Origin of the sequence: Micromonospora sp. NPDC051227 (assembly GCF_044455385.1) — a bacterium.
Taxonomy (GTDB): Bacteria; Actinomycetota; Actinomycetes; order Mycobacteriales; family Micromonosporaceae; genus Micromonospora.
In genome coordinates this window covers 1-211,294 of sequence record NZ_JBITET010000007.1, presented here as the reverse complement: position 1 = coordinate 211,294, position 211,294 = coordinate 1, and the positions used below count along the sequence as shown (strand labels likewise).

Here is a 211,294-nt window from a genome sequence, read left to right as displayed (position 1 = left end):
GGCCCGGCCCGGCCTGTGCCCGGCCCGGCCTGTGCCCGGCCCGGCCTGTGCCCGGCCCGGCCTGTGCCCGGCCCGGCCTGTGCCCGGCCCGGCCTGTGCCCGGCCCGGCCTGCGCCTGGCCTTGATCGACTCGCCTTCCTGGAAGTCGGGGTGTCCCGCTCATCAGAACACCCCGGTTTCCTGAATCCCGAGTCGATCAGCGCGGCGGGGACCGGGTCGAGCGCGGCGGGGACCGGGTCGAGCAGCGCGCGTTCCGGTCAGGCGGGGCTGGCTATCCTTGGCACCTGTGCCAGAGGGACACACGATCCACCGCCTGGCGGCCCGGCACGCCGAGCTGTTCGCCGGGGACAAGCTGCACGCCGCGAGCCCGCAGGGCCGTTTCGCCGAGGGCGCCGCCCGGCTCTCCGGGACCGTGCTGGAGGGCACCGAGGCGTACGGAAAGCATCTGCTGCACCACTACGCCGGCGAGCTGACGTTGCACGTACACCTCGGGTTGTACGGCAAGTTCACCGACGGGCCGGGGGAGCCGCCAGAGCCGGTCGGGCAGGTGCGGCTGCGGCTGGCCAGCGACCGGCACTGGCTCGACCTGCGCGGGCCCACGGCCTGTGAGCTACTCACCCCACCCGAGGTGGCCGCGCTGCGGGACCGCCTCGGGCCGGATCCGTTGCGCGCGGACGCCGACCCCGAGCGGGCGTACGCCCGGATCGCCCGCAGCCCCACACCTCTCGCCGCGCTGCTGCTGGACCAGTCGGTGGTGGCCGGCACCGGTTTGATCTTCGTGACCGAGGCGCTGTTCCGGGCCGGGCTGCCGCCCACTATGCCGGGCCGACAGTTGACCAGGACCGACTGGGACGCGCTCTGGGGTGACCTGGTCGGCTTGATGCGGCTCGCGGTCGAGCACGGCCGGATCGACACGGTCCGCGACGCGCACCTGCCGGAGGCGATGGGCCGGCCGGCGCGGGTGGACCGGCACGGCGGCGAGGTGTACGTCTACCGCCGCCCGGGAGCACCCTGCCACGTCTGCGGCACTGAGGTCAGTCGCGGCGAGCTGGCCGGCCGCAACCTGTACTGGTGCCGTACCTGCCAGACCGGCTGAACCCCCCCCGGCGCCCGTCCCGCGCCGATCTTGCAGTTTCTGTTGTCGACGTGGGTGGATATGCACCCTAGGTCGGGACAGAAAGTGCAAGATCGCGGAGCTGGGTCGGGCGGCACCACCCCGTGATCGCCGAGCCGGAACTCAATCGGTGTCGAGCAGCCAGCGGACCACTTCGATCTGCTCGGGGAAGACGGTGTCGTCGGCGAGGCTCCAGGCCAGGGTGTGCCCGATCGTCCAACCTCGGACCCGTTCCCGGTCCAACCTGAGTGCGGTGCTGAGCCGGTCCAGCCGGTGCCGGACGGCGGCCGGCGAGTGCCCCAACTCCGGGCCGCGCACCATCGGTACGACCGAAAACTCCCGTTCCCCGGTGAGCGGCTTCGGGTCGATCGCCAGCCACGGCCCGCGGTCACCGGGGAGCGCGTCGGCGGCGAGCACGTTGCCGGCGTGCAGGTCCTGGTTGACCAGCACCTGTTCGCCCTGGCTGGACGCCAGGCCGCCGAGCAGGTCGAGCGCCGCGTCGAGCAGCCGCCGCTCGTACGGCCGGCCGGCCCGTTCCCAGGCTCGGGGCATCCGGTCGATCCAGCCGGCGGCCTCCTGGGCCAGCGGGGTGAACGGCGCGCCGGCCGGTCGCCAGAGCCGGGGGAGCAGCCCGATCACCGCGTCGAGCGCCCGGTCCAGCGGAAGGTCGTGCAGGGGAGTGCCGGGCTGGCAGCGTTCGAGCAGCAGGGCACGCCGCGCGGGGTCGTGGGCGAGCAGACGGATCGCCGCGTCACCGTCCCAGTGCGCCAACGCGTCGGCTTCGTGCCGGCTTTCCTCGTCGGGGTACTGGAGCTTCAGCACCACCGCCGTGCCGTCGGGCATCTCGGCGGGGAGCGCCAGTGAGGCGTACGCCTGCCGGAAGGGCGGGCCGACCCGCAGCGACCAGCGCTCGGCGCACTCGGCCAGCCATGTCGGAAGTGCGGCCAGCCAGGCGCGACCGGCCGGTGACCCGCGTACCCAGTCGAGTCCCTCGGGCAGGTTCATCTGGCCCTCCTGAGCCGTGCGGCGGTTCGTGCCGGCTGCCGGGTGCTTCAGCCGGGCCACGGCGTTCCCACAACGGTCCACAGTGGCTAGCGTGGACGGGTGCAGATTGGTGTGAACGTACCGAACTTCGCCCCGGGCACCGACCCCGACGTCCTGCGTCGGTGGGCGCAGACGGTGGAGGGTCTCGGCTTCGACCTGTTGATGGTCTCCGATCACATCGTGGTGACCGCGGACGTGGCCGAGCAGTATCCGGCGCCGTTCTACGAGCCGTTCACCACGCTGTCCTGGCTGGCCGGGGCGACCAGCCGGGTTCGGCTGGGCACCACGGTGCTCATCGTTCCGTACCGGCACCCGCTGCTCACCGCTCGGATGGCGGCGAACCTCAACCGGCTCAGCGGCGGCCGGCTCGTCCTCGGTGTCGGCGTCGGCTGGGCCCGGCAGGAGTTCGAGGCGCTCGGCGTGCCGTTCCGGCAGCGCGGCGCGCTGACCGACGAGTACCTGCGCACCATGCGCGAGGCCTGGCAGGACACCGAGGACTACGACACGGCTGCGATCCCGATCTGGGTCGGTGGCAACAGCGAGGCCGGCATGCGGCGCGCGGTACTGCTCGGTGACGCCTGGCACCCGCTGCGGGTCACGCCGGCACGGCTGGCCGAGGCGGTCGGACGGCTGACGGACATCGCCGACGAGTTGGGTCGTCGGGTGCCCGCGTTGGTGCCGCGGATCGCGCTCCAGGAGACCCGAGAACCGATCACCGATCCGGACCGGCTCGCCGGTGTCGGCACCATCGATCAGATCGTCGCCGACCTCGACCAGCTTCGTGCGCTCGGCGCGGAGACGGTGGTGCTGGACCCGTTCAACGGCGACCTGACCGAGATCCGCCAGCCCGAACGCGCCTGGCGGACCCTTGCGGCCGTGGCCGCACATCACGCAACCCAGGAGGACCGATGACCCCCGACGACGAGAAGTTTCTCCGCCACGCCGTGGAAATCGCCAGGCGGGCGGGGGCTTCCGGCGAACGGCCGTTCGGCTCGCTGCTGGTCGACGCGGCCGGCGTCGTCCTGATCGAGGACCACAACACAGTGGTCTCCGACGCGGACATCAGCGCCCATCCGGAGTTGAAGCTGGCCCGCTGGGCGGCTCGGGAACTCTCCCCCGAGGTGGCTGCCGGCACCACCATGTTCACCAGTTGCCAGCCCTGCGCGATGTGCGCGACGGCGATCGAACGGTCCGGCCTCGGGCGGGTGGTGTACGCGCTGTCCACCGAGCAGTTCGAGGAGGTCAAGCCGGCCACCCCGCCGCTGCCCCCGGTGCGCTACGAGGGGCCGGCGCTGTTCGACGAGGCGCGCCAGCCGATTGACGACTACTACTGACCCGGGCTGCCCCGGGGCGGTGTGACGCAGCCGGAATTGACAGTCGGCCGGCTGCCGGAGCAGGGTTGAGTGGTGACAACGATGTCAACGGGCAAATGGGAGTAAAAGCCTCCCACCGCGTGCCGACCTGGCCAGTCGATTCGTGGCGTACCGTTGGCGGTTTTGCGGCGCGGACCCGGTCCGTCCGCCGATCCTGGCCGTATGTCCCTTTCCTACCCGACGGTGACCAGCTGAAATGACCGACGTGCCCCGATCCGACGCCGCAACGACCCCTGCTCCGGCCGGGTCACCAGACCTGCCCGATTTGGACGAGCTCCTCGTCGACCAGACCCGGACGCTGCTCGACACCGCCTGCCGCTCGGTGCGGCCCGAGGGCGGCTTCTGGTGGCTCACCGACGACCGCACCCCGGATCGCGGCGAACCGATCCACACCTGGATCACCTGCCGAATGACCCACGTGGCCGCCCTCGCCCACCGCAACGGCGATCCGGACGCCGCCGCCCTGGTCGACCACGGGATCGCCGCGCTCAGGACGCTGCTGCGCGACGACCGATACGGCGGCTGGTTCGGCGCGGTGGACCAGCAGGGGGTGCCCGTCAACGACCGCAAGGCCGGCTACGACCACGCGTTCGTGCTGCTCGCCGCCTCCAGCGCCGCGCGCGCCGGACGGCCCGGCGCGGACCAGTTGCTCGCCGACGTGCTGACCGTCGTGCGGGACCGGTTCTGGGACGACGACGCCGGCGCGGTCCGCGAATCGTGGAACCGGGACTGGACGGTCACCGAGGACTACCGGGGCGCCAACAGCAGCATGCACATGGTCGAGGCCTTCCTCGCCGCTGCCGCCACCACGGGCGACGCGAGCTGGGCCGACCGGGCCCTGCGGATCGCCACCCACCTCGTGCACGGTGAGGCGGCCCGACACGACTGGCGGCTGCCCGAGCACTTCACCACCGACTGGACGCCGCTGCCCGACTACAACCGGGACCAGCCCGCCGACCCGTTCCGACCGTACGGCTCCACGATCGGGCACTGGCTGGAGTGGGCCCGGCTGCTGCTGGAATTGGAGGCGGTTCTGCCGCAGCCACCCCGCTGGCTGCTCACCGACGCCCGCGCCCTGTTCGCCGCCGCCGTGCGGCGCGGCTGGGCGGTCGACGGCGCGGACGGCTTCGTCTACACCATCGACTGGGACGACCGGCCCGTGGTGCGCTCCCGGATGCACTGGGTTCTCGCCGAGGCCATCGGGGCGGCGATCACCCTGCACCGCCGCACCGGGGACGCGGTCTACCTCGACTGGTACCGGGTCTTCTGGGCGTACGCCTGCCGCAGTCTCATCGACCAGACCGGTTGGCGGCACGAGTTGGACGCGCAGAACCTGCCCGCCGACACGGTCTGGCACGGCCGACCGGACGTCTACCACGCCTACCAGGCGGTACTGCTGTCCCGCGCGGCCGACGGGCTCGGCGGCCCCGGCCCGCTCGCACCCGGGGAGGTGACCGCGTGATCGTCGTCGCGGGTGAGGCGCTGATCGACCTGGTCGTCACCGCCGAGGGGCAGCGGGCCGTGCCGGGTGGCTCCCCGGCGAACGTCGCGGTCACCCTGGCCCGGCTCGACCAACCGGTACGGCTGCTGGCCCGACTCGGCAGCGACGAGTACGGCCGGCAACTCGTCGAGCATCTGAGCGCCAACCGGGTGGACCTGGAGTGGGCGGTTCACGCCGAGGAGCCCACGTCGGTGGCGGTGGCCACCCTGAACGCCGCCGGGCAGGCCAGCTACGAGTTCCGGCTGGCGGGTGCCGCGGACTGGCAGTGGACGCCGCAGGAGTTGCCCGAGTTGGCCGGCTCACCGGCGGTCGCGCTGCACACCGGCTCCCTGGCGCTCGCGTTGGCACCCGGCGCCGGTGCGTTGGAGGGCCTGCTCGCCCGGGAACGCCAGCGGGACGGGCTCACCGTCTCCATCGACCTCAACCTGCGGCCGAGCATCGTCACGGATCGGGCGGCGGAGCAGGAGCGGGTACGCCGGCAGGTCCGCCTCGCGCACCTGGTCAAGGCCAGCGACGAGGACCTGGCCTGGCTCTACCCGGACCGGTCGGCGGCCGACGTGATGACCGAATGGCGTACGGCCGGCGTCTCCTGCGCCGTGGTGACCCGGGGCGGGGAGGGCGCCTGGCTGCTCGCACCCGACGGCTCGCTGCACGAGGAGCCGGCGGTCCGTACCACGGTGGTCGACACCGTCGGCGCCGGTGACTCGTTCACCGGTGGCCTGCTGGCCGCGCTGGCCGACCTCGACGCGCTCGGCGACCGCCCGGCCGACCGGCTCGCCGCAGTGACCCCGCAGCAGTGGGCGAAGGTGCTCCGACAGGCCGCCACGGTGGCCGCGTTGACCTGCGCCCGCCGAGGCGCCAACCCACCGACCCGCGCCGAAGTCGAAGCCCTCCTCAACCCCGTGAGCTGATCCACCACTCCGCGATCTTGCACTTGCTGTCCCGACAAAAGGGCACAACCCGCACAAGTCGCCGACAGCAAGTGCAAGATCGCGGGGGCGGTGGGGGGTGGCGCGGGGGCGCGAGGGGGCGGGGGTTAGGTCAGGCCTCGGTTTAGGAGGCGGGTGGGCAGGACCGTGGTGGAGGGTGGGGTGTCGTCGCCGGCTACCCGCTGGAACAGGCGTTCGGTGGCGACTCTTGCCAGCTCCCTCGTGTCGTAGGCGACGACGGTCAGCGGTCGGGGCATCAGGTGGGCCAGCTCGAAATCGTCGAAGCCGACCAGCGCGGCGTCACTGCCCCTCCGGTGCAGCTCCTGGAGCGCGCCGACGGTGAGCCGGTTGTTGGCGCAGAAGAACGCGGTGGGCGGCTCCGGGAGGTCGAGCAGCGCGGCGACCGCCCGGCCGGCCTCCTCGGGAGCGATGAGCCGCTCACGGATCAGTGACTCGTCCGGTTCGACCCCGGCGGCGTCCAGCGCCGCCCGTGCCCCGGCCAGCCGCTCCCGCATCGTGGGCACGCTCGGCGCGCCGAGCAGCAGCCCCACCCGGCGGTGGCCCTCGTCGAGCAGCGCACTCACCCCGGCGTGGCTGCCACCCCGGTTGTCCAACAGCACCGCGTCGGCTTGCAGCCCCTGTGGCGGCCGGTCCAGGAACACCACAGGCATGCCCAGCTCGACCTCGCGCTGCAGGAACGAGTGGTCGAGCCCCGCCGGCACCACCAACAGGCCGTCGACCCGGCGCTGGGTGAAGTCCTGGAGCAGGGCGCGTTCCCGCTCCGGGTCCTCCTCCGACGACGCGGTGATCAGCATGGTGCCGTGGGCGGCGGCGATCTCCGCGGCGACGCTGGCGATGGTCGCGTAGAACGGGTTGGCGATCTCCTCGATCAGCAGCCCGACTGTGGCGTTGAGCTGCCGGGAGCGCAGGTTACGAGCGATGTCGTTGCGCCGGAACCCCAGCTCGGCGATGGCGGCCAGCACCCGGCCGACCAACTCCTGCCCCACCGGCTCGTCGTTGACGACCCGGGAGACCGTCTTCAGGCTGACGTCGGCCCGCCGGGCCACGTCGACCATCGTGGGACGCCGACGCACTGTCGGCCGGGTCGGGGTCTGGGTCACGGGGTGGTCCTCCACGGCGGGCGCGGGTCAGCGGTCGAGGGCGGCGAGCGCGTCGACCGCTTTTCGGGCGGCGATGAGCACCGGATCCCAGACCGGCGCGTACGGCGGAGCGTAGCCCAGGTCCAGCTGCGTCATATCGTCCACCGTCATGCCGTTCCACAGCGCCACGGCCAGCGTGTCGATCCGTTTGGCCGCCTCGGACCAACCGACGATCTGCGCGCCGAGCAACCGGCCGCTGGGGCGCTCGGCGATCAGCTTGACCGTCATCGGCCGGGAACCCGGGTAGTAGCCGGCCCGGTTGGTCGACTCGGCAATCACCGAGACGAACTCGAAGCCGGCAGCTGCGGCTTCCCGCTCACGCAGACCCGTCCGACCCACCTCCAGGTCGCAGACCTTGGTTACCGCCGTGCCGATCACACCCGTGAAGGTGGCGTACCCGCCGCCGATGTTGATCCCGGCGACCCGGCCCTGCTTGTTGGCGTGCGTGCCGAGCGGCATGTGCACAGGCAGCCCGCTGACCCGGTGCAGCGTTTCCACGCAGTCGCCGGCCGCCCAGACCCCGGGGAGCCCGGGCACCCGCATCCGGCGGTCGACCCGGATCGCGCCGGTCGGCCCGAGGGACAGCCCGGCCGCCTCCGCGAGCGCGGTGTTGGGGCGTACGCCGAGACCCATGACCACGACGTCGGTCGGGATCGGCCCCTCGGCGGTGACCACGGCGGACACCCGGCCGTCCCGTTGCTCAAGGCCGCTCACCCGCAGACTGGTACGGATCGTGACGCCGAGACCGCGCATGGCGTCGGCGACCAATTCGGCCATCTCGGCGTCGACGGTGGCCATGGGCTGCTCGCCCGCCTCGACCAGGGTCACTGAGAGACCGCGTTGGATCAGCGCCTCGGCGATCTCGACGCCGATGTACCCGCCGCCGACCACCACGGCCCGGCGCGGTTGCGGGTCGGCGTCCAGCCAGTCGCGCAGCGCCGCACCGTCGTCGAGGGTCTGCATGCCGAACACGCCGCCCGCGTCGGTGACCGCCCACGGCGGCTTCACCGGCACCGCGCCGGTGGCGTACACCAGGTCGTCGAAGCGCTCGCGGACCTCGCCGCCGCCCTCCAGGTCCCGGGCCACCACCTCGCGGCGTGCCAGGTCGATGCTGGTGACCTCGTGGCGCATCCGGACGTCCATCGCGTACTCCGTGCGGAACGTCTCCGGGTCCCGGGCGATCAACGCCTCGGGGTCGGGCACCAGTCCACTGATCCAGTACGGGATGCCGCACGCCGAGTAGGAGGTGAAGTGGCCCCGCTCGAAGACCACGATCTCCAGGTCGCCACGAGCACGGCGCCGTCGGGCCTGGGACGCCGCCGACATTCCGGCCGCGTCCCCGCCGATGACGATCAGCCGTTGCGCCACGGGCTCATCCTGTCACGCGGCGATCAGCCGCGGGTCTGCCGTGCGACGTCCTGCACCACGTCGGTGAGTCGGCCGGTGCGCTCGAACACGGCGCGCTGGCGTGCCGCGCCGCTGCCGTGTCGACGCAGCCCAGCCAGCAGGTCGGTCACCTCGGCCCAGTCGCCGTGCTCTTCCAGCGCCGGCCGCATCCGCTCCACGAACCGGTCCAACAGTTCCCAGGCCGGGCGCAGCTCACCGTTGGTGACGTCGACGGCTTCGCCTTCCAGGCCATCGTGGGCGGCTCGCCAGTGCGCCCCGACCAGCAGGTGGTGGTCGGTTCGCAACGCCGGCCGGTCGGCCTCGACGTCCGCCATGGCGGTGGCCACCAGAGCACGGACCAGCGCGGCGACCAGCACCGCGTCGTCCACCGACGGGCAGACGTCGCCGATCCGCAGTTCCACCGTCGGGTACTTCGCCGACAGGCGGGCGTACCAGTAGAGCATCCCCTCGTCGAGCATCACCCCGCTGGAGATCAACTGGCGGATCAGCCGCTGGTAGTGCTCGTGCGACGCGAGAAACGGCGTCGGCGCCACCGACGGCCAGCGCTCCCACTCCACCGAGCGCCAACTGGCGTAGCCGGTGTCCTCGCCCCGGGAGAACGGCGAGTTGGTGGTCACCGCGTGCAGCATCGGCAGCCACGGCCGTACGTGGTTGAGCACCTGCACGCCGGTGTCCGGGTCGGGTACCCCGACGTGTACGTGCATGCCGTTGTTGCCGGGGCCGGGGACGAGCAGCCGGAAGCGCTCGATCATCCGGTCGAAGCGGGGCTTGTCCACCACCGGCGGCACCGGGCCGTCCACCGGGCCGGTGCCGATGGCGAGCAGGCGTACGCCGGCCCGCTCGGCGGCGTCGGAGAGTGCCCGACGCAGGACGCCGAGGGAGTGCCGGATCGACGAGAGCTCCAGGCCTGGCGGGCTGCCGATCTCAATCTGACTGGTCTGGAACTCCCGCTCCACCTGCCCGCGAAGTTCGGCCGGCACCTGCTCCATGACCAGGTCCACGGCCGGAACCGCGGCCCCGGTGTGCGGGTCGACGAGCAGGAACTCCTCCTCGACACCCACGGTGAGCAACCCGGTCGCCGCAGCCATGTCGCTGGGCGCCTCCGCCACCTGACCGGTCATCGACATCACCCGTCCGTTTCCACCGTTCGCGGTCCGTCCGCGTTGGTCCGCCGTTGGTTACCCAACGTGGCGATGCCGGGAAACGTGGCGGCGGCGCGTCGTACTCGGGGCGGGCCGCCGGATTCGGCTGGATGACGTGACGGCGGGTCCTATTCTGAGCCCGTGCCGGTGCTGCTGGGCTGTGTCGGGGTCGCGTGGATGTCCACGTACGCCCAGCTCACCCTGCTCGCGGGCCGACCGGTCGACGTGCTGGCGGGTGCCGCGTTGACCGCCCTGGTGCTGCTCGCGGTGGTGCTGGCGGCCCGGGTGCACGACCGGGCGGGCGCGCCCGGTGCCGGGCCGCGGTGGGCCGGCCTGCGGGCCCGCTCCCGAAGTCGCCGAATGCCTCGCCAGATCGACCCGGATGCGGCCGGTCGTCCTCGTCCCCGTGCCCCGGGGCACCCCTGCGCCGCGTAGCGACTCGCCGCCGCGCGGCCGATCCCGCCGTCACCGGCCCCCCTTGCTGAGCGGATACCGCCCGGGGGAGGGCCTCACCGGAATCGGACCGAGGGGTTTCCCATGCTTGCCTTCGCACCACTGCACGACACTGTCGCCGCTGCCGGCAGCGCGCTGTCCTGGCTCACCGAGCTGCTCGAACCACTGGCCGGCGGCGAAGCGACCGCCGCCGCCATCGTGCTCTTCACCATCGCCGTCCGCCTGCTGATCTCGCCGCTGACCGTCGCTCAGGTCCGCGGCGAGCGGCGTCGCGCGGCGCTCGCCCCACAGGTGCGTGACCTCCAGCAGCGGTACGCGGACGACCCGGCGACGCTTCAGCGCGAGGTGTTCAGTTTGTACCGCGAGGCCGGCGCGAACCCGATCGCCGGCTGCCTGCCGCTGCTCATCCAGGCGCCGTTCCTGCTGGTGCTGTACCGGTTGTTCAGCACCAGTGAGGGCGGCACCGGGTTGCTGGACGAGCGGTTGGCCGGCGTGCCACTGGGTCACCATCTCAGCGACGGGCTGGCCGGTGCGGCCGGACCGCTGTTCGGCGTACTGCTATTGGTGTTGCTGGCGGTGGCCTGGTGGTCGTCGCGGCGGGCCCGCCGGGCGTCGGCGGCGGTCGGCACGGTGGCCGGTACGCCGACCGAGGGGCCGGGTGCGGCAACGCTCGGCCGGCTGTTGCCCCTGCTGCCGTTCACGACGGTGCTGGTGGCGCTGGTGCTGCCGCTCGCCGCGGTGATCTATCTGGTGACGACGAGCGTGTGGTCGGCCCTTGAGCAGGCGGTGCTCCGCCGCCCGCAGGCGGTTCCGGCGAACGCCGACAGAGATCGACGTTGACAACTGTGTCGACGGGACGTACAACTCTGAGAGAGCGCTCTCTCGACTCCCGTCCCCGCAGAGAGGCACGTCCATGTCTCCTCCTTCGGCGGCCCCCGCCGCCCCGCTCGTCCGACGCCGGCTGCGGCTGGCCTCCGTCCTGCTCGTCGCCACCACCACCGTCCTGGCCGCTGCCACCGTCACCGCGCAGGCGGCCGTGCCGCCACCCCCGGCCGGCTGGAGCACGGTCTGGAGCGACGACTTCACCGGCGCCGCCGGCAGCCTGCCGTCGTCCGCCAACTGGATCATCGACACCGGTCACAGCTATCCCGGTGGTCCGGGCAACTGGGGCACCGGCGAGATCCAGAACTACACCGCCAGCACCGCCAACGTCAGCCACGACGGTGGCGGCAACCTGCGGATCACGCCGCTGCGGGACAGCGGTGGCGGCTGGACCTCCGCCCGGATCGAGACCGTGCGCAGCGACTTCAAGGCCCCGGCCGGCGGCGTGCTGGCCATCGAGGGCCGGATCCAGATGCCGAACGTCACCGGCGCCGCGGCCGCCGGCTACTGGCCGGCGTTCTGGGCGCTCGGCGCGCCCTACCGGGGCAACTACCAGAACTGGCCGGGCATCGGTGAGTTCGACGTGATGGAGAACGTCAACGGCATCAACTCGGTCTGGGGCGTGCTGCACTGCGGTGTCGCACCGGGCGGGCCGTGCAACGAGTCCAACGGCCTCGGCGCGTCCCGGGCCTGCCCGGGCGCGAGCTGCCAGTCCGCGTTCCACACCTACCGGTTCGAGTGGGACGCCTCGATCAGCCCGCAACAACTGCGCTGGTACGTCGACGGGCAGCTCTATCACACCGTCACGCAGAGCCAGGTTGGTGCGTCCGCCTGGTCGCAGATGACCTCGCACGCGGGCTACTTCCTGCTGCTCAACGTCGCGATGGGTGGGGCCTTCCCGAACGGCGTGGCCGGCAGCGGCACGCCGACTGCGGCCACCGTCCCGGGGCGGCCGATGCTCGTCGACTACGTGGCGGTGTACCAGCGCGGCGGTGGCACCACCCCGCCGCCCACCACGCCGCCGCCCGGCGGCACGAGGGACGCGTACGCGCAGATCCAGGCCGAGTCGTTCAACGGGCAGAACGGGGTGCTCGTCGAGGCGTGCTCGGAGGGCGGGCAGAACATCGCCGCGCTGCGCAACGGCGACTGGGCGCGCTACGACAATGTCGAGTTCGGCTCCGCCGGACCCCGGGACTTCGTGGCCCGGGTCGCCTCCGGCGCGGGTGGCGGTGCGAGTGGCCTCGTCGAGGTGCGGTTGGACAGCCCGACCGCGGCGCCGATCGGCAGCTTCGCGATCGGCAACACCGGAGGCTGGCAGAGTTGGCGCTCGGTGCCCGGCAACGTGGGCGCGGTGACCGGCCGGCACTCCGTGTACCTGACCTTCACCAGCGGCCAGCCGAACGACTTCGTCAACGTCAACTGGTTCACCTTCCGCCGCTGAGCGGACCGTCCCGGGCCGCCCGTCGCCATGGTCGCGCGACGGGCGGCCCATCCATCCATGTCGACCCCTGGACAGAAACAGTTAACTGTCTTAATAATTAGCGCAAACGTTGACGTCCATACATGCCCGTCCGGGCCGGAGGGCCGCATGAAACGCTCCAGATCCCTTGTCCTGTCCCTCGTCGTCGCCCTCGCGGCGACACTCGGCGCGGCCTGGGTGGCGCTGCCCGCGTACGCCGCCGGGGCCACCGCCAGCTTCGTCAAGACCGCCGACTGGGGCTCCGGTTGGGAGGGGAAGTACACCATCACCAACGGCGGCAGCTCGACCATCAACGGCTGGAGCCTCGCCTTCGACCTGCCGTCCGGCACCACCCTCGGCAGCTACTGGGACGCGTTGCTCAGCTCATCCGGCCAGCGGCACACCTTCACCAACCGGTCCTGGAACGGCACGATCGCCCCGGGCGCGTCGGTCTCCTTCGGCTTCCTGGCCAGCGGCTCCGGCTCACCGGGCGGCTGCCAGCTCAACGGTGCGTCCTGCGGCGGCGGCACCCCACCCACCACGCCGCCGCCCACCACGCCCCCGCCGACCACTCCGCCGCCGACCGACCCGCCCACCGGTGGGCTGCCGAAACATTTGCTCACCGGGTACTGGCACAACTTCGACAACCCCGCCGTCGAGCTGCGGCTACGCGACGTCCCCGCCGAGTACGACCTGGTGGCGGTCGCCTTCGCCGAGGCCACCGCGACGCCCGGGGCGCTCACCTTCGGCGTCGACCCCGGGCTGGCCGCCGCGCTCGGCGGCTACACCGACGCGGACTTCACCGCCGACGTGCGCACCCTGCACAGCCGGGGCAAGCGGGTCATCCTCTCCGTCGGCGGTGAGACCGGCCGGGTCACAGTGAACAACGCCGCCTCGGCCACCGCGTTCGCCGACACGGCCGCTGCGTTGATCGCCCGGTACGGCTTCGACGGGATCGACATCGACCTGGAGAACGGGCTCAACCCCACGTACATGGCGCAGGCGCTGCGCGCGCTGCGGGCCACTGTCGGGTCGGGGCTGATCATCGCGATGGCGCCGCAGACCATCGACATGCAGAACCCGGCCGGCGGCTACTTCAAGCTGGCGCTCGACATCAAGGACATCCTCACCGTCGTCAACACCCAGTACTACAACTCCGGCGCGATGCTCGGCTGCGACCAGAACGCCGCGTACGGCCAGGGCACTGTGAACTTCATCGTCGCGTTGGCCTGCATCCAGTTGGAGGCCGGGCTCCGCCCCGACCAGGTCGGCCTCGGTCTGCCCGCCGGAGCGGGGGCGGCCGGGGGCGGCATCGTCGCGCCCAGCGTGGTCAACGCCGCCCTGGACTGCCTGGCCCGGGGCACCAACTGCGGCAGCTTCCGCCCGCCGCGCACCTACCCCGGCATCCGGGGCGCGATGACCTGGTCGGTCAACTGGGACGTCAGCAACGGCAACGGCTTCGCCAACACGGTGGGCCCGCACCTGGACACCCTGCCCTGACCGGCCTCGCCGGCGTCCGGCCAGGATGCCGGCGGTGAGCGGTAGCGCGGATCAGCGACCGGCGGTCACCGACCGCCGGTCGTCGCGCTCCCGGCGTCGGCGGACCTTACGGAACGCCCACACGGCCGCCAAGACGACGAAGATCGCGACGATCGTGTAGTTGAACCAGTCGCTGTAGCGGGCCACGTCCTGCCACTGGCTGCCGAGCGCGTAGCCCGCCCCGACGATGAGACCGTTCCACACCCCGCTGCCGATGGTGGTGAACAGGATGAACTCACCCAGCGGCATCCGGTTGGCCCCGGCCGGCACGGAGACCAGGCTGCGGACCACCGGCACCACCCGGCCGATCAGCACCGCCCACCGACCGTGCCGCTCGAACCACTTGTCGGCCTTCTCCAGGTCGTCGCGGTCCACCAACGGGATGCGGTCCAGCCAGCGCTTGAGCCGTTCCTCGCCGAGCGCCGCGCCCAGCCAGTAGAGCACCAACGCGCCGACCAGCGAGCCGACCGTCGCGGCCAGCACCACGAGGAAGACGTTGAACTCGCCCTCATGAGCCAGGAAACCGGCCATCGCCAGCACGATCTCACTGGGGATCGGCGGGACGATGCTCTCCAACGCCACCAGCAGCGCCACGCCGGCCGGGCCCAACGTCTCGATCACCGAGGCCACCCAGCCGGTCAACCCGGTGAACTCGGACGGGTCGCCAGCCTGGGCGTACGCCATGGTCGTCCTTCCGGTCGGCTCTCGGGGATCGGACAGTCATACCCAGCCGAGTCCGAGCTACACCTGCGCTCAGTGCTCCGGGTGCAGCGCGGTGTCCGCCGGTCCCTGCCGCCAACCGGTGAACACCACGGTCAGACCGGCGCGTGACGGCGCGCAGCAGAACGGGCCGGCGACGGCCTCGACCGTCGGGTCCAGCGGGGCGAGGCGGACCAGTCGCCACGGCTCGTCGTCGACCCGGGCGCGGACGGTCAGCGCGTCGCCGGCCCGGCTGACCCGGACGGTCACCCCCCGGCCCGCCCACTCCGGCACCGGCCCCACCGACCAGTCGGAGAACTCCCGGGTCACCACCGCGCCGAGCTGCACCTCGCCGTCGCTGATCTCCACACCGGCCTTGGTCCAGGTCCGTTCGTCGACCCGGACGAACGCACCGGCCTGGTCGAACTGCGCCGAGAAGTCGAGCCGGAAGCTCACCTCCATGGCGGCGCCCACCGGCAGCGGTGCCAGCAGGGCCGGGCCGTTGTCGTGCACGAAGCCGTAGCTGGTCCGCCGCCAGAAGTCGCTGTCCGCGGCCGGTTCGACGACCAGCTCGCCGGCCGGGCCCTCCTCGACGCGTACCGGCGGGTGCAGCCAGCTGCCCCGGGACCAGTCCAACAGTTCGCTCGGCGGTACGAGGTCGTTCTCCATGACCGGCACGGTAACCCAATGCGGTCGCCGGTCGGCCAGGCTGGTTTGCCACGGTGATCAACTGGAGAGATTTCTTCGGCATGGGTGACCGTTGGTATTCCGAAGCCGTCGTCTACTGCCTCGACATCGACACGTACGCCGACTCGGACGGTGACGGGGTCGGCGACATCCGGGGGCTGATCGGGAGGCTGGACTACCTGGCCCGACTCGGGGTGACCTGCCTGTGGCTGCACCCGATCCACCCGTCGCCCAACCGCGACGACGGCTACGACGCCACCGACTTCTACAACGTGGACCCGCGCTTCGGCACCCTGGGCGACTTCGCCGAGCTGCTGCACCAGGCGCAGAACCGGGGCATCCGCGTGATCATCGACCTGGTGGTCAACCACACCTCCGACGAGCACCCGTGGTTCCAGTCCGCCCGCTCCTCGCCGGACTCGCCGTACCGGGACTGGTTCGTCTGGTCCGACACCGAACCGGACGACCGGCACCAGGGCATGGTCTTCCCCGGCGAGCAGGACGAGACCTGGAGCTACGACCGGACCGCCAAGGCGTGGTTCTACCACCGGTTCTACAAGTTCCAGCCGGACCTCAACTTCGCCAATCCGCAGGTCCGGGACGAGATCAAGAAGATCATGTCGTTCTGGCTCCAGCTCGGTGTCTCCGGCTTCCGGATGGACGCGGTGCCGTTCATCATCGAGCTGACCGAACCGGGCAACCCGAACTCCCCGAAGGACTTCGAGTTCCTCACCGAGATGCGCCAGCACGTCCAGTGGCGACGCGGCGACGCCGTCCTGCTGGCCGAGGCGAACGTCGAGCCGGACCAGCTGCCGACGTTCTTCGGCGACGCCAGCGGTTCCGGCAACCGGATCCACATGCTCTTCGACTTCATGCTCAACGGTCGACTCATGCTCGCCCTGGCCCGCGAGGACCCGGAGTCGCTGATCGAGGCGCTCCGCGACACCCCGAAGTTGCCGGTCGGCGGGCAGTGGGCCACCTTCCTGCGCAACCACGACGAGATCGACCTGTCCCGGCTGACGACCGAACAGCGCAACCAGGTGTACGCGCAGTTCGGCCCGGACGAGAACATGCGCATCTACGACCGGGGCATCCGTCGCCGGCTCGCCCCGATGCTCGGCAACGACCGGCGGCGCATCGAGCTGGCGTACGCCCTCCAGTTCTCGATGCGCGGTACGCCGGTGCTGCGCTACGGCGAGGAGATCGGGATGGGTGAGGACCTGTCGCTGCCCGGTCGGGAGGCGATCCGTACGCCGATGCAGTGGTCGTACCAGCCGAATGCCGGCTTCTCCACGGCGGACCCGGAGAAGCTGGTCCGTCCGGTGATCGACAAGGGCGAGTTCGGCTACCAGAACGTCAACGTCACCGCCCAGCGCAGCGACCCGAAGTCGCTGCTCGCCTGGTTCGAGCGCATGATCCGTACGCTGCGGGAGGCTCCCGAGATCGGCTCCGGCTCGACGACCCACATCGACGTGGCGATGCCGGCCGGAGTGCTCGCGCACCGGGCCGACGGGCCGACCGGGACGATGGTCTTCGTGCACAACCTCAGCACCGACGACGTCGAGGTGGACCTCAGCAGCCTTGAGCCGGAGGCCGACCTGCCGATCGACGTGCTCGCCGACCGTGGCTACGGAGAGTTGGGCAAGCTCGGCGCAATCAAGGTCTCCGGCCACGGATACCGGTGGATTCGCCTATGCCGAGGGTCGGCCTGTTGAGGTTAAGCTCCTCCGATCGACCCCAAGTTACCGGGAGGTAATCATGTCGGAGGAGTCCCGCGTCGCCATCGTCACCGGAGCCGCACGCGGCATCGGCGCGGCCACCGCCCGACGGCTGGCCGCCGACGGAATGGCCGTCGCCGTGGTCGACATCGAGGAGACGGCCACCAAGGAGACGGTGGACGCCATCGCCGGGGCCGGTGGCCGGGCGCTCGGGGTGGGCGCCGACGTGTCCGACCGGGACCAGGTCGAGGCGGCGGTGAGCCGGGTCGCCGCCGAGCTGGGCCCGCCCACCGTGCTGGTCAACAACGCCGGTGTGCTCCGCGACAACCTGCTGTTCAAGATGACCAACGCCGACTGGGACACGGTGATGGGGGTGCACCTGCGCGGCGCGTTCCTGTTCAGCCAGGCCGCCCAGAAGCACATGGTGGACCGGAAGTGGGGGCGGATCGTCAACCTCTCCAGCACCTCCGCGCTGGGCAACCGGGGCCAGGCGAACTACGCCGCCGCCAAGGCCGGCCTACAGGGCTTCACCAAGACGCTCGCCATCGAGCTGGGTCCGTTCGGGGTGACAGTGAACGCGGTCGCGCCAGGCTTCATCGTCACCGACATGACCGCGGCCACCGCGGCCCGCATGAAGGTCGACTTCGACGACTTCCAGAAGCACGCCGCCGCCGAGATCCCGGTCCGTCGCCCGGGTCGGCCGGAGGACGTCGCGCACACCATCTCGTTCCTGGCGAGCGAGGGTGCCGGCTTCGTCTCCGGTCAGGTCATCTACGTCGCGGGTGGCCCACGGGACTGACCCGTACTCCCGACGAGGGCGCTCCGGCAGGTGAGCCGGCGCCCTCGTCGCCGGGTCTGCGCCCGGTCGGTCGGGGTGCGCGGCGGGTCAGCGGGTGCGGCGGATCAGGCGGGTGCGCGGCGGGTGCGCCAGAGCCAGATCAGGCCGAGCACCGGCAGCACCAGTGGGATGTAGCCGTACCCGCTGCCGAACTGCGACCAGACCGTCTCGTCCGGGAAGAGGTCCTTGTCGACGAGGCTCAGGATGCCGACCGCGACCACACCGACCAGCTCCACCGAGCAGCACGCCAGCGCGACCCGACGGCCGGTGTGCCCGGCGCGGGCCAAGCCCACCGCCGCCACGATGTAGATGAGCGCGGCCACCCCGGAGAGCAGGTACGCCACCGGCGCCTCGTCGAACCTGGTGGCGAGTTGCAGACCCGCCCGACTCGTTGCCGCGATCGCGAAGAGCAGGTAGACCGCGATCAACAGCCGACCCGGGCCGGAGTTCGTGCGCTGCCGAGCCGATCCTGTCTCAACCACCGAGCACCTCCCAGGTCTGCTGCAACCGGACCACCACCACCGGGGTCACCAGGCAGACCGCGCACACGATCGCCGAGCCCCAGCGGGTCGGTTCCATCCGGGCCAGCACCCAGGCCAGTGGCGGCAGGCACACCAGCGTGACCAGGTAGCCGAAGAAGGCGCCGGGCTCGCCGGGCCGATCCCCGCCGCCGACCGCGACGAGCGCCAGCACGCTCAACACCAGCAACGCCACTTCGAGTACGGCCAGGCCGACGAACTGCACCCGGTCCGGCGGCCGGTGGCGTACCGCCGCCACCAGCGCCCACACCGCCACGAGCAGCGACAGCACGATCGGCACTGTCGCGACGATCCCGTCCACCGGAGAGTCGGCACCCACGCTGGTCACCGGCACCACCCGGTCGTTGCCTCGGTCACCGGCACAGCCTACTAACCGTCGTAGTAAAGGGGTGCCCTGCCTCTCCGCGTGTGAGGCGCGCCCGGCGAGGTGCCCGCAGCCCCGGTGCCCGCGCTTCTCGGGTGGGCGTCAGTCGCCTGCTTGCAGCCAGTAGACGGAGATGGCAACGAGCGGGTCCGGTCCGTCGTTCCGAATCTGGTGCGGCACCCTGCTGTCGAACGCCGCGACGTCCCCGGCCCGCAGGACGCCTGTCTGGTCGGCGAACGTCAAGATTCCCGTCCCGGACACGATGATCCACACCTCACGAGACCGATGGACGTCGAGGTCGTTGGCGGTGTTCGGGGCCACCGACCAGCGAGCGACCTCGAACGGGGCGGGCGCTGTCGACGGAAACGGCAGCAGCGCGCGGTGCACCGGGCCGCCCTCAGTGAAGTCGTACCAGTGGTCAAACGTCGCGACACCGCTGGTGATCGCTGGGTTCGTGCTCTGCATGCCGTCGACACTGCCTCGCCGCACCTGGTGTGTCTGGCGGCGATCGGACCTGACGCTACCGAGAGCGGCGCAGGCGGTGCCGGCAGACCACGGGCGGACCGCTGCACCGACAGCCGGGCGGGTAGCTCGACCACCGACCCGGAAATGAAGGTGAGCTGCTTCGATTGGTCGAACCCGCCGCCGTCGTGGCCGCCCGGGCGACTAGCGTGGATCACGTCCGTGGCGTTGCCGCGGTGCGGGGAAACAGCGGAGGTACACGTGCTGCGGTTCGGCTTGTTCGGCACCGGTCACTGGGCGATCGAGACGCACGGAAAGGCGCTGCACGCACATCCCGACGCGGAGCTGGTCGGAGTGTGGGGTCGCAACCCGGAGCGGGCCTCCGCGCTGGCCGAGCGGTACGGGGTGCCCGCCTACGCCGACGTCGACGCCCTGATCGAGCAGTGCGAGGCGATCGCCGTCGCGCTGCCGCCGGACATCCAGGCCGACATCGCGGTCCGGGCCGCCCGTGCCGGTCGGCACCTGCTGCTGGACAAGCCGCTGGCGCTCAGCGTGGCCGACGCCGACCGGGTCGTGGCCGCCGCCGAGGAGTCCGGGGTCGCCTCGGTCGTCTTCTTCACCCAGCGGTTCCAGCCGAACGTGACCGCGTTCCTCGCCGCCACCGCCGCCGCCGGGGGCTGGCAGCACGGTCGGACCACCGCGTTCGCCTCGATCTTCCAGGACGGCAGCCCGTACGGCGGCTCGTTGTGGCGTCGGGAGCACGGGGCGCTCTGGGACATCGCTCCGCACGCGCTCTCGATTCTCCTGCCGGTGCTGGGTCGCGTGACGCAGGTGGCGGCGATGGACGGCCCGAGCGGGATGGTGCATCTGCTGCTCACTCACGAGGGCGGTGCCACGAGCAGCGCCTCGCTCTCCCTGGATGCCCCGACCGAGTCGATGGCCCGGGAGTTCGTGTTCTACGGCGAGAACGGCATCGAGAACGTCCCGTTCGGCGAGAACGACGCCGCCACCGCGTTCGGTGTCGCCATCGACCAGCTCGTCGAGCAGGTTCAGGCCGGCACCCGGGACCACCGCTGCGACGTCCGCTTCGGCCGCGAGGTCGTCGCCATCCTCGCCGCCGCCGAAACCGCCCGCACCGAATGCCGCACCATCCCCCTCCCCTAACAACCGCCCCACCCCCACCCCGCCCGCCAACTCCGCTGATCATGAAGTTAGCGGCGCGACTCGCCGTGCCGGACGGCAATAACTTCATGATCACCGGGGGCCGGGCCGGGCCGGGCCGGGTGGGCTGGGGTGGGGTGGGTCAGGTGGGGGTGGTTAGGGCGGCGTTTAGTTCGTCGGGGGAGTTGAACTGCTCGGGTGGTAGGGCCTGGAGCATCTGCAACATTGCGGTGCTGGCCCCGTTCTCCTGACCCCAGCGGATCAGGTCCTCCCGGGAGACCGGGTAGTCGAGCCCGGCCAGGTACTCCTGCAACTGAACCCCGGTGACGGTCATGTCGGCCGGCTACCCGCTCGCGGTGGTCGTACACCGGCTTGGTTGGGGCCCACGACGGCCCGGCGGCCGGCGTGTCGGCCCGCGACGCACGCACGGTTTGCCGCAACGGCGGCCGGGTAGCCGCTGACATGCTGGTTCAGCGGCTCGGCGCGCCGAGCGATTTCGACCCGTTGCTGGAGCGCGTTCGGAACGCCAGGGTGGTGATGATCGGTGAATCCACCCACGGCAGTTACGACTACTACCGGTTGCGTGAGCAGCTCACCCGCCGGTTGATCGCGGAGTGCGGTTTCTCCTTCGTCGCCGTGGAGGGTGACTGGCCCGACTGCGACCGGGTGCACCGTTCGGTGACGGCCGCCCCGGGCGGCGCTCTCGAACCGCAGCTCGCACTCAACCAGTTTGAGCGATGGCCGACCTGGATGTGGGCCAATGCCGAGGTGGCTCGGTTCGCCAGCTGGGTGCGGGCTTGGAACGTCGAGCGGCCGGAGGAGCAACGGGCCGGATTCCACGGGCTCGACGTGTACAGCCTCTGGGAGTCGATGCAGGCGATCTTCGACTACCTGGGGGAGGAGGACCCGAAGTCGCTGGAGGCGGCGCAGGACGCGTACCGGTGTTTCGAGCCGTACGGCAAGAGGGTCGAGGAGTACGGCGCGGCCAGCCGGTTCGTCTCCGCCCGGTGCGAGGAGGAGGTCGTCCGGTTGCTCGCCCGGACCCGCGAACACGCCCTCTCCGACGGCCCGGACCGCTTCTCGGCCTGGCAGAACGCGGAGGTGGTGGCCGGCGCCGAGCGGTACTACCGGGCGATGGTGGCCGGCGGGCCCGACTCGTGGAACATCCGCGACACCCACATGCAGGACACCCTGGACCGGCTGCTGGACCGCTACGGCCCCGAAGCCCGGGGCATCGTCTGGGCGCACAACACGCACGTCGGGGATGCGCGGGCCACCGACATGGCTGCCGACGGGATGATCAACATTGGTCAGTTGGCCCGGGAGCGGCACGGCGAGGACGCGGTGGCCCTGGTCGGCTTCGGCAGCTACCGGGGCACGGTGATCGCCGCACCCCGCTGGGGTTCACCGCCCGAGGCGATGGTGGTGCCCCCGGCTCGGGAGGGCTCGATCGAGCGGCGGTTGCACGAGCTGATGCCAGAGCGGGCGGTGCTGGTCTTCGGCGGTGACGACCAGCCGGGCTGGGTCACCGAGACCGTGGACCACCGGGCGATCGGGGTCGTCTACGACCCGTCGTTCGAGTCCTGGGGCAACTACGTGCCCACCCGGCTCGGCGACCGCTATGACGCCTTCATCTGGTGCGACGACACCACGGCCCTGCACCCGCTACCGGTGCCAGCGGCCCCCGGCGAGATGGAAACGTACCCGGCCGGGGTCTGACCCGGACCCGGTTCGCGTCGATCATGGAGTTGTGGTGCCGGACCAACGCCCCGCACCGGGGCGCGGCAGACACCACAACTCCTTGATCGACCGGGTGGGCGTCAGACCCTCGTGGGGGTCCGGTCATCCAGGTGTTCGCGCAGGCCCTCGCCCTCGATGTCCACGTTGGGCAGAGCGCGGTCGAGCCAGCGGGGGAGCCACCAGGCACGGTCGCCGAGCAGGGACATCACCGCCGGGACGATGGTCATCCGAACCACGAACGCGTCGATTGCCACGCCGATGGCGAGCGCGAAGCCCATCGACTTGATGATCGGGTCGTCGAGGAACACGAAGCCACCGAAGACGGACATCATGATCAGCGCGGCGGCGGTGACCACCCGGGCACCGTGGCCCATGCCGCTGATCGTGGCCTCACGCGCGGTCTCGCCGTGCACGAAGTCCTCCCGCATCCGGGAAACCAGGAACACCTCGTAGTCCATGGCCAGGCCGAACAGGATGCCGATCAGCAGGATGGGCAGGAAGCTGACCAGCGGGGCCGGGGTGTCCAGGCCGACCAGGTCGGCGAGGTGGCCCTGCTGGAAGATCGCCACCGTGATGCCGAACGTGGCGGCCACGGTGAGCAGGAAGCCCAGCGCCGCCTTGAGCGGCACCAGCAGCGAGCGGAACACCAGCATCAGCAGCAGCACCGAGAGCCCGACGACCAGCAGCAGGTAAATCGGCAGCGCGTCGGAGAGCTTCTCCGAGACGTCGATGCCGATCGCCGTGGCGCCGGTGAGCAGCACCTCGGCGCCCTTGACCCCGCCGACCGCGTCGCGGACGTCGTGCACCAGGGTCTCGGTGGCCTCGTCGGTCGGGCCGGTCTTCGGCACCACTCCGAGCAGGGCGGTCCGACCATCCGGACTCAGCTGCGGTGGCGCCACCGCGAGGACGTTCTCGGTGCGCTGGATCATCGCGGTCACCTGCGGCACCGCGGCTGCGGTCGCCTGCGCGTCGTCGCCCGCCACGACCACCGCGAGCCGGCCGGTGAATCCCGGACCGAAGCCCTCGGTGGTGAGGTCACTCGCCACCCGGGCCGGGGAGCCCGCCGTCGCCGTGCTGGCGTCCGGCAGGGCCAGCCGCATGTCCGGCGTGGGCAGCGCGAGCAGCCCCAGGCCGAGCAGCGAGACCAGGATGACCGGCACCCGGAAGCGGGTGACGAACCGCGCCCAGCGGAAGCCGAACCCGGAGCGGTCCTCGACCGGCAGCGTCTCTTCGCCCACCGGCTCACCCGGCGCGGCGGAGTCGACAGTGGAGCGCAGCCGACGCGGGAGCACCCGGTTGCCGGCGAAGCCGAGCAGTGCGGGCTGGAGGGTGATCGCCACGAGCACGGCGATGGTGACCGTACCGGCGGCGGCGAGACCCATCACGGTGAGGAACGGAATGTTCACCACGGCCAGGCCGGCGAGGGCGATGACCACGGTGGCGCCCGCGAAGACGACAGCGGAGCCGGCGGTACCCACCGCCCGGCCGACCGCCTCCTCCGGGGACAGGCCTTCGAGCAGGTTCTGTCGGTGCCGGGAGGTGATGAACAACGAGTAATCGATGCCGACGGCGAGGCCGAGCATCAGCGCCAGGATCGGCGCGGTGCTGGTCAACTCGATGACACCGCTCAGCGCGAACAGACCGGCCATGCCGACGCCCACGCCGATCAGCGCGTTGAGCATCGTCATGCCGGCGGCGACCAGGGAGCCGAACGTGATGATCAGGACGATCGCGGCGACCAGGACGCCGAGCGCCTCGGTGGAGCCGATCTCCGGCTCGCCGCCGAGCACCTCACCGCCGGGGGCAACCTGCCAGCCCTGCGCCTTGGCCGCTGCGCCGACCTCCTCGTACGCGGTGCGCTGCTCGTCGGTCACCTCGTCGCCGCCGGTGGCGAACTGAACCTGGACCAGCGCGTACCGGCCGTTGGGTGAGACCGCGCCGACCTGGAGCGGGTTGACCGCGCCGACCACGCCGGGCAGTGCCGACGCCTGCTGGACGAGCTCCTGCACCACTGCCTGACCCTGCGGGGTGGCCAGTTGGCCGTCGGCGGGCGCCTTGACCGCGATGGTGCCGGTGGCGCCGCTGGCCGCGGGGAACTGGTCGGCCAGCAGGTCGAGCGCGCGCTGGCTCTCGGTGCCGGGCATGGTGAAGTTGCTCGCCGTCGGGCTGCGCAGGGTCGCCGCGGCCAGGCCGGCGACGACGAGTACGACGAGCCAGAGCGCGACGACGAGCCGTCGCCGGCGCAACGCGCCCCGGCCGAGCCGGTAGAGCAGGGTGGCCATCAGGAGTCCTTGTCCTCGGTCGTGGGTGGATGGGGCAGAGGTGCGTCGACGGGTTCGACGGCCCGCCGGGCGAGGGTGAGCAGGGCGAGACGCAGCTCGTCGTCGGGGATGTCGGCGAACTCGGCGCACGCCTCGGAGATGCCGGCGAGCAGCACCAGCGCGGCGATCCGGGCGACGGGCCGGTCGGAGTGCCCGGCCAACGCGTCGCGCAGCCGGTCGGAAATTTCCTGAATGTGCGCGAAAGCCGGCTGGCACAGCAGCTCCGGGAATTCGCCGCGCAGTACCGCGATCTCCTGCCGGAACCGGACCGCGAGGTCGACGAAGCCCTGTGCGGCGACCTCCTGGGCGGCCGCTCCGCTCAGGCCGGTGAGCTGGTCGTCGAGGCTGCGGAGCACAGCGATCGCGGGGGCCATCAGCTCGGCGAGCAGGGCCTCCTTGTTGGCGAAGTGGTAGAGCACGGTGGCCTTGGAGCAGCCGACCTCCCGGGCGATGTCCTGCAGGGAGGTGCCCCGGTAGCCGGTCACCGTGAACTGCCGCGCCGCCGCGGCGAGAATCTCGCCGTGCGTGTCGGACACCGCTCTGACCATGGTCGGTCCACCTCCCGCCAACCAGCATGCCTGACCGATCGGTCAGACCCTGACCGATCGGTCAGACGGAAGCGGTGGCGTTCACCACACCACTTGCGGGTTTATCCGGCGTGCTGGGCGTCGTACCTGGTCCGGGCCTCGGCGATGGCCCGGCGGTGCCGCTCGGCCCAGCTGGTCAGCGCGACCAGCGACTCGTACAGCTCCAGTGCCATCGGGGTGGCCGTGTACTCGACCTTGGGCGGGACGGTCGGGTAGACCGTGCGGTGCAGCAGGCCGTCCCGCTCCAGGTTGCGCAGCGTCAGCGTGAGCATTCGGCGGCTGATCCCCTCGATGTGCCGCTCCAGCTCGGTGAAGCGCACCGGCCCGTGCGAGGCGGCCACCAGGATGCCAATGCTCCACTTGCCGCCGACCCGGTCGAGCACTTCGCGGACGGTGCACGCCCGGGCCTGACCCGGGGTGAACGGCACGTTCTCGGCCGCGCAGGTCAGCTCGGCCTCGACCAGTGCGGACACATCGCTGTTCCTCTGGGACATCAAAGTGCCTCCTTCCGCTCCGGTTCATGGTCACAGACGATGACCTCGGTAACAAACCGTGCACCAAGGAGGGTTCCGTGGAGCGTGTCGTCCCATCCCGTTGGCCGGCGTTGCTGGTGCTCTGCGCCGGCAGCCTGATGATCATCCTGGATGGCACCGTCGTCGCGGTGGCGCTGCCCGCCATCCAACGCGACCTCGGCTTCAGCGCCGCCGGCCTGGCCTGGGTGGTGAACGCCTACCTGGTCGCGTTCGGCGGGCTGCTACTGCTCGCCGGCCGGCTCGGTGATTTGCTGGGCCGGCGCAGGGTCTTCCTGGCCGGCGTCGCGCTGTTCACGGTGGCCTCGCTGGCCTGCGCGGTCGCCACCGGGCCGGCCCTGCTGGTGGGCGCGCGGTTCGGGCAGGGCGTCGGCGGCGCGCTGGCCATGGCGGTCAGCCTCGGCATGATCGTCCGGCTCTACCCCGAAGCGGCCGAGCGGGCCCGCGCCATCGCCGTCTTCAGCTTCACCGGCGCGGCCGGTGCGTCGGTCGGCACAGTCGCCGGAGGGGTGCTCACCCAGGCCGCCGGATGGCGGACAATCTTCCTGGTCAACGGGCCGATCGGGGCGGCCATCCTGATCGCTGCCGTCCGCCGGCTCCCGGCCGAACGAGGGATCGGCCTGCGCGCCGGCCTGGACCTGCCCGGCGCGTTGCTCGCCACCGCCGGTCTGATGGCCGCCGTGTTGAGCATCGTCGGAACGGGAGAGCACGGCTGGACCAGCCTTCGGACGCTCGGCGCGGTGGCCCTCGCGGTGCTGCTGCTCGGCGGGTTCGCGCTGCGCCAACGCGTGGCGGCGGCCCCGCTGGTGCCGTCCCGGGTGCTGCGCGTCCCGGGCCTGGTGGCGGCGAACGCCGTGCAGTTCCTCATGGTCTGCGCGTACTTCGGATTCCAGTTCCTGCTCGCCGTGGAGCTGCAACTGGTGCTGGGGCTGGACGCCGCCGCGACCGGCTGGGCCTTCCTGCCCACCCCGGTCGTGATCGCCGTGGTCTCGCTCGGCCTGGCCGGTCGGCTGATCGCCCGCCTCGGTGCCCGGATGGTTCTGCTGGTCGGGCTCGGCCTGGCGACCGTAGGCTTCCTCCTGCTCGCCCGGCTGCCCGCCGACGGCGCCTACGTCGCGGACGTACTCCCCGCGATGTTGATCTTCGGGGCGGCCGGTGGGCTGACCCTGCCAGCGGTTACCACCCTCGCCATGGCCGGCGCGACCGACACCGACGCCGGGCTCGCCTCCGGCCTGGCCAACACCACCCAACAGGTCGGCGGAGCGGTCGGCCTGGCCGCGCTGGCCACCCTGGCAGCCACCCGCAGCGACGGGCTGCGGGCCGCCGGCTGGGCCGAGACCGCCGCGCTCGCCGGCGGATACCGGACCGCGTTCGCCGTGGCCGCCGGTCTGGTGGTCGCCGCGTGGCTGGTGGCGCTGACCACAGTGCCCCGACGCGCGGCCCGGCCGTCGTCGGCCACCGACCCGTCGGGCCCGGCCGGGGTGGGTGCCGGAACAGATCCGTACCGAAGCGCCGCGTCCAGTTGACCGCCGGCAGCGGGGCCGAGAGGGTGGTCGGGTGAGCGAGGCTGACGAGACCCGGGACGGCGTGGCCCTGACCAACCTGGACCAGCCGCTGTCCGACCGCGATGACGCGACGAAGCGTGACCTGGTCGACTACCTCGACGCGGTCCGGGACCGGCTCCTGCCGCAGCTGCGGGGTCGGCCGCTGTCGGTGATCCGGGTCCGCCCCGGCCAGCCGCCGTTCATGCAGAAGAACCTGCCCCGCTACACCCCGGACTGGGTCCGCCGGGAACCGGTCTGGGCGGAGGCGTCGCACCGGGAGATCTCGTACGCCCTCTGCGACGACCGCCGCACCCTGCTCTGGTTCGCCAACCAGCGGGCGGTGGAGTACCACCCGACGCTGGCCACCGTGGCGGATCTGCACCGCCCGACCCACCTGATCCTCGACCTGGACCCGCCGGACGGCGACGGGTTCCGCGCGGCGGTCGACGCCGCCCTGCTGGTCCGTCAGGCGCTCGCCGACGCCGGCCTGGCCGGTGCCGTCAAGACCAGCGGCGCCAAGGGTGTGCACGTCTTCGTGCCGGTGACCGACGAACCAACGTCCGAGGAGTTGGCCGCCGCCACCCGGGCCCTCGCCGTCCGCGCCGAGCGGCTCGACCCGGCGCTGGCCACCACGGCGTACATCAAGGAGGACCGGGGTGGCCGGGTCTTCGTGGACGCCACCCGGGCGGGCGGGGCGACCGTGGCCGCCGCGTACAGCCCCCGGCTGCGCCCGGGGATGCCGGTCTCGTTCCCGGTCGACTGGGCCGACCTGACCGAGGTGACCCCCGCCGACTTCACCATTCGGACCGCGCCAGCACTGCTCGCCGACGGCGACCCGTGGGCCGCGCTGATGCCGGCCCCGCAGTCGCTCCCCGCCGACCTGGTCGCCGAGGGCCGGACCATCCCGGTGGCCCGGGTGCAGGCCATGCACGAGGGGAAGCGCCGGGCCCGCGCCCGCCGCGAGGCCGGCTGACCGGCTCGTCGGCGCCCGGCTCGGCCCGTGCTCGGCCCCGGCTCGACCCCGCTCGCGCCCGGCGGGCGGCCGATTGTCGGTGGGTTGTGGCACGATTTCGCAGGTGAGCAGCAAAGCCGACGCGACCCAGCGACTGGCCGACCTGGCGCGACTGCGCCGGGTCCGCGACCGGATCGACCGGGAGTACGCGTCTCCGTTGGACGTCGAGGCGCTCGCCCGTGGCGCGCACATGTCGGCCGGGCACCTCAGCCGCGAGTTCCGCCTCGCCTATGGCGAATCTCCGTACAGCTACCTGATGACCCGACGGATCGAGCGGGCGATGGCCCTGTTGCGCCGTGGCGACCTGAGCGTCACCGACGTCTGTTTCGCGGTCGGTTGTTCGTCGTTGGGCACCTTCAGCACCCGCTTCACCGAGTTGGTCGGCGTGCCGCCCAGCGTCTACCGGCGGCAGGCGGCGCAGGCGGCGGCGGGCATGCCGTCGTGCGTGGCGAAGCAGGTGACCAGACCGGTCAGGAATCGAGAAGCGCGGGTCACCGAGCCGCAACTAGCGTGACCAGCATGGACATCACCATTCACTCGAGTTTTCTTCCGCACACCGATCCGGAGGCCTCGCTGGCCTTCTACCGCGACATCCTCGGCTTCGAGGTCCGCCTCGACGTCGGGTACGAGGGGATGCGGTGGATCACGGTCGGGCCGCCCGGCCAGCCCAGCACGGCCATCGTCCTGCACCCGCCGGCCGCCAACCCCGGCATCACCGACGACGAGCGGCAGACGATCCTTGAGCTGATGGTCAAGGGCAGCTACTTCGGCGTCAACCTCGCCACCACCGACCTCGAGGCCACCTTCGCCAAGCTGGAGGCCAGCAACGCCGAGGTCGTCCAGGAGCCGACCGAGCAGCCGTACGGCGTGCGCGACTGTGCCTTCCGGGACCCGGCGGGCAACATGGTCCGCATCCAGGAAGTGCGCTGAGCCCTGCGCGCCCGACAGATGGAGTCACGATGAGCACGGCCATCCAGCCGTCCGCACCGCACGTCGCCGACAGCCACGACCTGATCCGGGTGCAGGGCGCGCGGGTGAACAACCTCAAGGACGTCAGCGTCGAGATCCCGAAGCGGCGGCTGACGGTGTTCACCGGTGTCTCCGGCTCCGGCAAGAGTTCGCTGGTGTTCGGCACCATCGCGGCCGAGTCGCAGCGAATGATCAACGAGACCTACAGCGCCTTCGTGCAGGGCTTCATGCCGACGTTGGCGCGGCCGGAGGTCGACCTGCTGGATGGCCTGACCACGGCGATCATCGTGGACCAGGAGCGGATGGGTGCCAACTCCCGCTCCACCGTCGGCACCGCCACCGACGCCAACGCGATGCTGCGCATCCTGTTCAGTCGGCTCGGGCAGCCGCACATCGGCTCGCCCAACGCGTACTCCTTCAATGTCCCCTCGGTGAAGGCGACCGGGGCGATCACCGTCGATCGCGGCGCCGGCAAGACGAAGACCGAGAAGGCGACCTTCAACCGTCTCGGCGGCATGTGCCCGCGGTGCGAGGGCATGGGTGCGGTGACCGACATCGACCTGTCGGCGCTCTACGACGACAACCTCTCGCTCAACGAGGGCGCGATCACCATCCCGGGTTACAGCATGGAGGGCTGGTACGGCCGGATCTTCCGGGGCTGCGGCTACTTCGACCCGGACAAGCCGATCGCCAAGTTCAACAAGCGGGAGCTGCACGACCTGCTCCACCGGGAGCCCACCAAGATCAAAATCGACGGGATCAACCTGACGTACGCGGGCCTGATCCCGTCGATCCAGAAGTCCTTCCTGGCCAAGGACATCGACGCGTTGCAGCCGCACATCCGCGCCTTCGTGGAGCGCGCGGTGACCTTCACGACCTGCCCCGAGTGTGCCGGCACCCGGCTCAGCGAGGAGGCCCGGTCGTCGAAGATCAAGGGCAGGAACATCGCCGACGCGTGCGCGATGCAGATCAGCGACCTGGCCGCCTGGGTGCGCGGGATCGAAGAGCCGTCGGTGGCCCCGTTGCTGGCCGGCCTGCAACACCTCCTCGACTCGTTCGAGGAGATCGGGCTGGGCTATTTGTCGCTCGATCGACCATCGGGCACCCTCTCCGGCGGTGAGGCACAGCGCACCAAGATGATCCGCCACCTCGGCTCCTCGCTCACCGACGTCACCTACGTCTTCGACGAGCCGACGATCGGGCTGCACCCGCACGACATCCAACGGATGAACGAGCTGCTGCTCCAGCTGCGCGACAAGGGCAACACCGTGCTGGTCGTGGAGCACAAGCCGGAGGCCATCGCCATCGCTGACCACGTCGTCGACCTCGGGCCCGGCGCCGGCACGGAGGGCGGGACCGTCTGCTACGAGGGCACCGTGGAAGGTCTGCGGGCCAGCGGCACCATCACCGGCCGCCACCTCGACGACCGGGCGGTCCTCAAGGAGACGGTGCGGACGCCCACCGGCAAGCTGGAGATCCGGGGCGCCACGGCCAACAACCTCCAGGACGTGAACGTCGACGTACCCCTCGGGGTGCTCGTCGTCGTGACCGGCGTCGCCGGCTCCGGCAAGAGTTCGCTCGTGCACTCCTCGATTCCGGCCGGCGCGGGCGTGGTCTCGATCGACCAGGGCGCGATCCGCGGTTCACGGCGCAGCAACCCGGCCACGTACACCGGGTTGCTCGACCCGATCCGCAAGGCGTTCGCGAAGGCCAACGGGGTGAAGCCGGCGCTGTTCAGCGCCAACTCCGAGGGTGCCTGCCCCAGCTGCAACGGCGCTGGCGTCATCTACACCGACCTGGGGATGATGGCGGGCGTCGCCGCCCCCTGCGAGGACTGCGAGGGCAAGCGGTTCCAGGCATCGGTGCTGGAATACCGCTTCGGGGGTCGCGACATCAGCGAGGTGCTCGCGATGTCGGTGACGGAGGCCGAGAAGTTCTTCGGCGCCGGAGAGGCGCGTACGCCGGCAGCGCACGCCATCCTCGACCGGCTCGCCGATGTCGGGCTCGGCTACCTGAGCCTGGGGCAGCCGCTCACGACACTCTCCGGCGGGGAGCGGCAACGGCTCAAGCTGGCCACCCACATGGCTGAGAAGGGCGGCGTCTACGTCCTCGACGAGCCGACCACCGGCCTGCACCTGGCCGACGTGGAGCAACTACTCGGCCTGCTCGACCGCCTGGTCGACGCCGGCAAGTCAGTGATCGTCATCGAGCATCACCAGGCGGTCATGGCGCACGCCGACTGGATCATCGATATCGGTCCCGGCGCCGGCCACGACGGTGGCCGGATCGTCTTCGAGGGCACACCCGCGGATCTCGTCGCCGCCCGTTCCACCCTCACCGGCGAGCACCTGGCGGCGTACGTCGGCATCTGACCGGCCGCGTACGTCGGCGTTCACGTCACCGCTTGTCGGGCGCGCCGAGCCGTCGTGGTGGCGAGGACTCCGCAGGTGGCGGCCGGTCAGACCGAGGCCGGCCGTGCGGGGTTGACGTACCCCGGGCACGGACCAGGTGACGTACGTGCCGCCACCGCTGAGGCGGCACTCGAAGTGAAGCGGTAGGAAGCCTCACTGGCGGGCTGTCGCCCGCTGTCTCTCAGCCACGAGCGGCGTCTCGGTCTGATGTCCTGTGGAACGCTATCGCCTTGAAGTCGCACGGTCAGCTCGATTTAGCGGCAGAGTGCTGCGGGTTCTCGTCGGCTGGTCGCACAGGCGTCCTGGGTTTAGGGACGCAACGGCCGGTTGGTGGATGGTCCGCATGCGGTGAGGGCTCATGCCCAGCCAGAAGGTCGGCAAGCCGAACACGCACCACCCCATCATGGAAGTAGTCCGGCAGAGGTACGCCGCCGACGGCCTGCCGCGTCGATGCGACGTCATCGACGGCAGTCGACGGCAGTTCCTCTGCAAGTCGGAGGCACGCGCGGGCATACCTGCGCGCATCGCCCAACCGGCCTGCCTCACGCAGCCGGACGGCGAGGGCGTAGGCACATTCGGCAGCGGCCCGATTGTCCTGGTAGAACCGCTCATGCTCGAATTGTTCAATTAACTTCTCGATCGAAAGCCCAATACTGGCAGCACCGTCGTCGATCAAGCTTCCCCCTCGCAATCTTCCGCTGCTCATCCCTCAGCGCTCCAGGCCGCTCAGGCTTGATCAACTGACACATGTGAACATCCATGCATGATCGCCCGTGTCTCGGTCAGCCGTGAGGCGGATTGCTAAGTGGGTTACGGCGACGACATACTGGTCCCGCGTACGTCAACCAACCACAAGCCGGTCCACACCGCAAGGAGACTGCCCGGTGGCGTCAACCGATTCACGAGAACAGCTCCTGGATTCCCTTCCTATGGAAGTATCGTTGCTCCGTCGCCTCGAAAGCCTCAAGGAGCTTGAACGGCAGAATCCATTAGGATGTGCCTCGCGAAAGGAAAAGGTCGCGGAGCATTCGTGGCATATCGGAATTGGCGTCATCGTATTGGCACAGTACTGCCCGGCCGACGTGGACATTGCCCGCGCTGTTCTGTTGGCGACCGTTCACGATGTCGTCGAGGCCTTCGTGGGAGACACATTCGCATTCGGCGACGACGTGGCGGGCCAGCAGTCGCGAGAACAGTCCGCCGTTGCGGAGATCCGCTCCAAGTTCCCCGGACAGGGCGCCAACCTCCTCGCAGACCTCTGGGAGGAATATGAGAGCCAAATCACCCCCGAAGCGAAGTTCGTCAAGGGTGTCGACGCATTTCTTCCGATTCTGCTGAACTTTGTCAACTCGGAGAACTCTTCGTGGCGTCAGCATTCGGTGTCGGCCTCGAAGGTGACGACACGGCTGGAGCGCGTCGCCGCATCGCTTGGTCCACTCGCTGACTTGAACCGGCGGATGATCAGCCAGGCTGTCGCGGAAGGTCATCTCGCGGACGGCTAAGAAGGGCGGCAGCGCATGAGTGAACCGTGGGTCCAGCAGGCCCTCACCCTTCTCGGAACGATACTCGGCGCGCTCTTGGGCCTGCTTGCGCCCGTTGTCACCGGCGGGATCGGACGACGCGAGCGAGATCAAACAGCACAACGGGATATCGCTCGGCAAATTCTCGAAATTTTCGAATCACCCCAGCCGCTCACCGACCTATTGTGCTCCAATGACAGTGCCGCTCGACGGCGGTTGTACCTGCTGGCAATGCGCGTCCAGGACTCAAAAGCCAGGGAATCGGCGCTGGAATTGGTTGCCGTCTCAGGATCGGACGGATCCGCGGAGCGTCTGCATGACGCGTGGTTCAACGCGATGACTCACGTTGGTCGCGTCTGGCGTCAAGGCAAGGCCTAGCTATGGACAGGCAGATGATCCCTGCTGAGGTCAGAGCGGCGCAGCGAGCACTCGGCCGCTATCAACCTACTCCAACGCAGTCCCAGTCACCGGCATTGCCGATTCAGAGTACTAGTTCCACCGATGTAGAGGCGGTTCTGGTCGAAATACTCGACGCCGACCGTGTCGATATCATCGGTGTTCTCCCGCCGCACTGCGTCGACCGTTTGGTGGAGTTGCACGCGCTGCGGGAGACCGCGGAGGGCCGTGGTTCACTTCCGTCTCACGTACGCTACGTCACTCCAGCCCGAGACCGGGTCACACTCTATCGCCAACCCGGCGTCCTGGGCACCCTTGTGCAACGCTGGATAACCGGCGTTGCGGGTTTGCGGAATTGGCTCGAACCCAGGACAACTGATCCAAACCGGTCCAGGCGGTTGGAGATCTTCCAGTTCGACGACATGTTCCTTGACTGTGTCGTCTATTCCGTCAGGGATGGCGTCGAGCGGGCCGCGATTCTGAGCCAGTTGCCGATTCTCACGTCTGGCCAGGTGAGGCCAGCCACGGCGATATCCACGGTCGTCGCATCCCGGATGTCAACCACCCAGATCAATGATTTAAAGACCTATATCCGACTGCTGCTGAGCCAGGCGACGCCACTGACGCAGCGGCAGATCCGCTGCAGCTCGACGGAGAACCGCAGGATCGGCGGACCCTTCGTGCCGGCGATCCGTCGCGTGGCCGCTTATGGCCGCCTCGCTGTCGACGATGTCGAGCCGGTCGCGGTTGTCGCAATTTGCGCCAATACAGCATCAGGGCCCTGCGTTCTCCTGAAGCCCAGGAATCTCAAGAATTCCCGTGACGACTTTCGCAAACTATCGTTGGTCAGCGAGCGTATTCTCATAGAGGACATGTCTCAGTACTCCCGCGGTTCGATCGATGGAGACCACGAGAAGGCGCTGGACGACCTTTGGATGGCGGCGAATCAACCCGAGCCATTCCTCATTCCTGAGGAGAGTTTCAGAAAGGCCGCACAGCGTGAACTGTTCGTCACGTGCGGCCTGGATGTCGTGAGTGACCGATTAAGCCTGAAAGGCACCTGCGTTCTGGACCGAGAGGACGAGGCGACACACCTCGGTTTTTACGTCTTCCGCCTGGATCTACTGCGATCTACCGGTGTTGACGAGTTGAAGGAAGTCCAAGCCTGGAACCCAGAACTTACCCTGGTACCTATAGCTGACCTGTACAGCACGCCGATCAGGCCTCGGCTCAATCGGCTTCTCACGCGGAAGCAGGACTGGCTTGTAGACCATGTCTTCTCCACCCAATAATTTGTGGCTCAGCCCATAGAGGGGTGCTGCTGATGCTCGATGACATTGCGCCCGAACATCACACAGTTATTTCTGCCGCAATCTTCCGAAACCCTCGCAAGCAAGAGATCCTTCTCGGCGTGCGCAAAGCGACGCCTCTTGTTCGGAGGTTCCCGGGAGCGTTGAGCACGCCCACGATAGGGGTTCCATCCAGATTGTTCGGCATACTCGATGAGGCAACCGACGCGGGTGGACGGGGGGTTCATCCCGTCAGTCCGCGGGAACCAGTCCAGGTTGGGCGTGGTGGATACTTGAATTCGGAGGCTGCCTATGCATTGGAGAACCTCTTTGCGCGAAAACTTGGACTCGCCGCTGCACTCACGACTGGGCGGTTCTACGCAGAGGCAAGGCTAATCATCAAGTCGTGCGACGATGTTGCGGATCCTTTGGGCACCCAAAGAACCAACCGAACCTCGATGCTCACCTATGAGGTAGTAGTTAAAGGAGGGAGCGACCAGGTGCCTGGTGAGACGGAATCGTATTCACCACTCATTTGGGCACCGGTAGAACTCGCTCATCGGGCGATAGTGACGCGAGATGCGCTAGTGGTCGATGACCGGCTCAACCCATTCGAGGTGTGCGTGAGCGGCCTCTGCCTGAGATCCATTGCTGGCGTCCTAGCTGGTTCGCTATGATGCCGCTGAGGGTCCCTGCTTGAAGTCTGGAAACCATAGTGCAATTTCGCGCGCTGCCTCATCAGGATCACCGGAGGCGTGTACGAGGTTCGCCACAGGCCGTGATTCATCATTGGCGCTGTCGGTCGAGTCCACGCTCAGGTCGCCGCGAATGGTGCCCGGTGCCGCCATTACGGGAAGGGTGTTCCCGACAATTCTGCGGACGTTTTCAATCGCACGATTCCCGCTAAGGATGACCGGAATCAGGGTTCCGCCGCTCAGAAACTGCACCAACCGTAAGCGCACGATTCGGCCGATCTCCAGCGCATTTTCGGTGCCGAGTTTTTCCAGTGTGGACTTGCCGAGTTGCTCGTGGTCGGCAAGGGTCTTGCCTCCGACGGATCGTAACCATTCCTCGTCCTGCGGGTAATGATTCTCGATCATGTCGCGTTCGTTCGACGACGCGCGAATTGCCTCGATGCGCAGTCCTGCCCGTTCGAACCTACTGAGGATTTCGCCTGTCAAGCCTCGCCTGTACGCGTCCGGCTTGACGATGACTAGAGTGAACTGTCGCATCTCGGCTCCTTATCACGGCAAGCGTTCGCCTGCTACTGATCACGGAAAACCTGCCGGTAGTATGCCACGGTCCGCTCGATGCCGGCCGGTAAGCCGGTCAGGTCGCGTGGGTCTACCCCTAACTCTCCGAGCGTGGCAGGATTGGCGAGGACCACGGCACCCGGTGTCTCGCCCGGACGCATCGGCAAATGGTTGATAGAGCCCCTGCCGACGCAGCGGATGACCTCGTTCGCGATATCGAGAACGGTCGTGCGGTGACCGGTGCCGGCTTCATAAACGGTATTTTCTGCCGGCCTGCCTTCAATCTTGAACAGTGCTCTCGCGAGTATCCGAGCAAGATCTGCGACGTAGATCGTATCCATGATCTGGTGGCCGTCGCCGTATATCTCGATTGGTTCGCCATTGATGGCTCTCGCGACGAATGCGGGCACGATCTTGCGGACCTTGCTTGAACCGTATGGGCTCGAAAGCGCTTGGCCGGGGCCGTAGGAGTTGAAGCCACGCACCACTGCCACTGACACGCCACGAAATTTGGTGTACATCTCACAGAAGCGCTCTACGGTGCTCTTCGAAATGCTGTAGGGATTCTGTTCGAACCAGTTGCCGACGGCGATATTCACGCCTGGAAGGCCATAATGTGCCGCCGCTTCCAGGATGTTGATGCCGCCCACAATATTCGTTTCGATTGCGGGCCTCGGGTTCGCAATGGTTTCCTGTGTTCCAAGCACGCCGGCGAGATGAATCCAGGATTCTGCCTGTGACATTGCCTCGTGCACGGCAACGGGATCACGTATGTCACCAAGAGAAGCATGGACTCCTGGCGGCATCGCATGTGATGTCTGAAGGCGATCAAACGCAACAACGGTGCGGCCCATAGCCAGCAACTCCCGAGTCACGTATTGACCGATGAACCCGCTGGCGCCAGTAACCAGGACCTTCTTACCCGGCATCTCCACTCCCGGACGTGTCGACATCGCTCAGGTCCTTCTCCCCAACGAAAAACGTGAACGTGGGCACCCATCCCGTGCGACGGGTCGCCGTTCTCCTGTCTGCGGCAAATCGTTCGTAGTGCTCCATGTCGACGAACCAGTCCAAGAAATGGGTTAGTCGCCATCCCGCAAGAAGGGCTTCGTTGTAGTACGTCTCGGGCCTGCGGTGATAATAGGTCAACGGGCCTACGACTCCGGAGATGAAATAGTCAGACAACTCCTGCTCTTGCGACAGGTCCCGGTTGATTACGAAACCGTCGCTGACGACATGGCCCGCGTGGGCGAAGTAAGGATGCACAAGTGCGACGACAAGTCGGCCGCCAGGCTTCGCGACTCTGTGGAACTCCCGGAGCGCGGCGGACAGCTCGCTGACCCACATCAAGACCAGGCTACTGACCACGACATCGAACGTGCCGGAAGGGTAGCTCATGCTGGTGATGTCTTCGCGACTACTTCGTATTCCTGCACGTCGACTTGGCGGTGGCGCGAGGTCACATTGCCAGGCCTCGGACGGACTTAGCTCATCGAAGAGCCAGCCGGTCCCACATCCGGCGTCGAGGACACATTTCGTGCTCACCGGGCCTACCAGGTCCACAACGTTGGGAATCAAGCCCACTCGCCGGAGGTATTCTGAGTCTCGCCCTGTGTCGCCCGTCAGATTGGCATAAGGTTCGTGCTGGTCAGCCCAACGTAGACGGCCAATGTCTGAATCGCTGATAGAAACCCCCCAAGCGTCGCCCGTCCGCGCTGTGTAACCAGGTGGCTGCTGTCGACACCACTCGTGCGGGTCGATGCGCGCAAGTATGACAGGGGTTCTGCCGGAGGTACATCCCCGAGGCGGCTCGAGGACGTCTTGGTGCGGGCAGGTGTCGGTCAAGCGCTGCGCGGAATCTGTCGTTCAATGCCCGACGGCAGGCCCGGCCGCTCCGACTGTGGCCAGCTCGAAACGGAAGATCTTGAACAACCGCTGCGGGAACACGTCGTCGAGCTCGAATTGTCAACGGCGAACCATTCCGGGTTGAAGTGGACGCTTTGAGGACGAGGCATCGGCCAGCCGCACGCCGGCAAGGAGCACCAACAGCGGAAGGACCGCTACTGGCCGCCAGCTCAAGCAGCGGACGCGGCGGAGTTTCGGACCCATTCCTGACCGCGTTCAACCCTGTCGAGGCTCCGAAGAGGCACACGTGCCGCCTCATGAGGGCCCGCGCCTCCAGATGATCGACTCGGTTGCGGCGATGTCGCCTGTCCGGACGGCCCGGATACCCCGATTCTCGGGAAACGGCGTCTCGTTGTTGGGGACAGCGCATTCATCCTGCCTCGTCGGCGTAGCGGCGGGCGAGCACGGCGAAGGCGGCCTTGAGCTAGGTGTTCCGCCTCAACGGTGCGGCCGACTACAGATCGGGTCTCCGGGGCGTCCGCCAACGGCCGTCGGGCGGCCGGACACACCGGACACACCGGACACACCGGACACAGACTAAGAAGGCCACTGACCGGGCTTACCTGGTCAATGGCCTTCTTTGTGTGACCTAGCACGTGTGCCCCCGGCAGGATTCGAACCTGCGCCCCCGCCTCCGGAGGGCGGTGCTCTATCCCCTGAGCTACGGGGGCTCAGCGACTGGAGAAGACTAGCAAACCTCCCCTGCGTACGCCGAATCGGTATCGGGTGAGCCGATCGTGTCGGACCGGCCCACCCGGTGCTCAGGCGGCTACCACCCGCCCGCAGCTGGGCAGCGGGTGCAGGACGATTCGTCGAGGGAGCCGACGCGGCCACTCGTTGCGCGGCCAGGAGCCGTCCACGATCAGGTGGACGGTGCGCTGCTCCTCGCCACTGAGCCGCAACACGAAGTCGCGGGGGAGCGGCGGGTCCACCGTCGGCGTAGTGATCATGAAGCGCACCCGACCGCGGGACGAGACGGCGGAGATCACGTCGGCGGCCGGCATCGTGCCGCGCAGCCGGACCCGGCCGATCCAGTAGACCTCCGCGAGGTGCTCCTGGGCGGCCCGGGTGATCCCCGGGTACTCGCTGCGGACCCAACGCTCGACCGCGCTGACGCAGAGCCCGCAGGCCCGCTCGCGCGGCTCCCGCGGACCCAACCCCCAGGCCCGCAGGTACGCCCCGACCGCGCCAGTGTCCAGCGGCAGCTCGAAGCGCCGCTGGATGAGCGTGGTGAGGCTCTGCCGCGTCCACAACTCCTCGTCCAGGCCGAACTCGTCGGGGTGGACGCCCCGCAGCGTGTCGATCAACTCGAGTTCCTGTTCGCGGCTGAGCATTCCCGGCTCGCCCTGCCGCTGTCCGCGACGGACGGCTGCCACCGCCCCGTCACCACCGATGGTGTGGCGTCGGCACCAACTGGTGACCGAGCGCCGTGCGTCTCTGAGTGCAACCCCCACGTCTTGGGCAACGAGCCCGAATCGCAACTGGTCACGATATGTGGGGAGAAAACTCTCTAAGCAACGTAATCGCCTGTGCCACGCAAAACACCCGTACGGGACGAAAGCGGGCGTTCGGGGTGGGCGGGTACATGGCCTCGACATGGTGCGGCCCGCGTCCCCGCAACACAAGGGCGGGAACGCGGGCCGCGTGCGCCCGTCCGGTCGGTCAGCCCTTGGCTGCCTGCGCCTGGAGCTGCCGGAGGTTGTTCAACTCGGTCTGCTGGGTGGCCTTCATGGTTTTCGCCACCCGCAGCACCTCGGCGTTGTCAGTCGCGCCGAGCGCCGCATCGATCATGTGGATGCCGCCCAGGTGGTGGTCATACATCAGGGTCAGGAACTGCCTGTCGACCTCGATGCCCTGTGCGTTGCGCAGGGCGGTCATCTGTTGCGGCGTGGCCATGCCCGGCATCAGGCCGTCCTTGACGGTGGCCCCGTCGGACATCCACGACATCGGCGGCTTCGACCCGGTCGGGCTGAGGCCCCATTCGCGCAGCCAGGTCTGCATCGCGCCGATCTCGCCCTGCTGCCCGGTGGCGATGTCGACGGCGATCTGCCGCACCTCGGGGAGGGTCGCCGACCGGTACGCGATCAGGCTCATCTCCACCGCCTGCGCGTGGTGGGTGGTCATGTCCCGGGCGAAGCCCGCCTCGACCGAGGCGTCACCGGGTCGGGTCAGCCGCGGGGTGAGCAGGCCGCCCGCGTACCCGAGGAGGAGCCCCACCACCAGCATGATGGCGAGCGCCACCACGCCGTAGCGCGACGCCGGGGCCCGGCCGCCCTCGTCCGGGTCGGCCGGGATCTCGTCGTACTCGCTGTCGGTGGTCGCCGGAGCGGTCATTACGGTCCTTACTGGGTGGGCTGCTGCTGGAGCTCACGCGGCGTGGTGCCGGTGGCGGTGATGCCGGTGTTGCAGAGCGCCGTCGGGCCCTCGACGGAGGCGTTCACCCGCAGGTCCTTGATGAACTCGTCGATCCGCGAGTCGTCGGCGTTGTCGACCTTGAGCTGGTAGCCCCAGGCCTGCAGCGAGATCGGCTTGTCCAGGCCCTCGTACGGGCTCATCATCGTCTTCTCGACGCCACGCACCTTGCCGGCGAGCTTGTCGACCTGGTCCTTGGGCAGGTCGGGGCGGTAGGTGATCCACACCGCGCCGTGCTCCAGGCTGTGCACCGCGTGCTCGTTGGCGATCGGGGCGTCGTACACGTCACCCATGCAGTTCTGCCAGGCGGCGTTGTGCACCCCACCCACCGGAGGCGAGTACTTCCAGGTCAGCGGGCCCGACTTGTGCGACTCGTACTTCAGGCTCTCCGGGTCGGACTTGCGGATGTTCGTGATGCCGTCGATGGCGTTGGCCCGCTTGTCCCACGGCTTGGAGCCCTGGAACGACGCCCAGGCGCCGTACCCGATGATGCCGGCCGCGAGCACGCCCACCGCGACGAAGAGCGCGATCGGCCCCCACGCGCGGCCCTGGCTCACCTTGACCGGGGTGACCGGCTTGCGCGGGCCCTTGCCACCGGCCCGGGGGGAGCCCGTCGGCTTGCCGGAACCGGCCTTGGCGCCGGACGCCGGCCGGCCCGCGGCCGGCTTCTTGCCGGTGCTGACCACGGTCGGGCGGCGCTCAGGGCCACCCGGGGTGCTGATGCTCATCGTGCCTCGTCAAGTCGGTCGGTCAGGGGAGTGGCGGGCCGGATGACGCGCAGGGGAGCCGCCGAGTGCCCGAGTCTACCCCCGATAACATGGTTGGGTGACTCCTGCAGAACTAGCCTCGGTCGTCCTTGCCGCCGCCCACGCCGTCTTCGAGCAGCGTGGGCTCGACCGCGCCGCGCTGCCGGCGAGCACTGTGGTGGAGCGACCGCGCAACCCCGAGCACGGCGACTACGCCTCGACGCTCGCGCTGCAGTTGAGCAAGAAGGTGGGCGTTCCGCCCCGGGAGCTGGCCACCGCCCTGGCCGACGAGCTGGGCCGGGCACCGGGGGTCAAATCGGTGGAAATCGCCGGGCCGGGCTTCCTGAACATCCGGCTCGACGCCGCGGCGGCCGGTCAGCTCGCGCGGGTGATCGTCGAGGCCGGCGCGGAGTACGGCCGCAGCGACCGGCTCGCCGGCGAGAAGATCAACCTGGAGTTCGTCTCGGCCAACCCGACCGGGCCGGTGCACATCGGCGGGGTCCGCTGGGCGGCCGTCGGCGATGCGCTGAGCCGGCTGCTGCGGGCCACCGGCGCCGACGTCGGCACGGAGTACTACTTCAACGACGCCGGTTCGCAGATCGACCGGTTCGCCCGGTCGCTACTCGCCGCCGCCAAGGGCGAGCCGGCGCCGGAGGACGGCTACGGCGGGGCGTACATCGCCGAGATCGCCACCGAGGTGCAGGCCCGCCGGCCGGAGGTGCGCTCACTCGACGACGACGCCGCCCAGGAGGTCTTCCGGGTCGAGGGCGTCGCGCTGATGTTTGACGAGATCCGCACCTCGCTGCGCGACTTCGGGGTGGAGTTCGACACCTACTTCAACGAGAAGGACCTGCACGACCGGGGTGAGCTGGACCTCGCCCTGGCCCGGCTTCGCCAGCAGGGGCACCTTTACGAGTCCGAGGGCGCCACCTGGCTGCGCACCACCGACTTCGGCGACGACAAGGACCGGGTGCTGCGCAAGTCCAACGGCGAGTGGACGTACTTCGCCGCGGACTGCGCCTACTACCTGGACAAGCGCGAGCGCGGCTTCGAGCGGGTCGTGATCATGCTGGGCGCCGACCACCACGGCTACATCGGTCGGATGAAGGCGATGTCCGCCTGCTTCGGCGACGACCCGGAGCGCAACCTGGAGATCCTCATCGGGCAGCTGGTCAACCTGCTGCGCGACGGCGCCCCGATGCGGATGAGCAAGCGGGCCGGCACCGTGATCACCCTGGAGGACCTGGTCGAGGCGATCGGCGTGGACGCCTCCCGGTACGCGTTGGCCCGCTACTCCAGCGACTCCCCGATCGACATCGACATCGAGCTGTGGACCCGGGCGACCCGCGACAACCCGGTCTACTACGTGCAGTACGTGGCGGCCCGGACCGCAGGCGTGGCCCGCAACGCCGCCGAGGTGGGGCTGGTCCCGGGCGACGCCGACGCGTTCCGCCCCGAGCTGCTCGACCACGAGAAGGAGAACGAGCTGCTCAAGGCGCTCGCCCAGTTCCCCGCGGTGGTGGCCACGGCCGCCGAGCTGCGGGAACCGCACCGGGTGGCCCGCTACCTGGAGGAGAGCGTCGCCGCCTCCTACCACCGGTTCTACGACAACTGCCGGGTCCTGCCGCTGGGCGACGAGGAGATCACCGACCTGCACCGCGCCCGGCTCTGGCTCAACAACGCCACCCGCACGGTGATCGCCAACGGCCTGCACCTGCTCGGCGTCTCCGCACCCGAGAGGATGTGACATGAGGGCTCATGAGGCCGGTGCGCTGCACGCGGACATCAGCAACCAGGGGCCGGCCTGGCTGCGTACCCCGGCCGACGTCAACGCCCTCGTGCCGGCGCTGTGGCCGCGGTCGGTGACGCGCGGCGCCGACGGCGCGGTCGCCGTCGCGGGCCTGAGCGTCCGCGACATCGCGGCCGAGTTCGGCACCCCGGTGTACGTCCTCGACGAGGCCGACCTGCGCTCGCGCTGCCGCGACTTCCGGGCGGCCTTCCCGACCGAGGACGTGTTCTACGCGGGCAAGGCGTTCCTCTGCCGGGCGGTGGTCCGGATGATCGCCGAGGAGGGGCTGCACCTGGACGTCTGCACCGGTGGTGAGCTGGCCACCGCGCTGTCGGCCGGGATGCCGCCGGAGCGGATCGGCTTCCACGGCAACAACAAGTCGGTCGCCGAGCTGGGTCGGGCGCTGGACGCCGGGGTGGGCCGGATCATCGTCGACTCGTTCACCGAGATCGACCGGCTCACCGCGCTGGCCCGCGAGCGCGGGGTCCGGCCCCGGGTGCTGGTCCGGGTCACGGTGGGCGTCGAGGCGCACACCCACGAGTTCATCGCCACCGCCCACGAGGACCAGAAGTTCGGCTTCTCGCTGGCCGGCGGCGCCGCCGCGAACGCCGCGTTCAAGATCCTCGACGAGGGTGTGCTGGAGCTGCGGGGCCTGCACTCGCACATCGGCTCGCAGATCTTCGACGCCAGCGGCTTCGAGGTCTCGGCCCGCCGGGTGCTCGCCCTCCAGGCGCAGATCCGCGACGCGCGCGGGGTGGAGCTGCCCGAGCTGGACCTGGGCGGCGGCTTCGGCATCGCGTACACCACCCAGGACGACCCGGCGACCCCGCAGGATCTGGCCAAGCGGCTTCGCAAGATCGTCGACTCGGAGTGCGCGGCGGAGAACCTGGCCGTGCCGCACCTGTCGATCGAGCCGGGCCGGGCCATCGTCGGGCCGGCCGTGTTCACCCTCTACGAGGTCGGCACGGTCAAGGACCTCGACGGCCTCCGGACGTACGTCAGCGTCGACGGCGGGATGAGCGACAACATCCGCACCGCCCTCTACGACGCGTCCTACTCGGCGACGCTGGCCTCGCGGGCCTCGACCGCGCAGCCGTTGCTCGCCCGCGTGGTGGGAAAGCACTGTGAGTCCGGGGACATCGTGGTGAAGGATGAATTCCTGCCCGCCGACGTGCAGCCCGGAGATCTTGTCGCAGTGCCCGGCACCGGTGCGTACTGCCGGAGCATGGCCAGCAACTACAACCATGTGCCCCGGCCACCGGTGGTCGCGGTACGCGACGGCCAGGCGCGCCTGATCGTCCGGCGGGAAACCGAAGAGGACCTGCTCGCATTGGATGTTGGATGACGTCACCTGTGCGCTTGGCGCTGCTCGGCTGTGGCACTGTCGGCCAGGAGGTGGTCCGGCTGCTGCACGAGCAGTCGGCCGACCTGGCCGCGCGGATCGGCGCTCCGCTGGAGATCGCCGGCATCGCCGTGCGGCGGCTCGGCCGCGACCGGGGCAACCTGCCGGTCGACGAGGACCTGTTCACCACCGACGCGCTCGGCCTGATCAAGCGCGACGACGTGGACGTGGTGATCGAGGTGGTCGGCGGCATCGAGCCGGCCCGGAGTTGGCTGGTCGAGGCGCTGCGCGCCGGCAAGAGCGTGGTCACCGCCAACAAGGCGCTGCTCGCCGAGGACGGCGTGGCCCTGCACGAGGCGGCGGCCGAGGGCGGCGGCGACCTCTACTACGAGGCGTCGGTGGCCGGGGCCATCCCGCTGCTGCGCCCGCTGCGGGAGTCGCTGCACGGCGATCGGATCAACCGGGTCACCGGCATCGTCAACGGCACCACCAACTTCATCCTCTCCGCGATGGACGCGACCGGGGCCGGCTTCGCCGAGGCTCTCGAAGAGGCCACCGCCCTCGGGTACGCGGAGGCTGACCCGACCGCCGACGTGGAGGGCTTCGACGCGGCGGCGAAAGCGGCGATCCTCGCCTCGCTGGCGTTCCACACCCGGGTCGGCGCCGCCGACGTGCACCGCGAGGGCATCACCGAGGTGACCGCCGCGGACATGGCCAGCGCCCAGGCGATGGGCTGCACGATCAAACTGCTCTGCATCGCGGCCCGGGGTGTCGACCCCACCGGCCGGGAGACGGTCAGCGTCCGGGTGCACCCGGCGATGATCCCGCGCAGCCACCCGCTGGCCAGCGTCGGGGACGCGTTCAACGCGGTCTTCGTGGAGGCGGACGCGGCCGGGCAGTTGATGTTCTACGGTCGGGGCGCCGGTGGCGCGCCCACCGCCAGTGCGGTGCTCGGTGACGTGGTCGCGGTGTCCCGCAACCGGCTCGCCGGGGTGCGCGCGGCCAGCGAGAGCGCGTACGCGGACCTCGCGGTCCGGCCGATGGGCGAGGCGTTGACCCGCTACCACGTAAGCCTCGACGTGGCCGACCGCCCGGGTGTGCTGGCCTCGGTGGCGAGCGTGTTCGCCCGGCACGACGTGTCGATCGCGACCGTGCGGCAGGGCTCGGCGGTCGGGCCGGCGGGCCGCGACGGCGACGCCGAGCTGGTCATCGTCACTCATGTGGCACCGGACGCCGCGCTCGCCGCGACCGTCGGTGAGCTGCGCGGTCTGGACATCGTCCGGTCGGTGACCAGTGTGCTGCGGGTCGAGGGCGACGCCTGAGTCGTTGCATCATCGACGGGACGGCTTGCGCGTCCCGCCAGGTGGGTAAGCCGGGGTGTGCCATTGACCACTCCAGCGGGCTGGTCCAAGGTGGCCCTGATAATCGGGTGGGCACGGCGGTAGAGGCGAGGAGAACGACATGTGGCGGGGTCTGATCGAGGCGTACCGGGATCGGCTGCCGGTCACCGCGGCCACGCCGGTCGTCACGCTGCACGAGGGCAACACCCCGCTGTTGCCGGCGCCGGTGCTGTCCGCCCGGCTCGGTTGCGACGTGCACCTCAAGGTTGAGGGCGCCAACCCGACCGGCTCCTTCAAGGACCGGGGGATGACCCTCGCGGTGTCCAAGGCGGTCGAGGCCGGCAACAAGGCCATCATCTGCGCCTCCACCGGCAACACCAGCGCCTCCGCCGCGGCGTACGCGGCCCGGGCCGGGTTGACCTGCGCCGTGCTGGTGCCGCAGGGCAAGATCGCGCTGGGCAAGCTGGCCCAGGCGCTGGTGCACGGCGCCAAGCTGCTCCAGGTGAACGGCAACTTCGACGACTGCCTCGCGACGGCCGCCAAGCTCGCCCAGGACTACCCGGTCGCGTTGGTCAACTCGGTCAACATCGACCGGTTGCACGGCCAGAAGACCGCCGCCTTCGAGATCGTCGAGGCGCTCGGTGACGCGCCCGACATCCACTGCCTGCCGGTCGGCAACGCCGGCAACATCTCCGCGTACTGGATGGGCTACGCGGAGGAGCTGGCCGCCGGCGCCACCACCCGCACCCCGAAGATGTACGGCTTCCAGGCCGCCGGGGCGGCCCCGATCGTGACCGGTCAGGTGGTGCCGGAGCCGTCGACCATCGCCACCGCGATCCGGATCGGCAACCCGGCGAGCTGGACCAAGGCGTTGGATGCCCGGGACGCCTCCGGTGGTCTGATCGCGTCGGTGACCGACCGGGAGATCCTCTCCGCGTACCGTCTGCTCGCCCGCGAGGTGGGGGTCTTCGTCGAGCTGGGCAGCGCGGCCAGCGTGGCCGGCCTGCTGCAGCAGGCCGCGGCGGGCGCGGTGCCGCCCGGTTCCACTGTGGTCTGCACGGTGACCGGCCACGGGCTGAAGGACCCGGAATGGGCGATCTCCACCGCGCCGGCGCCGGTGACCATCGCGAACGACCCGCTGGCTGCGGCGCGCGCCCTCGACCTGGCCTGAGCGCGCCGGTGATCGGCGGCGGGTAGGCGGCACCCGGGGCGGCCCGGGGGCGGCGGGGGTCGGGGTATGCGAGTCCGGCACACTTTCGGGTATCCCCGCCCGCATTCTCGTTCAGGAGTGAGCCAGGCCGATGTCGCTGCTCGCCAGATTCAGCCTCGCCAACCGAGGGCTGATCGCCCTCATCGCGGTGGTGACCACGGTGTTCGGAGTGTTCGCCGTGCCGTCGCTGAAGCAGCAACTGCTGCCGTCGCTCGAGTTCCCGGCCGCGTTCATCGTGGCTCCCTACCCCGGCGCCGGCCCCGAGATCGTCGAGTCGCAGGTGACCGAGCCGATCGAGAACGCCCTCCAGGGCATCCCGGGGCTGGACCAGGTCACCTCCACCTCGCGCGAGGGGGCGGCCACCGTCCAGGTGACGTACGAGTTCGGCACCGACCTCGACGACGTGGTCAACAAGATGCAGACCGCGTTGAGCCGGATCGACGCCCAACTGCCGGAGGGCGTCGACCCGCAGGTCATCGCGGGTAGTACCGACGACCTTCCGGCGGTGGTGCTGGCCGCGGCCGGCACGGCGGACGAGCGGGCGCTCGCCGAGAAGCTGCGCGCGACCGTGGTGCCGGAGCTGGAGGGCATCGAGGGGGTACGCACGGTCGAGGTGACCGGCACCCGCGACGACGTCGTGGTGGTCACCCCGGACCCGGCGAAATTGGCCGCCGCGAAGATCCAGCCGACGGCGATCGGCGCGGCGCTGAAGACCAACGGCGTGGCGGTTCCGGCCGGCGCGGTGACCGACGGCGCGTTGGCCCTCCCGGTGCAGGTCGGCACCCCGATCTCCACCCTGGAGGAGCTGCGCGGCATCGTGGTCGCCCCGGCCGCGGCACCCGTTCGCCTCGGTGACGTGGCGACGGTCGAGCAGCAGCTCGCCCCGGCCACGGCGATCACCCGGACCAACGGCAAGGACAGCCTCGGTATCGCGGTCACCGCGGCACCGGACGGCAACGCCGTGCAGATCTCGCACGAGATCCGGGACCGGCTCGACGACCTGAAGGACGCCTCCGGCGCGGAGCTGACAGTGGTCTTCGACCAGGCGCCGTTCGTCGAGAAGTCGATCGAGTCGCTGACCACGGAGGGCCTGCTGGGCCTGGTGATGGCGGTCATCGTCATCCTGGTGTTCCTGCTGTCGGTGCGCTCGACGGTGGTCACCGCGGTCTCCATCCCGCTCTCCGTGCTGGTGGCGCTGATCGCCCTGTGGATCGGTGACTACTCGCTCAACCTGCTCACCCTCGGCGCGTTGACCATCGCGGTCGGTCGGGTGGTCGACGACTCGATCGTGGTGTTGGAGAACATCAAACGACACCTGGAGTACGGCGAGGAGAAACGGCACGCCATCATCACCGGCGTCCGCGAGGTGGCCGGTGCGGTGACCGCGTCCACCCTCACCACTGTGGCGGTGTTCGCGCCGATCGCGCTGGTCGGCGGGTTCGTGGGTCAGCTCTTCGCGCCGTTCGCGATCACCGTGACGGTGGCCCTGCTCGCCTCGCTGCTTGTGTCGCTGACCGTGATCCCGGTCCTCGCGTACTGGTTCCTCAAGCCGCGCGGCGGCACGGCGGACGACGAGGCGGTACGGCACGCCGCGGAGGAGAAGGAGCTGCGCAGCCCGTTGCAGCGGGCGTACCTGCCGGTGATCGGGTTCGCCACCCGCAAGCGGTCGACCCGTTGGATCACCGTCGGGCTCGGCCTGCTGGTGCTCTTCGGCACCTTCGGGCTGGCGCAGAAGTTGGAGACCAACTTCCTGGACGACTCCGGCCAGGACACCCTCAACATGAGCCAGGAGCTGCCGGCCGGCAGTGGCCTGGCGGCCACCGACGCGGCGGCCAAGCAGGTCGAGTCGGTGCTGTCCCGCACCGACGGTGTCGAGACGTACCAGGTGACCGCGGGCGGTGGGGACAACCCGTGGGCGGGCGGCGGCGGCAACAACGTCGCCAGCTGGTCGCTGGCGCTCGACGGTGACACCGACGCGAAGCAGATGCGTGAGGTGCTGCGCAAGGAGTTCGACAAGCTCGGCGCCGGTGTGGGTGAAATCAGTTTCGGTGGCGGGCAGGAGGCGTCGACCAGCCAGCTGGAGGTGATCGTCCAGGCCGGCGACCCGGAGGCGCTGACTCGGGCCACCGAGGAGGCGCGGGCCGCGATGGCCGGGGTCCCGGACGTCGAGGACGTCTCCACCAGCCTTGCCGCGCGGGTGCCGCGGGTCGACGTGGTGGTCGACCGGGTCGCCGCCGGTCGGGTCGGGCTCACCGAGGCCGCCGTCGGGCAGCTCTTGTCGCAGGCGTTCCGGGGAGCGCCGCTGGGTCAGGTAGCGCTCGACGGCCAGCAGCAGAACGTGGTGCTGCGGTTGGGCACGCAGCCGCCGGTGACCGTGGAGGAGCTGCGAGCACTGCCGGTTGGTCCGGTCAGGCTGGGCGACATCGCGCAGGTCACTCAGGGCGAAGGCCCGCAGCAGGTCACCCGGATCGACGGCGAGCGCAGCGTGTCGGTGACCGGCGCGGCGACCGGCTCGAACCTGGGCGCGACCAGCCAGGAGTTGCAGAAGCGGCTGGACGGCATCAACGTGCCTGGTGCGAGCTTCACCATCGGTGGTGTCAGCGCGGATCAGGCGGATGCCTTCGCGGACCTGGGCCTGGCGGTGCTGGCCGCGATCGCCATCGTCTTCCTGATCATGGTGGCCACGTTCCGCAGCCTCACCCAGGCGCTGATCCTGCTGATCTCCATTCCGTTCGCGGCGACCGGTGCGATCGGTCTGCTGTTGGTCACCGGGACGCCGCTCGGTGTGCCGGCGCTGATCGGTGTGCTGATGCTGGTCGGCATCGTGGTGACCAACGCGATCGTGTTGCTCGACCTGATCAACCAGTACCGGGCGCAGGGCATGGGGGTCCGGGAGGCGGTGGTCGAAGGTGGCCGTCGCCGGCTGCGCCCGATCCTGATGACGGCGGTGGCGACCATCTTCGCGCTGCTGCCGATGGCGTTCGGGTTGACCGGTGAGGGCGGCTTCATCTCTCAGCCGCTGGCGGTCGTGGTGATCGGTGGTCTGCTCAGCTCGACGCTGCTCACGCTGATCCTGGTGCCGACGCTCTACACGATGGTGGAGCACACCAAGGAGTCGCTACGGGGTCGGCGCGCACGGCGGCGCTCCGGAGGGTCGGAGGTGACCACGACGGAGACCGACGAGGTGCCAGCGCCGAACCAGGTCGCGGTGCCGAGCGCCGCGCCCGCCCCGGTTGCGGCCGAGGGTGTGCAGCCGGCCGGGCGACCCGCGCCGTCGGCCGCGTTGGTGGAGGGCACCGACCAGTTCGAGGTGCTGCGGCTGCCGCGTAGCCGCACCTCGCCGCTGCCTCCGGCGGAGCCGACCGAGTAGGTCGCAGCGCGGTTCGGAACGCCCTCGGCGGATTTTCGCCGGGGGCGTTCCAGCTTCATTCGACCGAAAACACTCCGACTCGACGCCCCCATACTTTGTGTAACTTCTTGCATACTCCTCGTAGACGGGTGGGGGTGTGGGTGAAGCGGGGGCGGGCGGATGGCCGAGGGCGCGCGCGGGTGGGGGCGACGCGACCTGCTGCGCCGTGGCCTGCTGGTGATGGGCGGTGTGGCCGTCGGCACCGGGACGTCGGAGGCGTGGCGGGTCAACCATCGCCGGATGCCGATCGCCGACGGCCCCGCTGGCGCCACCCTCGGTAACGGCCAGCAGGGTGTCGGCTCCGGCGCGCTGGAGGTCGTCTGGTCGGGGCGGACCAACCAGCGCCTGGTGGCCCTGACCTTCGACGACGGCCCGGCACCACAGTGGACTCCCATGGTGCTCGACACCCTGGCCCAGCACCGGGTGCCGGCCACCTTCTTCATGGTCGGGGCGCAGGTCCGCCGGCACGCCGAGGTCGTACGCGACCGGCTCGCCGGGCACGAGGTGGGGAACCACAGCTGGGAGCACCGGGACCTGGCCGAACTGGACGCCGCCCAGGCGTACGACGACCTGCGCCGCAGCCACGACGCGATCGCCGACCTGACCGGGGTGCCGCCGGCGCTCCTCCGCCCGCCGTACGGCCACCTGGGCGGGGCGGTGCTGCACGCGGCGGCCCGGCTGGACTATCGCCTGGTGCTCTGGTCGTTGCAGATGGTGGAGCGCGAGTTCCCCGACGATCCGGCCGGTCACGCCCTACGGATCGTGGCCGCGGTCCGACCGGGAACGATCGTGCTCGCCCACGATGTGGGGGCGCGCCGACGGCTGGTCGCACTGCGGGGGCTGACCGACATGATCAACGGGCTACGATCGCGCGGTTACACCTTCGTCACGGTCTCGGCGCTGCTGGGAGCGGGTATGACTCCGACGACGACCAGGTAGGGTCGCGCTCCGTGGCGTCCACCCTCTCGGTTCTGACCGGCAATCGGAGCTTCCGCAACCTGTTCCTCGCCGAACTGGTGGTCTTCGGCGCCGACTGGTTCGTCATGGTGCCGCTGCTGGTGCTGCTGCCGCACCTGACCGGCAGTGGCGTCTGGGGCGCGCTGGTGTTGGCGGTGGACACCGGCATCGTGGCGTTGCTGCTGCCGTACACCGGCACGATCGCCGACCGCTTCGACCGCCGGAAGATCATGATCGCCGCGAACGTGGCCGCGCTGGCGGGCGTGCTGCTGCTGCTCGGTGTGCGAAACGCCGGAACGGCCTGGCTGGCGCTGGTCGCGATCGGCGTGGTGGCGGTCGCCAAGGCGTTCTACTCGCCGGCCGCCCAGGCCGCGCTGCCCAACGTGCTGGAGCCGCACGAACTCGCCGCGGGCAACGCCGTCGCCGGCTCAGCCTGGGGCACCATGACCGTGGTCGGTGCCTCGCTCGGCGGCGTGCTCAGCACCGCTGCCGGCCCGTACGTCTGCTTCTGGGTCGCGGCGGCGGGCCTAGCGGTGGCCGCGGCCCTCGCCACCCGGATCCGCCGGCCGTTGCAGGCGCCCCGGGACGCCGACCAACCGGCACAGCGGACCTGGTCGGCGGTCCGCGAGGCGCTCGGCTACATCGGTCACCGCCCCCGGGTGCTCGCGCTGGTCACGGTCAAGTCCGCGGTGGGCCTGGGCAACGGCGTGTTGACAGTGTTTCCGCTGCTGGCCGGCGTGTACGGTGTCGGCCCGCTCGGCGCCGGTCTGCTCTTCGCGGTACGCGGCGCTGGAGCGTTGGTGGGGCCGATCCTGATGCGCCGGGTGTTGACCAACCGGGCCTGGCTGCTGCCCGGGCTCGCGTTGTCCATGTCGCTCTACGGCCTGTCCTACCTGGGCACCTCGGTGGTGCGATGGTTTCCGCTGGTGCTGCTGCTGGTCTTCGTGGCGCACTTCGCGGGTGGCAGCAACTGGGTGATGTCGAACTTCGCCCTTCAGGGCGAAGTTCCGGACCGGCTGCGGGGCCGCGTCTTCGCCACCGACATGATGCTGGCGACGCTGGCGATCTCGGTGAGTCAACTGGCGGTGGCCCTGGTGGTGGACTCGGTCGACGAGCGGGTGGTGCTCGCCGGCTGTGGTCTGATCACCCTCGTGTACGCGGTCGGCTGGCGGATCGCCACCCGCCGGCTGTCGCTCACCGATCCGGCCGTCGAGCCGGTCCCGGACCCGGCCGGCTGAACTCTGCGGTCCCAGGCAGCGGGCGCGGGACCGGTTCGTCGGTCCCGCGCCCTAGCATGAGCGCGTGCCGACGAACTTCACCGCCGAGCCGGTCCGGGTCCGCGTCCCGGCGACCAGCGCCAACCTGGGCCCGGGCTTCGACGCGCTGGGTCTCGCCCTCGGGCTCTACGACGACGTGGCCGCCGAGGTCGCCTCGGGCGGTGTCCGGGTGACAGTGACCGGGCAGGGCGCCGGTGAGCTGCCCGACGACGACCGGCACCTGGTGGTGAGGGCCATGCGCGCCGCGTTCGACGTGCTCGGGGCCCACCCCGCGGGGCTGAGCGTGGAGTGCGTCAACCGGATCCCCCAGGCACGTGGGCTGGGCTCCTCGTCCGCCGCGATCGTCGCCGGGGTGCTGTTGGCCCGCGCCCTGGTCGTCGATGGGGAGCACCGCCTCGACGACGCCGGCGCGTTGCGGCTGGCCGCCGAGATCGAGGGCCACCCCGACAATGTGGCGCCGTGCCTGCTCGGCGGTTTCACAGTGGCCTGGTCCGAGCCGGGCGGCGCCCGGGCGGTCTCCCTGCCGGTCGCCGCCGCGGTGCGGCCCACTGTTTTCGTTCCGGCGGAACGCGGTTTGACCGCGACCGCGCGGGCGGCACTGCCGGCGACCGTGCCGCACGGTGACGCCGCGTTGACCGCCGGGCGGGCAGCACTGCTGGTGCACGCGCTCACCACGGACCCGACCCTGCTGCTGCCGGCCACCGTCGACCGACTCCATCAGGATTATCGCGCAGCCGGGATGCCAGGCACGTCTGCCCTGGTCAGAGCGTTGCGAGGGGCCGATGTGGCAGCTGTGGTCAGTGGGGCGGGGCCGACTGTGCTGGCGCTCAGCCAGCCTCCAGCGGGCTTCCCAGTGGGAACAGACTGGGAGATCTGGCAGTTACCCATAGACGTCAGCGGCGCGCGGGTCGCGCGGGGTAGACTTGGACACGCCGAGCGGGACCCTGTTGCCGCAGGTCGGAAGAGTTGATTACGCTCTAGACCTAGCACAGCCGCGAAGCACGCGATCTCCTGCGGGGCGGCGCACCCCCGAAGCTCTCGGCGGTCAGCCCGTCTACCCCTGCCAAAGGCCCACGCCGCACCGCAGTTTCCACAGGTCGCCGCAGACGGCGAGACCTGCTCACCGACGTTGGTGAGTCGGGATACCGACCGGCTGCTGTGTCACAGACTCCCGCGACGCGTCCTTGCGAGGCGGGTGCACCGAGGCCGCCCGGCCACCTGAGCTCCGACTCCGGGCAGTCCCGGCCTTATCGAGGGAAGGAATCCATTGAGCGACACCACCGACGTGACGTCGGATGTTTCCAACGTCGCTGGCGATGCCACCGCCGCCGCTCCCGCCCGTCGTCGGCGTAGCGGCACCGGTCTGTCGGCGATGCTGCTGCCAGAGCTGCAGAGCCTGGCTGCGTCGCTCGGCATCTCCGGCACGGCTCGCATGCGCAAGGGCGAGCTGATCGCCGCGATTTCCGAGCGGCAGGGCGGCAACGCCGCCGGGACCCCTCGACCACGGGCCGAGGTCGCGGCCGCGGCCGCCCCGACCCGCGAGGGGGTGCGCGCCGAGGTGCGGGAGACCGCCGACCGGCCGGCAGCCGAAGGACGCGGTGTTGAGCAGGCGCCGGCCGAGCCGGCCGCCGAGACCGAGGGCCGCAGTCGCACCCGGCGGAGCCGGACCGCAACGGCGGAGGCCCGCACCACCGAGGCTCGCCCCGCTGAGGCGCGTGCGACCGAGGCGCGTGCGACCGAGACGCGTACCGACGAGGCGGAAGCCGGCGAGCGGGCCGACCGTGGCGAGAACCGCCGCGACCGGGCCGAGCGGACCGAGCGTGCCGATCGCGGCGAGCGGACCGAGCGTGCCGATCGCGGCGAGCGGACCGAGCGTGCCGACCGGACTGAGCGTGCCGACCGGACTGAGCGTGCCGACCGGACTGAGCGTTCCGACCGGGGCGAGCGTGCCGAGCGTCCGGAGCGTGCCGATCGGGCCGAGCGTGCCGACCGGGGCGAGCGGACCGACCGGACCGAGCGTGCCGACCGGGGCGAGCGGACCGAGCGTGCCGACCGGGGCGAGCGGACCGAGCGTGCCGACCGGGGCGAGCGCAACGACCGGACCGAGCGTGGCGAGCGTGCCGAGCGCAACGACCGGGGCGAGCGTTCCGACCGGGGTGAGCGGGCCGAGCGCAACGACCGACCCGATCGCGGTGACCGCAACGACCGCAACGATCGTGGTCAGCGTGCCGAGCGGGACAGCGACGACGACGACGAGGGTGGCGGCCGGCGCGGCCGGCGCAGCCGTTTCCGGGACCGTCGCCGCGGGCGCGGCGAGCGCACCGAGACCGGTGCCGACACCGGCGGGCGTGAGCCGCAGGTCAACGAGGACGACGTGCTCGTCCCGGTGGCCGGCATCATCGACGTGCTCGACAACTACGCCTTCGTGCGGACGACCGGTTACCTGGCCGGCCCGAACGACGTGTACGTCTCGATGTCCCAGATCAAGAAGTACGGCCTGCGCCGCGGTGACGCGATCACCGGTGCGGTGCGGGCGGCCCGAGAGGGCGGCAACAGCGGCGACCAGCGGCGCGACAAGTACAACCCGCTGATGCGGCTGGACACGATCAACGGGATGGAGCCGGAGGAGGCCCGGCGTCGACCGGAGTTCTACAAGCTCACCCCGCTCTACCCGCAGGAGCGCCTGCGGCTGGAGACTGAGCCGCACATCCTGACCACCCGGGTCATCGACCTGGTCATGCCGATCGGCAAGGGCCAGCGGGCACTCATCCAGTCTCCGCCCAAGGCGGGTAAGACGATGGTGCTGCAGGCGATCGCGAACGCGATCACCCGTAACAACCCGGAGTGCCACCTGATGGTGGTGCTGGTGGACGAGCGGCCTGAAGAGGTCACCGACATGCAGCGGTCGATCAAGGGCGAGGTCATCGCGGCCACGTTCGACCGTCCGCCGCAGGACCACACCACCGTGGCGGAGCTGGCCATCGAGCGGGCCAAGCGCCTCGTCGAGCTTGGGCACGACGTCGTCGTGCTGCTCGACTCGGTGACCCGGCTCGGTCGGTCGTACAACCTGGCGGCGCCGGCCAGCGGCCGGATCATGTCGGGTGGTATCGACTCCACCGCGCTCTACCCGCCGAAGCGCTTCCTCGGCGCGGCCCGCAACATCGAGAACGGCGGGTCGCTGACCATCATCGCCACGGCGCTGGTGGAGACCGGGTCCATGGCGGACACGGTCATCTTCGAGGAGTTCAAGGGCACCGGCAACGCCGAGTTGAAGCTGGACCGGAAGATCGCCGACAAGCGGACCTTCCCGGCCATCGACATCAACCCGTCCGGTACGCGTAAGGAAGAGGTCCTGCTCGCACCGGAAGAGCTGGCCATCATCCACAAGCTCCGGAAGGTGCTGCACTCGCTGGACTCGCAGGCCGCGATGGATCTCCTGCTGGACCGGCTCAAGCAGTCCCGCACGAACATCGAGTTCCTGATGCAGATCGCGAAGTCGACGCCGGGGGAGTAACCATCCCCGGGTGACGATGAAGGGGCACGGCCATCGCGGCCGTGCCCCTTCGCCATGTACCTCGTCGCCTTTGCCCGGGAGGGGGTGGCCGGCCCGGCACCTGCGATCGGTGGGAGCCGCAACGGGCGGGGGACGACGCCGACGGAGCGATGTCGGCGCGGCGAGTTGTTGGAATTTTCCTTCGGTTCAGTCGACAGGTATTGAAACTTCTATTCATATCCGGGTTGACTGTCGTCCATGCGTACCCGCAGACGATCCGCCCGCCGCACCGGCGTCCTGCTGCTGACGCCGCTGCTCGCCCTGGCCCTGTCGCCGCCGGCCACCGCCGCGCCCACCATCGACCCACCCACCGTGGCCTCATCGTCAGTGGCCTCACCCACCATCGCCGAGGACGCGCCGCCCGCGTCCTCCCGCCCCGCCGGCTCGGTCACCCTGGCTGCCGCCCCGACGGTCGCGACCGCCCCGACCGCCGACGCTGGTGGTCTCGAGCCGGCCGGCGGGCTGGAGACCACGACTGCCACCCGGCCGGTCGCGCCGGGCGTGCGGCTGACGTCCTTCGACCGGTACGACGCCGAGGGCTGGCTGCGCGCCGATGCGCTCACCACCGACCTGGGCGGCGGCTCCACCGTCGACTACGTCAACTCCGGCGCGGTCAGCCGAGCCGAGCCGCTGCGAAAGACGGTGGACCAGTCGCACGCGGTCGCCGCGGTCAACGGCGACTTCTTCGACATCAACAACTCCGGCGCCGCCCAGGGCGTCGGCGTCCGGAACGGCGAGCTGATCCAGTCGGGCGTCAGCGGTCACCGCAACGCGGTGGCGGTCACCACGAACGGGCTCGGGCGGGTGATCGAGGTGAACTTCGACGGCAGCGCCACACTGCCCACCGGGCCGGTCCCGCTGACCCAGTTCAACAACATGGTGCAGGCCGACGGCATCGGCGCCTTCACCGAGCTGTGGGGGACGTACTCCCGGCAGCGTGCCGTGGAGGGCGCGGCCCGGGTGGTCGAGGTCACGGTGACCGGCGGTCGGGTGGCCGCGGTGGGAAGCGTGGCCGGTAGCGGCCCGATCGTCGCAGGCAGCACCGTGCTGCTCGGCCGCGACCTCGGCGCCGACGCGCTGGCCGGCCTGCGCCCCGGTGACCCGGTGGCGGTGGCCTGGCGGCCGAAGCCTTCCGACGGCAGCACCCTGCACGCGGCGGTCGGGGGCGGCAACGTCCTGGTCCGCGACGGCGTCGTGCAGAGCATCGCCGACCCGACCCTCGCCCCCCGCACCGCAGTCGGGTTCAGCGCCGACGGTCGAAAGATGATCATGCTGACGGTGGACGGCCGTCAGGTCGACAGCCGCGGCGTGACGCAGACCGAGATGGGCCGGATGATGGCCGAGCTGGGCGCTCACCACGCGCTCAACCTGGATGGCGGCGGATCGTCCACGCTGCTGGCCCGGGAGCCCGGCGCGGCCGCCGTGCAGCTGGAGAACGGCCCCTCCGACGGCAGCGAGCGGGCCGTGCCCAACGGCCTGGCCATCTACGCGCCGAAGGGCAGCGGCCGACTCACCGGCTACTGGGTCGAGACGGCCAGCGACCCCACCGCCGCCCCGGGCGTCTCACCGGTGCGAGGTGGGCGGCCCGACCGGGTCTTCCCGGGGCTGACCCGCACCCTCACCGCCTCCGGCTACGACGAGACGTACGGCCCGGCGGCCGGCGCCCCCACCTGGCGGGCGACCCCGGCGGTACGCGGCCGGGTCGCCCGTGACGGCGTGTTCCGCGCCGGCGCACCGGGGGCCAGCACGGTCACCGCCGCACGGGGGCACGTCACCGGCTCGCTGAACCTCACAGTGCTCGGCCCGCTGGCCCGGATCGGCACCACCGCGCCGCGGGTCGGGCTGACCGGCCGGGACGGCAACGCCCTGGTCGGCGTGGTCGGGTACGACGCCGAAGGCAACACCGCCCCGATCGAGCCGGCCGACCTCACCCTCGACTACGACCGGGACCTGCTGCGGATCACCCCCACCGGGGACGGCAACCTGTCCATCGCCGCGTTGCGGGACACCGGTTCGGCCCTGGTGACCGTTCACGTCGGACGCACCAGCGCTGTCCTGCCGGTCACCGTCGGGCTGACCGACGTGCCGGTCGCCGGTTTCGACGACGCCTCGTCCTGGCGGTTCAGCCAGGCCCGCGCCAGCGGTTCGGTAGCGCCGGCGCCCGGGCACACCGGCACCGGCCTGCGAATGTCGTACGACTTCAGCCAGTCCACCGGCACGCGGGCCGCGTACGCCGACCCGCCCGCCTGGATCGAGGTGCCCGGTCAGCCGCAGGCCTTCGGGATGTGGATCCACGGCAACGGCACCGGGGAGTGGCCCAGCCTGCACCTGCACGACGCCCAGGACACCCAGCACGTGCTGCGTGGCCCGCTGATCACCTGGACCGGCTGGCGGTACGTGGAGTTCGCGGTGCCGGCCGGGGTGCAGTACCCGGTGCGGGTACGCCGCTTCTACGTCGCCGAGACGAACGCCGCGGCGCAGTACACCAGCGAGGTGATCATCGACGACCTGGTGGCGAAGGTGCCCCCGACTGTCGACGTGCCGGAGGTGGCCCCGCGTACCGATCGGGTGGTGGTCCGCGACGGCACTGTGGACGGCGCGCCGTGGCGGTTCGCGGTGCTCTCCGACGCCCAGTTCGTCGCCGCCGAACCGGACAGCGACCTGGTCGCCCAGGCCCGGCGGACGTTGCGCGAGGTGCGGGCGGCCCGGCCGGACTTCCTCCTGATCAACGGCGACTTCGTGGACACCGCCTACCCGGCCGACTTCGCGCTGGCCCGGCGGATCCTCGACGAGGAGTTGGGCGACGCGCTGCCCTGGTACTACGTGCCCGGCAACCACGAGATCATGGGCGCCCCGATCAGCAACTTCGCGGCCGCGTTCGGTGCCACCTCCCGGGTGTTCGACCACAACGGCACCCGGTTCGTCACGCTGAACTCGTCCACCGGGACGCTGCGCGGCGGAGGCTTCGACCAGGTACGGATGCTTCGCGAGACGCTGGACGCGGCGGCCACCGACCGGCGCGTGGGTTCGGTCGTCGTCCTGCACCACCACCCGCCGCGCGACCCCAGCCCGGCGCAGGCCAGCCAGCTCGGCGACCGCAAGGAGGCGGCGCTGCTGGAGCAGTGGCTGGCCGACTTCCAGCACCACACCGGCAAGGGCGCGCTCTTCGTGGGCGGGCACGTCGGCACCTTCCACGCCGACCGGGTGGACGGGGTGCCGTACGTGATCAACGGCAATGCGGGCAAGACGCCGTCCACCCCTGCCGACCAGGGCGGCTTCACCGGCTGGACGGAGTTCGGCGTGGACCCGGTGACCCCGGTCGAGGCCGACCGCGCCCGCCGTAACCCGCTCGCCGAGGGCCCGCGCTGGGTGGACGCGGAGTTCCACGTGCACGCCGACCGCCTCACGGTGGCCGCCCCGGCCAGCGTCGCGCTCGGCACCCCTGCGGCGGTCACCGCCACGCTGACCCAGCCCGGCGGGCGTACGGTCCCGGTGGCCGCGCCGGTCAGCGCCGACTGGTCGGCCTCGCCGGGAGTGCACGTCGGCTCGGCGGCCGGGGTGCGCCCCTGGCACACCGCCCGATTCGACCCGGCCACCGGCACCCTGACGGCACTGCGGCCCGGCGCGCCGATACGCCTGACGGTCGAGGTCAACGGCGCCCGTGCCGAGGCCACCATCACCGTCACCGGGTGAACTGTCCGGACGGGCCCCCCGCGGGGCCCGTCCGGACACCTCAGAAGTCGCCGTCGGCCACCTGGAAGACGGTGAGACCGAGGGATCGCCACATCTGGACCACCTGGACACGGTCGTCGAAGACGCCGGCCACCCGGTAACGATCCCGGATCTCCCGGTCGTAGATCTCCCGCTTGACGATCGAGTCCTTCCGGGAGTCGCCGATGGCCCGCAGGTGCAGGCCCAGGTAGGGCACTCGTACGTGCCGGGCCAGCCACGCCTCGGTGGCCGCGCGGGCGGAGGCGTCCCGCCCGGAGCAGAAGACCACCCCGTACCCGGCGGCGTGCATCGCCCGGACCGCCGCGATCACCGCCGCGTTCGGCTGGTCCTGGCCCACCCGGGTCATGTCGTACGGGCTGCGGGAGACGGCCAGCGCGACGGTGCCGTCGATGTCCACCAGGACGATCTCCGGTGGCTCGGTCGACGGCGGGTGCACCACGGCGGGGCGTCCGGTACGGGCCTGCGGCACCGGCAACGGCAACTCCCGACCCTCCAGGTACCGCTCGTGCAGCCGGCGGATCGCGTCCGCACCGACCTGGTCGGCGGCCGGCCGGGCGGCGTCGCGGCGCAGGCACTCGTCCAGTGGCACGTCGGTGAAGTCGTGCACCTCGAAGTCCGCGCCGTGGCGGGCGGCCAGCTCGGCCCAGTCACGCAGCGTCCGTGAGCGCAGGTTGGTGTCGTCCACGCAGACGTCCGCGCGGGCCCGCAGCAACGCCTCGACCTGGGCCCGCTGGACGACGGTCACCTGGGCCTCGGCCCACTGGGTGAAGAGCCGCTCGCCGTGCAGCATCCGGCGCAGGTCGTCCCGGTTGACCCGGACCACGGAGGGCTGGAGCGTGCGGGCGAACGTCGTCTTGCCCGAGGCGGGCAGTCCCCGGGTGGCGATCAGGCGGGTCATCGACGCACCTTCGGCTCGACGGGTGTACCCCGGCCGGGGTACCTGGCGGCGATCCGCCGGGTGCGCGAATGCCCCGTTGGCCGGCGGGAATGCGGACGGGTAGGCACGTGTTGACGATGCCGGACGAGGTGTGCGGCCCGATTACCGGGTCGGCTCAGGCCCATGGCACACTGGTCAATCGGCCACCGGTTCCGGTTCACGCCCGAGCCCGTCGCGTACGGCGCGACGAGCGATGACGGCGACCCGGCGACCACCAACGAGAGGACCGAGGCGAGATGAAGTCAGGCATCCACCCGGAGTACGTGACCACCGAGGTCAGCTGCTCCTGTGGCAACACGTTCACGACCCGCAGCACCGCCAAGGGCGGGGCGATCCACGCCGAGACCTGCAGCGCCTGCCACCCGTTCTACACCGGTAAGCAGCGCGTTCTCGACACCGCCGGCCGGGTCGCGAAGTTCCAGCAGAAGTACGCCAAGGTTCAGGCCAAGAAGGCCAAGTAACTCCTCGTTCGGCGCCCGCGTCCGGTTTTCCGCCGGATGCGGGCGCCGTCCGCATTTTCCTCCGTTTCCGCCCGGCCGCTGGCTTTCCGGCCCCGGCCCGGTCGTCGCGCACCGTCGAAGGAGCATCCGCAGCATGAGCAGCGAGCGTCTGGCCGGCCTTCTCGACGAGTACGCGGAGCTGGAGAAGCGGTTGGCCGATCCGGCCATCCACGCCGACCAGGCCACCGCGCGCAGGGTCGGCCGCCGGTACGCCGAGCTGGTGCCGCTGCACAAGGCCGCCGACGAGTTGGAGCAGGCCCGCGCCGATCTGGCCGCGGCTCGCGAGCTGGCCGCCGAGGACCCGTCCTTCGCGGCTGAGGCGGATGTCATCGCCGGCTCCCTGCCGGTGCTGGAGGAGCGGCTCGCCGAGCTGCTCATGCCGCGCGACCCGCACGACGCCAAGGACGTGATCGTCGAGATCAAGGCCGGTGAGGGTGGCGAGGAGTCGGCGCTGTTCGCCGGTGACCTGTTGCGGATGTACACCCGGTACGCCGAGCGGCACGGCTGGGTCACGGAGGTGATCGACGCACAGGATTCCGACCTCGGCGGGGTCAAGGACGTCTCCCTGGCGATCAAGACCAAGGGTGTACCGGACGGCGGCAACGGCGTCTGGTCGCGGCTCAAGTGGGAGGGCGGCGTGCACCGGGTGCAGCGTGTCCCGGTGACCGAGTCGCAGGGCCGGATCCACACCAGCGCCGCCGGGGTGCTGGTGCTGCCGGAGGCCGAGGACGTCGACGTCACGATCGACCAGAACGAATTGCGCATCGACGTGTTCCGCTCGTCCGGTCCGGGTGGCCAGTCGGTGAACACCACCGACTCGGCGGTGCGGATCACCCACCTGCCGACCGGCATCGTCGTCTCCTGCCAGAACGAGAAGTCCCAGTTGCAGAACCGGGAGCAGGCGATGCGGATCCTGCGGGCGCGGCTGCTCGCGGCCGCCCAGGAGCAGGCCGACGCCGCCGCCTCGGACGCGCGCAAGGCGCAGGTGCGCACCGTGGACCGCTCGGAGCGGATCCGCACCTACAACTTCCCGCAGAACCGGATCACCGATCACCGGATCGGCTACACCGCGTACAACCTGGATCTGGCACTCGGCGGCGAGCTGGACGGGGTGCTGGACGCCCTCACCGAGGCCGACCGGGCCGCCCGGCTCGCCGGCGACACCGAGCTGACCCGCCGCTGACCGCAACCGCCATCGACGCCAGCGCCGGCGCTGGCGCCGGCGCCGGCGCGCGCCAGCCGGCCGGGGTCAGCTCGCGCGGGGGCGGGTCTTGGCGCGGAGCATCTCGCGGTCGGCCTGCTCGAACGCGACGCTGAGCGCGTCGCGCAGCCCGCTGCCACCGGAGACCTCGGCGAAGCCGATGCTGACCCCGACCGGGGTGCCGGGGACCAACGACTCCCAGTCCTCCAGGCGGACGGCGGCTTCGATCCGGCGGGCCACCTCGGCGGCCTCGGTCATGCCGGTGTCCGGCAGCACCACCACGAATTCGTCACCGCCGTAGCGGGCCACGAAGTCGCCCCGACGCATCACCCGGTTGATCACGCCGGCGATGCGTTGCAGCACCAGGTCGCCGGAGTGGTGCCCGTGCCGGGTGTTGACCGCCTTGAAGCCGTCCAGGTCGCAGACGCCGATCACCACCCGATCGCCGCGGGTGACCACGGCCGTGATGTAGCGCTCCAACCGGCGGCGGTTGGGCAGCCCGGTGAGCGGGTCGGTCAACGCCTCGCCCTCGAAGCGTGCCGCCTCGCGGCGCATCTCCTCGTGGTCGATGCGGGCGGCGATGCCGTCGATGTAGACGTCGCGCAGCCGGTCGTTGCGCTGCGCGGCGAGCCGGAACGCCAGCCGGTCGGCCCGGTGCGCCGCCAGGTGGTCCCCGGCGCGGGTCAACGCGATGCTGCGCAGCCGGGCCGGCTCGGCCGCCCCGAGCGTCTCGTTGGAGACCTGGACGGTGTCCAGTCGGGCGACCGCCTCGATCGGCCGACCGTCGGCGACGGCGAGGCACACCTGCCCGAGTTGACGCAGGTCGCGGGCGCGGGCGCTGTCTCCGCCGTGGGTGATCAACCGGGCCGGCTCGGGGCCTTCGGTCGCCACCTGGTCGCCGAGCGCGGCCTGTCGGGCCGCCGCGTAGCCGTACGCGGCGAGGCTGCTCGGGCGTAGCTGGCTGGCCCGCCCGGCGCGGACGAAGCGGGTCAGGTCGGCGGCCACGTCCCGGAGCACCCGCAGACAACCGTCGCTGTCGCCGTTGTGGTCCAGGGCCACGGCGTTGCGCAGCCGGATGCCCGGCGCGGCGAACGTCTCCTCCGGGATCCCGGCGGTCAGCCCGAGCTGACGGGCCCGTTCGATGGCCCCCAGGGCGTACCCGTGGAAGCTGAGGTAGCTGTAGGCCATGGCCAGGTCGTGCCAGCCCCAGGCGGTGTCCCGGTCCGGGTCGGCGACCGCGCCCAGCGCCCGGGCCGCCCGGACGAGGTGCATGACGCAGCGGTCCAGTGCGCCCTGGTGGTGCGCGGCGAGCGCAGCAAGGGCGTTGAGGTGACCGTGCAGATAGGGCTCGGCGAGGTCGCGGACCGCCGCCGATGCCTCTTCGATGGCCCGGGTGAACTCCGCGGTCCGACCGAGATTGATCAGCGCGGAGAGGCGCTGCACCATCGCGTCCGCTCGCGCCGCCGGGTCGTTGGTGGTGCGGATCACACGCTCCAGCAGGACGTACGCCTCCGCGGAGCGGCTAGCCTCCTGCAACGCCCGGGCGTGCGTCAGGGCGTCAACCTGGTCATCGACCCGGTCGAGCCAGCCCACCCGCCAACCTCCTGTCGTGCGCGCCTGGGCGCACCTGTTCGTCACGCCGCCCGCGACGCTTCATGATTATGTCGTGAGTACTTTGCCGCAACACCCCCCCGAAGGGACAGGCCCCATCCGGCCGTCCGCCGCGGTGGCCCGAGCGGCCCGCGCGCTCGCCGCCGCCGGGGTCGGCTCCGCCCGGGTGGAGGCCGAGTTGCTGGCGGCGTACGTGCTCGGGGTTCCCCGGGGTCGGTTGGCTCTCGCCGACGACCTCAGCGACGACCAGTTGGTGCGGCTCGACGAGTTGACGCGCCGCCGCGTCGCGCGGGAGCCGTTGCAGCACCTGACCGGTCGGGCCGGGTTCCGGCACCTGGAGCTGTCGGTCGGCCCGGGTGTCTTCGTGCCCAGGCCGGAGACCGAGCTGTTGGCCGGCTGGGGTGTCGAGCAGGCCCAGGGCTGGCCCGACCCGGTGGTGGTGGACCTGTGCAGCGGCTCGGGCGCGATCGCCCTGGCGGTGGCTCAGGAGCTGCCGGGAGCGCGGGTGATCGCGGTGGAGCGGTCCCCGGCGGCGCTGGCCTGGTTGCGGCGCAACGCGGCGGAGCGCGCCGCGGCGGGAGACCGACCGATCGAGGTCGTCGAGGCCGATGTGACCGCGCCGGACCTGCTGGCCGAGCTGGTGGGCCGGGTGGACGTGCTGCTCTGCAACCCGCCGTACGTGCCGGACGACGTGGTGGTTGCGCCGGAGGTGGCCGGGCACGACCCGGCGGAGGCGGTCTTCGGTGGCGCGGACGGCCTGGTGGTGATCCGGCCGGTCGTCGCCCGGGCGGCGGTGTTGTTGCGCCCGGGGGGCGTGTTCGGCGTCGAACACGACGACACCCACGGCGCGGCGGTGCCCGAGCTGCTCGCCCAGGACGGCGGCTTCACCGCTGTGGAGGAGCATCTGGACCTCACCGGGCGTCCCCGCTACGCGACCGCGTCCCGACGGGCGGACGGCCAGCACGCCCCGATCGAGGCGGCGTGGCAGACTGACTCCTCGTGATGCTCTACGACTGCCGGTCGCCCGCCGACCGGGACCGCGGCATCGCTGCGGCGATCGAGGCGGTCAAGAACGGCGAGCTGGTCGTTCTTCCGACGGACACCGTGTATGGGATCGGCGCGGACGCGTTCACCCCGTACGCGGTGAAGGCGCTGCTCGATGCCAAGGGCCGGGGGCGGCAGATGCCGCCGCCGGTGCTGATCGGCTCGCGGCACACCCTGGACGGGTTGGTCTTCTCGCTGCCCACGGCCGCACGGGACCTCGTGGAGGCGTTCTGGCCGGGTGCCCTGACGATCGTGGTCGAGCACTCGCCGAGCCTTCAGTGGGACCTGGGCGACAAGACCGGCACGGTGGCGGTGCGGATGCCGCTGCACCCGGTGGCGTTGGAGGTGCTGCGCGAAACCGGTCCGATGGCGGTCTCGTCGGCCAACAAGACCGGCCAGCCGGCTGCGGTCACCGCCGACGAGGCGCGTGACCAGCTCAGCTACTCGGTGCGGGCCTATCTGGAGGCCGGCCCCTGCCCGGACCCGGTGCCCAGCACGATCGTGGATCTGACCGGTGAGGTGCCGCAGTTGCTGCGGGCCGGGGCGATCCCGCTGGAGAAGCTGCGTGACGTGGTTCCGGATCTCGTCGACGGTCGGGCGGTCTGAGTGCCCCCGTTCACTGTTCTGCACGTCTGCATGGGCAACATCTGCCGCTCGCCGATGGCGGAGCGGCTGCTCGCCCTGGCCGTGCGGGAGCGGCTGACCCGGCGTTCGCAGGACCCGGCCCAGGCCGAGGAGTTGGTGCACAGCCACAGCGCCGGCACGGGTGGCTGGCACGCGGGCGAGGAGATGAACCCGCCGGCGGCACGACAGGTCACCGGCCGTGGTGGGGACGTGGCCGGGTTCGCCGCGCGCAAGCTGCGCTCGGACCACATCGACGCCGCCGACCTGGTCCTGACCGCCACCGCCGACCAGCAGGAGTACGTGGTGGCGCTTCGTCCGGACGCGGCGGCCCGCACGTTCGTGCTGGGCGAGTTCGGCCGGCTGCTGGCCGCGGTGGACGCCGCCGCGCTGCCGCCGGGTGACGCCACCCCGGAGGCCGTGTACGCCCGGGGGGTGGCCCTGGTGGCGGCGGCTCACGACGCGCGGCTGGGCGCTTCGGCTCTGGCCACCGATGATCTGGACGACCCGTGGGGTCGTGGCGACCAGTGCTTCAGCCGGGTCGCCGACGAGATCGAGGAGACGGTCCACCCGCTGGCCGGCGCGCTGCTGCCCTGAGCGTGGTGCGAGTTTCCTCCGGGTTTGGGGAAAACCCAGGGCTAAAGGGGCGTTCCGGGTCATTCTGAACGGGTCCTAGCGTGACCGGCTCCTGCGGGGAGAGCTGATGATCCGGGCCCAACTCGACAAACTGCTGACCGTGGTGATCGCCGGAGTGCTGGCCGGATTGGTGCTGGCCGCCGCCGCCCTACCCGCGGCCCTGGTCTTCGGGATCGGCTTCAGCGCCCTGTCGACGCCGTACTCGGAGCTGCCGAACACACTCCGGACGCCGCCCACCGCGCAGCGCTCCAACCTCTACGCCAACGACGGCACCACCCTGATCACCTCCTTCTACCAGGAGGACCGGGTGGACGTGCCGCTGCACGAGGTGGCTCCGGTGATGCGCCGGGCGATCGTGGCCGCCGAGGACGTCCGGTTCTACCAGCACAGCGGGGTCGACCTGCGGGGCGTGGTGCGCGCGTTCACCGTCAACAAGCGCGACGGCCGGACCCGGCAGGGCGCCTCCACGCTGACCATGCAGTACGTCCGTAACGTGCTCAGCAACGATCCCCGACTGACCGAGGCGCAGCGCGACGCCGCCACCGAACTCACCACCGTCCGCAAGCTCCAGGAGATGCGGTACGCGCTCGCGTTGGAGCGGGAACTCGACAAGGACGAGATCCTGACCCGCTACCTCAACATCGCCTACTTCGGTGCCGGGGCGTACGGCATCGCGGCGGCCAGCAAGCGGTACTTCTCCCGCTCCCCGGCCGAGCTGACCCTGGCCCAGGCGGCACTGCTCGCCGGTCTGGTGCGTTCGCCGGACAGCGACGATCCGATCAACGGCGACGCCGACAGCGCGGTGGCCCGGCGGTCGTACGTGTTGGAGCGGCTGGTGGAGACGGGGCAGGTGCCGGCGGACGCGGCGGCGGCGGCGCGTGCGGAGCCGTTGCAACTGCGGCCCAGCGAGACCCCGAACGACTGCACGGGCGTACCCGACGCCCACAACGACTGGGGCTTCTTCTGCGACTGGTTCACCCGCTGGTGGAGCAGCCAGTCCGCGTTCGGGGCGACCGCCGACGAGCGGCAGCGCGCGCTGCGCCGGGGCGGGTTCTCCATCGTGTCGTCGCTGGACCCGGGGGTGCAGCGGGCCACCACCGAGCAGGTGCTGAAGATCTACCCGACGACCAGGGCCGAGGCGGTGCCCACCGCCGTGGTGCAACCGGGCACCGGGCGGGTGCTGGCGATGTCGGTGAACCGGAACTACAGCGTGGCGGACAACCCGGTCGGGCAGAAGAACCGTCCGAACACCGTCAACCAGTTGATCGCCGGCGGCGGCGCGATCGAGGGGTACCAGGGCGGCTCGACGTTCAAGCTCTTCACCCTGCTGGCCGCGCTGGAGTCCGGCCTGCCGTTGTCGACCGACTTCGTGGCGCCGACCCAGTTGCTCACCCGCTTCCCGGTGACCGGGGGAGCGAGCTGCGACGGACGGTGGTGCCCGGCGAACGCCAGCCCGTCGTCGATGGACGGGCCCCGCACCATGTGGAGCGCGTTCGGTCGCTCGGTGAACACGTACTTCGCCTGGCTCACCGAGAAGGTCGGCGCCGACCGGGTGGTGGAGATGGCCGAGCGGCTCGGCATCGTGCTGCGGGCCGAGTCCGACGCCAAGCTGGCCCGCTACGGCGCGAAGGACTGGGGTCCGTTCACCCTGGGCGTGGCCGCGACCACCCCGTTGGACCTGGCCAGCGCGTACGCCACGGTGGCGGCCGAGGGGACCTGGTGTGCACCGCTGCCGGTGGTCTCGATCACCGACTCGGGCGGCCGGCCGGTCGACGCCGCCAAGCCGGACTGCCGACAGGTGCTCGACCCCGACGTGGCGCGGGCGGCCACCGACGCGGCCCGCTGCCCGGTCGGCGACCAGTCGATGTACGGGCGCTGCGACGGCGCCACCGCACCCGGGTTGCGGGCGAAGCTCGGCCGTCCGGTGGCGGGCAAGACCGGCAGTTCGGAACGGTACGAGACGGAGACGGTGGTGGCGTTCACGCCGCAGCTCGCGGTCGCCTCGATGGCCGCGAACCCGGACGATCCCCGGGATGCGGTCGGTCAGGCGGTGCAGGCCCAGATGGTGAACGCGGTCGGCGAGGTGCTCGCCTCCGCCCTGCGCGACCAACCGGTCCGCGACTTCGTCCCGCCGAGCGAACGAACCGCCTTCCAAACCCAACCCCAAGCCGGCAACTAACCCCACCCCACCCCACCCCACCCCGCCCACCCCAGCCCGGCCCCGCCCAGTCGATCATGGAGTTGTGGTGGGCGTTGAATCCATGAGCGCCCTTTTTGTGAGGCACCACAACTCCAAGATCGACGCGGGGTAGCGCGCGACGCGCGGGTAGGGCGCACCCCGGCCCGGGCCCCGCCCCGCCCCACTCCCGCGATCTTGCAATTTCTGTCGCGACAAAAGGTGCCGAAGCTCTCAAATCGACAACACAAAGTGCAAGATCGCGGGAGTGGGGCGGGCGGGAGTGGGGCGGGCGGGAGTGGGGGGCGGGCGGGGCGGGCGGGGCTGGTGGCGCGGGGCGGTCAGCGGGGTTGTTCGGCGTTGCGGGCTATGTTGCGGGCCATTCCGCCGAAGACCACAGCGTGGAACGGGGCCACCGACTTCCAGTAGGCGTGCCCCGGCAGGCCGCGCGGCAGGAAGACGGCGCGTTGCTGGTAGCGGCTGCGGCCGTCGTCGGCCGGCAGTACCCGCATCTCCAGCCAGGCTCGGCCGGGTAGCCGCATCTCGGCGCGCAGTCGCAGCAACTCGCCCGGGACGATCTCCTCGACCCGCCAGAAGTCCAGCGCCTCACCGACCTGGAGGCGGTGCGGGTCGCGTCGGCCCCGACGTAGCCCGACCCCTCCGACCAGCCGGTCCAGCCAGCCGCGGATCGACCAGGCGAGGGGGAACGAGTACCAGCCGTGTTCGCCGCCGACGCCCTCGACGACCCGCCAGAGTGCCGCGGGTGGCGCGTCCACCGTCCGCTCCCGGACGTCGGTGTAGGCGGTGCCGCCGGACCACACCGGGTCGGTGGGCAGCGGCTCGGCGGGTGCGTACGGGCCGCTCGCGTTCGACCAGCGGGTCTCCACCTGGGCGTCGCGCACCTTGGTCAGCGCCAGCGCCACCGCGTCGTCGAAGCCGGTCAGCCCGCCCGGCGGGTCCGGGACGTAGCGGGCGATGTCATGTTCGTCAGCGACCGCCTCCTGGATCAGGCTCTCCACCAGCGGGCGGGCGATCTTGTTCGGCACCGGGGTGATCAGGCCGACCCAGTGCGAGGAGAGCGACGGGGTGAGCGCCCGGACCGGCACGATGATCCGCCGGCGCAGCCCGGCCACCCGGGCGTAGCGCTGCATCATGTCGCGGAAGGTGAGCACGTCCGGCCCGCCGATGTCGAAGCCCCGGTTGACCTCCTCCGGCAGGGCGGTGCAGCCGACCAGGTAGCTCAGCACGTCGCGGACGGCGATCGGCTGGATCCGGTTGCGCACCCAGCGTGGCGTGATCATGGCGGGTAGCCGCTCGGTCAGGTACCGCAGCATCTCGAACGACGCCGAGCCGGACCCGATGATCACCGCGGCCCGGAGCACCGCCGTGGGCACCCCGCTGGCCAGCAGGATCCGGCCCACCTCGGCCCGGGAGCGCAGGTGCGGCGAGGGGACCGCGTCGGTCGCCGGCAGCGGACCGCCCAGGTAGACGATCCGACGTACGCCGGCCGCGCGCGCCGCCGCCGCGAAGTTGGTCGCCGCCGTGCGGTCGGCCGCCTCGAAGTCGGACCGGCCCAACGAGTGCACCAGGAAGTACGCGACGTCCACGTCGGCGAACGCGGCGGCCAGCGTCTCCGGTCGACTCAGGTCTCCTTCGACGATCTCGGCCGCCGAGGCCCAGGGCACGTCGCGCAGCCGCACCGCCTTGCGGGCGAGGCAACGCACGGTGTGCCCGTCGGCGAGCAGTAGCGGCGTCAGCCGCCCGCCGATGTAGCCGGTCGCTCCGGTGACGAGGCATCTCACAGGTCCCAGTCTGCGGCCCCCTAGACTCGTTCGCTGTGGAGACCGAGACGAGCACCTTCTGGGGGCCGGATTTCGCGCAGCTCAGGGCCACCGACCCGGAGATCGCCGGGGTGGTCCTCGGCGAGTTGGACCGGTTGCGCGGCGGCCTGCAGCTCATCGCCAGCGAGAACCTGACCTCGCCGGCGGTGCTGGCCGCGCTCGGTTCGACGCTGACCAACAAGTACGCCGAGGGTTACCCGGGCCGGCGCTACTACGGCGGCTGCGCCGAGGTGGACCGGGCCGAGGAGATCGGCATCGCCCGGGCGAAGGAGCTCTTCGGAGCCGAGCACGCCAACCTCCAGCCGCACTCCGGGGCGAGCGCCAACCTGGCCGCGTACGCCGCGTTGGTGCAGCCGGGGGACACGGTGCTGGCGATGGACCTGCCGCACGGCGGGCACCTCACCCACGGCAGTCGGGTGAACTTCTCCGGCAGGTGGTTCCACCCGGTCGGCTACCCGGTGCGGCCGGACACCGAGCTGATCGACTACGACGAGGTACGGGACCTGGCGCGGGCGCACCGACCCAAGCTGATCATCTGTGGGGCCACCGCGTACCCGCGCCTGATCGACTTCGCGCGGTTCCGGGAGATCGCCGACGAGGTCGGCGCGTACCTGATGGTGGACGCGGCCCACTTCATCGGCCTGGTCGCCGGGCGGGCGATCCCGTCTCCGGTGCCGTACGCCGACGTCGTCTGCGCCACCACCCACAAGGTGCTGCGCGGGCCGCGCGGCGGCATGATCCTGTGCCGCGAGTCGCTGGCCCAGCGGATCGACAAGGCGGTCTTCCCGTTCACCCAGGGCGGCCCGCTGATGCACGCGGTCGCCGCCAAGGCGGTCGCGCTGCGCGAGGCCGCCCAGCCGGAGTTCCAGACGTACGCCCGGCAGGTGGTCAGCAACGCCCAGGCGCTCGCCGCCGGGCTGGCCGACGAGGGGATGCGCCCGGTCTCCGGTGGCACCGACACCCACCTCGCCCTGATCGACCTGCGGGAGCTGGGGGTCACCGGCACCGAGGCCGAGCGCCGCTGCGACGCCGCGTCGATCACCCTGAACAAGAACGCCATCCCGTACGACCCGCAGCCCCCGATGGTGGCCTCCGGCATCCGGGTGGGCACGCCGAGCGTCACCACGCAGGGGATGCGCGAGGGGGAGCTGCGCCAGGTGGCGACCCTGATCGCCCGTGCGGTGCGCACCGATCCCGGTGCTCCGGGCGGGGCCGACGAGTTGACCCGGCTCGGTGCCGAGGTGTCCGAGCTGGTCGCGGCGTTCCCGGCGTATCCCCGTGGCTGAGCCCGGGGTGGTCGCGCCGGACACCGACCGGCGGTGGCGGCTGCGGCACCTGCCGGTGCTGTTGGGCGCGTCGGCGGCGCTCGCCGCGGTCGCCGCGGTGGTGGGCGGGGTGACCGGTGGCGTGACGGCCGCGCTCGGCGCGGCGGCCGGCGTGGGCGTCACGGTGCTCAGCTACACCCTCACCACTGTGGTGCTGGCCCGGGCCGACCAGGTCAACCCGCAGTTGCTGCTGCCGCTCGGGGTGGGCCTGTACGTGCTGAAGTTCAGCCTGCTGGGTGCGGTGCTGGTGGCGGTGGCGTCGACCGGTTGGCCCGGTTTGATCCCTCTCTGCCTTGGCATCGTCGCCGGGGTGGCAGTGTGGACAGCGGTGCACCTCTGGTGGCTGACCGCGGTGCACGCTCGCCGGCCGCGCGGCTGACCACGGTGCACGCTCGCCGGCCGCGCGGCTGACCTGGCGGTCGTCCCAACCAGCGGACGCGCCGCAATGTGTCGGCCTCCGGTCATTTTCCGACGGGCGGAAGGGGAGTAGCGTGCCCACAGACGACGGCGCCCACGAGAAGCCCACACAACCACGGTTGTGCGGGGGGTGAGGCACAGCCTCGTCTTCCCGGCTGATATCGTTCGCCCCGTCATGGCTGGTGACCAAACCCCCCGTCCCGCCGGCGAACCGGACGATTATCCGTCCGGCGCCGGTCAGGGTTGGACCGCGCTCAGCTACCTCATCGGAGGAATGCTCGTGTGGGGTTTCATCGGCTGGCTGGTCGACCAGTGGCTCGATACCGGTGGCGTGGCCACCGGGATCGGCGTCGTGCTCGGCGTGACCGGGGGGATCATCCTCGTCGTCCGTCGGCTCGGCACGCCTACTTAGGAAGGGACACGGTGTTCGGACAGGCGAACGTTCTGGCAGCGGGCCAGGCGGCATTCCCACCCAGTGTGGACGACTTCTACCTGCCCGCGATCGCGCCCTGGGGTGTGGAGAACGCTCCGTGGTTCACCAAGTTCACGCTGATGGTCTGGATCGCCGTCGGCGTTCTGATCATCTTCTTCCTGGCGACCTATCGGAACCCGAAGTTGGTGCCGACCAAGAAGCAGTGGTTCGCCGAGTCGATCTACGGCTTCGTCCGGAACAACATCTCGGTCGACATGATCGGTCACCAGGGCGTGCGGTTCGCTCCCTACTTCACGACGCTGTTCTGCTTCGTGTTGCTGACGAACGCGTTCGCGATCATTCCGCTCTTCCAGATCTCGCCGAACTCGCACATCGCCTTCCCGGCGATCCTCGCGGTGATCAGCTACGTGCTGTTCAACTACATCGGCATCCGGCACCACGGCTTCGGCAAATACTTCAAGCACGCCCTGATCCCGCCGGCACCGTGGTACATCCTGCCGCTGCTGGTCCCGATCGAGGCGTTCTCGACCTTCATCATCCGGCCGTTCTCGCTGGCCGTTCGTCTCTTCGCCAACATGTTCGCCGGCCACATGCTCCTGCTGGTCTTCACGCTCGGCGGCTTCGCGATGCTCAACGCCAACGCCTGGCTGGCGCCGATCTCGGTGGTCTCCTGGGTGATGACCGTGGCGCTGACCCTCCTCGAGGCGCTGGTCATCGTCCTGCAGGCCTACGTCTTCACCGTGCTGAGCGCCAGCTACATCCAGGGTGCGCTCGCCGAAGAGCACTGATCCACGCACCAACCGTTGTCGTCCCGCGTGAGAGTCACGCGTGATAACCAGGAGGAACCACTAATGGATTACGTCGCCGCGGTAGAGGGCAGCACCGCCGCCATCGGCTACGGCCTCGCGGCCATCGGCCCGGGCATCGGCGTTGGCCTGGTCTTCGCCGCCTACATCCAGTCGACCGCCCGGCAGCCCGAGTCGTCGCGCATGACCCTGCCGTACGTCTGGATCGGCTTCGCCGTCATCGAGGCGCTCGCGCTGTTCGGCATCGCCTTCGGCTTCATCTGGGCCGGCTGATCCCGCCCCTTCCGACCGGGAGGTCACCCATGTTGTTCCTCCTCGCCGCCGAGGGTGGTGAGTCAGAGCACAACCCGATCATTCCGATCTGGCAGGAGATCGTGGTCGGCACGGTCGCCTTCGCCGTGCTCTGCTTCGTGCTGATGAAGTTCGTCTTCCCGCGCATGGAGCAGACGTTCCAGGCTCGGGTCGACGCGATCGAGGGCGGCATCAAGCGCGCCGAGGCCGCCCAGGCCGAGGCGAACCAGCTGCTCGAGCAGTACCGTGCCCAGCTCGCTGAGGCCCGGACCGACGCCGCCAAGATCCGTGACGACGCGCGGGCCGACGCCGAGGGCATCCGGCAGGACATCCTCGCCAAGGCGCGGGAAGAGTCCGACCGGGTCATCCAGGCGGGCAAGGACGCGCTCGCCGCCGAGCGGGCCACCATCGTGCGCGAGCTGCGCGCGGAGGTCGGCACGATCGCGGTGGACCTCGCCAGCAAGATCGTTGGCGAGTCGCTGGCCGACGAGGCACGGCGTAAGGGCACCGTCGACCGGTTCCTGAGCGGTCTCGAGAGCACGGGGGCCCGCTGATGCAGGCCGCCAGCCGGGAGTCGTACAAGGTCGCGGCCGAGCGCCTCGACGCGTACGTCCGCGGCACGGACGCGGTCGCGGCGGCACACACCGCCAACGACCTGCTCGCCGTTGCCGGGCTGCTGCGGCGCGAGCCGCGGCTGCGCCGGGCCCTCTCGGACCCGGGCCGGTCCGGCGCTGACCGCGCCGAACTGCTCGGCGGGATGCTGCGCGGCAAGATCGGCGACGGCGCGCTCGACCTGCTCGCCGCGCTGGTCTCCGGCCGTTGGTCGGTGCCGTCGGAGTTGCTCGACGGCGTCGAGCGGCTCGGCGTGGAGGCGGCACTGGCCAGCACCGAGGCCTCCGGCGATCTCGGCGAGGTCGAGGACGAACTGTTCCGCTTCGGGCAGGTCGTCGCCGGCCAGCCCGAGCTCTCGGCGGTGCTGTCCAACCCCGCGGTCCCTGTGGACCAGCGCGGGGTCCTGGTCGGTGAGCTGCTCTCCGGCAAGGCGCACCTGGCCACCGTCCGCCTCATCGAGGTGGCGCTTGCCGGCTTCGGTGGGCGTTCCTTCAGCGGATCGCTCACCCGGCTCGTGGAACTCGCCGCCGAACGGCGGGACCGTCAGGTGGCGTACGTCACCGTGGCGGCCCCGTTGAGTGACGAGGAGGAGCGCCGGCTGGGTGCGAGCCTCGCCGCGATATACGGTCGAGAGGTCTCCGTCAAGCAGACGGTCGACCCTCACGTCCTGGGTGGCGTGAGCGTGCGGGTCGGCTCCGACCTGTACGACGGCACCGTCCTGCGCCGCCTCAACGAGACCCGCAACGCGCTCGCGAAGCGCTGATCGGCTTCGCCGCCCCGCGGCTGAGCGGCTCCGCCGCCCAGCGTTGGGGTGGCTCCGCCGCTCAGCGCCCGGATTGACAGACGCCATTCGGACCGGTCGGTACTAGGTATCCCGGGCCCCTGAATTTTAAGGAAGCAGAGGATGGCCGAGCTGACCATCTCGACGGAGGAGATCCGCGGCGCCCTGGAGCGCTACGTCTCTTCCTACTCGTCCGACGTCTCCCGCGAGGAGGTCGGCACCGTCGCCGACACCGGTGACGGTATCGCCCACGTCGAGGGCCTGCCCTCGACCATGACCAACGAGCTCCTGGAGTTCGAGGACGGCACGCTCGGCGTGGCGTTGAACCTCGACGTCCGGGAGATCGGTGTCGTCGTTCTCGGTGACTCCGCCAAGTTGGAGGAGGGGCAGCGCGTCAAGCGCACCGAGCGGGTTCTCTCCGTTCCGGTCGGCGACGCCTTCCTCGGCCGCGTGGTCAACGCGCTCGGTGAGCCGATCGACGCGCTCGGCGACATCGCCAACGAGGGCTTCCGCGAGCTGGAGCTGCAGGCTCCGAACGTGATGTCCCGGCAGTCCGTCGACGAGCCGCTGCAGACCGGCATCAAGGCCATCGACGCGATGACCCCGATCGGTCGGGGTCAGCGGCAGCTGATCATCGGTGACCGGAAGACCGGTAAGACCACTGTCGCCCTGGACGCCATCCTCAACCAGCGGGACAACTGGCGCACCGGCGACCCGAAGAAGCAGGTTCGCTGCATCTACGTCGCCATCGGCCAGAAGGCCTCCACGATCGCCTCCATCAAGGGGCAGCTCGAGGAGGCGGGCGCGATGGAGTACACCACCATCGTCGCCTCGCCGGCCTCCGACCCGGCTGGCTTCAAGTACCTCGCCCCGTACACCGGCTCGTCCATCGGGCAGCACTGGATGTACGGCGGCAAGCACGTCCTGATCGTCTTCGACGACCTGAGCAAGCAGGCCGAGGCGTACCGCGCCGTGTCGCTGCTGCTGCGTCGCCCGCCGGGCCGTGAGGCGTACCCGGGTGACGTCTTCTACCTGCACTCCCGCCTGCTGGAGCGCTGCGCGAAGCTCTCCGACGAGCTGGGTGGCGGCTCGATGACCGGTCTGCCGATCATCGAGACGAAGGCCAACGACATCTCGGCCTTCATCCCGACCAACGTCATCTCGATCACCGACGGCCAGATCTTCCTGGAGACCGACCTGTTCAACCAGGGCGTCCGTCCGGCGATCAACGTCGGTACCTCGGTCTCCCGGGTCGGTGGCGCCGCGCAGGTGAAGCCGATGAAGAAGGTCGCCGGTTCGCTGCGGCTCAACCTCGCCCAGTACCGCGAGCTGGAGGCGTTCGCCGCCTTCGCCTCCGACCTGGACCGGGCCTCCCGGGCCCAGCTGGACCGCGGTTCGCGCCTGGTGGAGCTGCTCAAGCAGCCGAACTACTCGCCGTTCCCGGTGCAGGAGCAGGTCGTCTCGGTCTGGGCCGGCACCGAGGGCAAGCTGGACGACATCCCGGTGGGCGAGGTCCGGCGCTTCGAGTCGGAGTTCCTCCAGTACCTGCGGCACAAGCACCAGGGTGTGCTGGCCGGCATCGCCGACAACCAGTGGAACGACGACATCATCGGCTCGCTGGACGGCGCGATCGCCGAGTTCAAGCAGGTCTTCCTCGGCAAGGAGGACGAGCGCACGGTCAACGACGCGCCGGCCACGCCGCTTGAGGGCGACGAGAACCGCGAGACGGTGACCCGCTTCCGCGACGGCGCGACCGACCGCCCGGCCGAGAGCTGATCCCGTGGCGGCCCAGGTACGCGTTCTTCGTCAACGGATCCGCTCGGCGAAGTCGATGAAGAAGATCACCAAGGCGATGGAGCTCGTGGCGACGAGCCGGATCGCCAAGGCTCAGGCCCGGGTGCAGGCGTCCCTGCCGTACGCCCAGGCCATCACCGGTGTGCTCACGGCGCTGGCGTCCAACGCGCGGATCGACCACCCGCTGCTCACCCCGCGTGAGCGGGTGCGGCGGGCCGGTGTCCTGTTGGTCACCAGCGACCGTGGCCTGGCCGGCGGTTACAGCTCCAACGCGATCAGGATGGCGGAGTCGCTGATCGCGCGGCTCAAGGCGGACGGCAAGGAGCCGGTGCTCTACGTCATCGGGCGTAAGGGCGTCGGGTTCTACCGGTTCCGTGACCGGCCGATCGAGGCGAACTGGACCGGCTTCAGCGAGCAGCCGTCGTTCGAGGACGCCCGTACCGTTGGTGAGACGCTGATCAAGGCGTTCACCGCCGGTGCGGACGACGTCGACGGCGGTGCCGGAGCGGACGGGGTGGTCGGGGTCGACGAGTTGCACATCGTCTACACCGAGTTCCACTCGCTCATGACGCAGAACCCGGTCACCAAGGTCATCGGTCCGATGCAGGTGGAGGACCGGCCGCGCTCCGAGGGGTTGCTGCCGGCGTACGAGTTCGAGCCGGAGGCGGAGGCGCTGCTCGACGCGCTCCTGCCGAGGTACATCAACACGCGGATCTACGCGGCGTTGATCGAGTCGGCGGCGAGTGAGTCGGCGTCGCGTCGGCGGGCGATGAAGAGCGCCACCGACAATGCCGAAGAGATGATCGAGAAGTACACGCGCGAGATGAACTCGGCTCGCCAGGCCGGGATCACCCAGGAGATCAGCGAGATCGTCGGCGGCGCCAACGCGCTGGCCGCGTCGGGAAGTGAAGTGTGATGACTGCACCAGTAGAGACCAAGACGGCCACGGGTCGCGTGGTCCGGGTCATCGGCCCGGTCGTCGACGCCGAGTTCCCGCGCGACGCCATGCCGGCCCTGTTCAACGCCCTCCACGTGAAGGTGAATCTGTCCGGCGGTGAGAAGACGCTGACCCTGGAGGTTGCCCAGCACCTGGGTGACAACCTGGTCCGTGCCATCTCGATGCAGCCGACCGACGGTCTGGTCCGCGGCGCCGAGGTGCGTGACCTCGGCGAGCCGATCACGGTGCCGGTGGGCGACGCGGTCAAGGGCCGCGTGTTCAACGCGATCGGCGAGGTGCTCAACCTCAAAGAGGGCGAGACGTTCGAGGCCGACGACCGGTGGGGCATCCACCGCAAGGCCCCGGCCTTCGCGGACCTGGAGCCGAAGACCGAGATGCTGGAGACCGGCATCAAGGTCATCGACCTGCTCGCCCCGTACGTCAAGGGCGGCAAGATCGGCCTGTTCGGCGGCGCGGGCGTGGGCAAGACGGTGCTCATCCAGGAGATGATCACCCGGGTTGCCCGCAACTTCGGTGGTACCTCGGTCTTCGCCGGCGTGGGTGAGCGCACCCGTGAGGGCAACGACCTCATCGCCGAGATGACCGAGTCCGGCGTCATCGACAAGACCGCGCTGGTCTACGGCCAGATGGACGAGCCGCCGGGCACCCGGCTGCGGGTGGCGCTCTCCGCGCTGACCATGGCCGAGTACTTCCGGGACGTGAAGAAGCAGGAGGTGCTGCTCTTCATCGACAACATCTTCCGCTTCACGCAGGCCGGTTCGGAGGTGTCCACCCTGCTCGGCCGTATGCCGAGCGCCGTGGGTTACCAGCCGACCCTGGCCGACGAGATGGGCGAGCTCCAGGAGCGGATCACCTCCGTCCGGGGCCAGGCCATCACCTCCATGCAGGCGATCTACGTGCCGGCGGACGACTACACCGACCCCGCCCCGGCCACCACGTTCGCCCACCTGGACGCGACCACCAACTTGGAGCGGTCGATCTCCGACAAGGGCATCTACCCGGCCGTGGACCCGCTGGCGTCCTCGTCCCGGATCCTCGCCCCGGAGTTCGTCGGCAACGAGCACTTCCAGGTTGCCACCGAGGTGAAGCGGATCCTGCAGCGTTACCGCGACCTGCAGGACATCATCGCCATCCTCGGCATTGAGGAGCTCTCCGAGGAAGACAAGATCACCGTGCAGCGCGCGCGGCGGATCGAGCGCTTCCTCTCGCAGAACACCTACGCGGCGGAGCAGTTCACCGGCGTGCCGGGCTCGACGGTCCCGATCAAGGAGACCATCGAGGCGTTCCGCAAGATCAGCGACGGTGAGTACGATCACTTCCCCGAGCAGGCGTTCTTCATGTGCGGCGGTCTCGAGGACCTGGAGCGCAAGGCTGAGGAGCTGATGAAGAGCTGACCCAGCTCTCATCCGACCAGTAGCAAAAAGACTGCCCCGGCAATGCCGGGGCAGTCTTTTGTTCATGTTCGCGTCCTACCATCGTCGCGGTCCGTTACTCGTGGTCGTCACTCCGGAGGGTCCCGAGCTACGGTTCGTTCCGCGCTCACGTGAACGAGCGTTGATCTTTGCAACCTTTCGACGACGTGCGCCCGTCTTCCTCGTCGTGGGCGTAACGAACGGAGCTGCTCGTGGGTAAGGCCGGCAAGAGTGGCCGCAAGCCGTCCATCTGGCGAGGTGTGCCGCGGTGGGCCAGGATCTGCACGGTCTTCGGCACCGTGCTGACCGTGCTCAGCGGCGCGGTCCTGGTCGGCACCGAGGTGCTCATGGCCCGCTACGAGGGGTCCGTCGGCAAGGCTGACCTCTTCGGCGACCAGGCGGCGGGTGCCCAGGCGAAGAAGAGCGACATCAAGGGTCCGCTCAACATCCTGCTCGTCGGCATCGACCCGCGTACGCCGACGGCCGCGCCACTGGCCGACTCGATCATGGTGCTGCACGTGCCGGCCTCGATGGACCGGGCCTACCTCTTCTCGCTGCCACGTGACCTCTACGTGGACATCCCGGCGTTCAAGAAGGCCGACTTCCCGGGCGAGACCACGAAGATCAACGCCGCGATGTCGTTCGGCAGCAAGGTGCCGGGGGCCAACCCCGACGCGGCACGGGGCTTCGAGCTGCTCGCCACCACAGTGCAGAAGGTGACCGGCATCAAGCGCTTCGACGCTGGCGCGATCATCAACTTCACCGGTTTCCAGAAGATCGTCGACGCCATGGGCGGTGTCGACATGTACATCGAGCGCGACGTGAAGTCCGAGCACAAGCAGCCGGACGGCACGCCGCGGCCGGGCAACACCCGTGGTGAGGGCTACGTCGGCCCGCAGGCGCTCTACAAGAAGGGCAACAGGCACCTGAGTGGGTGGCAGGCGCTGGACTACGTCCGGCAGCGCTACCCGAAGAACGGTGTTCCGGATTCCGACTACGGCCGGCAGCGCCACCAGCAGCAGTTCGTCAAGGCCATGGTCGGCCAGGCGTTCAGCGCCGACGTGGTCTCCAACCCGATCAAGCTGGACAAGGTGCTCCGCGCCGCCGGCCAGTCGTTGATCTTCAACGGTCGAGGCAACAGCGTGGTCGACTTCGGGCTCGCCCTGAAGGACATCCGCCCGAACACCATCGAGATGATCAAGCTGCCCGGTGGCGGGGTCTTCGAGGGCAAGAAGTACCTGGGCGAGCAGTTCCAGGAAGGTGTTCCGGACTTCTTCACCGCTCTGCACAACGAGCAACTCGACCCGTTCCTGCTGGAGCACCCGGAATTCGTCAACAAGGCCAAGTAGTCAGGCCGGCGTTGTCCCCACCCGCGTTGGGCGCGCCGCATCGTCAGGCTAGACTTTCGGCAATCCGTAGCCGCAGCAAGGAGACAGCGTGGCACAGCAGCTTCACGTCGAGCTCGTCGCCGTCGAGGAGAAGGTCTGGTCCGGTGACGCCGAGATGGTCGTCGCCCGGACGACCGAAGGCGAGCTCGGTGTCCTGCCGGGGCACGCGCCGCTGCTCGGCCAGCTCGCCGAGCCCGGCCAGGTACGCATCAAGCTCGCCGGCGGCGAGCAGGTCGCCTACGAGGTGGCCGGCGGCTTCCTTTCGGTCAGCGCCGACGGCGTCACCGTACTGGCCGAGAGCGCAACCCCGGTCTCCGCGCAGAGCCGCTGAGCCACACCGGGGATGGAGATCGTCGAAGGATTCGGAATCGGCGTTGTCGTCATCCTCGGCGCGCTTCTGATCCTCTTCGTCCGGCGAGCTCTGGTCACCCGCAGTGGTGGCATCATCCGGCTCAGCGTCCGGGTCTCCACCATGCTCGACGGCCGTGGCTGGTCGCCCGGCTTCGGCCGGTTCGCCGGTGACGAGCTGCGCTGGTACCGGATGTTCAGCTTCGCGATCCGGCCCAAGCGGGTGCTCTCCCGCAAGGGGCTGGCCGTGGAGCGCCGCCGGTTGCCGGAAGGTCAGGAACGGTTCTCCATGCCGGCCGACTGGGTGATCCTCCGCTGTACCAGTAACCACGCACCGGTGGAGATCGCCATGGCGCGATCGACGGTGACCGGTTTTCTCTCCTGGCTCGAGGCCGCCCCTCCGGGGGCGGTCTCGCCGCGTATGGCCTCCCAGGACTGGCCGGCTGCCTGATCGGCTCTTCTCTGGTCGCTCGTGTGGTTTCCGGGGGAGCCCGCCCGGCTCCGGGCGGTCAGGCTTGATCCCTGCGCCGGGCGGGCTCCCCCGGAAACCCTTCGTCGGGCACTGTGCGCCGGTCCGGGGCGGTTTTCTCATGTGCCGTTACCGATGCAGCTGAGTCCTGCCTTCCCGGTGGTCCAGGTGCCGCAAGATCACGTCGTCGGGTCGATCTAGGCGCTGGTCAGGTCGGCTCGCCGAGGAGTCGGCCCTGGCTACGCGTGGTGGCGGGCAGAGTGGGAACCCAGACCTCGACGTGGTGCGGAGCGCCGACGTTCAGCGCTTGCCGCCCGGCACCCATAGCACGTCTCCTGCCGGATTTGCCGTTCTTGACAGGATAAAGAGCAGATCGGAGAGCCGGTTGAGATACTTTGCCGGGAGCGTGCTGGTTCGTTCCGGATCGTGGCTGACCAGCGCCCACGCTGCCCGTTCGGCACGCCGGGCGACGGTCCGTGCCACGTGCAGCAGCGCCGCGCCTGCGGTGCCGCCGGGGAGGATGAAGGAGTCGAGCTTGCTCAGGCGTGCGTTGTACTCGTCGCACCAGCCCTCCAGGCGCTCGACGTACTCCTCGGTCACCCGCAGCGGCGGGTACTTCGGCTCCGGCTCGACCGGGGTGGACAGGTCGGCGCCGACGTCGAACAGGTCGTTCTGCACCGACCCCAGCACGCCGCGAAGCTCCTCGTCGAGGTTTCCCAGCGCGAGGGCGACGCCGATCGCCGCGTTGCACTCGTCGACATCCGCGTACGCGGCGATCCGTGGATCGGTCTTCGGCACCTGCTCGTTGTTGCTCAGCCTGGTCATGCCGGCGTCGCCGGCCTTGGTGTAGATGCGCGTGAGGTGGACGGCCATGACGCACAGCCTACGGATTCCCGACCTGACGATCCCGGCGCGGCCGGACAGCACCGCCGGCTGGCCGGTGGTGGTGGGTCCCGGCGACGCCGGCGATTCGGCGGTCAACGATGTCGACGTCATCCGGGTACGCGGTGACGCCCGACTGTCCGGCACCGTGCACGTGGTCGGTGCCAAGAACTCGGCGTTGAAGCTGATGGCCGCCGCGCTGCTCGCGCCGGGCCGCAGTGTGATCACCAACGTCCCCCGGATCACCGACATCGCGATCATGGGAGAGGTGCTGCGTCGGCTGGGCTGCGACGTCCAGTTCGACGCGGACGACCCGGTCGACCCGATGGTCGCCCGTGGCGGCGTGGCCCGGTCCCGGTCGGTGACGATCGACGTACCCGAGCAGCCGGGCGCGGAGGCCGACTACGACCTGGTTCGACGGTTGCGCGCGTCGATCTGCGTGCTCGGCCCGTTGCTGGCCCGTCGGGGGTACGTGCGGGTGGCCCATCCCGGCGGCGACGCGATCGGGTCGCGGGGGTTGGACATGCACATCTCCGGGCTGACCCGGATGGGCGCGGAGATCTCCGGTGAGCACGGGTTCGTCATCGCCTCCGCCCCGCACGGGCTGCGTGGCGCGGACATCGTGCTGGATTTCCCCAGCGTCGGCGCCACCGAGAATTTGGTGATGGCGGCGGTGCTGGCCCAGGGCACCACGATGATCGACAACGCTGCCCGGGAGCCGGAGATCGTCGACATCTGCACGATGCTCAACCAGATGGGCGCGCGCATCGTCGGCGCGGGCACGTCGACGTTGCGCATCACCGGGGTGCCCGGTCTGCGTCCGGTGCGTCACGCCACGGTGGGGGACCGGATCGTCGCCGGCACCTGGGCGTTCGGCGCTGCGATGACCCGGGGCGACGTGACGGTGACCGGGCTGGACCCGGCCTTCCTGGAGGTCGCCCTGGACAAGGTGGTGGCCGCCGGCGGGCTGGTGGAGACCCGGGGAGGCGGCTTCCGCGTACGGATGGACGAGCGGCCCCGGGCGGTGGACGTGGTGACGCTGCCGTACCCCGGCTTCGCCACCGATCTGCTGCCGATGGCGATCGGGCTGGCGGCCGTCAGCGACGGCGCCTCCCTGATCACCGAGAACATCTTCGACGGCCGGTTCATGTTCGCCAACGAGATGATGCGGCTCGGCGCGGACATCAAGACCGACGGGCATCACGCGGTGGTCCGGGGCCGGGACCGGCTCTCCGGTGCCCCGGTGCGGGCCACCGACATCCGGGCCGGAGCAGGGTTGATCATCGCCGGACTCTGCGCGGAGGGGGTCACCGAGGTCTCCCACGTGCACCATGTCGACCGGGGCTACCCGGACTTCGTGGCCGACCTGCGTGCGCTCGGGGTGGCGGTCGAGCGGGGCACCACGCCGGAGGAGCCGGCACTGGAGATCTGAGGCCCCACAACCCGGCCCGACCGCCACTTAGCCATCGTTCAGGCTCGCCGACTAGGGTGCAGGCAGGCACTCAATCGCAGCGAGGGAGAAGCAGATGGCGGGTCGACTCGCGGTCGTCGGGGCCGGGCTGATGGGTTCCGGCATCGCCCAGGTGGCGGCGCAGGCGGGCTGGCAGGTGACGCTGCGCGACCTGGACGACGCGGCCACCACCCGGGGTCTCGGCGGTATTCGGAAGTCACTGGGGAAGTTCGCCGAGAAGGGCAAGATCGAGGCGTCCGAGGTCGAGGCGACGCTGGCTCGGATCACCCCGACCACCGACCTGGAGGCGGCGGCGGACGCGGACATCGTGGTCGAGGCGGTCTTCGAGCGGCTGGAGATCAAGCACGAGGTGTTCCGCGCCCTGGACAAGATCTGCAAGTCGGACGCGGTGCTCGCCACCAACACCTCGGCGATCCCGGTCACCCAGATCGCCGCGGTGACCGAGCGGCCCGAGGCGGTGGTCGGCACCCACTTCTTCTCCCCGGTGCCGATGATGCAGCTCTGCGAGCTGGTGCGCGGTTACAAGACCAGCGACGCCACGCTGGACACCGCGCGGGCCTTCGCCGAGGAGATCGGTAAGACGGTAGTCGTGGTCAACCGGGACATCGCCGGTTTCGTCACCACCCGGCTGATCTCCGCCCTGGTGATGGAGGCGGTCAAGCTGGTCGAGTCCGGGGTGGTGTCCGCGGAGGACCTGGACACCGCCTGCCGGCTGGGCTTCGGGCACGCGATGGGCCCGCTGGCCACCACCGACCTGACCGGCGTGGACGTGCTGCTGCACGCCTCGAAGAACATCTACACCGACACCGCCGACGAGAAGTTCTTCCCGCCGGAGCTGCTCCAGCGCATGGTCACCGCCGGTGACCTGGGCCGCAAGACCGGTAAGGGCTTCTACACGTACTGAGCTGTGGCAGCCGGGGCGGTCGCCCGCCCCGGCTGGCCGGTCAGCCGTCGCGCTTGGTGGTCCAGCGGAAGGTGGTCAGGCAGAGCACCACACCGATCACGCACCACAGGGCCAGCACCACCGCCACCCGGCCCAGCTCGAACGAGCCGCCCGGCTCCTGGGCGCCGAAGCTCTCCGGCAGGAACACCGACCGCAGCCCCTGGCACATCCACTTGAGCGGGAACACCGCCGCCACCTGCTGCATCCAGGTCGGCAGGTCGGTGAAGACGAAGAACACACCGGAGATGAACTGGAGCACCAGGGCCACCGGGGTGACCACCGCCGAGCCGCTGCGGGCGGTGCGGGCCAGCGACGAGATCGCGATGCCGCACAGGGTGCACGCGGTCACCCCGAGCACGGCGACCCAGCCGAAGGTGAACCATTTCGCGGCGGTGCCCGGCAGGTCGAGGTCGAACAGGGCCACCGCGACGGCCAGCAGCAGCACCGTCTCGGCGATCCCGATCGCCACCACCATGATCACTTTGCCGGCGAACCAGACCCACTTCGGCATCGGCGTGCCCCGGTAGCGCTTGAGCACGCCCCGGTCCCGCTCGATCGGGATCCAGATGCCGAGGTTCTGGAAGCTCACCGTCATCAGGCCGGTCGCGATCATGCCGGTGATGAAGTACTGGGTGAACTTGACCCCGCCGCCGATCGTGCCGTCGAAGATCGACGCGAAGATCAGGATCATGATGATGGGGAAGCCCATCGTGAAGACCACCGACTCCCGGCTGCGCAGGAACTGGGTGATCTCCAGTCGGCCCTGGCGCAGGGCGAGCGCGCCGGCACCCGGCCGCCGGCCGCGAGTCGCGGTGACCGGCGTCGCCGGCTTCGTCGTGGTCGTCATCGCGCGTGTCCGGTCATGGTGAGGTAGACGTCCTCCAGGGTCGGCCGGGTCACCGTGAGCCCGGGGACCTCGCCGCCGTAGCGCGCGGCGAGGTCGGCCACGAAGGCCGTCGGCGTCGCGCTCTGCGCGCTTTCCAGCGTCCCTTCCGCGGTACGCCAGGAGACCGTCGCGAGGGCCTCCTGCCGATTGCCCAGCCGGTTGGGCGCGGCGACCTCGACCAGCCGGCCGCCGGCGATCACGCCGACCCGGTCAGCGAGGGCCTCGGCCTCGTCCAGGTAATGGGTGGTGAGCACGATGGTGGTGCCCGCCGCGGCGAGATCGCGGATCAGCTCCCAGAACTCGCGGCGGGCCTCCGGGTCGAAACCGGTGGCCGGCTCGTCGAGGAAGAGCAGCTCGGGGCGGCCGATGATGCCCAGGGCCACGTCCAGGCGGCGCTTCTGCCCGCCGGAGAGGGTGTGCGTCCGGGCCTTCGCCTTGTCGGCCAGCCCGACCCGCTCGATCACCTTGTCCGGGTCGTCCGCGTCGGGGTAGAAGCCGGAGAAGTGCCGGATCACCTCGGCCACGGTCAGCTCGTCGAACTCGCCGGTGCCCTGGAGCACGATGCCGACCCGGGAGCGCCAGCCGGCGTCGGGGTTGGCCGGGTCCGCGCCGAGCACGGAGACCTCGCCGGCGTCCCGGCGGCGGTAACCCTCCAGGATCTCCACGGTGGTGGTCTTGCCGGCGCCGTTCGGGCCGAGCAACGCGAACACCTCGCCGCGGTGGACGTCCAGATCCACGCCCGCCACCGCCACGTTGTCGCCGTACGCCTTGCGCAGCCCTCGGACGGAGATGGCCAGCTCGTCATCCATGCCGTCCAGTGTGCGTCCTGGCCTGGGTCGGGTGGTGCCCGGGGTGTGGCGGTCCACGCCACTGCGGGCGATTGCCACCCGGACGTCCCCGACATGGACCTGTGTGGTTTTCCACAGCTCCTTTTACTGAACGGTAACTTAGACTCCGGCCATGGATGAGACGGCATTCCCGGGGCGACTGCCCGAGCGGGACCGCCCGTGGGTGATGCGCACCTACGCCGGCCACTCGTCGGCCGCTGCGACCAACGCCCTCTTTCGCCGCAACCTGGCGAAGGGGCAGACCGGCCTGTCGGTCGCCTTCGACCTGCCTACCCAGACCGGGTACGACCCGGACCACGAACTCGCCTCCGGTGAGGTCGGGCGGGTCGGCGTGCCGGTGGCCCACCTCGGTGACATGCGGGCGCTCTTCGACGGTCTCCCGCTCGCCGACACGAACACCTCGATGACCATCAACGCGCCGGCGATGTGGCTGCTCGCCCTGTACGGCACCGTCGGGCTGGAGCAGGGCGCCGACCTGACCCGCTGCGCCGGCACCACCCAGAACGACATCATCAAGGAGTACCTGTCCCGGGGTACCTACATCTTTCCGCCGGCGGCGTCGTTGCGGCTCACCGCCGACGTGGTGGCGTACACGCTGCGCGAGATGCCCCGGTGGAACCCGGTCAACATCTGCTCGTACCACCTCCAGGAGGCCGGCGCCACGCCCGTGCAGGAGGTCGGCTTCGCGCTGGCCACCGCTGTCGCCGTGCTCGACGCGGTCCGTGACTCCGGCCAGGTGCCGGCCGAGCGGATGGGCGACGTGGTCCAGCGGATCTCGTTCTTCGTCAACGCCGGGGTGCGCTTCGTCGAGGAGATCGCCAAGATGCGCGCGTTCGGCGTGCTCTGGGACGAGATCACCCGGGACCGGTACGGGGTCACCGACGCCAGACAACGGCGGTTCCGCTACGGCGTGCAGGTCAACTCGCTCGGCCTCACCGAGGCGCAGCCGGAGAACAACATCCAGCGCATCGTGCTGGAGATGCTCGGCGTGACGATGTCCCGCGACGCCCGGGCCCGCGCGGTCCAACTGCCCGCCTGGAACGAGGCGCTCGGCCTGCCCCGCCCGTGGGACCAGCAGTGGTCGCTGCGGATGCAGCAGGTCCTGGCGTACGAATCGGATCTGCTCGAATATCCCGACCTTTTCGCCGGCTCGCACGTGATGACCGCACTGGTCGACGAGGTCGTCACCGGGGCGCGGGTCGAGCTGGACAAGGTGCTGGAGCTGGGCGGCGTCGTCGCCGCCGTGGAGACCGGCCACCTCAAGAGCGCGCTTGTCGCGTCGCTGGCCGAGCGCCGTCGGCGGATGGAGTCCGGTGCCGACGTGGTGGTCGGGGTCAACCGGTACACCGAGACGGAACCCTCCCCGCTGACCGCCGCCGGCGCAGGCGCCGTCGAGCAGGTCGATTCCGCGGTCGAGGCGGCCGCCGTGGACGGCGTACGCCGATGGCGGGCCGACCGGGACGCGACCGTCGTCGACGCGGCGTTGGCCCGGCTGCGCGCGGACGCCGCGACCACCACCAACCTGATGCCGGCCACCCTGGAGTGCGTGCGGGCCGGGGTGACCACCGGCGAGTGGGCCGGCGCGCTGCGCCAGGTGTTCGGCGAGTACCGGGCGCCGACCGGCCTGGCCGGTGCCACCGGCGGCGGTGGGGAGCCGGGCCTCGTGGCGGTCCGAGAGCGGGTCACCGCCACCGCGCGGGAGCTGGGCAGCGGCCGGCTGCGGCTGCTGGTCGGCAAACCCGGCCTGGACGGGCACTCCAACGGCGCGGAGCAGATCGCGGTACGCGCCCGCGACGCCGGCTTCGAGGTCGTCTACCAGGGCATCCGGTTGACCGCGGGGCAGATCGTCGCCGCCGCCGTCGAGGAGGATGTCGACCTGGTCGGGCTCTCCGTGCTCTCCGGGTCGCACCTGGCCGCCGTGCCCGCGGTGCTCGACGGGCTGCGCGCCGCCGGCCGGCCGGACCTGCCGGTGGTGGTGGGCGGCATCATCCCGGCCAGTGACGCGGACACCCTCCGGGCGGCCGGGGTCGCCCGGGTCTTCACCCCGAAGGACTTCGCCCTCACCGGCATCATCGACGACCTGGTGACGGTCATCCGTCACGCCAACGACCTGCCCTGATCGGGCGTCGTCGCCGGGCCGTGCGACAGCCTGCTCGCGTGGGCCCTCCCAGCCCGACCCGCCGCCGGCAGGTCAGCGCCGTGGTTGGTCAGCGGCCGGCGTAGGTCATGCAGTCGGCCATGTCGTTGTCCGGACCGACCCTGATCGACGCCGCGTGGCACTCCAGCTGCTCGTTGTGCCGGCAGTCGGCGCGCTGGCAGGCGCCCACCTGCGCGATCAGGCTCTCCACGCCGCCGCGCACGGGCGACTCGACGAAGGTGTGGCAGTGGGCGTGATCCATGCTGCCGATGGTGATCGCGAAGGCGTGGCAGTCACCCGACTGGTTGTACGCGCACGCGGCGACCACACATTCCTGGACTCGGGGCATCTCCAACGCTGCGGTCATGCCGACCTCCTCTAGGTTCTTGCCCCGATCCTAGGCTTTTGTCGACCCGTGCAACCCCGGTATGGCGGGCCGCCGATCCGCCGCCCAGCGTGATCGACTCGGGTTTCAGGAACGCGGGGTCTCCCGCTGCGGGGGATGGCCCGGTTTCCAGGAACCCGAGTCGATCAAGCGTCAGACGCGGAAGCCGGCGGCGCGGGCGGCCTCTCGTTCGCGGCGTCGTTCGGATCGACGACGGAAGAACCAGAAGGTGAAGAACGCCAGGCCGACCAGGACGACGAGCACCAGCACCGGCAGGATGATCGCCACCAGGGAGACCACCACGCTGGTGGCGTCCTCGGCGGTGCTGGCGACCGGGGCGCCGATCCCGGCGGTGGTCGCGTTGATCACCGGGCGGGCCGCGGACTTGAGCAGGTGCACGCCCAACGCCAGCAGTACGCCGGTGGCGACCGGCACCCACTGGTGGGACGAGAAGAAGCTCCCCGGGTCGCTGACCGTCACCGTCTCCGACGAGGAGCCGGCGCCGAAGGCCAGGCCACCGGCGGTGGGTCGGACCACTGTCTGCACCACGTCGTTGATGTGGTCGACCACTGGCACCTTGTCCGCGACCATCTCCACGGCGAGCAGCACGGCCATGATGGCGATGACCCAGCCGTTGCCGAGCCAGGTCCAGCCGCTGGGCAGGTCGATCAGGTCGGTGTAACGGCCGAGTAGACCGAGGATGAGCAGGGGTATGTAGGCGTTCAGCCCCGCCGAGGCGGCGAGACCGGTGCCGGTGAGGACTTCGAACACGGTCTCAGCATCGCATCGACGCGCCAGTGCCGCTCGCTGGCGACCGGGGGGTGCTCGGCTACCCTCGTCGGGTGCGGTTGGTCATTGCGAAGTGCTCGGTGGACTATGTCGGACGGCTCTCGGCTCACCTGCCGCTGGCCACCCGGTTGCTGATGGTGAAGGCGGACGGGTCGGTGTCCATTCACGCCGACGACCGTGCGTACAAGCCGTTGAACTGGATGAGCCCGCCGTGTCGGTTGGAGGAGGCCCCCGGTGTGTGGCGGGTCGTCAACAAGGCTGGCGAGGAACTGCGGATCACCCTGGAGGAGATCTTCCAGGACACCTCGTACGAGCTGGGTGTGGATCCGGGCCTGCGCAAGGACGGGGTGGAGGCGCACCTGCAGGAGTTGCTGGCCGCCAACCCGGGTGCCCTGGGTGAGGGGTTCACGCTGGTCCGCCGCGAGTACATGACGGCCATCGGCCCGGTCGACCTGCTGTGCCGGGATGCCAACTCGGGCTCGGTCGCCGTCGAGGTCAAGCGGCGCGGCGACATCGACGGGGTGGAGCAGTTGACCCGTTATCTCGAGCTGATGAACCGTGACCCGCTGCTCAGCCCCGTCGTCGGGGTCTTCGCCGCCCAGGAGATCAAGCCGCAGGCCCGGGTGCTCGCCACCGACCGGGGCATCCGGTGTGTGGTCGTGGACTACGACAGGCTGCGCGGCATCGTGAAGGACGAGCTGACCCTCTTCTGAGCGGCGACCTACCCGTTGCGCACCGCGATCAGTGACTTCGGCAGACCGAACACCCTCTCCACCAGCATGGTCGAGTCGGGGAAGTAGTGGCGCATCTGCGAGCGGTCCAACAACTCGGTCCAGAGCACCTGGTGGATGGCGGCGTCGTGGCTGCGGGTCGGCTTGTGCCCCAACGGCCAGCGTCGGGCGAACGCGGTGCGCAGTCGTACCGGCAGGAACTGCATGCCGGGCGCGATCCAGTGTGGCTCGATGGGGAAGTAGCGGTAGGGCGTCTGCACCCAGTGCCGGTCGGCCAGTGAGCGGGCGGCGGCGGCGAAGCGAATTCGGCGTTCGTGCCCGCCCACATGCTCCAGCACCGAGTTCGAGAAGACCAGGTCGTAGCTGCCCTTGGTGAGGTGCGGGGGCAGGTCGCAGGCGTCGGCCCGCTCGACGTGGGCCCATTCCGGAACGACGGCGGGCGGCTGCTCCAGGTTGACGACTGTCACTCGGGCCGGTCGGACGGTGGCGCGGTGCCAGGTGCCGAGCCGACCACCGAGGTCGACCACGTGCATGTCGCCGATGTTGGGAAAGGTGCGCGCCAGCCAGTCCGAACGGTGCCGACGCCGTCGGGCGCTCCACGACTGGTCACTGTCGACAAGGCGGTAGCGCAATCGATTGGGGCCCATTTAACGCAATGTACCGCCGTGACCACGGCGTATAAACATGTGGATACACCGATCCTCGTTGATGATCGGTTATCCGACACTTACCTCCCGTACATGACCTTGATGGCCTTGACGAGTCGGGCCACGTCGGCCGGGGTGCGCTCAAAGGTCATCGACGGCAGCAGCGACCGGGCACGACGTCGGGTGATCGCCTTGGCCCGACCGAACTCACGCAGGCCGTCCTCCCCGTGGATCCGCCCGAAGCCGGAGTCGCCCACACCGCCGAACGGCAGGGTGGACATGCCGGCGAAGGTCAGCGTGGAGTTGATCGACGCCATCCCGGAGCGCAGTCGCCGGGCGGTGGCCACCGCACGCCGCCGGCCGAAGACCGAACCCCCGAGACCGTACGAAAGGGCGTTGGCGCGGGTGACAGCCTCGTCGACGTCGCGGACCCGGCTGATGGTCAGCGTGGGACCGAAGGTCTCCTCGCGGACCGCAGCCGACTCCTCCGGTACGTCCACCAGCACTGTGGGGTGGACGTACGGCGGCTGTACGGCGCTCGGGCCGCCGAGCACGGCGCGCCCGCCGGACGTGATCGCGGCGTCGATGTGCCGGCGGATGACCTCGATCTGCTTGGGCATGGTGATCGGGCCGATGTCGGTGCCCTCCGGCCCGACCGTCAGCCGACCGGCGCGGGCCACCACCTTGTCGACGAAGGCGTCGAAGACGGCGTCGACCGCGTACACCCGCTCGATGCCGATGCAGGTCTGGCCGGCGTTGGTCATGCCGCCCCAGACGCACGCCTCGGCGGCCGCGTCCAGGTCGGCGTCGCTGTCGACGATCATGGCGTCCTTGCCGCCGCCCTCGATGAGCACCGGGGTCAGCGTCTCGGCGCAGGCGGCCATCACCTTCCGGGCGGTGGCGGTGGAGCCGGTGAAGGCCAGCTTGTCGACGCCGGAGCGGCACAGCGCCGCGCCCACGTCGCCCAGCCCGTGCACGGCGGTGAAGACCGGCTGCTCGGGCACCACCTCGGCGAAGCTGTCCACCAGCCACTGCCCGACGGCGGGCGTGTACTCGCTCGGCTTGAGCACCACGGCGTTGCCGGCGGCGAGGGCGTACGCGGCGGAGCCGATCGGCGTGAAGACCGGATAGTTCCACGGCCCGATCACGCCGACCACCCCGTGCGGCTGGTATTCGAGGTGCCCGGAGAACTCGGCGAGGATGAGCCGGGACCGCACCCGGCGCGGACCGAGCACGCGGCCGGCGTTGCGGGCGGCCCAGTCGATGTGCTCGATCGCGGTGACGATCTCGACGATCGCGTCGGCGATCGGCTTCCCGCCCTCGACGTGAACCAACTCGGCCAACTGCTCGATGCGCTTGGCGAGCAGGGCACGCCACCGCAGCATCCGCTGGCGGCGGCCGGTGAAGCCGAGACCGGCCCACCACTCACCGGCGGCGCGGGCGCTGTCGACGGCCTGCCGCACGTCGGCGTCGGTGGCGACCGGGAGGCGACCGGCCTCGGCGCCGGTCGCCGGGCTGGTGGAGACCAGTTGGCCCGCGTCGATGACCGGAACGCCCGGGATATGCACTGCCGTCATGGCGGAAGTCTAGACCTGAGGATTACTCACCGGTAGGGTCCCCGATTCGGGGCCCGGGGACCGGCGTCGCACCAACCCGACCGATCGTTGATCAGTGCAGGTCAGGGCGTTGGTGACGAATGCGGCCCGCCCGAACCGTCGAACGGCAGGTGGCCGGGAGGTGACGAGAGGCTGACCGGCCGGTCGGTATTGACGACTACCGTCTGATGGCAAGCTGACGCGCGGAGTGACGGTGTGGGGTGGAGGGCTGACTGTCCATGGAGGAACATCCGGAACTGATGCCGCTGTTGACGGTCGCGGGTGGACCGATGCGCGGTGCGAGCTTTCGCATGCGAGCCGAGATACAGGTGATCGGCCGAGCGCCGACCGGTCAGGTGGTCATCAACGACCCACACCTGAGCCGTCGCCACGCCGAGGTGTGGCTGGCCCCGGAGGGCCCGTCCCTGCGCGACCTGGGCTCCACCAACGGCACCTGGCTCAACGACCGGCGGATCACCGAGGTGGAACGACTCTCCGACGGCGACGTGATCCGGCTTGGCCGCACCGAACTGCGCCTGTTCGACCCCGGGGTGGCGCTCACCGACCCGGTGGGGCTCAGCTTCGGCCCGTCCAGGCGCGACGTCCGACCGACGCTGCCGCTGCCGCTGGCCGCGCCACCCGGCTCGCGTCGCTGATCGCCTGGCGGCCGGCCACACCGGGCAGCTCGGTTAGGTGGCGGTCCGACACCTGGACCGGCGGGGACACCCGTGGCACCATGCCGCGGATGGAGACCGAGCAGCGGACCGTGACGGCGAACGGCATCACCCAGGCGGTACGGGTGGCCGGCCCGCCGGACGGCACACCGGTGTTGCTGATCCACGGCAACTGCTCGTCCGCGCTGTTCTGGGAGCCGCTGGTCCGCCGTCTGCCACCGACGCTGCGGGTGGTCGCCCCCGACCTGCGGGGGTACGGCGACTCCGCGACCGCCCCGGTGGACGCCACCCGGGGCCTGCGGGACTTCGCCGACGACGTGGCCGCCCTGCTGGACGACCCGACGCTCTTCGACGCCGACGCTTGCCCGGTGGTGGTCGGGCACTCCCTCGGCGGCGGGGTGGCGATGCGCCTGCTGGTCGACCACCCGCACCGGGTGGGGGCGTTGCTGCTCGCCGCACCGGTCTCCCCGTACGGTTTCGGCGGCACCCGCGACCTGATCGGCACGCCAACCACAGCCGACTTCGCAGGCACCGGCGCCGGCACGGCGAACCCGGACTTCGTCGCCCGCCTCGCGGCCGGCGACCGGAGCACGGACGCGCCGGCCAGCCCCCGCGCCGTGCTGCGAGCCACCTATGTGGCCGATCCCGCCTCTCTGGTCGAGGACGAGGAACTGCTGCTGGACACCGTGCTCTCCACCGCCACCGGGGACGACAACTACCCGGGCACGGCGGTGCCGTCGGAGAACTGGCCGGGCACCGCGCCGGGGGAGCGCGGGGTGCTCAACGCGCTCGCGCCGACCTGGTTCCGGCTCGCCGACGAACTGGTGGCCGTCGCCGAGAAACCGCCCGTCACCTGGGTACGCGGAGACGTCGACGTCATCGTCTCGGACACCTCGCTCTTCGACCTGGCGTACCTGGGTTCGCTGGATCTCGTGCCCGGCTGGCCCGGCGCGGACGCCTGCCCACCGCAGCCGATGGTCGGCCAGACCCGGGCGGTGCTCGACCGGTACGCCGCGGCCGGCGGCGCGTACCACGAGGTGGTGTTGCCCGGTTGCGGGCACAGCCCGCACCTGGAGCGCCCGGCGGAGTTCGTCGCGGAGTTGTTGGCCCTGACCAGCGTGTCGGCCGGGTAGCGGCGCCGCTGGGCCGTGGGTGAAATATGCCACGGCGTCTCGACAACTCACCGTCACGTGGCAGACTCGCGCGCATAACCTTAGCGGCCGTTCAGTGGCCGTGCGGAGTCTCTGGGGAGGCCGGTCGTGGGGCGCGAGTTCAGCACCGTGGGTGTGGTGGGGCTGGGCACCATGGGTGCCGGCATCGTCGAGGTCTTCGCCCGCAACGGCATCGACGTGGTGGCCGTGGAAATCTCCGCGCCGGCGCTGGAGCGCGGCCGGGCCACCCTGAAGGGCTCCACCGACCGGGCGGTCGCCAAGGGCAAGCTCGCCGAGGCGGACCGCGACGCCCTGCACGAGCGGGTGCACTTCGCGGTCGGGCTGGACGCGCTGCACTCCGTCGACCTGGTCATCGAGGCGGTGCCCGAGCACCTGGACCTCAAGCAGCGGATCTTCGCGGAACTGGACCGGGTCTGCCGACCGGAGACGATCCTCGCCACCAACACCTCGTCGTTGAGCGTCACCGAGATCTCCGTCGCCACCAGCCGACCCAACCAGGTGATCGGCATCCACTTCTTCAACCCGGCCCCGGTGATGAAGCTGGTCGAGGTGGTCCGCACTGTCGTCACCGCACCCGAGGTGGTCGCCGACGTGGAGGCGCTCTGCGCCCGGCTCGGCAAGGTCGACGTCACCATCAACGATCGGGCCGGCTTCATCGCCAACGCGCTGCTCTTCGGCTACCTCAACCACGCGGTCGGCATGTTCGAGTCGCACTACGCGACGCGGGAGGACATCGACGCCGCCATGAAGCTCGGCTGCGGCCTGCCGATGGGCCCGCTGGCGTTGATGGACCTGATCGGCCTGGACACCGCGTACGAGATCCTGGACACCATGTACCGGCGCGGCGGGCGGGACCGCCGACACGCCCCGGTGCCGCTGCTCAAGCAGATGGTGACGGCAGGGCTGCTCGGCCGGAAGTCGGGCCGGGGCTTCTACACCTACGAACGGCCCGGCTCCCCGGTGGTCGTACCGGATGAGGCGACGCCGCTGGCCACGGACGGCGCGCTCGCCGACGGCGCGCGCGCCATCGCGAAGGTCGGCGTGGTCGGCTCCGGAACGATGGCCACCGGGATCATCGAGGTCTTCGCGAAGGCCGGCTACGAGGTCGTCTCGGTGACCCGTGGCATGGAGAAGTCCGCGAAGGTCTGCGAGGCGGTGAAGACCTCGCTGAACAAGGGCGTGGTGCGCGGCAAGCTCGCCGAGGCCGACCGGGACGCCGCCCTGGGCCGGATCAGCTGGTCCGCCACGCTCGACCATCTCGCCGACGTCGACCTGGTGGTCGAGGCCGTCGTCGAGGAGTTGAGCGTCAAGAAGGCCCTCTTCGCCAGCCTCGACGAGATCTGCAAGCCGGGCGTGGTGCTGGCCACCACCACCTCGTCGCTGCCGGTGATCGACGTGGCGATGGCCACCCAGCGGCCGGCGGACGTGGTGGGGCTGCACTTCTTCAACCCGGCCCCGGTCATGCCGTTGGTCGAGGTCGTCCGCACCATCCGCACCTCCCCGGAGGCCACCGCCACCGCCCGCGCCGTCTGCGCCGCGCTCGGCAAGACCGGTGTGGTCTGCGGCGACCGGTCCGGCTTCATCGTCAACGCGCTGCTCTTCCCGTACCTGAACGACGCGGTGAAGATGCTGGAGGCCAGCTACTCGACGGCCGACGACATCGACCACGCCATGAAGTTGGGCTGCGGCTACCCGATGGGCCCGTTCGAGCTGCTCGACGTGGTCGGGCTGGACGTCTCCCTGGCCATCCAGCGCGAGCTGTACCTGGAACTGCGCGAGCCGGGCTTCGCGCCCGCGCCGCTGCTGGAGCACCTGGTCACCGCCGGCTACCTGGGCCGCAAGACCCGCCGCGGCTTCCGCGACCACTCGCACCGCTGACCGGGTCAAACGCCGGGCGGCTCCGGCGGCGTCTGCATGGTGTGATTTTCGAGGAGTACGTCGGCAGCCGCGGCCCGGCCCTGATCCGGCTGGCGCGGCTGCTGACCGGTGACGAGCACCGGGCCGAGGATCTCACCCAGGAGGTGCTGTCCCGGGCGTACGTGCACTGGCGCAAGATCTCCCGGGCGGACCGGCCCGACGGGGTGCCCGGGGCTGCCGCCGACCCGGCGCTGGTCGGCACCGACCCGGACGTGCTGCACTTCGGCCTCGACCCGGCCCGGGCCCGCTACCTCGGCTGGGAGGTCAGCGGTGGGGGCGAGTCCCTACGGCTCAGCGTGGCGGACAAAGGAGGCGGTCCAAGCGCTGCGCTTCAACGAGGCCCGGCGTTGCGCGGCGCCGCTACGGCTGGACGCCCTCCCCGCCGGCGCGAAGGTCACCGCCTGCTCGGTCGGCGTCGCCTCGTACCCGCGTCTCATCACCGCCCACCTCACTCTTCAGCGGCCGGACCACCAGGTCATGTGGGTGCGGTACCAGTACCTGAGCACAGCGGGCACGAGCACCAGGGCGAACCGGACCGTCGGTGGTCGACCCGCGTTCCTCTCCCCGAATGGGACGACGTTGGAGCTGGTGGGCATCAAGGGGACGACAGCGGCTGTCGATTTCGGCCTGCCCCAGGGGAGCGAAGACCCGCCAAGCAGATTCACCGAGGCGGACGCGACGGTCCTGCTGGCGGGAGCGCGGATCGCCACCGATCCGATCCAACCGGACAGCTGGTAGTGATCTCAGCTGTCGGGCGGGCTGGCCACGGGGTCGTCCCGTCCGACGGAACGTACGCTTGGTGACTGTGAGCCCCCGTCGCAATCGCCCTCGCCGGGACGAGAACGCCAACCTGGACGCCGACCGGGTCCGGCAGGGCGTCGCCTCGGTGCAGCAGTGGACCGACGGTGCCTGGCAGGTACGCGGCATCGGCGCGGGCGCGTCGGTCAAGACGTACCGCTGCCCCGGTTGTGACCAGGAGATCCGACCGGGGGTGGCGCACCTGGTGGCCTGGCCGGCGGACGGCCTGGGTGACCTGACCGACCGGCGGCACTGGCACAGCGGCTGCTGGCGCGCCCGGGACCGGCGCGGCCCGGCGGTGCAGCGTGGCCGGGGCTCCCCGCGCTACTGAGCGACCGCGCCCGGGGCGCTGCCGGGTAAGGGTTTGGCGACCCGCCCGGTAGCGACCTGGGTCACCCTGTTCGTGCCTGGGCGGGCGGCGGCGGCGACTTCACGACAGACTTGGGCGGTGAGCACAGCGATCCGCGCGTCGTCGATCCTGCCCGGCCGCCGGGAGGACATCGAGCTGCACACCGCCGACGGTCTGCGGCTGGTCGGTGAGCTGGCCCTGCCGGCCGACCGACCGCCGGTGGCCACCCTGGTCTGCCTGCACCCGCTGCCCACCCACGGCGGAATGATGGACAGCCACGTGTTCCGCAAGGCAGCCTGGCGGCTGCCCGCGCTGGCCGACCTGGCGGTGCTGCGGTTCAACACCCGGGGCACCAGCAGCGTGCGCGGCACCAGCGAGGGAGCCTTCGACGGCGCGGTGGGCGAGCGGTACGACGTGGCCGCCGCCATCGAGTACGCGGAGTTCGCCGAGCTGCCCAACGTCTGGCTCGTCGGCTGGTCGTTCGGCACCGACCTGGCACTGAAGTACGGCTGCGACCCGGCGATCGCCGGGGCGATCCTGCTCTCGCCGCCGCTGCGCTTCTCCGCCCCCGAGGACCTGGCCACCTGGGCCGACTCGGGTTGGCCGCTGGTGGCGCTGGTGCCGGAGTTCGACGACTACCTGCGCCCCACTGAGGCGCGGGAGCGGTTCGCCGCCGTGCCGCAGGCCGAGGTGGTGGGGGTGCCGGGTGCCAAGCACCTGTGGGTGGGCGACGCGGAGACGGTGCTGGACGAAATCGTCCGGCGGGTCAACCCGGCCGTCGAGGTGCCGCTGCCGACAACCTGGGACGGCCCGATGGAGGCCGGCGACGTCAGCGCGTACGCCGACCGGACGGTGGCCGCCTTCGCCGACACCCCCGTCCCCGGCCCGGCCGCCGCCAAGGCGGACTGATCCACCGGCCCGCGGTCTGGCCTCCGGTCGGCGGGCTGACGCTCAGCGGCGCTCCTGGCGGGGCAGCACCACCTCGCGCAGGATCAGTTGCAGCGCGGCCACCGTGGGGATGGCGATCAGCGCGCCCACCACACCCAGCAGCGCCACCCCGAGCAGTGCGGCCAGCAGGGCGGCCACCTCGTTGACCTCCACCGAACGCCGCATCACCTTCGGGTAGATGAGGTAGTTCTCCACCTGCTGGTAGATGAGGAAGAAGACCGCGCAGGCGATACCGGTGGGCAGGTCGGCGGCGAAGCCGACCAGACTCACGATCACCGCGCCCAGGGTGGCGCCGATCTGCGGGATCAGGTCGGTCACCGCGACCACCACGGCCAGCGCGAACGGGTACGGCAGGTCGACGATCAGCGCGAAGACGAAGGTGGTCGAGCCGGCCAGCACCGCGATGCTCAGCGCGCCGACCATGTAGGCGCCAACCTTGGCCAGTATTTCGTCACCGATCAGCTGCACCCGCTGCCGCCGCGACCGGGGCACCAACGAGTAGCCCAGCGAGCGCAGCTTGTCGAAGTACGCCAGGAAGTAGATGGTAAGCACCAGCACGGTCAGCGTCCGGAACACCGTGCCGAAGATCAGTTGTGCGCCGCCCAGCACCCCGCCGAGCGCCCGTCCGACAGTCTCCGCGTTGGCAGCGCCCTGCACCCGCTCCACCACGTCGTACCGCTCCACCAGGTCATTGACCGTCGGGTTGCGGCGCAACTCGTCGAGCAGGCTCGGGATCTGGTCGATGAACTGCCCCGACTGGGTGACGATCGGTGGCACCAGCGCCACCACGCCGCCGCAGAGCAGCAGCACCACAGTCAGGGCGACCCCCGCCACCGCCAGGCCGTGCGGCACACCCCAGCGGCCCAGTCGGACCACCGCCGGGTTGAGGCCGACCGCGAGGAAGAGCGCGATCACCACCAGCACGAGGATGCCGCCGGCATTGCGAATCCCCAGATAGAGGGTGTACGCCAGCAGCACGCCCAGCGCACCGGTGAAGCCGAGCAGGAAACTGCTGCGGCGCAGTGGCCGCCCCGGTGTGCCGAACTTTCCGGGCGGGACCGCCGGCGGCTCCTCCGGGTCGACCCCCGGGACGGGGACCGGCACCGGCGGTGGTGTTTCCGCAGGCGGTGGCATATCCGCCGGCTGCGGTGTCTCCGCCGACCGGAGACCGGGGGTCACGTCCGGGTCGTCGCCGGAGGGGTCGTCGCCGGACGGGACGTGCTGCGGCACCAGGGACCTCCCGGCTCAGGCGGTGGGACGACGGGCGACGGCCACGAACGCCCGCCACGCGGCAGGCGCGAACACCAGCACCGGACCGGACGAGTCCTTGCTGTCCCGCACCCCCACCACTCCGGGCAGGTTGTCCGCCACCTCGACACACTCTCCGTTGCCGCTACGGCTGGACGTGCGCCAGAGCGCGCCGGTCAGGTCCATGAGGTCACAACTTCCTTCATCAGTTCGATCGACTGGCGGCGGGACAACGCACCGTTTCTGATCATCTCCCAGCGCGCCAGCAGCGTAGCCACCTCATGGTCGCCATCGACCACGAGGCCGTCAATCTGGTGCTCCATGTGCCCCACCCAACCACCGTCGGCGCCTCGGGCAGATTGAACGGCCCGGAAAGGCCGACGTGCAGCCCGGTCTCGGCCGGAACGATGTGCAGGCTGACGTGTGGTCGCTCCAGACTGGCGACGAGGTGGGTGATCTGCTCGACCATCAACCCGCGGACCTCCTCGCCGGCACGCCGCAGCACCAACTCGTCGACGACCGCGACGAACTGCGGCGGCTCCGGCTGAACCAGCCCGGCTGCTGCTCAAGGCGGAGTTCGACGAGGACCCGGCCGCGCTGACCATCTACCTCGCCGGGCTCTACCACGAGGCGGCACGACCTCTACCAGCTCAATCCCTACGACGGGCCGGCGCCCCGGGAGTTGTTCGAACGCTTCGTGGCGTGGGGCCCGTTCCGCCGCCCGATCATCGACCCACCTCCGGACGTCGGCTAGACCCGGCCGGCGCGCAGATCTTGGACACTTTCCGTTACGCCCTAACGGTAAGTGTCCAAGATCTGGTGGTGCGGCGGCGGTCGACGGCGAAGGCTGTCGGGATGCTGCCCGCCGATGACGCCGACGCACTCGACTGGCTCGCCTTCGAGCAGGCGGGCGTGCTGACGACCGCGCAGATCGCCGGGTTGCTCAGCGAGGGGCGGGTGCGGGGCCGGATTCGCTCCGGTCGGTGGCGGTCGATCTGTCGCGGGATCCTGCTGGTCGGCAACGGCCGACTCACCCGCGACCAACAGCTCTGGGTGGCGGTGCTGGCGGCCGGGCCGGGGGCGGTGCTGGCCGGGGTGTCCGCCGCCGCCGAAGCCGGGGTACGGGGGCTGCGACGCGAACCGCTGCACGTGCTGGTGCCGGCAGCCCGCCGTGCCGCGCGGACCACCCTACGTCGACTGCCGATCGACATGCCTGCGGTGCTGGTCCATCGCACGACGGTCCTCCCCGAGGCCCATCTCCAACATGCCCGCCCACCGCGCACCACGACTGCGCGGGCGCTGGTGGACGCGTCGGGCTGGGCGGCCGGCGTGGACGAGGCGCAGTCGGTGCTGGCCGCCGGTTGCCAGCAACGCCGGGTGCTGCCCGAGGAGTTGCAGGCGGTGCTCGACGTCCTCCCTCGGGTCCCCCGTCGGCGGCTGATCGGGCAGACCATCAGCGACATCGCGGGCGGCGCGCAGGCGCTCTCGGAGATCGACTTTCTGCGGCTGTGCCGCCGGCACCGGCTGCCCGCCCCCGACCTTCAGGAACACCGGGTCGACGCGGCCGGCCGGAACCGCTGGCTGGACGCGTACTGGCGGGAGTGGCGGGTGCAGGTGGAGATCGACGGCGCGCACCACATGGACGCCAAGCAGTGGGCGGCGGACATGCGTCGGCAGAACGACGTCTGGACCAGCGGCGACCGAATCCTGCGCTTCCCGGCCTGGCTGGTTCGCGCCCGCCCGGACGAGGTCGCCGACACCGTCCGCCGCGCTCTCGTGGCAGCCGGCTGGACCCCCACCCCACCCCTGCGTCACCCGACGCAAAAGTGAATCTTGGACACTTTCCGTCAGCCGCTGACGGAAAGTGTCCAAGATCTCGAAGCTCACGCGGGCTCGCGTGCCCGTCACTCCTTCTCGATGGTGACCTTGCTGGGCTTGGCGCTGCGCTCGTCGGTGGTTGGCTTTGTCGGTCGCTTGCCGTTCTCACCGGTGCTAGTGATCTTGGTGGGCTTGGCGCCCCGGCCACCCTCGCCCGGAACGGCGGCCACGGTCGGCTCCCCGTCCACCCCGGCGCTCGCCGTCCCACCATCCACGGTGGTCACCGGCTCGGCCACCGGCCGGGTCGTGGACTGCCCGGACTCCTCCGCGCCGGCGTTCACCGGCTGCCTGGTGTCGGCGGGCTCCGTCTTCAGCCCGGTGCCCGTACCCGACCCGGAGGCCGCGCCGGCGGCAACGCTCACGCCGTCGTCCCCACCACCGGGCCCGCCTCCGTTCGCGCTGGCGTCTCCGGCCGGCGCGGTCGGGCCGTCGATCGGACCGGCGACACTCTGCAACCGCAGCTCGGACATCTGACGCTGGAGCTCGTCGGACTCCTGCCGGGCCTTCCAGGTCTCCTGCCGCAGGTCTGCGAGCTGCTGCTGGGCCTGAGCGATCTCCAACATCACCTGGGCCAACTGCTGACGGCCCGCCGCCGACTCCTGCTGGGTCGCCGCCAGGTGCTGCTGAGTGGTGGCCAGGTGCTGCTGAGTGGTGGCCGCGTACTCCTCGAACTGCCGCCGGGACGCCGCGACATGCTCGTCGGCCTTGCGGCGCTTGTCGCTGGCCTCCGCCTCGGCCTGGCTCAGCAGCTCGGCGGCCTCCGCCTCGGACCGCTGGCGCAGCGCCGCCGCGTCCTGCTCGGCCGCCTGACGGACGCTGGCCGCGCCCTGCTCGATCTCGTTCTTGCGAGCCGTGTACTCGGTCTCCAGCTCGTTCTTCCGGGCCGAGTATTCGTTCTCCAGCTCGTCCTGACGGGTGGTGAACCCGTTCTCCAGCTCCTGCTGACGGCTGGCGAGCCCGGCCTCCAGCTCCTGCTGGCGCGCCGCGTGTTGCTTGTCCAGCTCGTCGCGGCGCTTGGCGAACTCCTGCTCGGCCGCGGACCGTCGCTGCGCCAACTCCCGGTCGGCCGCCTCCCGACGGGAGTTGACCTCCTGCTCCACCCCGGCCCGCCACGCGCCCAGCTCCTGCTGGGTCTGCGCCCGGGTGTGCTGCACGTACGCCTCGGTCTCGGTGCGCATTCGTTGCACGTACGCCTCGGTCTCGGCGCGGCTGCGCTTCGCCGACTCGGTGGCCTGCGTCGTCAGCCGCTCGGCCTCCTGCTGCGCCTTCGCGCGGGTGGCCCGGCCGGCCATCGACGCGTCGTCGATGATCTGTTTGGCCTCCTGCTGGGCCTTGGCATGGGTGGCCCGCCCGGCCTCGGTCGCCGTGTCGGTGAGCCGCTTGGCCTCCTGGAGCGCCTTGGCGTGCACCTCCTTGGCGGCATCGCGCAGATCGCTGGCCTCCTGCCGGGCGTTGGCCAGCGTCTCGCGGGCCGTCTCGCGCAGCTTGGTGGCCTCCTGCTGGGCCCGGGTGTGGATCTCCTTGGCGGAATCCCGCAGCTGGGTGGCCTCCTGCTGGGCCTTCGCCAGCGCGTCCTGCGCCGCCTTGCGCAACTGCGCCGACTCGTCCTTGGCCGCCCGCAGGGTCGCGTCCGCCTCGGCCCGCTGGGCGGCGCTGTGCCGCTCCTCCTCCGCGCGTCGGGCGGCGAGGGCGATCTCGAAGTCCTTCAGAGCCCGCGCGGCCTGCTCGCGGGCCTCCTCGATGATGTGCTCGGCCGCGGCACGACGCGCCTCGATCTCCCCGTTCGCGTCGGCGAGGATCTGCTCGGCCTGCTCCTCGGCGAGAGTGAGGATCGACTCGACCCGCGGGCCGAGGTGCCGGAACGACGCCCGGTCGACCACGTTCATCTGCTTGCGCACCTGGGTCAGGTCGCGCTGGAGAACCTCGACCTGGCCGGCGAGCTTGTGGATCTGTGTGTACGCCTGTTCCCGTTCGGAGGCGAGGGTCGCGATCTCGTGCTCAGCACGTGCGACATAACGGTCGACCTGTTTCTTCTCGTACCCCCGCAGAGCGGACTCGAAGCTGGGCTCCGTCGTCACGTCCCCGCCGAGAGCGAACAGTTCCTCGCCGTGCGACATGCCCCCATCCTCACACGCAACGGGCCCTGCTGGGGCGATACGGACGGGCCTTGTGGGAGCTACTTCACTCCGTTGCGGTCACCGAATACCAGGGGTTAGGAAACGCATACGGCGCGAGGTGGCACCGGTTACCCGGTGTCACCTCGCGCCGTCGATGCCCCGACCTGACGCCTCGCGTCAGCCGGCGGTCTCCGCGGGCACCCGCTCCTGACCGCCATCGGTCTTCTTGGCTGCTTCCGGCTTGGCAGCCGGAGCGGCCTGCGCCGGCATTCCCGGAACGATGCCGGCGAGGCCGGAGAGCATCTGACCCAGCTGCGACGTGACAGCGTCCTTCTGCCGGGTGAGGTCCTCGACCTCGCGGCGGGCGGCCTGCGTGGTCAGCTCCGCCTCGGTGCGGGCCTCGGTGAGCAGGCGCTGCGACTCGGCCTTCGCCTCGTTGAGGGTCTTCTCCGAGTGGGCCTTGGCCTTGTCGACCGTCTCGGCGGCGTTGCGCTCCGACTCGACCCGCCGCGCCTCGGCGCGCTGCTCGATCTCCTTGGCCCGCTCCTGCGCGGCCCGGGCACGCTGCTCGGCCTCGCTGACCATCTTCTGGGTCTGCGCGACCTGAGCGGCGTGCCGCTCGGACTCCTCGCGCTCGGCCTTCTCCCGCCGCTCGGCCAGCTGGAGCTCCAGAGCCTGCAGGTCCTTGTCGCGCTTGTCCCGCGCATCGGTGAGCAGCTTGGTCGCCTCGGCGCGCTTCTCCTCAGCCTCGCGGGCGGCCTTCGCCCGCTGCTGGGTGATCTCCCGCTCGGCGGTGGCCCGCAGGGTGGCGACCTCCCGCTCGACGGTCGACTTCAGCTCGGCCACCTCGTGCGCGGTGACCGTACGCAGCTGCTTGGTCTCCCGGTCGGCGTCGGCGCGCAGCGTGTCGGCCTCGCGGCGAGCCTGCACCCGGACCTCGGCGGCCTCGCGCTCGGCGGCCGTACGCAGGTTGCCCGCCTCGCGCTCGGCGCTCGCCTTCATGGCGGCGGCCTCGGCGCGGGCCTTGTCGGTGATCTCGCGGGCCTCGAGGCGGGCGGCGGAGAGGATGCCCTCCGACTCGCGCTTGGCCTCGTTGCGGTGGTCGTTGGCCTGCTCCTCGGCGAGCCGGAGGATCTGCTCAACGCGCGTGCCGAGCCCGGAGAGGGTGGGTCGGCTGTTCTCTTCGAGCTGCTTGTTCGTGTCGGTGAGCTTCTGCTCCAGCGCACTCATGCGCTGCTCGGCCTGGCGGAGCCGACGCTGGGCGTCGTTCATCCGCTGCTCGGCCTCGGCACGGGCCTGCTCGGACTGGGTCAGCGCGGCGGTCATCCGGCCGAGGAAGTCGTCGACCTGATGAGTGTTGTATCCGCGCAGGCCAACGGTGAAATCTGGCTGCGAGTTCGCGTTATCGAAGAACGCGAGAGGGGAGGACTGCTGCTGGGGCATTGGGACATACTGGCAGACGCCCCAGGGTGCTTCGCAAGAGCGGTGCGAAGCTTTCGTGCCCTCTTTACATGGTCAACTCCCGCGATCGGCCAGGTTGGACCAATCGGCGATCTTGGCAGGTCCCGGCCTGTCGGACGCCACGCAGCGTGACGCGGAAAAGGGCCCCGGGGTTACCCCGAGGCCCTTTGTTCGATCCGGGTGGCCTATCCGCTAATGGGGGCGGAAGAACAATGAGCGATCAGCGCAATGGTCATCCAGCGTTCCACCGTCCGGCCGGGACCCGCCCCGGCTCCGGATGCCCGTCGGTGCCCCCGAGGGTCGGCGGTGCCGCTCAGTGACCCCGGAAGCGGTTGATCGCGTCCTCGTGTCGGGCCCGCAACTCCCCGTCACGTACGCCCAGCCCGTCGGTGGGTGCGAGGCAGCGCACGCCGACCTTGCCCTGGTGGGCGTTGCGGTGCACCTCGTACGCGGCCTGGCCGGTCTGCTCCAGCGGGTAGGTGCGGGACACCGTGGGGTGCACCTTGCCGAGCGCGACCAGGCGATTGGCCTGCCACGCCTCGTGGTAGTTGGCGAAGTGGCTGCCCACGATCCGCTTGAGGTGCATCCACAGGTAGCGGTTGTCGTATTGGTGCAGGAAGCCGCTGGTGGAGGCGCAGGTGACGATGGTCCCGCCGCGCCGGGCCACGTAGACGCTGGCGCCGAACGTCTCCCGACCTGGGTGCTCGAACACGATGTCCGGGTCCTCGCCGCTGGTCAGCTCGCGAATTCGTTCGCCGAAGCGCCGCCACTCGTCCGGGTCCTGGGTCTCCTCGTCCTTCCAGAAGCGGAAGCCCTCCGCGGCCCGGTCGATGACCAGCTCCGCGCCCATCTTGCGGCACAGCTCGGCCTTCTCCGGTGAGGACACCACGCAGACCGGAATCGCGCCGCCGTTGAGCGCCATCTGGGTGGCGTAACCGCCGAGGCCGCCAGAGGCGCCCCAGATCAGCACGACGTCGCCCTGCTTCATGTTGGCGCCGTGGTGCGAGACGAGCTGCCGGTACGCGGTGGAGTTGACCAGCCCGGGACTGGCCGCCTCCTCCCAGCTCAGGTGCCGCGGCTTGGGCATCAGCTGGTTGGCCTTGACCACCGCCAGCTCGGCCAGCCCGCCGAAGTTGGTCTCGAAGCCCCAGATCCGCTGTTGCGGGTCGAGCATGGTGTCGTCGTGCCCGGCCGCGTCCTCCAGTTCGACGGAGAGGCAGTGCGCGACCACCTCGTCGCCGGGCGCCCAGCGGGTCACCCCGGGGCCGGTGCGCAGCACCACGCCCGCCGCGTCCGAGCCGACCACGTGGTACGGCAGGTCGTGCCGGCGGGTCAGCTCGGAGAGCCGGCCGTAACGCTGGAGAAACTTGAAGGTGGACACCGGCTCGAAGATGCTGGTCCACACGGTGTTGTAGTTGATCGCGCTGGCCATCACGGCGACCAGGGCCTCGCCCGGACCCAGCTCCGGCGTCGGCACCTCCTGCACGTGCAGCGCCTTGCGCGGGTCCTTGTCCCGGGTGGCCATGCCGTCGAACATCCGGGCCTCCTCGGCGCGGACCACCACGCCCCGGTAGCTCTCCGGTACGGGCAGCCCGGCGACGCCGGCGAGTTCGCGGTCCGGATCGTTCGATTCCTCCGCCGCCATGATCGCTTCGAGGATGTCCTGCACGGTGACCTCCGGTTCGTCCGCACCCGCACGGGTCCGGGTGCTGCCATCGTCGGCGCCGGTGGGCACGACCGCCATGTCGGCATTCGACACATCCGGCACCGGTCGCGCTCCTGTGGGGCCGGACGTTACTGAACGGTAGCTAGGCCGGGAAGTCCTCTGTGAAAAACTGCATCCGCCGATGCGTGAAGGTGTCCAACCACCCCGCCAACCGCGCACTGACGTGCGTGCACCCGCCCTCCAACGGACGCCGCCCCTCGTTGATCAAGAGCTCCCGGTCATCTCTGCGGCGCGGGATGACGCAAACCTCTTGAGCAACGAGGGGCGGGGGTGGGGCGTCAGTGGGGGGTGGGAGCGGGCTGGACCAGTTCGACGAGGACGCCACCGGCGTCCTTGGGGTGCACGAAGTTGATCCGGCTGTCCGCGGTGCCACGCCTCGGAGCGTCGTAGAGCAGGCGCATGCCGCGCTCACGTAGCGCCGCGCAGGCCACGTCGATGTCCACGACCGTGTACGCGACCTGCTGCACGCCCGGCCCGTTGCGGTCCAGGAACTTCGCGATCGTCGACTCCGGGGTGAGCGGGGCGAGCAACTGCACGCAGCCACCCTCGGTGGTCGGCCCGACGGCCAGCATCGCTTCCCGAACGCCCTGCTCGGTGTTGGTTTCCACGTGGACGCAGCGCATCCCGAACGTCCGCTGGTAGAAGTCGATCGCGGCGTCCAGGTCGGCCACGGCGATCCCGACGTGGTCAATCTTGCGAAGCCCGATGTCTGTGACGTAGTCCGCACCGGGCTCGACGGGGGAGTTCTCTGCCATGGCGCTAGTCTGGCCGAACAATCGTTAAGGCGTACAGCTCGGCACCCCCTCGGAGGCAGGCATGGCTTCGGTGATCGTCAGCGGCGCACGGACCCCGATGGGCCGGCTGCTGGGCAACCTCAAGGACCTCCCGGCCACGAAGCTCGGCGGGATCGCCATCAAGGCGGCGCTGGAGCGTGCCGGCGTCAGCCCGGACCAGGTCCAGTACGTGATCATGGGGCAGGTGTTGCAGGCCGGCACCGGCCAGATCCCGGCTCGGCAGGCGGCGGTCGAGGCCGGCGTGCCGATGTCCGTGCCGGCGCTGACCATCAACAAGGTCTGCCTCTCCGGCCTGGACGCGATCGCCCTGGCCGACCAGCTGATCCGGGCCGGCGAGTTCGACATCGTGGTGGCCGGCGGTATGGAGTCGATGACCAACGCCCCGCACCTGCTGATGGGCCAGCGCACCGGCTACAAGTACGGCGACGTGGTGGTCAAGGACCACATGGCACACGACGGGCTCAGCGACGCCTGGGACTGCTGCTCGATGGGCGAGTCGACCGAGCGGCTCGGTGCCAGGCACGGCATCTCCCGCGCGGAGCAGGACGCCTTCGCCGCCGCCAGCCACCAGCGGGCCTCCGCGGCGCAGAAGAACGGCCACTTCGCCGACGAGATCGCCCCGGTGGTCATCCCGCAGCGCAAGGGTGACCCGCTGGTGATCACCGAGGACGAGGGCATCCGCCCGGACACCACCGTCGAGTCGCTGGCCAAGCTGCGCCCCGCCTTCGCCAAGGACGGCACCATCACCGCCGGCAGTTCGTCGCCGATCTCCGACGGCGCCGCCGCGGTGCTCGTGATGAGCAAGGCCAAGGCGAAGGAGCTGGGGCTGACCTGGCTGGCCGAGATCGGTGCGCACGGCAACGTGGCGGGCCCGGACAACTCGCTGCACTCGCAGCCGTCCAACGCCATCAACCACGCCCTGAAGAAGGGTGGCCTGAGCGTGACGGACCTGGACCTCATCGAGATCAATGAGGCGTTCGCGCAGGTCGGTGTCCAGTCCACCCGGGACCTCGGGATCAGCCCGGACAAGGTCAACGTCAACGGCGGCGCGATCGCGCTGGGGCACCCGATCGGCATGTCGGGCGCGCGTCTCGTACTCACCCTCGCCCTCGAGTTGAAGCGGCGTGGCGGTGGCACCGGCGCGGCCGCGCTGTGTGGCGGCGGTGGCCAGGGCGACGCGCTGATCATCCACGTGCCGGGCAAGGCCGAGACCAGCCAGTGAGCGCGAGGAGTGAGCCGGTCTTGCGAGCCCCGCAGTCGCGAACAGGGATGGCGCAGTGAGCGAGGCTGAGCACGTCCCGGCAGCGGGCACCACGTCGGTGCGCCGCAGCCGGGACGTACCGCTGCTGGTCGAGCGGGCCCGCTCGGGCGACCCCCGCGCGGTGGCTCGCCTGATCACGTTGGTGGAGAACGGTGACGCGCTGTTGCCGGAGATCGCCGCGGCGCTGGCGCCGTACGCCGGGCAGGCCCAGGTGGTCGGGCTGACCGGTTCACCCGGGGTGGGCAAGTCGACCACCACGAACGAGCTGGTCCGCGCGCTGCGGGCGCGCGGGCACCGGGTTGGCGTGCTGGCGGTCGACCCGTCCAGCCCGTTCACCGGCGGAGCGATCCTCGGGGACCGGGTGCGGATGCAGGACCACGCCACCGATCCGGGCGTCTACATCCGGTCGATGTCCAGCCGGGGGCACCTCGGCGGGCTGGCCGCGGCCACGCCGCAGGCGGTCCGGGTGCTGGAGGGCGCCGGCTGCGACGTGGTGCTGGTCGAGACGGTCGGCGTCGGGCAGGCCGAGGTGGAGGTCGCCTCGCTGGCCGACACGACGCTGGTGCTGCTCGCACCCGGGATGGGCGACGCGATCCAGGCGGTCAAGGCCGGCATCCTGGAGATCGCCGACGTGTTCGTGGTCAACAAGGCGGACCGGGACGGCGTCGACGCCACCGTCCGTGACATCCAGGGCATGATCGCGCTCGGTGAGCGCGGGCCGGGGCAGTGGCGGCCCCAGGTGGTCCGGTCGGTCGCCGCGCGGGGCGAGGGCATCGACGACATCGCCGCCGCCATCGACAAACACCGGGGCTGGCTGGTCGAGCACGGCGAGCTGCGCCGCCGCCAGGAGGCGCGGGCCGCCGCCGAGATCGAGGCGATCGCGCTCGGCACCCTCCGCGCGCGGATCGGCTCACTGCGCGACGGTACGGAGTTGGCCACGCTCGCCACCAAGGTCGCCGAGGGCGCGATCGACCCGTACACGGCGGCGGACGAGTTGCTCGCCCAGCTCGCGCGCTGACCGGCGACCCGCCGGCCGGCGCGTCCACCTGGAGGAACCCGATCGGCACCGTCCGGTGCGGACCGAAGCCGTCGCCGATTCGGCCGGTCGGGGCGCGCCGCACGCCCGCAAGCGAAGGTCGCTCTGGTTTTAGTAGGCTCGCCGCGCGTGGCCGCAAGCGGGGCTTCCGCGAAGCGGGCTGACGAGCCGGTCGGTCCACAATGCACCGGGACCAGGGGAGATGTGATCATGACGGACGCGGTGGAGAACGCTGGCGTAGTGCAGCCCGCGACGGGCGCGGCCCGGGGTGTCACGTCGGTTTCCGACGAGGTCGTGGAGAAGATCGCCGGTACGGCCGCTCGTGCCGTGCCCGGTGTCGCCGATCTCGGCGGTGATGTTTCCCGGTTCTTCAACAGCGTGCTGGACAAGATCGGCCTGGACGAGGTGGGCGACGCTCGGCGGGGCGTGTCGGCCGACGTGAAGGGCAGCTCGGCCGTCATCAACGTGGTACTGGTGATCGACGCCGGTCACGTCGTGGCCGACGTGACCGAGGCGGTGCGGGCCGCGGTGATCGAGGCGGTGGAGAAGTACGGCCTGACGGTCACCCAGGTCAACGTCACTGTGGACGACATCGAGCTGAACCAGCCGGGGGCGGCAGCCGGAGCCTGAGACGTAGCTGCCCGGCGGTTTCACGGCTGCCGGACCGTCCGCCAGGAACATCCCGGGACGGCATCGTCCCAGTAGGCTCGCACCGCCCCATTTGCACCGGGGCCGGACGTGCCCAAACGTGGTGGTGCGAGGAGTGGGGAGCGACTGTGGACTTGGAAGCAACGCGGGAGCTGACGAGGGCGTCGGTGCCGGCTGGCGGGACGACGCAGGTTGCCGACGAGGTGATCGAGAAGATCGCCGTCGCGGCGGCCCGCGCGGTGCCCGGCGTGGCCGACCTGGGCGGGGACGTCGCCCGGTTCTTCAACGCGGTTCTCGACCGGGTCGGGCTCGACCAGGTGGGTGACGCCCGGCGGGGTTGCTCGGCCCACGTGACCGGGGACGCCGTCGTGGTCAACCTGGTGTTGGTGATTGAGGCCGGTCGACCCGTGTCAGAGGTCACCGGTCAGGTGCGCGCTCGTGTGACCGAGGCGGTCGAGGCCTTCGGGTTGCGGGTCGATGAGGTCAACATCCGGGTCGACGACATGGCGATCGGCGAAACCCCCATTACACCCCCGGCCTGAGCGGTGTGCGGCGCGACCTGCGCCACCTCCCAGGTCGATCATGCAGTCGTGGTGGCCAGTTTGGCCCCGGCTGCGGGATTTGTGTACCACCACAACTCCATGATCAGCGTGGCGTCTGCCGTTACTCGCCGGTAGGGCGTGACTTAGCGATCGTTCAGGTAGGGGCCTTACACTCGACGTGCAGTCGAGGACCCGAGGAGGAGCCCTGCTCATGGACGCCGACGAGATCGACGCCGGACGGGCGCGCTGGCAGGCCCGGTACGACGCCGCGCGCAAGCGGGACGCGGACTTCACCACGCTCTCCGGCATGCCGGTGGAGCCGGTGTACGGGCCGCCGGAGGGCGCCACCTATCCGGGCTTCGAACGGATTGGTTGGCCGGGCGAGTATCCGTACACCCGGGGTTTGTACCCGACCGGCTACCGCGGTCGGACCTGGACGATCCGGCAGTTCGCCGGCTTCGGCAACGCCCAGCAGACCAACGAGCGCTACAAGATGATCCTCGGCGCCGGCGGCGGGGGGCTCTCGGTGGCGTTCGACATGCCGACGCTGATGGGCCGCGACTCGGACGACCCGCAGGCGCTCGGCGAGGTCGGCCACTGCGGCGTGGCCATCGACACCGCCACCGACATGCAGGCACTCTTCGACGGCATCGACCTGGCCGGCGTGACCACCTCGATGACCATCTCCGGTCCGGCCGTGCCGGTGTTCTGTATGTACCTGGTCGCCGCCGAGCGGCAGGGCGCCGACCTGTCCAAGCTGGACGGCACCCTGCAGACCGACATCTTCAAGGAGTACATCGCGCAGAAGGAGTGGCTCTTCGACCCGGAGCCACACCTGCGCCTCATCGGCGACCTGATGGAGTACTGCGCCCGGGAGATCCCGCGCTACAAGCCGCTGTCGGTCTCCGGCTACCACATCCGTGAGGCCGGCTCGACCGCTGCGCAGGAGCTGGCGTACACCCTGGCGGACGGCTTCGGCTACGTCGAGCTGGGCCTCTCGCGTGGGCTGGACGTGAACGTCTTCGCGCCGGGGCTGAGCTTCTTCTTCGACTCGCACCTCGACTTCTTCGAGGAGATCGCCAAGTTCCGCGCCGCCCGCCGGATCTGGGCCCGCTGGCTGCGCGACGTCTACGGCGCGACCAGCGAGAAGGCCCTGTGGTTGCGGTTCCACACCCAGACCGCCGGGGTGTCGCTGACCGCGCAGCAGCCGGTCAACAATGTCGTACGCACCGCCGTCGAGGCTCTCGCGGCGGTGCTCGGCGGCACGAACTCGCTGCACACCAACGCGCTGGACGAGACCCTGGCGCTGCCCACCGACGAGTCGGCCGAGATCGCCCTGCGTACCCAGCAGGTGTTGATGGAGGAGACCGGTGTGGTCAACGTGGCCGACCCGCTCGGCGGCTCCTGGTACGTCGAGGCGTTGACCGACAAGATCGAGGCCGAGGCGGAGGAGATCTTCGCCCGGATCCGGCAGCTCGGCGGAGACGGGCCACACCAGATCGGCCCGATGACCTCGGGCATCCTGCGCGGCATCGAGGACGGCTGGTTCACCGGGCACATCGCCGAGTCGGCCTTCGTCTACCAGCAGGCCCTCGAGAAGGGTGACAAGAAGATCGTCGGGGTCAACTGCCACACCGGCACGGTCGCCAAGGAGCTGGAGATCCTGCGCATCTCGCACGAGGTGGAGCTGGAGCAGCGCCGGGTGCTCGCCGAGCGCAAGAGCGCACGGGACGAGTCAGCGGTCCGCGCGGCGGTGACCCGGATGATCGAGGCGAGCCGTACCGACGAGAACATGATCCCCGCCATGCTCGACGCGGTCCGCGCCGAGGCGACCCTCGGCGAGATCTGCGACGCCCTGCGCACCGAGTGGGGCACCTACCGAGAGCCAGCCCGCTTCTAACCCCCAACCCCACCCCCTCCGCGGTCTTGCAGTTTGTGCGCCGACATAAGGCATGAATGCGGCGTACCGGCGACAGAATGTGCAAGATCGCGGGGGGCGGGGACGGGGCGTGAGAGTTGCAACGTCGGGGTTGCGGGTGAGCTGAGATCGGGGGCTCACGTGCGAGACTAGGTAACCATGAGCGACCCACGGATCACCTCGTCGATCTTCACCCGCGGCGCGGTCGACCTCAGCACGCTGCGTGGCCCCGCACCAGCAAGTACCCGCCCCGGCACGCCCCCTCAGGGCGGCCCGTCAAACGGCGCCCCCGGCGCGCCCACCACCGGCGGTGACACCGCCATCGTGGACGTCACCGAGGCGACCATCCAGTCCGACGTGCTCGAACGCTCGATGGCCACGCCCGTCGTCGTGTTCTTCGGTGCGGCCGGCTTCCCGGAGAGCGACGAGTTCGCCCCGGTCCTGGAGCGGCTGAACGCCGAGGGAGGCGGCACCTGGGTGCTGGCCCGGGTCGACGTGCAGGAAAATCCCCGAATCGCCCAGATGTTCCGGGTGCAGGGCATCCCCATGGTCTACGCGGTCGTCGGCGGCCAGCCGGTCGACGCCTTCTCCGGAGTGGTTCCCGAGGCTCAGCTGCGGCAGTGGCTCCAGGCCGTGCTCAAGGCCGGTGGCGTGACCGTCGCCGAGCCGGAGGACCCCCGCCTCGACGAGGCGGACGATGCGCTGATGAGCGGCGATCTGGACGCCGCCGAGCAGGCGTACCGGAAGATCCTCGCCGACGCCCCGGCGGACGCCGCGGCCACGGCGGGGCTGGCCCAGGTCGGGGTGGCCCGTCGGGTGGCCGGCGCCGACCCGTCCGCCGCGCTGGCCGCCGCCGAGAGCGCCCCCGACGATGTCGCCGCCCAACTGCTGGCCGCCGACATCGAGGTGCTCAGCGGCCTGGCCGAGCAGGCGTACGCCCGGCTCGTCAGTCTGGTCCGCCGCACCGCCGGTGAGGACCGTGAGGCGGTTCGCCAGCACCTGGTCTCGCTCTTCTCCATCGCCGGCCCGGACGATCCGGCGGTCGCCTCGGCACGTCGGGCCCTGGCCAGCGCCCTGTTCTGAGTTCGTAGCACGCCAGCGCGGGCCGGCGTTCCGGCCGGCCCGCCCGACCACCGAGGACGGGAGCTCATGATGCGCCGGATCGCCGTCCTCGACGCGCCGACAAATCTCGGTCTACGGCCGCCGACGCCCACGTCGGTCCCGGGCTGCGCCAAGGCGCCCGGGGCGCTGCGCGACCACGATCTGCTGGCCCGGCTCCGCGCCCGCGACGCCGGCTGCGTCACTCCCGCCCGTTACGACCCGGGCGACTGGCGGCCCGGCGACGGGGTGTGCCACGCCCGGGAGATCGCCGACTACTCGTTGGCCCTCGCCGAACGCATCGGCTCGATCATCGACCGGGGTGAGTTCCCGGTGGTGCTCGGCGGCGACTGCTCCGTGCTCCTCGGCTCGGCCCTGGCCATGCACCGACTGGGCGAGGCCGTCGGCGGGCGGATCGGGCTGGTCTTCGTCGACGGGCACTCCGACTTCCGGCACCCCGGCAACGCCTCCTACGTCGGCGCGGCCGCCGGTGAGGACCTGGCCCTGGTCACCGGGCGAGGGCAGGCCGACCTGGCCGCGCTGGAGGGCCGCCGGCCCTACTTCCGCGACATCGACGTGGTGGTGCTCGGCATCCGCGCCCAGGACGAATACCGGCTCGACCTCCAGGCCGCCGGGATCACCACCCGACCGGTGCCGGCGCTGCGCGCCGAAGGTGCCGCCCGGACTGCCCAGTGGGCGCACGAGCAACTCGCCGACTGCGCGGGTTACTGGGTGCACATCGACGTGGACGTGCTCGACCCGGCGGTGATGCCCGCCGTGGACGCCCCCGACCCGGGCGGAATCGCCTTCGCCGAGCTGGAGATCCTGCTCGCCGGCCTGGTTGACACCCCGCACTGCCTCGGCGTGGAGCTGACCGTCTTCGACCCCGACTACGACCCGGACGGCTCGTACGCGGCCGAGATCGTCAACACGGTGGTCGCCGGTCTGGCACCGGTGACCGCCCCGGAAGCCGTGCCGCCCCGACTGCTGTCGGCCCGCCCCACGCCCTCCCCGCGGCGCGGCAACGGCCGGGCCGCGACCGCCACCACCGATTTCTCCGACCGTGCCGAGCGGCTCGACCGCGCCGAGCGTCCCAACCGTGCCGAGCGGCTCGACGGGCTGGTCAGGCTTGACGGGCTCGACAGTGCTGAGCGGGTTGCGAGGCTTGAATTCCCCGCTGACATCGACGCCGCTGACATCGACGCCGCCGATGTCGGGCTCGCCGATGTCGGGCCTGCCGGCGTCGGTGTCCCCGGCGTCGGTTCGTCGGTGGCCGCGGTGCCGTACGACGTCCCGGCCGAGGGGGAGTCGCCCGGCACGGGCGGACCGGCCCACTCCGAGCCATCGGGCGTCGCGGCCAGTGTCGCGCCCCTGGTCGAGCGCGAACCGGTCGGCCCGCCGGCGTCGGCCGGCCCAGGTCTCCTGCGACGCTCCGCCCCGTCGACCCAGAACCCGCCCGACAGGCACGAAGCCGACACCGCCTGACCCGGCCCTCGCCCCCTAGCCTTGATCGACTCGGTTTCAGTGGAACCGGGGTGTCCGAGTGGCTCGGACACCGCAGTTTCAGCAGAACCGAGTGGATCAAGGCCGGACGCCGGGCGTTGGCCCCGAGGCAAAGGCGGGATGCCCCGGTGGGGGCCCCGGACAGCCCAGGGCCCCGCCGGGAGCCCAGCAGGGCCCCGGGGTGGTGGGGTCAGGGGGTTGGGAGGGCGCGGAGGAAGCGCTCGGCCATCGGGACGGCCGAGGCGGTGCTGGCCCCGCCCTTCTCCACGAAGACGGCAAACGCCACGTCGCCCCGCCAGCCGACGAACCAGGCGTGGGTGTGTGCCGGGTTGTCGTCGTACTCGGCGGTGCCGGTCTTGCCGTACACCTCGCCCGGCACATCCTTCAGCGCGCTGCCGGTGCCGGCGGTGACCACCTCGCGCATCATCGTGCGCAGCGCCGCGACGGACTCTGGCTTGAGCTGCTCGCCTGCCGGGGCAGGCTTGGCCGGCGCCGGGTCGATCAGCAGCTTCGGCTGCTCGAAGCGGCCGCGGGCGACGGCGGCGGTGGCGCCGGCCATGGCGAGCGGGCTGACCAGCGTGGTGCCCTGCCCGAACGACGCGGCGGCCTGCTCGGCCGGGCTGCCGCCCGTCGAGACCTTGCCGGTGAAGGCGTCGGTGCCGAGGTCCCACTGACCCTCCAGGCCCAGCGAGCGACCGGCGGCGGCCAGCCCGTCGCCGCCGAGCTTCGGGGCCAGCGCGGCGAACGCCGTGTTGCAGGACTTGGCGAAGTCGGTGCGGAAAGGCACCGAGCCGAGCTCGAAGTTGTCCGAGTTCTTGAAGGACCGGCCATCCACGGTGAAGGTCTTCTTGCAGTCCACCGGCCCGTCGAGAGTGACCGCGCCCCGGTCCAGCAGGCCCAGCGTGCTGACCATCTTGAAGGTGGAGCCCGGAGGCACCTGGGCGTCGAAGGCCAGATTCTCCCCGGCCGGACCGGGGCCGTTCGCGGCGGCGAGCACGGCGCCGTCGCTGATCCGAAGCGCGACCAGGGCGGACCGGCGCGACTCAGCGCGCAGTGCCCCGTCGGCCGCGTTCTGGACGGCGACGTCCAGCGTCGTCTTCAGCGCCTGCCCGGGCTGCGGCTCCCGGCGGAACAGCTCGGCGCCGGTGGGTTCGAGTTTGCCGCCCTCGGCCGGACGCTCGACCACCACGGTCAGCCCGGGGCCGCCGCGCAGTCGTTCGTCGTAGCGACCCTGTAGCCCCCCGTGCCCGACCAGATCGCCGACGACGTACCGGTCGGGGTGTGCGGCGAGGTCGTCGGCCTGCGCCGGGTCGACAGTGCCGAGCAGCGCACGGGCGAACTCGCGGGTGGGCGCCAAGTCGATCTTGTCGGAGACGAACTTGGTGCCGGGCAGGTCGTAGATCCGGGGCTTGATCTGCCGGTACGCCTCCTCGCGGAGCGACACCACCTCGACGAATGCGCCCGGCTCGGCCTTGGCCACCCGGTCGGGCAGGTCGGCCAGGTCGACGCCGGGGACCAGCGCCGGGCGGATGGCCTTGAACGCCGCGTCGAGGTCCTTGACGAGCTTCTTGAGGTCGGCGACCCCGTTGGGCTGCACACCCACCCGGACCACCGGGCGCGGGGTCACCAGCGGCTTTCCGGCGTTGTCCAGCACGGCGGCGCGGGCACCGGGGTCGCGTCGCAGCGCCAACCTGTCGCCCTTGGTGAGCTGCTCGTGCACCACCTTCGGCTCCCAGATCACCTGCCACTGGTCGTCGTCGCCGTGGGCGAGCCGCACCTCCCGGTCGTACGCCCAACGGGTCTGACCGGGCAGGGCCCACTCCACCTCAACGGTCGTGGTGGCGATGTCCTTCGTGATCTTCGGGTCGCCGCGACGCGTCAGCTTGGGCGGGGTGGCCGCCAGCTCACCGGAGAGGTCCTTGATCTCGCGCGCCACGTCGGCCGACGGCAGTTTCGAGCCGAGCGGGTCGATCAGACCGACCGCCTGAAGGTCACCGCTGCGCCAGCCCGCGAGGAAGGCGTCGACGGTGCGCTGCGGCCCGTCGTCACCGGAACAACCGACCAGGAAACCCGCCGCGAGCAGCGCCGTGGTGACGGCGGCGGCGAGCCGGCGGGCGGGGTTCGGCCGGTGGGGCCGGGGGTACGTCAAGGGCATGAAGCTGGTCCTTCCGATCTCGGACTGCCCTCGCACGGTAGTACGGGAACGCCGTCCCCAACGTCCCCCAGGTGCTCGGCCGCGCTCAAAGACGGGCCGCGCCCGTGTGATGAACATCGCGTGGCGGGGTATCCCGCAGCCGGCCAACCTCGGACCCGCAACGGGTGAAAGGACAAAGTCCCGATCCGGACGTCTGGCCAGTGGTCCGCCGATGAAGGCGCAGAGCGGCAGGGCCTAGGCTGGGCGGCAGAGTGACCCACAACGCGGTGGGTCGAGGGGAGTGGCACCGATGGACCGGCGTCCGGCGATCAAACCGGAACCCGACCTCCGGCAGGATGACTCCGGCCGGAACGATGACAGCTTCGATTCGGCGACCGACGGGGACGGCTACGGCCGACTCGACACGGGAGTCACCGGGCTGACCGGGTCGAGCATCGACACCATCTACGATCTGGGTCTGCCAGCCGAGGCGCTGGCCGACGACGTGGAGGACGCCGAGCTCGACGAACCCGTCCCCAACGCGGAGCGCCTGGTGGCACAGGCCGTCGCGCTCGCCGGGGACGACCACGACGTGGCGACACTTGTCGGCCGTTTCTGGCGGTTCGCACCGGACGAGGAGCTGGTCGGCTTCACGGCGGAAGAGATGCTCGACGCGGCCCGGGCACACCGGGATCTCGCCCAGCAGCGGGTGCCGGGCGAGTTGAAGCTGCGGATCCACGAGCCCCACGCCGACCAGCACCACACGGTCGTCGAGATCGTCACGGACGACATGCCGTTCCTGGTCGACTCGGTGACGGCGCTGCTCAACTCGTACCACCTCGACGTGCACCTGCTGGTGCACCCGCTGGTGGTGGTGCGGCGGGAGCCGCTGGGCCGGCTCACCGAGGTCTCCGCGGATGTGGAACCGGACGACGCGATCGCCGGCGACATCATCGAGAGCTGGATGCGGATCGAGATCGACCCGGTCCGGGACGCGGCCGAACGGGACCGGTTGCGCCGCGAGTTGCAGCGGGTGCTCACCGACGTGCGGGAGGCGGTGGAGGACTGGCCGAAGATGCGTCAGCGTGCCCTCGCGCTCGCCGACGAGCTGGCGTCCGCCCGTACCTCCGACAACCGCCCACCGGTGCCGGAGAAGGACATCACCGACTCGGTGGAGCTGCTCCGGTGGCTCGCCCAGGACCACTTCACCTTCCTCGGTTACCGCGAGTACCGGTTGGTGGACACTGACGGCGGCGACGCCGCCGACGCGGTAGACGGCAAGGCGTTGGAGGCGGTGCTCGGCACCGGTCTGGGCATTCTGCGCTCCGATTCGCCGGACGCGCGGTCGCTGGCCTCGATGACGCCCGAGGCGCACGAGAAGGTGCTGGAGAAGCGCCTGTTGATCATCACCAAGGCCAACTCGCGTGCCACCGTGCACCGCTCGGCGTACCTGGACTACATCGGCTTCAAAATCTTCAACTCCGCCGGTGACGTGGTCGGTGAGCGGCGCTTCCTGGGCCTGTTCTCGACGGCCGCCTACCGGACCAGCGTCCGCGAGCTGCCGGTGGTACGCCGCAAGGTGGCCGAGGTGCTGGACCGCTCCGGCCTGAGCCAGCGCAGCCACTCGGGCAAGGATCTGATCCAGATCCTGGAGACCTACCCGCGCGACGAGCTGTTCCAGATCAAGACCGACGACCTCTACCACGCGGTGGTCGGCGTGCTGCGGATGGCCGGCCGCCGGCAGCTGCGGGTCTTCCTGCGGCGGGACGCGTACGGGCGGTTCATCTCCTGCCTGATCTACCTGCCCCGGGACCGGTTCACCACGCAGAACCGGCTGCGCATGCAGGACATCCTGCTGCGTGAGCTGAACGGTGTCGGGGTGGACTACACCACCCGGGTCACCGAGTCGATGCTGGCTCGGGTGCACTTCATCGTTCGTACCGACCCGACGCGGCCACCCGGCGACATCGACGCCGACCTGCTCGCCGAGGAGTTGGCCGACGCCACCCGGCTCTGGGACGACGACTACCGGTTGGTGCTGGAGCGCAAGCTCGGCGACGAGCAGGCCAAGCACCTGTTCACCCGGTACGCCGACGCGTTCCCGGAGGGCTACAAGGACGGGCACACGCCGTACGAGGCGATGAAGGACCTGGCGAAGCTGGAGCTGCTGGAGGAGCCTGGCCAGCTGGAGATGCACCTGTTCCGCAAGCAGTTGGCGCCCCGGCCGGGCACCCGGGTACCGGGAGCCGACCTGGCCGAGGCGATGGACGTCCGGTTCAAGGTCTACCGGTACGGCGAGCCGATGATGCTCTCCGCCGTGCTGCCGGTGCTGCACTCGCTCGGCGTACGGGTGGTCGACGAGCACCCGTACGAGGTGGACCGGATCGACGGTCGGGTCTACCTGTACGACTTCGGCCTCATGCTGCCCGAGGGGCATCACGAGCTGGCCGAGGTGCGCCCGCACGTGGAGAACGCCTTCGCGGCGGCCTGGCGCGGCGAGGCCGAGGTGGACCGGTTCAACGAGCTGGTCCTGCGCGGCGGGTTGACCTGGCGGCAGGTGGTGGTGCTGCGGGCGTACGCGAAGTACCTGCGGCAGGCCGGCACTGTCTTCTCGCAGGACTACATGGAGCAGACCTTCATCGCCTACCCGAAGCTCGCCGCGTTGCTGGTGGAGCTCTTCGAGACCCGGTTCGCGCCGGGCGAGTTGAGCACCGAGCAGCGGCAGCAGCGCAGCGGTGAGCTGGTGGAGACGATCCGGGGCGCGCTGGACGACGTGGCGAGCCTCGACCAGGACCGGATCCTGCGCTCGTACCTGACGCTGATCGAGGCGACCCTGCGGACCAGCTTCTACCAGAAGCGCGCCGACGGGCGGCCGAAGGCGTACGTGGCGTTCAAGCTCGACCCGCAGGCCATTCCGGACCTGCCCGCACCGCGACCGAAGTTCGAGATCTTCGTCTACTCGCCGCGCTTCGAGGGTGTGCACCTGCGGTTCGGGCCGGTGGCCCGGGGCGGGTTGCGCTGGTCCGACCGTCGGGAGGACTTCCGTACCGAGGTGCTGGGCCTGGTCAAGGCGCAGATGGTGAAGAACACCGTGATCGTGCCGGTTGGCGCCAAGGGCGGCTTCGTGTTGAAGCAGAAGCCGGGCGACCGGGACGAGGCGGTCGCCTGCTACCAGGAGTTCGTCGGCGCGATGCTGGACGTCACCGACAACATCGTCAGCGGGCAGATCGTGCCGCCCGAGGACGTGGTCCGGCACGACGGCGACGATCCGTACCTGGTAGTGGCGGCCGACAAGGGCACCGCGACGTTCTCCGACATCGCCAACGAGATCTCCAAGAACCACAACTTCTGGATGGGCGACGCGTTCGCGTCCGGCGGATCCGCCGGCTACGACCACAAGAAGATGGGCATCACCGCCCGGGGCGCCTGGGAGTCGGTCAAGCGGCATTTCCGTGAGCTGGGCCTGGACACCCAGACCCAGGACTTCACTGTGGTCGGCGTCGGCGACATGTCCGGCGACGTGTTCGGCAACGGAATGCTGCTCTCCGAGCACATCCGGCTGGTGGCCGCCTTCGACCACCGGCACATCTTCCTCGACCCGGAGCCGGACGCCGCCACCTCCTACGCGGAGCGTCGACGGCTGTTCGACCTGCCCCGTTCCTCCTGGGAGGACTACAACCCGGAGCTGATCTCGGCAGGTGGCGGCATCTTCCCGCGTACCGCGAAGTCCATTCCGATCACCCCGCAGGTCCGGGCGGCGATCGGCCTGGACGACGACGTCACGCAGCTGTCGCCGCAGGACCTGATGAAGGCGATCGTCACCGCCCCGGTGGACCTGTTCTGGAACGGCGGCATCGGCACCTACGTCAAGGCCTCCACCCAGACCAACGCCGAGGTGGGCGACAAGTCCAACGACGCGATCCGGGTGGACGGGCGCAACCTGCGCTGCCGGGTGGCGGGCGAGGGCGGCAACCTGGGCTGGACCCAGCTCGGTCGGATCGAGTACGCGTTGACCGGTGGCCGGATCTACACGGACTTCATCGACAACGCGGCCGGGGTGGACACCTCCGACCACGAGGTGAACATCAAGATTCTGCTGAACACCGCGGTGGCCGACGGCGAGTTGACCACGGCCGAGCGGGACGAGCTGCTGGCCGGGATGACCGACGAGGTCGCCGAGCTGGTGCTGAGGGACAACTACGACCAGGCGCGGGCGATCAACAACGCCCAGGCCCAGGCCGCCTCGCTGCTGCCGGTGCACCGCCGGATGATCAACGAGCTGGAGCGGTCGGGCGGGTTGGACCGGGCGTTGGAGGCGCTGCCTCCGGACGAGGAGTTGGCGGTCCGCAGCGAATCGGGCCTGACCGCGCCGGAGTTCGCGGTGCTGCTCGCGTACGTGAAGATCGTCCTGGAGCGGGAGATCCTCACCGAGGGGTTGGCCGACGAGGAGTGGACGACCGACGTCCTGGTCAACTACTTCCCGACGCCGATGCGCGAGCGGTTCGCCGACCGGATGGGCCGGCACCGGCTGCGCCGGGACATCGTCACCACAGTGCTGGTCAACGAGGCGATCAACAGGGGTGGCATCTCGTTCATCTTCCGGGTGGTCGAGGAGACGGCGGCCAGCGCGGCCGACGTGATCCGGGCGTACGTGGTGATCAGCGAGGTGTTCGGTCTGCGCGACCTGTGGGACGCGGTCGAGGCGCTGGACAACAAGGTGGCGCCGGAGCTACAGACAAGCGTCTACCTGGACACCCGTCGGCTGCTCGACCGGGCCGTGCGGTGGCTGGTCTCCAACCGGCGTTCGCCGATCGACGTGCCGGCCGAGATCGCCCGGCTGCGCGGCGGGGTCACCCGGCTGCTGCCTGGGCTGGAGGAGCTGTTCTACGGCAACGAGCGCCAGGGCATCGCCGCGCACATGGACTCGATGACCGAGCGTGGGCTACCCCGCGAGCTGGCGGAGCGGGCCACCCGGCTGATGTACAGCTTCGGTCTGATGGACGTGGTGGAGACCGCGAACGCCAGTGGACGGGACGTCAGCGAGGTGGCCTCGGTCTACTTCGTGCTGTCGGACCTGTTCCGGGTGGACTCGCTGCTGTCGAAGATCTCCCTGCTGCCGCGGGAGGACCGCTGGCAGACGTTGGCCCGGATGGCGCTGCGGTACGACCTGTACGCCGCGCTGGCCGCGCTCACCGCGGAGGTACTCGACTCCACCCCGGACGACCTGCCGCCGCACGAGCGGGTGCAGCAGTGGGAGCAGTCGAACGCCACCTCGATCCACCGGGCCCGGCGGGCGATGGGTGAGTTCGACGAGTCGCGGGCGGACCTCGCCGCCCTGTCGGTGCTGCTGCGCCAGATCCGCACCCTGGTGCGGACCTCCGCGGCCGCCTGAGTCAGGTACACCGGACGCGGTCCGGCCGGTCGGGGGTGACCTGACCGGCCGGACCGCGTTTCGTTCGTCGTGGGTCACGCCGCCAGGGTGGCGAAGACGACGATGTTGTCCGGGTAGCTCTTCGCGGCCTGGTCGAACTGACCACCGCAGGTGACCACCCGCAGGCTGGGCCGGTCACTCGGCCCGTACACCAACTCGGTGGGGAAGGCCGTCTTCGGGTACGACTTCACCGAGTCGACAGTGAAGGTGGCCGGCACTCCGTCGGCGCGGCGCACGGTGACGGTGTCGCCGGGGGTGAGAGCGCCGAGGTCGAAGAAGACGGCCGGGCCGAGCACCGCCGAGTCCACGTGCCCGACGATGACCGCGTTACCCGTCTCGCCGGGGCTCGCACCGGGCTCGTACCACCCGGCCTGGTCGGCCTTGTCCAGCGGGGGGACCTGGACGGTGCCGTCCGGGTTGGTGCCCAACGACATGATCGTCGCGTCGACACCGATCCGGGGGATCTCGATGCTGGTCGGTGCCGAACGGGCCAAGCCGGCCGCCGCCTGACCGGCCGGCTGCCCGTCGACCAGCGGGGCATCGTCGGCGGTGCTCGCCGGCGCGGTGGCCTGGGGGCCGGCCTGGGCCAGCGGCTGCGGCGGTCGGGGAGCGGGCGTGGTCTTCAGTGAGGCGCCGATCATGCCGGCGCCGATCATGGCGACGGTGACGACGACGGCCGTGCCGGCGGCACGCCACGGTTTCCCGTGGCGGCCGCCGGCCGGTGTCGCCGTCACGTCAGACGAGCGAACCATCGGTCCGCCGACGACGCATCAGCACGATCCCGCCGAGCGCGGCAGCGCCGAGCAGGCCCGCCCCGCCGGTGGCCAGACCCCGGTCGGTACCGGTGCTGACGCCGCCGTCACCGCCGTCGACACCGCCGTGCGGCAGCACGACGAGCTCGCCCTCGCCGCAGGAGCCCTTGAGCTCGTAGCGACCCGGCTTGGCGTCCTTGTCGACCTTGGCCTCGCCGTAGTAGACGAACTCGCGCTCCTCGTGCCGGCCACGCTCGTCCGAGCCGCGCTCGTCCTTGCCGTAACCGTCACGCTCGTCCGAGCCGTGCTCGTCCTTGCCGTAACCGTCACGCTCGTCCGAGCCGTACTCGGAGCCGTGCTCGTCCTTGGACTCCCAGCCCTTGTCCGAGCCGTAGTCCGAGCCGTGCTCGTCCTTGCCGTAACCGTCGCGCTCGTCCGAGCCGTACTCGGAGCCGTGCTCGTCCTTGGATTCCCAGCCCTTGTCCGAGCCGTAGTCCGAGCCGTGCTCGTCCTTGCCGTAACCGCCGCGCTCGTCCGAGCCGTACTCGGAGCCGTGCTCGTCCTTGGACTCCCAGTCCTTCTTGTCTTCGTCCTTGGAGTCCCAGTCCTTCTTGTCACGGCCCTCTTCGGCGTCCTGGCCGTGCTCCTCGCCCTTCCAGTCCTTGCTGCCCTCGTCGCCGTAGGCGTCGGCGGCAGCGCCGCCACCCTGGCCACCCTTGCCGTTCTCGTCCTTGCCCTTGTCGTCCTTGCCGTGCTCGTCCTTGCCGTTCTCGTCCTTGCCCTCGTGGTCCTTGCCCTTGTCGTCCTTGCCCTTGTCGTCCTTGCCGTGCTCGTCCTTGCCGTTCTCGTCCTTGCCCTCGTGGTCCTTGCCGTTCTCGTCCTTGCCGTGCTCGTCCTTGCCCTTGTCGTGGTCGGAGGAGTTCTCCTCCTCGCGCCACTCGCGGTCCTCGCCCCGGTCTTCATGCGCCGGCTTGAGCTTGACCTTGCCGGTGACCTTGGACCACACGAACGCGTGCTCCTGCCGATCCGGGCAGATCTCGAGGAGCTTGACCTCGTCGCCGGCCTTGACGACGTGCGGCTTGGCGTAGACCTTGCCGTCGTCGTGACCGTCGGCGAACGCGATCCCCGGTGCGAACACCATGAGCGACGCGCCGCCGAGCGCGGCGCCCGCAACGACCTTCCCGAGCATCTTCTTAGCCATGACCTGCGTCACTCCATCCCTGTTGTCCTGTGCCCGGCGACAACCGAGCTAAGACCGACGTTAGACGGTTTCATGACTTATGAAGTGAAAGATTCGCGTTTTAACCTTTGATCCAGTAAGAGGTGAAGGGGTGCTACGCGGCTTTCGCCGCGCGGAGCGTCATCTCGGGCGGCGCGGGACGTTCTGGGGTCTGGCACGGCGTTCCGCACTCACAGTTCCCGCCCTGCCTCGGTCATCCGGTGGCAGCGGGTCCGGGCGGCGCGCGCCGGCTCGGGGGTATCGTCCGAAACGGCTCCGGCAACGCATCGAGCCATTGCCATGGAAGCGCTCCCATGCAAGAATCGGCGAACGCGGTTCAGAGAGCCACACCGTGCAGGCAGGGAGTCGAGGGCACCCGGTTCACCGGGCGACGCACCCGCCGCCGATCGACCGGCCGACGCTCGGCCGGGCACCACCACCACCACTATCGCCCGTCCGGGTCGGGCGCCCCCAAAGAATCCCGTTGGCGCCGACGGCCGTCCATACAGGACGCCCATCGGGCCGTCCCGCCGGGCCGTACCTGGGCCCGGTCTCGCCCAAGGAGATCAGTGGCATGAATGTGTGGAGAAGGCTATCCGGCCCACGCCGGGCCCTCGCGCTCGCCGGCGCGGGTGCCCTGGTCGCCGGTGGGCTCGTAACGATTCCGGTTACCGCGGCGCAGGCCGCGACGCAGTGCGACATCGCGTACACGAGCAACGAATGGCCTGGTGGTTTCACCGCGAGCGTCACCATCAAGAACGTCGGCGACCCGCTGAACGGCTGGACGCTGGGCTGGACCTTCCCCAACTCCGGCCAGCGGGTGCAGCAGGGCTGGTCGGCCACGTTCACCCAGTCCGGCAGCCAGGTCACCGCCCGGAGCCTGTCCTACAACGGCACCCTGGCCACCGGCGCGTCGACGAGCATCGGCTTCAACGGCGCGTGGAGCGGCAGCAACCCGAAGCCGACCTCGTTCACCCTGAACGGCGTCGTCTGCAACGGTGGCACCACCCCGCCGACCACGCCCCCGCCGACCGACCCGCCGCCCACCACGCCTCCGCCCACCGACCCGCCGCCCACCACGCCTCCGCCCGGCACCAAGGTCGACAACCCGTACGCCGGGGCGCGCGGTTACGTGAACCCGGAGTGGAAGGCCAAGGCGGACGCCGAGACCGGCGGAAGCCGCGTCTCCAACAACCCCACCGCCGTCTGGCTGGACCGGATCGCCGCGATCAACGGCACGCCGGACAGCAGCTCGAACGGGGCCTTCGGGGTGCGGCAGCACCTGGACGAGGCGCTGCGCCAGGGCGCCGGCTACATCCAGTTCGTGATCTACAACCTGCCCGGCCGGGACTGCTCCGCGCTCGCCTCCAACGGTGAGCTGGGCCCGGACGAGTTGCCGAAGTACAAGGCCCAGTACATCGACCCGATCGCCGCGATCCAGGGTGAGTCGAAGTACAGCAGCCTGCGGATCATCAACATCATCGAGATCGACTCGCTGCCGAACCTGGTCACCAACACGTCCGATCAGGCCGGTGGCACTGTCATGTGCGACACGGTCAAGGCCAACGGCGCGTACGTCAACGGTGTCGGCTACGCCCTCGCCAAGCTGGGCGCGATCGGCAACGTCTACAACTACATCGACGCCGGTCACCACGGCTGGCTCGGTTGGGACTCCAACTTCGGCCCGACCGCCAACATCCTGAAGACCGCCGCGGTGGCCTCCGGCAGCACTGTCAACAACGTGCACGGGTTCATCACCAACACCGCGAACTACTCGGCGCTGACTGAGCCGTACTTCAAGGTCACCGACAACGTGAACGGCCAGACGGTGCGGCAGTCCAAGTGGGTCGACTGGAACTTCTACGTCGACGAGCTGTCCTTCGCCCAGGCGTTCCGCAACCAGCTGGTCTCGGTGGGCTTCAACTCCAACATCGGCATGCTGATCGACACGTCCCGCAACGGTTGGGGTGGCTCCGCCCGGCCCACCGGCCCGGGCGCGATGACCAACGTGGACACGTACGTCAACGGAGGCCGCATCGACCGCCGGGCCCACCTCGGCAACTGGTGCAACCAGGCTGGTGCCGGTCTCGGTGAGCGGCCGCGGGCGAACCCGGCCACGGGTATCGACGCCTACGTCTGGGTGAAGCCGCCGGGTGAGTCGGACGGCTCCAGCAAGGAGATCCCGAACAACGAGGGCAAGGGCTTCGACCGGATGTGCGACCCGACGTACGGCGGCAACGCCCGCAACGGCAACAACCCGTCCGGGGCGCTGCCCGACGCGCCGATCTCCGGTGCGTGGTTCTCCGCCCAGTTCCAGGAGCTCATGCGCAACGCCTACCCGGCGCTCTGATCGGGTAGCTCACGCACCAACCCGCTGCCAGTGGTTGGTGAGGCACTGTTGGCAGCAGGTTCCCCCCGGGTCCCCGGCTCGACCGTCACAGGTCGGGCCGGGGACCCCCCTTTCGGGCCCCGGTCAGGGCACCGTGCGTTCGATCGCCGCCCGGCCCTGCTCGGCCAGGTCACGGCGGGCCTTTTCCAGGTTCTCCGGTGTCAGGTCCTGGCCACGGGCCATCACCAGGTCCTCCGGCTCCCAGGGCTGTTCGCCGCCTGTGCGGATGTTGTCCCCACCGGCGCCGGTGCCCGTCCCGGTCGCCCCGGTGCCGGCGGCGTACGGGTCACCGATCAGCTCGTCGGTGTCCGGTGCGAGGTCGTCCGGTCGGCTGCGAGGCTCGGCGAAGCCCGGTGTGTCCCGGTCCGGGCCACCTCCGGTCCGCAACTGCGGCACGGTGGCGTCATCGTCCACCGCCGAGGCCACCTCGGGGGTGTCCTCCAGCGGCGGTTGGCGATCGCGATCGGTCATGGTGCTGCCTCCTGTGTCCGACACGGTGCCTGATTTCCCCCACGTACCCCTTCGTGCCGCGCTCATGCCGCACGGCCCGGCGGTCGGGCCGGGCCGTGCTCATGCCGTGCGGTCAGGTGGTCAGGCGTCGGGCTGCTGCTCGTTCGGGGCCGGCGCTTCCGCTGGGCGCCACCACTGCCAGAGCAGCATGAGCAGACCGAACACGAGCATCGTCAGCCCGGCCCACAGGTTGATCCGTACGCCTTCGGCCTTGTCGATCTCGGCCCGGCTGTCGAAGAGGCCGATCAGCGTCACGATGACCCCGTACGCGACGAAGAGGCCACCGATCACCCGGCGGATGTCGAACAGTCGGGCCGCGGCGGAGCGCCGCTGTTCCGCCTGCGTCTCGTCGATCAGCGGGTCCTGTGCCGGCTGGCCATCGTTGCTCATCTGCCGACCCCTTTCCTTAGAAGACCGGGATGTAGAAGAGGGCGGCCAGCGCGACCGCGATCAGACCGAGCAGCACGGGGGAGCGGTACCAGACGGCGTCCCCGGCGAGCACGTCGCCCTTCAGGTCGACGCCCCCCATGCCGTACACCAACCCGCGCAGCTCCTCGTCCCGCTTGGGTGCGGTGAGCGGGGTGACGATCGCGGCGACCACCACCGCCGTGACGAACGCCAGACCGGCACCCCAGAAGCTCTCCTCCAGGTCGGAGTTGAAATTGACCACCCCGCCCTTGTAGAGCAGGTAGAGGCTCAGCGACACCAGGGTGCCCAGCAGCAGCGACCAGAAGCCGGCCAGCGCGCTCATCCGCTTCCAGAACATGCCGATGATGAAGGTGGCGAACAGCGGCGCGTTGAAGACGGAGAAGAGCGCCTGGATGTAGTTCATGATGTTGCTGAACCCGGCCGCGATGAACGCGGTGCCGATCCCGATCACCACGGCGGCGACCGTCGCCCACCGGCCGACCCGCAGGTAGTACTCGTCCGACCGGTCCCGGCGGATGTACGCCTGCCAGATGTCGTAGGTGAAGACGGTGTTGAAGCCGCTCACGTTGGCCGCCATGCCGGCCATGAACGAGGCGAGCAGGCCGGTGACCGCCACCCCGAGCACGCCGTTGGGGAGCAGGTCGCGCATCAGCAGCGGGATGGCGTTGTTGTACTGGAGGTCGCCGCTCTCCGCGCCGAGGCCCTTCACCGTCACCAGGGCCACCAGGCCGGGGATGATCGTGACCAGGGGGATGAACAGCTTCGGGTACGCGGCGATGATCGGCGTACGCCGGGCGGCGCTCATGTTCTTCGCCGAGAGGGCCCGCTGCACCTCGGCGAAGTTCGTCGTCCAGTAGCCGAACGACAGCACGAAGCCGAGGCCGAAGACGATGCCTATCCAGTGCGCGCCCAGCGGGTTGGCGGTGCTGCCGGTGCCCTGCCACGCGTGCAGGCCGGCTTCGCCGAGTTTGGTGTCGCCGACCGCGTCCATCAGGCCGTTCCACCCGCCGACCTTGACCAGGCCGATCACGGTGACCGGGATGAGGCCGGCGAGGATGACGAAGAACTGGAGCACCTCGTTGTAGATCGCCCCGGACAGGCCGCCGATGGTGATGTACGCCAGCACGATCGCCGCGCCGACCACGATCGCCGTCCAGAGCGGCCAGCCGAGCAGCGCCTGCATGACGAGGGCCAGCGCGTACAGGTTCACGCCGGCGATCAGCACCTGGGCGACGGCGAAGCTGATCGCGTTGAGCAGGTGGGTGGGGCGGTTGAACCGCAGCCGCAGGTACTCCGGCACGCTGCGGACCTTGGAGCCGTAGTAGAAGGGCATCATCACGATGCCCAGGAAGACCATCGCCGGGACCGCGCCGATCCAGTAGTAGTGGACCGTCATCACGCCGTACTGGGCCCCGTTGGCGGCCATCCCAATGATCTCCAACGCGCCCAGGTTCGCCGAGACGAAGGCGAGACCGGTCACCCAGGCCGGCAGGGAGCGGCCGGAGAGGAAGAAGTCGACGCTGGTCCGGATGGCCCGGCGCGCGGCGAAGCCGACCCCGAGGACGGTGACGAAGTACAGCGCCAGGATCAGGTAGTCCAGGCCGTTCATGTTGAGCCGAAGACCCTCGCCGCCCATCCCGTCACCCCTCGTCCCGACGTCCGCGCTGGTTGGTGTGCGCGCGCGCCCTATTACCCCGTCTGGGGCGGTTTCACTCCTGCAGATCGGGACCGCCCGTGTTCGGGCCCTTCGGGTGGTCTGGCAGGCGCCGCGACGATCGGTACGCAAGAGGGCGCCCCGGCCGTTTTCGGCCGGGGCGCCAGTGTTGGTCAGGTGAATCAGCGACCGAGTACGCGGTCCAGGAAGTCCCGGTAGTTGCGGACCGCCATCCGCAGTTGTTCGGTGTCGGCCGAGCCGGCGTCCTGCCACCCGCCCAGCGTGTTCTTCTGGGCGGCCAGCGCCGAGGAGAGGGCCTGGATGGCTTCCTCCACCAGCGACTGCGCCTCGCCGGCAGCCGACTGCGGGTCGTCGACGAAACGCAGCTGCACGTCCCGCCAGCGGTCCCGGAAGCCCTGTGCGGTGTCCGTGTCGAGGAGCGTGGCCGGCTCGGCGGCGACCGTCGACCCGGCGGGTCGGGAAGTTCCGGCGGACTCCAGCGTGGGGCTGGTGTCGTCGCCGGGGACGGGTTCGCCGTCCGCGTCCGGGTCGACCATCTCCGGTGTCGCGCTGCCGTAGCCGGCCGCGCCCGCTGCGGCGGCATCCCGGTCACCGGTCAGATCGCCGCGCCGTTCCGGGTCGCCGTTCGTGCTCCCCGGCGGGACGACGGTCCGCGCGGAGGCGTCCGCGTCGGTGCGGCCGTCCAGGTCGGTGGGGTCGTCGACGTCCGCGCTGTCGTCGACGTACGCGTCGCGGCGGTGCAGCTCCGCGGTGGGATCGGCGCGCAGACCCTCCCGCTCACCGTCCTCGGCGCCGTCGCCCGGCTGGGCGGTCCGCTCGGCCCTCGGGTCCGGCTGATCCTGTGGGTGCGGGCTGGCCAGCGCGGATGCGGCCACCGCGTCGGCCACCGTGGTGGCGCCGAATGTCGTCGGCAGCGGCCCCGGCTCGTGGAAACCGCCCTCGTCGGTGGACCGGTCGTCGCGCCGGTGGCGCGGGTCGACGTCGTCGGCCGGGTCGTACGCGGCGACCCGGTCGGTGTCGTCGGCCCGCTCATGGACGGCGGCCTGGTCGTCGAAGGTGCCCCGGTCGTCGAGGGCGTCCTCAGGGACGTCGGAGCGACCGGCCCGGTCGCCGGCCGGGCGTACCGGCACGGGCTCGGACCGGACGGCCTCCGGGTGGTCGTTGCTCACCTGCTGCTCTTCCTGGCGCATCGGTGGCCTCCTCAGCGGCTCGTGGCGTCGTGGTCCGGGTGGTGGCGCTGTTCGGGCATGTGGTGGCCGACCGGCTCCTCGCCCAGCAGGTCGGCGAAGAGTGCGCGGTAGTGCACGACCGCCTGCCGCAGCTCCTCGGTGCTGGCCTCGCCCCGGGAGTTGCGCAGGTGGATGTCGTGCGCGTCCCGGTAGTTGGTCAGCGTGCGGGCGTGCTCGACGGAGAGGTGGGCGATCTGGTCGGAGAAGTCACCGGTCGGGTAGCCCTGCTCCTCGATGAGCCGGGTAACCAGTTCGTCCGCGTCGCCCACGGTCTCGCCGGGGGAGTCGATGAAGCGGACCTGGAGTTCCTCCCAGGCGGCGGCGTACCGGGCCCGGGACTCCGGGGTGAGTGGGGTGAGCGTGAGCTCGGCATGCCGGCGTTCCCGGTCGCGCAGTTCGCGCTCCGCGGCGGACCGGCTGTCCTGTTCCGCCACCACCCGGTCGTACTCCGGTCCGAACCGGTTGCGCAGGGCCCGGCGGTTGTTGAGCGAGCGGGCGGCCACGGCCAGCACCGCGACGATCACCAGCACGACGAGCACGATGACGACTATCTGCGTGGGCGACATGGGCTCCTCCTTCGTCATCTGCTATTCCCTCCGCGCAGTGATCGCCAATCCCGATCCGAGGCACTTTCCTGACGAGGGGCGCAACTACTCAGCGGCCAAAACCTGATTCATCCCGGAAGAGGCGCTTGGGCGGTAGAGACACGGGCGGTAGTGAAACAGCCTCCGATTACGTATCCTGCCCAAGGCGCCCGCGCCGGTGCCCGGCGACGCGGCCGGGCGCGCAGCCGGCAGGCGCGGTGCCCGGCGGTGCCGGCACCCCTCCTGCCACCCTGTACGGGCGAGGTCTGATGAAAACCCGCGACTGGCCGATCCGCTCGAAGCTGACTGCGTTGGTCGTCGCGCCGGTGACCGCGCTCCTGGCGCTGTGGATCTTCGCGACCACGCTGACCTTCGGTCCCGCCCTGAACCTGCTCTCCGCCCGCACCCTGTTGTACGACCTGGGTCGCCCCGGCGAGGCAGTGGTCACCGAGCTGCAACGGGAACGCCGACTCTCGGCGGTGCAGCTCGCCGGCGATACCGAGCTGCCCGCACTCGCCGAGCAGCGCGGGCGCACCGATCGGGCGGTCGCCGAGCTGCGCCGCCGGGTGGACGGTGAACCGCTGCGCGACGCCGCGGACGACCTGCTGGAAGCCCGGGTCGACCAGCTGGTCAACGCACTGGCGGCGCTACCCGACGGGCGGAAGTTCATCGACGAGCGCAAGGTGGACCGGGCCGGCGCGATCGGCCTGTACAGCGGCATGGTCTCCGCGGCCTTCCAGGCGTTCGCCGGCATGGCGACCCTGACCGACCCGGACATCAACCGGCAGGCCTTGGCGCTCACCGCGCTGGGTCGCTCCCGGGAACTGCTCGGCCAGAGCGACGCGCTGCTGGCCGGCGCGCTGACCGCCGGACGATTCGCCGAGGGCGAGCACACCCAGCTCGTACAGGCCATCGGCAACCAACGGTGGCTCACCGAGAGCGCCGTGGCCGACCTGCCCGAGAGCAGCCGGGTCGCGTACCAACGGTTGACCGAGAGCGAGGCGTTCACCCGGCTGCGCACGATGCAGGACGCGCTGGTCGTACCCAACCGGTCCGGCCGACCGACTGTCGACGCGGCGTCCTGGCAGGCCAGCCAGGACGCGGTGCAGCAGCAGTTGCGCGACTTCGAGCTGTCCGAGGCCGACGCTCTCACCGACCGTTCGGTGCCGATGGCGGTCCGCATCCTGGTGCGGCTGGCCGCCGCCGGCGTACTCGGGCTCGTCGCGGTGGTCGTCTCGGTGCTGGTGGCGTTGCGGGTTGGCCGCACCCTGGTCCGCCGGCTCAGCGGCGTCCGCACCGCCGCGCTGGAGCTGGCCGAGCACCGGCTGCCCGACGTGGTGGCCCGGCTGCGCCGAGGCGAGCAGGTCGACGTCGCCCGGGAGGCGCCGCCGCTGGAGTACGGCCACGACGAGATCGGCGAGGTCGGGCGCGCCTTCACCGAGGTGCAGCGCACTGCCGTCCAGGCCGCGGTGGACGAGGTCACCCTGCGTCGCGGGCTCAACGAGGTCTTCCTCAACATCGCCCGACGGAGCCAGAGCCTGGTGCACCGTCAGCTGCACCTGCTGGACCGGATGGAGCGGCGTAGCGAGGACCCGGACGAGCTGGCCGAGCTGTTCCAGGTCGACCACCTCGCCACCCGGCTGCGCCGGCACGCCGAGGATCTGGTCATCCTCGCCGGCTCCGCGCCCGGCCGGGGTTGGCGGAACCCGGTCGCGATGGTCGACCTGATCCGCGGCGCGATCTCCGAGGTCGAGGCGTACGAACGGGTGGACGTCAAGGCCGTGCAGCCGGCCGGCGTGCTGGGGCGGGCGGTCGGCGACATCATCCACCTGCTCGCCGAGCTGGTCGAGAACGCCACCGCCTTCTCCCCGCCGGACACCCGGGTCACCGTCACCGGGGCGCAGGTGGCCAACGGGTACGCCCTGGAGATCACCGATCAGGGGCTGGGCATGTCCGACGCGGCGCTGGAGACCGCCAACACCCGGCTGGCCAGCTCGCCCGAGTTCGACCCGGCGCAGAGCGCCCGACTCGGTCTGTTCGTGGTGGCCCGGCTGGCGGCCCGGCACGGCGTACGGGTCCGGTTGCGCCCATCCGGGGAGGGTGGCGTGACGGCAGTGATGCTGGTCCCCGGCGACCTGGTCACCACCGAGCCGCCGGCCGGCCCCGACCCCGCCACGCTCGGCACCGCCTCGGCCGACCCGAGCCGGCGGCTGGCTCGGACGGCGCGCCGGGGTGCCGTGACCCGCCCCCGGACCCGCCCGCCGACGGCCCCGTCCGCCAGCACAGCCCCGCCCGCCCCACCCACCGGAGCGCCGACCTCGGCCAACCCGCCTGCCAATGGGCGCGACGAGGTCTCGGCGACCCCTGACGAGTCGGACGACGAGCTGGATGGCCTGCCCCGCCGGGTGCGACGTCCTACCCCCGCCGCCCGGCCCCGGTCCACCGTCACCGACACGCCGTCGCCCCGCTCGCCCGAGGAGGTCCGCCAGGTGATGGCGGCGCTCCAGGCCGGCACGGCGCGCGGACGCGCCACCGCCATCACCCCGACGGCGCCAACCGGTCCGGCGGTCCCGGCGGCCCCCACCGACCCGCCGACGACCCCCGAACCCCCGACCGTGACTGAGAGGGACGCCTAGTGCGGGATTCGACGAAGCAGAGCGCCGGCCTGGACTGGTTGCTCGACGAACTGGTGCAACGGGTACCGGCCGCCCGCGAGGCGGTGGTGCTCTCCGCCGACGGCCTGCTGCTCGGCTGTTCGGCCGAGCTGGAGCGCTCCGACGCCGAACACCTCTGCGCGCTCGCTGCCGGCTTCTCCAGCCTCGCCCGAGGCGCCAGCCGGCACGTGGACGGCGGCCCGGTCCGGCAGACCGTGGTGGAGATGGAGGCGGCGTACCTCTTCGTCACCGCTGCCGGGCAGGGTGCCTGCCTGGCCGTGGTGAGCGACGCCGACGCGGACATCGGGCTGGTCGCGTACGAGATGGCGATGCTGGTGATCCGGGTGGGGGAGAGCCTCGCCGCGCCGGCCCGATCGGCAGCGGGTGCCGGAGATGCGGACTGAGCCACCCGGGCCGCAGCACGAGTGGCTGGATGGTGAAGCCGGCCCGGTGATGCGCCCGTACACGCTCACCGGAGGCCGGGTACGCTCCGCCGTCGACGACTTCAACCTGGTCGCGTTCGTGTTGGCCGGTTCGGACGTCGACGTGACAAGCCATTCGCATCTGCTGCCGGAGCATCGACGGCTGGTCACGTTGGCCCACCGGCCGGTGTCGGTGGCCGAACTGGCAGCCGAGCTGGACCTCGCGGTCGGCGTGGTCCGGGTACTGCTCGGTGATCTCCTCGCCGAGGGCCTGGTCGCGGTGCACGAGCCGCCGGCCGCCGGCATCCTTCCCGACGACGACATCCTCAAGGCGGTGGTCAGTGGACTCCGTGCGCTATGACCAGGTGGGCACCAGCACCACCATCCCGCTGGCACTGAAGATCCTCATCGCGGGAGGCTTCGGGGCTGGCAAGACGACCTTGGTGAGTGCCCTGAGCGAGGTCCGTCCGTTGCAGACCGAAGAGGTGCTCACCGGTGCCGGGATCGGCACCGACGACATCTCCGGCGTGGAGGGCAAGTCCACCACCACGGTGGCGATGGACTTCGGCCGAATCACCATCAACGACGACCTTCAGGTCTACCTGTTCGGCACGCCTGGCCAGGACCGGTTCTGGTTCCTCTGGGACGAGTTGGCCTTCGGCGCGCTCGGCGCGGTGGTGCTCGCCGACACCCGGCGGTTGGCCGACTGCTTCCCCTCCATCGACTACTTCGAGCAGCGGGGAATCCCGTTCGTGGTGGGCGTGAACTGTTTCGACGACTCCCGCCGGTTCAACCTGGAGACCGTACGCCGAGCGCTCGACCTGGACCCGGACGTGCCGATGGTGCTCTGCGACGCCCGGGACCGGCAGTCCGGAAAGATGGTGTTGATCTCTCTGGTGGAGCACGTCGCGAGACAGCGCGGCGAGCCGGTCCCGGCGGCCTGAGATCCGGGCCGGAAAGCCGGTTAACGGGCGGGCAACGCGGGCAGCCTCTGGTTGGATCAACCAAGGATGCCGGCGGAGGAGTTGGGCGTGAGCGGTCAGGGTGAGGTCGTCCACATCGGGGGTTACACCGCGCAGAGCGGCGGGCGGGGCAGCGGCATCGTCGCCGCTCGTCGCGACCCGAGGACCGGGGCGCTGACCCCGCTCGGCACTGTGGCAGCCACCCCGTCCCCCTCCTTCCTGGTGCGGCACCCCAGCCAGCCGGTGCTCTACGCGGTCAACGAGCTGACGGACGGCGAGATCAGCGCCTGGCAGGTCGGGGCGGACGGCGCGCTGGACCCGCTCGGCAGTCGGTCGACAGGCGGCGCCGAGCCCTGCCACCTGGCGGTGCTGCCCGGCGGGGGTCACCTGCTGGCGGCCAACTACGGCAGCGGCAGCATCGCGGTCTTCCCGCTCGACCCGCAGGGCGTGCCCGGCGAGCGCACCGACCTGGTGGTGCACGAGGGGCGCGGCCCCGACCCGGAGCGCCAGGACCACGCCCACGCCCACATGGTCTCGCCCGGGGTGGGCCAGGGGCCGATCTTCGGCGTGGATCTCGGCACTGACTCGGTCTACCGGTACGACCTGGACGAGGCGACCGGACGACTGGTACCGCGTGCGCCTCGGATGCGTACGAAGCCCGGCACCGGCCCCCGGCACCTGGCCCGGCACCCCGACGGTCGGCGCTGCTACCTCGTCGGGGAGCTGGACGCCTCGGTCACCGCCTACGAGCTGACCGACGACGGCGCGTTGCACCAGCGCGGGCGGGTCGAGGCGAGCGAGCGCGCCGGTCACGTTCAGCCGTCGGAGGTCGCGGTCGCCCCGGACGGCCGGTTCCTCTACGTCGCCAACCGTGGGGTGGGGACCGTGGCGGTCTTCACCCTGGCCGGGGAGCTGCCCGATCTGGTGGCCGAAGTGGACACCGGCGGGGAGTGGCCTCGGCACTTCGCCCTCATCGGGGAGCACCTCTACGTCGCCGACGAGCGGGCGGACATGGTGCGGGTGTTCCGGCGCGACACCGACACCGGCGTCCCGGAGGCGGTCGGCGAGCCGGTGCCGGTGCCGAGCCCGACGTGCGTACTGCCCTGAACGATGGTTCAGAGACGTGAGCGCTGCACTGATTTGGCAACGCCACGGGGCTGCCACGTCACTCTGTGTTGCAAAAAGGTGGTCAACTGTTTCTCCTCCGTAACTTTAGTCCGAACGGATGTGGCAGAGACGGCACCTAGTACGCAAGATGGTCACCGTGTCAGCAGGCCGCCATCGCATGCGTTCGAAACTCCACCTAGCCGCCGCCGCCGCAACGGCGGGGGTGCTCGTCGTGACGACGGGCGCTTGGTTCGGCTACCAGGAGCTGATCCAGCCCAGCTGCTCGGGAGAGATCCGACTCGCCGTGGCGGTCGCCTCCGAACTCGCGCCAGCGGTGGACGCCGCCGCGTCCCAGTGGGTCAAGGATGGCGCCGCGGTGGGCCCGACCTGCATCCGCGTCGACGTGTCCGCGTCCGACCCGGTCGACGTGGCGGCCGTGGTGGCGGCCAAGCACGGCGCTGTGCTGGCCGGCGTGGGGCAGGCCAGCGGCACCGCCGTCAGCCCGGACGTCTGGGTGCCCGACTCCTCGACCTGGCTGCTGCGGTTGAAGAAGGACGCGACCGCGTTCGCTCCGACCAACGGCGCCTCCATCGCGCGCAGCCCGATCGTCGTCGCGATGCCCGAGCCGATCGCCACCCGGCTGGGTTGGCCGGACAAGAAGTTCAACTGGACCGACCTGCTCAAGCAGGTCAACAACACCAGTGCACCGCTGCGGACCGGGATCGTCGAGCCGACCCGCGACGCGGCGGGCCTGTCCGGTCTACTCTCGCTGACCGCGGCCGCCAACGGCGCCGGTGGCGACGCCCAACGCAACACCGTCGGCGCGCTCCGCGCACTGGCCACCGGGCGCTCCTCGCTCCGCAACGACCTGCTGGCCCGCTTCCCCACGGCCAACGACTCGACGTCCATCGCCAGCGGTCTCGGCGCGGCGGCCCTGTCCGAAGAAGACGTGATCGCGTACAACAGCAAGAAGCCGCCGGTGCCGCTCGCCGCGCTCTACATGGAGCCGGCGCCGATGCCGCTGGACTACCCGTACGCGGTGCTGCCCGGCATCGAGCCGAGCAAAGCGTCGGCGGCCAAGGTGCTGTTCGAACTGCTCACCAGCCCGACCTTCCGCGACCGGCTCGCCGCGCAGTCGCTGCGCGCGCCGGACGGCAACTGGGGCGAGGGTTTCAAGGCGCCGCAGGGTGCGCCGAGCCCGTCCGGTGGCGCGCCCACCGCACCGGCGAACGGCGGAACCGCGGCGGGTGGCCTCGACCCGGCCGCCATCCAGCGGGTCGTCTCCAGCTGGTCGATCGCCACCCAGTCCGGTCGGATGCTCGCCGTCATCGACGTCTCCGGCTCGATGAAGGACCCGGTGCCCAGCGCCAACAACCGCAGCCGGGAGGAGGTCACGGTCGACGCGGCCCGTCGCGGCCTCGGCCTCTTCGACGACTCCTGGTCGATCGGTCTGTGGACCTTCTCCACCCAGCTCGTCGGCAACCGGGACTACCGGGAGCTGGTCCCGATCGGGCCACTCTCCGGCCAGCGGGCCCAGTTGGAGGGCGCCCTTGCCACCGTCAAGCCTTCCAGCGGCGACACCGGCCTCTACGACACGATGTTTGCCGCGTACCAGGCGGTGCAGGAGAACTGGCAGCCTGGCCGGGTCAACTCGATCGTGCTGTTCACCGACGGCAAGAACGAGGACGACAACGGCCTCAACCAGCAGCAGTTGCTCAGCAAGCTCAAGCAGGCCGCCGACCCGGAGCGGCCGGTCCAGGTCATCATGATCGGCATCGGCGAGGGCGTCAGCAAGGCAGAGTTGGAGTCGATCACCAAGGTGACCGGTGGCGACGTCTTCGTCACCAAGGACCCGAGCGAGATCGGCAGCATCTTCCTCAGCGCCATCGCGCGCCGTCCGCCAGCGCCGCGCTAATCCGACGCTCAGACGTCCAGGGGCCTGCCGTAGCGCCGATTCGGTGTGGCAGGCCCCTTTTCGGCCACCAGGTTGTTGAAGAAAAGTGACGGCAATACGTCGGAAGTAATCGGCAGTCATAGTTGTCAAGGCAGGATGTCGACTGTTCCGGCATAGTCGGTCCGCCTCCGGTCCGACCCGTCGGCCGGGGCCATCCTGTACAGAGTGGGAGGGCCGGTGAGCGTGGCGACACTGTTGACCCCCGCGAGGTCGGCGGAGCCGGACGGTCGACGCGCCGGGCTGGTGGCCCGCGCCGACGAACGGTCCTACGTCCGGGTTCTCGTGGTGCTGGACACCACCGTCCTCATCATCGCGCTGCTGATCGGTTACGTCGCCCGTTTCGGTGAGGGCGAGCCGACCGGCTCGGAGATCCCGTACGTGCTGGTCGCCCCCGGGTTGGTGCTGGCCTGGCTGATCTCGCTCAAGGCGCTCGGCTGCTACGACGACCGGGTGATCGGCTACGGGGCGGACGAGTACCGGCGGGTCAGCTCCGCCAGCCTGCGCCTGGCCGGGGCGATCGCCATCATCGGCTACATCGCCGACGTCGGCGTCTCCCGGGGGTTCCTGGGCATCTCCTTCGCGGTGGGCACCGTCGGGCTGGAGGTGGCGCGGTTCGCCGCCCGCAAGCGGCTGCACCGGGCCCGTTCGCTGGGTGCCGGCTGGTCCCGCAAGGTGCTGGTGGTCGGGGACACCGCCCACGTGTTGGAGTTGGTCCACACGCTGCGCCGTGAGCCGTACGCCGGTTACCACGTGGTGGGCGCCTGCATCCCGGACGCACTGCTCGCGCCGGTGGCGCAGCGGCTGGGTGACGTGCCGGTGGTGGGGTCGTTCCGGGGAATCCCGGAGGCCGCCACCGCAATCGGCGCGGACACGGTCGCGGTGACCGCCTCCGGTGAGCTGACCGCTACCCGGCTGCGCCGTCTCGGCTGGCAGTTGGAGGGGACGGGCGTCGACCTGGTCGTGGCACCCGCGCTGACCGACGTCGCCGGCCCGCGGATCCACACCCGCCCGGTCGCCGGCCTGCCGCTGATCCACGTCGAGGCGCCGGAGTTCCGTGGGGCCCGCAAGCTGGTGAAGGGTCTCGTCGACCGGTCCGTCTCGTCGCTGGCGCTGGCGGTGCTGCTGCCCCTGATCGCGTTCATCGCCCTGGCCATCAAACTGGACAGCCGGGGCCCGGTGCTGTTCCGGCAGGTCCGGGTCGGCCGGGGCGGGCAGGAGTTCGGCGTGTTCAAGTTCCGCACCATGGTGGTGAACGCGGACGCGCTCCTCGCCGAACTGACCGCGCGCAACGAGACCGACGGCCTGATGTTCAAGATGCGCCAGGACCCCCGGGTGACCCGCGTCGGCCGGCTGCTGCGCAAGTGGTCACTGGACGAGCTGCCGCAGCTGGTCAACGTGCTGCTGGGTCAGATGAGCCTGGTCGGGCCCCGCCCGCCGCTGCCCTCGGAGGTGGCCCGTTACGACGGTGACGTGGCCCGACGGCTGCTGGTCAAGCCCGGCATGACCGGCCTGTGGCAGGTCAGTGGCCGCTCCGACCTGAGCTGGGAGGACGGCATCCGGCTCGATCTCTACTACGTGGAGAACTGGTCCCTCGCCGCCGACCTCACCATCCTCTGGAAGACCTTCGGCGCGGTGCTGAACGGCCGCGGCGCGTACTGAGCACCGGTCACGGTTGCGGGCCGTTCCAGTCCAGGCAGACGACCACCGCGTCGTCGACCAGGTCACCGGCCACGAACGCGCGCAGATCACCGATCAGCGACCGGACGGCGTCCAGTGGCGCCATCGGCCCGGTCCGCCGCAGGAACCGGTCCAGTGCCGTCTCGCCGTAGCGCACCTGCTGACCGGTGGCGTCCAGCACCCCGTCGCTGACCACGAAGAGCCGGTCGCCAGGCTCCAGCGGGAACTTCTGCTCGTGGTAGTCGGTCGCCTCGAACATGCCCAGCGGGAACTGCGCCTCCAGCGGCTGCTCGGTGACGTTCCCGTCGCGGACCAGGACCAGTCGGGGTGACCCGGCGTCCACCACTGTCATCATCCCGGAGCGCAGGTCCAACTCCATCAGCAACGCGGAGAGGTGCTGCTCGCCCCGGTACAGGTCGTAGATGGCCTGGTCGGCGAGGGCGGTCTGGTCGGCCAGACTCAGCCCGGCCCGACGCGCGTTGCGCAGCGCGTGGGTGGCCAGCGAGGTGAGCAGGGAGGCCGCCACCCCCTCACCGGTGCCGTTGATGGTGGACAGCCAGAGCCGCTCCCCGTCGTCGGACCAGTCGAAGCTGTCGCCGCGCACCGTGTACGCCGGCTCCAACTGCCCGGCCAGGCTGAACGAGGGACGGATCCGGCTGCGGCCGGGGAGCAGGTCCCACTGCATCTCGGCGGCCAGGGTGAGGCGTTGGGTGCGCCGGGCCGCCCGGTAGACGTCGGTGCCGGCGGAGACCGCCGCCACCTCGTGGGCGAGCGCGGTGGCGATCTCGGCCAGCGCGGCGACGACTTCCCGGTCGTCCGGAACGGGTGACAGGCACAGCACCCCTCGACGCTCGCCACGCATGGTGACCGGGAACCAGGCGGTGCCGTCGGTCAGTATCGGCGACTGGTGGTCGAAGGCGCGCCAGGCCGGGTGCCCGGGGCTGGTGATCGAGTCACCGTCGGTGAGTGGCAGCAGCTCCGCGAGTCGGTAGTCGACCTGGTAGAGCTCGACGTCGGTGATCCCGTACGACTGGGCGAGCACGTCCCCGATCCCACCGACAAGCCGGTCGGCTGGTGTCTCGTTCAGGGCACGTCGTGCCCGATTGACCGGTTCGCCCATCGTCAGTCCTTCACTGAAAGCTCGACCACCAGGAGGTTCGGAGTACTCTCGGGCCACCATGGCCGAACTGAACCGTCCGTCGGACCCTGAGACGAGTATGGCTGCCGCACTGGACGCGGCGGCCGCTGCCCTGCTGGGAATCTGGGAGTCTGCCCGGGAGGGGACCGCCAACCGCGTGTCTGGCGCCCAGTTACGGGCGGTGATGGTGGTGGAGCAGCACGACGGGATCAACCTGCGTCGGCTCGCCACCCGACTCGACATGCTGCTCAGCTCCGCCAGCCGCCTCTGCGACCGGCTGGTCGCCGCCGGCATGCTGGAGCGCGAGCCGGGCCGCTTCGACCGCCGGGAGATCTCGCTACACCTCACCCCGGAGGCCCGCCGGCTCCTCGCCCAGCTGCGGAACGACCGCCAGGCCCAACTCGCCGCCGTGTTGACCGGGATGAGCCCGGAGGGCCGCGACGCGCTGCTGAGCGGGATGCGGGAGTTCGACGAGACCGCCCGCCGCCAGCAGGCGCAGAACGCGCCGACGCCGGACGAGTCGACGGGTCAGGGGGACTGGCCGGACGACCCGGACCGGCCCGGTGGGCGGTCGGGGGACTGGTCGGTCGATTCGGGTCGGCAGACCCGAGCGGGGTGGACGGGTTCGTCGGGCGGTCCGGAACGATCGGTCGGCACCACCAGGGAATGGCCGGCCGGCGACCCACCGGTGGCGTGTACCGCCTGATCGAGCCGGCCGGCACCGCCTGTCGGGGCAGTTTTCTGGCTCCTCACCGGGGATCGTTGCCTGGGGGCAAGGATACCTATCCTCCCCGACGGAGGCCCCCGGCGCGGGGGTGGGGATCAGCCGGAGCGGGCCAACCAGCCGGCGGGCTGGGCGATGATCCGGCGGGCCACCGATCCGGCGGCACCCACCGCGGCGGCCTCCGCGCCGAGCGTCGACGGCCGGACCGTGACCGGTGACCAGGCCGCGGTGAGCACCCGGGCACCGATCTCGGCGAGGACCGGGGGGCACAGCCAGGGCGCGAGCGCCGCGTAACCGCCACCGAGCACCACGGTGTCCAGGTCGAGCAGGTTGACGACGCCGGCCACCGCGACGCCGAGCGCCGTTCCGGCGTCGCGTAGCGCCCGCAGCGCGTCGGCGTCGCCGGCCTCGGCCAACTCGGCCAACCGGGCCGTCGCGGTGTCCGCGGGAAGCTCCGCCCGGGCCAGCCCGGCGGCGGCCACGATCGCCTCCTGGCCGGCGTACTGCTCCAGGCAGCCCTGCCCGCCGCAGCGGCACGGACGGCCCTCGGGGTGTACCGGAAGGTGCCCGATCTCGCCGCTCCACCCGCGTACGCCACGAAACAGCGCGCCGCCGAGCACGATGCCGGCGCCGATGCCCACCTCTCCGGAGATGTGCAGGAAGCTGGACGGGCCGGGTGGCTGCGAGTGCAGCTCGCCGAGCGCGGCGAGGTTGGCCTCGTTGTCCACCACCAGCGCGGGGACGCCGGGCACCTGCTCGATCAGCGGAGGGTGCTCGGCGAGCAGCGCGGGCACCGGCACGTCGTGCCAGCCGAGGTTCGGCGCGAGCCGGACCAGCCCGGCGTCGTCCACCAGGCCGGGCACCGCGAGCGCGGCCCCGACCAGGGTGAGGCCGTGCCGGGCGGCGTCGTCGCGGGCTGCCCCGGCCATCTCGACCAGGCGGGCCAGGGCGTCGGCGGGGGCCACCGGGCGCAGATCGGCCCGGTGCACCGTGCGGTGCCGGACCTGGCCGGCGAGGTCCACCACGCAGACCGCCAGGTAGTCGACGTTGACCTCCAGGCCGAGCCCGGCCGGCCCCTGGTCGGCCAGGACCAGTCCGCGGGCCGGGCGGCCGGCACCCGAGCGGGGCGCGGGGTCGGATTCACTGACCAGCCGGCCGGCGAGCAGGTCCTCGACCACCGCGGACACTGTTGCTCTGGTCAGGCCGGTCGCGGTCGCCAGGTCGGCCCGGGAGGGAGGACGGTCGGCGGTGGCGATCCGGCCGAGGACCAGGGCGAGGTTGAGCTCGCGCAGGCTGCCCTGACGGACTGCGCCGGCCGGGGCGTGGGTGAGGCTCACCCCTTGACAGTGCCATATGGTGGGCAAATAATTCAATCGCTGAACAAATAGCGGACAACACCACCCGGAGGTCGCTCATGGCACCCCGTCCCACCCCCGCCGACAAGTTCTCCTTCGGGCTCTGGACCGTGGGCTGGCAGGCCCGCGACCCGTTCGGTGACGCCACCCGTCCCGAGCTCGACGCGGTCGAGGCAGTGCACCGGCTCGCCGAGCTGGGCGCGTACGGCATCACCTTCCACGACGACGACCTGATCCCGTTCGGCGTCGACGCGGCCACCCGTGACCAGCACATCGCCCGGTTCCGCAAGGCCCTCGACGAGACCGGCCTGGTGGTGCCGATGGTCACCACCAACCTCTTCACCCACCCCATCTTCAAGGACGGCGGCTTCACCAGCAACGACCGCGACGTCCGCCGGTACGCGCTGCGCAAGGTGCTGCGTCAGGTCGACCTGGCCGCCGAGCTGGGTGCCAGCACCTTCGTCATGTGGGGTGGCCGCGAGGGCTCCGAGTACGACCTCGCCAAGGACGTCCGGGCTGCCCTGGACCGCTACCGCGAGGCCGTGAACCTGCTCACCCAGTACTCCATCGACAAGGGCTACAACCTGCGGTTCGCCCTGGAGCCCAAGCCCAACGAGCCGCGCGGCGACATCCTGCTGCCGACCATCGGGCACGCGCTCGGTTTCATCTCCCAGCTGGCCCACCCGGAGCTGGTCGGCCTCAACCCGGAGGTCGGCCACGAGCAGATGGCCGGGCTCAACTACGCCCACGGCATCGCCCAGGCGCTCTGGCAGGGCAAGCTGTTCCACCTTGACCTCAACGGCCAGCGCGGCATCAAGTACGACCAGGACCTGGTCTTCGGCCACGGTGACCTGATGAACGCGTTCGCCCTGGTGGACCTCCTGGAGAACGGCGGCCCCAACGGCGGGCCGGCCTACGACGGCCCCCGGCACTTCGACTACAAGCCGTCCCGCACCGAGGACATGGAGGGGGTGTGGGCCTCCGCGGCGGCCAACATGAGCACCTACCTGCTGCTCAAGGAGCGGGCAGCGGCGTTCCGCGCCGACCCCGAGGTGGTCGAGGCGCTCGCCGCCAGCAAGGTCGGCGAGCTGAGCACGCCGACCCTCGGCGACGGCGAGGGCTACGAGGAGCTCCTGGCCGACCGCTCCGCGTTCGAGGACGTCGACGTGGACGCGGTGGCCGCCCGGGGCTTCGCCTTCGTCCGGCTCAACCAGCTCGCCGTCGAGCACCTGCTCGGCGCCCGCTGAGGCCCCGCCATGCCGTTGGTCGCAGGCGTTGACTCGTCCACCCAGTCCTGCAAGGTGGTGATCCGGGACGCGGAGTCCGGCGCTCTGCTCCGGCAGGGCCGGGCACCGCACCCGGACGGCACGGAGGTCGACCCGGAAGCCTGGTGGCAGGCGCTGCGCAGCGCCGCCGACCAGGCCGGCGGGCTGGCCGACGTGGCGGCGATCTCCGTCGCCGGCCAGCAGCACGGCATGGTGTGTCTCGACGAGGACGGCCGGGTGGTCCGCCCGGCGCTGCTGTGGAACGACACCCGATCCGCCGACGCCGCCGCCGACCTCATCGAGGAGGCCGGCGGCGGCTCGGCCGGGAGTCGGTTCTGGGCCGAGGCCACCGGCAGCGTTCCGGTGGCCAGCTTCACCATCACCAAGCTGCGATGGCTGGCCAGGCACGAACCGGAGCTGGCCGCCCGGGTTGCCGCCGTCTGCCTGCCACACGACTGGCTGACCTGGCGGCTGGCCGGCGCACCGGGGTTGGGCGCGCTGCGCACCGACCGGGGCGACGCCAGCGGCACCGGTTACTGGTCGCCGTCTAGCGGGGACTACCGGCTGGACCTGCTGGAGCGGGGCTTCGGTCGGCGGTTGGTGGTGCCCGAGGTGCTCGGTCCGGCCGAGTCGGCGGGCAAGCTCGCCGACGGCTTCGGCGGGCCGGGCGGGGCGCTGCTCGGCGCGGGCACCGGGGACAACGCCGCCGCCGCGCTGGGCGTCGGCGCCGGCCCGGGTGACGTGGTCGTCTCGATCGGCACCTCCGGCACCGTGTTCAGCGTCGCCGACGTGCCGGCCGCCGACGAGAGCGGCATCGTCGCGGGCTTCGCCGACGCGTCCGGCCGTTTCCTGCCCCTGGTCTGCACGCTCAACGCGGCCCGGGTGCTGGACGCCGCCGCCGCGATGCTCGGCGTCAACCTGGACGAGCTGGCCGAGCTGGCGCTCTCCGCGCCAGCCGGGGCCGACGGGCTGGTCATGGTGCCCTACCTGGAGGGTGAGCGGACGCCGAACCGACCGCTCGCCACCGGCGCGGTGCACGGCCTGACTCTGCGCACGTCGACCCCCGCGCACCTGGCTCGGGCCGCCGTGGAGGGCATGCTCTGCGCGCTCGCCGACGGGCTGGACGCGATGACCGCGCAGGGTGCCACCGCCCGCCGGGTCATCCTGGTCGGCGGCGGGGCCCGGTCGGCCGCGGTGCGTCAGATCGCTCCGCAGGTCTTCGGCTGCCCGGTCGTCGTCCCGCCAGCCGGGGAGTACGTCGCCGACGGTGCCGCCCGCCAGGCCGCCTGGGTCGCCCTGGGCGGCGCCGAGCCGCCGGTCTGGGCGGTCGAGGGCACCGAGGAGTACGCGGCGGCGGCCGTCCCCGCCGTCCGTGACCAGTACGCCGCGGCGCGCGGGTTGGTGCTCGACCGGCGCTGACCGCCGGGATCGACGCGCATGGGTGCCGGTCGACGGTGACCGGCACCCACCCGCGTGACGACCTCCTTTACGCAGTCTGGTTGGCTGCCGGTCATGACGGTGACCAGTGGCGGGCCCGGCCTGCGCCCGCACGGTCGGGGCGGTGGGCCGGCCCACCGGTTGTACAGCGTCGTGGTGTTCGTGCTGCTCGCCTCGCTGGACAACGTGGCGATCGGGCTGGTCCCCCCGCTGTACGGCCCGATCTCCGACGCGTTCGACGTGTCCGGGCGGCTGCTCGGCGTGGTCACTGCGGCCAGCTTCCTGGTCAGCGCGGTCGCGGCGGTCGGCTGGGCCTACGTCGGGGACCGCACCAACCGCAAACCGCTGCTCATGGTGGGCACACTGCTCTGGGCGGCGGGCACCGGCGGTAGCGCGTTCGCCGGCGGCTACCTGACGTTCCTGGCCGCGCAACTGGTCGCGGCGGTCGGCCTCGGCGCGGTCGGCTCGGTGGGCTTCTCCGTGGTCACCGACCTGATCTCACCGACCCGGCGCGGGCTGGTGATGAGCTTCTGGGGGCTCTCCCAGGGCGTCGGCACCCTCGCGGGCACTCTCGTCGGCGGGCTGCTCGGGGCGGCCGACTGGCGGCGGCCGTTCCTGCTGTTGGCCGGCGTCGGCCTGGTCGCCACGCTGGCCTACCTGTTCACGTACGACATCCGGCGTGGACAGAGCGAGCCGGAACTGGCCGGCAGGTTGGACGCCGGCGCCGAGTACGACTACCGGATCAGCCGCGCCGACCTGCCGCGCATCCTGGCCCGGCGGACCAACCGGTGGCTGATCCTGCAGGGTCTGACCGCCCAGGCCGCGTTCGGCTCGTTGGTCTGGCTGCCGGTGCTCTTCGCCGAACGGGCCGAGGCTCAGGGTTACTCCACGTCGACCGCGGTGGTGGTGGGCAGCGTCTTCGCCACCCTGTTCCAGCTCGGCGGGGTGCTGTCCATCGTGGGCGGGCTGGTCGGTGACGCCGTGCAACGGCGTACCCCGCGGGGGCGGGCGCTCGTCGCCTCGGTCGGCATCCTCGCCGCGCTGCCGTTCTACCTGGTGTTGTTCTTCGTTCCGGTGACCATCGACGTGCCGGACGGCGCGAGTGGCGGCGCGGTGGTGGGTGCGGTACTGGCCAGTGTGTTCACCGAGCCGTCGGTCGGGCTGAGCCTGCTCACCGCGATCGTGGCGCTCGCATTGACCTCGGCAAACTCGCCGAACTGGTTCGCGTTGATCGCCGACGTCAACCCACCGGAGCATCGGGGCACTGTCTACAGCCTGGGCAACCTGGTCAACGGGGTCGGTCGCGCGGCCGGCAACGGGCTGGTCGGGGTGGCCTTCCAGGCGCTGCGAGCGGCATTCCCGCCACCGCTGAACTTCGCCGTCGGGCTGGCCGCGTTCCAGCTCTTCTTCATCCCTACCGGCGTCATGTACTGGCTCGCCTCGCGAACCTCACCGACGGACATCGACAACGTGCACGACCTGCTACACACCCGAGCCGACCGCCTCTGACCCCGTGCGCTCGCGCCCAGCCCTCCGGCGCCTGCCCCGTCGATCATGGAGTTGTGGTGCCGGGTTCGGCATCTTTCGGGTGTTTTGTCACCCACCACAACTCCATGATCGACCAGACTGGGCGGCGCGAGATCAGCCTCGCAGCCAGACGGTCACGTCGGCCGGGACCGCGCCGTCGTCGTCCAGGGGCGCGCTGGTGACGAGCACCTCGGCGCCGGCCGGCAGCGGCACCGGGGCGGCACCGAAGTTGGTCAGCACGGTCAGCTCACCGTTGCGGAAGCTCAGCACCTCGTCGCCGGAGGACAACCACTCCAGGGTGCCGCGACCCAGCCCGTGGGCACGCCGCAAGCGCAACGCCGCGCGGTACAGCTCGTACGTCGAACCGGGCACGTCGCGTTGGCGGTCCAGCGCGTACTCCGCCCAGAGCGCGGGCTGGGGCAACCAGCTCGCGTCGGTCGGCCCGAAGCCGTACGACGGGGCGTCGGCCTCCCACGGGATCGGCACCCGGCAGCCGTCCCGGCCGCGCTGGGTGTGCCCGCTGCGCGCCCAGGTCGGGTCCTGCCGGGCCTCGTCGGGCAGGGTGGTGTGCTCGGGCAGCCCCAGCTCCTCACCCTGGTAGAGGTACGCCGAGCCGGGCAGCGCCAGCATCAGCACTGTGGCCGCCCGGGCCCGGCGCAGACCGAGTGCGGCGTCCGGCTGCGGGTCGCCGATGCCGATGCCGTTGGGGCGTACGGTGCCGACCGGCAGGCCGAGCCGGGAGGCGTGCCGCACCACGTCGTGGTTGGACAGCACCCAGGTGGTCGGCGCGCCGACCGAGTCGGTCGCCTCCAACGAACGGGTGATCACCGCGTACTGGGCCGGTGCGCTCCACGCGGCGAGCAGGTACTCGAAGTTGAACGCCTGGTGCATCTCGTCCGGGCGGACGTAGCGGGCCAGCCGCTCGGCCGGTTCCACCCAGGCCTCGGCGACCAGCACCCGCTCGCCGGGGTAGCTGTCCAGCACCTGCCGCCACTGCCGGTAGATCTCGTGCACGCCGTCCTGGTCCCACATCGGCGGGCGGGGCTTGTCGATATCGTTGCCGGAGAGGATCTCCTGCGGCTCCTGCCAGTCAGCCAGGTCGGCCTGCTTGATGAGGCCGTGCGCCACGTCCACCCGGAAGCCGTCCACGCCGCGGTCCAGCCAGAAGCGCAGCACGTCCAGGAACTCCGCGTGAACCTCCGGGTTGTCCCAGTTGAGGTCCGGCTGCCCGGTGTCGAACAGGTGCAGGTACCACTGGCCGGGCTGCCCGTCGGCGTCGACCGTCCGGGTCCAGGCCGGACCACCGAAGACGCTCTGCCAGTCGTTCGGCGGCTGGTCGCCGGCCGGACCGCGGCCGTCCCGGAAGATGTACCGCGACCGTTCCGCGCTGCCGGGCGCGGCCGGCAGCGCGGCCTGGAACCAGCGATGCGCCGAGGAGGTGTGGTTCGGAACCAGGTCGACGATCACCCGCAGGTTGCGGGACCGGGCCTCGGCGATCAGCTTGTCCGCGTCGGCGAGGGTGCCGAACAGCGGGTCGATGTCGCGGTAGTCGGCCACGTCGTAGCCGGCGTCGGCCTGCGGCGAGGGGTAGAAGGGGGAGAGCCACACCGCGTCCACGCCCAGCTCGACCAGGTGGTCCAGGCGGGCGGTGATGCCGGGCAGGTCACCGATTCCGTCCCCGTCCGAGTCGGCGAACGAGCGGGGGTAGATCTGGTAGATGGCGGCCTCGGTCCACCAGCCGGTGGCCGGGTGACCGGAGGGGGTCTGCTGCGTCGGGTCGGTGTTCAGGGTCGTCTCCCGTGTTGCGGTGTTTGGATTTCAGTGTGCCCGGGGCGGTGCGGTCGAGTCCCGGACCACCAACCGAGTGGGCAGGACCACCGGAGTGTCGCAACCGGCACCCCGTTGGCTGACGATGGGGGCCGGCGGTCGGGCGCCGAGCGGGTCGAGCAACATCTGGGCGGCCAGCCGGCCCTGCTCGGCGGCGGGCTGGGCGACGGTGCTGAGCCCGAGCACACCGGCCAGGTCGTGGTCGTCGATGCCGACCACGCTGACGTCCTGCGGCACCCGCAGTCCGACGTCGCGCAGGGCGGTCATCGCGCCCATCGCCATCTCGTCGCAGGCGGCGACGATCGCGGTCGGCGGCTCGCCGCGGGCCAGCAGTTCGGCGGTGGCCCGGTTGCCGCCGTCGATGGTGAAGGTGGACTCGATGTCCAGGGTGGGGTCGGGTCGCAGGCCGGCGGAGCGCAGCGCAGCCTGGTAACCCCGGCGTCGGTCGAGGTGGGTGGTGAAGGCCAACTCGTCGTCCGGGTCGCCGGAGATGTGGGCGATCCGGTGATGGCCGAGGTCGATCAGGTGCTTGGTCGCGACCCGCGCCGCCGCCACGTCGTCGATCCGTACGCACGGCCAGTTGGGCACCCTGCTGCCCGAGCTGATGGTGACGCCGGGCAGTTCCAGCGTGGCCAGCGCGGTCAGGTCGGCCGGGCGCAGGGGCGTGGCGACCAGCATCATGGCGTCCACCCGCTTGTGCAGGTTCGCCGTACGCAGAACCCGCTGGCGGACCTGCTCCCGGCCGCCCAGGTTGTAGAGCAGCAGGTCGTAGCCGGACTGGTGGAGGTACTCCTCGACCGCCTCGACGACGGTGCTGAAGAACCAGCGGGTGATCCGGGGGACCACCACCGCGACCGTGCCGGTCCGGCCGCCGGCGAGCCGGGACGCGCTCGGCGAGACCTCGTAGTCGAGTTGCTCGGCGGCGGCGATCACCCGGCGGCGGGTGGCGGCCGAGACCGTCGGCAGTCCGCGCAGCGCCCGCGAGACGGTGGCCGTGGACACTCCGGCCAGCCGGGCCACATCATCGATCCTCGTCACGGTTTCTCCCGCTCGGTGCCCGGAGCGCCCGCCGCCGCCCGAGGGGCCAGGCGGCGGCGGGCGCGGGGTCAGCCCTTGACGCTGCCGGCGAGCAGACCTCGCACGAAGAAGCGCTGTAGGGACAGGAACACGATGAGCGGTACGACGATGCTGACGAACGCACCGGCGGTGAGGCGTTGCCACTCGTTGCCCCGGGTGCCGGCCATCTCGGCGAGCCGGACGGTCAGCGGAGCGGTCTCGTCGCCGCCGCCCGCGAAGATCAGCGCGACCAGCAGGTCGTTCCAGACCCAGAGGAACTGGAAGATGCCGAACGCCGCCAGCGCCGGGGTGATCAGCGGCAGCACGATGGTGCGGAAGATCTTCGGGTGGGTGGCCCCGTCGACCCGGGCCGCCTCCATCAGGTCCCCCGGCAGTTGCGAGATGAAGTTGTGCAGCAGGAAGACGGCGAACGGAAGCGCGAAGCAGGTGTGGGCGAACCACACCTGGGCGAACTTCTGCTCGTCGACCAGGTCCCAGGCCGGCATCAGCGTGACGCCGCCGAGGGTGACCCCGGTGGAGAAGAACCTCAGCAGCGGCACCAGGGCCATCTGCAACGGCACGATCTGCAACGCGAAGATCGCGATGTAGACCCAGTCCCGGCCGCGGAAGTTGATCCACGCGAGCGCGTACGCGGCGAGGCACGCGAAGGCGAGTGGGAAGAGCACCGACGGGATGGTGATCGCCAGCGAGTTGATGAAGGAACCGGCGAGCTGCCCGGAGGACGACGAGCGCCCGAACAGGACCTGCTCGTAGTTCTCGAAGGTGAACTGCGGGTTGGTGAACGAGGTCCACCAGCCGGTGGTCTTGATCTCGTCTTCCGGTCGGAGGGAGGAGACGAGCAGGCCGAAGGTCGGAATGGTCCAGACCACCGCGATGACGATCGAGACGAGCGTCGCGGTGCGGCTGTTCAACCGCTTGCGGACCCGGCCGGCCGCACTGGTCGGGGTGCCGTCGGTCTTCTGGGTGCCGGCGGCGACGGTGGGCGTTGCGGTGGTCATCTCAGCCCTCCCGCTGTTGACGGAGGTTACGGATCTGGTAGATCACGACCGGGATGACCAGGATGAAAAGGAAGACCGCGAGCGCGGAACCCCGCCCGTTCTCGCTGTACCGGAACGCCTGGTTGTACATCTCGTTGGCGATCACGCTGGTGTCGTAGTTGCCGTTCGTCGAGGTCCGGACGATGTCGAAGACCTTGAGCGTGGCGATCGTGAGGGTCACCATCACGACGATCAACGCCGGTCGGATGCTCGGCATGGTGATCTGCCAGAACATCTGCCACGGGCTGACACCGTCGAGCCGGGCGGCCTCGACGATGTCGCCGGGGATCGCCTTGATCGCGGCGGAGAGCACCACCATGGCGAAGCCGGCCTGGATCCAGACCATGATGACGATCAGCAGCAGCGTGTTCAGTGGCGATTCGAGCAGCCACTGCTTGGGCTCACCGCCCATGCTGACGACGATCTGATTGAGCAGACCGATCTGGTCGCCCTCACCTCGGTAGGCGTAGACGAACTTCCAGATGATGCTGGCGCCGACGAAGGAGATGGCCATCGGCAGGAAGATCAGTGACTTGGCCACGGCCTCGAACCGGGCCTTGTCCACCAGTACGGCGTAGATCAGGCCGAAGCCGGTCGCCACCAGCGGGACCAGGAGCACCCAGATCAGGGTGTTGATCAGGACCCGGACGATCGCGTCGTCGGAGAACATCCAGCCGAAGTTGTCCAACCCCACCCACTCCGTGCTGGTCCTGTTCATCAGGGAGAGCAGCACGGTGCGGATGGCCGGCACGACCAGACCGATGGTGAGCAGCAACAGCGTCGGCAGCAGGAAGAAGAGCGCGAAAATCCCCTCCCGCTGCTTGGGTCGACGGGGAAGTGGAGAACCACCCACCGAGGCGGCGACGAGCTGCGCCTCCCGTCGCCGGGCGAACCAGGCCGGCACCACGTCGAGCAGCAGTAGGAGACCACCCACCACCAGCACGAAGGCGACCAGCCCGTACATCAGCATGAGGAGCTTCGGCTGCTCATCGGCGAAGTCGAACTCCATCAACCCTCCCTTCCGGGTCCACCTCGGCCGGTGGCCCGGCCCGCGTCAGCGGACCGGGCCACCGCCGGGTATCACTTAGGCCAGCTGCTCTCGATGCCCTGGAGCACCGGGGCGGTCGCCTTGCCGTTCAGCCACTCGACCATGCCCTTCCAGAACGTCCCCGCGCCGACGGCGGCCGGCATCAGGTCGGATCCGTCGAAGCGGAAGGTGCCCGTCTTGTCCTGGAGGATCTGGACGGAGAGCTTGTCGATCGGGCTGGCGACGTTGGCGATGTCCAGCTTGTTGTTCGCCGTGACCCAGTTGCCGAGCTTCGCGCGGCTGTTCACGTACTCCGCCGAGACGAGGTAGGTCTGCACGGCCTGGACCTCGGGACGGTCGGCGTAGCCGACGACGAACTCGCCCGCGCCCAGCACCGGCTTGCCCTTGGACGGGTCGATGGCAGGGAAGTAGAAGGCGAACGCGTCGCCGTCCTCGGCCACCTTGGTGCCCTCGGGGAACTGGTTGGCGTAGAACGACGCCTGTCGGTGCATCGCGCACTTGCCGGTGGTCACCGGCAGGCCCGCCTCCTGGAAGGCGGTGGTGGTGATGCTCTTGACGCCGCCGAAGCCGCCGTTGACGTACTTCTCGTTCTTGAGGATGCTGCCGGCGCGGTCGACCGCGTCGACGATCTTCGGGTCGTTGAACGGGATGGCGTGGGTGGTCCACTGGTCGTAGACCTCGGGACCCTGCGTACGCAGGACCACGTCCTCGATCCAGTCGGTGGCCGGCCAGCCGGTGGCGTCACCGGACTCGACGCCCGCGCACCACGGCTTGATGCCGCTGGCGGCGATCTTGTCGCTCAGGGCGATGAGCTGGTCCCAGGTGGTCGGGACCTCCCAGCCCTTCTCCTTGAACGTCTTCGGCGAGTACCAGACGAAGGACTTCACGTTGGCGCCGAGCGGCACGCCGTAGAGCGTCCCGTTCACGGTGCCGTACTTCAGCCAGTCGGCCGGCATGTTCTGCTCGGCGAGGGCCTTGGTGTCGGCGCCGAGGGACTTCAGCTTGCCGGCGTCCGCGAAACGCTTCACCAGGCCCGGCTGCGGCACGAAGGCGATGTCGGGGGCGTTGCCACCGTCGACCCGAACGGGGAGCTGCGCCTCGAACTCGCCGCTGCCCTCGTAGTCGATCTCGATGCCGGTGCAGTCGGTGAACTGCGACCACGACCGTTCCAGCAGGTCGGCCTCGGCGTCACGGATGGACGCGTAGATGGAGACCTTCTTGCCGTCGTGGCCCTGGTACTTCTCGTATGCGGCGCACTCCGCAGAGCCCGCTTTGCTGCTCTTCTTGTCGTCGCCGGTACCGCAGGCGGTGGCGCTGAGCGCCAGCCCGAGTACACCGGCGATCACGAAGGCCTGGCGTGGTCTGGTAAAGACCGCCATGCCGTCCTCCTTCCTAGCCGGCGCGGTCGTGCTGGTGACCTGTCGCCGGTCCGATTGGGCGTGCACACATGTAAGCGCTTGCATCCGGCCCGGTCCACCCCCTGTCAGACACGAGCGAGTAACAATCCGGAAACCTGCGGTCTGCCTGGTGGGCGCGCTCCCGGGACAAGCTGGGGACTCTTTCGAAGATTGACGATATCTGTCAGGCTAAGCCCCTCGGATCGAAGGTTTTCGACATAGGAGGAGCTGTATGCGAAAGCGGTGGATCAGCCTGCTGGTGACGGGTCTCTTCGTCGGGGGAACGTTGGTGCCGGCGACCCCGGCCCTGGCCGCGCCGACCTTCAAGGTGCCGTTCCCCTGCGGCCAGTCCTGGTCCGGGCAGACCCGGTCGGACCACAGCCCGGCGTACGCCGTCGACTTCAACCGCACCGACGACCTCGGCGACCCGGTGGTCGCCAGCGCCCCCGGCACTGTCGACCGGGTTACCGACCTCGGTGGCACCAGCTACGGCAAGTACGTCCGGATCAACCACGGCGGCGGTTACAGCACCTACTACGCGCACCTCAACGGCTTCAACGTCTCGGTCGGGCAGACGGTCGGGTACGGCAAGGTGCTGGGCTGGGTCGGCAGCACCGGCGGATCTACCGGCCCCCACCTGCACTACGAGCAGCGTCTCAACGGCGCCGACATCCAGGTTCGGTTCAACGGCACCCTCGCGCTGTACTGGGGCACCAAGAGCTACACCAGTAACAACGGGTGCTCCTCGGGCAGCGGCAACGGCACTGTCGACACCAGCGGCACGCCGCTGACCGTCCGCTCCGGCCCCGGCACCGGGTACGCCTCGGTGGGCACCGTCGCCGACGGCACCCGGGTGACCATCGCCTGTCAGACCAGCGGCACCACTGTCACCGGCACGTACGGCACCAGCTCGATCTGGGACCGGATCGGCTCCGGCCGCTACATCGCGGACGCGTACGTGTACACCGGCTCCGACGGATACATCCCCGGCGTGCCTCGCTGCTGACCTGGTGACGGCCACGGTCCCCGGCGGACGCCGCCGCCGGGATATCTCCATCGTCGAGATATCTCCTCTCGAGGTTCGCTCAAACCGTCGAGCGGGAGGGCGGCTGCCGACGGGGCCGGCCAGCCACGAAAAAGCGCCGGGATCGCCACGGCCGATGCTTCTGTCGGGAGGACGAAGCTTCGGTCGCGGCGACCCCGGCGGGTCCCGGTTTCAGGGCGTATGAGCGCTAATTGAAGATGCTGACACCACCCGGGCCGACCAACAGCCCGACGACGATGAGGACGATGCCCCACAGGATCTGCCGGCGGAACAGCGCGAGGATGCCGGCGACCACTAGTACGACTGCGAGAATCCAGAGAATCAGCTCCATGACCTCTGACTACCCGACTGGCCGATCGGGGAAACCTGGTCGGTGTCGAGTTGATCGCCAACGTGAAAGACGCTGTACGCCTGCTTGATCACCGGGTGCGCGACGTTGCGGACGCGTACCCCGCCGGGGGTCGTGCCGCGCTCGGTGCCGGCGTGGGCGTGCCCGTGCACGGCCAGTGCCGTGGGCGCCGAGTCGATCGCCTGCCCCAACTGGTACGACCCGAGGAACGGGTAGATCTCCAATGGCTCCCCGACGAGCGTGTCCGGCACCGGTGAATAGTGGGTGAGCGCGACCAGCATGTCGCAGTCCAGTGAGCGCAACGCCGCGCCGAGCCGATCCGCGCTGTCGGTGGTGGTGCGCACGAAGGCCTTCATCTCCGGCTCGCCGAAGTCACTCGCGCACCGGCCGGCGAACCCGCCGCCGAAGCCCTTCACACCGGCGATGCCGAGCCGCCCACCCGCGCAGTCCAGCACGACGCCGTTGCCCTCCAGCACGGTGATGCCCGCGTCCTCCAGCACCTTGACCACCTGTGGCACCTGGTCACACTGGTGGTCGTGGTTGCCCAGCACGGTCACCACCGGTACGGCCAACCCACCGAACTCCTCTGCCACGCAGCGCGCCTCGGCCTCGGTGCCGTGCCGGGTCAGGTCCCCGGCCAGCAGCAGCACGTCGGCGCACTCCGGCAGTTCCTCCAACGCCGGTCGGAACCGCCCGACCACGTCCTGGTCCAGATGCACGTCGCCCACGGCGGCGATCCGGATCACCATGAAACCTCCCTCAGGGCAGTTGCTCGATCTCCGTGGGCGCCTGCGTGCGGGTCACCCCGATGTCGCTGGTGACGGGCACGTCCGGGAAGCGCTCTGACACCCGGCGCAGGATCTCCTCCCGCCGGTGCGGGCTCTCCACCTCGCCTTGGAGAACGAGCGCGCGTTCCCGTCGGATCACGGTGATCCCCTGTTCGGCCACGGCGGGGTCCTCGACGAGCAACCGTTGGATTTCTGCTTCGACGTACTCGTCCGGGGGCCCGGCACCGATGTCGCGATCGTGGGTCACGATGTCCCCTCTCCTGGCTGGGTGCCGGCGGCCGGCACCACCTCCAGCCGGTCCAGCAGCACCAGGAACGCCTCGGCGTACGGCGAGTGCTGCGTCTCCTTGCGTACCCGTTCCCAGTCGATCTGCTCCCTCAGCGACCGGGCCAGTGGCAGGCCACGGGCGAAGTCGCAGTAGTGCTGGGAGAAGCTGAGCAGTTTGTGCACCATCAGTTGGGTGGCGGACAGCACCGGCATGTGAATCGCGTCCACCGGCCGGATGACCGTGTCGGCGAACGTCTCCTCGGTCACCGGCGTCTCGATCGGCCGGTGGATCAGGTCCACCATCCGGCCGTCGTCGAAGACCTTCACCAGCCAGTCCTCCGGTGGACGCTCGGCGACGAAGCCGGCGGCCACCAGGGCCTCCAGTGCCTCTTCCACGTCGGCCTCCCGGATCAGGAAGTCGACGTCGTGATCGCTGGAGTGGCCCCCGTGGGCGTAGACCGCGAAGCTGCCGCCCAGGGCGAACGGAATCTCGGACTGCTTGAGCACGGCGGCGACCTTCTTGAGGGTGTGCACAAGACTCTCGTCCCCGCGCTCAGCCATCTGGTTCTCCCGTCGTCTTGTTGGCGGACCGGCGGTTGGATTTCGAACTCCGGTACCCGGCAAACCGGTCGGCCACACCTGCTGGCGTCGCGGTCGGGCGTCAACAGGGATGAACCATGACAAACCTCGCGGACCAGGTGCGTGGGTCGGATAACCTGTGGAGGGTGGCGAGATCATCGGTGATGCGACGACGCAAGGCCCGATTGCGCACTGTCGCCCTGATCGGCATCGACGGTTCGGGCAAGACCACCCAGGCGCACCGGCTGGCCGACGCGCTGACCGCCGCCGGACGTCCCGCCACCTACCGCCGCAACGCCAGTGGCCGGCGCTGGCTCGGCCGGCTCGCGCAGCGCCTGGGCCGGGCGGACGCGCAACGGCTCGTCGGGCGCGACGGCGTGCTGGCGGTGGAGTCGGTGCTGCGCTGGCTCGCCATCGCCATCGCCCTGCTCAGTTGCCTGCTCACCGGCCGGACAGCGGTGATGGACCGCTACTCGGCCTGCCAGTACGCGAGCATCCGGGCGCACGGCGGGCAGCGCTGGGAGCGGCTCGCCCGGGCCGGCTACCGGCTGTTCCCCACGCCGCAGGTGACCTTCCTGCTCGCCGTCGACCCGGCGGAGGCGTACCGGCGCATCGAGGAACGCGGCACCGACCACGAGACGATGGGGTGGCTGACCGCCGCCGACACCGCCTACCGGGCACTGCCCGAGTACCCCAGCTTCGTGCTGGTGGACGCGGGCCGCCCGGCCGAGGAGGTGACCGAGCAGATTCAGGCGCACCTGGAGACCTGGCTACCGCCGTCCGCCTCGGGCGGAGAAGACGTCGGCCCGGTGGCGGCTCAGGCCCGTCCGTAGACCGGAACGGTGGCGCCACTGGTCGGGGCGGACTCGCCCGACGCGAGGAACCGGATCACCGGCGCGATCTCGTCCGGGGTCACCCAGCGGGAGTGGTCGGCGTCGGGCTGGGCCGCCCGGTTCGCCGGAGTGTCGATGACACTGGGCAGCAAGGTGTTGCAGCGGATGTTCTGCGACCGGTACTCCACCGCCACCGCGTTGGCGAAGGCCAAAACCGCCGCCTTGGCCGTCGAGTAGCCCGCCGCGCCGCGGAACGGGGTGAGCGCCGCGCGGGCCGAGACGCAGACCACCGCGCCGCCGCCGGACGCCACCAGGTGCGGGAGCGCGGCCTGGGTGACCAGGTAGGTCGGCCGCAGGTTGACGGTGAGCATCCGCTCGAACTCCTCGACCGGGGTCTCGTGCACCAACCCGCCGCTGGCGTACCCCCCGACGAGGTTGACCACCGCGCGCAGCGGCGCCGTCGGTTCGCTGGCCGCGGCCTCGGCCGCCTGCGCCGCACCCGCCGGCTCGCCCAGGTCCGCGACCACCCGGACCAGTCCGGCCGCCGGCGGCTCCGACCCGGGCCGGGCTTTCCGCTCCGGTACGACCACCCGCCAGCCCGCCTCGACGAACGCGGTGACGACCGCCCCGCCGAGCCCGCCGGAACCCCCGGTAACCAACACGCTGCCCTGTCCCATACGCCCCACGCTAGTGCCCCGCCCCCTTCGAGCACCTCCGTCGATCATGAAGTTGTTGCCGTGACACGCCGAGCCGAGTGGCAACGACTTCATGATCGCGGTCTGCCGTGGGCAGATTGGTTGGGATGTTCGGACCGTGGGGGCGCAGGATCGGCGGATGCGGATCCTCATTCTCGGTGGCACCCGGTTTCTCGGCCGGGCGACGGCACGGCTCTCCGTCGAACAGGGGCACGACGTGACCTGCGCGGCCCGGGGCGTGTCCGGCGCGGTGCCGGCCGGGGCGCGGTTCGTGGCGGCCGACCGCGATGATCCCGAGTCGCTGGTCCCGCTCGCCGCCGCGGGCTTCGACGCCGTGGTCGACGTGACCCGCCAGATCAGCCACGCCCGGCACGCGCTCGCCGCGCTTGCCGACCACGTCGGCCACTGGTCGTTCGTGTCGACGATCTCGGTGTACGCGGACCACACCACCCCGGGCCAGACCGCTGCGGACGCGCCGATCCTGGCGCCGGCCCCGCCGGACGTGGACGGTCCGGTCGGCCCGGACCACCGGTGGTACGGCGAGTGCAAGGTGAGCATCGAGGAGCTGGTCCGGGAGCGGATGGGCGTGGACCGTTCGTTCATCTGCCGGGCGGGGCTGATCGTCGGGGCGGAGGATCCGAGCGATCGTTTCCCGTACTGGGTGCGGCGGCTGTCGGCCGGTGGCGAGGTGCTGGCCCCCGGGCACCCGACCGATCGGGTGCAGTTCGTGGACGTCGCCGATCTGGCCGGTTGGCTGTTGCACGCCGCAGGCACCCGCCTCGGCGGCACGTACGACGGCACCGGTCCGGCGATGTCCCGGGCCGAGCTGTTGGCCGGGGTGGCCGCCGGGCTGGGCAACGCCGATCCGGCCTTCACCTGGGTCGACCAGGAGTTCCTGCTGTCCAACGACGTACGCGAGTGGTCGGGGGAGCGGGCGCTGCCGCTCTGGGTGCGGCTGCCGGAGACCGCCGGCCTGATGGACCGGGACGTCCGGCCGGCCCTGGACGCCGGTCTGACGGTCCGTCCGCTGGCCGATACCGTTCGGGCGACCGCGTCCTGGATGACCGCGCACCCGGCGGCCGTCCGGCAGGGTGGACTCGACCCGGCGGATGAGGCGGCGATCCTGGGGAAGTGGCAGGCTGTGCGGGACCGGTGATCCCGGCGATCGAAGTTTCCCGCCACCTCGGACAGTCATAGTTGACGCTCACGCCTGGTGAAAGTAAGTTTCATCCGTGGCGAAGAGTGCGAAGATTTCTGCGAGTCACGAGCCCGGTGGGCTGATCGTCCACATCAGCGGGCTGTTGCCATCGCTGTCGCCCGCCGAGCAGCGGGTCGCCCGATTGGTGGTTTCCGACCCGGCGGCCGCCGCCCGTCGGACAATCACCGACCTCGCCACCGCAGCCGAGACATCCGAGGCGACCGTCATCCGGTTCTGCCGTTCGGTCGGCATGGACGGTTACCCCCAACTGCGCATCCGCCTCGCCGCCGAGGCCGCCCGCCGGATCGAGCCACCGGACGCCCGAGTGGTCGGCGGTGACATCCCGCCCGGTGCCGACCTCGCCCAGATCATCGCCACCATCGCGTTCAACGACGCCCGCGCCGTCGAGGAGACTGCCGAGCAACTCGACCCCGCCGTCTGCGAGCAGGTGGTCGAGGCGATCAGCGGCGCCGGTCGGATCGACATCTACGGCGCCGGCGCCAGCGGGTTCGTCGCCTCGGACTTCCAGCAGAAGCTGCACCGCATCGGCCGGATCGCCTTCTACTTCCCGGACGTGCACACCGCGCTGACCTCGGCCGCCCTCCTGGGTCGGGGAGACGTGGCGATCGGCATCTCGCACACCGGCACCACCTCCGACGTGATCGAGGTGCTGGAGCAGGCCCGTACCCGCGGTGCCGCGACAGTGGCGCTGACCAACTTCCCGCGCTCGCCGATCACCGACGTGGCGGACTTCGTGTTGACTACGGCGGCCCGGGAGACCACCTACCGCTCCGGCGCGACGGCCAGCCGGCTGGCCCAGCTCACCGTGGTCGACTGCCTCTTCGTCGGGGTGGCCGCCCGCAACCGGGCCCGGGCCCGCAAGGCCCTGGAGGCGACCGCCGAGGCGGTCCAGTCGCACCGGGTGGGTGCCAACCGGAGGCGGGCATGACGGCCGGTGCGGAGATGCCCGCACGGCCCGCTCGCCCCACTGTCCGGGTGGGCGCCCCCACCGAAAGGCGTAACCCACTCAGCGTCGACCTGGACCTGATGTCGACCCGGGACGTGCTCACCGTGATCAACGAGGCGGACCGGCGGGTGCCCGCGGCGGTCGCCGCGGTGCTCGACGAGATCGCCACCACCGTCGACCTGGCGGTCGCGGCGCTTCGCGGCGGTCACCGGGTGCACTACTTCGGGGCCGGCACCTCCGGCCGACTGGGCGTGCTCGACGCGGCCGAACTGGCCCCCACCTTCAACTCGCCCCGACACTGGTTCTGCGCGCACCTCGCGGGAGGCCCGGACGCCATGTGGCGGGCCGTCGAGGACGCCGAGGACGACGACCGGGGCGGCGCGGTCGAAGCGGCCAGTTGTGTACGGGCCGGGGACCTGGTGGTTGGTCTGGCGGCCAGCGGACGCACCCCGTACGTCCTCGGGGCGGTTGCCTCGGCCCGCGCCAAGGGCGCCTCGACGGTGCTGCTCTGCGCCAACCCGGAGGCGGAGGCCGCCCGGTCGGTCGACGTGTTCATCGGGGTGGACACCGGACCCGAGGTGGTCACCGGGTCGACCCGGATGAAGGCGGGCACAGCGCAGAAGTTGGTGCTCAACACGTTCTCGACCGCCGTCATGGTGCGGCTGGGGCGGGTCTACTCGAACCTCATGATCGATATGGTGGCCACCAACGCGAAACTCCGCGGACGAATGATCTCGATTCTGGTCGAGGCCACCGGTTGCTCGGAGGAACTCTCCCGGCAGGCCCTCACCGAGGCGGACGGGGACCTGAAGACGGCGCTCGTCGCCCTCGTTTCGGGCGCCGAGATCGACGCCGCCCGGGCCGCGCTGGCCCGCTCGGCCGACCAGGTGCGCGGCGCCCTCGCCCTGCTAGCCTCCTAGCGCCACCGGCCCCGGGAAGCGAACTGGCCCTCGGATTGTTCATCTGGCCGGGGGGTAATAACACCCCCGTGAATGAACCGACGGGTCCACGGGTGCGTATCTGGCAGTGACCAGGATCGCACGGCCGTGGTGACCCGGGTCGCTGTGCCCCCACGGCGGGCGGTGTTGCCATGGTGCGGTAACCCGTACGTGGTGCCCAGTGGCGAGCCACCCGATGGGGTGCTGACAGCAAACATGGACCGTGCTCTCAGCTACTACTCAGGCATTCGTGACACTTTCGACTCACGACGAGGAATCCCCGACACGTCTCATCTGTTGTGTAGGTGTCAGCACCGATCGGCACAGCAGAAGTTACCAGGGGCTGACAGGTGTGGGGAATGGCAAGGAACCGGGCAACCGGCGCGAGCGAGGGGACCGTGGGCAACGTGGACAAGAACATCGGCATGCGAACCGACGAGGTTGCCGAGGAGCGCGACCTGGTCGGCGTCTACCTGCACGAGATCTCCCGGACGCCACTGCTGGACGCCGCCAAGGAGGTCGATCTCTCCAAGGCGATCGAGGCCGGCCTCTACGCCGAGCACCTGCTCGGTGAGGAAGCCGTCCCCGCCGGTGTCGACCGGGCCGACCTGGAATGGCTGGTCGTCGAGGGGGAGCGGGCGAAGGACCTCTTCATCCGCGCCAACCTCCGACTGGTCGTGTCGATCGCCCGACGGTACGTGCGCTCGGGGATGCCCATGCTGGACCTGATCCAGGAGGGCAACACCGGCCTCGTCCGGGCGGTCGAGAAGTTCGACTACGAGCGCGGCTACAAGTTCTCCACCTATGCCACCTGGTGGATTCGGCAGGCGATCAGCCGGGCGATCGCCCAGCAGGAGCGCACCGTCCGCCTACCGGTGCACCTGGTGGAGGACGTCAACCGGATGCGCAACGTGGCCCGGCAGCTGACCCGTGAGCTGGGCAGCGACCCGGAGCCGGAGCAGATCGCCAACGCCCTCGGCGTCACCGTCGAGCGGGTGAACGAGCTGCGCCGCTGGTCGCAGGACACCGTTTCGCTGGACACCCCGGTGGGCGACGACGGCGACACGAACCTCGGTGACCTGGTCGCCGACAGTGACGCGCCGTCGCCGGAGGACATCGTCCTCAGCGGCCTGGAGCGGCAGCGCATCGAGGGGCTGCTCAACCACCTCGACGACCGGTCCGCCGGCATCATGCGGGCCCGCTACGGGCTGGAGGACGGCCGGGAGCACTCGCTCACCGAGGTCGCGTCCAGGTTCTCGCTGTCCCGCGAGCGGATCCGGCAGTTGGAGATCCAGGCCCTCGGCCGGCTCCGCGAGCTGGCTCGGGCGGAGGGGCTGCAAGCAGCCTGACCTGGTAGTAATGACGGCGAACGGCCGGCGTCCGATAGGGGGACGCCGGCCGTTCGCCGTTTCCGATCGTTGTTAGCGGACCCGGCCGTAACCCTGGATGGACATCATGTTCATGCCACGCTTGAGCACGTTGCGACCGGCGCTGGGCGCGTCGATCACCTGACCGTCGCCCACGTAGAGGGCGACGTGCCCGAGCCCGCTGTAGAAGACCAGGTCGCCGGGGCGTAGTTCGCCCCGCCCGATGTGGGCGACCGCGCTCCACTGCATCCGGGTGTTGTGCGGAAGGGACTTCCCGGCCGCCCGCCAGGCCGCCGAGGTCAGGCCGGAACAGTCGTAGCCGTTCGGCCCGTCGGCCGCCCAGACGTACGGCTTGCCGATCGCGCCGAACGCGTAACGCACCGCCGTGCCGGCAGCACCGGACACGGCTGGCACGTTCTTGGCCTCGGTCGTCGCCGCCTTGGGCTCGGGTCGCTCGGTGGCGGCCCCGTACGCCTGCCGGCGCAGCTCGTACAGCTTGGCCAGGTCCTGCTCGATCTGCTTTTTACCCGCGGCGAGCTGACGAGCCTGTGCGGCCTGCCGGGTCAAGGTCGCGCCCAGGCGGGCCTTCTCGTCGAGCAGCCGCTGCTGGTCTGCCGTGAAGCCGGAGATGCGCTCCTGCCGCTGGCGGGTCAACTGCTCGATCGTGCCGAGCCGGTCCAGCAGCGCGGCCGAGCCGCCCGGGCGCAGCAGGGCGTCCGCGGTGCGCAGGCCGCCACTCTTGTACGCGGTGGAGGCGAGCTCCGCCACGTCGGCCCGGCTCTGCTCGACCTGCTGTTCGAGCGGGCCGATGCGGGTCTGTAATCGGGCCACGGCGGCCTCGTTTGTCTTGATCTCCTCACGCAGTTTGTTGTACGACTCGACGACCCGCTCCAACTCGGCCGAGGACGTCTCGATCCGGCGGGTCAGGTCGGCGGGGGACGGCTCGGCCTGGGCCACCGCCGTCGGGGCGATCAGCGCGGCCGACATGCCGACCAGCGCCACGGTGCGCAGCAGATTTCTCAGGGATGACAAGAGCGGAAGGCCCCTCTCCCACGGCCGCCGGGGCTGCTGACGCCCTCGACGACACCGGCCGGGGCCATCCGGGCGGACGGCACTGGGCCGGACCGGCTCGCCCAACCTAACCCGGGACGGATGTCGCTCGCAGTTGAAGCAGGGGCGAAAGTTGGAGAAGTTGCCGGTCGGGCCGCTGGGCTGGGTGGCGTCATCGTGGCTGATGACACCTCCGAAGGAGGGAACATCGCCCTTTTCGCGGCCTACTGACGGATATACGACTTTCGTCGTTCCGGGCGTATGCCGTCGGATTCCTGGCCGCCATAACCGATAAAACCTGAAATGGATGCCGTTCTCGGCGATGTCACCCGGTCGAGGCGAGCTGTCGGAACCCGGTAAATGCCCAGGTCGACTGGCGGTCCCGCAACACAATGAAGTCCGGAGCCGGGAATCCCGTCGACAAGCAGCGATGACTGTCGCCAGCAGGTCCACTCGGCCAACCGTCCCCCTCGGGAGGAACCGTGAATCGTGAAGGCGCAAAGACGCGACCGCCGCGAACGGTGCCGGGCGCCCGGTCGACCCTGCTGTACGCGCGACCCGGCATCATCGTGACCGTCGACCGGTTCACCGTCGGTCGGAACAGTTACCGGGTCGCCGACCTGACCCATCTGCGTACCACCCGGGGTCCGCACGACCGGATCGCCGTCCGGGCCGTGGTCATCACCGCCAGCATGCTCGGCGGTGTGGGGGTGCTCCTCGGCTTCACCGGCGGTCTGCAACGCCTCACCGCCCAGGCGTACCTGATCCTCGGCGCGGTGCTCCTGCTCCCGGCCGCCCTCGCCCTGGTCGGCGATCGCTGGCGCCCACCGCCGCACGAACTGTGGGGGTGGTACCAAGGCTCGGAGGTGCTGCTCTTCAGCGCCGACGACGAACGGCAGTTCGGCCAGGTCACCCGGTCGCTGCTGCGGGCCCGGGAGGTCAACCGCTACGGCAGTTGGGTCGACCCGCTCGCCTCAGCGGACCCGTGGCGGCCCAACCGTTGACCCGGCGGCGGTGGGCCGGAGCCGCGTCGGCCCACCGGCCGTCCAGCAAGCTCAGCGGGCTACCGGCTCCGGAGCCCGTTCCCGCTGCGGTGCGGCCACCCAGGCGCTGACCCGGCGCTCGGCGTAGAACGAGACGAACGGCACCGTGCCGGCCAGCATCACCAGCAGCATCCGCTTCAGCGGCCAGTCGGCTCGGCGGCTCAGGTCGAACGCGGCCACCAGGTAGATCATGTAAAGGAAGCCGTGCGCCGGTCCGATCGTCTCCACGACGACCGGGTTGTCGAACGCGTACTTCAGCGGCATGCCGATCACGACCAGCAGGATCAGCACCACGCCCACGATCCAGGCGATCACGCGGTACCGGGTAAGGGCAGCGCCCACCTTCGTCCGTCCTTCCGAGCCCGGCTCAGCCGGGATAGTCACCGGGCCGGGCGCCCGGATTGGCGTTCAACCATGACAGGTAGTGGTTGTAGGCGGCCAGGTCGGTGTCCTCGACGACATCGCCGGTGGCCGGGATCCGGGACACCCGCACCGGTCGGCGTACCGCCGGTCGGGACCCGGTGGTGACCGCCGGCGCCGGCTCGACGGCCGGATCCGCGGGCGGCGCGTCGGCCTCCGCCGCCTTGCGGCGGGCCAGCTTCACCTCCCGCCACCAGACGTAGACCACGAAGCCGGCGAAGATCGGCCACTCGACCGCGTACCCCCAGCTCAGGCTGTTGCCGGCGGTGGCCCGGCTGATCTGCCACCAGCCAAGCCCGAGGAAGCCCACGACCAGCACGACCATGGCCACGTGGCGTGCGATCCACGCCGGGGTCCAGAGCCGCCTCATGACATTGAGGGTACCGGGGACGCTACCGGTCTCCGACACCGTGTCGTAGTCGTCGCCTCGCCGGCTTGGTTTGGCATCACCACGCCTGGGCAATCGTCTAGACGCCAGCCCAAACGAGATCAGGGGGGCGATCATGACCGGATCGATACGTGAGGACGGCCTCGCGTCCAACGGGAGTGCGGATATGAGCCCGGAGCAGCGGGTGCCCGAGTGGGGCGGCGATCAGCTCGCCGACCCGGCCGGCGCTCCCGGCCTCGACGGCGACCTCGGCATCGACCCGACGGAGCTGACCGACGAGGACCTGATCCGCGAGATGCACAGCCTGCACCGAACCCGCCTGGACACCCTGCGGCACGCAGCGGACTCCGCACTCGCGAACCACCTGCGGCGCACCGCGGAGCTGGAGACCGAGTACCTGGCCCGACACCCGGGTCGCGAGGTCGATCCCAGCCGCCTGCGGGACGCCTGATGCCGGCGCGCGCCGTGCGCGGCATGTCCGCGCCACCCGAGGTGGTCTTCAACACGGCCACCGATCCCGACCGTGCCTCGGCGTGGCTGCCGGAGCCGCTGCGCGGCGACGGCAGCCCCGCCGCGGAGATCAGCGGTGAGGAGCTGCGCGCCCGCTGGGGCGACGGCGACACCGAGGACTGGTCCGCCGAGATCCGGGTGGAGCCTGCCGATTCCGGTGGCGCCCGGATCCAGCTCGACCTCGCCGACGGGTCCGGCGGGCCCGGTCCGGACCAACTGGCCGACGAAGCGCTCGCCAACCTGGTACGCGAGGTCGCCGACAACCTCCAGGCCGGCTGAGCCGGCCGCGCGGGACGCCGTTCCCGCACCACCACGACACATGAGGAGATCGGGTGAGCGACACTGGCCTGCGACAGAAGGCGGCCCGGCTGCGCCGGGCGTACGCGCCGCACGAGCACCGGCCGCTCGGCGGCTACCTGGTGGCGATGGGCGCCTACGCCGGGGTGACCGGAGCTCTCGCCGGCCTGGTCAAGGCGACCGGCCGACCGGTGCCGGAGCGTCCCGCGCCGTCCGACGTGGTGCTGCTCTCCATCGCCACGCACAAGCTGAGTCGGTTGCTGTCCAAGGACGCGGTGACCAGCCCGTTGCGGGCGCCGTTCACCCGCTACGACCATCCGATCGGCAGCGGCGAGGTGATGGAGCAGGTCCGCGACTCGGGCAGCCCCACCCGGCACGCCATCGGCGAGCTGCTGAGCTGCCCGTTCTGCCTGGCGGTCTGGGTGGCCACCGGGTTGACCGGTGGCCTGGTGCTCGCGCCCCGGCTCACCCGCCTGGTGGCCACCGCGCTGACGGCGGTCGCCGCGTCCGACTTCCTCCAGATGGCGTACGCGACGGCGCAGCAGGCCGCCGAGGGTGGGCACCAGGACGACTGACGAGCAGGATGCGAAAGGGGGCCGGCAGACACCGGCCCCCTTTCGCGTACGCCTCAACGTTGCATGCCGGACCAACCGTGCGGCGACTCCGGCTCCCGTTCGTCCTCGTCCGCCCCGGTGATGATGTCCCGATCCACCGCCGTGCGGTCGTGCTCGTTGGCGAAGTCCGGCTCGGGCGTGGTGTCCCTGCCCTTCGGGGGCTGACCCAGCGCCGGCACCTTTTCGTCGTGGTCCTCGTGGTGCGTCATGTCGGTGTCCCTCCTGCGGTCATTCACGCGATGGTGCCGCCCAGGTCGCTCAGCCGATGGAACCGCCCAGCAGGTCGCTGGCCTCGTCCACCGCGTACTCGCCCTCGGGAAGCGCGTCGATGCGGGCGAGCAGGTCCGGTGGAAGCTCGGCGGCCACCGCCCGGCGATAGATCTCCGCCTGGGTGACCCGCTCCTGCGCCCGGAAGATGTCGTCGAGCAGGTCGTCGAGGGCCTGGGTGTCCGGCTCGTCGGCCACGGATGCGTCGTCGGTCACGTCGATCAGCTACCCGGGGCGGAATCGGTCAAACGTCACCTCGGTGTCGGCCTGCGCTCCCGGTCGATGCCCCCGCGAATCCTCCTTTGCTCTGCACCCGCCGAGGCGACAGTCACGCTCGGTAGGTGGTGCACGGACGGGTGCAGAGCAAAGGAAGGCAAAGGGGTAGCGGGGGCGAAGAGGGGCGAGGGTGATGTTGCTCGGCCCTCTCGGCCAGGCCGGTCCGCTGGGTTCGTCGCATACAGACAGCGCCGCCCCCGGCCTTGTGGGCCGGGGGCGGCGCTGGTGTCGGTGTGCAGGTCGCCTCTCGGCGAGTGGCACTACGCGGCTCCAGCCGGACGGTATTCCGCGAAGGCTATTTAGGTGAGGCCCGGGGACACTGGACACACCGACACCCCAGTCAACGAGCCGACCCCCGCTCGTGTTCCGCGGGTCGTGGTGTCGGCGATCACACCGTCGTCGGCAGGGTGGCCCGACGGGCCCGCACGGCCGAGGCGAGGTGGTCGAGCACCTCGGCGGTGTCGTCCCAGCCCAGGCAGGCGTCGGTGACCGACCGGCCGTACTCCAGCTCCCGGGTCGGGTCGAGCTCCTGCCGGCCGGGCAGCAGGAACGACTCCAGCATCACGCCGGTGATCCCACGCTGGCCGGCGGCCAGTTGGGCGGCCACGTCCGCGGCGACCAGCGGCTGGTTGCGGTGGTCCTTGCCGCTGTTGGCGTGACTGGCGTCGATCACCAGCCGCTCCGGCAGGTCGGCGGCGCGGAGCAGGTCGAGTGCCCCGGCGACCGACTCGGCGTCGTAGTTGGGTCGACCGCCCCCACCGCGCAACACCAGGTGCCCGTCGGTGTTGCCCCGGGTGTGCATGATCGCCGGAGTGCCGGAGAAGTCGATGCCGGGGAAGACGTGCGGCACACCGGCGGCGCGGATCGCGTCCACGGCCGTGCCGATGCTGCCGTCCGGGCGGTTCTTCATGCCGATGGGCATGGACAGGCCGGAGGCGAGCTGGCGGTGCACCTGGCTCTCCACGGTGCGGGCACCGATCGCGCCCCAGGCCACCGTGTCCGCGATGTACTGCGGGGTGATCGGGTCGAGGAACTCGCAACCCACCGGCAGGCCGAGGCGGAGCACGTCGAGCAGCAGTGCCCGGGCCAGCCGCAGACCGGTGTTGACGTCCCCGCTGCCGTCCAGGCCGGGGTCGTTGATCAGGCCCTTCCAACCGACTGTGGAGCGTGGCTTCTCGAAGTAGACCCGCATGACGATCAGCAGGTCGTCGGCGAGCCGGTCGGCTGCCGTCCGAAGACGCTGCGCGTAGTCCAGGGCGGCGGCCGGGTCATGCACCGAGCAGGGACCGACCACCACCAGCAGGCGGTCGTCCTCGCGGTCCAGCACGCGACCGACCGCGCGGCGGCCGGTCAACACGGCCGAGGCGAGCGGGGCGTCCAGGGGCAACTCGTGGTGCAGCAGGGCGGGCGTCGTCAGCGGCACGACACGGTCGATCCGCTGATCGCTGACCCGATCGGTCTCCGGGGTTGTCACGGTGGGCATCCTTCCGCCGACCGTGCCCGGGGCCGGTGCCCGGGACGAGCCGGCTGCTCGTACGCAAAAGGGCAGGAACGACAGCTCCTGCCCAGCCGGCTCGGTCCGTGGTGACGTCAGTTCATGGTGAAGTCACCGGCGTGCGAGCCGGCTGCCTAAACCATCGATAGGAACGCGTCACCGGGCCAGCGTACCCGACCGGACGCGGTCACCCGTCCTGTCGTCCCAAGATGCGGAGCGGAGTTCGCGTGCCGGGGGCGCGGTCGGGGTAACAGGGGTGCCATGACACACGAGCAGAGCGATCAGGAACGGGTGGAGTCCCGCGCGCACCACCTCCTGCCCGAGGAGGAGGCGGTGGGCAGCGACGACCCGGAGGCGCAGGCGGAGGCCATCCTCGCCGATTCGGACATCCGCGAAGCGGACCAGAACGCCGCACCGGACACGGTGCTGGAGCGTCGTACCTCGGATCAGACCGTGGTGGCGGTCGAACCGCCGGACTGAGCGGTCGCCCCGCGGGCCCGGCGCGACCCCCGGTAGGTCTGGTCGCGCAGCCAGGCCAGCGGACCTGCCACCCGCAGTTCGGGTGGCAGGTTGTGCACCGGGTCGAACGCGAGCGCCGCGTCCTCCACGGCGCTGAGCTGGGCATCGAGGCTGACCTGCCCGACCAGCCGCCACGGCCCCACCGCCGACGCGACCGCGAGCACCAGGCGCGGGGTGTCCGTCCGGGTCGCGGCGGCCGCCGTGGCCAGGCTGCGACCGAGGTCGGCCGAGTCGGGGTCGGCCAGGGCGGCCAGCCAGAGGCGGCGCCGACCCGCGCGGTAGCACGTGATCGTGCTGTACGTGCCGGTGAAGCGGCGTCGGGGCAGCGGCAGGTTCCGCAGCACCGGGGCCGCGCCGCTGGAGCTGACCAGCAGGTCGAACGGCCGGCCGCCGTCGCGGTGCAGGCGCAGCGCGAGGCCCAGGACGTCGGGCCAACTGCCGGGCGTGGGCGTCCCCTTGGAGAGCCGGATGGTGGTCCGGTACCGGCCGGGGTGGTCCAGCAGAGCAACACCGGTGGGCGGTCCGGGCGTACCCCAGATCACCGTCTCGCCGACGAACGAGCGACCGGCCGGATGCAGCAACCGGCCGCGGCGCAGCCGGCCGAGTGCGGTGCTGGCGCGTTCGACGGCGGTGGCGGCCCAGGACGGAGGCGGGGTGACGGTCATTGCTCTCCGGTACCCCAAGCGGCGGCTCCGATGCCGCCCGGGTCGGCTCGCCGACCGACCGCACGTCACCTTTCCGCCTCCGAGATCGGATAGCGTCGGGGCATGCCCGACAGCGGTTACCCCTGGCCCATTCAGACGTCCCGACTGGACAACGGCCTGCGAGTGGTGGTGAGTGAGGATCGCACCGCGCCCGCCGTGGCCGTCAACCTCTGGTACGACGTCGGCTCCCGGCACGAGCCGGCTGGGCAGACCGGCTTCGCCCACCTCTTCGAGCACCTGATGTTCGAGGGCTCGGTGAACGTGGCGAAGACCGAGCACATGAAGCTGATCCAGGGCTCCGGCGGCTCGCTCAACGCCACCACCAACCCGGACCGGACCAACTACTTCGAGACGGTCCCGGCCGAGCACCTGGAGCTGGCGCTCTGGTTGGAGGCCGACCGGATGGGCGGCCTGGTCCCCGCCCTCACCCAGGAGACGCTGGACAACCAGCGGGACGTGGTGAAGAACGAGCGCCGGCAGCGCTACGAGAACGTGCCGTACGGCGACGCCTGGCTGCGGTTGCTGCCGCTGCTCTATCCGCCGGGGCACCCCTACCACCACGCGACGATCGGCTCGATGGCCGACCTGAACGCCGCCGACCTGGCCACCTTCCAGGCGTTCCACCAGACCTACTACGCACCGAACAACGCGGTGCTCACCGTGGTCGGCGACGCCACCGCCTCAGACGTGTTCGCGCTCGCCGACAAGTACTTCGGCGCGTTGCCCGCCCGCGACGACATCCCGCCGGCACCGGACGGCCGCAGCGTCCCCGCCACCGGGCAGACGGCCGTCGAGTCGGTGAGCGCCGACGTGCCTGCGCCACGGGTCTACATCGCCCACCGCAGCTACCCCTTCGGCAGCCCGGGATACAACGTGATCACCGTGCTCGCCACCATCCTGGGCAGCGGCCGGGGCAGCCGGCTCTACCAGCGCCTCGCCGACGGCGAGCGGATCGCGCAACCGGACCTGGTCGGGGCGTACGGGGTGGACCTCGCCCATGCCCCGGCACCGCTGATCGCCACCGCCACCGCCCGCCCCGGAGTGAGCGCCGAGCGGCTGGCCGAAGGGCTGGCCGAGGTCGTCGACGAGCTGGCCACCGTGCCGGTCACCGCCGCCGAGCTGGATCGGGCCAAGGCGTTGCTCAGCACCGGGTGGTGGCGTCAGCTGTCCACCGTCGACGGCCGCGCGGACCTGCTCGGCCGGTACACCACGCAGTTCGGTGACCCGGCCCGCATCGCCGAGCAGTTGCCGGCCCTGCTCGCGGTCACCGCCGAGGAGATCGCCGAGGCCGCCGCCGACGTGCTCGCCACCGACCGGGTGACCCTGACCTACCTGCCCGAGGAGACCTCATGACGCTGATCGCCGACCGTCCCGGCCCGGGTGCCGCCCGCCCGTACCGGTTCCCGCCGGTGGTCCGCCGCGCAACGGCCGGTGGTCAGGTCGTCGCCGCGCACCTGCCGGGGCAGAACCTCGCCGTGGCCCTGCTGCTGCTCGACGTGGGCGCGGGCCAGGAGCCGGTCGGCAAGGAAGGTCTGACCGGCGTGCTGGCCAAGGCGTTGGAGGAGGGGACCGCGCAGCGGGACGCCGCCGCGTACGCGCTCGCCGTCGAAGGGCTCGGCACCGCTTTGTCGACCGGTCTGGACTGGGACTCGTTCCAGGCCAGCGTGGTGATCCCGGTGGACCGGCTGAGTGCGGCCGTGGAATTGCTCGCCGAGGCGGTCCGGACGCCCAGGCTCGACCCCGCCGACGTACGCCGGGTCCGCGACGACGAGGCGACCGCTCTCCGGATGGACTGGGCCAACCCCGGCCCGCGGGCCGACGCCGCGTTGCGCGCCGACCTGTTCGGCGCCCAGAACCGCTGGGGACGGCCGATGCACGGCGACCCGGAGTCGGTCGCCGGTTTGGACGTGGAGGACGTGACGGTCTTCCACTCGGAGTGGTTCCTGCGCCCCGGCACCCTGATCGTCGCCGGTGACCTGGACCGGATCGACCTGGACGCGCTGGCCGCCGCGGCGTTCGCCGGCACCGGTGGTGGCCCCGCCGAGCGGGGTGGCCCCATCGAGGTGCCGCTGCACAGCGGTCGACGGATCATCCTGGTGGACCGGCCCGGCTCGGTGCAGTCCACGCTGCGTCTGGGCCACCCGTCAGCACACCGGGCGCACCCCGATTACGTGCCGATGACGCTCGCTGGCACGGTCCTCGGCGGTGCGTTCACCTCTCGACTCAACCACCTGCTGCGCGAGGTGCACGGCTACACCTACGGCATCCGGGGTGACTTCGCCGCGTCGCGGCGGTTCGGTCGGTTCGCGGTCAGCTCAGGCGTGCAGACGGCGGTCACCACGCCGGCCCTGGTCGAGGCGGTGGGCGAGATCACCCGTACCCAGGCCAGCGGCGTGACCGAGGACGAGCTGGAGGTGGCCCGCTCCTGGCGGGCCGGGCAGCTCTCGGTCGAGTTGCAGAGCCCGCGGGCGATCGCCTCCGCGCTGACCACCCTGGTGGTGCACGACCTACCGGACGACTACCATGCGCGATTGCGCGAGTCGCTGCTCTCCGCCGACGTGGACCAGGTCTCGGCGGCGGCAGCCACCCATTTGCACCCGGAAGCCCTCACCCTGGTCATCGAGGGCGACGCTGCGGTGATCCGCGGCGACCTCGAGGCCAGCGCCCTAGGAGATCTCCTCCCCTGACCCCCGCTCCCTCCCGGCCTGCGCGCCCTCGGCCCCCGCGCCGTTGATCATGGAGTTGTTGTCAGTCGGCGTGTCGTGGCAATAACTTCATGATCGACGGAGTGGGAGGGGGCGGGGGTGTGAGGTGGGACCCGGGGGGTGGGAAAGGGGTCCCGGTTTCGGGGGTGGGGTCGGTAGCCTCGCGGGCATGAGGATCGGCATTGTGGGGGCCACCGGCCAGGTCGGTGGCGTGATGCGGCAGGTGCTGGCGGAGCGGAAGTTCCCGGCGGAGCAGGTGCGGTTGTTCGCCTCGGCGCGGTCCGCCGGGCGGGCGCTGCCGTGGCGCGACGGTGAGGTGACCGTCGAGGACGCCGCGACCGCGGACTATTCCGAGCTGGACATCGTGCTCTTCTCGGCCGGTAAGGGCACGGCCCGGGAGTTGGCGCCACGGGTCGCCGAGGCCGGCGCCGTGGTGATCGACAACTCGTCGGCGTTCCGGATGGACCCGCAGGTGCCGCTGGTGGTCGCCGAGGTCAACCCGCACGCCGCCCTGGACCGCCCGAAGGGCATCATCGCCAACCCCAACTGCACCACGATGGCCGCGATGCCGGTGCTGCGTCCACTGCACGCCGAAGCTGGCCTGGTGGGCCTGGTCGTCTCCACCTACCAGGCGGTCTCCGGCGCCGGGCTGGCCGGCGTCGCCGAGCTGGACGAGCAGGTCCGCAAGGTGGCCGAGCACGCCGCCGGGCTGGCCTTCGACGGGTCGGCCGTGGAGTTCCCCGCGCCGCGCTCGTTCACCCAGCCGATCGCCTTCAACGTCCTCCCGCTGGCCGGTTCGATCGTCGACGACGGCTCGTTCGAGACCGACGAGGAGCAGAAGCTCCGCAACGAGAGCCGCAAGATCCTGGAGATCCCCGACCTGTTGGTCTCCGGCACCTGTGTCCGGGTGCCGGTCTTCACCGGGCACTCGCTCCAGATCAACGCCCGGTTCGCCCGGCCGCTCACCCCGCAGCGCGCCCACGAACTGTTGGCCGACGCGCCCGGGGTGGCACTGACCGACGTCCCGACGCCGTTGCAGGCCGCCGGCCAGGACCCGACCTACGTGGGCCGGATCCGCGCCGACGAGACCGTCGAGTACGGGCTGGCGCTGTTCTGCTCCAACGACAACCTGCGCAAGGGCGCCGCGCTGAACGCGGTGCAACTCGCCGAACTGGTCGCCGCCGAGCGCCGCTGACCGGCACAGTCGAACCCTCACCGAGCCCTCGCCGTCCGTCGGCGAGGGCTCGGTGCCGTTCCGGGTGGTCGCCCGCGGCGGCCGGCAGGTCGTGCTTGGATGGGTCGGAGACGATCGTCCAACCTGGAGGACACCATGCCGGATGACCGCACCCAGCAGGCGTTGACCGATCTGGTGGCCGGCCGCTCGATGGGCGTGCTCGCCACCATCAAGCGGGACGGGCGTCCGCAGCTGTCCACGGTGCTCTACTCCTTCGACCGGGACGCGGGCCTGATCCGGGTCTCGGTCACCGACGGCCGCGCCAAGACCGCCAACCTGCGCCGCGACCCGCGTGCCAGCTTCCACGTCAGCAGCGAGGACGGCTGGGCGTACGCGGTGGTCGAGGGTCGCGCCGAACTGACCCCGCCGGCCAGCCAACTCGGCGACGAGACTGTCGAGGAGTTGGTGGCGCTCTACCGAGGGCTGAGCGGCGAACACCCCGACTGGGACGAGTACCGCCAGGCCATGGTCGACGAGGGGCGGATCGTGCTACGCCTGCACGTCGAGCGGCTCTACGGGATGCCACCCCGAGGCTGACCCGCCCACAGCCGATCAGCCCGGCTCGATCACGGTCACGCCGGGCCAACGCTGCGCCGGCCGGTGCCGGGCCAACCGCTGCCGCGACCGGGCCACGTCCACCCGGGCCGGGTTGTGTCGCCACACCCCGGCCAGCAGGTCCGTCAGGCCGTACGGGGCGCAGACCCTGAGCCGACCGGCCGGGTCCAGGCGGACGGCCACCGCTGTCGCGTACTCCGGCCAGGTGGCGACCGCCTCGGCCACGCTTCGGTACGGCTCGATCGGGTCGCCGCCGAACTTGGCCGCGTACCAGGTGTGCACCGCCGCCTGGTTGCGCGCCTGCCACGGCGGCTGCGGCCACATTCCCGCCAGCCGGGCGGTGGCCCGGTCGTCGTCGGCGCGGGTCAGCCTCGCCGGGTCGAAGAAGACCACGTCCACATCGCGGACCTGTGCCGGGTCGAACCCGTCGCCGTACCGCTCGCCCCACACCAGGTCGCGCAGGGCGCCCGCGCCGACCCAGGCGTCCGGCAGCCCGGAATCACGCACCACGGTCAGCGCCCGGGTCAGCCAATCGCTGCCGGAGACCAGTTCCCGCAGTTCCTCCTCGCCAGTCATCATCCGCCCACGGTAGGCAGCGGAGCCGCCGGTAGGTGGGTGTGCCGCCCGTCGCCGGGTACACCGCCCTGCTTTGCCGCTGCGGGACGTCGGGGAGGAGGTGGGCGATGGGCGCCCGCACGAGCAGCGACGAGACCGGTCCCGCGGACCCGACCCGCGGCGGCACCCGCGCGGACAGGCCGGGGCCGTCGGCGTTACCCCCTCCCTGGCGGCGGGTAGACGGGCCGTGCCGACACCGAGAGGGGAGCACCATGACAACGGTCGGAGAGTTCATGACGACCCGGTTGGTGACGATGGACGGCAACGACACGCTCATCGCCGCCGCGCAGGAGATGCGTGACAGCGCGATCGGCGATGTGGTGGTGACCGACGGCGACAGTGTGGTCGGCATCGTCACGGACCGGGACATCACGGTCCGAGGTGTCGCGGGGAACATGGACCCGGGCTCGACCCGGTTGAGCCAGATCACCACTCGCGACGTGATCACGGTGAGTCAGTACGACGATGCCGTGGCCGCCGCGGACCTGATGCGGACGTACGCCGTACGCCGACTTCCGGTGATCGACGACGGGCGCCTGATCGGCCTGGTGTCGATGGGTGACCTCGCGGTCGAGCGCGAACCGCAGTCGGTCCTGGCCGACATCAGTGCCGACGACCCGAACAACTGACCCGTCCGCCGCGGCACGCGCCGGCTCTCCCTTCCGGGAGGGCCGGCGCTGTGGCGTCATCACCGGCGCGGGCGGGTGCCGGGTCACCCGAATTGGGCGAGGTTGACCGGGGGAGCGGCGGGGACCCGTGCGGGGACGTGCAACGCCGGCCGTCCGTGCGACGCGAGCGCGGTGGGTGGGATCCCCGGCCCGGCAACTGGGAGGAGTGGACCCGATGGTGGACGCGACCACGAGGTTCTTCGAGGACCTGGACCGGCGGGGGTACGAACCCCTGCTGGCCAAGACCTCCGGGACGCTGCGGATCGACCTGCACGAGGGGGCGCAGACCCGGCACTGGCTGCTGAGGATCGACCACGGCCGGCTGAACGTCAGTCAGGAGGACCAGGAGGCCGACACGATCATCGGCGCGAGCCCGGTCCTCTTCGACGACATCGCCTCGGGGCGCGAGCACGGCCTGGCCGCGCTGTTGCGGGGGGACATGACGGTGTCGGGCGACGCGCGTCTCGTCGTACAGGTGGAGCGGATCTTCCCGGGTTCCCCGGACGCCCGTGGGCCGCGTCGGCGATTCGCCGGGGAGGTGCACTGATGGGGCAGAGCAACACGATCCGGATCCTGGACGGCAACACGTTCGTCGTCTGCGAGGACACCGGTGACATCGAGGCGACGCCGAGCGAGCCCACGGGGCTCTTCTCCATCGACACCCGGTTCCTGTCGACCTGGGTGCTGACCGTCAACGGTGAGCGACTCAACTCGCTCTCCTACGACGACCTGCAGTACTTCGAGTCGCGATTCTTCCTGGTCCCGGGGATGGCCACGCACTACGTGGACGCGAAGCTGTCGATCATTCGGGAGCGCACTGTGGGCGGCAGCTTCTGCGAGCAGCTGACCATCCTCAACCACGACGAGAAGCCGGTCGACCTGGAAGTCCGGATGGACGCGGCGTCGGACTTCGCCGACCTGTTCCAGGTCAAGGACGAGATCCTGAACAAGAAGGGCGAGATCTACACCGAGGTGGAGTCGGACCGGCTGCGGCTGGGGTACCGGCGTGGCAACTTCCGCCGGGAGACGGTGATCTCGTCGTCGATGTCGGCCCGGTACGACAGCAAGGGCTTCACGTACACCGTCCACCTGGAGCCCAACGAGCAGTGGGATGCCTCGATCGACGTCCAGACCCACGCGGTCGGGCCCGGCGGCCGGGACCTGCGGTTCGGGCTGCGGACACACGGCACCGAGCGGCTCGCCCTCCAGCACGACCTGGAGAAGTGGATCGCCGACGCGCCCAAGGTCAACAGTGAGCACGGCCGGGTGGCCAGCACGTACCGGCGCAGTCTGATCGACCTGGCGGCGCTGCGCTTCTCGCCGCTGTCGCTGGGCGGCGCCACCCTGCCCGCCGCCGGTCTGCCCTGGTTCATGACCATGTTCGGCCGGGACAGCATCCTCACCTGCCTGCAGACACTGCCGTTCACCCCGCAGCTGTCGAAGACGACGCTGCGCATCCTGGCGTCCCTGCAGGGCAGCCGGTTCGACGACTTCCGGGACGAGGACCCGGGGCGCATCCTGCACGAGATGCGCTACGGCGAGACCGCGGCCTTCGAGGAACAGCCACACTCGCCGTACTACGGCTCGGTCGACGCGACGCCGCTGTTCCTCGTGCTGCTCGACGAGTACGAGCGGTGGAGCGGAGACGTCGCGCTGGTCAAGGAGTTGGAGCAGGAGTCCCGGGCGGCGCTGAGGTGGATCGACAACTACGCCGACCTGGTCGGCACCGGCTACATCTGGTACGAGCGACGCAACACCGACACCGGCCTGGAGAACCAGTGCTGGAAGGACTCCTGGGACTCGATCTCCTACTCCGACGGCACGCTGCCACCGTTCCCACGGGCCACCTGCGAGGTGCAGGGGTACGCGTACGACGCGAAGGTCCGCGCGGCCCGGTTGGCGCGGGAGTTCTGGGGTGACCCGGAGTTCGCCGACCAGTTGGAGCGGGAAGCGGCAGAGCTGAAGGAGCGGTTCAACCGGGACTGGTGGGTGGACGACGGCGAGTACTTCGCCCTGGCCCTGGACCCGGACGGCCGGCAGTGCGACATCCTCAGCTCCAACATCGGCCACCTGCTGTGGAGCGGGATCGTCGAACCCGAGCGGGCGGAGAAGCTCGCCGCGCACCTGGTCGGGCCGCGGCTCTTCTCCGGCTGGGGGGTGCGCACCCTCGCCGAGGGGGAGGCCCGCTACAACCCCATCGGCTACCACAACGGCACGATCTGGCCGTTCGACAACTCGATCATCGCCTGGGGTCTGCGCCGCTACGGCTTCGCCGAGGAGGCCGCGACCATCGCCAACGGCATCCTGGACGCGGCCACGTACTTCGACGGCCGGTTGCCTGAGGCGTTCGGCGGCTATCCGCGGGAGCTGACCAAGTTCCCGGTGGAGTATCCGACGGCGTGCAGTCCGCAGGCCTGGTCGACCGGTACGCCGCTCCTGCTGCTGCGCACCATGCTCGGTCTGGAGCCGCACGAGGGTCACCTGGCGGTCGAGCCACGGCTGCCGGTGGGGATGGGTCGCATCGAGGTGCTGGACATCCCGGGTCGTTGGGGCCGGGTGGACGCGTTCGCCCGGGGCCGGCTGGACCTGGACAACCTCGGCGACTGACCGATCCGGCCGCCGAACCGGCGGTGGCGCGCCACCCGCGTCGCCGCCGGGTCTCCACCCAGCCGATCCCCAGCCGGTCAGGGTAGATTCTGCGAATGCCGGAGCTCGTGTACCCGCCCGTTATCGCCGCCGCCAAGACGCTGTTCCGGGTCCTCGACCTGAAGATCACCATCGAGGGCGCCCACCACGTACCCCGCACGGGCGGGGCGGTGCTGGCCAGCAACCACGTCAGCTATCTCGACTTCATCTTCGCCGGTCTGGGCGCGAACGCGTCGGGCCGGCTGGTCCGCTTCATGGCCAAGGACTCGGTCTTCACGCACAAGATCTCCGGCCCGCTGATGCGTGGGATGCGGCACATTCCGGTGGACCGGCAGGCCGGCGCGGCCTCGTTCCGCGCCGCCGTGGGCGCGCTCAAGCAGGGCGAGGTCGTCGGCGTCTTCCCCGAGGCGACGATCAGCCGGTCGTTCACCGTGAAGGAGCTCAAGAGCGGCACGGTCCGGATGGCCCGCTCGGCGAAGGTGCCGGTGCTGCCTGTCGCGTTGTGGGGCACCCAGCGCCTCTGGACCAAGGGCCGCCCGCGCACGCTGACCCGTCGGCACACGCCGATCACCATCCTGATCGGCGAGCCGGTCAACCCGGCGGACTTCCCGGACCCGAACGTGCTGGCCGCCGAGCTGACCACCCGGCTCAGCGCCCTCGTCGACCGGGCGCAGCGGGATTATCCGGACACCCCCGCTGGCCCGGACGACACCTGGTGGCAGCCCGCGCACCTGGGCGGCAGCGCGCCCACACCGGAGGAGGCGGCCGCTCTGGACGCCGCCGCCGAGCACCGCGCCCCCAGCGCCTGACGCCGAGTTGGCCAAATCGTTCCGCACCCGGACAGAATGGTGTCTGCCGGCGCGAACGCCGTCCGACCAGGATCGTCCGTGCGAGCACCGGCCTCACTCCGCTCGGCTACCAGCAGCTGCTCCGGGTGGAACGGGCCGAGCACCTGATCGGGCACGGCACCACAGTGGAAGCCGCCGCGCGGGCGGTCGGCTTCACCGATGCCCGGATGCTGCGCCGCCTGCGAGCCCGCCCCACGAGGTCGGATCCGGTCTCGAGCGGTAGTAGTCGTCCCGGGAGTGGAACTCCACCGGCAACGAGCCGGGCAGCGTGATCCGGGTGTCCCCGGCGAGCAGACCGGGGCCGGCCCGCAGCAGCAGCACGTCGCGCTCCTGGGCCGAGAGGTCGACCAGTTGTGGACGGTTGAGCCGGAACATGGCCACCGCCCGGCGAACCTGCCGAGCCAGCGCCACGACCTCGGCGGTCGTTCCGCTGAGGGCCAACGCCGGCTGCTGAATGGTGCGCAGCGCGTCGCAGACGATCAGCAACTGCGCCCGGGCGTCCGGCGCGCTCGTCGGCAGCTCCAACCGGGACGGCCACTGCCAGCGGATCTGACCGCTCATCAGGCCGTTCACTCGAGCCGGCGGTCGAGCCCGGTGCGTGCCGTCGCCGACCAGCGACAGCTGCGAGCCACTGCCCACCCAGCAGATCCGCTGGTCGGTGACGGTCACCGCGACCGGCTCGGGCAACTGCCAACGGCGTCGCACCTCGCTCGGCCCGAGCAGGTAGCCCGCGACCAGCAGCCGGTGTCGCCCGAGCAACCGTTCGCCGGCCATCGGTCGCAGGTTGTAGCGGCGGTCCAGGGTCGGGCCCGCGTCGTCGTCGGGGGCGTCGAACCGGTGGGGACCGATGAAGAAGGGGGACGCGTCGGCGTGCATCGTCACGACCTTCCGGTCAGCTGGCTGTGTACTGAAGCCTTCCGGACCGCTGCGCCCCTGTCATGACGCCTGTTAGGGGGTCGGCCGGTCGTGTGTCGCCTGTGACCGGTAGATGCCGATCTCCTCCGGGCGGACGAGACCGTCCTCGATCGCACGGGCGAGTAGTGCCGCCTTTGTGGCGGCTGGTCGCCCCGCCCGGGTGTACTTGATCCGCGCCCGGTCGACGTACTGCTTCACGGTGTGCTCGCTGATCTGCATCCGCCGAGCGACCGAAGCCTTGGACATCGACTGGAACCAGAGCAGCAGCGCCTCACGCTCCTTGTCGGACAACATCGGCCGGTCCGGCCGCGGGTCGCCGACCATCGCACCGGCAAGCGCCGGTGGCACGTACGGGCGGTCGCTCGCGGCGGCCAGCACCGTTTGCACGCAGTGTTCCCGGCCCTCGTGCTTGGCCAGGAACGCCACCGCCCCGGCGTCCAGCGCGGCGAGCATCGTCTGCGGGTCGGTGTGCTCCGAATAGACCACCACCCGCCGCCCGGCGGCGCTCAGCTCGGCCAACTTGTCCAACGCCATCCGCCCGTGCAGCCGCAGGTCGAGCAGGATCACATCGGCGTGCGGCGCCGCCCGCAGCACCGCGTCCGGGTCGTCGCCGGTGGCGAGCACCGTCAGGCGCGGCTCGGTGGCGAGCCAGGCGCGGACCCCCTCGACCACGACCGGATGGTCATCGACGATCGCCACCCCGACCGGCCGATCGCCGGTCACCGCCGCCACCGGGTCTGCGCCCATCTGATGTTCCCGTCCCGTTCGTAGAGGTACTGCACCGGCCCGTCGTCGTGCTCCCCGGGGGGCGGGCCGGTCGACTCCGGTCCCTCCCGGTCCGGGGTGACCAGGCTGACCACCACCTCGTCAGAGCCGGAGACCACTGTCAGACGCGCCCATCCCCGGGCGTCGGCGAGGGTGCCGGTGAGCGGGTCGGCCAGCCGGCGGCGAACCTCCACCGGCAGCGGTGGCGGGGTGCCGATGGTGACCAGGTCGATCGGTAGGCCGTTGCGTTCGGCCAGGTCGGCGGCGGCTCGCAACTCGTGCAACAACGGGTCGGGCACATCGTCGGACTCGGCGATCAGCCGGCGCAGCCGGGCGGCGGCCAGCATGCACCGGCGCTGCACCTCCGGGTCGTCCGGGTCGGCCTGGCCGCCGGCCAGGTCCCCGAGGACCCGCCCGGCCGCCGAACTGACCAGAGCGAGCCGGTCCCGGCGTTCCCGAAGGCCCCGCTCGGCGGCATCCCGCTCCGCGGCCATCGCGTGACCGGCGGCCGAGACGGCGGCCCGTTCCCGAGCCAGGCCGACGATGACCGTGCTGCCCACGAAGACCGCCACCGGCAGGGAGAACGTGCCGTAGACGTACATCACGTAGCGGGCCACGTCGGCCGGATCGGGGCCGTGCACGAGCACGGCGACGAGGGCGATCAACGCGTGCGTGCTGAGGAGCGCGATCAGCCCCACGACGCGCCGACCCCACACCGCCAGCACGAAGAACCAGCCGAGCGTGCCCCACACCCAGTTGGCGGCGGTGAACAACTGCCGCTCACCGGCCGCGGCGAAGACGGCCGCGTCGACGACCAGCAGCAGCCCGGCCAGCGGCCACGGCGGCAGTGGCGAGCCTTGCAGCAGTCGTATCCCGGCCACCGCGCCGGTCACGGCGACCAGGACCCAGGCGCCGAGCACCACCGCTGGCGCGGCGAACTCCGCGCGGGCGGACAGCACCGCCGGCAGCGCGATCGCGACGTGCCAGGCCAATGCGATGGCGACGGCGGCGATCCGGGCACCCCGGTCGGACGCGTGCGCCACGGCGGCCGGTGCGGCGAGCGCCGCGGGGGAGTCCGGCTCGCGGGGGGTCGGGACGCTGGTGCGGTTCGGTGCTTCCGGCGCGTCGGGGGGGTGCGCCGGGGCGTTCAGGTCAGCCGACACCGGGCCACTCCAGTCGAATCCGGGTGCCCGCGCCGACGGCCGAGTGCACGACGGCCCGCCCACCGACCGTCGCCATCCGGCCGCGGATCGACTCGCGCAACCCGTACCGGTGTGGTGGGACGGTGGCCAGGTCGAAGCCGGGGCCGTCGTCGGCGACCTCGACCACGACGCCGATCGCGTCGCGGCTCAGCCGCAGCGTGGCCACGGCGCCCGGCGCGTGGCGGACCACGTTGGACAATGCCGCGTAGGCGCTCTCGCTGATCGCGTCGGCCACCCCGACGGGGACCGTGCAGGACGCCAGGTCCAGCCGTACCGCGAGCTCGGGCAGCCGGCCGACCACCAACCGCAACCGCCCGTCGAGGGGCACCGGGCCGTCGCCGGCCACCGGGCCGACGTCGGTGAGCGAGACGAGGGTACGCAGGTCGGCCGCGCACCGGTCCCGGAAGGCGACCGAGGGCCCAGCCACCGCGCCCAGCCCCACCATGGTCAGCGTCCCGAGCACGGTGTCGTGCAGGTCGCGGTTCTGCTGGCGTTCGGCCTCGCGGGCGGCGCGCGCGACCAACGCCTCCCGGGTCATCCGCTGGTGTTCGACGAAGGCGCGGTCCGCCCGCCCGATGCGTCGGCGCATGACCGCCGCCATCATCGCCGTGCAGGCGGTCTGCGCCAGTAGCGTGGCCGCGTGCGCCCGAGCTTCGGTGGGGTTGCCGGCGGCCTGCGCCCCGGTCACGTAGGTGGCTAGCACGAGTAGTCCGGCCGGGATCGACCAGCGTGCCGAGGTCGTGGCCTGTGTGTTGATCACCGTGGTGCTGGCCAGCACGGCGATCCAACTGCCCTCGCCGGGCAGCACCTCGGGCGCAACCAACACCGGGATGAGCAGGCAGGTCAGCGCGGTGACCGCCACGTCACCGGCGACGAGGCCGGGGCCGATGCCGTGGCGCAACGCGCGGTGCGCGTACCAGAGAGACCAGCCGGTCAGCACTGCCACGGCAGGCACCAACACCGCCTGCTCCACCGGCGGGGTCTGCACCGACACGGCCACCGCCGCGCCGAAGAGCCCGCAGCTCAGCCGCAGCAGCGCTGGCAATGTGGTGAAGATGAGGCCCAGGGCCCCGCCAGCCGGATTGTCCAGCGTGGGCGGCGGCATGGTTGGGGTGGCAACGGCCGGCATCGGGAAGTGTCCTTCCGACAACGACCCGGTCCGGGTCCACGTGGCGTAGATCGACATCGGACAATAGCATGGGGGTCGTGACGGAGTGATCTTTTGCGTGCGGAGTGTCGCTAATGTGTCACTCTGTGCTGCGGGGCTGAAGGAGGTCCCAGCGGTTGCCGTAGAGATCGACGAACACCGCTACCGAACCGTACGCCTCGTGCCGCGGTTCCTCCAGAAAACGCACCCCGGCCGCCACCATCCGGGCGTGGTCCCGGGCGAAATCCTCCGTGTAGAGGAACAGCCCGACCCGGCCGCCGGTCTGGTCGCCGATCCGAGCCTGCTGCTCGGCGCTGCTCGGCCGGGCCAGCAGCAGGGCAGTCTCCTTGGCCCCTGCCGGGCGGACCACCACCCAGCGTGAACCGTCCGGTCGGGCGGAGTCTTCCACCAGCTCGAAACCGAGGTCGCCGACGTAGAAGTCGGTCGCCTCGTCGTACTCCCTGACCAGCAGCGCGACAAGTCCCAGATGTGCCATTCGGCCATTCTGCCGGCGGACGCCCCGCGCCCAGCCGGCGACGTCCCCACCGGTCCCCCGCGTCACGCCGCGGCCCGGCCGGCCGGAACCGGACGCGTCTGCCGTCCGTCTCATCCAGGGTGGAAGGGTGGTGAGCCGGATGCGCTCGTCCCGGACGGTACTGGCGGTGGCACTGCTCGGCATGGCGCTGGGTGGCTGCGGTGGCACGGACATCGGGCCGGGCGGGGCCGACGAGCCCGCTCCGGCCCAGATCGTCGATGGGTGGACTTCCTGTGCCGAGGCGGCACCCCGGGCCGGCGTGATGATCACGGTGCCGAACACGGAGACGTCGCCGCCGGCCGTGAAGGAGCCGACGATCGGTCGCATCGACCCGGCGTTCACCCCGGTCGCGGCCGTGATCTGCGGGCGCGAGATTCGGCCGGGCCCCAACGGCGGCCAGGAGCAGATCGCCACCGAGCGACGCGCCGAGCAGCTCGGAGCGCTGGTCACCGCGCTGCGCCTGCCCAGCGAGCAGACCGATGGGGAGGTCGCCTGCACCCTCGAGATGGTCGTCCCGCCATGGTTGGCCCTGGTGGACGACCGGGGGCGCTGGCTGCGGCCCCACATCCCGACGGACTCCTGCGGCAAGCCTCGCGCCGAGGTGATCGCCGCGTTGGCCGGGCCGCAGTGGACCACGGTGGACACCCGTACCATCCGGCAGATCGAATCCGCAGCGGCCGAGGCCGCCGGATGCGCGCAGCAGTGGACGGACATGGTGTGGGTGGAGACCCGGAACGGCAGCCCGGGGCCGGCCGGGCCGGGGCTACCGCCGGCCGCCGGGCCGCTGCGCCTCTGCGTCTACCAGGTGCCCGCGTCGCTTCAGGAAGGCGAGAAACCCGCGGGCGACTTCGTGTACGGCGGGCCGCTGCCGACCGAACGCCAGGCGGGCGTGCTCCGGGCGCTGTCCAATCGCCGGGCGGTGGTCGACTGTGCCACCCCGGCGACCCGCTTCGCGGTGCTACGCCCGCTCGAAGGTGCAGGCCCCGACCGGTACGTGGAACTCGACGGCTGCCGCCGGTTCCTGGTCGCGCCAGCGACGGGCGCTGCGCAGCTTGGCCAGGGTGACGACGCGCTGGTCGCCCTGCTGGGGCCCGTCTGAGCCCGAGCCGGGGCGTGGTGCACACGCTGATCGCGCGAGGGAACTGCCGCCAGAAACGCTAGAGCGCCCCGCCGCCTCGGATGGAGTCGGCGGGGCGCTCCGCGGATCGCGCCGCGGTCGGCACTGCTCCCGGGCATGCCCGCTACAGCACGTCATCACTGGCCCACCCTCTTGAGCTGCTGGACGATCTGGATCGGGTTGCCGTCCGGGTCGGCCGTCCAGGCGATCAGCAGGCGATCGAGCCACCGGTGCGGTGCGGTGCGGTGCGGTCAAGGCGGGGGCGCCGCTCGCCGTGAGTCCGGCGTACGCGGTGGCGGTGTCGTCGGTCCGGAGGATCACCGCGGCACGCTGGTCCCGGCGCCGACGGGGCTATCTCCGTCCTCGGAGAAAATCTATGAGCGAAGCGCTAGACATTCGCGCCGTCGCCGGCTAACGTTCCTGGGGTCGAGAAAAGAGCAAACAAAGACGCTGACGTTGCCGCCCCGCACGAGGGCGAAGGAGTGCGGCCCAGGGATCTTGTAGGGCCTGCTCAGTTCGGCGGCAGACATTGCCGCAGTCAGGTAGTACGCAGGAAGGCGTGTGACAGCGGGTGGGGCCAACGCTTGTTCAGGGCCGCACCCGAGGTGAGAAGAGTTCGTCGTACGTGTCGGGGCCATGAAGTCGCGTGGGGCTCGGACACCGACGGACAGCACGGAGTACGGCAGAGGAAATCAGAGGCAAGGGAGGGCATTACACCGTTGGATCGCCCGCTGCCAGTCGCATCTGTGGGCTGGGCGCGGACACCGCAGTTTCCCTCGAACGAGAGGTGGTCTCCGGTCACGCTTATGCGATCCTCGCACCCGAAGCCGTCCCTGACGGCTGGTGCGGACAAGACAAGCCGACGTTCTGTCGGTAGATGGTGTTCCTGACCCACAACCCTTGGGCCCCGGTGCTTTCGAGCACCGGGGCCCTCGTGATGGAGGTTCGATGGCTCAACCCGACGACATGCTCGACGATGAGGACTACCCCGCCTACACGATGGGCCGCGCCGCCGAGATGCTCGGCTGCTCCCAGGATTTTCTACGCCGACTCGGCGATGCGAAACTGATCGACCCGCAGCGCTCCAGTGGGGGGCACCGCCGCTACTCCCGCTACCAACTGCGCCTTGCCGCGCGAGCCCGGGAGATGTGCGACCAGGGCACAGACATGGCCTCGGCCTGCCGGATCATCATTCTTGAGGACCAACTCGAAGAGGCCCTTCGGCGCAATGAGCGTCACCAGCAGGGCTGAGCACACCGCCCGTGCGGGCCTGCCCGCAAGGTGAAGCCGAGCGCCATCCGGCAGCTGCCGTCCGATGCCCGCAGACGAGATCGTCAGAGCTGCTGGACGATCTGGATGGGGTTGCCGTCCGGGTCGGCCGTCCAGGCGATCAGCAGGCGATCGAGCCACCGGTGCGGTGCGGCCAGTGCGGGGGCGCCGCTCGCCGTGAGCTCGGCGTACGCGGCGGCGGTGTCGTCGGTCCAGAGGATCACCGCGGCCCGCTGGCCCTGGGGTACGGGGTCGAGCCCGTGATCGTCACGGGTGGAGGCCACCGAGGCGACGCCGATCTTGTAGCCGTCGAGCACGAAATCGATGTGGATCGGCTCGCCCTCTGCCGGCACCCGGAAGGTTTCAGTGAAGCCGAGACCGGCGTAGAACTGGGCGGTGCGGGAGACGTCCTCGCTGAAGAGGATCACCTGAGGAGTGCGGAACATCGACACCGCCCGACGCTATCAGCGCACCGACTTCTTGCTATGCGGGCAAAGCCCATGAACTCCCGCAAGTGCGCGTTCGCCCTGCACGACGGCCCACGCTGTATCCGGGACGGCCACACACGGCGTTGACGCGCCCGGCTCGACGACGCATCGAGCCGGGCGCGTCAGGTGCGCTATGCCACGAAGCGGGAACGGCGTCGGCGTCCGATCAGGTAGCCCGCGCCGCCGAGGAGCAGGAGCACACCGCCAATGCCGGCCACGGTCGCGGTGTCAGCACCGGTCACGGGCAGCCCACCGCCCTCGCCACCCTCGCCGCCGGGGGCGCCCAGGCTGGCGGAGGCAGTCGGAGTCGGTGCAGCGGTCGTCGTGGCGCTGGGCGTAGCGCTCGGTGTGGGCTGAGCCGTCGGCGTCGGTGCGGGCTGAGACGCGCAGTCAAGCTCACGGGCGGTGTACAGGCCGTCATTCAGGTAAGCCAGGTAGGCGTCGATGGTCGCCTCGCCGAGCACCTTCTGCGCGGCCGCCTCCACGTTGGCGCCCGCGTCCGTCAACGTGCGAACCACCGTGATCCGCAAAGCCGTTGACCAGGCATTCTGCATGCCCGTCTTGAGGAATGCGCGGAGATCAGCCTCAGTGCCCTTCAGCGCCTCCTGGATGGCACCGGGCAGAACAGGCAACGAGTCGGCGTTCGCCGCGGACAGGATCTGGGCGGCCAACACCCGTACCTCCTGCTCGGTGGCGGTATCCAGGTCGATGGTGACAAGCTCGCGGATGTCCTTGTACACCTTGCGCTCGACCGTTTGGCAGGCCTCGTTCAGGCCGGGCGATTCGATTTGTGCCACCGCCGGTGCCGCCGGAATCAAAAAGGCCAGCGCCAATAGGGCGCCGGCCGGGAACTTCCATCGCATGTGGTCTTCCTCCCCGTTGCAAGCAAAAACACGGAGATACTACCGTCAGTGGGCGAAGAAGCAAGAAGGTTGGACACCGGACTGTGTAATGGGCAAGGCCGCAATGCAGAATAGCTACTTGAATCCCTCCACAAGGGACGTAAGGCCTCCCACCTGGTTCGTTTTGGGTAGAAACTGGTAGCAGGCTCGGTGGACTGAGATGGTCCGAGGCACCAGATGGTTCCCCGGCGTGCCCGTCCGGGCGCACCACAAATAGCCCGGGATCTCCTCGGTCAGGCAGGCTTGTCCCTGCGCGAGGGTCCCCGGTCGTGTCAAAGCTCGCCGTGCGGCCGGCCGGGCTGCGGATCCAGCGCCCCGCCCCCACGCCCCGCAGCCCGACGCGGTCGGCTGCCATCCCGAACGTGCGCCAAGATCGCCGCCCCGCCGGGGTGCCGGCCAACCCGCAGCGCCGGGCGACGCAGGCTCGGCGTACGGCTGACGACGGGTAACGCGGTGGGGCCGAGTGGGTCCGGGACGGCTCGAGGATCAGAGGTTAGGGGCGATTCTCCTGGCAAACATGGGTGCGCCCGGCAGGATTCGAACCTGCGGCCTTGGGATTAGAAGTCCCCTGCTCTATCCGCTGAGCTACGGGCGCGTGTGGCGTGGGTGTCGCGCCCAGAGGGTACCGCCGTCCCACTGCCCGACGGCGAAAAGGGTGCCCGCGTCCACGTTGCCGAGCAGAGTCTCACGTCCGCCCCGCATCGGGCATCCGGGTTACCGCGGAGCGGCCTGGCCGTGGACCGTACCTTTGGCTGGTGTTGCTGGACTCCGACGCCGAGAGCGACGTCGCCTACGAGCTGTGCCAGGTCGTCGGTCGCGCCATCCTGCCGTACCGGTCCTCGGGCGACTTCGGTACCGCGTTCTTCTTCCAGGGCGGCGACGACCCGGCGGGGGAGTCGCTGCTGACGGCGGCCGACCTGGTGGTCGGTTCGGGTGGTGAGTTGGGCCTGCGGGCGAGCGTCACCGAGCCGGCGGGGGTGGCCCCGGCGGTCATTGCCGAGGCCGAGATCGTGCCCGGTTGGGCCCGCTTCGCTGGCGACGGGGTCGCGGTGTTGCCGACCGCTGGCCTGCACCGGTATGCCGGCGACGGCGGCTGGCGGTGGCGCGTCCAGCCGGTGCCGGCGGGGATCGCCGCCGGGCCCGAGGTGGTCGCCCGCCTCGGCGCCGACGCGAGTTCCGCTTTCGTGCTGGCCCATGGGGTACGCGAAGACGGGTCGCGGCCGCTGGAGGTCGCGATCGAGCGGGTGGTCCGCGACGGGGACGCTGTGCTGATCACCACCGAGCTGCCGCCGGGGTACGTCGGCGCGCCGGTCTTCATCGTTCAGGCTGAACCCACCGGTGGGGTCGCCCCGTACTGCCTGGGCCTGGTCCTGCCCGGTGTCGGCGCGCACCCGGTGGCGACCTTCGACCGGATCCGTGCCGTCCTCCCGGCGACGCCCGGCGACATCTGAACCGCGCGCCGTCCGGCCTGGTCAGGCGCCGAGCGTCGCCGCCCCCGCCGGGTCGGCCGTCTGCGTGCTGACCGGCGGTGCGTCAGCGGGGTCGGCGTCGGTACGCGCGGCGTCAGCTGGGGTCGAGTCTGGCCGTGCGGCGTCGGTCGGTGCGGCGTCGGTCGGCGCGGCGTCGGCCGGGGCGGTGGGGCCGGCGGCGAGGAACGCCTCGGCCCAGCGGCCCACCTCGTCGAAGACCTTCTTCCGTACGGCGGGGCCGGAAAGGGTGAGGTCGTGCAGCCCGCCGTCGAAGCGGGCCACTGTGACGTGGCAACCGAGGCGGGGCGCGTAGCGGACCATGTGCTCGACGTCCAGTACGGCGTCGGCCCCTGTCGCGTTGTCGTGCCACTTGGTGCCTCGGAAGGACCGGGTCGAGCAGGCCAGCAGCACCGGCACCTGGATGTCCAGCCCGGCGCGCAGCCGGCGTTGCCCGGTGCGGATCGCGTTCAGCCAGCCGGCCCGGACCGGGAACCCGGCCAGCGGCTTCCATGTCAGGTCGTAGGTCCACTCGCCGCGGTGGTCGGAGTGGATGCTCTCGCCGTACACCGTGCCCAGCCCGAACGGGAGGATGCGGTGCGGCGCCCTGCGGCCCAGCCGGGACGCGGCGGCCGCGAGGGGTCGGCGGACCGCCCAGGGGGCGTTCAGGTCGAAGAAGGGGCTGTTGAGCACCAGGCCGTCGATGGTGCCGGTGTCGCGGCGGGCGTCCGCCCAGAGCGAGATGATCAGGCCGCCGGTGGAGTGGCCCATCGCCAGCAGGGTGTCGTGCCCGTCGTCCTTGCGGATGATCTCGGCGGCGGCGTCCAGCTCGGGGAAGTAGTCACTGATGTCGCGGCAGAAGTTGGGGGTCTGGGCGGGGAGCAGACTACGGCCGTATTTGCGCAGGTCGAGCGCGTAGAAATCCCAGCCCCGCTCGGCGAAGAAGTCAGCCAGGTGCGTCTGGAAGAAGTAGTCGACGAAGCCGTGCACGTAGAGCACGGCCCGCCCGGTGGGGCGCTCGGCCCGCCGCCGGACCACTGTCGCGACAACGGGGCCTTCGTCGTCGGTGCCCAGGTCGATCGTCTGCCGCTCGTACGGCGGCCCCAACACGTCCGGTTCCACGAACGCGACGCTACGCCGCCAACCTACTCAGCGGTAGCCCGCGCGTCAGGCTCGCGCCGCGCAACCCACTCACTCCGCGATCTTGCACTTTCTGTCCCGACAGATGGGGTGTTAGCCGCTGTTCGGGAGCCGATAGTGCAAGATCGCGGGGGTGGGGCGTGGGTCAGGCCGTTTCCGCGTCGGCGCGCGGGGCCGGGTTGTCGGACTCGTCGGCCTCCAACTGCGGCTGCGGGAGGTCGCGCAGGTGCTTGTTGTGCCGCGGCTCCTGGCGGGTCTTCGCGTCGTTGAGCCGACGGCGCAGGTCGTCACGGACGTCATTGAGGGCGGCGTGCAGGTCCTCCTCGGCGGAGGTGGTGACGATCTTCTGCCGGCCGGCGATCCAGCACTCCAGGGTGACCTTCTGACCACGCGCCTCCCGGTCCTTCACCGACACCTCCAGCTCGGTCGCGTCGGCGTGGAAGCTGGCGAGCCGGGCGTCGAGGGTGGCGAACTGCTCGGCGATCCAGTTGCGGTCGCCCTGGGAGAACCCGGCGCCCACCCGCAGGCACTCAGCCACGGTGGCCGGGTTCGCCACGGCGCTCATCGCTGCGCCTCGGAAGCGTTCGCGGAGTCGATGGTAGTGATCGTCATGGCGCTGACCTCTCGTCGACGTGGAGCTGTCGGTGGTGCGTTGATCAAGTCCTTACCCAGTTCGGGTGGCCTGGGAAACCGTGGACGGCGGGTCGGGCGGTTCGGGCGTACCACATCCGGTCGTGATCAGGGCGTTGTCCACAGGTGGGTTCGTCATCCACAGGTCGGGGATGCACGCTCACGAAGGGCGCCCCCAGTGTCGATGCTCGGTGTCGAGTCGACTCGCGCTGGTAGGCCCCGATCCCCCTGGAGGGACGATGTTCGACACTTACGTGACAATCGTCGGCAATGTGCTGACTACGCCCGAGTGGCGGCGTACGACCCAGAGCAACACCCTGGTGGCCAACTTCAAGGTCGCCTCGACCGCCCGCCGACTCGATCGGGACAGCGGCCGGTGGGTTGACGGCAATTCGCTTCGCGTCCGCGTCAACTGCTGGCGCAAGCTCGCCGAGGGGGTGGCGGCCTCCGTCATGGTCGGCGATCCGGTGGTGGTCTGCGGGCGGCTCTACACCCGCGACTGGACCGACGACGGCGGTAACCACCGCACGCTCTACGAGCTGGAGGCGGTGGCCGTCGGCCACGACCTGTCCCGGGGTCGCGCCCGCTTCCTGCGCAACCGGCCGAGCATGGCGACCAGCACCGTGGAGGACGCGGAGGCCGAGAGCCGGGTGCACGGCGAGCCCACCGAGCCGGTGCCGGCCGGGCAGGCGCCCGTGCTGCCCGACGACCGTCCGCTGGACGACGACTTCGAGCTGCCCGACTACGCGGAGCTGCGAACAAGCCCGTTCGGCAACGTCCCGGCGGGCGACGACAGCTCCCCGAGCGGCGGGGTCTTCGGTGACGGCGGAGCGCTTGCGAGCGCCGGGCAGGCCGGGCAGGCCGACGGCCCGCCGGACCTCGACGACGAGCTGGCCCCTCCGCCCGAGGCGGACGACGACAACGCCGACGGTGACCTGGACATCGAGTTGGGGCCGGTGCCCGACGAGGGGCAGCCGGAGCCGGCGCAGCCCGGTCGAGGGCGGCGTGGTCGGGGCCGGATTCCGCAGCCAGCCTGACCAATCGGCTCGGCCGTCGCGGTTGGGCGGCGGTCGAGCTGGCCAGGGCACCATCTCGGTGCCGGGTGCCGGGTGCCGGGTGCCGGGTGCCGGGTGCCGGGTGCCGGGTGGCGGGTGCCGGGTGCCGGGTGGCGGGTGCCGGCGGCAAGACGGCACCACCCGGCACGGCACGGTGCGGCACGACGGGGGCGGGGTGGCGGCGCAATAAGCGTCGTCACCCCGCGTGACGGGCGTCGGTGGGCTGGTCTTCCTGTTCACTCCACCGGTTCTCGTTGCCGTCACGGGACCGTGGGTTGGGCTGGTTCACGGAGTGCTCGTAGGCTGGCCGGCCGGAGGTGGTGCGGGTGCGACGGACAGCGCCGATGGCGAACGCGGTGGGGCTGCTGGCCGGGTACGCGCTGGACAGGGTGCTCGGCGACCCCCGCCGGTGGCACCCGGTGGCCGGCTTCGGGCAGGTCGCGGGCGCGCTGGAGCGCCGCCTCTACCGCCCGGACCGAACGGCGGGTACGGCATTCACCTCGCTCGCCGTCGGCGGGCCGGTGTTGCTCGGGGCGGTCGCCGCAGCGGCTACCCGGCACCGGCCGGTGACCCGCGCGGTGCTCGTGGCGGCCGGCACGTGGACCGTGCTGGGCGGCCGCACGCTACGGCACGAGGCGACCGTCATGGGTCGTACGCTGCGTGACGGTGACCTGCCCGCCGCCCGGCGACGCCTCGGCCACCTCTGCGGGCGGGACCCGTCGACGCTGGGCGAGTCGGAGCTGGCCCGTGCCACCGTCGAGTCGGTCGCGGAGAACACCTCCGACGCGGTGGTCGCTCCGCTGCTCTGGGGTGCGGTCGCCGGTCTGCCCGGGCTGCTGGGCTACCGCGCGGCGAACACCCTCGACGCGATGGTCGGGCACCGGTCGACGCGCTACGCGCGGTTCGGCACACCGGCCGCTCGGCTGGACGACGCACTCAACCTTGTGCCGTCCCGACTGACCGGGCTGCTCACCATCGCCGTCGCGCCGGTCGCGCACGGGGACCGCCAGCGCGCCTGGCAGGTGTGGCGGCGGGACCGCAACGACCACCCGAGCCCCAACGCCGGTCAGTGCGAGGCGGCGATGGCCGGTGCGCTCGGGGTCCGCCTCGGTGGTCACAACATCTACTTCGGGCGCTCCGAGGTGCGGCCGTTCCTCGGCGACGGTCCCCGCCCGGAGGCGCGGCACCTGAAGCGGGCCGCCCGAATCTCCGGCGCGGTGGGGCTGGCCGCCGTCGGGTTGGCTGCCGCGTACCCGGTGACGCTCGGCCGGCTGGTCGGCACGGTGAGCAGGCGTGCACTGATCGGCGCGGTGGGTCGGCGAGGGCCGGCAGATGCGACCGGAGGGCGCCGGCTGGCAGGCGTGGCCGGGGGCGTCGGGATGCGGTGGGGGAGCAGGCGGTGAACGGCGGGCTGCTGGTGGCCGGCACGACGTCCGACGCCGGCAAGAGCGTGCTCACCGCAGGCATCTGTCGTTGGCTGCACCGGCAGGGCGTGAAGGTGGCGCCGTACAAGGCGCAGAATATGTCGAACAACTCTGCGGTGGTCGTCGGGCCGGACGGGCGCGGCGGCGAGATCGGGCGCGCCCAGGCCATGCAGGCCGCGGCGTGCGGGCTCGCACCCGACCTGCGGTTCAACCCGGTGCTGCTCAAGCCGGGCAGCGACCTGGCCAGTCAGGTGGTGCTGCTGGGCGAGGCGGTCGACACGATCACCGCGGGCACCTTCCGGCAGCTGCGTCCCCGGCTCGCCGAGACCGCGTACACCGCACTGGCCGAGCTGCGCGAGACGTACGACGTGGTGATCTGCGAGGGCGCCGGCAGCCCCGCGGAGATCAACCTGCGGGCCGGTGACTACGTCAACATGGGGCTGGCCCGGCATGCCAACCTGCCCACCATCGTCGTCGGTGACATCGACCGGGGCGGTGTCTTCGCCTCGATGTTCGGCACCGTGGCACTGCTCGACCCGGCCGACCAGGCGCTGATCGCCGGATTCGTGATCAACAAGTTCCGGGGCGACCTCGGGCTGCTCCAGCCGGGCCTGGACATGCTGCGTCGGGTCACCGGCCGCCCCACCTACGGGGTGCTGCCCTGGGCACTGGACCTGTGGCTCGACGCGGAGGACTCACTCGCCTACGGGCGGGTGCTCGGCCGACCCGCAGCCCCGCACGGCAGCGAGTGGCTGGATGTGGCCGTCGTCCGCCTACCCCGGATCAGCAACGCCACCGACGTGGAGGCGCTCGCCACCGAGCCGGGCGTCCGCGTACGCCTCACCATCGAACCGGCCGAACTGGCCGCCGCCGACCTGGTCGTCCTACCCGGCTCCAAGTCCACCGTCGCCGACCTCAAGTGGCTGCGCGAAACCGGTCTCGCCGACGCGGTGGCCACCCATGTGGCGGCCGGCAAGCCCCTGCTCGGCCTCTGCGGCGGCTTCCAGATGCTCGGCCGTGCCATCCACGATCCGGTGGAGAGCCGGCAGGGCAGCGTGCCGGGGCTCGGTCTGCTGCCCATCGACATCACCTTCGACCCGCGCAAGACCGTCCGGCAGTCGGTGGGCACCGGTCACGGTGGCGTCCCCGTGCGCGGCTACGAGATCCACCACGGGTACGTCTCACAGGCCGACCCGAGCCTGACCCCGCTGCTGACCAGCGACGACGGTGTCGGAGAGGGTGCCGTGCTCGGCGTGGTGCACGGCACGCACTGGCACGGGGCGTTCGAGTCCGACGAGTTCCGCCGGTGGTTCCTCACGGAGGCGGCTCGCCTGGCCGGGCGCAGCGGGTTCCGGGTCGCGCCGGCCACCAGCTTCGCCGCAGCCCGCGAGCGTTCACTCGACCTGCTCGGCGACCTGGTCGAGGAACACCTGGACACCGATGCCCTCTGGCGTCTCATCGAAGCCGGCCCACCGGCCGACCTCCCCTTCATCCCACCCGGCGCCCCGTCCTGACCGGCGCCCCGTCCTGGCTGGCCCACCGTCCCGTGCGGAGCCTCGCCCCGAGGCTGCGCCCTGGGGGCGCGAGGCGTGCTCTTGAGCCTGCCGCCAGCCGGTCGCCAATCAGGGGCCGCCGGGCGTCACCACTCCCGCATGATCGTGCTCGATCCTTGTTGTAGGGGCCTCGTCCACCCGAGGAGGGGCCTGTTTCCTGGATCGAGCACGATCTTTCGCAGGCTGGCGGCCCGGGATGGAACCTGAGGGGCAAGGTCAGGGGAGTCAGGGGCGGATGTCGGCGGGACGGTCGGTGGTGGGCAGGCCGGCGGCGAGCCAGGCGTCCATGCCGCCGATCATGTCGGTGGCACGGCGCAGCCCGAGGGTCTGCAGGCTGGCGGCGGCCAGGCTGGAGCTGTAACCCTGTCGGCACACCAGGATGATCTCCCGGTCGTACCCGGTGGCTTCCGGGATCCGCCAGGCGCTGGCCGGATCGAGGCGCCACTCGAGTACGGTCCGGTCGATGACGACCGCGCCCGGCAGGTCGCCCTGTTCGCGGCGCTGTAGTTCGGTACGGGTGTCGACCAGCAGCGCACCGCCGCGGACCGCCTCGACGGTCTGCTGCGGAGTCAGTCGGTGCAGCCCGGCGCGGGCCTGTTCGAGTAGGGCGTCTATACCGGGGCTCATTACGTCTCGGAGCACCACCCGATCATGCCGATTCGGTGGCACCCCGGGCGGCGAACGGTCCGCCCGTCACCCGTCGCCGCACCAATTCCCCCGGACGTGACGGTGGCCGGCCAAGTGCGGTCAGCCGGACGGGTCAGGGTGGCCCATCCTGGCCCCCCAATCGCCATGATCGACACGGTCACTGGCAACGGTGGTCCCGCCGACCGGGACTTCGATGAACCCGAGTCGATCATCCTGCCCACCAGCGGTGGCGGCATACTTCGGTCATGCACCACGGGAGGCTGCGCTGAAACCGGGAACTGGCGGACCGACAGTGGCGGTTGTCGAGGCGTACGCCGAATTGGCTCGTCGGGTGCTCACGGGCCCGGCGCGGTTGGGGCGGACCCGGCTGGTCGCGGTCGACGGGCCGAGCGGCGCGGGTAAGAGCCGGTTCGCCGCGCAGCTCGCGGATGCCCTGGCGGGGCCGCTTGGCGGCCGGCCGCCGGTGGTGCACACCGACGATCTGCTCGACGGGTGGGACGACCAGGTCACCTTCTGGCCCCGCCTCGACGAGGGGGTGCTCGCCCCGCTGCGCGACGGGGAGCCGGGCGCCTACCGGCGGTACAGCTGGGTCCGGCAGTGTTTTCTGCCCCGGCCGGTTTCGGTGCCGGTGGCTCCGGTGCTGGTGGTCGAGGGGGTCAGCGCCGCCCGGGCGGTCGTCCGGCCGGAGTTGACGCTGGCCGTGTTCGTCACCGCGCCCGCGTCGCTGCGGCGGGCTCGCGCTGTCGCCCGGGACGGGCCGGAGATCCTGCCCGAGCTGCGCCGCTGGCACGACGGGGAGCGGGCGCACTTCGCCGTCGACGAGACCGCGACCCACGCCGACCTGTTGGTGGATGGCGCGCCGACACTGCCGTACGACGCGGACCGGTACTACGTGCGGCTTCGCTGAGCGGGGCATGGACGTGGGCCACCGACTGCGGCACGATGCGGAGAGCTACGGCGAACGGGGAGCCACCATGACGGCAGCGGACGCGCCAGCGCGGCGTCGGATCACCCTCAGCGGCATCAGCTCGCGGGCCTGGGAGCATCCGGCCGACCGAGGTGCCCTGGTCGCGCTGCGGGAGCTGCGCGGTTTCGACGACGTGGTGCGGGCGTTCTTCGGGATGTGGAACGAGCGGGGTTTCCGGCTGTCCGTGCTGGCCTCCGGCATCCGGGTCGACCACCGGCAGTACCCGGCGGTGTGGCAGCGCTACACCGAGGCCGCGGCGGCGCTCGACGTGGCCGAACTGCCCGAGCTGTACGTGACCCAGTCGCCCTGGTTGGGCGCCGAGGCGGTCGGGCTGGAGCGGCCGTTCATCGTCCTGAACTCCGCCTGCGTACAGCAACTCGACGAGGACGAGCTGCGCTGCCTGCTCGGCCACGAGTTGGGGCACGTGGGCAGCGGGCACGCGGTCTACAAGACCATGCTCATGATCCTGACCCGGTGGGCGGCCAACCTGAGCTGGTTGCCGGTCGGCGCGATCGCGCTGCGCGCCATCATCGCGGCGATGCTGGAGTGGTGGCGCAAGGCGGAACTCTCCGCCGACCGGGCCGGCCTGCTCGCCGGACAGGACCCGGCCGCCGCGCTGCGGCTGCTGATGAAGCTCGCCGGCGGCGGTGACCTGTCCCAGGTCGACACCACCGCCTTCCTGGAGCAGGCCGCCGAGTACTCCGGTGGCGGCGACCTCCGCGACAGCCTGCACAAGATCCGGATGACCGCGTGGAGCACCCACCCGGTGCCGGTGGCGCGGGCGGCGTCGCTGCGCCAGTGGATCGACTCCGGGGCGTACGGGCAGGTGCTGGCCGGGGACTATCCCCGCCGCGAGGACGACAGCTCGACAAGCGTGTCTGAGGAGATCAAGGCGGCGGCCGCGTCGTACCGGGAGGAGTTCAGCCGGTCCACCGACCCACTGGTCGGGTTGCTGCGCCGGCTCGGCGACGGCGCGAGCGACGTCGGCGAGTGGGTGGGCGGCACCGCCGGTCGGGCCCGTTCCTGGATGGACGCCGCCACCGAGGCGGCGGGCCGCGCACAGCGCGCCGGGCGGGCCGCGCCGGGCGCGCGGGCCGGCGCCGGCCCCGCGGACAGCGGTGACGGTACGGGCTCCGCCGGCACGCCCCGGTAAGGCCGGCATACGATGCCGGTCATGACCTCACCGATCATGTCCGAGTCCGAGGTGCGGGCCGCCGTCGAGCGGGAGATGCCCGGCGTCCGGGCCGACCTGGAGCGCCTCGTCCGCATCCCCGGCATCGCCTTCGAGGGCTTCGACCACTCGCACGTGGAACGATCCGCCGAGGCGGTCGCCGAGCTGCTGCGCGGCTGTGGCCTGGACGTCGACATCGTGCGATCCGGCGGCCAGCCGGCGGTGATCGGCCGTCGGGCCGCCCCGCCCGGCGCGCCCACCGTGCTGCTCTACGCCCACCACGACGTCCAGCCGGTCGGCGACCGGTCGCTGTGGGAGTCCGACCCCTTCGAGCCGGTGGAACGGGACGGCCGGCTCTACGCCCGGGGCGCGGCCGACGACAAGGCCGGCATCATGGCGCACGTGGCGGCGCTGCGCGCGTACGGTGACGCGCTGCCGGTCGGCGTGGTCCTCTTCATCGAGGGCGAGGAGGAGTACGGCTCCGACTCGCTGGAGCAACTGCTGGCCGAGCACCGCGACGAGATCACCTCGGACGTCATCGTGATTGCCGACTCCGGCAACTGGGACATCGGCGTACCGGCGTTGACCACCTCGCTGCGGGGCATCGTCAACTGCTTCGTCGAGGTACGCACGCTGGACCACGCGGTGCACAGCGGCATGTTCGGCGGCGCTGTGCCGGACGCGCTCACCGCGCTGGTCCGGCTGTTGGCGACGCTGCACGACGACGCCGGTGACGTGGCCGTGGACGGCCTGGTCGGCCGGGAGGGCGCCACCGTCGACTATCCGGAGGACCGGGTCCGGGCCGAGGCCGGGCTCGCCGACGGCGTGCAGTTCATCGGCACCGGCCGGATCACCGACCGACTCTGGACCAAGCCGGCGCTGGCCATCCTCGGTGTCGACGCGCCATCCACCGGTGAGGCACCGAACGCCCTGGTCCCGGCCGCGAAGGCGAAGCTCAGCATCCGCCTCGCCCCGGGCGATGACCCCAAGCGGGCGTACGCGGCGGTGCGCGCGCACCTGGAGCAGCACGCGCCGTGGGGTGCGCAGGTGACTGTCACCTTCGAACACGACGGTGACCCGTGCGTGATCGACGCGTCCGGGCCGATGTTCGACGCCGCCCGTTCTGCCTTCCGAACCGCCTGGGACGGCACCGACCCGGTGGACATCGGCGTTGGCGGTTCGATTCCGTTCATTGCCACCTTCCAGGAGATGTTCCCGAAGGCGGCGATCCTGGTGACCGGTGTGGAGGACCCGCACGCCCGCGCGCACGGCCCGAACGAGAGTCTGCACCTGGGGGAGTTCGCCCGGGTCTGCCTCGCCGAGGCGCTGCTCCTGCGCAACGTGGCGGCCGTGAGCAGTTAGGTGTCAGAACGGCAACTTCGGGCCTGATCTGGGAGTTTACGGCGTGTCGGATGGTCGGCTGTTATAGCCTTTCGTACATGAGTACGAACGAGGTGATGGCCCGGTTGGGGGCCGCTGTCAGCGCGCTGGGAGATGTCGATGTCTCCGCGTGGTCCGAGGACACGCTCAACGAACAGCTCGGTGAGCTCTCCGCCGCACTGGTCGCCCTCGACTCGGTGCTCTCCCGGGTCGCCGGCGAGGTCCGCGCCCGAGGGTTGCGCATCGAGGAACCCGTCTCCGCTTAAGGGCCTGTTCCAGGAGAGCTGGCCGGTTTCATGAAACAGGCCCTGCACCGTCGTCCGCGTGAGTGGGCGGCACCCTGCCGACACCGCCCGGGCACGGCAATGCCCGGGCGGTGTCGGAGGTGACTGGCAGGATGAGCTGTGTGCGGTTCCTCGATCTGGCAGCCACCTCGGCCGCCGTCGGCGCCACCAGCGGCCGACGGGCCAAGGTGGAGCTGCTCGCTGACGCGCTGCGTCGGCTCGACCCCGGCGAGGTCGAGCCCGGCGCCGGCTATCTCGCCGGTGAGCTGCGCCAACGGCAGACCGGGGTCGGCTACGCGAGTCTGCGTGACCTGCCACCGCCGGCCGCCGAGCCGACGTTGACGGTGGCCGCCGTGGACGCGGCCATCGCGCAGATCGCCGCGGTGCACGGCTCGGGCTCGCAGGCTCGGCGTCGGGCGCTGCTCGGTGCCCTCTACGCGGCGGCGACAGCCGACGAGCAGCGGCTGCTCACCGGCCTGTTCAGTGGCGAGCTACGGCAGGGTGCACAGGCCGGGCTACTCGCGGACGCGGTGGCCCGGGCCGCCGAGGTGCCGGTGGCGGCGGTTCGCCGGGCGCTGCTGCTCGCCGGTGATCTCCGGGCGGTGGCGGTGGCCGCGCTGGCCGGAGGGGCCGCCGAGTTGGCCGGGTTCGGTCTCCAGGTCGGCCGCCCGCTGGCGCCGATGCTCGCGCAGAGCGCCCCCTCGGTCGACGAGGCGCTCGCCGCGACCGGCACGCCGGCGGTGGTGGACGTGAAGCTCGACGGCATCCGCATCCAGGTGCACCGCTCCGGCGCCGACATCGCCGTGTTCACCCGCAGCCTCGACGAGATCACCACCCGGGTGCCCGAGGTGGTCGCCGCGGTCCGTGCCCTGCCGGGCCGGGAGTTGGTCCTCGACGGCGAGGCGATCGGCCTGGACGAGACCGGCCGCCCACTGCCGTTCCAGCAGACGTCGAGCCGGGCCGCCCGACGCACCACCCCCAGCACCACCGGGCGCACACCGGTGGCCCCGGCGGTGCTCGCGGCGGCCGCCAGCACGGGCTCGACGGTGCTCACCCCGTACTTCTTCGATCTGCTGCACCTCGACGGCCAGGATCTGATCGACAGTCCCGGCCGGGAGCGGTGGGCCGCCCTCGCCGGTTCGGTGGATTCGTCGCTGCTGGTCGGCCGGATGGAGGTCGACGGCCCGGAGCAGGCCGCCACCGCGTTCGCCGCCGCGCTCGACGCCGGGCAGGAGGGCGTGGTGGTCAAAGCACCGGACGCCCCCTACGACGCCGGCCGGCGTGGTGCCGCCTGGGTCAAGGTGAAACCGCGGCACACCCTCGACCTGGTGGTGCTCGCCGTCGAGTGGGGCAGCGGCCGACGCAAGGGCTGGCTGTCCAACCTGCACCTGGGTGCGCGCGACGCGTGCACCGGTGACTTCGTCATGCTCGGCAAGACGTTCAAGGGGCTCACCGACGAGTTGCTGCGGTGGCAGACCGAGCGGTTCCTCGACCTCGCCGTGGAACGCGGCGACTGGGTGGTCCGGGTTCGGCCCGAGCAGGTGGTGGAGATCGCCTTCGACGGGGTGCAGACGAGTTCGCGCTATCCCGGTGGGATGGCGCTGCGGTTCGCCCGGGTGGTGCGCTATCGCGACGACAAGTCCGCCGCGGAGGCGGACACCATCGACGCGGTCCGCGCCATCCACGCCGGCCGCGTGACTGGCTGACCGGGCGAGGTCAGGCGGAAGCGGTCGGCGTCGGCTCGGCGGCCCGGTCCAGCGGAGCCGGGGTGGTGCCGATACCGGCGGCCCTGCGGGCCTCCCGACGGGCCACCCAGCCATAGCCGAAGAGGGCCATCACCGCGAACAGCCACCACTGCACGACGTAGCCGAAGTTCTGCCAGTTGTTGGCGTGCCCGACCGGCACCGCCTTGAACACCGGATCGGCCGCCGGGGTCTGCTCGTCGAGCAGCAGATACGCACCGTAGACCGGGTAGGGAAGCTCGCCGGCCAGCCGCGACACCCCGATCCGCCGGATCTCCAGCAGCCCGTCGCGTCGGGCCACCGCGCCGGCGCCGCTCTCGGTCTCGTGCACCCGACCGACCACCGTCACGTCGCCGGTCGGCGCGGCCGGCACCGACGGCTGGGCGGTCGCCCCACCGGGCGCCGGTGGGATCCAGCCCCGGTCCACCAGCAGCGCCGTGCCGTCGGCGAGCACCAGCGGGGTGAGCACCTCGAAACCGACCCGGCTGTCCACCGTCCGGCCACGGACCAGCACGGTGTTCGTGGGGTCGTACCGGCCGGTGACGGTGACCCGGGTCCAGACCTTGTCCTCGGCGGGGGCCGGACCGGCCGTTCCCGCGCCGCCGGCGGGAGCGCGCAGCGCGTCGACGAGCGGCACTGGAGCCATCCGCTGGCCCGCGTCGATCCGCTCGTTGACCTCGGTGCGCCCCCGGTAGCGGTCGAGCTGCCAGTTGCCGAGGAACACCATGACGGCGGCCGCGACCAGGGTCAGCGCGAGAGCGCCCAGCCAGCGTGGGCTCAGCAGGAACCGGTACACGGCACCGAGGCTACTCGTATGACCGGCGCCACTGAGCTGGACCGGGCCGGACCGGGTCGGGGCCGACGCCCCGGGGCCCGGCCAGGGCCGGGCCGTGCACCCCGGTTGGCGGTGCTCGCACCTCCAGCCGGGCGGGTATCGTCACGCCGACGGATCGGCCTTGGTCGTCCCGTCGCGTACCCGCCGCCGCTCGCGAGGAGTCGATGATGACCGTCGTGCCGCGCCTGGTGCTCAGCGCGCCGTCCTCCGGGCACGGTAAGAACGCGCTGGCGATCGGGCTGCTCGCCGCCCTGGCCGAGCGAGGGGTCGACGTCGCCGGGTTCAAGCTCGGGCCGGACCACGTCGACGCCGCCTACCTCGGCCTCGCCTCCGGTCGGCCGGGCCGGGTGATCGACCCCCGACTGGTCGGCCTCGACCGGCTCGCCCCGCTGGTGGCGCACGGTGCCGCCGGTGCCGGGCTGGCCGTCGTGCAGGGCAGCATGGGGCTGTACGACTCGGTCGGTGGCCGTCCCGAGCAGGAGTCCACGGCCGCCGCGGCCGCCGCGCTGCGCAGCCCGGTGGTGCTGGTAGTCGACGTGGCCGCGATGGGTCAGTCGGTAGCGGCCCTGGTGCACGGTTTCCGCTCGTACGACGAGCAGTTGTGGCTCGGCGGGGTGATCCTCAACCGGGTGGCGTCGTCGCGACACGAGGGGATGCTGCGCGAGGCGTTGGACGACGTGGGGGTGCCGGTCTACGGCGCGCTGCGTCGACAGGACCTGCCAGCGGTGCTGCCGTCGCGGCGGCACGGGGTGGCACCGGTGGTCGACGACTCGCCCGACGCCGTCCGTGCGGTCCGCCGGCTGGGCGAGGCCGTCGCCGCCACTGTCGACCTGGAACGGCTGCTCGGGCTGGCCCGCTCCGCCCCGCCGCTGCCGGCGCCGGCCTGGTCTCCCGAGGAGGCCCTCGGCACGTTCACACCCCCGGCAAACCGCCCGCTGGTGGCGGTGGCCGGTGGGCCGGGCGGCAGCTTCAGCCACCCGGAGACCACCGAGTTGCTCCGGGCCGCCGGCGCCGAGGTCGTCGTCGTCGACCCGCTGCGCGACGAGGCGCTGCCGGTCGGCACCCGCGCGCTGGTCGTCGGCGGAGCGCTGCCCGAGGCGTACGCCGAGCAGTTGTCGGCCAACCGGCGGCTCTGCATCGCGGTGGCCGAGTTGGCGCGGACCGGGCGTCCGGTGATCGCCGAGGGCGCCGGGCTGCTCTGGCTGGCCCGGGAACTGGACGGGCTGCCGATGTGCGGCGTGCTGGACGCGGTCGGGATCAGCCGGGACGGGGTGGTGGCCGGCTACCGGGAGGCGACCGCCCAGACCGACAGCGTGGTCGCCGCCGTCGGCACGGTGCTGGTCGGGCACAAGGCACACCGTGCGGTGCTCACCCCCCGCGCTGGTCAGCGCCCGGCCTGGAGCTGGGACGGCGGCGCGCCGGAGGGCTTCGTCTGGCGCAACGTGCACGCCTCGCAGCTCACAGTGCACTGGGCGAGCCATCCGGCGACGGCGGCCCGGCTGGTCGCCGCGGCGGCGGCCGAGCCGACGAGCGAGGTGGTACCCGCGCAACCGGGCGAGGTGTCGGTGTGATCGGTCAGGTGGCGGTGCGCCGGTTCCCGGCGTTGACCGTCTCCACCCCGCGTACCGAGGTGCGTCAGCTCACGGCGGCCGACGCGGCGGCGGCCGGGGAGATCTTCGCCGACAAGCTGACCCGGCGTTGGCTGCCGCTGCCCGACGACTCCGGCCCGATCGACGGGCTGGCCTGGTGCACCGATCTGGCCCGGCAGCGGCGCGACAGCGGGGACGGCGACCACTACGCGGTGCTCCGGCGGGAGGACGACCAGGTGGTGGGCTCGCTGTGGACCCGGCGCACCGACTGGGGTGCCCGCCTCACCGAGATCTCCTACGCGATGGCGCCCCACGCGCGGGGTTTCGGCTTCGCCGCCGAGGCGGTCGACGCGGTGGCCATCGCGCTGATCCTGGAGCACGGCTTCCAGCGGGTCGAGCTGCGGGTGGCTCCCGGCAACCTGGCCTCGCGCCGGGTCGCCGAGAAGGCCGGGTTCAGCTACGAGGGTCTGCTGCGGAACGCCGGGTTCGTCAGCGGCGGCCGGGTGGATCTGGAGCTCTGGTCGTTCGTCGCGGCCGACCTGCGCTGACCTGCGCTGACCTGCGCGCGCTGGTCAGCCGACGATGGCGTCCGACGGTGGGGTGAACTGGCGGGTCGGGGTGCCCTTCAAGCCGTCGCGCAGGGTCTCCGAGACCGCCTTGATCGGAATCTGGGACTGCCCGTCACCGACCGCGTTGAACGGGTTGTCCGGGTCGGAGATGAAGCTCGCCGCGGCCAACTCCGGGGTGTAGCCCACGAACCAGGCCGACCGGGTGCTGTCGGTCGTACCGGTCTTGCCGGCCACTGGGCGTCCGACGGTGCCTCGCACGCTGTCGGCGGTGGACCACCCGCCGCAGCTGCCGCGCGCCGGGGTGTCTCCGGTCGGGCAGCGGGCCGCGTCGGTGGCCGCCCGCGCGGCGTCCGCGCTCACCACCTGCCGGCAGCGCGGCTTGGCCACCTCGCGGTGCAGACCGCCCGGGGTGGCGTACGTGGCGGGCGTGCCGTCCCGGTTCATGATCGCTTGCACCGGGATGGCCTCGCAGTAGCGGCCGTCGGCCGCGATGGCAGCGTACGCGTTCGCCATCTCCAGCGGGGTGGCGTCGGAGACGCCCAGGGTGAACGCACCCCACTTCTTCGCCTTGGCCGGGGACGCCTGTTCCCTGTCGACGTCGGTGCGCCACCGCAGCCCGAGCTGTTCGGCCAACCGGACCGCCCGGTCCGCGCCGACCTTCTCCTCCAGCCAGACGAAGTACGTGTTCACCGATTTGCCGAAACCGGACCACATGGTCTGCTGGCCGGTCATGGCGCCGCTGGCGTTGGAGGGCGCCCAGCCGTCGTACACGGCCGACTTGTAGCGGTACGGCGCGTTGAACGAGGTGGAGAGGGTCATCCCCGAGTCCAGCGCGGCCAACATCGGGAACATCTTGAACGTCGATCCGGCCTGGTAGCCGGCCAGGTCACCGCCGCCGAGCAGTGGTGCCACAGTGTTCGGGTAGTTGGCCTTCACCTTCGGCCCGGCCTCGGGGTTGGAGCTCTGCGGGTTGTCGGCCAGGTCCAGCGAGTACGTCCGGTTCACCGCCATGGCCTTCACCCGCCCGGTGCCCGGCTCGGAGACCACGATGCCGTTGGCGAACGGGCTTCCGGTGGCTTCCTTGGTGCCGACGCTCTTCTCCGCCGCCTCCTGGATCTTCGGGTCGAGGCTGAGCACGATCCGGTAGCCGCCCCGGCGCAGGTTGTCCATCCGTTCCAGCCGGCTCGCCCCGAACGCGGGCTGCGCGCTCCACCAGTTCTTCAGGTAGTCGCAGGCGAAGCCCCAGCTGTTGTACTTCTCCGCCACCGCGGCGCAGTCGTGCGGTGGGGTGGTCAGCTTGAGCCGGATGGGCTCGGACTTGGCGGCGGCGGCCGAGTCGGGGGAGAGGTAGCCGAGTTGGCTCATCCGGTCCAGCACGTAGTTGCGCCGCCCGGTGGCCTCCTTCTGGTCGGAGTCGGCCGGGTCGTACTCGGAGGGGGACTTGACCAGTCCGGCGAGGGTGGCGGCCTCGACCGGGGTGAGGTCCTTCGGGGTCTTGGAGAAGAAGATCTCGCTGGCCGCGTAGATGCCGTACGCCCGGTGCCCGAAGTACGCCGAGTTCAGGTAGCGCTCCATGATCTGTTCCTTGCTCAACTCCTTCTCCAGGTCCAGCGCCATCCGCATCTCCTTGACCTTGCGAATGCTGGTCTGCTGGGTGGCTTCCTGGACCTCCTTGGGCGTGGTCGCGCTGTCCCGCAGGGCCATCCGGACGTACTGCATGGTCAGCGTCGAGGCGCCCTGGGAGCCGCCGGAGCGGGCGTTCGAGACGAAGGCCCGGGCCACGCCCTTCGGGTCGACGCCGTGGTGCTGGTAGAAGCGGGAGTCCTCGGCGGCCACGATCGCCTGCTGGATGTTCGGCGACATGTCCGACAGCTTGGTGTACTGCCGGTACTCCTCGTAGAACATGGTCAGCACGGTCTTGCCGTCCGGACCGTAGACGTACGAGGTTTCGGCGGGCAGGGCGGTCTTCAGCACCCGGGTCTTCTGGTCCACTGCGTGCGCGGTGGCTTTCGCGCCGAGCCCGGTGAGGGCGACCAGTGGATAGGCGGCGGCGGCGATCACGATTCCGGCGATCAGTCCGGCGCGGAGGAGAGGGACGAGTCGACCAGCGGCAGCAAGGGGTCGGTTGCTCACCTGGTCAAGTTATGACATTTCCGATTCGTACATGAGAAGAACTCTTAAACCGGTGAGTGGTGACGTGGCTTACGCTGAGATCGACTGTCCCACCGGCCACCTTCCCGGCAGGATCGCGGACATGTCTGATCAGCCGAGCGCGGTCGCCCCACCCACCGGGGTCGAGCCGGACCTCGCCCACCACGGCGACGCGGAGGCGACCGCCGGCCTGATCGACCTTGCCGTCAACGTCCGTCGGGCGCGGCCTCCCGCCTGGCTGGCCGACCCGATCGCCGCGACCCTGACCGACCTGGCCCGGTATCCGGACCCGGCGCCGGCCCGGGCGGCGGTCGCCGACCGACACCGCCGTCACCCGAACGAGGTGCTGCTCACCGCCGGCGCCGCCGAGGGTTTCGTGCTGATCGCCCAGGCGCTGCGCGGCGTGCACCGCCCCGTAGTGGTGCACCCTCAGTTCACCGAGCCGGAGGCGGCGCTGCGGGCCGCCGGACACCCGGTCGAGCGGGTGCTGCTCGACGCCGCCGACGGCTTCCAGCTCGACCCGTCCCGGGTGCCCGCCGACGCCGACCTCGTGATGATCGGCAACCCGACGAACCCGACCTCGGTGCTGCACCCCGCCCAGACCGTGGCCGCACTGGCCCGCCCCGGCCGGGTGCTGGTGGTCGACGAGGCGTTCGCCGACACCACCATCGCCTCCGAGCACCCCGGCGAACCGGAGTCGCTGGCCCAACGCCGCGACCTGCCCGGCCTGCTCGTGGTGCGCAGCCTCACCAAGACGTGGGGCCTGGCCGGCCTGCGGATCGGCTACCTGCTCGGCGCCGCCGAGCTGCTGTCCCGGCTGGCCGCCGTCCAGCCGCTCTGGGCCGTCTCCACGCCCGCGCTGGCGGCCGCGTCGGCCTGCGCCAGCGCCGTCGCGGTCCAGGCAGAACGCGCGATCGCCGCCGACCTCGCCGCCGACCGCGAGCACCTGGTCGCGCGCCTCGCCGAACTGCCCGGTGTACGCGTCGTCGGCCGTCCCGCCAGCGCGTTCGTCCTGCTGCACCTGCCGGGCGCGACAGCGATCCGGGCCACCCTGCGAGAGCGCGGCTGGGCGGTGCGCCGCGGCGACACGTTCCCCGGCCTCGGCCCGGACTGGTTGCGGGTGGCGGTACGCGACCGAAACACCACCGACGCGTTCATCGACGTGCTGCGCGAGACCATGGAGGCATGATGCTGGAGACCACGATCGCGGCGATCCGCGCGGCGGACGAAGCGGCCATGACCGCCGCCCGGGAGCTGCAGGGCCGGCTGACCAAGCCGGCGGGATCGCTGGGCACGCTGGAGGAGCTTTCGGTACGCCTCGCCGGCCTGGCCGGAGTCTGCCCACCACCGCTGCCCGAACCGGCCGCGGTGGCGATCTTCGCGGGCGACCACGGGGTGCACGCCCAGGGGGTCAGCCCCTGGCCGCAGGAGGTCACCGCGCAGATGATCGGCAACTTCCTGGCCGGTGGAGCGGTGGTCAACGCATTCGCCCGGCAGGCCGGCGCCTCGGTCACCGTGGTCGACGTCGGCGTGGCCACCCCGCTGCCCACCGAGCCGGACGCCGACCCGGCCGTGCTCGACCCGGCCGTGCTCGACCCGACGGCCCTCGATCCGGCTGTGCTCGACCCGGCAGTGCCCCGACTGGTTGTCGCGTCCGTCCGCCGGGGCACCCGCGACCTCACGGTGACCGCCGCGCTGACCCGGGACGAGGCGCTGGCGGCGGTGCAGACCGGCATCCGGATCGCCGACGAGCTGATCGACGCCGGTGCCGGCATCCTGCTCACCGGGGACATGGGCATCGGCAACACCACCCCGGCCGCCGCGCTGATCGCCGCGTTCACCGGCGCCGACCCGCTCGACACCACCGGTCGGGGCACCGGGGTCGACGACCCGACGTACGCGCACAAGGTGGCGGTGGTGCGGGCCGCGCTGGCCCGGCACACCCCCGACCCGGCCGACCCGCTGGGGGTGCTGGCCGCCGTCGGTGGTCTGGAGCACGCCGCATTGGCCGGGCTGATCCTGGGGGCCGCAGCACGCCGGACGCCGGTGCTGCTGGACGGCGTGATCGCGGTCTCGGCCGCGCTCGCCGCCGCCGCGTTCGCCCCGGCGGCGGTCGGCGCCATGGTCGCCGGCCACCGCTCGGCCGAGCCCGGTGCCACTGCCGCACTGCGCCATCTCGGCCTCGACCCGCTGATCGACCTGGGATTGCGCCTCGGCGAGGGCACCGGCGCGCTGCTGGCATTGCCAGTGGTCACCGGCGCGGTCCGGGTGCTGCACGAGGTGGCCACCTTCGACTCCGCCGGGGTGGCCGAAAAGTGAGCACGCGCAGCGAACGAGCCGTCCGCCTCGGTGGTGCGGCGTGACCTCCAGTCCGTACCCCCTGGGTTTGCGGCTGCACGGGCGGCGGGTGGTCGTGGTGGGGGGCGGCGCGGTCGCCACCCGGCGCGTACCCGCGCTGCTGGACGCCGGTGCGGACGTCCTGCTGGTGGCCCCGGAGCTGACCCCGGCGCTGCGCGCCCGGGCCGACGCGGGTCGGCTGCACTGGGTGCCGCGCCGGTTCGTGCCCGAGGACCTGGACGGCGCCTGGCTGGTCCAGGTCGCGGTCGACGACCCGATGGCGGCGGCCTCGGTGAGCGCCGTCGCCGCCGAACGGCGGATCTTCTGCGTCCGGGCCGACGACCGGACGGCCGCCACCGCCTGGACCCCGGCCGTGACCCGGCACGGCCCGGTCACCGTGGCGGTGCTCGGCGGCGGCGACCCGCGCCGGGCGATGACGGTTCGCGACGCGGTCCGCGACCTCCTCGCCGTCCGCCTGGCACCGGACGGGATCGCTGGCCGGCCCGACGCTTCCACTGGGACGACCGGTGGGCGGCAGGCCGGGCGGGTGGCACTGGTCGGGGCGGGGCCGGGAGACCCGGAGCTGATCACCGTGAAGGGCTGGCGGCTGCTCACCGAGGCCGACGTGGTGGTCGCCGACCGGCTGGTGCCCGGGCTGCTCCTGGACGAATTGCGCCCGGACGTCGAGCTGGTGGACGCCTCAAAGATCCCCTACGGTCCGTCCCGGGCTCAGGAGGAGATCAACCAGATCCTGGTCGACCGGGCCCTGGCCGGCGCGTTCGTGGTGCGGCTCAAGGGCGGTGACCCGTATGTCTTCGGCCGCGGCGGCGAGGAGTTGCTGGCGTGCGCGGCCGCCGGCGTGCCGGTGACCGTGGTGCCCGGCGTGACCAGCTCGATCGCCGCGCCGGCCGCGGCCGGCATCCCGGTCACCCACCGGGGGGTGGCGCACGAGTTCACGGTGGTCTCCGGGCACCTGGCACCCGACGCGCCAGCATCGCTGGTGCGCTGGGACGCCCTCGCCGGTCTGCACGGCACCCTGGTGGTCCTCATGGGGTTGAAGAACCTCGCCGCCATCACGGCCACCCTGATCGCCCACGGTCGGTCACCGCAGACGCCGGCCGCCGTCGTCCAGGAGGCCACCACGGGCACCCAGCGGGTCCTACGGTCCACGCTGGGCGAGGTGGCCGCCGACGCGCTCACGGCCGAGCTGCGCCCGCCCGCCGTCGTCGTGGTGGGCGATGTGGTGAACGCCCTCGACAGCTGACAGCCGACCGAACGCGGCGGCGAGTCGTCCGGCGGTGGACCCGGGCGTCGGAGGGCACTGGCACGGCAGATCTTGGACAGTTTCCGTTACGCGCTAACTGTGCTGTCCCGAGACATGTGTCAAGGGGAAGTCCCGATAGTTGTGTCATGAGTTGTTGATCAAGTTGTGTGGATGAGGCTGATGTAGGACCG

Annotated in this window: 192 protein-coding genes, 2 tRNA genes and 5 pseudogenes; 120 read left to right on the top strand and 79 right to left on the bottom strand. The window is 71.0% G+C overall.

Going from position 1 to position 211,294, the window contains the following annotated elements:
• Positions 1-286: 286 nt before the first annotated feature.
• Positions 287-1,096: an Fpg/Nei family DNA glycosylase gene (locus ACIA47_RS19515; RefSeq protein ID WP_396709598.1), complete on the top strand. Its 810-nt coding sequence runs from the start codon at positions 287-289 to the stop codon at positions 1,094-1,096.
• Between the two features lie 141 nt (positions 1,097-1,237).
• Here the strand turns inward: ACIA47_RS19515 and ACIA47_RS19510 are convergent, their stop codons facing one another.
• Complete coding sequence (locus ACIA47_RS19510) at positions 1,238-2,119, bottom strand: aminoglycoside phosphotransferase family protein (RefSeq protein ID WP_396709596.1); 882 nt, start codon at positions 2,117-2,119, stop codon at positions 1,238-1,240.
• A 99-nt stretch (positions 2,120-2,218) separates the two neighbouring features.
• Between ACIA47_RS19510 and ACIA47_RS19505 the strand changes: the two genes are divergently transcribed.
• The 4 genes from ACIA47_RS19505 to ACIA47_RS19490 all read left to right on the top strand — a co-directional run bounded on the left by ACIA47_RS19505 (position 2,219) and on the right by ACIA47_RS19490 (position 5,943).
• Positions 2,219-3,070 carry an LLM class flavin-dependent oxidoreductase gene (locus tag ACIA47_RS19505; RefSeq protein ID WP_396709594.1) on the top strand — a complete coding sequence of 284 codons (852 nt, stop codon included), beginning with the start codon at positions 2,219-2,221 and terminating at the stop codon, positions 3,068-3,070.
• A complete protein-coding gene (locus tag ACIA47_RS19500; protein ID WP_396709592.1) occupies positions 3,067-3,492 on the top strand; it encodes a nucleoside deaminase in 426 nt (141 codons plus the stop codon). The genes ACIA47_RS19505 and ACIA47_RS19500 overlap by 4 nt, the downstream gene beginning before the upstream one ends.
• A gap of 235 nt (positions 3,493-3,727) precedes the next feature.
• Entirely contained in the window at positions 3,728-4,993 is a 1,266-nt protein-coding gene (locus ACIA47_RS19495; protein ID WP_396709590.1) for an AGE family epimerase/isomerase, read from the top strand.
• Positions 4,990-5,943, top strand: coding sequence for a carbohydrate kinase (locus ACIA47_RS19490; RefSeq protein ID WP_396709588.1), 954 nt, complete (start codon positions 4,990-4,992; stop codon positions 5,941-5,943). The genes ACIA47_RS19495 and ACIA47_RS19490 overlap by 4 nt, the downstream gene beginning before the upstream one ends.
• 125 nt (positions 5,944-6,068) lie before the next feature.
• On the opposite strand, the gene ACIA47_RS19485 is transcribed toward ACIA47_RS19490, so the two are convergent.
• The 3 genes from ACIA47_RS19485 to ACIA47_RS19475 form a co-directional block, all read right to left on the bottom strand.
• Positions 6,069-7,037 (bottom strand): LacI family DNA-binding transcriptional regulator, encoded by a 969-nt coding sequence (locus ACIA47_RS19485; RefSeq protein ID WP_396709761.1) that lies wholly within the window; start codon positions 7,035-7,037, stop codon positions 6,069-6,071.
• A 72-nt stretch (positions 7,038-7,109) separates the two neighbouring features.
• Positions 7,110-8,489 (bottom strand): FAD-dependent oxidoreductase, encoded by a 1,380-nt coding sequence (locus tag ACIA47_RS19480; RefSeq protein WP_396709586.1) that lies wholly within the window; start codon positions 8,487-8,489, stop codon positions 7,110-7,112.
• A gap of 23 nt (positions 8,490-8,512) precedes the next feature.
• Positions 8,513-9,655 (bottom strand): glutamate--cysteine ligase, encoded by a 1,143-nt coding sequence (locus tag ACIA47_RS19475; protein ID WP_396709584.1) that lies wholly within the window; start codon positions 9,653-9,655, stop codon positions 8,513-8,515.
• A gap of 156 nt (positions 9,656-9,811) precedes the next feature.
• On the opposite strand from ACIA47_RS19475, the gene ACIA47_RS19470 reads away from it, so the two are divergent.
• The 4 genes from ACIA47_RS19470 to ACIA47_RS19455 all read left to right on the top strand — a co-directional run bounded on the left by ACIA47_RS19470 (position 9,812) and on the right by ACIA47_RS19455 (position 13,964).
• Positions 9,812-10,105 carry a DUF6412 domain-containing protein gene (locus ACIA47_RS19470; protein WP_396709582.1) on the top strand — a complete coding sequence of 98 codons (294 nt, stop codon included), beginning with the start codon at positions 9,812-9,814 and terminating at the stop codon, positions 10,103-10,105.
• A gap of 102 nt (positions 10,106-10,207) precedes the next feature.
• Complete coding sequence (locus ACIA47_RS19465) at positions 10,208-10,963, top strand: YidC/Oxa1 family membrane protein insertase (protein WP_396709580.1); 756 nt, start codon at positions 10,208-10,210, stop codon at positions 10,961-10,963.
• 73 nt (positions 10,964-11,036) lie between these two features.
• Complete coding sequence (locus tag ACIA47_RS19460) at positions 11,037-12,446, top strand: carbohydrate-binding protein (protein ID WP_203124650.1); 1,410 nt, start codon at positions 11,037-11,039, stop codon at positions 12,444-12,446.
• A gap of 147 nt (positions 12,447-12,593) precedes the next feature.
• Complete coding sequence (locus tag ACIA47_RS19455) at positions 12,594-13,964, top strand: chitinase (protein ID WP_396709577.1); 1,371 nt, start codon at positions 12,594-12,596, stop codon at positions 13,962-13,964.
• A gap of 51 nt (positions 13,965-14,015) precedes the next feature.
• On the opposite strand, the gene ACIA47_RS19450 is transcribed toward ACIA47_RS19455, so the two are convergent.
• The gene (locus tag ACIA47_RS19450) at positions 14,016-14,687 is read right to left on the bottom strand and encodes a DedA family protein (protein WP_396709576.1); all 672 of its coding nucleotides are present in this window, start codon (positions 14,685-14,687) and stop codon (positions 14,016-14,018) included.
• 69 nt (positions 14,688-14,756) lie between these two features.
• Positions 14,757-15,371 carry a DUF1349 domain-containing protein gene (locus ACIA47_RS19445; RefSeq protein WP_396709575.1) on the bottom strand — a complete coding sequence of 205 codons (615 nt, stop codon included), beginning with the start codon at positions 15,369-15,371 and terminating at the stop codon, positions 14,757-14,759.
• Between the two features lie 80 nt (positions 15,372-15,451).
• Here ACIA47_RS19445 and ACIA47_RS19440 point away from each other — a divergent pair, with 80 nt between their 5' ends.
• Together ACIA47_RS19440 and fabG are read left to right on the top strand one after the other, a co-directional pair.
• The gene (locus ACIA47_RS19440) at positions 15,452-17,104 is read left to right on the top strand and encodes an alpha-amylase family protein (protein WP_203124672.1); all 1,653 of its coding nucleotides are present in this window, start codon (positions 15,452-15,454) and stop codon (positions 17,102-17,104) included.
• A 43-nt stretch (positions 17,105-17,147) separates the two neighbouring features.
• Positions 17,148-17,906 carry a 3-oxoacyl-ACP reductase FabG gene (gene fabG, locus ACIA47_RS19435; protein WP_396709574.1) on the top strand — a complete coding sequence of 253 codons (759 nt, stop codon included), beginning with the start codon at positions 17,148-17,150 and terminating at the stop codon, positions 17,904-17,906.
• Positions 17,907-18,010: 104 nt separating this feature from the next.
• On the opposite strand, the gene ACIA47_RS19430 is transcribed toward fabG, so the two are convergent.
• The 3 genes from ACIA47_RS19430 to ACIA47_RS19420 all read right to left on the bottom strand — a co-directional run bounded on the left by ACIA47_RS19430 (position 18,011) and on the right by ACIA47_RS19420 (position 19,313).
• Positions 18,011-18,427 (bottom strand): hypothetical protein, encoded by a 417-nt coding sequence (locus tag ACIA47_RS19430; protein ID WP_203124660.1) that lies wholly within the window; start codon positions 18,425-18,427, stop codon positions 18,011-18,013.
• Positions 18,420-18,812 (bottom strand): hypothetical protein, encoded by a 393-nt coding sequence (locus ACIA47_RS19425; protein ID WP_181539482.1) that lies wholly within the window; start codon positions 18,810-18,812, stop codon positions 18,420-18,422. The genes ACIA47_RS19430 and ACIA47_RS19425 overlap by 8 nt, the downstream gene beginning before the upstream one ends.
• Before the next feature lie 138 nt (positions 18,813-18,950).
• Positions 18,951-19,313 carry a cupin domain-containing protein gene (locus ACIA47_RS19420; protein WP_396709571.1) on the bottom strand — a complete coding sequence of 121 codons (363 nt, stop codon included), beginning with the start codon at positions 19,311-19,313 and terminating at the stop codon, positions 18,951-18,953.
• 258 nt (positions 19,314-19,571) lie between these two features.
• Here ACIA47_RS19420 and ACIA47_RS19415 point away from each other — a divergent pair, with 258 nt between their 5' ends.
• Positions 19,572-20,474, top strand: coding sequence for a Gfo/Idh/MocA family protein (locus ACIA47_RS19415; RefSeq protein WP_396709569.1), 903 nt, complete (start codon positions 19,572-19,574; stop codon positions 20,472-20,474).
• 139 nt (positions 20,475-20,613) lie between these two features.
• On the opposite strand, the gene ACIA47_RS19410 is transcribed toward ACIA47_RS19415, so the two are convergent.
• Positions 20,614-20,805, bottom strand: a complete 192-nt coding sequence (locus tag ACIA47_RS19410; RefSeq protein ID WP_124855029.1) for a DUF2795 domain-containing protein — start codon at positions 20,803-20,805, stop codon at positions 20,614-20,616.
• Between the two features lie 128 nt (positions 20,806-20,933).
• Here ACIA47_RS19410 and ACIA47_RS19405 point away from each other — a divergent pair, with 128 nt between their 5' ends.
• Positions 20,934-22,190, top strand: a complete 1,257-nt coding sequence (locus tag ACIA47_RS19405; RefSeq protein WP_203121441.1) for an erythromycin esterase family protein — start codon at positions 20,934-20,936, stop codon at positions 22,188-22,190.
• Positions 22,191-22,291: 101 nt separating this feature from the next.
• Here the strand turns inward: ACIA47_RS19405 and ACIA47_RS19400 are convergent, their stop codons facing one another.
• The 3 genes from ACIA47_RS19400 to ACIA47_RS19390 form a co-directional block, all read right to left on the bottom strand.
• A complete protein-coding gene (locus tag ACIA47_RS19400) occupies positions 22,292-24,493 on the bottom strand; it encodes an MMPL family transporter (RefSeq protein WP_396709566.1) in 2,202 nt (733 codons plus the stop codon).
• Entirely contained in the window at positions 24,493-25,080 is a 588-nt protein-coding gene (locus tag ACIA47_RS19395) for a TetR/AcrR family transcriptional regulator (RefSeq protein WP_396709564.1), read from the bottom strand. Before ACIA47_RS19395 ends, ACIA47_RS19400 begins: the two co-directional genes overlap by 1 nt.
• Positions 25,081-25,181: 101 nt before the next feature.
• Positions 25,182-25,616 (bottom strand): helix-turn-helix domain-containing protein, encoded by a 435-nt coding sequence (locus ACIA47_RS19390; protein WP_225855116.1) that lies wholly within the window; start codon positions 25,614-25,616, stop codon positions 25,182-25,184.
• Positions 25,617-25,690: 74 nt separating this feature from the next.
• On the opposite strand from ACIA47_RS19390, the gene ACIA47_RS19385 reads away from it, so the two are divergent.
• The 9 genes from ACIA47_RS19385 to ACIA47_RS19345 all read left to right on the top strand — a co-directional run bounded on the left by ACIA47_RS19385 (position 25,691) and on the right by ACIA47_RS19345 (position 34,793).
• On the top strand, positions 25,691-27,175 hold the full coding sequence (locus ACIA47_RS19385) for an MFS transporter (RefSeq protein WP_396709561.1): 1,485 nt from the start codon (positions 25,691-25,693) through the stop codon (positions 27,173-27,175).
• A 31-nt stretch (positions 27,176-27,206) separates the two neighbouring features.
• Positions 27,207-28,166: a DNA polymerase domain-containing protein gene (locus ACIA47_RS19380; protein WP_396709559.1), complete on the top strand. Its 960-nt coding sequence runs from the start codon at positions 27,207-27,209 to the stop codon at positions 28,164-28,166.
• Positions 28,167-28,269: 103 nt separating this feature from the next.
• Positions 28,270-28,719 carry a helix-turn-helix transcriptional regulator gene (locus tag ACIA47_RS19375; RefSeq protein WP_203121443.1) on the top strand — a complete coding sequence of 150 codons (450 nt, stop codon included), beginning with the start codon at positions 28,270-28,272 and terminating at the stop codon, positions 28,717-28,719.
• A gap of 5 nt (positions 28,720-28,724) precedes the next feature.
• Positions 28,725-29,135: a VOC family protein gene (locus tag ACIA47_RS19370; RefSeq protein ID WP_203121445.1), complete on the top strand. Its 411-nt coding sequence runs from the start codon at positions 28,725-28,727 to the stop codon at positions 29,133-29,135.
• 29 nt (positions 29,136-29,164) lie between these two features.
• Positions 29,165-31,546 carry an ATP-binding cassette domain-containing protein gene (locus ACIA47_RS19365; RefSeq protein WP_396709556.1) on the top strand — a complete coding sequence of 794 codons (2,382 nt, stop codon included), beginning with the start codon at positions 29,165-29,167 and terminating at the stop codon, positions 31,544-31,546.
• Positions 31,547-31,943: 397 nt separating this feature from the next.
• Positions 31,944-32,216, top strand: a complete 273-nt coding sequence (locus tag ACIA47_RS19360) for a hypothetical protein (protein WP_396709554.1) — start codon at positions 31,944-31,946, stop codon at positions 32,214-32,216.
• Positions 32,217-32,469: 253 nt separating this feature from the next.
• The gene (locus tag ACIA47_RS19355) at positions 32,470-33,087 is read left to right on the top strand and encodes an HD domain-containing protein (protein ID WP_203121451.1); all 618 of its coding nucleotides are present in this window, start codon (positions 32,470-32,472) and stop codon (positions 33,085-33,087) included.
• Positions 33,088-33,102: 15 nt separating this feature from the next.
• A complete protein-coding gene (locus ACIA47_RS19350; RefSeq protein ID WP_203121453.1) occupies positions 33,103-33,483 on the top strand; it encodes a hypothetical protein in 381 nt (126 codons plus the stop codon).
• 14 nt (positions 33,484-33,497) lie between these two features.
• Entirely contained in the window at positions 33,498-34,793 is a 1,296-nt protein-coding gene (locus ACIA47_RS19345) for a hypothetical protein (protein WP_396709551.1), read from the top strand.
• A gap of 668 nt (positions 34,794-35,461) precedes the next feature.
• Here ACIA47_RS19345 and ACIA47_RS19340 read toward each other — a convergent pair.
• From ACIA47_RS19340 to ACIA47_RS19310, 7 genes are all read right to left on the bottom strand, one after another.
• On the bottom strand, positions 35,462-36,022 hold the full coding sequence (locus tag ACIA47_RS19340; protein WP_203121457.1) for a nucleoside-diphosphate kinase: 561 nt from the start codon (positions 36,020-36,022) through the stop codon (positions 35,462-35,464).
• A gap of 32 nt (positions 36,023-36,054) precedes the next feature.
• Entirely contained in the window at positions 36,055-36,972 is a 918-nt protein-coding gene (locus tag ACIA47_RS19335) for an NAD-dependent epimerase/dehydratase family protein (RefSeq protein ID WP_396709758.1), read from the bottom strand.
• Positions 36,962-37,588, bottom strand: a complete 627-nt coding sequence (locus tag ACIA47_RS19330) for a class I SAM-dependent methyltransferase (protein WP_396709756.1) — start codon at positions 37,586-37,588, stop codon at positions 36,962-36,964. The genes ACIA47_RS19335 and ACIA47_RS19330 overlap by 11 nt, the downstream gene beginning before the upstream one ends.
• A 959-nt stretch (positions 37,589-38,547) precedes the next feature.
• Positions 38,548-38,619 (bottom strand) — tRNA-Arg (locus tag ACIA47_RS19325).
• A 90-nt stretch (positions 38,620-38,709) separates the two neighbouring features.
• Entirely contained in the window at positions 38,710-39,402 is a 693-nt protein-coding gene (locus tag ACIA47_RS19320; RefSeq protein WP_112583609.1) for a winged helix-turn-helix domain-containing protein, read from the bottom strand.
• Between the two features lie 208 nt (positions 39,403-39,610).
• Complete coding sequence (locus tag ACIA47_RS19315) at positions 39,611-40,282, bottom strand: DUF305 domain-containing protein (RefSeq protein WP_396709549.1); 672 nt, start codon at positions 40,280-40,282, stop codon at positions 39,611-39,613.
• Positions 40,283-40,290: 8 nt separating this feature from the next.
• Positions 40,291-41,088 (bottom strand): DUF3105 domain-containing protein, encoded by a 798-nt coding sequence (locus ACIA47_RS19310; protein WP_396709547.1) that lies wholly within the window; start codon positions 41,086-41,088, stop codon positions 40,291-40,293.
• A gap of 97 nt (positions 41,089-41,185) precedes the next feature.
• Here ACIA47_RS19310 and argS point away from each other — a divergent pair, with 97 nt between their 5' ends.
• From argS to ACIA47_RS19260, 10 genes are all read left to right on the top strand, one after another.
• Positions 41,186-42,853: an arginine--tRNA ligase gene (gene argS / locus ACIA47_RS19305; protein WP_396709545.1), complete on the top strand. Its 1,668-nt coding sequence runs from the start codon at positions 41,186-41,188 to the stop codon at positions 42,851-42,853.
• 1 nt (position 42,854) lies between these two features.
• On the top strand, positions 42,855-44,240 hold the full coding sequence (lysA, locus tag ACIA47_RS19300; protein ID WP_112583605.1) for a diaminopimelate decarboxylase: 1,386 nt from the start codon (positions 42,855-42,857) through the stop codon (positions 44,238-44,240).
• Positions 44,241-44,248: 8 nt separating this feature from the next.
• Entirely contained in the window at positions 44,249-45,559 is a 1,311-nt protein-coding gene (locus ACIA47_RS19295) for a homoserine dehydrogenase (protein ID WP_203121472.1), read from the top strand.
• A 139-nt stretch (positions 45,560-45,698) separates the two neighbouring features.
• Positions 45,699-46,748 carry a threonine synthase gene (gene thrC, locus ACIA47_RS19290; protein ID WP_112625875.1) on the top strand — a complete coding sequence of 350 codons (1,050 nt, stop codon included), beginning with the start codon at positions 45,699-45,701 and terminating at the stop codon, positions 46,746-46,748.
• A 130-nt stretch (positions 46,749-46,878) separates the two neighbouring features.
• Entirely contained in the window at positions 46,879-50,157 is a 3,279-nt protein-coding gene (locus ACIA47_RS19285) for an efflux RND transporter permease subunit (RefSeq protein ID WP_396709542.1), read from the top strand.
• A gap of 159 nt (positions 50,158-50,316) precedes the next feature.
• Positions 50,317-51,135, top strand: a complete 819-nt coding sequence (locus ACIA47_RS19280; RefSeq protein WP_396709540.1) for a polysaccharide deacetylase family protein — start codon at positions 50,317-50,319, stop codon at positions 51,133-51,135.
• 11 nt (positions 51,136-51,146) lie between these two features.
• Positions 51,147-52,391: an MFS transporter gene (locus ACIA47_RS19275; RefSeq protein ID WP_091405921.1), complete on the top strand. Its 1,245-nt coding sequence runs from the start codon at positions 51,147-51,149 to the stop codon at positions 52,389-52,391.
• A 64-nt stretch (positions 52,392-52,455) separates the two neighbouring features.
• The gene (gene thrB, locus ACIA47_RS19270) at positions 52,456-53,400 is read left to right on the top strand and encodes a homoserine kinase (protein ID WP_396709537.1); all 945 of its coding nucleotides are present in this window, start codon (positions 52,456-52,458) and stop codon (positions 53,398-53,400) included.
• A gap of 297 nt (positions 53,401-53,697) precedes the next feature.
• On the top strand, positions 53,698-55,944 hold the full coding sequence (gene rho, locus ACIA47_RS19265; RefSeq protein WP_396709535.1) for a transcription termination factor Rho: 2,247 nt from the start codon (positions 53,698-53,700) through the stop codon (positions 55,942-55,944).
• Positions 55,945-56,181: 237 nt separating this feature from the next.
• Entirely contained in the window at positions 56,182-59,676 is a 3,495-nt protein-coding gene (locus ACIA47_RS19260) for a phosphodiester glycosidase family protein (protein ID WP_396709532.1), read from the top strand.
• Between the two features lie 40 nt (positions 59,677-59,716).
• Here the strand turns inward: ACIA47_RS19260 and ACIA47_RS19255 are convergent, their stop codons facing one another.
• The gene (locus ACIA47_RS19255) at positions 59,717-60,613 is read right to left on the bottom strand and encodes an AAA family ATPase (protein WP_396709530.1); all 897 of its coding nucleotides are present in this window, start codon (positions 60,611-60,613) and stop codon (positions 59,717-59,719) included.
• Positions 60,614-60,888: 275 nt separating this feature from the next.
• On the opposite strand from ACIA47_RS19255, the gene rpmE reads away from it, so the two are divergent.
• Positions 60,889-61,113 (top strand): 50S ribosomal protein L31, encoded by a 225-nt coding sequence (rpmE, locus tag ACIA47_RS19250; RefSeq protein WP_124821187.1) that lies wholly within the window; start codon positions 60,889-60,891, stop codon positions 61,111-61,113.
• Between the two features lie 133 nt (positions 61,114-61,246).
• A complete protein-coding gene (gene prfA / locus ACIA47_RS19245) occupies positions 61,247-62,335 on the top strand; it encodes a peptide chain release factor 1 (RefSeq protein WP_396709527.1) in 1,089 nt (362 codons plus the stop codon).
• Positions 62,336-62,401: 66 nt separating this feature from the next.
• Here prfA and ACIA47_RS19240 read toward each other — a convergent pair whose 3' ends face one another.
• Positions 62,402-63,946, bottom strand: coding sequence for a diguanylate cyclase (locus ACIA47_RS19240; protein ID WP_112583594.1), 1,545 nt, complete (start codon positions 63,944-63,946; stop codon positions 62,402-62,404).
• A 73-nt stretch (positions 63,947-64,019) separates the two neighbouring features.
• Between ACIA47_RS19240 and prmC the strand changes: the two genes are divergently transcribed.
• The 4 genes from prmC to ACIA47_RS19220 all read left to right on the top strand — a co-directional run bounded on the left by prmC (position 64,020) and on the right by ACIA47_RS19220 (position 68,444).
• Entirely contained in the window at positions 64,020-64,967 is a 948-nt protein-coding gene (gene prmC / locus ACIA47_RS19235) for a peptide chain release factor N(5)-glutamine methyltransferase (protein WP_396709524.1), read from the top strand.
• On the top strand, positions 64,967-65,614 hold the full coding sequence (locus ACIA47_RS19230) for an L-threonylcarbamoyladenylate synthase (protein ID WP_091406475.1): 648 nt from the start codon (positions 64,967-64,969) through the stop codon (positions 65,612-65,614). Before prmC ends, ACIA47_RS19230 begins: the two co-directional genes overlap by 1 nt.
• Positions 65,615-66,226, top strand: a complete 612-nt coding sequence (locus tag ACIA47_RS19225) for a phosphotyrosine protein phosphatase (RefSeq protein ID WP_112583592.1) — start codon at positions 65,615-65,617, stop codon at positions 66,224-66,226.
• A gap of 106 nt (positions 66,227-66,332) precedes the next feature.
• On the top strand, positions 66,333-68,444 hold the full coding sequence (locus ACIA47_RS19220) for a transglycosylase domain-containing protein (RefSeq protein ID WP_396709522.1): 2,112 nt from the start codon (positions 66,333-66,335) through the stop codon (positions 68,442-68,444).
• 338 nt (positions 68,445-68,782) lie between these two features.
• Here ACIA47_RS19220 and ACIA47_RS19215 read toward each other — a convergent pair whose 3' ends face one another.
• The gene (locus tag ACIA47_RS19215) at positions 68,783-70,243 is read right to left on the bottom strand and encodes an SDR family oxidoreductase (protein ID WP_396709520.1); all 1,461 of its coding nucleotides are present in this window, start codon (positions 70,241-70,243) and stop codon (positions 68,783-68,785) included.
• Positions 70,244-70,278: 35 nt separating this feature from the next.
• On the opposite strand from ACIA47_RS19215, the gene glyA reads away from it, so the two are divergent.
• The 13 genes from glyA (at position 70,279) to ACIA47_RS19150 (ending at position 81,298) form a co-directional block, all read left to right on the top strand.
• A complete protein-coding gene (glyA, locus tag ACIA47_RS19210; protein WP_203120475.1) occupies positions 70,279-71,568 on the top strand; it encodes a serine hydroxymethyltransferase in 1,290 nt (429 codons plus the stop codon).
• Positions 71,561-71,986 carry a hypothetical protein gene (locus ACIA47_RS19205; RefSeq protein ID WP_396709517.1) on the top strand — a complete coding sequence of 142 codons (426 nt, stop codon included), beginning with the start codon at positions 71,561-71,563 and terminating at the stop codon, positions 71,984-71,986. The genes glyA and ACIA47_RS19205 overlap by 8 nt, the downstream gene beginning before the upstream one ends.
• 213 nt (positions 71,987-72,199) lie before the next feature.
• Positions 72,200-72,436 carry an AtpZ/AtpI family protein gene (locus ACIA47_RS19200; RefSeq protein ID WP_091405894.1) on the top strand — a complete coding sequence of 79 codons (237 nt, stop codon included), beginning with the start codon at positions 72,200-72,202 and terminating at the stop codon, positions 72,434-72,436.
• A gap of 11 nt (positions 72,437-72,447) precedes the next feature.
• Positions 72,448-73,245 carry a F0F1 ATP synthase subunit A gene (gene atpB, locus ACIA47_RS19195; protein WP_396709515.1) on the top strand — a complete coding sequence of 266 codons (798 nt, stop codon included), beginning with the start codon at positions 72,448-72,450 and terminating at the stop codon, positions 73,243-73,245.
• 63 nt (positions 73,246-73,308) lie between these two features.
• Positions 73,309-73,536, top strand: coding sequence for an ATP synthase F0 subunit C (locus ACIA47_RS19190; RefSeq protein WP_074314047.1), 228 nt, complete (start codon positions 73,309-73,311; stop codon positions 73,534-73,536).
• A 32-nt stretch (positions 73,537-73,568) separates the two neighbouring features.
• Positions 73,569-74,108, top strand: a complete 540-nt coding sequence (locus ACIA47_RS19185) for a F0F1 ATP synthase subunit B (protein WP_091406472.1) — start codon at positions 73,569-73,571, stop codon at positions 74,106-74,108.
• Positions 74,108-74,929, top strand: a complete 822-nt coding sequence (locus ACIA47_RS19180; protein WP_203120477.1) for a F0F1 ATP synthase subunit delta — start codon at positions 74,108-74,110, stop codon at positions 74,927-74,929. The genes ACIA47_RS19185 and ACIA47_RS19180 overlap by 1 nt, the downstream gene beginning before the upstream one ends.
• Positions 74,930-75,070: 141 nt before the next feature.
• Positions 75,071-76,723, top strand: a complete 1,653-nt coding sequence (gene atpA, locus ACIA47_RS19175; RefSeq protein WP_396709512.1) for a F0F1 ATP synthase subunit alpha — start codon at positions 75,071-75,073, stop codon at positions 76,721-76,723.
• Between the two features lie 4 nt (positions 76,724-76,727).
• Positions 76,728-77,657, top strand: a complete 930-nt coding sequence (locus ACIA47_RS19170) for a F0F1 ATP synthase subunit gamma (RefSeq protein ID WP_203120479.1) — start codon at positions 76,728-76,730, stop codon at positions 77,655-77,657.
• Positions 77,657-79,093 carry a F0F1 ATP synthase subunit beta gene (gene atpD, locus ACIA47_RS19165; RefSeq protein ID WP_203120480.1) on the top strand — a complete coding sequence of 479 codons (1,437 nt, stop codon included), beginning with the start codon at positions 77,657-77,659 and terminating at the stop codon, positions 79,091-79,093. The genes ACIA47_RS19170 and atpD overlap by 1 nt, the downstream gene beginning before the upstream one ends.
• Before the next feature lie 224 nt (positions 79,094-79,317).
• Positions 79,318-80,460: an LCP family protein gene (locus ACIA47_RS19160; protein ID WP_203120495.1), complete on the top strand. Its 1,143-nt coding sequence runs from the start codon at positions 79,318-79,320 to the stop codon at positions 80,458-80,460.
• A gap of 88 nt (positions 80,461-80,548) precedes the next feature.
• The gene (locus ACIA47_RS19155; protein ID WP_030333186.1) at positions 80,549-80,830 is read left to right on the top strand and encodes a F0F1 ATP synthase subunit epsilon; all 282 of its coding nucleotides are present in this window, start codon (positions 80,549-80,551) and stop codon (positions 80,828-80,830) included.
• A gap of 12 nt (positions 80,831-80,842) precedes the next feature.
• Positions 80,843-81,298: a DUF2550 domain-containing protein gene (locus tag ACIA47_RS19150; protein ID WP_091405874.1), complete on the top strand. Its 456-nt coding sequence runs from the start codon at positions 80,843-80,845 to the stop codon at positions 81,296-81,298.
• Positions 81,299-81,616: 318 nt separating this feature from the next.
• On the opposite strand, the gene ACIA47_RS19145 is transcribed toward ACIA47_RS19150, so the two are convergent.
• Complete coding sequence (locus ACIA47_RS19145) at positions 81,617-82,189, bottom strand: cob(I)yrinic acid a,c-diamide adenosyltransferase (RefSeq protein WP_091405871.1); 573 nt, start codon at positions 82,187-82,189, stop codon at positions 81,617-81,619.
• Here ACIA47_RS19145 and murA point away from each other — a divergent pair.
• Both murA and ACIA47_RS19135 read left to right on the top strand, forming a co-directional pair.
• Positions 82,188-83,630, top strand: a complete 1,443-nt coding sequence (gene murA / locus ACIA47_RS19140) for a UDP-N-acetylglucosamine 1-carboxyvinyltransferase (protein ID WP_396709508.1) — start codon at positions 82,188-82,190, stop codon at positions 83,628-83,630. The genes ACIA47_RS19145 and murA overlap by 2 nt on opposite strands.
• 94 nt (positions 83,631-83,724) lie before the next feature.
• Entirely contained in the window at positions 83,725-84,573 is an 849-nt protein-coding gene (locus ACIA47_RS19135; RefSeq protein ID WP_396709506.1) for a 3-hydroxyacyl-CoA dehydrogenase family protein, read from the top strand.
• 40 nt (positions 84,574-84,613) lie between these two features.
• On the opposite strand, the gene ACIA47_RS19130 is transcribed toward ACIA47_RS19135, so the two are convergent.
• Together ACIA47_RS19130 and ACIA47_RS19125 are read right to left on the bottom strand one after the other, a co-directional pair.
• On the bottom strand, positions 84,614-85,459 hold the full coding sequence (locus tag ACIA47_RS19130) for an ABC transporter permease (RefSeq protein WP_091405863.1): 846 nt from the start codon (positions 85,457-85,459) through the stop codon (positions 84,614-84,616).
• Positions 85,456-86,307, bottom strand: a complete 852-nt coding sequence (locus tag ACIA47_RS19125) for an ABC transporter ATP-binding protein (protein ID WP_396709503.1) — start codon at positions 86,305-86,307, stop codon at positions 85,456-85,458. Before ACIA47_RS19125 ends, ACIA47_RS19130 begins: the two co-directional genes overlap by 4 nt.
• A 151-nt stretch (positions 86,308-86,458) precedes the next feature.
• Here ACIA47_RS19125 and ACIA47_RS19120 point away from each other — a divergent pair, with 151 nt between their 5' ends.
• Entirely contained in the window at positions 86,459-88,465 is a 2,007-nt protein-coding gene (locus ACIA47_RS19120; protein ID WP_396709501.1) for a protein meaA, read from the top strand.
• 88 nt (positions 88,466-88,553) lie between these two features.
• Here the strand turns inward: ACIA47_RS19120 and ACIA47_RS19115 are convergent, their stop codons facing one another.
• Together ACIA47_RS19115 and ACIA47_RS19110 are read right to left on the bottom strand one after the other, a co-directional pair.
• On the bottom strand, positions 88,554-88,850 hold the full coding sequence (locus ACIA47_RS19115; protein ID WP_203120485.1) for a DUF1540 domain-containing protein: 297 nt from the start codon (positions 88,848-88,850) through the stop codon (positions 88,554-88,556).
• Positions 88,851-89,021: 171 nt separating this feature from the next.
• Positions 89,022-89,639 carry a DUF4126 domain-containing protein gene (locus ACIA47_RS19110; protein ID WP_203120486.1) on the bottom strand — a complete coding sequence of 206 codons (618 nt, stop codon included), beginning with the start codon at positions 89,637-89,639 and terminating at the stop codon, positions 89,022-89,024.
• Between the two features lie 71 nt (positions 89,640-89,710).
• On the opposite strand from ACIA47_RS19110, the gene nucS reads away from it, so the two are divergent.
• A complete protein-coding gene (nucS, locus tag ACIA47_RS19105) occupies positions 89,711-90,370 on the top strand; it encodes an endonuclease NucS (RefSeq protein ID WP_124821209.1) in 660 nt (219 codons plus the stop codon).
• An 8-nt stretch (positions 90,371-90,378) separates the two neighbouring features.
• On the opposite strand, the gene ACIA47_RS19100 is transcribed toward nucS, so the two are convergent.
• Positions 90,379-91,035: a methyltransferase domain-containing protein gene (locus ACIA47_RS19100; RefSeq protein ID WP_396709498.1), complete on the bottom strand. Its 657-nt coding sequence runs from the start codon at positions 91,033-91,035 to the stop codon at positions 90,379-90,381.
• Between the two features lie 80 nt (positions 91,036-91,115).
• Positions 91,116-92,612 (bottom strand): aldehyde dehydrogenase family protein, encoded by a 1,497-nt coding sequence (locus ACIA47_RS19095; RefSeq protein ID WP_396709496.1) that lies wholly within the window; start codon positions 92,610-92,612, stop codon positions 91,116-91,118.
• A gap of 257 nt (positions 92,613-92,869) precedes the next feature.
• Between ACIA47_RS19095 and ACIA47_RS19090 the strand changes: the two genes are divergently transcribed.
• The 7 genes and pseudogenes from ACIA47_RS19090 to ACIA47_RS19060 all read left to right on the top strand — a co-directional run bounded on the left by ACIA47_RS19090 (position 92,870) and on the right by ACIA47_RS19060 (position 98,449).
• The gene (locus ACIA47_RS19090) at positions 92,870-93,286 is read left to right on the top strand and encodes an FHA domain-containing protein (RefSeq protein WP_091405846.1); all 417 of its coding nucleotides are present in this window, start codon (positions 92,870-92,872) and stop codon (positions 93,284-93,286) included.
• Positions 93,287-93,366: 80 nt separating this feature from the next.
• Positions 93,367-94,437 (top strand): alpha/beta fold hydrolase, encoded by a 1,071-nt coding sequence (locus tag ACIA47_RS19085; RefSeq protein ID WP_396709494.1) that lies wholly within the window; start codon positions 93,367-93,369, stop codon positions 94,435-94,437.
• Positions 94,438-94,563: 126 nt separating this feature from the next.
• The gene (locus ACIA47_RS19080; protein ID WP_203120490.1) at positions 94,564-96,354 is read left to right on the top strand and encodes a 3-hydroxyacyl-CoA dehydrogenase family protein; all 1,791 of its coding nucleotides are present in this window, start codon (positions 94,564-94,566) and stop codon (positions 96,352-96,354) included.
• Positions 96,355-96,395: 41 nt separating this feature from the next.
• A pseudogene (locus ACIA47_RS19075) lies at positions 96,396-96,554 on the top strand (sigma factor); the annotation flags it as partial.
• Positions 96,555-96,663: 109 nt separating this feature from the next.
• Positions 96,664-97,131, top strand: a complete 468-nt coding sequence (locus ACIA47_RS19070) for a hypothetical protein (RefSeq protein ID WP_396709778.1) — start codon at positions 96,664-96,666, stop codon at positions 97,129-97,131.
• A 67-nt stretch (positions 97,132-97,198) separates the two neighbouring features.
• Positions 97,199-97,522, top strand: a complete 324-nt coding sequence (locus tag ACIA47_RS19065) for a hypothetical protein (protein ID WP_350858561.1) — start codon at positions 97,199-97,201, stop codon at positions 97,520-97,522.
• Positions 97,523-97,639: 117 nt separating this feature from the next.
• Positions 97,640-98,449: an alpha/beta hydrolase gene (locus ACIA47_RS19060; protein WP_396709491.1), complete on the top strand. Its 810-nt coding sequence runs from the start codon at positions 97,640-97,642 to the stop codon at positions 98,447-98,449.
• Between the two features lie 42 nt (positions 98,450-98,491).
• Here the strand turns inward: ACIA47_RS19060 and ACIA47_RS19055 are convergent, their stop codons facing one another.
• The 4 genes and pseudogenes from ACIA47_RS19055 to ACIA47_RS19040 form a co-directional block, all read right to left on the bottom strand.
• On the bottom strand, positions 98,492-99,718 hold the full coding sequence (locus tag ACIA47_RS19055; RefSeq protein WP_396709489.1) for an AI-2E family transporter: 1,227 nt from the start codon (positions 99,716-99,718) through the stop codon (positions 98,492-98,494).
• Between the two features lie 15 nt (positions 99,719-99,733).
• Positions 99,734-99,922, bottom strand: a complete 189-nt coding sequence (locus ACIA47_RS19050; RefSeq protein WP_203120493.1) for a DUF397 domain-containing protein — start codon at positions 99,920-99,922, stop codon at positions 99,734-99,736.
• Complete coding sequence (locus ACIA47_RS19045; RefSeq protein ID WP_205780131.1) at positions 99,913-100,059, bottom strand: hypothetical protein; 147 nt, start codon at positions 100,057-100,059, stop codon at positions 99,913-99,915. The genes ACIA47_RS19050 and ACIA47_RS19045 overlap by 10 nt, the downstream gene beginning before the upstream one ends.
• 89 nt (positions 100,060-100,148) lie before the next feature.
• Positions 100,149-100,241: pseudogene (locus ACIA47_RS19040) on the bottom strand (DNA-binding protein); the annotation flags it as partial.
• On the opposite strand from ACIA47_RS19040, the pseudogene ACIA47_RS19035 reads away from it, so the two are divergent.
• Positions 100,202-100,490: pseudogene (locus ACIA47_RS19035) on the top strand (hypothetical protein); the annotation flags it as partial. The pseudogenes ACIA47_RS19040 and ACIA47_RS19035 overlap by 40 nt on opposite strands.
• 101 nt (positions 100,491-100,591) lie before the next feature.
• Positions 100,592-101,566, top strand: coding sequence for a hypothetical protein (locus tag ACIA47_RS19030; protein WP_203120498.1), 975 nt, complete (start codon positions 100,592-100,594; stop codon positions 101,564-101,566).
• Positions 101,567-101,640: 74 nt separating this feature from the next.
• Here ACIA47_RS19030 and ACIA47_RS19025 read toward each other — a convergent pair whose 3' ends face one another.
• From ACIA47_RS19025 to mce, 4 genes are all read right to left on the bottom strand, one after another.
• Entirely contained in the window at positions 101,641-103,731 is a 2,091-nt protein-coding gene (locus tag ACIA47_RS19025; RefSeq protein WP_396709486.1) for a hypothetical protein, read from the bottom strand.
• A gap of 177 nt (positions 103,732-103,908) precedes the next feature.
• Positions 103,909-105,174, bottom strand: a complete 1,266-nt coding sequence (locus tag ACIA47_RS19020) for a DivIVA domain-containing protein (protein ID WP_091405818.1) — start codon at positions 105,172-105,174, stop codon at positions 103,909-103,911.
• Positions 105,175-105,505: 331 nt separating this feature from the next.
• Positions 105,506-106,861 carry a crotonyl-CoA carboxylase/reductase gene (gene ccrA / locus ACIA47_RS19015; RefSeq protein WP_203120499.1) on the bottom strand — a complete coding sequence of 452 codons (1,356 nt, stop codon included), beginning with the start codon at positions 106,859-106,861 and terminating at the stop codon, positions 105,506-105,508.
• Between the two features lie 335 nt (positions 106,862-107,196).
• Positions 107,197-107,673, bottom strand: a complete 477-nt coding sequence (gene mce / locus ACIA47_RS19010; protein WP_091405814.1) for a methylmalonyl-CoA epimerase — start codon at positions 107,671-107,673, stop codon at positions 107,197-107,199.
• Positions 107,674-107,734: 61 nt separating this feature from the next.
• On the opposite strand from mce, the gene ACIA47_RS19005 reads away from it, so the two are divergent.
• The 7 genes and pseudogenes from ACIA47_RS19005 to ACIA47_RS18975 all read left to right on the top strand — a co-directional run.
• Positions 107,735-108,934 carry an acetyl-CoA C-acetyltransferase gene (locus tag ACIA47_RS19005; RefSeq protein ID WP_396709483.1) on the top strand — a complete coding sequence of 400 codons (1,200 nt, stop codon included), beginning with the start codon at positions 107,735-107,737 and terminating at the stop codon, positions 108,932-108,934.
• Positions 108,935-108,989: 55 nt separating this feature from the next.
• Positions 108,990-109,991 carry a methylmalonyl Co-A mutase-associated GTPase MeaB gene (meaB, locus tag ACIA47_RS19000; RefSeq protein WP_396709481.1) on the top strand — a complete coding sequence of 334 codons (1,002 nt, stop codon included), beginning with the start codon at positions 108,990-108,992 and terminating at the stop codon, positions 109,989-109,991.
• 228 nt (positions 109,992-110,219) lie between these two features.
• Positions 110,220-110,639 carry an Asp23/Gls24 family envelope stress response protein gene (locus ACIA47_RS18995; RefSeq protein ID WP_396709479.1) on the top strand — a complete coding sequence of 140 codons (420 nt, stop codon included), beginning with the start codon at positions 110,220-110,222 and terminating at the stop codon, positions 110,637-110,639.
• Positions 110,640-110,785: 146 nt separating this feature from the next.
• On the top strand, positions 110,786-111,199 hold the full coding sequence (locus ACIA47_RS18990; RefSeq protein ID WP_396709477.1) for an Asp23/Gls24 family envelope stress response protein: 414 nt from the start codon (positions 110,786-110,788) through the stop codon (positions 111,197-111,199).
• A gap of 211 nt (positions 111,200-111,410) precedes the next feature.
• Complete coding sequence (locus ACIA47_RS18985; RefSeq protein ID WP_396709475.1) at positions 111,411-113,099, top strand: methylmalonyl-CoA mutase; 1,689 nt, start codon at positions 111,411-111,413, stop codon at positions 113,097-113,099.
• A 177-nt stretch (positions 113,100-113,276) separates the two neighbouring features.
• Entirely contained in the window at positions 113,277-114,200 is a 924-nt protein-coding gene (locus ACIA47_RS18980) for a tetratricopeptide repeat protein (RefSeq protein ID WP_396709473.1), read from the top strand.
• Between the two features lie 66 nt (positions 114,201-114,266).
• Positions 114,267-115,235 (top strand): annotated as a pseudogene (locus tag ACIA47_RS18975) (arginase family protein); the annotation flags it as partial.
• A 673-nt stretch (positions 115,236-115,908) separates the two neighbouring features.
• Here ACIA47_RS18975 and ACIA47_RS18970 read toward each other — a convergent pair.
• A complete protein-coding gene (locus tag ACIA47_RS18970; protein WP_396709471.1) occupies positions 115,909-117,873 on the bottom strand; it encodes a penicillin-binding transpeptidase domain-containing protein in 1,965 nt (654 codons plus the stop codon).
• Positions 117,874-118,162: 289 nt separating this feature from the next.
• On the opposite strand from ACIA47_RS18970, the gene ACIA47_RS18965 reads away from it, so the two are divergent.
• Positions 118,163-123,244, top strand: a complete 5,082-nt coding sequence (locus ACIA47_RS18965) for an NAD-glutamate dehydrogenase (protein ID WP_396709469.1) — start codon at positions 118,163-118,165, stop codon at positions 123,242-123,244.
• 74 nt (positions 123,245-123,318) lie between these two features.
• Here ACIA47_RS18965 and ACIA47_RS18960 read toward each other — a convergent pair whose 3' ends face one another.
• Positions 123,319-124,017: a class F sortase gene (locus tag ACIA47_RS18960; protein WP_203122572.1), complete on the bottom strand. Its 699-nt coding sequence runs from the start codon at positions 124,015-124,017 to the stop codon at positions 123,319-123,321.
• 1 nt (position 124,018) lies between these two features.
• Positions 124,019-125,236 (bottom strand): hypothetical protein, encoded by a 1,218-nt coding sequence (locus ACIA47_RS18955; RefSeq protein WP_396709467.1) that lies wholly within the window; start codon positions 125,234-125,236, stop codon positions 124,019-124,021.
• 592 nt (positions 125,237-125,828) lie between these two features.
• Here ACIA47_RS18955 and ACIA47_RS18950 point away from each other — a divergent pair.
• Entirely contained in the window at positions 125,829-127,604 is a 1,776-nt protein-coding gene (locus ACIA47_RS18950) for a glycoside hydrolase family 6 protein (protein WP_396709465.1), read from the top strand.
• Positions 127,605-127,727: 123 nt separating this feature from the next.
• Here ACIA47_RS18950 and ACIA47_RS18945 read toward each other — a convergent pair whose 3' ends face one another.
• From ACIA47_RS18945 to ACIA47_RS18925, 5 genes are all read right to left on the bottom strand, one after another.
• On the bottom strand, positions 127,728-128,114 hold the full coding sequence (locus tag ACIA47_RS18945) for a hypothetical protein (RefSeq protein WP_203122576.1): 387 nt from the start codon (positions 128,112-128,114) through the stop codon (positions 127,728-127,730).
• 120 nt (positions 128,115-128,234) lie between these two features.
• The gene (locus ACIA47_RS18940; protein WP_396709462.1) at positions 128,235-128,543 is read right to left on the bottom strand and encodes a hypothetical protein; all 309 of its coding nucleotides are present in this window, start codon (positions 128,541-128,543) and stop codon (positions 128,235-128,237) included.
• 16 nt (positions 128,544-128,559) lie between these two features.
• A complete protein-coding gene (locus tag ACIA47_RS18935) occupies positions 128,560-130,218 on the bottom strand; it encodes a sodium:solute symporter family protein (RefSeq protein ID WP_203122577.1) in 1,659 nt (552 codons plus the stop codon).
• Positions 130,219-130,418: 200 nt separating this feature from the next.
• Positions 130,419-131,447 (bottom strand): hypothetical protein, encoded by a 1,029-nt coding sequence (locus tag ACIA47_RS18930; protein ID WP_396709460.1) that lies wholly within the window; start codon positions 131,445-131,447, stop codon positions 130,419-130,421.
• Positions 131,448-131,458: 11 nt separating this feature from the next.
• Entirely contained in the window at positions 131,459-132,052 is a 594-nt protein-coding gene (locus ACIA47_RS18925) for a hypothetical protein (RefSeq protein WP_203122578.1), read from the bottom strand.
• A gap of 287 nt (positions 132,053-132,339) precedes the next feature.
• Here ACIA47_RS18925 and ACIA47_RS18920 point away from each other — a divergent pair, with 287 nt between their 5' ends.
• From ACIA47_RS18920 to ACIA47_RS18890, 7 genes are all read left to right on the top strand, one after another.
• The gene (locus ACIA47_RS18920) at positions 132,340-134,706 is read left to right on the top strand and encodes a nitrate- and nitrite sensing domain-containing protein (protein ID WP_396709457.1); all 2,367 of its coding nucleotides are present in this window, start codon (positions 132,340-132,342) and stop codon (positions 134,704-134,706) included.
• Positions 134,706-135,128 (top strand): roadblock/LC7 domain-containing protein, encoded by a 423-nt coding sequence (locus ACIA47_RS18915; RefSeq protein ID WP_196919451.1) that lies wholly within the window; start codon positions 134,706-134,708, stop codon positions 135,126-135,128. The genes ACIA47_RS18920 and ACIA47_RS18915 overlap by 1 nt, the downstream gene beginning before the upstream one ends.
• Positions 135,118-135,507 (top strand): DUF742 domain-containing protein, encoded by a 390-nt coding sequence (locus ACIA47_RS18910; RefSeq protein ID WP_203120659.1) that lies wholly within the window; start codon positions 135,118-135,120, stop codon positions 135,505-135,507. The genes ACIA47_RS18915 and ACIA47_RS18910 overlap by 11 nt, the downstream gene beginning before the upstream one ends.
• Positions 135,488-136,090: an ATP/GTP-binding protein gene (locus ACIA47_RS18905; protein ID WP_091405745.1), complete on the top strand. Its 603-nt coding sequence runs from the start codon at positions 135,488-135,490 to the stop codon at positions 136,088-136,090. Before ACIA47_RS18910 ends, ACIA47_RS18905 begins: the two co-directional genes overlap by 20 nt.
• A gap of 87 nt (positions 136,091-136,177) precedes the next feature.
• On the top strand, positions 136,178-137,215 hold the full coding sequence (locus ACIA47_RS18900) for a lactonase family protein (protein ID WP_396709454.1): 1,038 nt from the start codon (positions 136,178-136,180) through the stop codon (positions 137,213-137,215).
• A gap of 157 nt (positions 137,216-137,372) precedes the next feature.
• Entirely contained in the window at positions 137,373-139,130 is a 1,758-nt protein-coding gene (locus ACIA47_RS18895) for a substrate-binding domain-containing protein (protein ID WP_396709452.1), read from the top strand.
• A 216-nt stretch (positions 139,131-139,346) separates the two neighbouring features.
• Positions 139,347-140,828 (top strand): sugar transferase, encoded by a 1,482-nt coding sequence (locus ACIA47_RS18890; protein ID WP_203120662.1) that lies wholly within the window; start codon positions 139,347-139,349, stop codon positions 140,826-140,828.
• A 7-nt stretch (positions 140,829-140,835) separates the two neighbouring features.
• Here ACIA47_RS18890 and ACIA47_RS18885 read toward each other — a convergent pair whose 3' ends face one another.
• Complete coding sequence (locus tag ACIA47_RS18885) at positions 140,836-141,966, bottom strand: PP2C family protein-serine/threonine phosphatase (protein ID WP_203120663.1); 1,131 nt, start codon at positions 141,964-141,966, stop codon at positions 140,836-140,838.
• Positions 141,967-142,063: 97 nt separating this feature from the next.
• Here ACIA47_RS18885 and ACIA47_RS18880 point away from each other — a divergent pair, with 97 nt between their 5' ends.
• Positions 142,064-142,690: a MarR family winged helix-turn-helix transcriptional regulator gene (locus ACIA47_RS18880; RefSeq protein WP_396709449.1), complete on the top strand. Its 627-nt coding sequence runs from the start codon at positions 142,064-142,066 to the stop codon at positions 142,688-142,690.
• 116 nt (positions 142,691-142,806) lie between these two features.
• Here the strand turns inward: ACIA47_RS18880 and ACIA47_RS18875 are convergent, their stop codons facing one another.
• Positions 142,807-144,045 carry an ROK family transcriptional regulator gene (locus tag ACIA47_RS18875; RefSeq protein WP_203120665.1) on the bottom strand — a complete coding sequence of 413 codons (1,239 nt, stop codon included), beginning with the start codon at positions 144,043-144,045 and terminating at the stop codon, positions 142,807-142,809.
• Positions 144,046-144,122: 77 nt separating this feature from the next.
• On the opposite strand from ACIA47_RS18875, the gene xylA reads away from it, so the two are divergent.
• The 3 genes from xylA to ACIA47_RS18860 all read left to right on the top strand — a co-directional run bounded on the left by xylA (position 144,123) and on the right by ACIA47_RS18860 (position 148,274).
• Positions 144,123-145,310 carry a xylose isomerase gene (gene xylA / locus ACIA47_RS18870; RefSeq protein ID WP_203120666.1) on the top strand — a complete coding sequence of 396 codons (1,188 nt, stop codon included), beginning with the start codon at positions 144,123-144,125 and terminating at the stop codon, positions 145,308-145,310.
• A gap of 9 nt (positions 145,311-145,319) precedes the next feature.
• Positions 145,320-146,747 (top strand): xylulokinase, encoded by a 1,428-nt coding sequence (gene xylB, locus ACIA47_RS18865; protein WP_396709446.1) that lies wholly within the window; start codon positions 145,320-145,322, stop codon positions 146,745-146,747.
• A gap of 93 nt (positions 146,748-146,840) precedes the next feature.
• Entirely contained in the window at positions 146,841-148,274 is a 1,434-nt protein-coding gene (locus ACIA47_RS18860) for an MFS transporter (protein ID WP_203120667.1), read from the top strand.
• A 132-nt stretch (positions 148,275-148,406) separates the two neighbouring features.
• Here ACIA47_RS18860 and ACIA47_RS18855 read toward each other — a convergent pair whose 3' ends face one another.
• The 5 genes from ACIA47_RS18855 to ACIA47_RS18835 all read right to left on the bottom strand — a co-directional run bounded on the left by ACIA47_RS18855 (position 148,407) and on the right by ACIA47_RS18835 (position 154,660).
• A complete protein-coding gene (locus tag ACIA47_RS18855; RefSeq protein ID WP_203120679.1) occupies positions 148,407-150,080 on the bottom strand; it encodes a glycoside hydrolase family 13 protein in 1,674 nt (557 codons plus the stop codon).
• 30 nt (positions 150,081-150,110) lie between these two features.
• Entirely contained in the window at positions 150,111-151,157 is a 1,047-nt protein-coding gene (locus tag ACIA47_RS18850; RefSeq protein WP_396709443.1) for a LacI family DNA-binding transcriptional regulator, read from the bottom strand.
• Between the two features lie 68 nt (positions 151,158-151,225).
• Complete coding sequence (locus ACIA47_RS18845; protein ID WP_396709441.1) at positions 151,226-152,194, bottom strand: carbohydrate ABC transporter permease; 969 nt, start codon at positions 152,192-152,194, stop codon at positions 151,226-151,228.
• Between the two features lies 1 nt (position 152,195).
• Entirely contained in the window at positions 152,196-153,242 is a 1,047-nt protein-coding gene (locus ACIA47_RS18840; protein ID WP_396709438.1) for a carbohydrate ABC transporter permease, read from the bottom strand.
• 71 nt (positions 153,243-153,313) lie between these two features.
• Positions 153,314-154,660, bottom strand: a complete 1,347-nt coding sequence (locus ACIA47_RS18835; protein ID WP_203120669.1) for an ABC transporter substrate-binding protein — start codon at positions 154,658-154,660, stop codon at positions 153,314-153,316.
• A gap of 250 nt (positions 154,661-154,910) precedes the next feature.
• Between ACIA47_RS18835 and ACIA47_RS18830 the strand changes: the two genes are divergently transcribed.
• Positions 154,911-155,684, top strand: a complete 774-nt coding sequence (locus ACIA47_RS18830) for a peptidoglycan DD-metalloendopeptidase family protein (protein WP_396709433.1) — start codon at positions 154,911-154,913, stop codon at positions 155,682-155,684.
• Positions 155,685-155,910: 226 nt separating this feature from the next.
• Here ACIA47_RS18830 and ACIA47_RS18825 read toward each other — a convergent pair whose 3' ends face one another.
• The 4 genes from ACIA47_RS18825 to ACIA47_RS18810 are packed head-to-tail and all read right to left on the bottom strand — an operon-like array spanning position 155,911 to position 157,688.
• Positions 155,911-156,054 carry a GPGG-motif small membrane protein gene (locus ACIA47_RS18825; protein WP_007464364.1) on the bottom strand — a complete coding sequence of 48 codons (144 nt, stop codon included), beginning with the start codon at positions 156,052-156,054 and terminating at the stop codon, positions 155,911-155,913.
• A complete protein-coding gene (locus ACIA47_RS18820; RefSeq protein ID WP_203120671.1) occupies positions 156,045-156,821 on the bottom strand; it encodes a metallophosphoesterase in 777 nt (258 codons plus the stop codon). Before ACIA47_RS18820 ends, ACIA47_RS18825 begins: the two co-directional genes overlap by 10 nt.
• 10 nt (positions 156,822-156,831) lie before the next feature.
• On the bottom strand, positions 156,832-157,107 hold the full coding sequence (locus ACIA47_RS18815; RefSeq protein ID WP_396709430.1) for a hypothetical protein: 276 nt from the start codon (positions 157,105-157,107) through the stop codon (positions 156,832-156,834).
• On the bottom strand, positions 157,104-157,688 hold the full coding sequence (locus ACIA47_RS18810; protein WP_091405683.1) for a nucleotidyltransferase family protein: 585 nt from the start codon (positions 157,686-157,688) through the stop codon (positions 157,104-157,106). Before ACIA47_RS18810 ends, ACIA47_RS18815 begins: the two co-directional genes overlap by 4 nt.
• Before the next feature lie 182 nt (positions 157,689-157,870).
• Here ACIA47_RS18810 and ACIA47_RS18805 point away from each other — a divergent pair, with 182 nt between their 5' ends.
• Positions 157,871-158,539 carry a thymidylate kinase gene (locus tag ACIA47_RS18805; protein WP_203120680.1) on the top strand — a complete coding sequence of 223 codons (669 nt, stop codon included), beginning with the start codon at positions 157,871-157,873 and terminating at the stop codon, positions 158,537-158,539.
• Here ACIA47_RS18805 and ACIA47_RS18800 read toward each other — a convergent pair.
• A complete protein-coding gene (locus ACIA47_RS18800) occupies positions 158,524-159,216 on the bottom strand; it encodes an SDR family NAD(P)-dependent oxidoreductase (RefSeq protein ID WP_396709427.1) in 693 nt (230 codons plus the stop codon). The genes ACIA47_RS18805 and ACIA47_RS18800 overlap by 16 nt on opposite strands.
• A gap of 157 nt (positions 159,217-159,373) precedes the next feature.
• Between ACIA47_RS18800 and ACIA47_RS18795 the strand changes: the two genes are divergently transcribed.
• The 4 genes from ACIA47_RS18795 to ACIA47_RS18780 all read left to right on the top strand — a co-directional run bounded on the left by ACIA47_RS18795 (position 159,374) and on the right by ACIA47_RS18780 (position 163,686).
• Entirely contained in the window at positions 159,374-160,390 is a 1,017-nt protein-coding gene (locus ACIA47_RS18795; RefSeq protein ID WP_203120673.1) for an NAD-dependent epimerase/dehydratase family protein, read from the top strand.
• A 76-nt stretch (positions 160,391-160,466) separates the two neighbouring features.
• Positions 160,467-161,381, top strand: coding sequence for a MurR/RpiR family transcriptional regulator (locus ACIA47_RS18790; protein WP_091405675.1), 915 nt, complete (start codon positions 160,467-160,469; stop codon positions 161,379-161,381).
• Positions 161,378-162,319, top strand: a complete 942-nt coding sequence (gene murQ, locus ACIA47_RS18785) for an N-acetylmuramic acid 6-phosphate etherase (protein ID WP_203120674.1) — start codon at positions 161,378-161,380, stop codon at positions 162,317-162,319. Before ACIA47_RS18790 ends, murQ begins: the two co-directional genes overlap by 4 nt.
• Before the next feature lie 377 nt (positions 162,320-162,696).
• Entirely contained in the window at positions 162,697-163,686 is a 990-nt protein-coding gene (locus tag ACIA47_RS18780; protein ID WP_091405669.1) for an RNA polymerase sigma factor RpoD/SigA, read from the top strand.
• A gap of 72 nt (positions 163,687-163,758) precedes the next feature.
• Here the strand turns inward: ACIA47_RS18780 and ACIA47_RS18775 are convergent, their stop codons facing one another.
• The gene (locus tag ACIA47_RS18775; protein WP_112601398.1) at positions 163,759-164,736 is read right to left on the bottom strand and encodes a C40 family peptidase; all 978 of its coding nucleotides are present in this window, start codon (positions 164,734-164,736) and stop codon (positions 163,759-163,761) included.
• 500 nt (positions 164,737-165,236) lie between these two features.
• On the opposite strand from ACIA47_RS18775, the gene ACIA47_RS18770 reads away from it, so the two are divergent.
• On the top strand, positions 165,237-165,758 hold the full coding sequence (locus ACIA47_RS18770; RefSeq protein WP_396709423.1) for a DUF6232 family protein: 522 nt from the start codon (positions 165,237-165,239) through the stop codon (positions 165,756-165,758).
• A gap of 51 nt (positions 165,759-165,809) precedes the next feature.
• Here ACIA47_RS18770 and ACIA47_RS18765 read toward each other — a convergent pair whose 3' ends face one another.
• Positions 165,810-166,139 (bottom strand): DUF3817 domain-containing protein, encoded by a 330-nt coding sequence (locus tag ACIA47_RS18765; RefSeq protein ID WP_203120676.1) that lies wholly within the window; start codon positions 166,137-166,139, stop codon positions 165,810-165,812.
• A gap of 25 nt (positions 166,140-166,164) precedes the next feature.
• Positions 166,165-166,587, bottom strand: coding sequence for a hypothetical protein (locus ACIA47_RS18760; protein ID WP_203120677.1), 423 nt, complete (start codon positions 166,585-166,587; stop codon positions 166,165-166,167).
• A 130-nt stretch (positions 166,588-166,717) separates the two neighbouring features.
• On the opposite strand from ACIA47_RS18760, the gene ACIA47_RS18755 reads away from it, so the two are divergent.
• Genes ACIA47_RS18755 through ACIA47_RS18745 form a run of 3 tightly spaced genes read left to right on the top strand, consistent with a single transcriptional unit; the run spans position 166,718 to position 167,987 of the window.
• Positions 166,718-167,056: a DUF6158 family protein gene (locus ACIA47_RS18755; RefSeq protein WP_396709751.1), complete on the top strand. Its 339-nt coding sequence runs from the start codon at positions 166,718-166,720 to the stop codon at positions 167,054-167,056.
• A complete protein-coding gene (locus tag ACIA47_RS18750) occupies positions 167,056-167,394 on the top strand; it encodes an SRPBCC family protein (protein WP_203120678.1) in 339 nt (112 codons plus the stop codon). The genes ACIA47_RS18755 and ACIA47_RS18750 overlap by 1 nt, the downstream gene beginning before the upstream one ends.
• Positions 167,395-167,447: 53 nt before the next feature.
• Positions 167,448-167,987, top strand: a complete 540-nt coding sequence (locus ACIA47_RS18745) for a DUF1360 domain-containing protein (protein WP_396709420.1) — start codon at positions 167,448-167,450, stop codon at positions 167,985-167,987.
• 53 nt (positions 167,988-168,040) lie between these two features.
• On the opposite strand, the gene ACIA47_RS18740 is transcribed toward ACIA47_RS18745, so the two are convergent.
• The 3 genes from ACIA47_RS18740 to ACIA47_RS18730 form a co-directional block, all read right to left on the bottom strand.
• Positions 168,041-168,235 (bottom strand): hypothetical protein, encoded by a 195-nt coding sequence (locus tag ACIA47_RS18740; RefSeq protein WP_091405645.1) that lies wholly within the window; start codon positions 168,233-168,235, stop codon positions 168,041-168,043.
• A 49-nt stretch (positions 168,236-168,284) separates the two neighbouring features.
• Positions 168,285-168,518, bottom strand: coding sequence for a hypothetical protein (locus ACIA47_RS18735; RefSeq protein ID WP_238410902.1), 234 nt, complete (start codon positions 168,516-168,518; stop codon positions 168,285-168,287).
• 439 nt (positions 168,519-168,957) lie between these two features.
• Positions 168,958-170,052 (bottom strand): 3-deoxy-7-phosphoheptulonate synthase, encoded by a 1,095-nt coding sequence (locus ACIA47_RS18730; RefSeq protein ID WP_091405633.1) that lies wholly within the window; start codon positions 170,050-170,052, stop codon positions 168,958-168,960.
• Between the two features lie 273 nt (positions 170,053-170,325).
• Between ACIA47_RS18730 and ACIA47_RS18725 the strand changes: the two genes are divergently transcribed.
• A complete protein-coding gene (locus ACIA47_RS18725; protein WP_091405628.1) occupies positions 170,326-170,544 on the top strand; it encodes a hypothetical protein in 219 nt (72 codons plus the stop codon).
• On the opposite strand, the gene ACIA47_RS18720 is transcribed toward ACIA47_RS18725, so the two are convergent.
• Entirely contained in the window at positions 170,511-171,248 is a 738-nt protein-coding gene (locus ACIA47_RS18720; RefSeq protein WP_396709417.1) for a phosphodiesterase, read from the bottom strand. The genes ACIA47_RS18725 and ACIA47_RS18720 overlap by 34 nt on opposite strands.
• A 102-nt stretch (positions 171,249-171,350) precedes the next feature.
• On the opposite strand from ACIA47_RS18720, the gene ACIA47_RS18715 reads away from it, so the two are divergent.
• The 4 genes from ACIA47_RS18715 (at position 171,351) to ACIA47_RS18700 (ending at position 175,763) form a co-directional block, all read left to right on the top strand.
• Positions 171,351-172,640, top strand: a complete 1,290-nt coding sequence (locus ACIA47_RS18715; protein WP_396709415.1) for a M16 family metallopeptidase — start codon at positions 171,351-171,353, stop codon at positions 172,638-172,640.
• Positions 172,637-173,974: a M16 family metallopeptidase gene (locus tag ACIA47_RS18710; RefSeq protein WP_396709413.1), complete on the top strand. Its 1,338-nt coding sequence runs from the start codon at positions 172,637-172,639 to the stop codon at positions 173,972-173,974. The genes ACIA47_RS18715 and ACIA47_RS18710 overlap by 4 nt, the downstream gene beginning before the upstream one ends.
• Positions 173,975-174,161: 187 nt before the next feature.
• Positions 174,162-175,187 (top strand): aspartate-semialdehyde dehydrogenase, encoded by a 1,026-nt coding sequence (locus tag ACIA47_RS18705; RefSeq protein ID WP_396709411.1) that lies wholly within the window; start codon positions 174,162-174,164, stop codon positions 175,185-175,187.
• Between the two features lie 135 nt (positions 175,188-175,322).
• On the top strand, positions 175,323-175,763 hold the full coding sequence (locus ACIA47_RS18700) for a PPOX class F420-dependent oxidoreductase (RefSeq protein WP_396709749.1): 441 nt from the start codon (positions 175,323-175,325) through the stop codon (positions 175,761-175,763).
• Positions 175,764-175,778: 15 nt separating this feature from the next.
• On the opposite strand, the gene ACIA47_RS18695 is transcribed toward ACIA47_RS18700, so the two are convergent.
• Entirely contained in the window at positions 175,779-176,360 is a 582-nt protein-coding gene (locus ACIA47_RS18695) for a nucleotidyltransferase family protein (RefSeq protein ID WP_396709409.1), read from the bottom strand.
• A gap of 248 nt (positions 176,361-176,608) precedes the next feature.
• Between ACIA47_RS18695 and ACIA47_RS18690 the strand changes: the two genes are divergently transcribed.
• The 4 genes from ACIA47_RS18690 (at position 176,609) to ACIA47_RS18675 (ending at position 180,519) form a co-directional block, all read left to right on the top strand.
• A complete protein-coding gene (locus ACIA47_RS18690) occupies positions 176,609-177,025 on the top strand; it encodes a CBS domain-containing protein (RefSeq protein WP_203122561.1) in 417 nt (138 codons plus the stop codon).
• Between the two features lie 214 nt (positions 177,026-177,239).
• On the top strand, positions 177,240-177,611 hold the full coding sequence (locus ACIA47_RS18685) for an SCP2 sterol-binding domain-containing protein (protein WP_203122560.1): 372 nt from the start codon (positions 177,240-177,242) through the stop codon (positions 177,609-177,611).
• Entirely contained in the window at positions 177,611-179,671 is a 2,061-nt protein-coding gene (locus ACIA47_RS18680; RefSeq protein ID WP_396709406.1) for a glycogen debranching N-terminal domain-containing protein, read from the top strand. The genes ACIA47_RS18685 and ACIA47_RS18680 overlap by 1 nt, the downstream gene beginning before the upstream one ends.
• A gap of 95 nt (positions 179,672-179,766) precedes the next feature.
• On the top strand, positions 179,767-180,519 hold the full coding sequence (locus ACIA47_RS18675) for a lysophospholipid acyltransferase family protein (RefSeq protein WP_203122557.1): 753 nt from the start codon (positions 179,767-179,769) through the stop codon (positions 180,517-180,519).
• A gap of 192 nt (positions 180,520-180,711) precedes the next feature.
• Here the strand turns inward: ACIA47_RS18675 and ACIA47_RS18670 are convergent, their stop codons facing one another.
• The 5 genes from ACIA47_RS18670 to ACIA47_RS18650 form a co-directional block, all read right to left on the bottom strand.
• A complete protein-coding gene (locus tag ACIA47_RS18670) occupies positions 180,712-181,434 on the bottom strand; it encodes a hypothetical protein (protein WP_396709404.1) in 723 nt (240 codons plus the stop codon).
• Positions 181,435-181,506: 72 nt separating this feature from the next.
• On the bottom strand, positions 181,507-182,220 hold the full coding sequence (locus ACIA47_RS18665) for a response regulator transcription factor (RefSeq protein ID WP_203122553.1): 714 nt from the start codon (positions 182,218-182,220) through the stop codon (positions 181,507-181,509).
• Positions 182,193-183,401, bottom strand: coding sequence for a hypothetical protein (locus ACIA47_RS18660; protein ID WP_396709401.1), 1,209 nt, complete (start codon positions 183,399-183,401; stop codon positions 182,193-182,195). Before ACIA47_RS18660 ends, ACIA47_RS18665 begins: the two co-directional genes overlap by 28 nt.
• Positions 183,391-184,569 carry a sensor histidine kinase gene (locus ACIA47_RS18655; protein WP_396709747.1) on the bottom strand — a complete coding sequence of 393 codons (1,179 nt, stop codon included), beginning with the start codon at positions 184,567-184,569 and terminating at the stop codon, positions 183,391-183,393. The genes ACIA47_RS18660 and ACIA47_RS18655 overlap by 11 nt, the downstream gene beginning before the upstream one ends.
• Positions 184,570-184,687: 118 nt before the next feature.
• Positions 184,688-185,083 (bottom strand): VOC family protein, encoded by a 396-nt coding sequence (locus ACIA47_RS18650; protein ID WP_396709399.1) that lies wholly within the window; start codon positions 185,081-185,083, stop codon positions 184,688-184,690.
• 127 nt (positions 185,084-185,210) lie between these two features.
• On the opposite strand from ACIA47_RS18650, the gene ACIA47_RS18645 reads away from it, so the two are divergent.
• The gene (locus ACIA47_RS18645) at positions 185,211-186,221 is read left to right on the top strand and encodes a hypothetical protein (RefSeq protein WP_396709397.1); all 1,011 of its coding nucleotides are present in this window, start codon (positions 185,211-185,213) and stop codon (positions 186,219-186,221) included.
• A 966-nt stretch (positions 186,222-187,187) separates the two neighbouring features.
• The gene (locus ACIA47_RS18640) at positions 187,188-187,490 is read left to right on the top strand and encodes a MerR family transcriptional regulator (RefSeq protein WP_396709395.1); all 303 of its coding nucleotides are present in this window, start codon (positions 187,188-187,190) and stop codon (positions 187,488-187,490) included.
• Between the two features lie 83 nt (positions 187,491-187,573).
• On the opposite strand, the gene ACIA47_RS18635 is transcribed toward ACIA47_RS18640, so the two are convergent.
• Both ACIA47_RS18635 and ACIA47_RS18630 read right to left on the bottom strand, forming a co-directional pair.
• Complete coding sequence (locus tag ACIA47_RS18635; RefSeq protein WP_238411329.1) at positions 187,574-187,954, bottom strand: VOC family protein; 381 nt, start codon at positions 187,952-187,954, stop codon at positions 187,574-187,576.
• 173 nt (positions 187,955-188,127) lie between these two features.
• Positions 188,128-188,859 (bottom strand): LPXTG cell wall anchor domain-containing protein, encoded by a 732-nt coding sequence (locus ACIA47_RS18630; protein ID WP_396709393.1) that lies wholly within the window; start codon positions 188,857-188,859, stop codon positions 188,128-188,130.
• A 308-nt stretch (positions 188,860-189,167) separates the two neighbouring features.
• Here ACIA47_RS18630 and ACIA47_RS18625 point away from each other — a divergent pair, with 308 nt between their 5' ends.
• On the top strand, positions 189,168-189,347 hold the full coding sequence (locus ACIA47_RS18625) for a hypothetical protein (protein WP_396709391.1): 180 nt from the start codon (positions 189,168-189,170) through the stop codon (positions 189,345-189,347).
• Positions 189,348-189,420: 73 nt separating this feature from the next.
• Here ACIA47_RS18625 and ACIA47_RS18620 read toward each other — a convergent pair.
• A tRNA-Arg gene (locus tag ACIA47_RS18620) sits at positions 189,421-189,493 on the bottom strand.
• A 160-nt stretch (positions 189,494-189,653) separates the two neighbouring features.
• On the opposite strand from ACIA47_RS18620, the gene ACIA47_RS18615 reads away from it, so the two are divergent.
• Positions 189,654-190,349: a hypothetical protein gene (locus tag ACIA47_RS18615; RefSeq protein WP_396709389.1), complete on the top strand. Its 696-nt coding sequence runs from the start codon at positions 189,654-189,656 to the stop codon at positions 190,347-190,349.
• A gap of 135 nt (positions 190,350-190,484) precedes the next feature.
• Here ACIA47_RS18615 and ACIA47_RS18610 read toward each other — a convergent pair.
• Positions 190,485-191,486 (bottom strand): annotated as a pseudogene (locus tag ACIA47_RS18610) (alpha/beta hydrolase); the annotation flags it as partial.
• A gap of 163 nt (positions 191,487-191,649) precedes the next feature.
• Complete coding sequence (locus tag ACIA47_RS18605; RefSeq protein ID WP_203122542.1) at positions 191,650-192,069, bottom strand: HPF/RaiA family ribosome-associated protein; 420 nt, start codon at positions 192,067-192,069, stop codon at positions 191,650-191,652.
• A gap of 304 nt (positions 192,070-192,373) precedes the next feature.
• Between ACIA47_RS18605 and ACIA47_RS18600 the strand changes: the two genes are divergently transcribed.
• The 3 genes from ACIA47_RS18600 to ACIA47_RS18590 all read left to right on the top strand — a co-directional run bounded on the left by ACIA47_RS18600 (position 192,374) and on the right by ACIA47_RS18590 (position 196,127).
• Complete coding sequence (locus ACIA47_RS18600) at positions 192,374-193,171, top strand: single-stranded DNA-binding protein (protein WP_396709386.1); 798 nt, start codon at positions 192,374-192,376, stop codon at positions 193,169-193,171.
• 362 nt (positions 193,172-193,533) lie between these two features.
• Entirely contained in the window at positions 193,534-194,592 is a 1,059-nt protein-coding gene (locus ACIA47_RS18595) for a cobalamin biosynthesis protein (protein WP_396709745.1), read from the top strand.
• Positions 194,589-196,127 carry a cobyric acid synthase gene (locus ACIA47_RS18590; RefSeq protein WP_396709384.1) on the top strand — a complete coding sequence of 513 codons (1,539 nt, stop codon included), beginning with the start codon at positions 194,589-194,591 and terminating at the stop codon, positions 196,125-196,127. The genes ACIA47_RS18595 and ACIA47_RS18590 overlap by 4 nt, the downstream gene beginning before the upstream one ends.
• A 264-nt stretch (positions 196,128-196,391) precedes the next feature.
• On the opposite strand, the gene ACIA47_RS18585 is transcribed toward ACIA47_RS18590, so the two are convergent.
• A complete protein-coding gene (locus ACIA47_RS18585; protein WP_203126299.1) occupies positions 196,392-196,793 on the bottom strand; it encodes a rhodanese-like domain-containing protein in 402 nt (133 codons plus the stop codon).
• Positions 196,794-197,106: 313 nt separating this feature from the next.
• Here ACIA47_RS18585 and ACIA47_RS18580 point away from each other — a divergent pair, with 313 nt between their 5' ends.
• The 5 genes from ACIA47_RS18580 to ACIA47_RS18560 all read left to right on the top strand — a co-directional run bounded on the left by ACIA47_RS18580 (position 197,107) and on the right by ACIA47_RS18560 (position 202,322).
• Complete coding sequence (locus tag ACIA47_RS18580; RefSeq protein ID WP_396709382.1) at positions 197,107-197,721, top strand: uridine kinase; 615 nt, start codon at positions 197,107-197,109, stop codon at positions 197,719-197,721.
• A gap of 67 nt (positions 197,722-197,788) precedes the next feature.
• On the top strand, positions 197,789-198,934 hold the full coding sequence (locus ACIA47_RS18575; protein ID WP_396709380.1) for a M48 family metallopeptidase: 1,146 nt from the start codon (positions 197,789-197,791) through the stop codon (positions 198,932-198,934).
• A 36-nt stretch (positions 198,935-198,970) separates the two neighbouring features.
• Complete coding sequence (locus tag ACIA47_RS18570; RefSeq protein WP_396709743.1) at positions 198,971-200,314, top strand: dipeptidase; 1,344 nt, start codon at positions 198,971-198,973, stop codon at positions 200,312-200,314.
• 77 nt (positions 200,315-200,391) lie between these two features.
• Positions 200,392-200,598, top strand: a complete 207-nt coding sequence (locus ACIA47_RS18565; protein ID WP_030333429.1) for a hypothetical protein — start codon at positions 200,392-200,394, stop codon at positions 200,596-200,598.
• A 131-nt stretch (positions 200,599-200,729) separates the two neighbouring features.
• Complete coding sequence (locus tag ACIA47_RS18560; RefSeq protein WP_396709378.1) at positions 200,730-202,322, top strand: ATP-dependent DNA ligase; 1,593 nt, start codon at positions 200,730-200,732, stop codon at positions 202,320-202,322.
• 10 nt (positions 202,323-202,332) lie between these two features.
• Here ACIA47_RS18560 and ACIA47_RS18555 read toward each other — a convergent pair whose 3' ends face one another.
• Entirely contained in the window at positions 202,333-203,154 is an 822-nt protein-coding gene (locus ACIA47_RS18555; protein WP_396709376.1) for an SURF1 family protein, read from the bottom strand.
• A 206-nt stretch (positions 203,155-203,360) separates the two neighbouring features.
• Here ACIA47_RS18555 and ACIA47_RS18550 point away from each other — a divergent pair, with 206 nt between their 5' ends.
• Together ACIA47_RS18550 and ACIA47_RS18545 are read left to right on the top strand one after the other, a co-directional pair.
• The gene (locus tag ACIA47_RS18550) at positions 203,361-204,764 is read left to right on the top strand and encodes a cobyrinate a,c-diamide synthase (RefSeq protein ID WP_396709374.1); all 1,404 of its coding nucleotides are present in this window, start codon (positions 203,361-203,363) and stop codon (positions 204,762-204,764) included.
• Entirely contained in the window at positions 204,761-205,330 is a 570-nt protein-coding gene (locus ACIA47_RS18545) for a GNAT family N-acetyltransferase (protein WP_396709372.1), read from the top strand. Before ACIA47_RS18550 ends, ACIA47_RS18545 begins: the two co-directional genes overlap by 4 nt.
• A gap of 24 nt (positions 205,331-205,354) precedes the next feature.
• Here ACIA47_RS18545 and ACIA47_RS18540 read toward each other — a convergent pair whose 3' ends face one another.
• Positions 205,355-207,484, bottom strand: a complete 2,130-nt coding sequence (locus tag ACIA47_RS18540) for a transglycosylase domain-containing protein (RefSeq protein ID WP_396709370.1) — start codon at positions 207,482-207,484, stop codon at positions 205,355-205,357.
• 121 nt (positions 207,485-207,605) lie between these two features.
• Here ACIA47_RS18540 and cobC point away from each other — a divergent pair, with 121 nt between their 5' ends.
• From cobC to cobA, 3 genes are read left to right on the top strand one after another with little or no spacing between them, the layout of a single operon-like run.
• Complete coding sequence (gene cobC / locus ACIA47_RS18535) at positions 207,606-208,691, top strand: Rv2231c family pyridoxal phosphate-dependent protein CobC (RefSeq protein WP_396709368.1); 1,086 nt, start codon at positions 207,606-207,608, stop codon at positions 208,689-208,691.
• On the top strand, positions 208,691-209,821 hold the full coding sequence (gene cobT / locus ACIA47_RS18530; RefSeq protein WP_396709366.1) for a nicotinate-nucleotide--dimethylbenzimidazole phosphoribosyltransferase: 1,131 nt from the start codon (positions 208,691-208,693) through the stop codon (positions 209,819-209,821). Before cobC ends, cobT begins: the two co-directional genes overlap by 1 nt.
• A gap of 40 nt (positions 209,822-209,861) precedes the next feature.
• Positions 209,862-211,103 carry a uroporphyrinogen-III C-methyltransferase gene (cobA, locus tag ACIA47_RS18525; RefSeq protein WP_396709364.1) on the top strand — a complete coding sequence of 414 codons (1,242 nt, stop codon included), beginning with the start codon at positions 209,862-209,864 and terminating at the stop codon, positions 211,101-211,103.
• The last annotated feature ends 191 nt before the right edge of the window (positions 211,104-211,294 follow it).

What these genes read in the sequence shown, in the direction of transcription:
- ACIA47_RS19510 (WP_396709596.1), bottom strand. Translation starts at nt 2,119, where the DNA reads ATGAACCTGCCCGAGGGACTCGACTGGGTACGCGGGTCACCGGCCGGT.
- ACIA47_RS19500 (WP_396709592.1), top strand. Translation starts at nt 3,067, where the DNA reads ATGACCCCCGACGACGAGAAGTTTCTCCGCCACGCCGTGGAAATCGCC.
- ACIA47_RS19495 (WP_396709590.1), top strand. Translation starts at nt 3,728, where the DNA reads ATGACCGACGTGCCCCGATCCGACGCCGCAACGACCCCTGCTCCGGCC.
- ACIA47_RS19485 (WP_396709761.1), bottom strand. Translation starts at nt 7,037, where the DNA reads ATGGTCGACGTGGCCCGGCGGGCCGACGTCAGCCTGAAGACGGTCTCC.
- ACIA47_RS19475 (WP_396709584.1), bottom strand. Translation starts at nt 9,655, where the DNA reads ATGTCGATGACCGGTCAGGTGGCGGAGGCGCCCAGCGACATGGCTGCG.
- ACIA47_RS19465 (WP_396709580.1), top strand. Translation starts at nt 10,208, where the DNA reads ATGCTTGCCTTCGCACCACTGCACGACACTGTCGCCGCTGCCGGCAGC.
- ACIA47_RS19460 (WP_203124650.1), top strand. Translation starts at nt 11,037, where the DNA reads ATGTCTCCTCCTTCGGCGGCCCCCGCCGCCCCGCTCGTCCGACGCCGG.
- ACIA47_RS19455 (WP_396709577.1), top strand. Translation starts at nt 12,594, where the DNA reads ATGAAACGCTCCAGATCCCTTGTCCTGTCCCTCGTCGTCGCCCTCGCG.
- ACIA47_RS19450 (WP_396709576.1), bottom strand. Translation starts at nt 14,687, where the DNA reads ATGGCGTACGCCCAGGCTGGCGACCCGTCCGAGTTCACCGGGTTGACC.
- ACIA47_RS19445 (WP_396709575.1), bottom strand. Translation starts at nt 15,371, where the DNA reads ATGGAGAACGACCTCGTACCGCCGAGCGAACTGTTGGACTGGTCCCGG.
- ACIA47_RS19440 (WP_203124672.1), top strand. Translation starts at nt 15,452, where the DNA reads ATGGGTGACCGTTGGTATTCCGAAGCCGTCGTCTACTGCCTCGACATC.
- fabG (WP_396709574.1), top strand. Translation starts at nt 17,148, where the DNA reads ATGTCGGAGGAGTCCCGCGTCGCCATCGTCACCGGAGCCGCACGCGGC.
- ACIA47_RS19420 (WP_396709571.1), bottom strand. Translation starts at nt 19,313, where the DNA reads ATGCAGAGCACGAACCCAGCGATCACCAGCGGTGTCGCGACGTTTGAC.
- ACIA47_RS19410 (WP_124855029.1), bottom strand. Translation starts at nt 20,805, where the DNA reads ATGACCGTCACCGGGGTTCAGTTGCAGGAGTACCTGGCCGGGCTCGAC.
- ACIA47_RS19405 (WP_203121441.1), top strand. Translation starts at nt 20,934, where the DNA reads ATGCTGGTTCAGCGGCTCGGCGCGCCGAGCGATTTCGACCCGTTGCTG.
- ACIA47_RS19400 (WP_396709566.1), bottom strand. Translation starts at nt 24,493, where the DNA reads ATGGCCACCCTGCTCTACCGGCTCGGCCGGGGCGCGTTGCGCCGGCGA.
- ACIA47_RS19395 (WP_396709564.1), bottom strand. Translation starts at nt 25,080, where the DNA reads ATGGTCAGAGCGGTGTCCGACACGCACGGCGAGATTCTCGCCGCGGCG.
- ACIA47_RS19370 (WP_203121445.1), top strand. Translation starts at nt 28,725, where the DNA reads ATGGACATCACCATTCACTCGAGTTTTCTTCCGCACACCGATCCGGAG.
- ACIA47_RS19365 (WP_396709556.1), top strand. Translation starts at nt 29,165, where the DNA reads ATGAGCACGGCCATCCAGCCGTCCGCACCGCACGTCGCCGACAGCCAC.
- ACIA47_RS19360 (WP_396709554.1), top strand. Translation starts at nt 31,944, where the DNA reads ATGCCCAGCCAGAAGGTCGGCAAGCCGAACACGCACCACCCCATCATG.
- ACIA47_RS19350 (WP_203121453.1), top strand. Translation starts at nt 33,103, where the DNA reads ATGAGTGAACCGTGGGTCCAGCAGGCCCTCACCCTTCTCGGAACGATA.
- ACIA47_RS19345 (WP_396709551.1), top strand. Translation starts at nt 33,498, where the DNA reads ATGATCCCTGCTGAGGTCAGAGCGGCGCAGCGAGCACTCGGCCGCTAT.
- ACIA47_RS19340 (WP_203121457.1), bottom strand. Translation starts at nt 36,022, where the DNA reads ATGCGACAGTTCACTCTAGTCATCGTCAAGCCGGACGCGTACAGGCGA.
- ACIA47_RS19335 (WP_396709758.1), bottom strand. Translation starts at nt 36,972, where the DNA reads ATGCCGGGTAAGAAGGTCCTGGTTACTGGCGCCAGCGGGTTCATCGGT.
- ACIA47_RS19315 (WP_396709549.1), bottom strand. Translation starts at nt 40,282, where the DNA reads ATGACCGCTCCGGCGACCACCGACAGCGAGTACGACGAGATCCCGGCC.
- ACIA47_RS19310 (WP_396709547.1), bottom strand. Translation starts at nt 41,088, where the DNA reads ATGAGCATCAGCACCCCGGGTGGCCCTGAGCGCCGCCCGACCGTGGTC.
- lysA (WP_112583605.1), top strand. Translation starts at nt 42,855, where the DNA reads ATGAGGGCTCATGAGGCCGGTGCGCTGCACGCGGACATCAGCAACCAG.
- thrC (WP_112625875.1), top strand. Translation starts at nt 45,699, where the DNA reads ATGTGGCGGGGTCTGATCGAGGCGTACCGGGATCGGCTGCCGGTCACC.
- ACIA47_RS19285 (WP_396709542.1), top strand. Translation starts at nt 46,879, where the DNA reads ATGTCGCTGCTCGCCAGATTCAGCCTCGCCAACCGAGGGCTGATCGCC.
- ACIA47_RS19280 (WP_396709540.1), top strand. Translation starts at nt 50,317, where the DNA reads ATGGCCGAGGGCGCGCGCGGGTGGGGGCGACGCGACCTGCTGCGCCGT.
- ACIA47_RS19260 (WP_396709532.1), top strand. Translation starts at nt 56,182, where the DNA reads ATGCGTACCCGCAGACGATCCGCCCGCCGCACCGGCGTCCTGCTGCTG.
- ACIA47_RS19255 (WP_396709530.1), bottom strand. Translation starts at nt 60,613, where the DNA reads ATGACCCGCCTGATCGCCACCCGGGGACTGCCCGCCTCGGGCAAGACG.
- rpmE (WP_124821187.1), top strand. Translation starts at nt 60,889, where the DNA reads ATGAAGTCAGGCATCCACCCGGAGTACGTGACCACCGAGGTCAGCTGC.
- prfA (WP_396709527.1), top strand. Translation starts at nt 61,247, where the DNA reads ATGAGCAGCGAGCGTCTGGCCGGCCTTCTCGACGAGTACGCGGAGCTG.
- ACIA47_RS19230 (WP_091406475.1), top strand. Translation starts at nt 64,967, where the DNA reads ATGCTCTACGACTGCCGGTCGCCCGCCGACCGGGACCGCGGCATCGCT.
- ACIA47_RS19220 (WP_396709522.1), top strand. Translation starts at nt 66,333, where the DNA reads ATGATCCGGGCCCAACTCGACAAACTGCTGACCGTGGTGATCGCCGGA.
- ACIA47_RS19200 (WP_091405894.1), top strand. Translation starts at nt 72,200, where the DNA reads ATGGCTGGTGACCAAACCCCCCGTCCCGCCGGCGAACCGGACGATTAT.
- ACIA47_RS19190 (WP_074314047.1), top strand. Translation starts at nt 73,309, where the DNA reads ATGGATTACGTCGCCGCGGTAGAGGGCAGCACCGCCGCCATCGGCTAC.
- ACIA47_RS19180 (WP_203120477.1), top strand. Translation starts at nt 74,108, where the DNA reads ATGCAGGCCGCCAGCCGGGAGTCGTACAAGGTCGCGGCCGAGCGCCTC.
- atpA (WP_396709512.1), top strand. Translation starts at nt 75,071, where the DNA reads ATGGCCGAGCTGACCATCTCGACGGAGGAGATCCGCGGCGCCCTGGAG.
- atpD (WP_203120480.1), top strand. Translation starts at nt 77,657, where the DNA reads ATGACTGCACCAGTAGAGACCAAGACGGCCACGGGTCGCGTGGTCCGG.
- ACIA47_RS19150 (WP_091405874.1), top strand. Translation starts at nt 80,843, where the DNA reads ATGGAGATCGTCGAAGGATTCGGAATCGGCGTTGTCGTCATCCTCGGC.
- murA (WP_396709508.1), top strand. Translation starts at nt 82,188, where the DNA reads ATGACGCACAGCCTACGGATTCCCGACCTGACGATCCCGGCGCGGCCG.
- ACIA47_RS19145 (WP_091405871.1), bottom strand. Translation starts at nt 82,189, where the DNA reads ATGGCCGTCCACCTCACGCGCATCTACACCAAGGCCGGCGACGCCGGC.
- ACIA47_RS19135 (WP_396709506.1), top strand. Translation starts at nt 83,725, where the DNA reads ATGGCGGGTCGACTCGCGGTCGTCGGGGCCGGGCTGATGGGTTCCGGC.
- ACIA47_RS19130 (WP_091405863.1), bottom strand. Translation starts at nt 85,459, where the DNA reads ATGACGACCACGACGAAGCCGGCGACGCCGGTCACCGCGACTCGCGGC.
- ACIA47_RS19125 (WP_396709503.1), bottom strand. Translation starts at nt 86,307, where the DNA reads ATGGATGACGAGCTGGCCATCTCCGTCCGAGGGCTGCGCAAGGCGTAC.
- ACIA47_RS19120 (WP_396709501.1), top strand. Translation starts at nt 86,459, where the DNA reads ATGGATGAGACGGCATTCCCGGGGCGACTGCCCGAGCGGGACCGCCCG.
- ACIA47_RS19115 (WP_203120485.1), bottom strand. Translation starts at nt 88,850, where the DNA reads ATGACCGCAGCGTTGGAGATGCCCCGAGTCCAGGAATGTGTGGTCGCC.
- ACIA47_RS19100 (WP_396709498.1), bottom strand. Translation starts at nt 91,035, where the DNA reads ATGGGCCCCAATCGATTGCGCTACCGCCTTGTCGACAGTGACCAGTCG.
- ACIA47_RS19095 (WP_396709496.1), bottom strand. Translation starts at nt 92,612, where the DNA reads ATGACGGCAGTGCATATCCCGGGCGTTCCGGTCATCGACGCGGGCCAA.
- ACIA47_RS19090 (WP_091405846.1), top strand. Translation starts at nt 92,870, where the DNA reads ATGGAGGAACATCCGGAACTGATGCCGCTGTTGACGGTCGCGGGTGGA.
- ACIA47_RS19085 (WP_396709494.1), top strand. Translation starts at nt 93,367, where the DNA reads ATGCCGCGGATGGAGACCGAGCAGCGGACCGTGACGGCGAACGGCATC.
- ACIA47_RS19050 (WP_203120493.1), bottom strand. Translation starts at nt 99,922, where the DNA reads ATGGACCTGACCGGCGCGCTCTGGCGCACGTCCAGCCGTAGCGGCAAC.
- ACIA47_RS19045 (WP_205780131.1), bottom strand. Translation starts at nt 100,059, where the DNA reads ATGGAGCACCAGATTGACGGCCTCGTGGTCGATGGCGACCATGAGGTG.
- ACIA47_RS19030 (WP_203120498.1), top strand. Translation starts at nt 100,592, where the DNA reads ATGCTGCCCGCCGATGACGCCGACGCACTCGACTGGCTCGCCTTCGAG.
- ACIA47_RS19025 (WP_396709486.1), bottom strand. Translation starts at nt 103,731, where the DNA reads ATGTCGCACGGCGAGGAACTGTTCGCTCTCGGCGGGGACGTGACGACG.
- ACIA47_RS19020 (WP_091405818.1), bottom strand. Translation starts at nt 105,174, where the DNA reads ATGCCCCAGCAGCAGTCCTCCCCTCTCGCGTTCTTCGATAACGCGAAC.
- mce (WP_091405814.1), bottom strand. Translation starts at nt 107,673, where the DNA reads ATGGCAGAGAACTCCCCCGTCGAGCCCGGTGCGGACTACGTCACAGAC.
- ACIA47_RS19005 (WP_396709483.1), top strand. Translation starts at nt 107,735, where the DNA reads ATGGCTTCGGTGATCGTCAGCGGCGCACGGACCCCGATGGGCCGGCTG.
- ACIA47_RS18995 (WP_396709479.1), top strand. Translation starts at nt 110,220, where the DNA reads ATGACGGACGCGGTGGAGAACGCTGGCGTAGTGCAGCCCGCGACGGGC.
- ACIA47_RS18985 (WP_396709475.1), top strand. Translation starts at nt 111,411, where the DNA reads ATGGACGCCGACGAGATCGACGCCGGACGGGCGCGCTGGCAGGCCCGG.
- ACIA47_RS18980 (WP_396709473.1), top strand. Translation starts at nt 113,277, where the DNA reads ATGAGCGACCCACGGATCACCTCGTCGATCTTCACCCGCGGCGCGGTC.
- ACIA47_RS18970 (WP_396709471.1), bottom strand. Translation starts at nt 117,873, where the DNA reads ATGCCCTTGACGTACCCCCGGCCCCACCGGCCGAACCCCGCCCGCCGG.
- ACIA47_RS18965 (WP_396709469.1), top strand. Translation starts at nt 118,163, where the DNA reads ATGGACCGGCGTCCGGCGATCAAACCGGAACCCGACCTCCGGCAGGAT.
- ACIA47_RS18955 (WP_396709467.1), bottom strand. Translation starts at nt 125,236, where the DNA reads ATGGCTAAGAAGATGCTCGGGAAGGTCGTTGCGGGCGCCGCGCTCGGC.
- ACIA47_RS18950 (WP_396709465.1), top strand. Translation starts at nt 125,829, where the DNA reads ATGAATGTGTGGAGAAGGCTATCCGGCCCACGCCGGGCCCTCGCGCTC.
- ACIA47_RS18945 (WP_203122576.1), bottom strand. Translation starts at nt 128,114, where the DNA reads ATGACCGATCGCGATCGCCAACCGCCGCTGGAGGACACCCCCGAGGTG.
- ACIA47_RS18940 (WP_396709462.1), bottom strand. Translation starts at nt 128,543, where the DNA reads ATGAGCAACGATGGCCAGCCGGCACAGGACCCGCTGATCGACGAGACG.
- ACIA47_RS18935 (WP_203122577.1), bottom strand. Translation starts at nt 130,218, where the DNA reads ATGGGCGGCGAGGGTCTTCGGCTCAACATGAACGGCCTGGACTACCTG.
- ACIA47_RS18930 (WP_396709460.1), bottom strand. Translation starts at nt 131,447, where the DNA reads ATGCGCCAGGAAGAGCAGCAGGTGAGCAACGACCACCCGGAGGCCGTC.
- ACIA47_RS18925 (WP_203122578.1), bottom strand. Translation starts at nt 132,052, where the DNA reads ATGTCGCCCACGCAGATAGTCGTCATCGTGCTCGTCGTGCTGGTGATC.
- ACIA47_RS18920 (WP_396709457.1), top strand. Translation starts at nt 132,340, where the DNA reads ATGAAAACCCGCGACTGGCCGATCCGCTCGAAGCTGACTGCGTTGGTC.
- ACIA47_RS18910 (WP_203120659.1), top strand. Translation starts at nt 135,118, where the DNA reads ATGCGGACTGAGCCACCCGGGCCGCAGCACGAGTGGCTGGATGGTGAA.
- ACIA47_RS18885 (WP_203120663.1), bottom strand. Translation starts at nt 141,966, where the DNA reads ATGGGCGAACCGGTCAATCGGGCACGACGTGCCCTGAACGAGACACCA.
- ACIA47_RS18880 (WP_396709449.1), top strand. Translation starts at nt 142,064, where the DNA reads ATGGCTGCCGCACTGGACGCGGCGGCCGCTGCCCTGCTGGGAATCTGG.
- xylA (WP_203120666.1), top strand. Translation starts at nt 144,123, where the DNA reads ATGGCACCCCGTCCCACCCCCGCCGACAAGTTCTCCTTCGGGCTCTGG.
- xylB (WP_396709446.1), top strand. Translation starts at nt 145,320, where the DNA reads ATGCCGTTGGTCGCAGGCGTTGACTCGTCCACCCAGTCCTGCAAGGTG.
- ACIA47_RS18860 (WP_203120667.1), top strand. Translation starts at nt 146,841, where the DNA reads ATGACGGTGACCAGTGGCGGGCCCGGCCTGCGCCCGCACGGTCGGGGC.
- ACIA47_RS18845 (WP_396709441.1), bottom strand. Translation starts at nt 152,194, where the DNA reads ATGACCACCGCAACGCCCACCGTCGCCGCCGGCACCCAGAAGACCGAC.
- ACIA47_RS18840 (WP_396709438.1), bottom strand. Translation starts at nt 153,242, where the DNA reads ATGGAGTTCGACTTCGCCGATGAGCAGCCGAAGCTCCTCATGCTGATG.
- ACIA47_RS18835 (WP_203120669.1), bottom strand. Translation starts at nt 154,660, where the DNA reads ATGGCGGTCTTTACCAGACCACGCCAGGCCTTCGTGATCGCCGGTGTA.
- ACIA47_RS18830 (WP_396709433.1), top strand. Translation starts at nt 154,911, where the DNA reads ATGCGAAAGCGGTGGATCAGCCTGCTGGTGACGGGTCTCTTCGTCGGG.
- ACIA47_RS18825 (WP_007464364.1), bottom strand. Translation starts at nt 156,054, where the DNA reads ATGGAGCTGATTCTCTGGATTCTCGCAGTCGTACTAGTGGTCGCCGGC.
- ACIA47_RS18820 (WP_203120671.1), bottom strand. Translation starts at nt 156,821, where the DNA reads ATGGTGATCCGGATCGCCGCCGTGGGCGACGTGCATCTGGACCAGGAC.
- ACIA47_RS18810 (WP_091405683.1), bottom strand. Translation starts at nt 157,688, where the DNA reads ATGGCTGAGCGCGGGGACGAGAGTCTTGTGCACACCCTCAAGAAGGTC.
- ACIA47_RS18805 (WP_203120680.1), top strand. Translation starts at nt 157,871, where the DNA reads ATGCGACGACGCAAGGCCCGATTGCGCACTGTCGCCCTGATCGGCATC.
- ACIA47_RS18800 (WP_396709427.1), bottom strand. Translation starts at nt 159,216, where the DNA reads ATGGGACAGGGCAGCGTGTTGGTTACCGGGGGTTCCGGCGGGCTCGGC.
- ACIA47_RS18795 (WP_203120673.1), top strand. Translation starts at nt 159,374, where the DNA reads ATGCGGATCCTCATTCTCGGTGGCACCCGGTTTCTCGGCCGGGCGACG.
- murQ (WP_203120674.1), top strand. Translation starts at nt 161,378, where the DNA reads ATGACGGCCGGTGCGGAGATGCCCGCACGGCCCGCTCGCCCCACTGTC.
- ACIA47_RS18780 (WP_091405669.1), top strand. Translation starts at nt 162,697, where the DNA reads ATGGCAAGGAACCGGGCAACCGGCGCGAGCGAGGGGACCGTGGGCAAC.
- ACIA47_RS18760 (WP_203120677.1), bottom strand. Translation starts at nt 166,587, where the DNA reads ATGAGGCGGCTCTGGACCCCGGCGTGGATCGCACGCCACGTGGCCATG.
- ACIA47_RS18750 (WP_203120678.1), top strand. Translation starts at nt 167,056, where the DNA reads ATGCCGGCGCGCGCCGTGCGCGGCATGTCCGCGCCACCCGAGGTGGTC.
- ACIA47_RS18740 (WP_091405645.1), bottom strand. Translation starts at nt 168,235, where the DNA reads ATGACGCACCACGAGGACCACGACGAAAAGGTGCCGGCGCTGGGTCAG.
- ACIA47_RS18730 (WP_091405633.1), bottom strand. Translation starts at nt 170,052, where the DNA reads ATGCCCACCGTGACAACCCCGGAGACCGATCGGGTCAGCGATCAGCGG.
- ACIA47_RS18725 (WP_091405628.1), top strand. Translation starts at nt 170,326, where the DNA reads ATGACACACGAGCAGAGCGATCAGGAACGGGTGGAGTCCCGCGCGCAC.
- ACIA47_RS18720 (WP_396709417.1), bottom strand. Translation starts at nt 171,248, where the DNA reads ATGACCGTCACCCCGCCTCCGTCCTGGGCCGCCACCGCCGTCGAACGC.
- ACIA47_RS18715 (WP_396709415.1), top strand. Translation starts at nt 171,351, where the DNA reads ATGCCCGACAGCGGTTACCCCTGGCCCATTCAGACGTCCCGACTGGAC.
- ACIA47_RS18710 (WP_396709413.1), top strand. Translation starts at nt 172,637, where the DNA reads ATGACGCTGATCGCCGACCGTCCCGGCCCGGGTGCCGCCCGCCCGTAC.
- ACIA47_RS18705 (WP_396709411.1), top strand. Translation starts at nt 174,162, where the DNA reads ATGAGGATCGGCATTGTGGGGGCCACCGGCCAGGTCGGTGGCGTGATG.
- ACIA47_RS18700 (WP_396709749.1), top strand. Translation starts at nt 175,323, where the DNA reads ATGCCGGATGACCGCACCCAGCAGGCGTTGACCGATCTGGTGGCCGGC.
- ACIA47_RS18695 (WP_396709409.1), bottom strand. Translation starts at nt 176,360, where the DNA reads ATGATGACTGGCGAGGAGGAACTGCGGGAACTGGTCTCCGGCAGCGAT.
- ACIA47_RS18690 (WP_203122561.1), top strand. Translation starts at nt 176,609, where the DNA reads ATGACAACGGTCGGAGAGTTCATGACGACCCGGTTGGTGACGATGGAC.
- ACIA47_RS18685 (WP_203122560.1), top strand. Translation starts at nt 177,240, where the DNA reads ATGGTGGACGCGACCACGAGGTTCTTCGAGGACCTGGACCGGCGGGGG.
- ACIA47_RS18680 (WP_396709406.1), top strand. Translation starts at nt 177,611, where the DNA reads ATGGGGCAGAGCAACACGATCCGGATCCTGGACGGCAACACGTTCGTC.
- ACIA47_RS18675 (WP_203122557.1), top strand. Translation starts at nt 179,767, where the DNA reads ATGCCGGAGCTCGTGTACCCGCCCGTTATCGCCGCCGCCAAGACGCTG.
- ACIA47_RS18670 (WP_396709404.1), bottom strand. Translation starts at nt 181,434, where the DNA reads ATGCACGCCGACGCGTCCCCCTTCTTCATCGGTCCCCACCGGTTCGAC.
- ACIA47_RS18665 (WP_203122553.1), bottom strand. Translation starts at nt 182,220, where the DNA reads ATGGGCGCAGACCCGGTGGCGGCGGTGACCGGCGATCGGCCGGTCGGG.
- ACIA47_RS18655 (WP_396709747.1), bottom strand. Translation starts at nt 184,569, where the DNA reads ATGCCGGCCGTTGCCACCCCAACCATGCCGCCGCCCACGCTGGACAAT.
- ACIA47_RS18650 (WP_396709399.1), bottom strand. Translation starts at nt 185,083, where the DNA reads ATGGCACATCTGGGACTTGTCGCGCTGCTGGTCAGGGAGTACGACGAG.
- ACIA47_RS18640 (WP_396709395.1), top strand. Translation starts at nt 187,188, where the DNA reads ATGGCTCAACCCGACGACATGCTCGACGATGAGGACTACCCCGCCTAC.
- ACIA47_RS18635 (WP_238411329.1), bottom strand. Translation starts at nt 187,954, where the DNA reads ATGTTCCGCACTCCTCAGGTGATCCTCTTCAGCGAGGACGTCTCCCGC.
- ACIA47_RS18630 (WP_396709393.1), bottom strand. Translation starts at nt 188,859, where the DNA reads ATGCGATGGAAGTTCCCGGCCGGCGCCCTATTGGCGCTGGCCTTTTTG.
- ACIA47_RS18605 (WP_203122542.1), bottom strand. Translation starts at nt 192,069, where the DNA reads ATGAGCGCCGTGGCGAACCCGGCCACCGTGGCTGAGTGCCTGCGGGTG.
- ACIA47_RS18600 (WP_396709386.1), top strand. Translation starts at nt 192,374, where the DNA reads ATGTTCGACACTTACGTGACAATCGTCGGCAATGTGCTGACTACGCCC.
- ACIA47_RS18595 (WP_396709745.1), top strand. Translation starts at nt 193,534, where the DNA reads ATGGCGAACGCGGTGGGGCTGCTGGCCGGGTACGCGCTGGACAGGGTG.
- ACIA47_RS18585 (WP_203126299.1), bottom strand. Translation starts at nt 196,793, where the DNA reads ATGAGCCCCGGTATAGACGCCCTACTCGAACAGGCCCGCGCCGGGCTG.
- ACIA47_RS18575 (WP_396709380.1), top strand. Translation starts at nt 197,789, where the DNA reads ATGACGGCAGCGGACGCGCCAGCGCGGCGTCGGATCACCCTCAGCGGC.
- ACIA47_RS18570 (WP_396709743.1), top strand. Translation starts at nt 198,971, where the DNA reads ATGTCCGAGTCCGAGGTGCGGGCCGCCGTCGAGCGGGAGATGCCCGGC.
- ACIA47_RS18565 (WP_030333429.1), top strand. Translation starts at nt 200,392, where the DNA reads ATGAGTACGAACGAGGTGATGGCCCGGTTGGGGGCCGCTGTCAGCGCG.
- ACIA47_RS18560 (WP_396709378.1), top strand. Translation starts at nt 200,730, where the DNA reads ATGAGCTGTGTGCGGTTCCTCGATCTGGCAGCCACCTCGGCCGCCGTC.
- ACIA47_RS18550 (WP_396709374.1), top strand. Translation starts at nt 203,361, where the DNA reads ATGACCGTCGTGCCGCGCCTGGTGCTCAGCGCGCCGTCCTCCGGGCAC.
- cobC (WP_396709368.1), top strand. Translation starts at nt 207,606, where the DNA reads ATGTCTGATCAGCCGAGCGCGGTCGCCCCACCCACCGGGGTCGAGCCG.
- cobT (WP_396709366.1), top strand. Translation starts at nt 208,691, where the DNA reads ATGCTGGAGACCACGATCGCGGCGATCCGCGCGGCGGACGAAGCGGCC.